This is a genomic window from Sphingomonas sp. FARSPH (assembly GCF_003355005.1).
Lineage (GTDB): Bacteria > Pseudomonadota > Alphaproteobacteria > Sphingomonadales > Sphingomonadaceae > Sphingomonas.
Window position 1 is genome coordinate 1,045,001 of sequence record NZ_CP029985.1, and the last position, 225,057, is coordinate 1,270,057.

A 225,057-nucleotide genomic window follows, 5' to 3' on the forward strand; every position below is an offset into this window, starting at 1 on the left:
ATCGCGATCGTACGCAAGCGGCCGCCCGCCGCCGCCACGGCCTGACACGCTATTGCTGGATATAGTCGCGCATCGCCGAAGCCTCCGCCTCGATCCGGTCGATGCGGTATTTGACGAGGTCGCCGATCGACACGAAGCCGATCATCCGCCCGTCCTCGACCACCGGCAGGTGACGAATACGCCGACGCGTCATCAGCGACAGCGCGTCGATCACGTCGTGGCCGGGCGCGACGCTCTGCACCGGGCTGGTCATCACCTCGCCGAGCGCGCGGTCGAGCACGGCGGTGCCGTCGCGCGCGACGCCGTGCACCAGGTCGCGCTCGGAAAAGATGCCGGCGACCGTCTCGCCGTCCATCACCGGAACCGCACCGATCCGCCGCTCGGCCAGCAACGCCACCGCATCGGCAACGCGCGCCGTCGTCGGCAGCGACGCGACCACATCGCTCTTGGTCCGCAGGATTGCCGCAATCGTCATCCTCGCCTCCTCATCTCCGGTCGCCGGTCCGCGCCGGCTGCTTTCCGGTGATTGAGGAAATCACGTTTTGCCGGCACATGCAAAGACATGGCGAATCCCGGCGACTATCCCGGTCTCGACGATCCGGCACAGGCGGCGCACGCGTGGGCACGGTTCCGCACGATCCTGGCGTGGATGACGCTGGCGGCGGCGACCGCGAGTGCGGCGACGATCGTCGCGCTGGCCTGGGTTGAGGGGCCGCTCCACCTCATCACGATGTTGGCGGTGCTGGGCGGCGTCGGCGGATCGGTGATGATGGCGGGCGCGCTGATGGGGCTGGTGTTCCTCAGCTCGGGCACCGGCCATGACGAGGCGGTCGAACGCTTCGATCGGGAGGATTAGGAGGCGTGGAGACTTACCGCAACTGATCCACGTCCGCTGAATCAGCCCCCCAAAACGGAAAAGGGCCGGCGCTCCCGCGGGGGGAGGCCGGCCCATATCGTCGCCGTATCGGGCGCCAGCGCTTATTCCGCCGCCGGCGCCTCGACCGTGCGTGTGGTGCGGCGACGGCGCGGCTTGGGCGCGTCCTCGTCGTTCGCGACCACATCGGTGTTCACCAGGGTCAGCGACGGGGTCAGCGCGGGCGGCAGGCGATCGGCGTCGACGCCATTGCCTGCGGGTTGCCCCTCCGCCGTCTCGACCTGCGCGTCGCGACGCGGGCGACCGCGGCGGCGCGGCGCGGCGGGGGCGTCCGCCTCGATCACCGCTTCGCTGCGCGCCTCGGTCGTCTCGCCCTGCGCGAAGGGATCGGAACGGTGCTGGCCCGCGACCTCGACGGGCGGCTGGTCCGCCGGCGTGTCGCTGCGGCGCGGGCGACGCTCTTCCCAGCTGCGCGCCTGCCGCGGTTCGCCCTCGTTGCCGCGCATCTCGGCGCGCTCGTTGCTGCGTTCGCGACGGCGCGGCTGGCGATTGTCGTCATAGCCGCGATCGCCCTGCGCCTGACGGACGTCGCCGCCGTCCTGCTCGTTGGCGCGGATCGGTTCGCCCTCGTCCCCGAAATCGTCGTCGCCGTCGAGGTCGAACGGCTGCTGGCGACGCGGCTGCTGATCCTCGAACCGGCCACGCTGGTCGGCGATCACCCGGAAATAATGATCGGCGAACTGCAGATAATATTCGGTGTTGATGCGGTCGCCCTGGCGCTGCGCGTCGGCTGCGAGGTTCTTGTACTTCTCGAGCAGCTGGTTGGCGTTGCCGCGCGCGCGGCTGTCGATGCGGTTGCCGTTGTCGGAACGCCCCTGACCGCCGCCACCCTGCCGCGGGCCGTTGTTGTTGTTGCCACCACCACCACGGCCGCGACGACGACCGTTCTGCCGATTGTTTATCAAGCTACTGTCCTATGATCCGAGTGTGTGGTCCGTGAAACCAAACTGGCCCAAGCTCCTGCCCACCAAGGGGCTTTCCCGACCCGATGGCGCAAACCTCCGGCACCGGCGTCCGGTTCACCGCGACGCGCGGGCCTTGCCAGGGCCACCGAAGCCGGCGGCTGCCATGACGAAGGATGCGGGCCATCGCCCTGCGATCATTCACGTAACGGTGATGATGCGTGCCCCGTCGCGTCAATAGCGGTCGTGCGGGCGGTCCTACAAGCGAAATATGCGCGCACTGGCCGTATTGTTCAAGGGGCAGGGTTCTGGGGGCGGAGTTCAAGCCGCCGGGCGCGGCGTCACCAACAAGCAGCGGTCGCGCCCACCCAGATCGCGGTGCACCGCGCTGTCCAGCCCATGCGCCGCGAACAGCGCCGCCACCGCCGCCGCCTGCATGTGGCCGATCTCCACCGCAGCGCACCCGCCCGGCGCGATCAGCCGCGGCAGCTGGCCCGCGAGGCTGCGATAATCGTCCAGTCCGTCCGTCCCCGCGAACAGCGCCGATTCCGGTTCGTGCGCGCGCACCTCGTTGGGCAAGGGCTCGTCGGTGCCGATATAGGGCGGGTTGGCGAGCACCAGGTCGAAGCGCGCCTCGATCGCCGCAGCCCAGTCGCCGCGCACGAAGGCGGCGCGATCCGCCATGCCCAGCGCCGTCGCATTGGCGCGCGCATAGCCGAGCGCCGCATCGGACCGGTCGATCCCCATCCCCCGCGCCGGCCATGCGTCGAGCGCGGCGAGCAGCAAGGTGCCCGGGCCCGTCCCGAGGTCGAGCACGCTCGCCGGTGCGCGCCGCGCGAAATGCATGCTTGCCGCGACCAGCAATGTCTCGCTGTCCGCGCGCGGCACCAATGTACCGGGGCCCACCATCAGATCGATCGTCCAGAACCCGCGCGTACCGGTGATATAGGCGATCGGTTCGTGCCGCTCGCGGCGTGCGACGAGATCCAAGAACGACGCCGGCACGTCGCGGTCCATGTCGAGCAGCAGGGCGTTGCGATCGATCCCGAGGGCATGGGCGAGCAGCAGCTCGGCGTCGAGCCGGGGGGTTTCGGAAAATGTGAACCGGGCTGCCGCATCGGCAAGCGCGGCGCGAAGGGCGGCGACGCTCACCCCGCTCCTCCTTCGTCATTCCCGCGAAGGCGGGAATCCAGACGCGCTTTCATCACAACTCTGTGGCGGGTGTCAGCGCTTCTGGGTCCCCGCCTCCGCGGGGATGACGAATAAGGGTGGGCGGATCGAGGCCCGTCCACAGCCTCACCCATCCAGCGCCGCCAGCCGCTCCGCCTCGTCCTCGGCGATCAGCGCGCCGATCAGCTCGTCCATCTCGCCTTCCAGGATTTCCGGCAGGCGATGCAGCGTCAGGTTGATGCGGTGATCGGTCACGCGCCCCTGCGGGAAATTGTACGTGCGGATACGTTCGGACCGGTCGCCCGATCCGACCATCGCCTTGCGCGTCCCCGATCGCTCCGCCGCCAGCCGCTCGCGCTCCGCCTCGTACAGGCGGGTGCGCAGCACCTTCAGCGCCTTGGCCTTGTTCTTGTGCTGCGATTTCTCGTCCTGCTGGATGACGACGAGGCCGGTGGGCAGATGGGTGATGCGCACCGCGCTGTCGGTGGTGTTGACCGACTGGCCACCGGGACCGGACGAGCGATAGACGTCGATGCGCAGGTCCTTCGCCTCGTCGATCTGGACGTCGACGTCCTCCGCCTCGGGCAGCACCGCGACCGTCGCGGCGGAGGTGTGGATGCGCCCGCCGTTTTCCGTCGCGGGTACGCGCTGGACGCGGTGGACACCGCTTTCGAACTTGAGCTTGGCGAACACGCCCTGCCCGGTGACGGAGGCGACCACTTCCTTGTATCCGCCCGCGTCCGAACTGCTCGCGGAGATCAGCTCGACGCGCCAGCCCTGCGCCTCCGCATAACGCTGGTACATGCGGAACAGGTCGCCCGCGAACAGCGCCGCCTCGTCGCCGCCGGTGCCTGCGCGAATTTCCAGCATCGCGGCGCGGCTGTCGGCGGCATCGCGCGGCAGCAGCGCGAGCGCGAGGCTGCGGTCCGCCGTCTCCAGCGCGCTCTTGTTGGCGTGCAGCTCCTCGGCCGCGAGCGCGCGCAGCTCCTCGTCGCCGTCCTCCGCCATGAAGGCGAGGCTGTTCGCCTCCTGCCGCAGCCGCCGGACCTCTGCCGCCGCACGCGCGACGGGTTCCAGCTCGGCATATTCCTTCGAAACCTGCACGAACCGGTCCGACGGCAGGTCGCCCGTCGCCATCAGCGCCTGCAACTCGTCCCGCCGCGCCTCGATCTGCGCGATCCGTTCGGGAGAAATGGTGGTCATTGAGGGGGAACCCCCTCCCCCTCGAATGACCCTAAAATCGGAAGCAGCTGCTCGCGGACATATTCGTCTCTATCAAACCGTTCGCTTAGCTGCTGCAAGTAAAAACGGCCCGCACCCGCCTTCACAAAGAGAACGCCGTCAAGGTTGCGCTTTCTAGCCGCCTCCACCTGCCTCTTAGCATTGCCTCTAAAGGATCGATCCGTAGTGATTCCGCCGTCACGAAGTAAGCGGGCGACACGGGTTGCCTCTCGCTCCAAATCAGGATTGTCAGCCACGACTGCGATGCTGATCGTCGGCTGCTCAACCGACTCCAACAGCATCGCCAGCCGCTCGACGCCCGCCGCCCAGCCGACGCCCGGCGTCGGCGGGCCGCCCAGGCTCTCGACCAGCCCGTCATAGCGCCCGCCGGCCAGCACCGTGCCCTGCGCGCCCAATCGATCCGTCACGAACTCGAACCCGGTGTGGCGGTAATAATCAAGGCCGCGCACCAGCCGCGGATTGCGCGTCCACGTGACCCCCGCCGCGTCCAGCCCTGCGGTCACCGCGTCGAAGAAGGCGCGCGCCTCGTCGGTCAGAAAGGCGTCGATGTCGGGCGCACTGTCGGCGACCGGCCGGTCGCGCGGGTCCTTCGAATCGAGGATGCGCATCGGGTTCTTTTCAAGCCGGATCAGGCTGTCTTCCGACAGCTGCCCACGATGCGCCTCGAAATGCGCGACCAGCGCCGCCCGCCAGGCGTCGCGCGTCTCGGCGTCGCCCAGCGTATTGAGCTGCAACGTCACGCCATCCGCGATCCCCAGCTCGCGCAGCAACTGGTCCGCCATCACCAGCAGCTCGACGTCCGCCGCGGGCTCCGCCGCGCCCAGGATCTCGGCGTCGATCTGATGGAACTGGCGATACCGCCCCTTCTGCGGCCGCTCGTAGCGGAACACCGCGCCGCTCGTCGCGAGCTTCAGCGGCGCGTATTGCTGCCACCCCTCGGTCAGGAACGCGCGCGCGATGCCGGCGGTGAATTCGGGCCGAAGCGTCAGCGAATCGCCGCCGCGGTCGGGGAAGGTGTACATCTCCTTCGACACGACGTCGGTCGTCTCGCCGATCGAGCGGGCGAAGACCGCCGTATCCTCGAACACCGGCACCTCGACGCGGCCGAAGCAATAGAGGCGCCGGACGCGGTCGAACGTGTCGAGCACGTGCCCGAACCGCCGCTGTTCGTCGCCGAAGATATCCTGGGTGCCGCGCACCCGGCGCGGAGTTTCGATACGGGCCATGATCGACGGGTATCTAGGCGAGGACGTCTGGAAGCGCTAGCGCTGCGGCATGACCGAAAAACAGCGCTGGTGGGGTATCGGGAACCGGCTGGCGCCGCCGCGCTTCGCTCTGTTCGCGCTGCTGTTCGTCGTCGGGATGGTGCCGCTGATCCACGTCCTCGGCAAGGCGCGCGGGATCATGGGTGCGTTCGACATCGCGAGCGCGGTGTTCCTCGTCTCGCTGATCCCGCTGTTCCGGCGCGGCAATGCGGATCACATGCGCCGCGCGGCGCGCGACAATGACGCGAACCGCGCCGTGCTGCTCGGCATCGTCGGCGCGACGATGCTCGTCATCCTCGTCGCGGTCGCCGACGAGCTCAAGGGCAAGAACGACAGCATCGCGGTGACGATCGTCATCGTCACGCTCGCGCTCGCCTGGCTCTTCTCCAACATGGTCTATGCGCTGCACTATGCGCACCTGTTCTACAGCGCGGGCGAGGACGGCAAGGATGCGGGCGGCGTCGACATCCCGCACTGCGACCAGCCCGATTACTGGGACTTCCTCTATTTCAGCTACACGCTGGGCATGACGTTCCAGACGTCGGACGTGCAGATCACCACGCGCCGGATGCGCCGTGTCGCGATCGGCCAGTGCCTCGCCGCCTTCGTGTTCAACCTCGGCGTCATCGCCTTCACGATCAACGTGCTCGGCGGCGGGGGTAACTGATCCGCCAATCCTCCCCTGCTTTTGCAGGGGAGGGGGACCGCGCCCGCCAGGGCGTGGTGGAGGGGCAGCCGCAGGCGGCATCGTGCAAGGCTGCCCCTCCACCACTCGCTGCGCGAGCGGTCCCCCTCCCCGCTTCGCGGGGAGGAATGGGAAGAAGGCCCAAGGGACTGGACGGCTGACGTTTCCCTTGCCTAACATCGCGGCCATCTTCTTCAGCCGCAAAGGCCTTTCATGCACGCCAAGCTCTTCGTCGCCACCCTGCTCGCGTCCGCCGTATCCCTGCCTGCGCTAGCGCAGGTTCCCGCCGGCAATTCCGCACCGCAGCCGGTGCCGTTCCTCGACACCGTCCCCGCCGCCGTCGACACGCCCTATCCGGGCACGATCAAGCTCGACGTCGATGCGACCGACACGGAACGCGGCATCTTCCGGGTCAAGGAGACGATCCCGGTCGCAAAGAGCGGGCCGATGGCGCTGCTCTATCCGAAATGGCTGCCCGGCAATCACGCGCCGCGCGGCGAGATCGAGAAGCTCGCCGGCCTCGTCATCCGCGCGAACGGCAAGCCGGTGCCGTGGACGCGCGATACCGTCGACGTCTACGCCTTCCACATCGACGTGCCCGCCGGCGCGAAGACGCTGGATGTCGAGTTCCAGTTCATCTCCGCGACGCAGGGCAACCAGGGCCGCATCGTCGCGACGCCCAGCCTCATCAGCCTCCAGCCCAATTCGGTCAGCCTCTATCCGGCCGGCTATTACACCCGCCAGATCCCGATCCAGATGACCGCGCGCTTCCCCGCCGGCTGGACCGCGGCGGGTGCGGTGCCGTCGAACGCCACCGGCTCGACCTACGCCTATCAGACGACGAATTACGAGGTCCTCGTCGATTCGCCCGTCCTCGCCGGCCGCTACGGCAAAACGTGGCCGCTGTCGGACCGGGTCAACCTCAACGTCTTCGCCGATTCACCCGACCTCCTCGCCGCCAAGCCCGAACAGATCGACGCGCACAAGCGCCTTGTCGACCAGGCGGTGAAGACCTTCGGCGCGCAGCATTACGACCATTACGAATTCCTGGTCTCGCTCAGCGACCAGCTCGGCGGCATCGGGCTGGAGCATCACCGCTCGTCGGAAGACGGCACGGCCAAGACCTATTTCACCGAATGGGATACGAACGTCGCCGCGCGCAACCTGTTGCCGCATGAATTCACGCACAGCTGGGACGGCAAGTTCCGCCGCGGCGCCGATCTGTGGACGCCCGACTATCGTACGCCGATGCGCAATTCGCTGCTGTGGGTGTACGAAGGGCAGACGCAATTCTGGGGCTATGTGCTCCAGGCGCGCTCGGGCCTCGTCAGCAAGCAGGACACGCTCGATGCCTATGCGTCGATCGCCGGCTCCTACGCGCTCGCGCCGGGTCGCCAGTGGCGCGACCTCGTCGACACGACCAACGATCCCGTCATCTCCGCGCGCCGGCCCAAGGGCTGGACCAGCTGGCAGCGCAGCGAGGATTATTACAACGAGGGCCTGATGGTGTGGATGGAGGTCGACGCGATGCTGCGGCAGAAGTCCGGCGGCACCAAGTCGATCGACGATTTCGCCAAGGCTTTCTTCGGCATCCGCGACGGCGACTGGGGCGAGGTGACGTACACGTTCGACGACGTTGCCAAGACGCTGAACGGCATCGTCCCTTACGACTGGGCGGGCTTCCTCAACCAGCGGCTGACCGAGACGGGCAAGCCCGCGCCGGTCGACGGCTTCGCGATGAACGGCTACAAGCTCGTCTACGGCGACACGCCGACGAAGTATTTCAGCAGCCTAGAAAAGACGCGCGGCACCGACGTCACCTATTCGATCGGCCTCAACGTCGGGCCGGACGGCGCGGTCAACGGCGTCATCTGGGATTCGCCCGCGTTCAAGGCGGGGCTGGACGTCGGCACGCAGATCCAGGCGGTGAACGGTGAGGCATATTCCGGCGACAAGCTGAAGGCCGCGATCCTCGCCGCCAAGACGTCGAAGGAGCCGATCCGCCTGCTCGTCAAGAACGGGCCGCGCTTCCGCGACGTCGCCATCGACTATCACGGCGGTCCTCGCTATCCGCGCCTCGAGAAGGTCGGGACCGGCGATGGCGGTCTCGATCGCCTTCTCGCCCCGCGGTGAGCGGCGGCTGGTCTTGATAAGGGAATAGCATGCGCATCGATCTGATTCCGGTCGGCAAGTCGCCGCCCGACGACCTCAACGTCATCATCGAGGTGCCGACCGGCGGCGAGCCCGTGAAATACGAGTTCGACAAGGCGAGCGGAGCGTTGTTCGTCGACCGAATCCTACACACGCCGATGCGCTATCCGGCGAACTACGGCTTCGTGCCGCACACGCTGTCGCCCGACGGCGATCCGCTCGACGCGCTCGTCATCGCGCGCTCGCCGTTCATCCCGGGCTGCGTCGTGCGTGCGCGTCCGATCGCGGTCCTCAACCTCGAGGACGAGGCCGGCGGCGACGAGAAGCTCGTCTGCGTCCCCGTCGACGGCGTCTTCCCTTATTATTCGAACGTCGGCGAGCGCGCCGACGTGCCGGAGATCGTCTTCGAGCAGATCGAACACTTCTTCACCCACTACAAGGATCTGGAAAAGAAGAAGTGGGTGCGCGTCGGCACCTGGGGCGACGCCGCCGAGGCGCGCCGCATCACGCTGGAGGCGATCGAACGCTACGATGCCGCCAAGGCCAAGGGCGAAGAACCGCACGACCACGACGTCCCCGGCCGCGAGGGCTGACCGTTCCATTCCTCCCCGCTTCGCGGGGAGGGGGACCGTTCGGCGCAGCCGAATGGTGGAGGGGCAGCCGCAGACGATGGCTCTGTTTGGCTGCCCCTCCACCACCGCCTTCGGCGGCGGTCCCCCTCCCCTGCAAAAGCAGGGGAGGACTTGAACTTACCCCAAAGCCCGGTCGAGCAGCTTGGCGAGCCGCAACCCGCCGCGCTCCACCTCCAGCCGTGCGACGGGCACGATCTTCGCGACCGTCGCATCGTCCAGCGTCACCTTCGCCGGCGTCGGCCCACACGGATCGCCCTTCAGCGCGCTGGCGTAGACGACGTCATGCGCGACCTGCCACGATTCCCGGCTCCAGTCGTCGACATCGCCCCGCGCGATCCGCGCCTTCTCGGCCGGGGAATAGCGGCGCACCAGGCTCGGCCCGCTGGTGATCGCGCGCTCGGCGAGCGTGCCGTCCCACACCGAATGCAGGTTGAACCGCTTCGGGCTGTAGACGCCATAGGCGGCGGCGACGTCGTTGCCGCCCTTGTCGCCCTTCTCGCCCGCATGCAGCGGCTGGTGCAGATCGCCGACGAAATGGATCAGGAAGACCAAAGCCTGCGCCTTGTCCTTGCCGCTCGCCTTGCGGTCGCGCAGCACCGCGACGTCGCGCTTGATCTGCGCCGACACGCAATTGCCGTCCTTGCATGCCTCCTCCAGGCTGAACGGCGCGCAGATGTTCACGTCCTGGAAGTGCCAGTTGTACGCATAACCGAAGCGCGACTTGCCGTCGGCATTCTTCAGGGGCTTGACGCAATCGGCCCAGGTGCTCGCCCCCTCGACCGTCGTCGCCGGGCAGGTCGGCGTATCGAGCTTGGGCGTATCGGCCAGGATGCGCCGGATCGCCGCGCGCGTCCGGGGCGTCACGTTGGCATAGGCGATGCGCGCGACCGTCTGGTGCCCATATTCCCAATAGGCATGGGCCGGCGCGCCGACGACGAGCGCGGGGATCACGGCGAGGCAAAGACGAAGTATCTTCATGGCCAAGCGCTGTAGCGGAGAGCCGCGCCGGACAGAAGCGTCAGCATCGCTGGACCGCTTCGATACGAAGATTATGCCTCGCCCCCGCCCTCTCCCTCGCCGTACAGCGCCACCTCGCGCAGGCCTGCCGACGTCGCCCGCGCACGATACATGCCCGGCGTGGTGAACCGCCACAGCGCCTCGCCCGCCGGTGTCACCACGATCACGCCGCCGGTACCGCCGAGCGCCCGCACCTCCGCCAGCGCAGCGTCGGCCGCGGTCGCGGCGTCCTCGCCCGCCAGGCGGATGCGCGCGGCGATCTCGTGTGCGACGCCGACGCGGATGAATTGCTCGCCCGACCCGGTGCACGACACCGCGCAGGCGCGATCGTCGGCGAAGGTGCCCGCCCCGATCAGCGGCGAATCGCCGATCCGGCCCCAGCGCTTGCCGGTGACGCCGCCGGTCGAGGTCGCGGCGGCGAGGTGCCCGTGGACGTCGCGCGCGACCGCGCCGACCGTGCCGTATTTCATGTCGACGTCGAACGCCCCGCCCCCGCGGGCAAGCAGTTCGTCGAGCTGCCGCCGCCGCTCGGGAATCGCGAACCACGCCGGGTCGACCGTCTCGGCACCCTGCGTCGCGGCGAAAGCCTCCGCCCCCGCGCCCGACAGCAGGACGTGCGGGCTGTCCGTCATCACCCGCCGCGCAAGCGTGACGGGATTACGGATGCGCGTCAGCCCCGCGACCGATCCGGCGGCGCGCGTCGCGCCGTCCATGATCGCCGCGTCGAGCTCGTTGGCGCCGTCGCGGGTGAAGGCCGCGCCGCGCCCGGCGTTGAAATGCGGATCGTTCTCCAGCACGCGCACCGCCGCCTCGACCGCGTCGAGCGCGTCGCCGCCGCCGGCGAGCACCGCCGCGCCGGCATCGCGCGCCCGCGCCAGCGCGGCCCGCGCGCCCGCTGCCGCCGCCTCTCCGATGCGCGCGGGCGTGATCGTGCCCGCGCCGCCGTGCAGGACGAGGCTCCAACTCTGGGTCATGATGCCGATACCTTATGCTGGGAAAGACGACGCAGCCCGATCAGCGGTCGCAGCGGTGCGATGCGGCGGCCCATCAGGTAGAAGGCGAGCGACCCCGCCACCGTCGCGGCGACGAGGATCGCGAACTCGGCCCCGCCGGGCAGGTCCGCCGGGATCAGCCAATAGGCGACGACGACGATGATCGTCTGGTGGACGAGATAGAAGGGGAAGACCGCCTCGGTCAGCAGCGGCCGCCAGCGATGGTCGCGGTTCCAGCGATGCTCGGCATGGCCGACCAGCGCAACGATCGCGCCCCATTGCTGCACCGCATGCACCGCGCCGTAGAGCGGGTAGAGCCAGCGCGGCGGGTCCGCTGCGATCGGCGCCAGCTCGATGACGAGGATGACGCCATAAGCGACTATTGCGGCGATCCCCGCGGGCCAGCGATAGCGGACGCAGGCGCGCAGCACCGCGGGCGCCTCCGCCAGCGCGAAACCGAACAGGAAGGCGGGCAGGTAGATGAGGTGCGCGAGCAGGTCGTGCGCGGGGTCGTGCGTTTCATACCCCATCGGGAACCACCAGGCATGGATGCACACCAGCCACGCGGTCGGCACGATCACCAGCATCGGCCCGGCAAAGACCCGCGCGAACGCCGCCTGCGCGCCGCGCCAGCGCACGACGGCGACCAGCAGCGCGAGCACCACGGTATAGAGCCACAGGTAGAGCACGAACCACAGATGGTTGAGCGCGGGCAGGCCGATGCCCGCCAGCCTGCCGAACCGAAAATAGTCGCGCAGCCAGAACGTGGCGAAGCTGCCGCGATAGCCATGCTGCGTCACCAGCTCGACCCAGGATTGCGGTGGCACGATGATCGCGACGCCGACCGCGAGGGGCACGAGCAACCGCACGCTGCGCTGGCGCAGGAAGCCGCCCGGCCCGGGCGCGCGGCTCATCAGCGCGCGGCTCGCATAGCCCGACACGACGAACAGCAGGGTCAACCGCCAGGCATTGACCGCGAGCATCGGCAGCACCGCCCAGTCGGCGCCGTTCGGGCTCTTGGCATGGAAGCCCCAGGGCACGAACACCATGCCGACATGATAGACGATCAGGATCGCGAAGGCGGCGACGCGCAGCCAGTCGAGGCCATAATGCCGCGGGATCGGCGATGTGGAGGAAACGCGCGCCATGGCAGGCGCCCTCCCCTACAGCAGCGTCTTTGAACCGCAACCCGCGCGCTGTATATGGGGCTCATGTCAGTACGTCCGTGGCGCGACATCGTCCGCCGTCCGAGCCGCCAGATCATGGTCGGCAATGTCCCCGTCGGCGGCGATGCGCCGGTCACCGTGCAGACGATGACCAACACGCCCACCCCCGACATCCGCGGCACGGTCGACCAGATCCGCCGGTGCGAAGAGGCCGGCGTCGACATCATCCGCGTCTCCTGCCCCGACGTCGAATCGACCGCGGCGCTGAAGCAGATCGTCCGCGCGAGCCACGTGCCGATCGTCGCGGACATCCATTTCCACTACAAGCGCGCGCTGGAGGCGGCGGACGCGGGCGCGGCGTGCCTGCGCATCAACCCCGGCAACATCGGCAGCAACGAACGCGTCGCGGAGGTCGTGCGCGCCGCCAAGGCGAACGGCTGCGCGATCCGCATCGGCGTCAATGCCGGCAGCTTGGAGAAGGATCTGCTCGAGAAATACGGCGAGCCCTGCCCCGACGCCCTCGTCGAAAGCGCGCTCGACCATATCAAGCTGCTCCAGGATCACGACTTCCACGAATACAAGGTCGCGGTGAAGGCGTCCGACGTGTTCCTCGCCGTCGCCGCCTACCAGGGGCTGGCGGAGGCGACCGACTGCCCGCTCCACCTCGGCATCACCGAGGCGGGCGGGCTGATCGGCGGCACGGTCAAATCGTCGATCGGCATCGGCAGCCTGCTCTGGTTCGGCATCGGCGACACGATCCGCGTCTCGCTGTCGGCGGAACCCGAGGAAGAAGTGCGCGTCGGCTTCGAGATCCTGAAGGCGCTCGGCATCCGCAACCGCGGCGTGCGCGTCGTCTCCTGCCCGTCATGCGCGCGCCAGGGCTTCGACGTGATCCGCACCGTGCAGGCGCTGGAGGAACGGCTGCAGCATATCCGCACGCCGATGAGCCTGTCGGTACTCGGCTGCGTCGTCAACGGGCCGGGCGAGGCGCGCGAAACCGACATCGGCATCACCGGCGGCGGCAACGGCAAGCACATGGTCTATCTGTCGGGCGTTACCGACCATCACGTGCAGGATGCCGACATGATCGACCATATCGTGAAACTGGTCGAGGCCAAGGCGGCGGAGATCGAGGCGGCTTCGGCGGAAGCGCAGCCGGTCGCGGCGGAATAACCCTGACGCGCCGCCAGTACCTGTGCTATGATATAGGTACTGGAGACGTTGACATGACCTACCACGCAAAGGTGATCGCGGGCGGCAAGGTGGTGATCCCCGCCGACATCCGCCGCGAGCTCGGGATCAAGGACGGCGATTCGCTGGTCGTGGATCGGACCGAGGATGGCGGCGTCCGCCTGATGACGTTCGCGCAATCGGTACAGAATGCGCAGGCGAAGGCACGGGCCATTTTCGGCGATGATTACACCGTCGACACCTTTCTCAAGGAACGGCGCGCGGATTGGGGTGAGGAATGACCGCCGTCGTCGATGCCTCCGCCGTCATGGCGCTGATGCTGGGCGAGACGGGGGCGGACACCGTCGCCGGGATCATCCGGGGCAGCCGCATGTCGGCGGTCAACGTTTCCGAATGCTGCGCGCGGGGCGTCGAACGGGGGGCCAGCGCAGACGCGGTGCTGGCGATCCTCGAAAGCTATGAGATCACGGTCGTACCGTTCGACCTTTCTTACGCGATCGAGGCCGCGCGGCTACGCGAGCCCACCCGCGGGCAGGGCGCCTCGCTCGGCGATCGCGCCTGCCTGGCGCTGGCGCGGGTCCAACGGCTGCCGATGTACACCAGCGACCGCCGGCTCGCGGATATCGACGCTGGCCTCGCCATCGACATCCGGCTGATCCGGTGAGCCGCCCGACATCCGCTCTCACCGCCTTCGGCGTCGCCGCCGCAGGCATCGCGGTCTATTGCGGCATGGACGCGATCATGAAGGGGCTGTCGATCGCGAGCGGCGCGTACAATGCGGTGATGTGGCGCTCGATCGCGGGCGTCGCGCTGATGCTGCCAGTATTCCTGCTGCGTCGCCAGCGCTGGCCGTCGCGCGCCGCGCTGCGCCTGCACGCCGCGCGGGGCACCGTCGCGGGCGCGTCCGTGCTGCTGTTCTTCTGGGGCCTCGTGCGCGTACCGATGGCGCAGGGGGTGGCGCTCACCTTCCTCGCGCCGCTGATCGCGCTGTTCCTCGCCGCGCTGACGCTGGGCGAGCGCATCCGCCGTGCGGCAATCGGCGGATCGCTCGTCGCCAGCCTCGGCGTGCTCGCCATCGCGATGGGGCAAGTGCAGGCGCGCGCGTCCGAACAGGCGGTGCTTGGCAGCATCGCGGTCGTCGCCGCGAGTATCCTCTACGCCGGCAGCCTGATCCTGCTGCGGCGGCAGGCACAGGTCGCCGACCCGCTCGAGGTCGCGCTGTTCACCAGCATCGTGCTCGGCCTGCTGCTGCTCGCCGGCGCGCCGTGGTTCGGCGGCATGCCTTCACCCCGGCAATTGCCGGAGATCGTCGTCGCTGCGCTGCTCGGCTCGGGTTCCGCCATCGCGCTCGCCTGGGCCTATGCGCGGGCGGAGGCGCAGGTGCTGGCACCGGTCGAATACACCGCCTTCGTCTGGTCCGCCCTGTTCGGCTGGCTGGTGTTCGCGGAGGTCGTCTCGCCGTGGACGCTTGGCGGCGCGCTGCTCATCATCGCCGGCTGCGTCGTCGCGGTGCGTCGGCCCATCCCCGCCCCGCAAACGGAAGCCTCCGCATGATCCGCTCCGCGCTGCCCGCCGACATCCCGACGATCCTGGGCTTCGTCCGCGAACTCGCTGCGTTCGAGCGCGAGCCCGACGCCGTCGTCGCGACCGAGACCGATTTGCGCGAGGCGCTGTTCGGCGACCCACCGGCTGCGGAGGCGGTGATCGCGGAGGCGGACGGCATGCCGCTCGGCTTCGCGCTGTTCTTCCACAATTTCTCGACCTGGACTGGGAAGCGCGGCCTGTATCTCGAGGATCTGTATGTCACGCCCGCCGCGCGCGGGCACGGGGTCGGCACCGCGCTGCTGCGGCATCTCGCGCAGATCGCGGTGGCGCGCGATTGCGGCCGGTTCGAATGGGCGGTGCTCGACTGGAATGCCGATGCCATCGCCTTCTATCGCGCGATGGGCGCGATCGGGTTGGACGAATGGACCGTTCAGCGGGTCAGCGGCGCGGCCCTGGCGCGGCTCGCCGCCGGGTGAGGCGGCGACCCGGCCCGCCACCGGGCCGGATCGTTGGACCTTACTGGACGACGACGGTCACCGCGCGCCGGTTCTGCGCCCAGGCGTCGGAATCCGAGCCAAGCGCGACCGGCCGTTCCTTGCCATAGCTGATCGTCGTCAGGCGCGACGGATCGATGCCGCGCGCGACGAGGTAGTTCTTCGCCGAATTGGCCCGCCGATCGCCCAGCGCGAGATTGTATTCGCGGGTGCCGCGCTCGTCGCAATGCCCCTCGATCGTCACGCGTACGGTCGGATGCGACGTCAGCCACTGCGCCTGGCTGTCGAGGATCGCGCGCGCCTCGGGATCGATGTCATAGACGTCGGTGCCGAAATGCACCGTGTTCGAGCTGACCGAGCGGCGGAAATCGGCATCGGACCCCGGGACGATCGCGTTGCCGATCTGGCCGGTGCCGTCCGACGGCGACGCGCCGCCGTTGCCGGTGTTCAGGCCCCCGGTGTTGTCGACCGGCGGCGGCGGCAGCTGCTTGGGCTTGTGCGCGCAGGCGGCGAGCGACAGCACAGCAGCCGCCGTCATCAGGGTGGTGGAAAGCTTCGCCATCGTCGTGTCTCCTCTTGGAATGTCTCGCCCCCGAAACGCCCCTGGAATTGTCGTCAGGGCCTGAGCGGGCCCCATGCCGGATCGGACCCGTCGAGCGGCGTCGGGATTTTGCGTTCGACCTGTCCGGTCAGATCGACCATCCACAGGTCCGCCTTGCCCGATCCGCCCTGTGTCGAGCGGAAAAAGGTGATCGCGCGGCCGTTCGGCGACCAGCTGGGGCCTTCGTCCTGCCACGCATTGGTCAGCAGTTTCTCGCCCGATCCGTCCGGCGCCATGATGCCGATGCGGAAATCGCCCGAAATCCGGGTGAAGGCGATCAGGTCGCCGCGCGGACTCCACACCGGCGTCGCATAGCGGCCGCCGCCGAAGCTGATGCGATGCTGGTTTGATCCGTCTGCGTTCATCACATAGAGTTGCTGGCCACCCGACCGATCGCTCTCGAACGCGATCTTCGACCCGTCGGGCGAATAGCTGCCGCCGGTGTCGATGCCCGGCGACGTCGTCAGCCGCTGCGGCGTGCCGCCGCTCGCCGCGACGCGGTAGATGTCGGTGTTGCCGCCCTGCGCCATCGAGAACAGGATCCAGCGGCCGTCCGGCGAGAAGCGCGGCGCGAAGGTCAGCGACACGTTCTGCACGATCCGGCGCGGACGCCCCGAGCCGAGGTCGTAGACGTAGATCGAGGGACGATTGTCCTCGAAGCTCATGTAGACGATCGACTGCTGGTTCGGCGCGAAACGCGGCGTCAGCACGATCGACTGGCCGTTGGTCAGGAAGCGGTGGTTGGCGCCGTCTTGGTCCATGATTGCCAGCCGCTTGATGCGCTTGCCCTTCGGCCCGGTTTCGGAAACGTAGACGATGCGGCTGTCGAAATACGGCCCCTCGCCGGTCAGCCGGGTATAGACCATGTCGGCGCATTTATGCCCCGCGCGGCGCCAGTCGGATGGCGGCACGACGAAGCCGGTGCGCTTCAGCTCGACCTTGGAAAAGACGTCGTACAGATAGCAGCCGACGGTCAGATTGCCGTCCGCGCCCGCGCGCACGAACCCCTGCACCAGCGCCTGCGCACCCGTGCCGCCCCAGTAATCGAATGCCGGGGTGTTCACCTCCTGGAACCCGACCGGGCGCAGCTGGCCGGGGGCGAGCGGCGTGAACAGGCCGGAATTCTTGAGGTCGGTGGCGACGATATCGGCAAGCTGGCGGCCGAGCGCATCGGTCGGCCCCGCCGGCGTATCGACCACCTCGGCGGTCGGCATCACGGGGATGGCGATCGGCATCGGCTGGTTGACGCCGCCGGTCACCGAGACTTCGAGCGGCGCGGCGCTCTGGTCCTGCGGTTGCCCGGCCGGTTGCTGCTGCGGCGCAGGCGCCGGCGCGTCCTGCGCCGTGGCGGGCGCGGTCAGCGCCGACAGGGCGACGGTCGCGGCCAGCGCCGCAAAGATTTTTCCGATCATGCGCATGTTCCTGTTGGCATCCGTGCCTGTATCACATCCAGCGGGGCCGGGCTGCTTCATTGCCCCCCACCCCGTTCGGTCTGCTTGTCGAAGCCCTGGACCGATCACTTCAGCTTCCACTGGAAATTGATGTTGTTCCAGCCGCCCGATGGCGTGTCGTAATATTCGGCAGGAAGCTTGAGCGGCGAACAGCCCTTGAACGCGGCGATGCCGATTTCGAACACGCGCTGCTTGTACCGCTCATTCTCATCCGTCACCCCCGTCTGGCGCACCAGCCTGGGCGCGCCGGCGAGCGTGCCGTCCTCGTTCAGCCGCAGGTTCAGCGTCGTCACGATCTCGTTGGCGCCGGGTCCCGGAGAGCCCTGCCGATCGGCGCACGGCTGAATCTGGCGCTGGATCGCCGCGACGATCCCCGCCATCGCGCGCGCATCGATCTTCGCGGCCTTGGGCGCGGTCGACGTGCTGGGCGAGGGATCGCTGCTCAGCCCTTTCAGGAAATCATTGCCCAGCCGTGATCCGCGCGGACGCGTCGCCTTGCTCGCCTCGTCGCTGCCGCGGCCGGCGGATGGCTTCGCCGCAGCCTGCGGCTTGGCGGCAGCCTTTGCGGGGGCGGGCCGCTCGGTGGGCTTCGCCTCGCTGTGCTTCGCCGCAGCCGGCTTTTCGGGCTTGTGCGTCGGCTTGGCGGGCGCGGCCTCTTCTACCTTGGGTTCGGGTCTCGGCTTCGGCTCGGGCTTGACCGGCGCCGGCTTGGGCTTGGGCTGCGGCTTCGCGGGGGCTGGTTTCGGCTCGGGCTTGGGTTCCGGCTTGGGCGCAGGCTTCGGCGGCGCCGGTTTCGGCTCGGGCGGCGCGGGTTCGGGCTCCGCGGCGAGCTCGGGCTCCGCCGCCGCCGGCGGCGCGGCATCCTCCGGATCGCCCGCGTCGGGCGCCTTCGACTGGGCGGGCGGCGTCACCGATTGCGGTGCGGTCGCCTCCAGCGCGACGTCCTTGACGAGGCTGATCTCGATCGGCGTGGCCTTCAGCTTTTCGGGATTGGGCGTCGACAGGAAACCGACCGACAGCAGGCCGAAGAGCACGACGTGCCCCGCGACCGCGACGGCCAGACCGATCTTCTCCGCCCGATCCATCAGTGCGCGCCGTTCCCGCTTGGTGCGGCGCCGTCGCCCTCCACGGTGACCAGCGAGACGCGGTTGAGGCCGGCGCGGTTGAGCTCGCCCATCACGCGCATCACGCGCCCATAGTCGAGCGCGCGGTCGGCGCGCAGGAACACCTGCGGCGGCTGGCCGGCCGCGTCCTTGCCGCCCGCGATTCGCGCCAACCGCTCGGGCAAGGCATCCTCGGCGACCTCGTCGTTATCGACGAACAGCCGGCCCTGCGCATCGAGCGACAGCTGCACCGGCTTCTGGTCCTGATCGAGGGCCTTGGCACGGCTGTCGGGCAGGTTGACCGGCACGCCCGCGGTCAGCAGCGGCGCGGTGACCATAAAGATGATGAGCAGCACCAGCATCACGTCGACCAGCGGCGTGACGTTGATATCGGCGACGGGCGCCCGCCGCCCGCGGCCCCGCTGCGAGGGGAGGTTCATCGCCATCTTACTCCCCTCCCGCTTGCGGGAGGGGCTGGGCGTGGACCCGAATCTCACAAAGGATAACGCCAGCGGACAGGCCCACCCCTGCCCCCTCCCGCAAGCGGGAGGGGGATTTGTCAGCCCCCGTCACCGCCCCGAATCCAGCTGGCGCGACAGCGTCGCGTGGAAGCCGTCGGCGAAGCGGTTCAGCGCCGCCTCGATCCGGTTCACGCCGTGGCTGAAGCGGTTGTAGGCGATCACCGCGGGGATCGCGGCGAACAGGCCGATCGCGGTCGCGAACAGCGCCTCGGCGATCCCCGGTGCGACCACCGCCAGCGACGAATTCTGCGCCTGCGCGATGCCGGTGAAGCTGCGCATGATCCCCCACACCGTCCCGAACAGACCGACGAACGGCGCGACCGAGCCGACCGTCGCGAGGATGTTGAGCTTGTCCGAAATGCGGTCGATCTCGCCCGCCGCCGCCGCGCCCATCGCCATCGCGAGCCGCTCGCGCGTGCCGCCCTTGTCGATGCCGCCGCCCGCGGTGGACCGGCGCCATTCCTTGACGCCCGCCGCGAACACCCGCGCTGACGGCAAATCCTGGTCGGCTTCCGCCTTGTAAAAGGCGTCGATATCCTCCGCCTTCCAGAAATCGCGCTCGAACCGCGCCATGCCCTTGCGGATGCGCCCCAGCCGCCGCCAGAAGGCGACGATCAGCGTCCACGTCCAGATGCTGGCGAGGAGTAGCCCCGCCATCACCACTTTCACGACGACATCCGCCTGCAGGAACAAGGCGACCGGCGACAGCGTCGCCGCATCCATGTTGAACACCGGATTCATTCGTTGGTCCCCTGCCACACCAGGCGTTGATAGATGTCCGTCCACGCGGCCGGCTGGCGACGGGGGCGGCCGTTCGCGGCGACCAGCGCCGCGGTCACCGCCGCCTCCGTCAGAACAAGCGGACCGCGCCTGACTGTCTGATGAATGACGACGCTGGCGGCGCGCACGGCGGTCACGCGGCTGACCACCAGCAGCGCGTCGTCAAGGCGTGCGGGCGCGCGATAGCGGATCGAGAGATCGGCGACGGCATAGGCGCCCTCGCCCGCGTCGAACACGCCGCGCTGGTCGATCCCCGCCAGCCGCAGCATCGCCGAGCGCGCGCGCTCCATGAAGCGCAGGTAATTGGCGTGATAGACGACGCCCGACAGGTCGGTGTCCTCGAAATAGACGCGCACCGGGAACAGGTGCTCGCGCCCCTCGAACCGTCCTGCCGTGGGCTGGTCGATGCCGTCATCCTGCATAGGCCAGCGGCGTTAACCCAACCATGCAGGCCGGGGAAGCCCGCACCGCGTCCTTCGCATGTAGGAAAAGGCTTGATTGATGTAACCTGTACGTTACATGTAACCTAGAGGTTACATTGAAGGAACGGACATGACGGTTCTGACGGAAAGCGCGATCGACCAGGCCGAACGCTACAGCCGGACGTGGGCGATCGGCTTCTATGTGCTCGGCGGGGTGCTACTGGTCGTGGAAATGGCGGGGATGACAGTACTGCGCCGCGATTTCGTCGACGGCTTCTGGCTGGGCGTTGCGTTGGTCTGCGCGCTGATGCTGCTGCCGTGGCGGCGCTGGCTCCGCCCGAACAGCCGGTTGAGTCAATTGCTCGACGACGAGGTCGTGCGCGAGCATCGCCGGATGAGCTGCACTGCAGGTTTCTGGGCCAGCCTGGTCGCGGCGTTGACGATCGCGCCCTTCGCGCACGATGCGATGCTCACCGCCTATGACGTCGCGCGCGTCGTCGCGACCGCCGCGCTCGTCGCCGCGATGGTCAGCTTCGCGACGCTGGAACTGCGCGCGGCGCGATGAGCGAGCTTGGCAATTGCTTGAAAGAGGAACGCGAGCGGCTGGGCCTGACCCAGGCGGCGCTCGCCGAACGGGTCGGCGTCAGCCGCAAGACGATCAACACCGTCGAGAACGGCGTCTTCGTGCCTTCGACGGTGCTCGCGCTACGGCTGGCGCGCGTGCTGGAACGGCCGGTCGAGGCCATCTTCCACCTCGCCGACGGTCACTGAGCGACGGCGGTGTCGATCAGCGCGCTGGTGTCGACCGCGAGGCGCGGGCGGGCGGCGGGGGCGGCGGCGGGCACCGCCTGCACCGCGACGACGTTCGCGGGCACGGGCATGCTCACCATCGCCAATTGGTCGAGCCGCGCACGATCGGCGCGCCACGCGTCATAGGCGGCGTAGAAATCGGTGAACGGCTGTTCCAGCACCGCAAGGCGTCCGCTCGCGAACGCGGGCAGATCGGCCGCGGTCACCGTCTGCGCGTCGGACAGTGTCGCCGCGGCGGCGCGGCAGAAGCCGTCGCGCGCGGGCGATTGCGAGAAGAAATTGTAAAGGCGCGTCATCGCGTCGTCGTAGCGTTTCTGCCAATCGCCCCCGCTCGCTTTCCATTCTGCGGCGTAGCGGCTCTGCGCGGCGGCGAGCGGCGCCTTCTGGCTGGTCAGCAGCGCGTTGTAGTCGTTGACGATCGTCGCGGCGTCACCGCCGCGGCAGGCGAGCGCGGCGACGTTGAGCGCGGCGCGCAAATGCCAGACGGTGGCGGCCGGCGTCAGGTCGCGGTTTGGCGTCGCATAGCGGCCGTCGGCAAGCCGCGCGGGCACGGGCATGCCCGGATACGCGCCCTTGGGCATCGCCACCGCGGGCGCGGGCGGCGGCGCTGGCAACGTCGCGACGACGGCGGGCGCCTGCACGGCGCGGCGCGTGGCACAGCCGGCGGTCAGCGCCAGCACGGTCATCGAAATGGCAATAGAGCGGCGCATGATTCCGGCGTCCTTCCAGCCCCCCGCTGTGGTGAAGCCGATAGTGACGCCGGAATGGTTAACGCGCGGTAAGCAGCGCGACGAAGCGCGGATCGGTCCGTCGCAGGACCGCCGCCTGCCGCCGGGTTATCGTGTCCGCGCCTCCAGCGCAGCTGCGGCCTCGGCCATCAGCGCGGCGATGATGTCGGCGATCGGCTCTTCTTTCGTCACCATGCCCACCGACTGGCCCGCCATGACGCTACCATGCTCGACGTCGCCCTCGATCACCGCGCGGCGCAGCGCGCCCGCCCAATAATGTTCGATCTGCAACTGCGCCTCGGCCATCGCGACGCTGCCCTCGTCCAGCGCCTGCGCGACCTCGCGCTGCTTGGCGGTGAACAGCTCGCCGCCCGCATTCTTCAGCGCGCGGACCGGGATGACGGGCAGGCGCGGGTCGATCTGCACGCTCGCCACCGCATCGCGGGCAGAGGCGCGGATGAACGCCTTCTTGAAATTGGGGTGCGCGATCGATTCGGTCGCGCAGACGAAGCGCGTGCCGAGCTGGACGCCCGCCGCGCCCATGTCGAGATATCCGGCGATCGCCTCGCCGCGGCCGATGCCGCCGGCGACGAACACGGGGACCGTGTCGGCGATCTCGGGCAGCATTTCCTGCGCCAGCACGCTGGTCGACACCGGGCCGATATGGCCGCCCGCCTCCATCCCCTCGATCACCAAGGCATCGACGCCCGACCGGATCAGCTTCTTCGCCAGCGCCAGCGTCGGCGCGAAGCAGATCACCTTCGCCCCCATCGCCTTGATCGCTTCCAGCGAACCCTTGGGCGGCAGACCGCCGGCGAGCACGACATGGCCGACCGCATGCTTCGCGCACACCGCGATCAGGTCGAACAGGGCGGGGTGCATGGTGATGAGGTTCACGCCGAACGGCTTGTCCGTCAGCGCCTTCGTCCCCGCGATTTCCGCATCGAGCAGCGCGGGCGTCATCGCGCCGCACGCGATCACGCCAAAGCCCCCGGCATTCGACATCGCGGCGACGAGATTGCGCTCGCTGACCCACGACATGGCGCCCGCCATGATCGCGACGTCGGAGCCGAGGAACGCAGCGCCCCGGGCCATGCGACGGGCGAGGCGCTGATGGCCGGTCGAGGAAGAGGGCGCAGCGGTGTCGGTAGCGAAAAGAGTCATGGTCGACGCCATGCCCTCCCCTAACCCCTCCCGCAAGCGGGAGGGGGATTTTTACGCCGCCTCGGCATCCAGCCCGTAGGCGGTGTGCAGCACGCGCACCGCCAGTTCGGTCTCGTCCTCGTGGATCAGCACGCTGACCTTGATCTCGCTGGTCGAGATCGCCTGGATGTTGATGCCGCGCTGGCCCAAGACGGTGAACATCGTGCTGGCGACGCCCGCATGGCTGCGCATGCCGACGCCGACGACGGAGACCTTCGCGACGCGCGTGTCGTGGACGAGTTCGCCGAAACCGATCGCCTCGCGCCCCTGGTTCAGCGTCTCGATCGAGCGTGCCAGGTCGGCGGACGGAACGGTGAAGGTGACGTCGGTCGACCCGTGGTTGTGCGCGATATTCTGGATGATCATGTCGACGTTGATGTTCGCGCTCGCGAGTGGTTCGAAGATGCTCGCCACCGCGCCGGGCTTATCGGGCACGCCGGTCAGCGTGATCTTCGCCTCGTTCTTGTCGTGCGCGATGCCGGTGATCAGCTGGCGTTCCACGTCTTCAATCTCCTCTTCCCCGACGATCATCGTGCCGGGCAATGTATCCGCCATCGGCGCGTCCTCGCCGGTGAAGGACGAGAGCACCTGGACGCGGACCTGTGCCTTCATCGCAAGGCCGACCGAGCGGGTCTGCAACACTTTCGCGCCGACGCTGGCAAGCTCCAGCATCTCCTCATACGTCACCTTGGCGAGCTTGCGCGCGCGCGGGACGATGCGCGGATCGGTGGTGTAGACGCCGTCGACGTCGGTATAGATGTCGCACCGGTCCGCCTTGATCGCGGCCGCCACCGCGACCGCCGAGGTATCCGACCCGCCACGGCCCAGCGTCGTGACGCGGTTGTCGTCGGACAGGCCCTGGAAGCCCGGGATCACCGCGACCTCGCCCGCCGCCATGCTGGCGAGCAACGCGTCGGTCTCGATTCCGCCGATCCGCGCCTTGGCATGCGCGTCGTCGGTGTGGATCGGCAGTTGCCAGCCGAGCCAGCTCCGCGCCTTCACCTCCGCCGCCTGCAGCGCGATCGCGAGCAGCCCGCTGGTAATCTGCTCACCCGCCGCCACGACGACGTCATATTCGCGTGGGTCGTAGAGCGACGACGCCTCGCGGCAGAAACCGACCAGCCGGTCCGTCTCGCCCGCCATGGCGGAGACGACGACGGCGACCTCGTTACCTGCCGCCACCTCGCGTTTGACGCGCGCGGCGACGCTCCGGATGCGCTCGATCCCGGCCATCGACGTGCCGCCGAACTTCATCACGATGCGTGCCATCTGGTCCCGCCAAACTCCTTGGGTGAAAGGGTGCGCCCTGATAGGTAGCGGCCATGGCAAGCGCAAGCAGCACGAACGAGCCCGGCGCCCCGGCCCCCGGCACCGTCACGATCGACCCGCAGGAAGCCGCGCATTTCGGCCGGATGGCCGCCGAATGGTGGGACCCCAGCGGATCGTCGGCGATGCTGCACAAGCTCAATCCCGTCCGGCTGCGCTACATTCGCGCTGCGATCGACCTGCACTGGGACGGCGACGACACCGGCTTCACCCCGCTCGCCGGCAAGACCGCCCTCGACGTCGGCTGCGGCGCCGGCCTGCTTGCCGAACCGCTCGCGCGGCTGGGCGCGCAGGTCACCGGGCTCGACGCGGCAGCCGAGAACGTCGCGGTCGCGCAGGCGCACGCCGCGCAGGGCGGCCTCGCCATCACCTATCGCGCGCACGGCATCGAGCAGGAAACGGGCCGCTACGACCTCGTCACCTGCCTCGAGGTGATCGAACATGTCCGCGACCCCGCCGGCTTCGTCCGCGGCCTCGCCAACGCGCTGGCGGACGGCGGCTTGCTCGTCCTGTCGACGCCCAACCGCACGCCGCTGTCGCGCCTCGCCCTGATCGGCCTTGCCGAGGGGACGGGCCGCATCCCGCGCGGCACGCACGACTGGAACAAGTTCCTGACCCCCGACGAACTCACCGCGCTGCTCGTCGATGCCGGGCTGGAGGTGACGGACGTCACCGGCCTCGCCTTTTCGCCCGCCAAGGGGTTCGACCTGTCGAGCTCGACCGCGCTCGACTATTTGGTCACCGCCAGACGCGCTCCTTCCTCCCCGGCACGGGGAGGTGGCACGCCGCAGGCGTGACGGAGGGGCAACCCAAGCAGAGTATCGCCCGCCGCTGCCCCTCCACCAGCTTCGCTGGTCCCCCTCCCCGTGCCGGGGAGGAACAGAGACACCAGACCCATGTCCATCCTATCCCAGCCCCGCCTGCGGCTCGCGATCCTGATCCTCGTCGCGATCGCCGCGCGCGCGCTGACCTTCGGCAACCCGGTCGTCCACGTCGACGAGGAATTCTACTATTTCACCGGCAGCGCGCTCTGGCACGGCCAGCTGCCGTTCGTCGACGTGTGGGACCGCAAACCCCTCGGCCTGTTCCTGCTCTACGCGCTGCCCGCGGGTTTCGGCTTTCCGCTCGGCATCTGGGCGTACCAGCTGCTCGCGCTCGCCGCGACGGTGTGGACGGCGATGCAGGTCGCGACGCTCGCCAGCCGCGCCGGCTTCGGCCGCGGCGCGACCGCGGGCGCGATCGCCTATATCCTGTGGCTCGACCTGCTCGGCGGCCAGGGCGGCCAGTCGCCGGTCTTCTACAATCCGCTCGCCATCGCCGCCGCGCTGCTCATCCTGCGCTCGGCATCCTCGCCGCACCGCCGCCTGCTCGGCGCGGCGGCGATGGCGCTGGTCGGCATCGCGCTGCAGATCAAATATTCGGTGCTGCTGGAGGGCGTGTTCTTCGGCCTGTGGCTGCTCGCCGACGAATGGCGGCGGGCGAAGCGGCCGGCAGCGCTGTTGGGCTATGGCGCCGCGCTCGTCGCGCTCGCCCTGCTGCCGACCGCGCTCGCCGCTGCGGCCTATGCCGCGATCGGCCAGTGGGACGCGTTCGTCTACGCCAATTTCCTGTCGATCTTCCATCGCAATCCCGATCCCCTCGGCGAACTGGCGGGCAATCTGGGGCAGATCGTCCTCCTCACCTCGCCGCTCGTCGCGCTTGCCATTCTCGCGCTCCGCCGCGCGCCGCGTGACGGCGACCGGACGCGCCTGTTCCTCAGCTGGTGGCTGGGCGTCGCCATTGCCAGCGTGCTCGCCTTCCGCCCGTGGTTCGACCATTACAGCCTGCCGATCCTGCTTCCTGCCTGCGCCGCCGCGGCGGGCATGCTGGGCAGCGCGGCGTGGCAGCGCTGGCGCGCCCCCGCGCTGCTCCTCACCGCGGCGCTCGCGGGGCAGATCGTGCTCGTCGCGTTGCGCGGCGAACGCGGCGACGCGCGCGAATTCGCCGCGCTGACGCAGGCGGTCGGTCGCGGTCCCGGCTGCCTGTACGTCTATTCGGGCAGCACGATGCTCTATGTCGCGACCGATCGGTGCACGCTGTCGCGCTACATCGTCCCTGCGCATCTCGGTCGTGCGCGCGAGGCGGGGGCGACCGGCGTCGACCAGCAGGCGGAGATCGCGCGCATCCTGGCGCAGCATCCCGCGGTCGTCGTGACGCGCCCGCCCTACAATGGCGAACGCCCCGCCGCGCATGCCTTCGTCACCGCCGCGATGGCGCGCGGCTATCGCCTCGCCGCCGCGCTGCCGATGGGCAACGAGACGATCCGCGTCTATAAGCTTGGCCGATGAAACGCCTGCTCGCCTCGATCCACGACGTCTCGCCCCGGTTCGAGGGCGAGGTCGACCGCCTGCTCGACCATCTCGCCCCGCACGTCGGGCGGCGCCTCGCGATGCTGGTCGTGCCCGATCACTGGGGCGGCGCACCGATCACGCCGGCTTATGCGCAGCGGCTGCGTGGCTGGGCCGACGAGGGCGTCGAGATGTTCGTCCACGGCTGGTTCCACCGCGACGACACGCCGCACCAGGGCAAGGTCGCCGCGCTCAAGGGCAAGCACATGACCGCGGGCGAGGGCGAGTTCCTGGGCCTCAGCCATGACGAGGCGCTGGACCGCATGCGCCGCGGCAAGGCTTTGGTCGAGGACATTATCGGCCGCCCGGCGGCGGGCTTCATCGCGCCCGCCTGGCTCTATTCGGACGGCGCGAAGGCGGCGCTGGCCGACGCGGGGTTCGCGCTGGCGGAGGATCATGCCCGCGTCTGGGTCCCCGCCGACGGGCGCAGGCTGGCGCGCGGCCCGGTCATCACCTGGGCCAGCCGCTCGCGCCCGCGCCAGCTGTCCTCGCTCGCCGCCGCGGCGGCCTTGCGCCCGCTGCTGCAGCCGCTGCCGACGGTGCGGATCGCGGTGCATCCCGGCGACGTGCGGGTACCGCAATTGCTCGACAGCATCACGCGGACCTTCGCCGCCTTCCGCCGGCATACGCCGTCGCGCTACGCGGACCTTCTAGCCGCCTGACGGCCGCCAAAGCATGACGCAAACTGCCGTTCGTGCTGAGCCTGTCGAAGCACGGACCCGATACGCAGCGCCTCTGACACGTCCTTCGACAAGCGCAGGACGAACGGGGGGCGGTTGATCGGGAAGACGGCTTACGCGCGCGCCGCGTGTGCCGCGTGCGGGAGGGATAGTCCCGACTTGGCGGCGATCACCGCCTCGTAATGCGCGATCAGTTCCGCGGCGTGCGTTTCATCGGTGCGCACTTTGCCGGATGCGACGGCGGCGGCGCGGCGGACGATCGCCGGATCGCGCGCGCACATGCGCAGGATCGCGTCGGCGCAGGACACCGCGTCGCGTTCCCTGAAGCTTTCGGTGTAGAGCGGGTTGGCCAGCTCCGCCGCACCGCCACTGTCGGGCAGGATCAGCGGCGCGCCACACGCCAGCGCTTCCGCCGGCACCAGCCCGAACGTCTCCGTGCCGCAGCCATGGACGTAGGCGTCGCAGCTCGCCATGATCTTCGCCAGCCGCGCGCGGTCATAGACCGGGTGGAACAGGCGGATGTGCGGGCTGCTGCCGATGTGGCGCTCCAGCGTCTTTGTATCCATGCCCTGGCCCAGGATGACGAGGCCGACCGGCACGCGCGCACCGGCGCGCTGCACTGCGTCGATCACCATCGGCCAGCGCTTCTCGGGATGGTGCCGCCCGACGCCGAGCAACAGATGCGCGTCCGGCGGCAAGTCGCATTGCGCGAGCAACGCGGCGCGCAGCTGTTCATCGCGAAGGCTCGGCGAAAACGGCGTCCGCTCGATGCCCAGCGGCACGGTCGTGTCGACGCGCACCCCGCGCGCGGTCAGCTGCCGCGTCAGCGCGGGGCCGTTGGTCACGACCGTATCGAACTCGCGCAGGAACCGCTGCAGATACCGGTCGTACCACGAAAAGGCGCGTTCGATCCGCTCTTCCGATGCCAGCCGGTTGAACCAGCGCTTGGCATAGGCCTCGAGATTGTCGTTGTGCATGAAGAACGATCGGATCGCCCTTCCCTGCCAGTTCAACACGATCCACGCCGATCGCCACGGCGAGCAGTTCTCGACGACGTCGGGGTCGAGTTCGTCGAGCCGCGCGTGGATCGGCGCCGGATCCCAGAACAGGCCGTAGTTCGAATCGAACGGCATGCCGCGCGACTTGATGTAATGGATCGCGCCGCCGCCGGGGCGATGCTCGATCCGGTCCTCTTTGCCCGGCGCGAGGACGATCAGCTCGTGCCCCATGCTCGCAAGCACGCTGATCTTGCGGTCGATATACGTCCGCACGCCGCCGCCGGTCGGCGAATAGATTTCGTTGACGTCGACGATCCGCATGTCAGTCGCCCTTGTTCGGCCCGAACCCGCCGAAGCCGCGCAGGTATTGCATGCGGATATTGGTGGTCGCAACGCCGTTGCCAACCTCGATCAGCGCCTGCGCCAGTTTGGGCCGCGACATGCCGAGCCGCGCGCCGCCCGGAAAACCGGCGCCGTCCTGGAAGAAGTTGAACTTGTTCTTGCCGTCGCGGTCGTGCGTCGCGAACAAGGCGTAACGGCCCGGATGCGGCACGCGGATACAGATGTCGACCGCGCCAGCCGGCGGGGTCTGCACCCAGACGCGGCGGAACGTCTTGCCCTGCGCGACGAGGTCGCGGTCGTCCTTCAGGAAATCGTCCTCGTTCGCCGGATACAGTTCCAGCTTCAGCCGGCCCTTGCGGTCCTTGAGACCGACGATATTGGCAAGGATCGCGGGGCCTTCGCGGTTCGTGCACGCCGCCGCATCCATGCCGATCACCTCTGCCCGCGCCGCCGCGGGGCCGGCGATCGTCGCCGCCAGCAGCGCGACCGGGGCCAACCATGCCGTCTTCATGCCCGCCGTGTCCTCATCACCAGAGATTCGATCCCGAAGCCGACGATCAGCACCACATGGACCAGCAGCACGGCCGCGGCGGTGAAGGCGATCAGCTCCGACAATTGCTGATCCTGCCCGATCATCAGGATCGCAAAATTGGCGAAAAGCAGGTCCTTGTTAGGCAAAAGCGGCAATCGCGAGAACAGCATCCGCCCCGCCGACAGGAAGATCCACGTGCCGACCGACACACTCGGCATCGCCAGCGCCCAGGCGACCGCCAAAAACAGCGCGCCGCCGATCAGCCGCCCGCAATGGACCGCGAACACGAACCACAGGTCGCGGCGCGACAGCGAAAAGACCCGCTTCGAAAAGATCAGGAAGGGCAGCGACGTGCCGAAGATGACGACCAGCGATCCGTAGACGTAGCGCATCATCTCCGGCGGGATCAGCGCGCGCCCGACGGGCAGCGCCAGCGCGATCATCGCCAGCGTCACCGCATTGCCCGCGATCGCCGACAGGATCGACACGTCCTTCACCGCGCCGAACGGCGCCGCGACCAGATGCGCCCGCGCGCGCGCCCAGGCGTAGAAATACGCCTCGCCCGAATAGCCCATGACGACGTCGTTCGCGATCCGCTTCTTGATCAGCGCGATCAGCCCGGCGAGCGGGATGCCCCACAACCGGCGGAAGATCAGGAAATCGGCGAGCGGCGGGATGAAATAGAGCACCGCGAAGGCGGCGTAGAACAACGGCTGGCGCGGCACCGACTGCTCGAGTCCCTTCAGCCCCGAACTCAGCAGCTCGTGCGCCAGCCCGCCGAGCATGGCGAGCGTCAGCAGGCCGCCGATGATCGTCGGCCAGCGGCTCTTGATCGTGGCGAGGGGTTCGAGACCGGGGATGGAATCGCCGGTGGCGGAATCGGCGTCGGGACGCTCGGCTGGCCGGTCTGTACGCTGGTCGATCTGCAACCCGTTGATCCGCTTTGAGTTGGGGCGCCTTAGCCTTACCGCATCGGGCGCGCACATGAAATCGCCGTAACTTTCGTATGTGGCCAAGCTGTGGCAGGAGGGCGACGCCGATGATCGCCCAGCACATTCTCACTTATGCCTGTGACCTGTCCGGCGGCGGCGTCGAGCGCGCGCAGCTGCGCCTCGCGCGCAGCTGGCTGGCGGAAGGGCGCCGCGTCACCTTCGTCGTCGGCGACGACACGGGACCGCTCGCCGCGGAAATGCCCGCAGGGCTCGACCTGATCCGGCTCGGCACGCCGGGATACATGGCCCAGTTCCGCCTGCCGGAAATCGTGCGCCGCGTCGCGCCCGACGTCATCTTCTGCGCCGGCAATTTCTACACCGCGATCGCCGCCTGGACGAAGCTGCGGCTGGGGCGCGACTGTCCGCCGATCGTCGGCAAGATGTCCAACGCCGCCGCGCGCGGCGACCACGGCCCCGTCCTCGACCTTGCGCACCGCGCCTGGCTGACGCAGCACGGCTGGTTCCTCGACCATCTCGTCGCGATGACGCCGGCGACCGCGCACGAAGCGGGACGGCTGACGCGGATGCGCGCGCGGACCAGCGTCATCCCCAATCCCCCCGCGCCGCCGGTCGCCGACGCGCCGATGCCCGCGCTACCGGCCGGGCGATTCGTGCTCGGCGTCGGGCGGCTCGTGCCGCAGAAGCGCTGGGACCGGGTGATCGCCGCCCTGCCCGCGCTGCCGCGCGACGTCGGCCTTGCGATCCTCGGCGAAGGCGAATTGCGCCCCGCGCTGGAACGGCAGGCGGCCGAACTGGGCCTGTCGGATCGCGTCCGCCTGCTCGGCCATACCGCCGACCCGCTGCCCGCGATGGCGCGCGCGTCGATGCTGGCGCTGGCGTCGGACTATGAAGGCGTGCCGGGCGTGCTGCGCGAGGCGCTGTCGGTCGGCACACCCGTCGTCACCACCGATTCGAGCCCCGCGGTGGCGGAGATCGTCGGCGACCGGCGGCTGGGCAGCATCGTCGCGCGCGACGATGCCGGCGCGCTCGCCGCCGCGCTGGCGCACTGGCTCGCCGCGCCGCGCCCCGAGCCCGTGCCGCAACCGGGCAGCGATTCGGCGGCGCGTTACCTCAGTCTGTTCGATTCGCTGCTTCGTCCGCCCGTTCGCCTTCGCGCTCGGCGCTACGCTCAAGCGCCGTCTTGATCATCGCGGTCATCGGGTCGGCGAGCGCGAGGCCCAGGATGCCGAACAGCGCGCTCGCCATGATCTGCGTGCCCAATGTCAGCGCCGGCGGCAGGTCGACGGTGCGCTTCGCCACCATCGGCACGACGACATAGCCGTCGATCGTCTGCACCACCAGATAGGTGACCAGCGCCCAGACGCCGGTGTGCGTCCCTGCGCTGAAGCCGACCGCGATCATCAGCACGCCGGTGATGATCGCGCCGATGTTGGGGATGAAGGCGAGCACGCCCGCAATGATGCCGAGCAGCATCGCCATCGGCACGCCACCCACCGCCAGCGCGAGGAAGATGAACGCCCCCTCGAACGCCATGCCGAGCAGGCGCCCGGCGAGCAGCTTGCGCAACGTCACGCCCATCCGGTTGAGCGTGCGCGCGAATTCGGGACGCGCGTCGGTGGGCACCAGCCATTGCAGCCCGCGTTCGTAGACGCGCGGCTCCATCGCCAGGAACAGGCCGAGGACGAGCATCATGAACAGGCTGGTGATCGCGCCGATCGCGGTGCCCACCCACGAGGTGACGCGCCCCACCGATCCCAATGCCTGTTTCGCGATGCCGTTGAGGTCCGACGCGCCGGGCATCAACCCCTGTCTGCTGAGAAAGCCGGTGAAGCGGTTCGCCTGCGTCTCCAGCGTCGAGCGCAGCTGCATCACCTGTTCGGTGACCTGCACGCCGGTGAGATAGGCGGTGCCGAACAGAAAGGCGACGACGAGCAGCACGACGATGAGCAGCCGCCAGCCGCGCCCGATCGGCAGCACCTTGCCCAGCAGCCGCACGCCGCCGTCGAGCAGCGCGGCAAAGACGATGCCGGCAAGGATGATGAGCAGCGGCTGGATCAGCAGCACGGTCAGCGCGATCGCCCCGATCATCCCCAGCCACACGCTCGCGCGCTTCATCTCCCGGCGGACGAACGGGTCGCGCAGTTCGTTCGGGCTCGGCTCTTGCACGATCTGCGCGTCGGTCATTATCGTCCCCCCTGCTCGACCTGCTGCGGATGCAGCGAAAGCCCGGCGCGATGCGGGCGCAGCGATCCCCACCAGGTCAGCGGGTTGAGCGTCGCGTCGCCATCGAGGCTGAAGGTGATGAACTCCGCACGGCCGCCAAGGTTCTCGTACGGCACGGGGCCGCCGAGGCCGAGCTGGCTGAGCGGGAAGCGGCTGTCAGCCGACCGGTCGCGATTGTCACCCATCAGGAAGACATGGTCGGCGGGAATCCGGATCGGCCCATAATTGTCGCCTGGGCTGTCGGGGTCGAGATCGACGGTGTCGTATCGGCGGCCGTTGGGCAGCGTTTCGGTGACGATCGGCAGATGGCAGACATAGCCCGTGCCGTCCGGCGCCGGCCGCTTCGCCCCGAAATAGTCGCTCTCGCTGCACGGGCTGTTGGTATCGACCGGAATGTCGACATAATGCAGCGGCCCGCGCTCGACCGGCTTGCCGTTCAGGATCACCGTGCCGCCGCGCACCGCCAGCGTGTCGCCCGGCAGGCCGATGACGCGCTTGATGTAATCGTTGTGCGTGCCCGGCGGCGTGACGATGACGACGTCGCCACGCGTCGGCAGCCGGCCGAGCAGGCGCCCGTGGATGAAGGGCAGGCCGACGCTCCAGCTGTCCTCGTGCTTGCGCAGCACCACCGCATTGAAGATCGCGACCGGGTCGGGGATCGTCGGCGACACGAACGACCAGCCATAGACGAATTTCGACACGACCAGCCGGTCGCCGATCCTGAGGCCCGGCAGCATCGATTCGGACGGGATGTAGAACGGCTTGGCGATGAAGCTGTGGAAGCCGAGCACGATCAGCACCAGCCAGAAGATGCCCTTGATCTCGCCCCACCAGTCGGTGCCCTTCTTCGCGGGCGGGCTGTCCGTCGCGGCTGCGGGCGCGGACGCCGGCGTGTGGGGCGTGGGGGTCTGGGGGTTACGCTCGGCCGTCTCGCTGGTGTCCAACACCGCTTCCTTCATGCCTTGGGGTCGGGGATCGCCTCGATCACCACGAAGGCCTGCGCCCAGGGGTGATCGTCGGTCAGGGTCAGGTGGATGCGTGCGACGTGGCCTTCGGGGACCATCGCGTCAAGGCGTTCCTTCGCCCCGCCGGTCAGCGCAAGCGTCGGCGCGCCCGAGGGGGCATTGACGACGCCGATGTCCCTCATGAACACGCCGCGCTTGAATCCGGTGCCGACCGCCTTGGAAAACGCCTCCTTCGCGGCGAACCGCTTGGCGAGCGTGCCGGCCTTGGTGAACGGCCGCCGCGCCGCGCGGTCGAGTTCGGCATCGGTGAACACGCGCTGCTCGAATCGCGCGCCGAACCGGTCGAGCGACGCCTGGATCCGCTCGATATTGCACAGGTCAGAACCCAGACCGATGATCACCACCCAAGTCCTCCCCGCTTCGCGGGGAGGGGGACCGCCCGGCGCAGCCGGGTGGTGGAGGGGCAGCCCAAGGCGACGACGCTGCTTGGTCGCCCCCCCACCACGCCCTGCGGGCGAGCAATGGACCGGATGGCCTCCGGCCATCCTCGAACGCGCGGAGCGCGTTCGACCCAATCGCTCCCCCTTCCCGCGGAGCGGGGAGGATTGGCGGTCCCGTTCACCGCGCCGCGTCCATCTCGGCGCGCATCCGGCGCACCGCCTCGTCCAGCCCGACGAACAATGCCTCGCCGACCAGGAAATGGCCGATGTTGAGCTCGCGCACCTGCGGGATCGCCGCGATCGGCCCGACATTGTCGAACGTCAGACCGTGCCCCGCATGCACCTCGATCCCGTTCTTCGCGGCCAGCGCCGCGGCGTCGGAAAGCCGGCGCAGCTCCGCGGTGCGGCCCTCGCCGTCCAGCTCGGCGTAGCGGCCGGTGTGCAGCTCGACCACCGGCGCGCCCAGCCGGATCGCGGCATCGATCTGGCTCGCATCGGGCTCGATGAACAACGACACGCGCACCCCTGCCGCGCGCAGGCTCGCGACCATCGGTGCGAGGTGATCGAACTGGCCCGCCGCATCCAGCCCCCCCTCGGTGGTACGCTCCTCGCGCTTTTCCGGCACGATGCACGCGGCATGCGGGCGATGGCGCAGCGCGATGCCCAGCATCTCGTCGGTCGCCGCCATTTCGAGGTTGAGCGGGATCGTCAGCTCGGCCGACAACCGCGCGATGTCCTGGTCGGTGATATGCCGGCGATCCTCGCGCAGGTGCGCGGTGATGCCGTCCGCGCCCGCCTCGGCGGCGAGCAAGGCGGCACGCACCGGATCGGGATAGCCGCTGCCGCGCGCGTTGCGCACGGTCGCGACATGGTCGATGTTGACGCCCAGGCGAAGATCGTCGTTCATTGCCTTCTTCCCGTACCTGCGAAATACGCCAGCGCCGCGGCCGACCCCAGACCGGCGACCGCCTGCATCGCGGGCCTGCCGGGCGACAGCAGCACCAGCGCGGCGCCATCGATCGCGGTCATCGTCGCGGCAAGCCCCAGATAGCGCGTGCCGCCGCCGGCCCACCACAGGCCGACGAAATGCAGCCCGACCAGCACGCCGACCACCGGCAACAGGTAGGCGCTCAGCCCGAACCGGGCGAGCATCGCCTGCGCCAGCGCGATCGCGGCGAATTCCGCGATCACCGCGATCCGATAGCGCGGCATGCGAAACAGCCCGGTGCGCGGCTCGTCCATCCGCCACGCGCGCCACAACAGCGCGCCGATCACGACGAACCCCAGCCCGCCGACGAGATAGCACCACGGCAGCGGCAGCGCCGTTGCGCCCAGGACGAGCCACAGGCCCGCGAATACCAGACCGATCGCCCGACCGGTGAAGGCGCTCACGAACAGGCCACCGCGGACAGCAGGTCGTAGGTGAAGCCCTTGCCCTCCCACACCTCGCCGAACTTGAAATCGTCGGACGAGCGGTTGGTGAAGACGATCACGACCAGATCGTCGTCGGGCAGGATGAAGTTGCGCGCTTGGATGCCATAGATTTCGCCGTCGCGCTGCACGATTCGCTTGGGCGCGGCGCAGCCCTTGAACCTGCCGGGGAACACCCATTGGCCCAGCGCCTGGTAGCTGCCGTTGCCTTCGGGCGTCCACAATGCCTTGAGGCCGGCGGGCGGCAGCAGCTTGCCCGTCATCAGCGCGCGATCGAACGCGAAGACCGCCGGCGCGGAACCGATCAGACCGCCCGCCGCGCCCCAGTTGGCCAGCGTCAGCGCGGGCTCCGCTTTGCCCGCGACGAAGCCGGGAACACCCACTTCGCCGGCACGCGCCATCGCCATGCCTCGCGGCCAGACGGTATCGGTGCGCACGTCGTCGATGACGATCGACGCCGCGACCAGATAGTCGCAATTGTTGTAATGGAACGCCGCCCCCGGCGTCGCGGGCCGCGACAGGCAATAGCCAAGGTCCGGCGCCGCGGCGCGGTAGAAGCCGGGCACGCCGGCGGCGTCGGCGGGGGTCGCGTCCGGGTCGGCCAGGCCGCTGTGATGCGTCAGCAACTGCCGGAGCGTCGTCGCGCCAAGTGCCGGCTGCTTTGCCGCGACGCCGAGCGGCGTATCGAGCTGATCGCCATCCGCCGCCACCGCCATGACGGCGAAGACCTGCTTGGTGATCGACGCGAGCCGCCAGCGCTCGCCGGCCTTGTGCGCCGCGCCGCCCGCCGGATCGATCGTGCCATAGCCGCGGTCGAGCAGGATGCGATCGCCCTTGGCGATCAGCACCTCGCCGGCCAGCTTGTATTGCGTAGCGGTCTCGTCCGCCCGCTCCTCCACCGTTCGTGCTGAGCTTGTCGAAGGGCGTGTCGCGGGCGGTGCGCTCTGCGGCCGTGTTTCGACAGGCTCGGCACGAACGGCGAAGAGGATCGCCAGCGCGGCGAGGAGCCCGATCACGCCGCCCGGCTCCCCGGCTTGATCGCGGGGATCGCCGCCAGGTCCGGCGGCAGCGCGTCCGCCGCGTAGGTCGGCACGTCCAGCCGGATCAGCGGGAAGAAGGGCACGCCGATATCGGCGCTGCCGTTCGACCGGTCGACCAGCGCCGCGCCCGCGATGACGCGCCCGCCCGCCGCCTCGATCGCCAGAATCGCCTCGCGCGAGCTCAGACCCGTTGTGACGACGTCCTCCATCATCAGCACCGCCTGCCCCTGCTCCAGCCGGAAACCGCGGCGCAGTTCGAACGTGCCGGTCGGCCGCTCGACGAACATCGCGGGCACGCCCAGCGCGCGCGCCATTTCGTGGCCTGCGATCACGCCGCCCATCGCGGGCGAGACGACAGCGCTGATCTGACCACGCAGTTCGGCGGGGATGCGCTGCGCCAATGCCTCGCTCAGCCGCGCGGCCCGGCGCGGGTCCATCAGCACGCGCGCGCATTGCAGGTAGCGCGACGAGCGCAGACCCGACGACAGGACGAAATGCCCTTCCAGCAGCGCGTCGGCGGCACGGAATTCGGCAAGGACGTCGTCGTCGGTCATCGGCTTTCCTCGGCTGCGGCCCTGAAGCTGCGGGCGGTGCGTCGGATCGCGTCCATAGGACCACGCCCGGCAGAGGCCAAGCACCCCCGCGCCGCCTTTTCGCAGCGTTACGCTTGAGACAGGGCTGGCCGCCGCGTATAGGTCGTGACAAAAGGGGCGCGACAGGCGTGCCGACAACGGCCACGCGCCGACCGGAACGACGGGCGATCCGGCCCGAAGGCCGCGACAGGACGAGGGCACTGAACGGGGTGACGACACAGATGCGCAACAGGATCAGGGGGATGGCGCTGGCCGCCGGGCTGGCGCTCGCGGGCCTTGGGGCGATCCCCGCCGGCGCGGCCGCGCCGCAGGCCGCCGCGGGCCCCGGCAACGTTTCGACCATCGCGCCGACGACGGCGAAGGCGGCCGCCCCCGCGGCGCCCGCCTCGCCGGTGCTGGCGATGGACGGCGCGCCGGCGATGACCGCGGCGGCCGACGTCGGCCACCCGATCGACGGCCGCATCGGCCTGCAGCCGCAGGTGACGACGAACGGCCAGTTCGCGCACTGGATGCACGACAGCATCCTGTTGCCGCTCATCTCGATCATCTCGATCTTCGTGCTGCTGCTGCTCGTCTGGGTGGTGATCCGCTATCGCCGCGCGGCCAACCCGATCCCGTCGAAGACCAGCCACAACACCTTCATCGAGGTTTTGTGGACGCTCGCCCCCGTCGTCATCCTGGTGCTGATCGCGATCCCGTCGATCGGCTTGCTCCAGGCGCAGTTCAAGCCGGCGCCCGCGGGCGCGGTGACGCTGAAGGCGATCGGCAACCAATGGTACTGGAGCTACCAATATCCGGACAACGGCGGGTTCGAAGTCACCGCCAACCTGCTGAAGGAAAAGGGCGATCCGACGCTCGCCCCCGGCGCGCGCTATCGCACCGACGCCGACGGCCCGCGCCTGCTCGCGGTCGACAACCGCATCGTGCTGCCCGTCGGCGTGCCGATCCGGCTGATCACCACGTCGCAGGACGTTATCCACAGCTGGGCGGTCCCCGCCTTCTGGATCAAGCTCGACGCGGTGCCCGGCCGCCTCAACGAGACGAGCTTCACGATCAAGCAGCCCGGCCTCTATTTCGGCCAGTGCTCCGAACTGTGCGGCGCGCGCCACGCCTTCATGCCGATCGCGGTCGAGGCGGTGCCTCCGGCCGAGTTCGCCGCCTGGGTGAAGGCGAAGGGCGGCACGATGCCGGGCGCGAAGGCGCCGTCCGACAAGGTGATCCCGCAGCCGGGCGCCGACGGCTCCGCCGCCAAGGCGGCGGAGGCGAAGGCCGCCGACGCCGCCACCGGCCCGGTCGACAATGCGACCGCCGCCGCTCCCACCAAATCGCCCACCACTTCGCAGGGTGCGACCGCCAACGGGGCGGTCGGCAACGCGGGACAGTAAGATGACCGATACCGCACTCCACGCCCCCCACGGCGCCGCGTTCGTCGCGCACGACGACCACGCGCATCACGATGCCGATCACAAGCCCGGCTTCTTCGCGCGCTGGTTCATGTCCACCAACCACAAGGACATCGGCACGCTCTACCTGATCTTCGCGATCGTCGCGGGGATCATCGGCGGCGCGATCTCCGGCCTGATGCGCGCCGAACTCGCCAAGCCCGGCATCCAGTATCTGGTCGGCTGGTCCAACTGGCTGCCCGGCGGCGACGGCGGGCTCGACCATGCGCTGCACCTGTGGAACGTGCTGATCACCGCGCACGGCCTCATCATGGTGTTCTTCATGGTGATGCCCGCGATGATCGGCGGCTTCGGCAACTGGTTCGTGCCGATCATGATCGGCGCGCCGGACATGGCGTTCCCGCGGATGAACAACGTCAGCTTCTGGCTGCTCATCCCGGCGTTCACCTTGCTGCTCGCCTCGCCCTTCTTCGGCGGCGCCGGCACCGGCTGGACGGTCTACGCCCCGCTGTCGACCTATGGCGAGCCCGGACCGTCGGTGGACATGGCGATCCTGTCGCTCCACCTCGCCGGCGCATCGTCGATCCTGGGTGCGATCAACTTCATCACCACCATCTTCAACATGCGCGCGCCGGGCATGACGCTGCACAAGATGCCGCTGTTCGTCTGGTCGGTGCTCGTCACCGCCTTCCTGCTGCTGCTCGCGCTGCCGGTGCTCGCCGCGGCGATCACGATGCTGCTGACCGACCGCAACTTCGGCACGACCTTCTTCGACCCCGCCGGCGGCGGCGACCCGATCCTGTACCAGCATCTGTTCTGGTTCTTCGGCCACCCCGAAGTGTACATCATGATCCTGCCGGGCTTCGGTATCGTCAGCCAGATCATCGCGACGTTCAGCCGCAAGCCCGTCTTCGGCTATCTCGGCATGGCCTATGCCATGGTCGCGATCGGCGTCGTCGGCTTCGTCGTGTGGGCGCACCACATGTTCGTCACCGGCCTCAGCGTGAACGTGAAGATGTACTTCACCGCCGCCACCATGGTGATCGCGGTGCCGACCGGCATCAAGATCTTCAGCTGGATCGCGACGATGTGGGGCGGGTCGCTGACCTTCAAGACCCCTATGGTCTGGGCGATCGGCTTCATCTTCATGTTCACCGTCGGCGGCGTCACCGGCGTCGTGCTCGCCAATGGCGGCATCGACGACTACATGCAGGACACGTACTATGTGGTGGCGCACTTCCACTACGTGCTGTCGCTGGGCGCGGTGTTCGGCCTGTTCGCCGGCTTCTATTATTGGTTCCCGAAGATGTTCGGGAAGATGTACAACGAGTTCCTCGGCCAGCTGCACTTCTGGGTGTTCTTCGTCGGCGTGAACGTGCTGTTCTTCCCGATGCACTTCCTGGGGCTCCAGGGGATGCCGCGCCGCTATCCGGACTATCCGGACGCCTATGCGACGTGGAACGCGCTGGCGACGCACGGCTATGAGATCATGGCCGCCGGCATGGCGATCTTCTTCGTCAACGTCATCTACTCGCTGATCGCCGGGCCGAAGGCGCCGGACAATCCGTGGGGCGAAGGCGCGACGACGCTGGAGTGGACTTTGTCCTCGCCGCCGCCGTACCACCAGTTCGAGACCCTGCCGAAGATCGATTGACGGCGAGGGCCAGCGTCGCAAGCAGGCTTGCGACGCGATGCGAGCGGCAAACCGCTCGCAGGCCCTCGGCCCGGCCGACGCGGCCCCGCCGCGATCGACGTCACGGGATTAACTCCCGTGACGGGCAAACTAAGCAAGACGAAGCCCCGGAGCGTCCCTCCGGGGCTTTGTTGTTAACCCGCCCCTCCAACGCCCCAGCCTCACACGCCGGAGGCGCTTTTCGTCCACCCTACGACCAGTCCGGTCCCTTTTGCGCCAGTCCGAGCGGCGTTCACTTTATTCGGTAACACTTTGAAGGATATGAACCAGCGTATCTTCGATGCGCCGGCGGGTGGGTGCTGGCGTGCGGGGCGGGGACTCGAACATCAATGTTGGACGCACAGGATGCGGGCACGGGCGTGCTCGTCGAAGATGCGAATGCAGCCGGCGTCGCGGGATCGGCCGCGCTATCGGCGAAGACCGCCGCGGCGACCAGCGCCGCTTTGCTCCTCGCCGCATGCGGCGGCGGCAGCGGCGGATCGAGCCCGACGCCTACCGCCTCCACCCCAGTCGTCGTCGCCCCCGCCGCGATCACCACCGCGCAGGCGAGCCGTTTCCTTGCGCAATCGACGATGGGCGCGACGCGCGCCATGATCGACACCGTCGTCAGTCGCCGGTTCGACGGCTGGATCGACGATCAGTTCGCGCTGCCGCGCGCGACGTCGCATTGGGACTGGCTGAACGCCAACGGCTATAACGTCGCCGCCAACATCAACAGCGAAACCGGCTTCGACGCGACGATGTGGCGCCAGCTGATCGCCGAGCCCGACCAGCTGCGCCAGCGCGTCGGCATGGCGCTGCTCGACATGCTCGTCGTCGGCATCGGCGGCGTGAACCTCAACTGGAAACAATTCGCCACCGCGGCCTATGTCGACGTGCTGCTCGACAATGCGTTCGGCAATTATCGCACGCTGATGGACGCGATCACCGCGAATGCGGCGATGGGATCGTTCCTCACCTTCCTCGGCAACCGCAAGGCGAATACGACGACGGGCGCGCAGCCCGACGAGAATTACGCGCGCGAGCTGATGCAATTGTTCACGCTCGGCCTCTACCAGCTCAACATGGACGGCAGCGTCAAGACGGGCGCATCGGGCGCGCCGCTCGAAACCTATACGCAGGCGGACGTCACCGGCCTCGCGCGCGTCTTCACCGGGCTCAGCCTGTCGAGCAGCGACAGCACGACGCCCAATCGCTATCGCGTGCCGCTGGTGATGAACGCCGCGATCAACGAGACGGGCACCGCCACCTTCCTCGGCACGACCACCAGCGGCGGCGGCATGGCCGCGATCAAGGTCGCGCTCGACACGATCTTCGCTCACCCCAACATGCCGCCGTTCGTGTCGAAGCAGCTGATCCAGCGCCTCGTCACCAGCAACCCCTCCCCCGCTTATGTCGGCCGCGTCGCCGCGACCTTCGCCGACAATGGATCGGGCGTGCGCGGCGACATGAAGGCGGTGTTGAAGGCGATCCTGCTCGACACCGAGGCGCGCAGCGACACCGCGCTGACCAGCACGACCGCGGGCAAGTTGCGCGAGCCGGTGATGCGCCTCACCGCCTGGGCACGCGCCTTCGGCGTCACCTCGCCATCGAACGCCTGGGCGATCGGCGACACGTCGAACATGTCGTCCAGATTGGCGCAATCGATGGGCCGCAGCCAGACGGTCTTCAATTTCTTCCGCCCCGGCTACGCCCCGCCCGCGACAGGCATCGCCAGCGCCGGTCTCGTCGCCCCCGAGTTCCAGATCACCAACGAACAGAGCGTCGTCGCCTACGTCAATTACATGCAGGGCTTGGTCCAGAACGGCACCGGCGACGTGAAGGCGGATTACACGGCGATCCTGACCAAAGCGTCGGACAGTGCCGCGCTGGTCGACGAGGTCAATCTGGTGCTCGCCGCCGGGCAACTGAGCGCGACCACCGTGACCGCGATCCGCGCGGCGGTCGACAGCGTCGCGACCACCGCCGCCAACGCCGCGCAGAACCGCGTCAACATCGCGATCCTGCTCACCCTCGCCTCCCCCGAATTCATCACGGTGCGCTGAGCCATGGACCACGACTGCCAAAGCCGCCGCGCCTTCCTGAAGCGCTCCGCCGCACTCGGCGTCGCCGGGGTCGCGACGCCCTTCGTCACCAGTCTCGCCGCGATCGGCGAGGCGGCGGCGGCGACCGCGACCGATTACAAGGCGATGGTCTGCGTCTTCCTGTACGGCGGCAATGATTACGCCAACACGCTGCCGCCCTATGACCAGGCGAGCTACAACCAGTATCTCGCCGCGCGTTCCAACATCGCACTGACCCGCGATTCGCTGGCGAACACGTTGCTGTCGCCCGCCGCGAGCCTGGCGGGCGGGCGCCAATATGCGCTGGCGCCGACGATGGGGTCGTTGATGCCGCTGTTCAACCAGGGCAAGCTCGCGGTCGTGCTCAACGTCGGCACACTCGTGCAGCCGACCACGAAGGCGCAATATCAGGCGAACAGCGTCAGGCTGCCGCCCAAATTGTTCAGCCACAACGACCAGCAAAGCTATTTCCAGGCGTCGAACCCCGAAGGCGCGACGTCGGGGTGGGGCGGCCGGATGGGCGACCTGTTCCAGAGCGGCAACGGCGCCGCGACGCTGACCTGCATTAACACCAGCGGCAATGCGGTCTATCTGACCGGCAAGTCGGCGGTGCAATATTCGGTCGGCACGGGCGGGCCGATCGCGCTCATCAACAACGCGACCAGCCTGTACGGCTCGACCACCGCCGCCGCGACGCTGCGCACGCTGATGACGGGCAGCAACGCCAATTTGTTCGCCAGCGAGCACGCCCGCGTCGCCAAGCGCGCGCTCGACACCTACACGCAGGTCGCCGGCGCGCTGGCGAACGCGCCGGCCAGCGGCTTCTCGTTGTTTCCGACGGGCAACAGCCTTGCCGACCAGCTCAAGATGGTGGCGCGGATGATCTCCGTCAGTTCCGAACTGGGCGCGAAGCGGCAGGTGTTCTTCGTATCGATCGGCGGCTTCGACCTGCACGACAATCTCGTCGCGCAACATCCCGGCCTGATCGGCAAGGTCGCCGACGCGATGCGCGCCTTCTACGACACCACCGTCGCGCTCGGCGTCGCGGACAAGGTGACGAGCTTCACCGCCTCCGACTTCGGCCGCACGCTCCAGTCCAACGACGACGGCTCCGACCACGGCTGGGGCAGCCACCATTTCGTCATGGGCGGCGCGGTGAAGGGCCAGCGTTTCTACGGCACGCCGCCCGCGATCGGCAACGGTACCGCCGACGACGTCGGCCAGGGGCGGCTGCTGCCGACGATCTCGGTCGACCAATATGCCGCGACGCTCGCCAGCTGGTTCGGCATCGCCAACGGCGACCTCACCACGGTGCTGCCCAACATGGGCAATTACAACCCGAGCAGCTGGAATCTGGGCTTCGTGTGACCTCCTCAGTCCTCCCCGCTTCGCGGGGAGGGGGACCGCCAGCCGAAGGCTGGTGGTGGAGGGGCAGTCCAGCAGCGCTATCCCGCGTGGCTGCCCCTCCACCACTCGCTGCGCGAGCGGTCCCGCTCCCCTGCAAGGCAGGGGAGGATTGGCAGTCTCACCCCATCAACACCGCGCGATACGCCGCGAAGCAGCGTTCGCCGCATTTCAGGCGGATCAGCGCGCCTTCCGCCATCGCGGTGGCGCGGCGCGGGTCTTGCGCGACGGCGGGGCGGATCGCCTCGCGGTTCCAGTCTTCGGAATGCTTGACGTCGAGCACCGCATGGAGGTCGAAATAACGGCGCTCCTTCGTCGTGAAGCCCAGCCGCTTGAGGCCCCGCGCCGTCGCCGCCGACCGATCGGGTGCGGTCAGTTCGATCACGCCGAGCGCGCCGACCGACTGCCACGCATAGCGCCGGCTCGTCGCCATCGCGGTCATCGCATTGGCGAGCGCCAGGCTCTGCCACAAGGTGTTCTCGATGACGGGGTCGACCTTCAACGTCTCGACCAGCGCATCGAGCATCGGCCCGTGCATGCCCGCCGCCTGTCCGCGCCCCATCTCGTCCCAGTAATTGCGCGCGAGTTCGAGCTTGGGCAATTTGGGCAGCTTCACCTGCGTCATCGCGACGAGATCGTCGAACCCGGCCTCGCCCGCCGCCTCCTGTTCGAAGAACCAGCGGATCTGGTCGAGCGTCGCCTGCTCTGCGAGCCACGGGAAGAGCGGATCGTGCTGCCCCGGCCCGCTCGCCTTCAGTTCCTCGAACCAGGCGACGAAGCCGTCGACGTCGGTCGGCGCCGCCGCCGCTTCGGGCGCCACCTCGTCGCGCAATTCCTCCAGGAATCCGCCCTCCAGCCGCTGCATACGCACGTCGCGGTCGAGCGTGCGTTGCCAATCCGCATGCGGAAAGCCCGGCTCCAGCCGTTCGCGGTTCCAGTGCGCCAGCCCGCGCTGGAAACTGTCGGTCAGAAACTGCGACGCGCGTTGCGGCGCGTCGGCGATACGTGTGGCCATTGGAAAAAACCTCTCCCGATCTGCCCGGCCAACCCATTGATTTCGGGAACGTTCCGCCGCGGTCAGGGCGCCTTGACCTCGATCAGTACGTTCGTCGCGAAGGCCGCGCTCCACCCTTCCCCCGCCCCGCGCGCACGCGTATAGCGCGGCGATGACGACGGCCGAGACGCCTCTCCTGATCCCCGCCGACTGGCGCGATTTCCTGGCGCTGACCAAGCCGCGCGTGATGACGCTCGTCGTCTTTACCGGCCTGTGCGGCATGCTCGCGGCGCCGGTGCCGATCCATCCGGTACTGGGCTTCACCGCGATCTTGTGCATCGCGCTCGGCGCGGGCGCGGCGGGCGCGCTCAACCAATGGTATGAGGCGGACCTCGACGCGATCATGCGCCGCACGCAGCAGCGGCCGCTGCCCGCGGGCCGCATGGATCGCCAGTCGGCGCTGCACTTCGGCGTCGGGCTCGCCGCCTTTTCGGTCATCCTGATGGGTTTTGCGGTCAACCTCGCCGCCGCCGCGATCCTGACCGTGTCGATCCTGTTCTACGTCCTCGTCTACACCGTCTGGCTGAAGCGGCGCACGCCGCAGAACATCGTCATCGGCGGCGCGGCGGGCGCCTTCCCACCGCTGATCGGCTGGGCCGCCGCGACCGGCGACGTCGCGCTGCTACCGGTGCTGCTGTTCGGCCTCGTCTTCCTGTGGACGCCGCCGCATTTCTGGGCGCTCGCGCTGTTCGTGAAGACCGATTACGAGCAGGCCGGCGTGCCGATGCTGCCCGTCGTCGCGGGCGAGCGCGTGACGCGGCACCAGATCGGGCTGTACACCATCCCGATGGCGCTCGCCGCCGTCGCGCCCTGGCCGCTCGGGCTGACCGGCCCGGTCTATGGCATCGTCGCCAGCGTCATGACCGCGGTCTTCGCGCTGCTGGCGCTGCGCGTCGCGACCCGGCATACCGGCGCGAACGACCCGATGAAGCCGGAGAAGCGCTTGTTCAGCTATTCGATCCTCTATTTGTTCGTGGTGTTCGGCGCGCTGGTCGTCGATCGCTGGGTGATGGCATGACCCCCGACGAACAGGACCTGATCCGCCACCGGCAGAAGTCGCGGGCGCGTGTGATGGCGCTGCTGCTCGGCGCGTTCGTCATCCTCGTCTTCGCGATCGCGCTGACCAAGATCCGCCAGGGCTTGGTATGAGCGGAACGGGTGCGTCCGGAGGGGCGGACCCGTCCCGCCGCCAGCTGCGCACCGCGCTGCTCGCGGTGCTCGGCATCTGCCTGATGACCGGGCTCGCCTGGGCCAGCGTGCCGCTCTACCGCCTCTTCTGCCAGGTCACCGGGCTGAACGGCACGACGCAGCGCGGCCTCGCAGCGCCCGGCGCGGTCGACCACAAGATCCGCATTGATTTCGACACCAACGTCGCCCCGCACATGCCGTGGCGCTTTCGCCCGGAGAACCCGTCCGACACCGTCGACGTCGGTGCGCGCGACATGGCGTTCTTCCTTGCGACGAACACCAGCGACCATCCGATCACCGGCACCGCGACGTTCAACGTCACGCCGGCGCAGGCGGGCAAATATTTCACGAAAATCCAATGCTTCTGCTTCACGCAGCAGACGCTGCAACCCGGCGAGACGGCGCGCATGCCCGTCATCTTCTTCGTCGATCCGAAAATCCTCAAGGACCCGGACGCCGCCGACGTCGAAACGATCACGCTCTCCTATACGTTTTACCCGGTAGATTCCGGCAAGACGCCAAGCTAGGGTCGCGCTCGAGAGGGTATAACAGGGACACGCAAGATGGCCGGCGCCAAGAATCACGATTATCACATCCTGCCGCCCAGCATCTGGCCGCTGTTCGGCTCGCTGTCCGCGCTCGTCATGGCGTCGGGCGCGATCATGTGGATGCACGGCGGCCATCTGGCGGCGGACAAGGCGAACGGCGGCGGCTGGATCTTCTTCGCCGGCCTCGCGGGCGTGCTGTTCACCATGTACAGCTGGTGGGCGGACGTGGTGCGCGAGGCGCATCACGGCGACCATACGCCCGTCGTCCAGCTGCATTTCCGTTACGGCATGATCCTGTTCATCGCGTCGGAAGTGATGTTCTTCGTCGGCTGGTTCTGGGCGTTCTTCGATTTTTCGCTGTTCCCGACCGCGATGAGCTTCGTCAACGGCCAGGTCGAGCGCGCGACCGAAGGTGCCGCGGCGATCGCGGCGCAATGGCCGCCCAAGGGGCTGGAGGTCATCAATGCCTTCGAATTCCCGCTGCTCAACACGCTGATCCTGCTGACCAGCGGCACCACCGTCACCTGGGCGCACCACGCGCTGATCCACAACCAGCGCGGCGGCGAGAAGACCGGCCTGTGGGGCATGCTCGGCGTCGGCAATCGCGACGGCGTCCTCAAGGGGCTGTGGCTGACGATCGTGCTCGGCCTGATCTTCAGCAGCATCCAGGCGTATGAGTACATCCACGCGCCCTTCCCCTTCAAGGGGCTGAACTATGGCGCGTCCTTCTTCATGGCGACGGGCTTCCACGGCTTTCACGTCATCATCGGCACGATCTTCCTGATCGTCTGCCTGATCCGCGCCTACAAGGGCGACTTCACGCCGCGCCAGCATTTCGGCTTCGAAGCCGCAGCCTGGTACTGGCATTTCGTCGACGTCGTCTGGCTGTTCCTGTTCGTCACCATCTACGTCTGGGGTGGCTGGGGCGCGCCGGTCCACGGCGGCTGATCCTGGCGGCGGGTGACGATCCGGTGGACGATCCGTCACCCCCGCCCACTACGGCGCCCGCTACGGCGCCGAGCGCGACGCGCGCCGTGCTGGAAGCTGGCGTCAAGGGGCTGTGCCCGCGCTGCGGCAAACCCGCGATCTTCGATGGCTGGATCCGTTTCGCGCCCGCCTGCCGCGCCTGCGGCCTCGACCTGACGCAGTTCAACGTCGGCGACGGCCCCGCCGCCTTCCTCACCCTCATCCTCGGCACGATCGTCGTCGCGATGGCGATCGTCGTCGAACTGAAGCTGCACCCGCCCCTGTGGCTGCACATGCTGATCTGGATTCCGGTGACGCTCGCCGGCGTGATCTGGAGCCTGCGCCTCGCCAAGGGCGCGCTGCTCGCCGCCGAATATCGCAACGCCGCGCGCGAGGGGCGGATCCACACCCAAACCCGGGAATGACCGCCGTGAAGCGCCTGCCCGTCCTCCCGACGATGCCCCTCATCCCGACGATGATCGTCGCGCTCGCCGTCGCGGCGATGATCGGCCTCGGCCTCTGGCAATTGCTCGACCGCTGGCCGAAGAAGGAGGCGTATCTGGCGCAGCTGGCGCAGAACCCCGCCAGGCCCCCCATCGCCTTCCCGCGCCTGCCCGACGACACGTTGCTGTTCCGCCGCACCAGCGCGATGTGCCTCCAGCCCGTCGGCGAGCGGCTCGTGGGCGCGGGGGCCGCCGGCTATCGCGTCATCGCATCGTGCCGCACCGGCGCGGAAGGGCCCGGCGTCCTCGTCCAGCTCGGTACCACGCGCGATCCGAAATTCCATAGCGACTGGCGCGGCGGCATGGTGAAGGGCTTCATCAGCCACGCCCCCGACCCGCGCCCGCTCCTCGCGACGCTGTTCGACCATCGGCCGCAGGACATGCTGCTCGTCGCCGACACGCCGCCGCCTGGCCTCGCCGCCAACGGCAAGCCGGACCTCGCGAGCGTCCCCAACAACCACCTGTCCTACGCGGTACAGTGGTTCTTCTTCGCCGCCATCGCCGCGGTGATCTACGCGCTGGCGCTCCGCCGACGGCGGTAGAAGGCGATCGATACCCGACCGTAATCGTCACACCGCCAGCCACCGCCGACACGATCCGCGCCTTCGAACGGGCGAGCCGGCGGCGTTGTCATCCCGCCGCCTGATCCCTCACGGCGGCAGGCATCAGGGAACACGCACGCGCGCGGCCCGCGCTGTCCTACATCCGCCCGCCATGCTATGGACACGCCATGCCCAGCTTCTGCCGCGCCGCTCCCGTGTCTTCGGGGATCGGGCCGGCGTGCGTTTTCGACAACGACGTACCGTCCACTTCGTCCACTTCCGCACCCCCGAATCGGCAGGTCGACGCCCGTCCGTCGCCACCGACCGGCGATGGCGCGGCCGCATTGCCGCCAAGAAATCCCGGCGTTGCCCCCCGGCGCCCGCGCCGCTACCCAGCCGCGATGCGCTATGTCAGCACCCGCGGGGCCGCGCCCGCGCTCGACTTTCGTGATGTCACGCTCGCCGGTCTCGCCAGCGACGGCGGCCTCTACGTGCCCGAAACCTGGCCGACGCTGAGCCGGGACGCGATCGCGGAGCTCGCCGGCCTGTCCTACGTCGATACCGCGGTCGCGGTGATGGCGCCGTTCGTCGCGGGCAGCCTGAGCGAGGACGAGCTGCGCGCGCTGTGCACCGCGGCCTACGGCCGGTTCGCGCACGCCGCGGTGACGCCGCTCGTCCAGCTCGACCACGACCAGTGGCTGCTCGAGCTGTTCCACGGCCCGACGCTGGCGTTCAAGGACGTGGCTTTGCAGCTGCTGGGCCAATTGTTCGAACGCTTCCTGACCGGCAGCGCGACACCGGTGACGATCGTCGGCGCGACCAGCGGCGACACCGGGTCGGCCGCGATCGATGCGGTCGCGGGGCGCGCGGGCATCGACATCTTCATGCTCCATCCATCGGGGCGCGTGTCGGACGTGCAGCGGCGCCAGATGACGACGGTGCTCGCGCCGAACGTCCACAATATCGCGATCGACGGCGACTTCGACACCGCGCAGGCGCTGGTCAAGGCGATGTTCAACGACGCGGGCTTCTCCGGCCGCTTCCGCCTGTCCGCGGTCAATTCGATCAACTGGGCGCGCCTGATGGCGCAGGTCGTCTATTATTTCTACGCCGCGGTGCGCCTCGGCGCGCCCGATCGGGCAGTCGCCTTTTCCGTCCCCACGGGCAATTTCGGCGACGTCTTCGCCGGCTATGTCGCGGCGCGCATGGGCCTGCCGGTGGCCAAGCTGATCGTCGCGACCAACGTCAACGACATCCTCTACCGCGCGCTGTCGGCGGCGGACTACAGCCGCGGCACCCCCGTGCCGACCGCGACACCGTCGATGGATATCCAGGTGTCGTCCAACTTCGAACGGCTGCTGTTCGACGCCAACGGCCGCGACGCGGGCGCGCTGGCGGCGCAGATGGCGGGCTTCGAGCGCGACGGCGCGATGCGGCTGACCAATGCGCAGGCGGATTTCGCCAAATCGCTGTTCGTGCCCGCGCGCGTCGATGCGGACGGCATGACGATGGCGATGCGCTGGGCGGCGGATCATGCCGGGCAGACGCTCGACCCGCACACGGCGATCGCGCTTGCCGCCGCGCGCGCCGCGACCGATCTCGACGTGCCCGTGGTGACGCTGGCGACCGCGCATCCCGCGAAATTCCCCGACGCGGTCGAGCGCGCGACCGGGCGCCGCCCCGGCCTGCCCGCGCGCCTCGGCGACCTGTTCGATCGTGAGGAACGCTTCGCCAGTCTGCCCGGCACGTTCGACGCCGTCACCGCCTATATCGCCGAACGCGCGAGCCCACGCGCATGAAGGTCGAAACGCTGATCGGCGAGCCGTGGTCGGACTACGGGCTGATCGATTCGGGTCACGGCCGAAAGCTCGAGCGGTACGGCCGCTTTCGCTTCATCCGCCCCGAACCGCAGGCGATGTGGGCGCCCGCGACCGACGACTGGCGCGCGCAGGGCGAATTCGTGCCGGGGTCGGACGAGGAAGGCGGCGGCCGCTGGGTCTTCGCCGATCCGGTGCCGCAGGGTGGCTGGCCGATGAAATGGGAAGAGGTACGCTTCACCGCGCAGACGACGCCGTTCCGCCACCTCGGCTTCTTTCCCGACATGGCGCCGGTGTGGCGCTGGATGCGCGACCGCGTCGACGGCATGGACGCGCCCGAATGCATGAACCTGTTCGGCTATACCGGCGTCGGCACGCTGGCGATGGCGAGCATCGGCGCGAAGATGGTGCACGTCGACGCCTCCAAGAAATCGGTCGAGGCGGCGCGCGGCAATGCGGCGCTGTCGGGCCTTGCCGACGCGCCCGTCCGCTGGATCATCGACGATGCGGCGAAATTCGTCGCGCGCGAGGTGCGCCGCGGTCGCCGCTATGACGGCATCCTGCTCGATCCGCCCAAATACGGCCGCGGGCCGGAGGGCGAGGTGTGGCGGCTCGAAGAGGACCTGCCGCGCCTGATCGCCGATTGCCGCCGGCTGCTCGACGCCGATTCGCGATTCCTGTTCCTCACCGTCTATGCGGTGCGGATGAGCGCGCTCGCGATCGGCGAGCTGCTCCGCCAGGTCTTCGCCGACCTGCCCGGCAGCGTCGAGGCGGGCGAACTGGGTGTGCGCGAGGAAGCGCGCGGCCTTGCCCTCCCCACCGCGATCTGGGCGCGATGGTCTCGCTAAATCATTGAAATTGTAGACTATTCCATCCCGGCACGCATCCCCGCGGCGGCGACGAACGGCGCGCCTGCGACGAGCAGCAGGCTGGTCGCACCGAGCAGCTTGAACGCCCCCTCGCCGTCCCCGACACCGAAGATCAAGAGCGGCACGGCGAGCGGCAGCATCACCAGCCCCGCCACCGCGCCGGCACCGCGCAGCCCCGCGACCAGCGCGCCCGTCGCGACGCCCAGCGCGGCAAGGCCCGGCGTGCCGAGCAGCAACCCGATCTCGACCCGCCACAGCGCCGCTGCGGACAGGTCCAGCAGTCCCGCCGCGACCACCGCGGCCAGCATCAACGCCGGCGCGAAGCCCAGCCAGTGCGCCACCAGCTTCGCCGCCGCGACCAGCGCCAGCGGCACGTCGCGCACCGCCAGCTGATCGATCACGCCGCTTTCCAGATCGGGCGCCACGAGCCGCTCGGCGGGGAGCAGCGCGGCGAGCAGCGCCGCCGCCCAGATCACGCCGCCGCCGATCCGCCCGAGCAGCGCCGCATCGGGACCGACCGCGAACGGGAACAGTGTCGCGACCAGCAGGAAAAACGCGATCGGCCACGACAGCCCCCCGCTCGCCCAGGCACGCCGCAGGTCGCGCAGGATCAGCCGGCCCGCGATCATCGCCCCAGCACCAGCGGCTGCGCGTCGGGCAGCGCGACGGCGACGTGGCTCGCGACGACGACGATGCCGCCCGCCGCGCGGTGATCCGCGATCAGCCGGTCGAGCCGCGCCGCGCCATCCCCGTCGAGGCCGTTGGCGGGTTCGTCGAGCAGCCAGATCGGCGCGCCGCTGCCGAGGATGCGGGCAAGGCCGGCGCGCCGCCGCTGCCCGGTCGACAGCATCCGCACCGGCACGTCCGCGACCTCCGCCAGCCCCAGCGCGTCGATCGCCGGCATCGGCGCGGCGATCCAGAACCGCAACGCGCGCACCAGCGGCAATTCCGGGTCGAGCGCATGCGCCTCGGTCAGCAAGGCCGCGGCCCCGTCACGCGTCACCCGTCCCGCGGAGGCGCGCAGCAGGCCCGCCATGATCCGCACCAGGCTCGACTTTCCCACGCCATTCGGCCCGGTCACCAGCGCGGCGCCGCCCGCCGTTAGCGCGACGTCGACGCCCTCGAACAGCACCCGTCCGCCGCGCGCGCCCGCCACCCCCGACAGCGTCAGCGCGGTCAATCCGCCAACGCGTCTTCGAGCGCGTGCATGTCGTCGTCGGACAGGCCGAAATGGTGGCCGATCTCGTGGATCGTCACATGCCGGACAAGGTCGTCGAGCCGCACATCCGTCTCCACCCATTCGTCGAGGATCGCGCGGCGGTAGAGGTGGATGCGATCGGGCAGCGCACCCGAATCGAGCGACGATTTCTCGCCGACCGGGCGGCCGTGGTACAGGCCGGTCAGGTCGAGCGGATGCTCGATGCCGAGCGCGGCGAGCGTCTCGTCGTCGGCGACCTCCTCGACGATCAGCACCACGTCACCCAGATGCGCGCGGAATTGCGCGGGCAGCCGCGCGATCGTGTCGCGCGCGATCCCCTCGATAGCCGCCGCATCGGGTGCGGTACCCAGACCCTCTTGCCCGTTCATCATCCGCGCCATACCCCGTGTCGCTCCACCGCAGCAAGGAAGAGACCGTGAGCGACGCCCCGATCGAAGCGCTGAGCGAAGCCGAACGTGCCGACGCGCTCGATGGCTTGCCCGAATGGGATTACGACGAGGCGCGCGACGCGATCACGCGCAGCCTGGTCTTCGCCGATTTCGTCGAGGCGTTCGGCTTCATGACGCAGGTCGCGCTCATGGCGGAAAAGGCGAACCACCATCCCGAATGGAGCAACGTCTACAACCGCGTCGAAATCCTGCTCACCACGCACGACGCAGGCGGCCTGTCGGGCCGGGACATCGAGATGGCCGAGGCGATCGACGCGATCGTCGACGAATGACGCATCCATCGCGGTCAGGAGCGGATCAGCGCAACGACTTGCGCATCCGCTTCCTGAGCTGCCCCGGCATCCAGCGCGCCGCGAAGCGCAGCCTCTCGGCGGTCTTGCCGACATAGGTGTGCACCGCATCGCCGTGTACCGCTGCCCAGGCGGCCTCCGCGACGCGGTCCACCGGGGTCAGTTCCAGGCCCGCCCCCGTCACGCTCTCGCGAATCGTGCGGTTGGTGCCCGCTGCGACCCCGTCGAGCAAAGGCGTCTCGATGAAGCTCGGCAACAGGTCGCGGACCTTGATGCCCTCGCGATGCCATTCGCCGTCCAGCGCCTCGGTCAGCCCGCGGACCGCGAACTTGGTCGCCGAATAGGTGGCGAGCCCCGACGAGCCGTAGATGCCCGACGCGGAGGACGTGTTGAGCAGCACCGACCCCGGCGTTTTCGCCAGATAGGCGTGGCCGATCCGCGCGCCGTTGAGCACGCCGGTGAAATTGATCGCGACGGTGCGGTCGATATCCTCGAAACTGGCGTCCGCCAGCGGTCCGCCGGTGCCGATCCCGGCGTTGTTGAACAACACGTCGAGCCGCCCGCCGCTCTTCTTGGTGAAATCGTCCAGGCTCGCGCGCCACGCGTCGCGGTCGCGGACGTCCATGACATAATGTTCGGTCAGACCGGCGGGCAGCTGCGCCGCGATTTCCGTCAGCAGGCCCGCATTGACGTCGGCGATGCCGACGCGCCAGCCGCGGCTGGCGAACAGCCGGGCGACCGCACGGCCGATGCCCGACGCGCCGCCGGTGATGAAGATCGCGCGCACCTCGCTCAACCGTCCTCTCCCATGATTTGCCTTTGGCCAAGGCATCCCGCATCCTTGGCTACGATGCCAGCAGAATCGCTTTGCTTCGATCACGTTTCCAAGCGGTTCGGCGATACGTCGGCGGTCGAGGACGTCTGCGTCGATATTCCCGCCGGCACCTTTGTGGCGCTCGTCGGCGCATCGGGATCGGGCAAGTCGACCCTGCTGCAGACGATCAACCGGCTGGTCGAACCCGATGCGGGGCGCGTGCTGATCGACGGTGTCGATGTCGCCAGCGGTTCCGCTCCCGCGCTGCGCCGCCGGATCGGCTACGTCTTTCAGGGGATCGGCCTGTTCCCGCACCTGAGCGTCGCGCAGAATATCGCGATCGGCCCGCGCATCGCCGGCCAGGCGGCGGCGGACGTCGGCGCGTTGCTGGATCTCGTCGCTTTGCCCCGCGCCGTCGCGACGCGGATGCCCCATGCGCTGTCGGGTGGCCAGCGCCAGCGCGTCGCGATCGCCCGCGCGCTCGCGCCCGGCGCGAAGCTGCTGCTGCTCGACGAGGCGTTCGGCGCGCTCGACCCCGTCACGCGCGATGCGCTGGGGCAGGAGATACGCGGGCTGCACGACCGGCTCGGCCTGACGACGATCCTCGTCACGCACGACATGGCGGAGGCTTTGTTGCTCGCGGATCGCGTGCTGGTGATGCACGCGGGGCGGATCGTCGCCGACGAGACGCCGGCCGCGCTGTTGCATGGCGCGGGCGGCGATGCGGCGCAGGCGCTGGTCGCGGTGCCGCGCGACCAGGCGAGTCGGCTGGCGGCGCTCGACGCATGAGCGGCCTCGCCGACGCGCTCGCCGGGGTCCCGCCGCTGCTCGCCAGCCACGTCCGCCTCGCGGGCGCGGCGCTTGCACTCGGCATCGCGATCAGCCTGCCGCTCGCCATCCTCGCCGCGCGGCGCCCTGCGATCGGCCGCTGGATCACCGGCTTTGCCAGCCTGGTCCAGACGATCCCCAGCCTCGCGCTGCTCGCGCTCTTCTACCCACTGCTGCTGTCCCTGTCCGCGCTCGTCGGCGGCGGCCTGCCCGCGCTCGGCTTTCTGCCTTCTCTGCTCGCGCTGACCCTCTATGCGTTGCTGCCGATAATCCGCAACGGCGTCGCCGGACTGACGGGCATCGATCGCGCGGTGCTCCAGGCGGCGGACGCGGTCGGCATGACGCGGACGCAGAAATTGCGGCTGGTCGAGGCGCCGCTGGCGCTCCCGATCGTCATCGCGGGCATCCGCACCGCCGCGGTGTGGACGATCGGCGCGGCGACGCTGTCGACGACGGTCGGCTGCCCCAGCCTGGGCGACATGATCTTCGCCGGGCTGCAGACACAAAACTGGGCGCTGGTGCTTGCGGGCTGCGTTGCGGCCGCCGTGCTCGCGCTCGCGGTCGATGCGCTGATCGGCCTCGTCGAGCGCGGGCTGGCGACGCGCCGGCCGATGCTATGGGCGGGGGCGCTCGCGCTGCTACTCGCGGGGCTGGGCGCGGCCACCGCGCCGCTACTTGTCCGCGGCACCGGCCGCCTCGTGACGATCGGCGCGAAGAACTTTTCGGAGCAATACATCCTGGCCCGCCTGATCGGTGACCGGCTGACCCGCGCGGGCTACACCGTGCGCTATCGCGACGGGCTCGGTTCCGCGGTCGTCTACCGCGCGCTCGCGGGCGGGGATGTCGACGTCTATGTCGATTACGCGGGCACGCTGTGGAACGGCGTCATGCAGCGCAGCGACGTACCGCCGCGGCCCGAGATGGTGCGCGCGATCGGCGAGTGGACGCGCCGGGTCGACGGCGTGACGATGATCGGCCCGCTCGGCTTCGAGAACGCTTATGCCTTTGCGATGCGCGGGCAGGACGCGCGCGCAAAGGGGATCGCCGACCTCGACGCGCTCGCGCGGGTGGCACCGACGCTCCGGCTCGGCAGCGACCTCGAATTCCTGTCGCGGCCCGAATGGGCGGCGGTGCGCCGCGCCTATGGTTTCCGCTTCGCTGCCGCGACGCCGTACAGCCCGACCTTCATGTATCGCGCGCTGGCGAGCGGCGAGGCGGACGTCATCTCCGCCTTTTCCTCCGACGGGCGGATCGCGGCGGACGGGCTGACCGTGCTCGCCGATCCGCGCCACGCCATCCCCAGCTACGACGCGCTGCTGCTCGCCGCGCCTGGGCGGGCGAAGGATACGCGCTTCCTCGCCGCGCTGCGCCCGCTGGTCGGGCGGATTCCCGTCGCCGCGATGCGCGAAGCGAACTATCGCGTCGACCGCGAGGCGGACAAGCAGAGCCCCGACGCCGCCGCCCGCTGGCTGGCGGCGCGGGTCGGGCTGTAGCCTAAGACGCCTGCGACGGCGGACGGAACTGCGGCGGCGGGCTGAACAGCTTGCGGATGCTCAGCCGGATCGTACGGCCGAGCGGGTTGAGATAATCCGGCTGGTAGCTGATCGGTGTGATGCCGTTGGCGTCGCGCACGCGCTGGCGGCTGTCGAGGATATTGTCGACGCCCAGCGTCAGCCGCAGCCCGCGCACCCAGGGATGCGCCTTCAGCAGTGGCAATTGCTGCTGAAGGTCGGCGAAGATGCGCAGGTTCGCGGTCGCGAGGCCGGAGAAGGTCAGCGACTGCGGCTGCGCGGCGGTGCCGCCGTTGACGCGCGTTCCCGTCTGGTAATCGCCCGACAGGCGCACGCCGATGCCGTTGTTCGAATAGCCGGTCTGCACCTCGAACTCGTGCCGCGGCTGGCCGCCGGTCTGGCCGATCGCATCGCCGTTGAGCAGGTCGAGCGCAGGGCCGCCCGGCGTCACGAGCACGCGATCGGTGAGGTGCCAGGTGTGGTAGAAAGCGAACTGGATGCGCCCGCCGCCCTGGCCACCGCCACGACCGCCGCCGCCGAAGCCGCCGCCATAGCCGCCGCGCCCGCCGCCGAAGCCACCGGGACCGCGACCGCCGCCTTCGCCGGGCGGCGGTGGCGCGTCGCCGGCAGGGGGTGGCGGTGGGGCGTCACCCGCGCTCGGCGGTGGCGGCGCGCCCGCATCGGCGCGTTCGCTCCCGCCCTCGCGCCGGCCACCGCCGCCACCCGGGAAGCCGGGGATGCGCAGGCCGGCGAACGGATTGGGTCCGGTGCCCGCGCGGAACGCCTCGATCTCCTTCTGGATGCGCGACTTGATCGGCTTCGAGAAGTTGATCCCCCAGCGCAGCGACGAATCCTCGGTCCGCGCATAATTGATCGGACGCGTATCGAGGCGCAGCAGATTGCCGTCCGCATCGCGCGTGAAGCGGACGGGATAGGCCGCCTCGATCGCGGCGGTCGGTGTGGGGAAGCTCGCGATCGGGTTGTTGACGCGCGTGTCGGTATAGCCCGCGATCAGCGTCAGGTCCTTGTCGTCCCACGGCTTGAGGTTGAGGCCGAAGCGCAGCACGCGGCGGTTGTCCTCGGTCAGCGCGGCGTTGCCGCCGCTGATCGTCGTCACCGTCGCGGTCGCGCCCTTGATGTAATCGAATACGCGCACGTTGGGGGTCACGATCTGCGGATTGCCGAGCTGCGCCGCGCTCGGCGCCTCGTCCTGCTGGCTCACCGACCCGATCACGCGCACGCCGTTCAACGGCGACCAGTTGAACCCGTAGCCATAGGTATAGAGCGTGCCGAAGTCCGACAGGTGATCGACCGCGGCATTGGCGTTGAGCGACAGGCTTCCGATCGCGCCCAGCACGTTCTTGACGCGGCTGGCGATCGGCACGTCGATGTTGACGCGGCCGTTGACGATGTCGCGCGACACCTGCCCCGCACTGGTGATGCCGACGCCGTTCTGGCCGATGCGGAACGCGCTGCTGTCGAGGCTGCTCGACTGCGCGCCGACGCGCAGCGAGGTGGAGATGGGGCCGGCGGGCAGGTCGACGATCGGGCCGTTGACCAGCGCCTGGATCTGCCCGCTGTTCGACAGCGACCGGCCGCGGTTGGCGATGCCCGCGGCGACGTCGGCGGGGGTTAGCCGCGCACTGGGATTGGCGGTTGGGTCGTTGGCGTTGATCCGCGCCTGATAGGCCGATGTGTCGACGCCCGTTTCGGTGAAGGTGTGCGTGTCTGCCCGGTCGTAGGTGCCCGTAACTGTCCACAGCCATTTCGAACTCAGCCGGCCGTTGAGCGAGGTGCCCAGATGCGCGGTGATGCCCTGGCTGCGCTGCGCCAGCGGCAGAAAGTCACCGCCCGACAGCACGTTGGTGACGGTGGTCGCGCCGTTGGGCGCGAACGGATTGCCCGCCGGCACCGCGAACGTCGCGGTCGGCAGGCCGTACTGGCCGATGCTGTCGCTGGTCGCGACCTCGCCGTTGATCGTCGCCGACACGCCGCCGATCGGCCGGGCGTAGACCGCGTTGGTCGACACGGTGCGCGTGAACGGCAGCAACGTGCGGTAGGGCCGCTGGTCGAACCCCGTCGTCGCGCCCTCGGTCGCCGCTGCGGCGATGTTGCGCTCCGATTCGGTCAGTGCGGAACTTTGCTGGTAATTGGTGTTGATGTTGAGCCGCCCGCCGTTGCGGATCGACAGGATGCCCAGCTGGACCTGCGGCGTGTTGTTGCCGCCTGCTGTCGCCGCCTTGTCCGACAGCTCGACGCTGGTCGCGCGGAAACGGCGGCGCAGCACGATGTTCACCACCTTCTGGTCGGCGGTGTAGCCGTATTTCAGCGCGACCTCTTCGGGCAGGATGTCGACGCGTGCGATCGCCTCGGTCGGGATGTCGCGGATTTCCTGGAAGCCCGCGATCCGCTTGCCGTCGAGCAGCACGACGGGTGGCCCGCCGACGCCGCTCGTCGTCTGCGGCGACAATTCGGTGAGCAGGTCGGAGACGGAGCTGACGCCATAAGCGCGGATGTCCGCCGGGTCCAACTGCTGTTCGGGCGGGATGTCGCCGATCACCGAACCGGGCAGATTGCGCGTGCCGCGCACGATGATGTCGGGCTCGTCGCTGTTCTCGTCCGCCTGCGCGGCCGGTGCCGCCGCCTTGGCGGGCGCCTTCTGGGCGGGCGCGCTGGTCTGCGCCTGCTGCGCCGCCGCCATCGCCGGCCAGCTCACCGCCGCCATCGTCATCGCCAGCCCCATGCGCATGCCGCCACTCCGTACCCGAACCGATCCGACCCAACGCCGGAAGAGCGCGCCTAGGGGGCAATTGTCGCACGATTGTGTCGGCTCAGGCGATTTTCTCCTGCTCCAGCGCAAACGCCTCGATCCGGTGGAGCATCGCACTGAACGCGGCGACCTCGGCGGGCGGGAAACGCGAGAATATCCGCGCCTCGAGGTCGAGCGCCTTGGGCGCGACCGCGGCATACAGGTCGCGTCCCGCACCGGTCAGGTCGAGCAGGTGGCTGCGCCGGTCTTCGGGATTGCCCTGTCGCGCCAGAAGGCCGCGCTCGACCAGCGCGATCGCGGCGCGGCTCACGGTCACCTTGTCCATCCGCGTCCGTGCGCCGATCGCCTGCTGCGTGATCGCGCCGCTTTCGGCGACGACGGTGATCAGCCGCCATTCGGGGATCGAAAGGCCGAACAGCGACTGATAGGCACGCGCGATCAGCCCGCTGACGAGGTTCGAGGTGACAGACAGTCGAAACGGCAGGAATTCGTCGAGAACGAGGCGCGGTTCAGCCATGCCCGCAACTGGTATCAGTTGACACCTTTTTGGCAATGGCGCAGGAAAGTGGTAACAAGCGATACCAGTTTGGACTCGCGACAGGAGTGGTTTCCATGGACCATATCGACGTCAATCCGATGGGCCTCGACGGGTTCGAATTCTGCGAATTCACCTCGCCCGACCCCGACACGCTGGCTGCGCAGTTCGAGGCGATGGGCTTCGTCGCGGCCTCGACGCATCCGACCCGCGCGATCACCCGCTACAAGCAGGGGCGGATCAACCTGCTGATCAACCGCGAGGAGAGCGGCCACGCCGCCGATTTCCGCGCGGCGCACGGCCCGTCGGCGAGTGCGATGGCGTTCCGCGTCCAGAATGCGCGCGAGGCCTATGACGCGGCGATCGCGCGCGGTGCGAAGCCCGCCCCCGCCGGCCAGGCGCTGGACGACATTCCCGCGCTGGAGGGGATCGGCGGCTCGCTCTTGTACCTCGTCGACCGTCATGGCGCGGCCGGCACGATCTACGATGCCTGGGACCAGGTGCCCGGCGCCGCCGAGGCGGAAGCGCAGAACAACGTCGGCCTCGACCTGCTCGACCACCTCACCCACAACGTACGCCGCGGTCAGATGCGCGTCTGGTCGCAATTCTACGGGCAGATCTTCGGCTTCGAAGAGCAGAAGTATTTCGACATCAAGGGCAAGGCAACCGGCCTGTTCAGCCAGGCGATGATCGCCCCCGACCGCGCGATCCGCATCCCGCTGAACGAAAGCCAGGACGATAAGAGCCAGATCGAGGAGTTCATCCGCGATTACAACGGCGAGGGCATCCAGCATCTCGCGCTGACCACCGACAATATCTACGACACGGTCGAGAAACTGCGCGCACGCGGCGTCAAGCTTCAGGACACGATCGAGACCTATTACGAGCTCGTCGACAAGCGCGTGCCTAACCATGGCGAGGACCTTGAACGGCTGCGCCGCAACCGCATCCTGATCGACGGCAACGTCGGCGAGGAGGGGCTGCTGCTCCAGATTTTCACCGAGACGATGGTCGGGCCGATCTTCTTCGAGATCATCCAGCGCAAGGGCAATGAGGGCTTCGGCAACGGCAATTTCCAGGCGTTGTATGAAAGCATCGAGCTGGATCAGATTCGTCGCGGCGTCATCACGGTCGACGCGTAAGCGTCGGCCGGATGCCGGCGCGTAGGCGCCGGGCCGCGACCGGCCGGCACGGCGAGCCGGGACATAGGGCCCGGCTTTGCCGGGTCCGACGTCACGGCGGGGTGAGAGCCACCGTAGGAACCGCCAGCGTTCCGCCCCCACCCTCACCCCGCGCCGCTGACGCGGCTTGCCCCTCTCCCAACGAGAGAGGGGATTAGGAGGACGAGCCCATGACCGACTATATCCCCGGCTTCGGCAACCACGTCGCGACGGAGGCCGTTCCCGGCGCGCTGCCGATCGGCCGCAATTCTCCACAGCGGCCCGCCTTCGGCCTCTATGCTGAGCAACTGTCCGGCACCGCCTTCACCGCACCGCGGCATGAGAACCGCCGGTCGTGGCTGTACCGGATGCGGCCGACCGCGGAACATCCGCCCTACCGGCGCTACACGGGCGCAAAGCTGTTCGCCCCCGGTACCGACGACGCCCCGCTCGCGCCCAACCGCCTGCGCTGGGACCCGGCGCCGCTGCCCGAGGCGCCGACCGATTTCGTCGATGGTCTCGTCACCATGATGGCGAACCGCGATCCGGTCGAGCTGGAGGGTGTCGCGCTCCACGTCTATGCCGCCAACCGCGACATGACCGACCGCGTCTTCATGGATGCCGACGGCGAATTGCTGTTCATCCCCGAACATGGCCGCATCACGCTCCACACCGAGCTCGGCCGGATCGACGTCGCGCCGAGCCAGATCGCGCTGGTGCCGCGCGGCGTGCGGTTTCGCGTCATGCTGCCCGACGGCGCGGCGCGCGGCTATCTGGCCGAAAACCACGGCGCGCTCTTCCGCCTGCCCGATCTCGGGCCGATCGGTGCGAACGGCCTGGCCAATCCGCGCGACTTCGAGACGCCCGTCGCCTGGTTCGAGGATCGCGACGAACCGACCGAGGTGATCCAGAAGTTCATGGGATCGCTGTGGACGACGACGCTCGACCACAGCCCGCTCGATGTCGTCGCGTGGCACGGCAACCTTGCGCCGTGGCGCTACGACCTGTCGAGGTTCAACACGATCAATACGGTCAGCTTCGACCATCCCGATCCGTCGATCTTCACCGTGCTGACCTCGCCATCCGACGTGCCGGGCCGCGCCAACGCCGATTTCGTCATCTTCCCGCCGCGCTGGATGGTCGCCGAGAATACGTTCCGCCCGCCCTGGTTCCACCGCAACGTGATGTCGGAGGCGATGGGCCTCATCACCGGCGCCTATGACGCCAAGGCCGAAGGCTTCCGGCCTGGCGGGATCAGCCTGCACAACATGATGGCCGGCCACGGGCCCGACCTCGCCAGCTGGCAGGGCGCGTCGACTGCCGACCTGAAACCGCACAAGATCGACGGGACGATGGCGTTCATGCTCGAAAGCTGCTGGCCCTACGCGCCGACGAGCCACGCGCTCGGCCATGCCCAGCTCGATTACGACGCCGTGTGGAAGGACTTTCCGAAGGCCAGGCTGCCATGATCCTGCACGGCTATTGGCGCTCCGGCGCCGCCTATCGCGTCCGCATCGCGCTCGCGCTGAAGGGCGTGGCATACGACCAAGTCAATTACGACCTGCGCACCGGCGCGCAAGGATCGGCGGACTATGCCGCGCTCAACCCGGCCAAGCTGGTGCCCGCGCTGGAGACCGATGGCCGCATCCTGACGCAGTCGAGCGCGATCATCGAATGGCTCGACGAAACCTGTCCCGACCCGCCCCTGCTCCCCGCCGACGCCTTCGGCAGGGCGCGCGTGCGGGCGCTGGTCGCGACGATCGCGGGCGATACGCATCCGCTCCACAATCTGCGCGTCCATAAGAGCTTGCGCGAGCAATTCGGCGCGGACGAGGCGGCGGTGACCGACTGGAACCGCCACTGGATCGCGACCGGCCTCGCCGCGGTCGAGGCGATGGTCGCGCAGGGTGGACGCGGCTTCGCTTATGGCGGCACACCGACGATCGCCGATTGCTACACCGTCCCCGCCCTCTATTCCGCGCATCGCTTCGGCGTCGACGTCGCCGGCTTCCCCGCGCTCGTCGCGGCAGGCGAGCGGGCGGCGGCCCTGCCCGCGGTACAGGCGGCGCACCCGTCCGTACAACCCGACGCCGATCCGGCGTGACCGCGACGCTGCGCCTGTCCGCGACGCCGGCCGGCGTGCGTCTCGCGCCGTTCGCCGACCTCGCGGATGGCACGGCGCGCAATTTCGTGCTGCAGATGAAGGCCGGGCGCTTTCACGGCTTCGTCGTACGACGCGGTGCGGAGGTGGTCGGCTATGTCGATCGCTGCCCCCACGCGGGCGTCCCGCTGGCGCAGACGCTCGACGATTATCTCAGCCCCTCGGGCGATCTCATCGCATGTAGCTGGCATGGCGCGCTGTTCCGCATCGGTGACGGCGCCTGCGTCGGCGGTCCGTGCGTGGGTCAGGCGCTGACGCCATGGCCCGTCACCGTGGTCGACGGCTTCGTCACCACCGCCTGAGCCGTCTCCCAGCACGGGCCGGCGACCGCTTTCGCAATTGCAGCATCGCGTATACACTGCGCATTCGACCGTTGCGGGAGCAAGCGATGCCAAGTGGTGACCGACTGAATCTGGGCGCGCTGTTCGGCGGGGTCGTCGCCGCATCGGGGTTCGGCCTTGCCGGCTATTCCGAATGGATCGCGCGCGAGGCGGAGCGGCTGGTGCCGCCTGACGGCGTGTTCCGCGAGGTCGAGGGTGCCCGGCTCCACTATGTCTCGCTGGGCACACCGGGAAAGCCGGCGATCGTCATGATCCACGGCCTTGGCGGCCAGCTGCGCAATTTCTCCTATGCCATGGCGCAGAAGCTCGCCGACGACTTCCGCGTCATCCTGGTCGACCGACCGGGGTCGGGCTATTCGGTCGCGCATGGCGCGATACAGCCCGATATCGCGGCCCAGGCGGCGATGATCGGCCAGCTGATCGCCTTTCTCGGGCTCGAACGCCCGCTCGTCGTCGGCCATTCTTTGGGCGGCGCGGTCGCGCTGGCGCTCGCGGTCGCGCAACCCGAACTGGTCGGCGGCCTCGCGCTGATCGCACCGCTGACCCAGCATCAGGAAGAGGTGCCCGCCGCCTTCCGCGCGCTCGCCGCCATGCCAGCGGGCCTTCGCCGGCTGATGGCACAGACGATCGGTACGCCGCTCAGCCGGATCGGCGCCGAACAGACGCTGGCGGAAGTCTTCTCGCCCGAACCTGCGCCGGACGATTTCGCGACCCGCGGTGGCGGCGCGCTGGCGCAGCGGCCGGGCAATATCGCCGCCGCGGCGGCCGATCTCGCCGCCGCGAGCACCGACATGCCCGCCTTCGTCGCGCGCTATCGTACGCTCGCGTTGCCCGTATCGATCCTGTTCGGCCGCGACGATGCGATCCTGTCGCCGGCGCTGCACGGCGAAACGACCGCCGCCGCCATCCCCGACGCTCGGCTGCAACTGGTCGCGGGTGGCCACATGCTGCCCGTGACGCAGCCCGACGCTACCGCCGCCTTCGTCCACGCCGCCGCAATGCGCATCCGGCGCTAGAGTCTGATCCGGCGAAACTGGACAGGGGCGGTACCTGCCCGCTTCCACGTCCGTGAACGCTAGGCGTCCCGGACCGCCAGCTCCGCAGCGTAACGCCGTGCATTCGCGACATAGGTCGCGGCAGAGAGGTGCAGGCCGGCGACCTCCGCGTCGGTGAGGGTACGGACCACGCGCGCCGGCGACCCGACGATCAACGAGCGTGGCGGAAATACCTTGCCCTCGGTGACCAGCGCGCCGGCGCCGACCAGGCTTTCAGCACCGATCTCCGCCCGGTTGAGCACGATCGCACCCATGCCGATCAGGCTGTGGTCGCCTATCGTCGCGCCATGCACGATCGCGCGGTGGCCGATCGTCACGCCGCGCCCGATCGTCGCCGGGACACCGGGATCGGCGTGGATGACCGCGGCGTCCTGCACGTTGCTCCGCGCGCCGATGACGATCGGATCGTTGTCGCCGCGCACGACCGCGTTGAACCAGATCGACGCCTCATCCCCCAGCGTCACGTTGCCGATCACCTGCGCCCCCGGAGCGACGAAGCCGCCCTGTCCCACCACGGGGGTGATACCGTTTAGCATCATGATGGTCATCGTCGCGTCTCCCGCCGGTGTCTATGCCCGCAACCATCGGGCTCGCCAACCGCGTACGAAATCGAACCATTATGGGCATGTTTAACGAGATATTCAGACTATTCGTCGAAATCGGACACGAGGTCGGCAATGCTGACGAGAGCCGAATTCTCGTCAGAAAACGCTGCCCCGACCCTATACGGAGTATCCGCCGCATGTTGTCCTGGTTCGAAAAACACGCGCCGATCCGGGTGAAGTTTCGTGCCCTGCTGGTCACACATACCGCGATCGCGCTGGGCGGCGCCGCGACGACCTATGCCGCGCTGTCGACTGCCCCCGGCAACGGGCTGACATTCGCCGCGATCCAGGCGCTGCTGATCGCGCTGACGATCGCGACCGTGCTCGTCAGCGGCCATTTGATCTGCGCGCCCTACGTCAACACGGTGGTTCGCATGGAAGGACTGGCGGCGGGCGATATCGAAACTGCGATCCGCTATTCGGATCATCGCGACTGTGTCGGACGGATGTCGCGCGCGATGGTGGTGTTTCGTGACAATGCCGAACGGGTTCGGGCGGGCAGCGTCGCGCAGCAGCAGGTCGTCCAGTCGCTGGGCGAAGGGCTCGACCGCCTCGCTGCACGGGACCTCACCTATCGGATCACGACGGCGCTGCCGGCCGAATACGAACAGCTGCGCGTCGATTTCAATCGCGCGATGGACGGCCTGTCGACCGCGATCCTCACCGTCGCGGCCGCCACGAACGGTATCAATCATGGCGCCAGCGACGTGCGCTCCGCCTCCGACGATCTGTCGCAGCGCACCGAGCAGCAGGCAGCGAGTCTGGAGGAAACCGCCGCCGCGATGGACGAGATCACGGCGACCGTGCGCCAGACCGCGGCAGGCGCCGTCAAGGCGAACACCGTCGTCGCCGAGGCGCGCGTCGATGCCGAGCATTCCGGCGACGTCGTAAGCCGCGCGGTCGACGCGATGGGCGGCATCCAGCGCGCATCGAACGAGATCGGCGAGATCATCTCCGTCATCGATGGCATCGCGTTTCAGACCAACCTGCTCGCGCTTAATGCGGGCGTCGAGGCGGCGCGCGCCGGGGACGCCGGCAAGGGCTTCGCGGTGGTCGCCAGCGAAGTCCGCGCCCTCGCGCAGCGTTCCGCCGATGCGGCCAAGGACGTGAAGACCAAGATCACCGCCTCCACCGAGCAGGTCGAGGCCGGCGTGCAACTGGTTAACGAAACCGGCGCGGCGCTGAACCGCATCATCGGCCGGATCGGCGAGATCAGCACGCTCGTCGCACACATCGCGACCAACGCCGAAAGCCAGGCGACCGGCCTCCAGCAGGTCAACACCGCGGTCAACGAGATGGACGGCGTGACGCAGCAGAATGCCGCGATGGTCGAGGAGGCGACCGCCGCCGCCCGCTCGCTGTCGGCCGAGGCGGACCAGCTCGCGCGCCAGGTCGCCCGCTTCAGGATCGAGGGCGATCACGCCGCTCCGGCTGCGACGAACCCGGTTCACGGCCTGCAACGCCAAGCGGCGGAGGCCGGCCGGCGGATCGCACGCACCGGCTCGCCGCGACATCAGGGTAACGCCGCCCTTGCCATTGCACAGGAGGATTGGTCCGAATTCTAGGCGGTGCGAAACGGGCAACGGCGTTTCCTCCGCCGCCCCGGACCGTCCGCACAAAACGGGTAAATCCCGCCACAACCAGAAATTAAGCAACATTCTGTAGCACTTCGCGCTGCACGGCCCCGCGACGATCTGTCGCGGGCCACAGCAAGAGGAGGCTGTGATGTTGCAATGGTTTGAAAAGCGGGCGCCGATCCGTCTCAAATTTCGCGTTCTGGCGAGCGCGCAGGGGGTCACGGGCCTTGCCGTCGTCGCGACCGTCGCCGGCGCGACGACGGGCTATTTTGCGTTATCGCCGATGATGACGACGTCGGTCGCCGCACTGCTCGTCGCCGCAATGGTCGCCACGACGATGCTCGCCAGCCGGCGCATCTGCACGCCCTATGTCGACACGGTCGTGCGCATGGAGGCGATGGCAGCCGGCGATCTCGATTCGCCGATCGCGCATAGCGACAATCGCGACTGCGTCGGCCGCATGACCCAGGCGATGGGCATATTTCGTCGCAACATGGAAGAGGCGAATACCGCGGAGGCGCAGCGGATCATGGCCGAAGCGCTCGCCAGCGGCCTGCGCGAACTGGCGCGGGGCAATCTGGCCTATCGGATCGATGCGCCGTTCCCGTCGACGTTCGAGACGCTGCGTACCGATTTCAACGCCGCGATGGCGGCAATCCACGACACCGTCTGCGCAGTGAGCGCTGCAGCGTCTAACATCCACGACGGTTCGGCGGACATCCGCCATGCGTCGGACGACCTGTCGCAGCGTACCGAGCAGCAGGCCGCGAGCCTGGAGGAGACGGCGGCCGCGATGGACGAGATCACCACGACGGTGCGCCAGACCGCCGCAGGGGCGGTCAAGGCGAACAGCGCCGTCGAGGACGCACGCGTCGAGGCGGAACAATCGGGCGGCATCGTCAGCCGCGCAGTCGACGCGATGGGCGGCATCGAACGCGCATCGAACGAGATTTCGGAGATAATCTCCGTCATCGACGGCATCGCGTTCCAGACCAACCTGCTCGCGCTCAACGCGGGCGTCGAGGCGGCGCGCGCAGGCGACGCGGGCAAGGGCTTTGCCGTCGTCGCGAGCGAAGTGCGCGCGCTCGCGCAGCGCTCCGCCGATGCGGCCAAGGACGTCAAGACCAAGATCACCGCGTCGACACAGCAGGTCGAGGTCGGCGTCCAGCTGGTCAGCGAGACGGGTGCGGCGCTCAACCGGATCATCGGCCGCATCGGCGAGATCAGCGCGCTGGTCGGCGAAATCGCCAGGGCCGCGGAAAGCCAGGCGACGGGTCTGCAACAGGTCAACACCGCGGTCAGCGAAATGGACGGCGTGACGCAGCAGAATGCCGCGATGGTCGAGGAGGCGACCGCCGCCGCGCGCTCGCTGTCGGCCGAGGCGGACGAGCTCGCCCGGCAGGTGACGCGCTTCAAGGTGTCGCACGAGCGGCCTGCTGCACTCACGCCGGCGAGCCCGGTCCACGACCTGCAGCAGCGCGCCGCGGAAGCCGGCCGCCGCATCGTCCGCGCGACGCCGACGCGCCGTCACGGCAACGCCGCCGTCGCCTTGGCACAGGACGACTGGTCGGAATTCTGACGCTTCCCCTCGTCCGTACGATGATCGGTCCCACCGCCGCCCCGGCAAGGACCGTCATCTGCGCGTCACGACGTGAAACGTGGGGACGCTGCATCGCTGCGCGGACGCACCACCCGCATCCGCCATAACGAGTTGACGGCGTAAGCAATATTAAATCCATAATCGATATATCGGCGCCACAGACGGTCGTCTTCACGACCGCGGATGGAGGATATGATGTTGCAGTGGTTCGCACGACAGGCGCCGATCCGCCTCAAATTTCGCGTGCTCGCCGGCGCGCAAGCGGTACTCGCCGCCGCCGCGCTGGCGATCGGTGCGGACCTGGTCCTGAACGTAGGCGTCACCGTATCGCCGCTGCTCATCGGGGCGGGCGCGCTGGCGGTCGTCGCCATCGTCGCGACGACCATCCTTGCCGGCCGACTGATCTGCACCCCTTATGTCGATACGGTCGTGCGGATGGAGGCGATGGCGGCGGGCGATCTCGACGCGCCGATCGCCTATACCGACAACGGCGACTGCGTCGGCCGCATGACCAAGGCGATGGCGGTGTTCCGCGACAATGCCGAGCGGGTCCGCGCCGCCAGTGCGGCCCAGGCGATCGTCGTCCGCTCGCTTGGCGAGGGGCTCGATCGCCTTGCCGCCAACGATCTTACCCATCGTATCACCGCGACCTATCCGGCCGATTACGAGCAGCTGCGCGTCGACTACAACCGTGCGATGGACGGCGTCGCGCAGGCGATGGCCGCGGTCGCCGCGGCGACCAGTGGCATCAACAGCGGCGCCAGCGACGTACGCGCCGCCTCCGACGATCTGTCGCAGCGCACCGAGCAGCAGGCCGCGAGCCTCGAGGAAACCGCCGCCGCGATGGACGAGATCACCACGACGGTACGCCAGACCGCCGCAGGCGCCGTCAAGGCGAACAGCGCCGTCGAGGACGCGCGTGTCGAGGCCGAGCATTCGGGCGACGTCGTGCGCCGCGCGGTCGAGGCGATGGGCGGTATCGAGCGCGCATCGAACGAGATCGGCGAAATCATCTCCGTCATCGACGGCATCGCGTTCCAGACCAACCTGCTCGCGCTCAACGCGGGCGTCGAAGCGGCGCGTGCCGGAGACGCGGGCAAGGGATTCGCGGTCGTCGCCAGCGAAGTCCGCGCGCTGGCGCAGCGTTCCGCCGATGCGGCGAAGGACGTCAAGACCAAGATCACCGCATCGACACAGCAGGTCGAAGCAGGGGTCCAGCTGGTCAGCGAGACGGGTGCGGCGCTCAACCGCATCATCGGCCGCATCGGCGAGATCAGCGCTCTGGTCGGCGAAATCGCCAAGGCCGCCGAGAATCAGGCCTCAGGCCTGCAACAGGTCAACACCGCAGTCAGCGAGATGGACGGCGTGACGCAGCAGAATGCCGCGATGGTCGAGGAGGCGACCGCCGCCGCGCGATCGCTCTCCGCCGAAGCCGACGAACTCGCGCGTCACGTCGCCTGCTTCAAGATCGGCAACGAACGTCCGGCCGCCATGTCGGCGAGCCCGGTTCACGACTTGCAGCAGCGCGCCGCGGAAGCCGGTCGCCGCATCGCCCGCGCGACGCCGACACGCCGTCACGGCAACGCCGCCGTCGCCTTGGCACAGGACGACTGGTCGGAATTCTGACCCGGCCGGCGCCGTTCGCATCAGTCGGCACCCTTAAGGCCGCTTTAACCACTGTAAGGTAAGCCGGTCCGATACAGACATACGATGTACGAGGGGGGCCTCAAATGAATGACGCATCGCAAAAGCTTCGAACGGCGCCGACGCGCCGCGATGTCAGGGCGAGCGATGACGGGACCCCTCGCGCCATCCGGCATGTATGGCGCCCCGCCGCAGCCGCCGGTCATGGCGCCGCCCGTCGCCCCGCGAAGGTCGCGGTGGCGAACGGCACCCGGCTGGCGGCCTGACCCTCAAGACCGAAGAGCGAATCCCCTCATGCCCGCGCATCCGCTTCCCGCCACGCTCGATACCTCCGCGGCCTCGCCGCTCCGCCACCAATTGATCGCCAGCCTCGACCGGGGCGAGGCGATCCGGCTCGACGGCAGCGACGTCACCCGCGTCGGCCAGGCCTGTCTCCAGGTGCTGGCCGCCGCGCGCGCGGCGGCGGTGGCGCGCGGCCTCGGCTTTGCCATCGATGACCCCAGCGACGCGCTCGCCCGGATGATCGCGCTCGCCCGGCTCGACGCCGCGCTTGCCCCCACCGCCTGCCCCTCCGCCTGAAGGATTCGAGGATCATGAACTTCGACGAGATCCAGCAGATCTTCTTCCAGGAGTGCGAGGAGGGCCTCGCGACGATGGAGAGCAATTTCGCCGCCGTGCGCCAGGGGGCTTACGACACCGAAACGATCAACACGATCTTCCGCTCGGTCCATTCGATCAAGGGCGGGGCGGGCGCGTTCGGCCATGAGCGGCTGCAGGCGTTCACGCACGAATATGAAACGTTGCTCGACCTGGTGCGCAACGGCACGTTGATCCTGACGCCAGCGCTGCTCGGCACGATCGTTTCCGCGTTCGACATGCTCGCCGACCACGTCGCCGCGGCACGCGAAGGCGGCACGCCGCCCGTCGATGCCGCGATGCTCGCCCGCCTGATCGAGGCGGCGCACGCGCCCGAACCCGCCCCCGAAACCGCCGCCGCATCGCCCGCGCCGGTCGAACCCGTTCCCGCAGCCCCGGCCGCCGATAGCGATTTCGACGATCTGTTCGAAATTTGCGCGTCGCCCACCGCGGACACGGGCGACGCGATCGTTGCCCACACCGGCACGGCGGTCGGCGACGGATTCGACGACCTGTTCGCGATGTGCACGACGCCCGCCGGCGATACCACGACGGAGGATGGCTGGCGCATCACGCTGGTGCCGGGCCCCAATGCGCTCGACCATGGCGGCGAGCCGCTGCTGCTGCTGCGCGAGGTCGCCGCGCTCGGTGCCGAGGTCGTCGTATGCGACCTCTCCGCACTGCCGCCGATCGCCGAGCTTCACCCCGAACGCGCCTATCTTGGCTGGACGCTGACGGCGCCTGCCAGCGTTGCGGAAGACGATATCCGCGCCGTGTTCGAGTTCATGGCCGACGTCACGCTGACCATCACCCCCGCCAGCGAGGCAGCGGCGGCAGAGGCGGCGCCCGTCGCAGCCACGCCCCCGCCCCCGACGACGCCGGCGCCTGCCCCCTCCGCATCGGCCGCGCCCAAGGTCCCGCTTGCCGCGGTGCCGGTCGCCGAGCCGGTTCAGGCCACAGTCCTGCCGGCGGAAGGCCCCGCTCCGCGCACCGCCGCCGCGGCGGTGCAGACGATCCGTGTCGACCTCGACAAGCTCGACCGTCTCGTCAACCTCGTCGGCGAACTGGTCATCACCCAGGCGATGCTGGCGCAGCGCCTGTCCGAGCATCAGCTCGGCGGTATCTCCGAACTCACCGATCTCGATCACCTGACGCGCGAGCTGCAGGAATCGACAATGGCGATCCGTGCGCAGCCGATGAAGACCGTGTTCAGCCGCGTGCCGCGCATCATCCGCGAGCTCGAGGTGGAAACCGGCAAGCGCGTCCGCCTGGATATCGAGGGCGAGATGACCGAGGTCGACAAGACCGTCGTCGAGCGGATCGGCGAGCCGCTGACCCACCTCATCCGCAACGCGGTCGACCACGGGCTCGAAACCCCGGCGGAACGGCTGGAAGCGGGCAAGCCCGAGGAGGGCGTCGTGACGCTGTCGGCCGCGCATCATTCGGGCCGCATCGTCATCACCGTCGCCGACGACGGCCGCGGCATCGACCGCAAGCGCGTCCGCGCCAAGGCGGTCGAGCGCGGCATCATCGCCGCCGACGCGATCCTGACCGAGGAAGAGATCGACAATCTGATCTTCGCGCCCGGCTTCTCGACCGCGGCGACCGTGTCCAACATTTCCGGCCGCGGCGTCGGCATGGATGTGGTGCGCAAGAACGTCCAGGCGCTGGGTGGCCGCATCGGCATCAGCTCGCAGCTCGGCTCGGGGTCCAGTTTCGCGCTGTCGCTGCCGCTGACGCTGGCGGTGCTTGACGGCATGATCGTGACAGTCGGCGAACAGACGTTCGTCATCCCGCTCGGCCATATCGTCGAGAGCCTGCGTCCCGACGACGAGGCGGTGAAGGTGCTCGGCCCGACCGCGTCGCTGCTCGACGTGCGCGGCGCCTACGTCCCCGTCCACCGCATCGCCGAACAGCTCGGCATCGGCGGCGCGATCAAGGACCCGACCGAGGCGGTGCTGATCGTGGTCGAATCCGACCATGGCCAGGCGGTGTTGATGGTCGATTCCATCCAGGATCAGCGTCAGGTCGTCGTGAAGAGCCTCGAGGCGAATTACGAGGCGATCCACGGCCTTGCCGGCGCGACCATCCTGGGCGACGGGCGCGTGGCGCTGATCCTGGACGTCGACGCGCTGATGTCGCGCTGGCGCCGCGACCCGCGCCACGGCGCGCACACGCTGGAACTCGCGGCATGAGCGGGGCCGCGCAGCGGCGCATCCTGCCGTCGGCCCCGGCGCCGTCGCGCCCGACCGAATTCGCCTTCGGCCCCGACGACCACCGCCATATCGCGGACTTCGTTTATGCCGAGGCGGGCATCCTGATGCCGCCGGGCAAGGCGCAGCTGGTTTACGGCCGCCTCGCCCCGCGCGTCAGGGCGTGCGGCCTCCAAACCTTCACCGACTATATCGCGCGGATCGAGGTCGATCCGGCGGAGCGGCAGCGCGCGATCGATGCGCTCACCACCAACCACACCAGCTTCTTTCGCGAGTCGCACCATTTCGATCATTTCCTCGAACACGCCTGGCCGACGCTCGAGACGCGGCTCGCCGACCGCGGTCGCGTACGCATCTGGTCGGCGGCCTGTTCGAGCGGCGAGGAACCCTATTCGCTGCTGATGGCGATCTGCGGTACCCAGCGCGGCGTCGCGCAGCGGCTGGCGCGGTCGGACCTGCGCATCCTCGCGACCGACCTTTCGACCGAGATTCTCGCGACCGCGGCGCGCGGACGCTATACGCAGGATACCGCCAAGGGCGTGCCTGCAGAGCTGCGTCGCCTGTGGATGACGCCGGTCGACCGCGAGGTGGAGGTCGATCCCCTGCTGCGCGAGCGCATCGCCTATCGCAAGCTCAACCTGCTCGAGGACTGGCCGATGCGCGGCACGTTCGACGCGATCTTCTGCCGCAACGTCATGATCTATTTCGACGAAGCGACCAAGGAACGGTTGCAGTCGCGCCTCGCCGACCGGCTCGCACCCGGCGGTTTCCTCTACATCGGCCATTCGGAACGCCTGAGCGCCAGCGTCGCGCCGCGCTTCGCCTGCGTCGGCCGCACCACGTTCCAGAAAGTCAGCGCATGAACCGTGCCCCGGTCCGTACCCTCATCGTCGATGATTCGCCGACGATGCGCGCGATGATCGCGCACAGCCTGTCGCAGGACGACGAGATCGAGGTGATCGGCACCGCCGACGGCCCGATGGCCGCGCGCGAGATGATCAAGCAGCTCAATCCCGACGTCATCACGCTCGACGTCGAGATGCCGGGGATGAACGGCCTCGATTTTCTCGACAAGATCATGCGCCTGCGCCCCATGCCGGTGGTGATGCTGTCGACGCTGACCGGCCAGGGGGCCGAGGCGTCGATCCGCGCGCTCGAGCTGGGCGCGTTCGATTGCTATCAGAAGCCGACCCGCGCCTTCGGCGGGGAACTGGGCGAAGGACTGAACGCGCTGGTCAAGGCCGCCGCGCGCAGCCGCCGCCGCGCCCGTATCGCCGAGCCGGCCAGGCCGAGCGCGCCGGCCGATTATAGCCCGCGCGCCGGCACGCTGATCGCGATCGGATCGTCGACGGGCGGCGTCGAGACGCTGATCGAGCTGCTCGGCGGCTTTCCGGCGAACTGCCCGCCGACCGTCATCGTCCAGCACATGCCCGAACTCTACGTGCCCACCTTCGCCGCGCGGCTCGACCGGCTGTCCGCGCCGACCGTCTCGGTCGCGCGCTCGGGCGCGCCGCTCGCGCCTGGCCACGTCTACATCGCGCCGGGCGGCGGCCAGCATATGGAGATCACCGGCGGATCGATGCCCCGCTGCCGGCTGGTCGACGGCGACAAGGTCAGCGGCCATCGCCCGTCGGTCGACCGCCTGTTCCATTCGATCGCGCGCACCGCCAACCGCGATGTCGTCGGCATCATCCTGACCGGCATGGGCTCCGACGGCGCGGAAGGGCTGAACGCGATGCGCGCCGCCGGCGCGCGTACCATCGGCCAGGACCAGGACAGCTGTGTCGTCTATGGCATGCCGCAGGTCGCGTGGCAGATCGGCGCGGTGGAGACGCAGCTGCCGCTGTCGCGCATCGCCGCGCGCGCGCTGACGGAATGCCGCGCATGAGCCCGCTGCCCCGCGCTGCCGACGGCCTCGTCCGGATCAACGTGCTCCAGGGCGAGACGCGCGTCTCGGACGATCCGCAGGCGGTGCTGACCACCGTTCTGGGCAGCTGCATCGCGGCCTGCCTCTACGATCCGGTCGTCAAGGTCGGGGGTATCAACCACTTCCTGCTCGCCGAACCGGGTAGCGGGGATACCGATCCGCAATCGATGCAGCGTTACGGCGTCTATGCGATGGAAGTGCTGATCAACGCGATGCTGGCGATGGGCGCGCTTCGGTCGAATCTCAAGGCGCGCCTGTACGGCGGCGCCAACCTGCGTGACGGCTTTCGCGACATCGGCGCCGCCAATGCGCTGTTCGCACGCCGCTTCCTGCGCGACGAACGTATCGCGCTGGTCGGCGAGGACGTCGGCGGGCACGGCGCGCGCCGCGTCGAATTCCGCCCGACGCTCGGCCTTGCCCGCTGCCGCATCGCCAGCGAGCGGCCGGTCGAACGCACGCCGATCGTCCTGCCCAAACCCGCAGCACCGCCGGCCTCCGTCGGCGACGTGGAATTCTTCTGATGACGACCCCCTTCCCCAGCAAAGGACCCGCTGTGACCAGCACCATCATGACCGTGGACGATTCGCCCAGCATGCGCATGCTGCTGCGCGCCGCGCTCACCGATCTTGGCTATCAGGTGCTGGAGGCCGAGGACGGCGTCCACGCGCTGGAGCGCCTCGATGGCGCGGCGCCCGACCTGCTCATCACCGACATCAACATGCCGCGCCTCGACGGGTTCGGCCTGATCGAAAAGGTGCGCGAGCAGGACCGGCATCGCAACCTGCCGATCCTCGTGCTCACCACGGAAAGCTCCGACGAGAAGAAGCAGCGTGCGCGCAGCGCGGGCGCGACCGGCTGGATCGTCAAGCCCTTCCACCCCGAAAAGCTCGCCGCGGCGATCCGCCGCGTCTTGCACTGATCTTCACCTCTTTCTTCCAAGGAGCCTCCCATGCCCCGTCAGCTCATCACCTTCCAGATCGGCGACCAGGTCCTCGGCGTCGACATCATGGCGATCCGCGAGATCCGCGCCTGGTCGCCGGCGACACCGCTGCCCAACGTGCCCCCGCACGTGCGCGGTGTCGTCAATCTGCGCGGTGTCGTGCTGCCCGTGCTCGACCTGTCGCACCGCCTGGGCTGGGGGATGACCGACCCGTCGGCGCGCCACGTCATCATCGTCGTGAGGATCGGCGAGCAGTTGCAGGGCCTGATCGTCGATGCGGTTAACGACATCGTCACGGTTCCCGACGACGGTATGCAGGCGTTGCCCGACATCGGCGACGCGCCCGCCGCCGGCTTCCTCGAAGGGCTGGCGACGATCGACCAGCGGTTGATCCTCATCCTCGCGCTCGAGCGCCTGGCAGAGGGCACCACCGGACTCGCCGAAGCCGCCTGACCACCCGTTCCGTTCCACCCGTTCTCGTAAGGAATCCAGTTCATGGCCGCCGCCACCAAGGTTCTCGTCGTCGATGATTCCCTGACGATGCGCGCCCTTCTTTCCGGCGCGCTGGAGCGTATCCCGAACGTCGTCGTCGTCGGCTCGGCGGACGGCGCGGACGAGGCGCGCGCGATGGTCGAGAGCCTTCGCCCCGACGTCATGACGCTCGACGTCGAGATGCCGGGGATGAGCGGGCTCGAATATCTGGCGGAGATCATGGAAAAGCGGCCGATGCCGGTCATCATGTTCTCCACCCGCACCGAGGCGGGGGCGGAAGCGTCGATCGAGGCGCTGCGCCTCGGCGCGATCGACTGCTTCCCCAAACCCAAGGTCGCGGTCGCCGCCGAGTTCGACAAGATCCTCGCCAAGCTGGGCAAGCGGATCAAGGCGGCGAAGGGGGCGATGGTCCGGTCCGGCGCGAAGGTAAAGGCGCCGGTGGCGCCGCCGCTCGACTGGAACGGGCGCCTGCTCGCGATCGGCGGCGAAGCCGCGAGCACCAACACGATGTTCGACCTGTTCGCGACCTTCCCCGCCAATTGTCCGCCGACGATCGTCGTCCAGCATCTGGGCGGCGGCCTCGCTGCGACGTTGATCGACAAGATGGCTGCCGAGATCGCGCCCCGGATCGTGCTCGCCGAGGATGGCATGCCGGTTGAACAGGGGACGATCTACCTCGCCGCGCCGGGTGACGCGCACGTCGTCGTCGATGCCTGGCCGAACGGCAGGCTGCGCATGCTGCCACGCGATCCGGTGGCGGGCGAGCGGCCGTCGATCTCGATCCTGTTCGCCTCGGTCGCGAAGGCGTGCGGGACGGAGGCGATCGGCCTGCTGCTCGGTGCCGATGGCGAGGATGGCGACGCCGGCGTGCGCGCGCTCCAGGCCGGCGGCAGCTACAGCATCGTGCCCGCGGAAAACCGCGCCGAGGGCTTCACGCTGCAACGCAAGCTCGCGACGCAGCCGGTTCCGCTGGACAAGCTGTCCGCCAATATCCTGAAACTATGCTCGCGGTGAGGACGCCCATGGCGCGTGGCGAAGAGACGAATCCCGTCCATAGCGGCGGCATCGAACCCGCGCTGGCCTTCGCGCTGGCGGACGGGATGGTCGAACTGACCCGTATGCTCTCCGATCTCGCCTTCGACCTCGCCTCGGATCCCGCTACGTTGCGCCGGCACATGCACGGCCTTCAGGCCGTCGACCGCATCACGCAGGCGCAGCTGGCAATGGCCGAGGTGCTGCGCTCCGCAGACAGCAGCGAGGCGCGACTCGCCGCGATCACGCTCGACGGACTGGCTCAGGATCTCGCGACCAAGCTTCACGGCTATCGCAACGTCCCCGTTTCGGATCAAAACTGACCCTTCTCCGCCTGCAAGTCCCCGAGGGCGCTTGATTTAACGGCCTCCATCCCTATTCACTCGCGGATATGGGAGGACTTCGATGGGCATGAGCGAGCACCGCTATCGCGCGGCGGGGGAACTGACGTCCGTGAATGACGGCGGCCCGACGGACGGGGCCGCGTCCATGGTCCTGGCGGATATGGCGGGCGCGGATGCAGCGCTCACCGATCTGGCGCGCAGCATCGTGATTTCGCGCCGCAAGCTGAGCGACCGGCTCGATCCCGCGCTGTTCGCCAATCCCGGCATGGACATCCTGCTCTTCCTGTTCGCCGAGGGCATAAACGGCGCAACCGTCACGACCAACGCCTGCTGCGCCGCCGCCGGGGTGCCGCGCACCACGGCCCTGCGCTGGATCAAGCTGTTGCAGGAACGCGGACTGGTGGAGGGCAGCGATGATGCCAGCGACCGGCGCGTCACGATGCTCGGCCTGACGCCGGCGGGCCGCAAGGCCTTGCGCGAATGGCTCGCCGATATCGTCGCGCTGCCGCTGGCAAAGCCCGAGGCGCTGGGCTGACCGGTTTCCGGTCCACCCTCCCCCGGACGATCCGTCAGTCGCGTATGACGGGATGGCGGGCGCGCAGCGCGTCCGCGACCCGTTCCACCTCGCCCGTCGCCGCCGACGATCCCGACGGTGTCACGCTCCAGTTGCAATGCGGATGCGTGTCGAGCGAGTAGATTTTCAGGTCTCCTACCACGAGTCGCCAGTGGCGGCGCGTGCCACCCGCCTCGCGCACCAGGGTGGACAGGAACAGGTCTTTAAGCTCGCCGCTGGTCATCGCTGCGCGACATAGGGCGTGATCGCACATTGTCACCCCGCCGCGCGTCACGATCGGCACCCGGAGCGGCTTGTGTCCGTCGCCGCGAGGCGCCATCGCCCCCGTCATGACCGAAACCACGGACCGATCGACCACCCGCGGCGGGCTGATGCTGGGCATCGGCGCCTATGCGGCCTGGGGGCTGTTGCCGATCTATTTCCACCTGCTGGACGGCGTGCCGCCGATCCAGATGCTGTCGCATCGCGTCGTCTGGTCGTTGATCCTGCTCGTCGGCATCGTCATGCTGCTCGGCCGGTCGCGGTCGATCCTGGCGGTCGCGCGCGGACGTACCTTGCTCGCGCTCGCGGCGAGCGCCACGCTGATCGCGGTCAACTGGTTCGTCTATATATGGGCGGTCGACAGCGCGCATCTGGTCGAGGCGAGCCTGGGGTATTTCATCAATCCGCTGGTCAACGTCGCGCTGGGCCTTGTCGTGCTGGGCGAGCGGCTGGGCCGGATGCAGGTCGCCGCGATCGTGCTCGCGGTCGTCGGGGTCGCGATCCTTGCGATCGCCGGCGGCGGCGCGATCTGGATCAGCCTGGTGCTCGCGCTCAGCTTCGGCCTGTACGGTCTGATCCGCAAGGTTGCGGCGATCGACGCGCTCGGCGGGCTGACCGTCGAAACCGCATTGCTCGCGCCGTTCGCGATCGGCGTGCTGGTGCATGCCGCGCACGGCGGCGCCGCCGCCTTCGGGCACGGGGGCACGACCGCCTCCGGCTATGGCGCGGCGACCGACTGGCTGCTGATCCTCGCCGGCCCGATCACCGCCGCGCCGCTGCTGATGTTCGCGGCCGGCGCGCGGCGGCTGCGCTACACGACGATGGGCCTGCTCCAGTATATCGCGCCGACGCTCCAGTTCCTCGAGGCCGTGCTGCTGTTCGGCGAGCCCGTCCGCCCGGTGCAGCTCGCATCCTTCGCGCTGATCTGGACCGCCTGCGCGCTTTATGCATGGAGCAGCATCGCCGCCACCCGGACGGATCGCTGACGCCGCAGCCGATCGACATCCGGCGGCCCGACTGTCTTACGGATGTCCCTGCTCACTCGGCGCGCAGGCGATAACCGACGCCCAGTTCGTTGGCGATGACGCTACCCACCGGCTGCGGCGCCTCCAGCTTCTGGCGCAGGTTGCGCACGACGATGCGGAGGTATTCGATACGCGGGTCCTCATCGCCGCTCCAGGCGGCGGCGATGATCCGGTCGTGCGTGACAACCCGGCCGATATGCTGCGCGAGCTGCGCTAGGACGTCATATTCCTTGCGCGTCAGGTGCACCTCCTCCTCTGCGCGCATCACCAGACGGCGGTCGAGGTCGATCGTCAACGTCGCCGTCCGCACCACCTGCGGCGCCCGCCCCGCCCCGCCGCGGTGGCGCAGCGCGACGCGCAGGCGGGCGAGCAGCTCGTCGGTGTCGAACGGCTTGGTGACGTAATCGTCCGCGCCGAGGTCGAGCGCGGCGACCTTTTCCTCGGTCGCATCGCGCGCGGACACGACGAGCAGCACGCGCCCCTCCTTGCCGCGCAGCAAGGGCACGAGGCCGAGCCCGTCGCGGTCGGGCAGACCGAGGTCGAGCAACACCGCGTCCGGATGCTCCGCCGCGGCGACCGCCAGTGCGTCTCGCCCGTCACGCGCCTCGACGACGCGATACCCCGCCTGAGCGAGCGTATTGTGGAGCAGGCGGCGGATCGCGACCTCATCGTCGACGACCAGGACGGTGGCGGGCATGTCAGATATCCTCGAGGGGCACGTCGCGCACGATCAGCGGATGGGGAAAGACGAGCGCGAACGCCGCCCCCGTACCGTCCGTGCGGTTGCCCGCCTCGACGCCCATCCCCATCGCTTCCGCAAACGCCTTGACGATGGCAAGGCCAAGGCCGGTGCCGCCGATTGCGCGGTCGGACCCTTCCAGCCGGCGGAACGTCTCGAACACCTCCGCCTCGTGCCCCGGCGGCAGGCCGGGCCCATGATCGAGCACCGCCAGGCGCAGCACCCCGTAGCTGTGGCGCCCCTCGACGACGATCTCCGTCCCCGGATCGGCATAGCGCCCGGCATTGTCGAGCAGGTTGAGCAGGCAATGGTGGAGCAATTGCGGATCGGCGCGGACGAGCGGCAGGTCGGGCGGCACGTCGAGGCGGACGTTATGCCCCTCCAGCGCGCGGCGGGCGTCATGCGCCGCGCCCGTCACCGCATCGCCCAGGTCGATCGGCTCGACGCGCAGCTTGAGCGCGCCCGCTTCCACCCGCGCCATGTCGAGCAGATTGGCGACGAAGCGGTTGAGCCGCGCTGCCTCTCCCTCGATCGTCGCGACCAAAGCCGGCGCCTCGTCGCGCGCGACGCCCTGGCGAAGCTGTGCCGCGGCCGCCATTACCGCGGTCAGCGGCGTGCGCAGGTCGTGGCTGACCGACGAGAGCAGCGCCGCGCGCAGCCGGTCGCGCGTGCGCACCGCATCGACGTCCCTGATCTCCGCCTCCAGCCGCAGCCGCTCCAGCACCAGCGCGGCCTGGTCGATCAGGCCGGTGAGCAGCGGCAGCCGGTCCGCGCGCACCGGCTCACCGCCGCTGTCGCTGGCGAGGCCGAGCACGGCGAGCGTCCGCTCGCCCGCCTTGAGCGGCTGGAACAGCCATTCCGACGCCGCGAGCGTCGCCGATCCCTTGCCCGCGGGGGTGCCGGTGTCGAACGCCCAGTTCGCCGCGGCCATATCCATCGTCTCGAGGCGGTAGTCGGCGCTGGTCGCCGCCGCGACCGCGAGGCCACCGCCCCCCGGCGCCGGGGTCAGCAGCACGACCTGCACGTCGAACAACCGACGTATGTCGTCGCAGATGACGCGCCCCGCCTCCGCCGGGTCGTTGATGCCGCCGAGGCGATGGAGGAAACCCGCCAGCGTCGCATTGGCGCGCGCGCTGGCGGCGGCGAGGTCCGCTTGCGCCCTGACGCGTGCGGTCAGCTGGCTGGTCGCGATGGCGACGCCGAGCAGCACGAAGATCGAGACGACGTTTTCGGGATTGCTGACGCTGAGCGTGCCGACCGGGGGCAGGAAGAAGAAGTTGTAGGCGAGGCTGGAGGCGAGGCCGGCGAACAGGCCGGTGCGCAGGCCATAGAGGCTTGCCGCCGCCATGACCGGCAGCAGATAGAGGAGCGCGACGTTGCCGAGGTTGAGGACATGGAACAGCGCGCTCGCCAGCATCGTCACCAGCGCGACGCCGGCCAGCGTCACCGCGTAACCCGTCGGCGAGCCCCAGCTGCCGCGCGGTCGCACCATCCGCTCACGACGCGACGCATCGCCGGTGGCGGAGCCCTCGACCGGCAGGACATGGACGGTGACGCCCGGTGTCTCGCGCACCAGTTGGTCGACCACCGAACCGTGGCGCAATTCGAACCAGCGCGAACGTTTCGACTTGCCGACCACGAGCTGGGTCGCACGCGCATCCGCCAGGAAATCGCGGATACCCTCGACCACGGTCGGCGCGGGCACGGTCGCGACCGCCGCCCCCAATTGCGTCGCCAGCGTCATCGTCGCCGCCAGCCGGCGGTGCTGCGCCTCGCCGAATTGCGCGGTGCGCGGCGTATCGATGAACAGGGCGGTCCACGGCGCATGCAGCGCGTCGGCGGCGCGCTTCGCCGCGCGGACCAGCTCGTCAGCCCCCGGAAATTCGCTGACCGCGACGACAAGACGCTCGCCGCCCGCCCAGGTGCCGCCAACGCCCAGCGAGCGGACATGGTCGAGCATCTGCGCATCGACCGCCTGCGCCGCGCGGCGCAGCGCCAGTTCGCGCAACGCCGACAGGTTGGATTTCGAGAAGAAGTGCGACAGCGCGCGCGTCGCCTCCTGCGGCAGATAGACCTTGCCCGCCTTCAGCCGCTCGATCAGCTCGTCGGGCGGGATGTCGACGACTTCGATTTCGGCCGCCTCCAGGATACGGTCGGGCACCGTCTCGCGCACGCGGACGCGGGTGAAGCTGGCGACGACGTCGTTCAGGCTCTCGACGTGCTGGATGTTGACTGTCGTATAGACGTCGATGCCCGCCGCGAGCAGCTCCTCGACGTCCTGGTAGCGCTTGGGGTGCCGGCTGCCTGGCGCGTTGGTGTGCGCGAGTTCGTCCACCAGCGCGAGCCGGGGGCTGCGCGCGAGCACCGCGTCGATGTCCATTTCGTGCAGCGTGCGCCCTTCGTAGGCGACGGCACGGCGCGGCACGATCTCCTGCCCGCGCACCAGGGCCTCGGTTTCGACGCGCCCGTGCGTCTCGACCACCGCGACGACGACGTCGACGCCGTCGCGCCGCCGCGCCGTGCCTTCCGACAGCATCTCGAACGTCTTGCCGACGCCGGGGGCCGCGCCGAGGAAGATCTTCAGACGGCCACGCCCCTCCTGCGCGGCGGCGCGCAACAGGGCGTCGGGATCGGGGCGCGGATCGTCCCCCGCCATCAGTTTGCCCGCCGGTCTTGCACGAGCGCGCTGATCGCCCGCCCGATCAAGCTCGCGCCTATCGGACCGCCCGCGCCGCCGTAAGAGAGACGCCCCTGTGTCCGGGGCAAGATCGTCTGGCCGATACCGGTGATGGTCATCGCGACAGGATAGACCAGCCCGCGCGGGATCGCGACTGGCATCGTCATCCTGGTCGCGGGACCGAAGACGAAACGCGGTTCTCGACCACGACTCTTCTCGTCTGCCGCCTGCGAGAGGGACCGCCCTGGGTTCTGCCGGCCCGGCGACAGGATCGGTGAAAGGAAGACAACGGTGAGGTCACACGCCCGCGTCGCGGATCGTTTCCATCGCGACGAAGGTCGACGTGTTCGCGACGTGCGGCAAGGCCGAGATGCGCTCGCCCAGCACCTCGCGGTACCGCCGAATGTCCGCGGTGCGCACCTTGAGCAGATAGTCGAAGCTGCTCGCGATCATGTGGCATTCCTCGACCTCGGGAATCCGCAACACCGCGCGGCGGAACTCGTCGAGCGCCGCCTCGCGCGTGTCGGACAGCTTCACCTCGGTAAAGGCGATATGGTCGAGCCCGAGCCGCGCCGGATCGACGATCGCGCGAAAGCCCAGAATATAGCCCTGGTCGATCAGGCGCCGCATCCGCACCTGGCACGGCGTCTTCGACAGTCCCACCCGCTTCGCCAGTTCGGTGACGGAGATGCGCCCCTCCGCGCGCAACACATCGATGATCTTGCGGTCGAACACGTCGATCGGCGCGACACCGGCGGGTTTGGCAGGCGATTGATCCGTCATGAACCCTCAAATCGATGCTTTCGGCGCGATACTGGTCGAAATCCGGTCGGATCGCCAGACCGGAAAGGCTTATGGGCGGATGACCCCAGAGGATCGATCCCACGCCATGACGACGCCGCCCTTCGCCGATTTCGCGCCCCCCATCCGCCCGGCCACGCCGCTGCGCGATGCGCTCACCGCCGCCTATCGCCGGCCCGAGCCCGAATGCCTCGCGCCGCTGCTTGACCAGGCGACATTGCCCGACGCGGTCCGCACCGCCGCGGCGCAGACCGCAACCGGCCTCGTCACCGCGCTGCGTGCCAAGCACAAGGGCACCGGCGTCGAAGGGCTCGTCCAGGAATATGCGCTGTCCAGCCAGGAAGGCGTCGCGCTGATGTGCCTCGCCGAGGCGTTGCTGCGCATCCCCGACACCGCGACGCGCGACGCGCTGATCCGCGACAAGATCGCCGGCGGCGACTGGCGTGCCCACGTCGGCGACGGCCGCTCGCTGTTCGTCAATGCCGCGACCTGGGGCCTCGTCGTCACCGGCAAGCTCGCCGGCAGCGTCAACGACAGCGGCCTCGGCGCCGCGCTCACCCGGCTGATCGCGCGCGCGGGCGAGCCCGTCATCCGCCGCGGTGTCGACATGGCGATGCGCATGATGGGCGAGCAGTTCGTCACCGGCGAGACGATCGCGGAGGCGCTGAAGCGCGCCCGCCCGCTCGAGGCGCGCGGCTTCCGCTACAGCTACGACATGCTCGGCGAGGCGGCGACCACCGCGGCGGATGCGGAGCGTTATTATCGCGATTACGAGAATGCCGTGCGCGCGATCGGCGAGGCGGCGGCGGGCCGCGGCGTCTATGCCGGCCCTGGCATTTCCATCAAGCTGTCCGCGCTCCACCCGCGCTACGTCCGCGCGCAGGCGGACCGCGTGATGGGCGAATTGCTGCCGCGCGTGAAGGCGCTGGCACTGCTCGCGCGCCAGTACGACATCGGTTTCAATATCGACGCGGAGGAAGCCGACCGTCTCGAACTGTCGCTCGACCTGCTCGAAAGCCTCGCGACCGATCCCGACCTTGCACATTGGGACGGCCTCGGCTTCGTCGTCCAGGCCTATGGCAAGCGTTGCCCGTTCGTCATCGACTGGATCGTCGACCTCGCCCGCCGTTCGCACCGGCGGATCATGGTCCGCCTCGTCAAGGGCGCCTATTGGGACGCGGAGATCAAGCGCGCGCAGGTCGACGGCCTCGCCGACTTCCCCGTCTATACGCGCAAGATCCACACCGACGTCGCCTACATCGCCTGCGCGCGCAAATTGCTTGGCGCAAAGGACGCGGTCTTTCCCCAGTTCGCGACGCACAATGCGCAGACTCTCGCCACCATCTACGAGCTGGCGGGCACGGATTTCGCGGTCGGCGACTATGAGTTCCAGTGCCTGCACGGCATGGGCGAGCCGCTGTACGACGAGGTCGTCGGCCCGGAAAAGCTGAACCGGCCGTGCCGCATCTACGCGCCGGTCGGCACGCACGAGACGTTGCTGGCGTACCTCGTCCGCCGCCTGCTCGAAAACGGCGCCAACTCGTCGTTCGTCAACCGTATCGCAGACCCCGAAGTGCCGATCACCGATCTCGTCGCCGATCCGGTCGACGCGGTCCGCGCGATGGCGTCATCGGCCGTCGGGCCCGGCCAGAAGAACCCGCATATCGCCTTGCCCCGCGACCTGTACGGCGCGCGCGCCAATTCGGCGGGCCTCGACCTCAGCGACGAGCATATGCTGGCGATGCTCGCGCAGGCGATGGCCGCCGCCGGACCGTGGGAGGCGGGCGTCGAAGGTGCGCCGCGCGACGTGCTCAACCCCGCCGACCATCGCGACCGCGTCGGCGTGGTGCGCGAACTGTCGGTCGATCAGGCGCGCGATGCCGCGCATGTCGCCGCCGCCGCCGCGCCCGGCTGGGCCGCGACCGCACCGACGGCGCGTGCCGCGATCCTCGATCGCGCGGCCGATGCGATGCAGGCGAAGATGCCCGAGCTGCTCGCGCTGATCGTGCGCGAGGCGGGCAAGTCGCTGCCCAATGCCATCGCCGAGGTGCGCGAGGCGATCGATTTCCTGCGCTATTACGCCGAACAGGCGCGCACGACGCTCGCCGCCGCGCCCGCGCCGCTCGGCGTCGTCACCTGCATCAGCCCGTGGAACTTCCCACTCGCGATCTTCATCGGCCAGGTCGCCGCCGCGCTCGTCGCGGGCAATGCCGTGCTTGCCAAGCCGGCGGAGGAGACGCCGCTGATCGCCGCGCAGGGCATCGACCTGCTGCACCAGGCGGGCGTGCCGATCGACGTGCTGCACTTCGTTCCGGGCGACGGCGCGATCGGCGCGGCGCTGGTCGCGGCGCCGGAAACCGCGGCGGTGATGTTCACCGGATCGACCGAGGTCGCACGCCTGATCCAGAAGGAACTGGCCAAGCGCCTGTCGCCCGCCGGCGCGCCGATCCCGCTGATCGCGGAGACGGGCGGGCAGAATGCGATGATCGTCGATTCGAGCGCGCTCGCCGAACAGGTGGTGGCCGACGTCATCGCCTCCGCCTTCGACAGCGCGGGCCAGCGCTGCTCGGCGCTGCGCGTGCTGTGCCTGCAGGAAGAGGTCGCCGATCGCACGCTGGCGATGATCAAGGGCGCGCTGCACGAGCTGTCGATCGGCCGCACCGATGCGCTGAAGGTCGACATCGGCCCGGTCATCACCGCAGAGGCGAAGGCGAATATCGAGGCGCACGTCGATAAGATGCGCAAGAGCGGCCATCGCGTCGAGCAGCTGACGCTTGCCGGCGACACCGCCAACGGTACCTTCGTCGCGCCGACGATCGTCGAGCTGACCGACATCGGCGAGCTGGAGCGCGAGGTGTTCGGCCCCGTCCTCCACGTCGTCCGCTTCCGCCGCGCCGAACTCGACCGGCTGATCGACCGGATCAACGGCACCGGTTACGGCCTCACCTTCGGCCTGCACACGCGCCTCGACGAGACGATCGCGCACGTCACCAGCCGGGTGAAGGCGGGCAACCTCTACATCAACCGCAACGTCATCGGCGCGGTCGTCGGCGTGCAGCCGTTCGGCGGTCGCGGCCTGTCGGGCACGGGCCCTAAGGCGGGCGGCCCGCTCTACCTCGGCCGGCTGGTCGCGGGCACGCCGGTGCCGCCGCCGATCGCGTCGGACCATGCCGACGCCGCCGCGCGCGATCTCGCGGTCTGGCTGGAGGATCAGGGCGATACCGCCGGCGCGAACCGGGTACGAACGGCGATCGCGACGTCTTTGCTCGGCGCGCAGACCGAGCTCGCGGGCCCGGTCGGCGAAACCAACGTCTACGCGCTTCATCCGCGCGGCCGTGTGCTGCTGATGCCGCGGACGCGCGACGGGCTGGTCGAACAGCTCGGCGCGGCGCTCGCGGGCGGCAACGATCCGGTGATCGCCGCCCCGGCAGGGCTCGCGGCCTCGCTCGCCGGCCTGCCCGAAGGCGTCGCGCACCGGCTGCACTGGGCGGCCGACTGGCGGCGTGAGGGGCCCTATGCCGGCGCTTTGATCGAGGGCGACGCGGCGACGGTGGCGGACGCGCTGGCCGCGCTCGCGGACCTGCCCGGCCCGATCGTGCTGCCGCAGGCGTCGGGCAGCGGCTATCGCCTCGACTGGCTGGTCGAGGAGGTGTCGACCTCGATCAACACCACCGCCGCGGGCGGCAACGCCAGCCTGATGGTGCTGCCGACCAGCTGAGGCGGGGGCCAAGACCGCCTCACCCTCACCCTTCCGCAGGCTTCGCCGCTCCCTCCCTCTCCCGATGGGAGAGGGAAGGGGCCCGCCCGGCGCAGCCGGGTGGGAAGGGTGAGGGTGACGCCGTCCAAGACCGTTGCGTCGAACGGATCACCCCGCCAGCGCCACTGCCGCTACCGAATCCTCGAAAGAGGCAAACCACCCCCGGCTCGCGCCATCTGCCGACGACGCGGTAAAGCCAGCGCCGTCCAGCCGCGTCTCGATCGCCTCCGCTGCGATCCGCGATGCGATGCCCAGGCATTTGGCATGCGCTTCCTTGGCCACCCAGCGGGCGAGCGCCTCGTCGTCGCGCATCACCGCACGCTCCGCGGTGGTAAAGGCATCGCGCGGCGGCGGAGCGGCACCCGCGGGTTCGATGTCCACGCCGATCGGCCCGCGCGCCACCCCGATCAGTGCGTGGGGCCAGCGCCCGGCGACGCTGACGCGCCAGCCCGCGGGCGCAATGACGACCGGCGCGCCCGCGCTGCTGCGACCGAACGACACGCGGTCGGGATGCACGCCCGACAGCTGCGCGAGCAACGCCCGTGCCAGCCGCCGCCGCATCCCCCGCATCGTCGCATCCGGCCGGGTCGCCAGATCGGCAAGGTCCTCCGCCGACAGGGTCGCGCGGCCGGCATCGACCATTGTCTGCGGGTCGTCGAGCCGCACCCGCCATACTAGCGCGCCGTCGCCGCGCGGCACGCCCGCGAGCGCGCCCGTCGCCCATACGGGCGGCATCATCCGGTGCGGACGAGGCGGGCGGGCGAACCCTCCCACGACGTGCCTGGCGGCAGCGTCTCGCCCTTCATCACCACCGACAGGTCGCCGAGCTGCGCATCCGCGCCGATCTCCGCATCGTAGAGCACGATCGCGTACGAGCCGATCGTCGCGCGATCGCGCACGCTGACCCCGCTGACCTTCATCACGCGATCCTCGAACAGATGCGTCTGCAGCCCGGCGAAGTCGTTGAGCGCGACGTCGTCGCCGATGTCGACCAGATCCTGTTCGGTGACGTCGGTCGTATCGATGTAACAGCGCTTGCCGATCCGGCAGCCGAGCAGGCGCAGATAGGCGGGCAGCCACGGCGTACCGCGCAGCGGCTCGAGCAGGTTGGGCACCGCCAGATTCTCGTAGGTCGCGGTGACCAGTTCGGTCCGCCACACGAACGTGCTCCACAACGGCGCGGTCGTCTGGCGGTAACGGCCAACGACCAGCCATTTGAGCAGCACCACCGACAGCCCGCACGCCAGCGCGAACCCGACGTACAGGAACGGGAAGGTCAGCGGCACCAGCCACGGGCCGTTGCTGAGATCGTCGATCGTCCCCACCGCGGACAGCAACAGGCTGAAGAAGGCGAGGAACAGCGTCAGCGACAAGGTGACGCGGACATATTCGATTCCCAGTCGCGTCGCGACCAACCGGCGCCCCGGGTTGAACCGCGCGCCCTCGTCGAACAACCCCACCGTCTGGCGTACGGGCAGCGAGATCGGCGGCGACCCGAACCACGTGCCGTCGGGTTTCTCCGCGCCGCCGTCCGCGGGCGGTTTCGACAGCACGCCGATCAGCACGCCGTCGCCGACGCTCGCGCCCGTCGGCAGCAGCGCCGAATTGCCGATGAAGCTGCGCCGCCCGATTCGCGTATGCGCAAGGCGGATCGCGCCGGGCTCGACCCGCGCCGATCCGAACAGCACCGCATCGGCGATGAAGCTCTCCGCGCCGATGTCGACCAGGTCGGGGACGATCGCCGCCGCGGTCGAAATCTCGGCGCGCTTGCCCACCTTCACGCCCAGTGCGCGATACCAGGGGACAACGTAGAGCGTCGCATAGATCGGGTGGAGCAGCCGCAGCGCGAGGTCGTTGACCTGCTGCACGAACCAGAAGCGGACGTAGAACCAGCTGTGGATCGCATAGCGCCCCGGCCGCACCCGGCCGAGGAACAGCCGCTTCGCTGCGACCGTCAGCACGCACATCAGGATGACGTAGGTGATCGCCAACGCGGGCGCGAGCAGCAGATAGGTGTAGCCTTCGCTCCGCCAGTCGAGCTCGATCAGCGCGACGAGGCCGGGCGCGATCGGCAGGATCGCGACGAGCGGCAGCAGCAGCGCGCCAAAGGCGAGCGCCAGCCCGACCGCGAGCCGCCGCGCACCGCCGGCGGGCGGTGAGACCCGCGCATCCGCCGGGCCGTGCGGCGTCGCGGGCGATCCGCTCCAGCATTCGCCCGCCGGGATGGTGGTGCCGACCGGCAGCGCGGACAGATCCTCCAGCTGTGCGCCCGCACCGATCGTGCAGTCGCGCCCCACCACCGCCATCGATCCGACGAAGGCATTGTCGCCGATGTGCGCGGTGCCGAGGCGCAGCAGCCCGCGCTCAACCGACGATGTCGCCAGCATCGCATAGTCGCTGACGATCGCGCCCGCACCGATCGTCACCAGATCGGCGGCATCGATATTGCCGCGCCCGATGAACGCGTCTTGGCCCACCTTCGCGCCGAGCAGCCGGTAATAGGTGCGGATCATCGGCGTACCGGCCAGATACGGCGTCGCGATCACCTCCGAAAAGCGGCGGACGAACCACCAGCGCAGATAGTAACCGCCCCACAATGGATAGTCGCCCGCGCGGAACCGCCCGATCACCAGCCATTTGATCAGGATCGACGCGCACATAGCCAGCGGCGGGATGAATACGAAACTGATGCCGCTGAGCAGCAGCGCGGGCACGCGATCCACCTGATCGGCGAGCCGGGTATAGGCGATATAGGGGAAGAACCATTGCAGCCCCGCGACCGCGTAGATGGGCAGCAGCAGCAATGTCTGCGCGGCATAGCAGAGCCAGCGCCGCACATCCGATATCCGGTGGAACGGCTCCTCGACCCCCGCCTGCGCCAGCCCCGCGCTTTCCAGCCGCGCGGCGAGGTCGCGGATGTTCGGCGCGGCGTACAGGTCCTGGATCGACACGCCGGCAAGCCCCGGCGCCTTGCGGATCGCCGAGACGAGCCGTGCGGCCTTCAGCGAATGGCCGCCGAGGTCCTCGAACAGGTCGTCGGTCACCCCGACCTTCTGCGGCGCGAACGCCTCCGCCCAGATCGCCTGCAACGTTTGCTCCAGCGCCGTCTCGGGCGCCGCAGTTTCACGGCTTTCGTCCGCGACGACCACAGGGCGGATCAAGGCCTTGCGATCGACCTTGCCCGACGCGGGCAGCGTCGGCAGCACGTCGAGCCGCTGATAGGCCGCAGGCCGCATATAGGCGGGCAACCGGTCGCGCACGCGCGCGCGCACCGCATCCATGTCGATCGAAGCCTCGCCGCGCGCGACGAGGAAGGCGGCAAGGAATTCGGCCCCATCCTCGTCCTTGAACAGGTGGACGACCGCCTGCGCGACCGCGGGATCGTCGGCGATCACCGCCTCGATCTCGCCCAGCTCGACGCGGAAGCCGCGGATCTTCACCTGCGTGTCGATGCGGCCGATGAAATCGATGTCGCCGACCGCATCCAGCCGCACGAGGTCGCCGGAGCGATAGACGAGCGCGGGCTTGCCGTCGGTGCCGAGGAACGGCGTCGTCACGAACTTGTCGGCGGTGAGATCGGGCCGGTTGACGTAGCCCGCGCCGACACCTGGTCCGCCGATCACCAGCTCGCCCTCCGCCCCCGCATCGACCGGCCACAGCCGCTCGTCGACGATCCACGCGGTATAGCCGGGCAGCGGCCGGCCGATCGTGACGCGGCGGCCCGGCTGCACCTCCGTCCAGGTCGCGGTCACCGTGGTCTCGGTCGGGCCATAGGTGTTGAGGATGCGCAGGCCCGGCCGCGCCCAGCGGTCGACGAGGTCGGGCGGGCACGCCTCACCACCCAGGTTGAGCAAGCGGAGCGCCGGCATCGGCGTTTCGACCAGGGTGAGCAGCGACGGCACGACGTGCCAGATCGTCACGCCCTCGCGCGCCAGCACGTCGGCCATGTCGGGGCCCGCCTTGGCCAGCGCCTCGTCCGCGACGAGCAGTTCGGCGCCGACGAAGAACGCGCTCCACATCGTCTCCACCGACATGTCGAACGCCAGGCTGAACCCGCCGAACACCTTGTCGCCCTCGTCCAGCGCCAGGATCGCGCTTTCGGAGCGGACGAGGTGGCAGGCGTTGGCATGGGTGATCATCACCCCCTTCGGCCGCCCCGTCGTGCCGGAGGTGTAGATGATATAGGCAAGGTCGCCCGGCACGCTGCCCGTGTCCGCACGCGTCAGCGGCGTCGCGTCGAGCGCGGCAAGGTCGCCCAGCGCGCGATCGACCACCAGCGTCCGGCCCGGCATCGCGCCCGCACGTTCGCTGTCGGTGACGATCAGCACCGCGCCGCTGTCCTCGGCGATGAAATCGATACGGTCCTGCGGATAGGTCCAGTCGACCGGCACGTAGCAGGCGCCCGCCCACAGGGTGCCGAGGATCGCCATATACTGGTCCAGCCCGCGCGGCAGGCACAGCACGACGCGGTCGCCGCGCGCCACGCCCATCGCGCGCAGGTGCCGCGCGAACCGCACGGCGCGGTCGCGCAATTCGGTGTAGCTCAGCGCGGTGCGGCGCTCGCTTTCCGGGTCGTCGACGAGCATCCGTGCCGCGCGGTTGCGGCCGAATCGCGCCGCCGCGGCCTCGAACATCTCGTGCAGCAGTTCATCACGCGCGTACGGCTCTTCCTCGCGCAGCGCCGGCGTCGGGACGATCGGGGCGAACACGGTGGGCTGCTGGTCGGGGGCGGGAACGGCAAGGGACGCATCGTCAACCAGATTATTCATCGACACGCCTCGTCCCTCGAACCGGCCGCTCCTATCGTGCGACCCTGCCACATCCCTACAGAAACTATCCGGGTGCGGATCAAGCTCCCATTTAACGTGCCCGTCGGAAAATCGTCTGATCGCGACGCGCGATGCGAAGCGGCCGCCGATCGATTACTCCATAATCACCCTAAATCGTCGAATGCGTCCAGACTAGCACCAAAGTGAAGACGATTGATCGTCACCCGCGACGAGATTTCGTTGACGCGCTTTTCGGATAGGCGCAGATCGTCCGCAGTTCGCGTTTAGACGTATCGAACCTTAGATTCGGATGAAAATTCAGTCACTCAACTGAAACAGAGATCGGACCGCGGCGTCGATAGATATCGATGATGGCGACGCGGGCCGTGAGCGTAATCGTATAGTTTTCATGACTCCTACGCGTGCCATCATCGGCGCGCGTACGAACCTGCGCGCCCATGCGCAAAGTCTAACAAGGAGGATCACGGCATGAACGGCAATCCCGCAGCAGCCTTTCTTGGCGGCGGCATGTTCCAGAACCAGGGTAGCGGCGGCCAGAGCGGCCCGTTCGGCCCGACGGCTTATCTCGGCTGCCAGCCGCAGCCCGGTCCGTTTGGCCCGACCGGCTATTTCGGTTGCCAGCCGCAGCATGGCGGCCCGATCGGTCCGACCGCGTACCTCGGTTGCCCGCCGCATCATGGTCCTTATGGCCCGACCGCCTATCTCGGCTGTCAGCCGCAGCATGGCGGCCCGATCGGCCCGACCGCGTATCTCGGCTGCCCGCCGCATCATGGCCCGTTCGGCCCGACCGCCTATTTCGGCTGTCCGCCGCACCACGGCGGCCCGATCGGCCCGACCGCCTATCTGGGCTGTCCCCCGCCGATCGGCCCGACCGCGTATCTCGGCTGTCCTCCCCACGGCGGGCCTGTCGGTCCCACGGGCTATCTCGGCTGCCAGCCCAACCTGCCGCAGACGCCGGGCATGCCGCAGCAGGCGATGGCGGATTGCAAGCACGTCATGTGGACGGCGGGCTGCACCTTCGCCGGCGCCCAGCCGCAGGCGGCTGCCGCGAATTGCGGCGAGGTGCTGAAGACCTTCGTCTGCACGATCGGTCAGCAGGTGCAGGGTCCGGCGGCGAACGACTGCAAGCACGTGATGTGGACCGCCGGCTGCACCTTCGCAGGGGCGCAGCCGCAGGCCGCCGCACGTGCGGACTGCGGCGAGGTGCTCACCACCCTCGCCTGCACCCTGGTCAAGCCCGCCGGCGCAGAGGCGGACAATACGATGTGCGCGACGCTGTTCACGCTGACGCCGACCTGGTGCTCGCCGACGACCGGCAACAGCGCGAACGACTGCAAGCATGTCATGTGGACCGCAGGCTGCACCTTTGCCGGAGCGCAGGGTGCGACGGCGAACCGCGCCGACTGCGGCGAGGTATTGACGACGCTCGCCTGCACGCTGACCGCAGAGGCGCAGAACGTCGCCGCCGCGGATTGCAAGCATGTGCTGTGGACCGCAGGCTGTACCTTCGCCGCCGCCGAGGCGGGCGAACGCTGCGGCGACGTGCTGACGACGCTCGCCTGTACGCTGGTCGCGATGCCGGAAGAGGGCGCACAGAATACCGGCGCCGAAGCGAACGACTGCAAGCATGTGCTGTGGACCGCGGGCTGCACCTTCGCAGCCCAGCCGCAGCCGAGCACGCGCGACGACGACTGCAAGCACGTCATGTGGACGGCGGGCTGCACCTTCGCGAGCTGATCGCGAAGCCACCGACCGGAACGGCCGTCGTCGCTCACCCAGCGACGGCGGCCCGACCGTTATCGATACGACGACGATCCGTAGGCTGGGGGGCCGACACGCACGTGGAGACGATCTACCGCAATCTCGCGCGGTTCCTGATGCAGCGCGGCCTGCTGAGCCGGGCCGATCTGGTCGACGGCGGCCTGACCATGGCGATGGGGCGCAGCCGCAATCGCCACATCCTCATAAAGCGGCGCCATGGCGGCGGCCTGTTCGTCAAGCAGGCGCTGGAGACGGAGGCGATGACCGCGCAGACCGTCGCGCGCGAGGCTGAGGTCTACCGCGGCGCGTTCGCCGATGACCGGCTCGCCGCGCTACGCGATCTGCTCCCCGTCTTTCATCTCCACGATCCCGCACAGGGCATGCTGGTCACCGACATGGTCGCCGATGCCGAGACGCTGGCCTCCTGTCACAAGACGATGGGCGCCTGCCCGCCCGATCTCGCGCGCCGGATCGGCGCCGCGCTCGCCGGCTATCACGCGATCCGCTTCGCCGAGGGACGGCCGCAGGCGGCGCTGTTTCCGCAGGACCCGCCCTGGATCCTCAAGCTGCATCGCGAGCCCGATCTGTCGACGCTGCGGCGCAGTGCCGCCGCTTCCGCGCTGATCGACCTGCTGCTCGCGACGCCCGACCTCGGCGATCGGCTCGGCCGGCTGCGCGATGACTGGCGGCGCGACACGCTGATCCACACCGACATGCGCTGGGAAAACGTGCTGCTCGCGCCGCGCCGCGCGCCGCTGCCGGATCGCCGGCTGTATGTCGTCGACTGGGAACTGGCGGATATCGGCGATGCCGCCTGGGACCTCGCCGGCATGCTGCAATCCTATCTCAATCACTGGCTCGCCTCGATCCCGGCGACCGCGGGCAGCGACCCGGCGGCGCAGATGGCGGCGGCGCGCCACCCGCTCGACACCGTCCAGCCCGCGATCGGCGCACTGTGGGAGGGCTATCTCGCGACGACCGTTCTCGATCGCGACACGCCGGCCGCGTTTCTCGCCCGCACCGTCGCGATGATGGGCGCGCGCATGCTGGTCACAGCGTTCGAGATGAGCGCCTGGCGGACCGCGCTCGACGCGCAGATCGGGCTGATGGTGCAGGTCGCGCTCAACGTGCTTGCCCGGCCCGAGGATGCCGCGCGCGATCTGCTCGGCATTCATATCGCACCCCCGCTGGTCGCAGCGGCATGAGCGTGCTCGATCCGCTGCAAGCGCTCGTCGCGGCGCTCCGTCTCGATGCCGCCGGGGCGATCACGATCGCGGGCCGCCCCGTGGCGCAAGCGCGCGGCAACGACGAGGCCGCGCTGGCGCAGGCGCTGACGATGGCGGTCTATACCCACGCCTATACGCGCCCCTATCCGCCCCCGCCCGCGGACGCCGCCGCCGATGCCACCGGGCCGGGCGACCTCACCCCTGCGCTCGTCGCCGCGAACACCACGCGCGCCTATGGTGAACTCGGCTGGACCGTCTTCGCGAGCGCGCCGGGCGGCAGCGTCGTCGCGACCCGCCACGGTCGCACGCGCCGTTTCGCGCCGGGCCAGTATGTCGCGCTCGACGGCGCCGCGCCACCGCCGCCCGGCACCGCGCTCGCCGTCCAGCATGCGGCGGGATCGAAGACGCTGCAGCCGGGCTTCTATTACGCCTTCTCGCACGGGTTTCGCGACGCGAACGACCTCAGCCCGATCGTCCGGCTCTACTGGAACGTGCACGCCGCCGGCGGCGCCGTGTTCGTGGGAATCGTGACCGCGGTGCTCAATCGCTACGCCATCCCCTTCGATCTCAAGATCACCACCGCGCGCGGCGATTTCGCGCGGCGCGACAATGCCGTCCTCTATCTGGCGCAGGATGCGCTTGCCGTCGCGTGGCTCGCGCTGTCGGCGGCGATGCCCGCGCTCCGCCCGACGCTGAATGCCGACGTTCCGCTATTCGCGCTAAAGGTCGCGCCCGGCGTCGGCTTTGCCGAGGATCCCGGCAACGGCGAGAGTTTCGGCAGCGCGCGCTGCGCCCTGGTCGCCGCCGCCTTGCTCGGCGCGCGGCGCGGCGATCGGTTTGATCCCGACACCTTCGCCACCCGCTTTGCCCAAATCGCCGCCACCGCGGGGCTCGATCTCGACGCGCTCTGGCGCAACCCCGGTTCCAAGGAGGATTACCCATTCACGCGCCCGCCCCTCGCCACGACCGCCGCGTGACCGTCGCGCCCGTCTCCGGCCTGCCTTTCACCGGCCTGTCCGCAACCGACCTGCCCGCCGCCTGCCTCGCCGCGGCCACCGACATCGGCTATCGCCTCGCCCGCGATGCGATGTGGGACGGCATCCGCTGCAACTGGTTCGGCCCGGCGTTCGACGATTTCGGCGCGGGCCAGCAGCTCGGCTTCGGCACGCTCGGCCCGACGCTGTACGATGGCACCGCGGGGATCGCGCTGTTCCTCGCCGCCCTGCAACGCGACAGCCGCGATCCCGTCGTCGCGGGAACCGCCGCGGGCGCGATCGAACATGCGCTGTCGCGGGTCGAGGACGTGCCCGACGGCTTGCAGATCGGTCTGTACACCGGCTGGCTCGGTATCGGCTATGCCGCGATCCTCGCCGGGCGCGACCTGTGCCGCGCCGATATCGTCGCGCGCGGCGAAGCGCTCGTCACGCGGGCGATCGAGGCGGTCGACATCGCCGCCGCGCCGCTCGACGTCATGTCGGGGCATGCCGGCGCGATTCCTGCGCTGCTGCAACTCGGCACGCCACAGGGACGCGCCACGGCGATCGCCTGCGGCGATGCGCTGCTCGCCCGTGCGCACGACAGCGCGCGCGGCCTGTCGTGGGACACGACCGGCGATATGCGCGCGCTGGCGGAGACTGCGGGGCTGACCGACGACGTCGCACGCTGGTTCGACGAGGAGCGCCCGCACCTGACCGGCCATTCGCACGGTGCGGCGGGCATCGGCCTTGCGCTGTTCGAGCTGGCGCACGCGACGGGCGAGCGGCGCTTCGCCGACGCCGCAGCGCGCGCCTTCGCCTATGAAGACAGCTGGTTCACGCCGCAGCGCGGCTGGCCCGACCTACGCCATACCGACCATAGCGGCTGCGCGCCGTCCGCCTGGTGCCATGGCGCCGCCGGCATCGGCTTGACGCGGCTGCGCGCGTGGCAGCTGACCGGTGCGCCCGCCTATCGCGCCGCGGCGGTGGAGGCGATGCGCCTCGCCGCGCAGGTGGTGCTGTCGGCGCTGGCCGGCGTGCACAATTATTCGCTGTGCCACGGCGTCGCGGGGGATGCGGAGCTGTTCCTGCTCGCCGCGTCGCTGCTCGGCGATGGCGAGGCGGCGCAGCTGGCGGCGACGGTCGCGCTGCATGGCCTTTCGACCTATGCGCAATCGGGGGCACGCTGGCCGTGCGGCGTCGCCGGTGCGGGCGAATCGCCCAGCCTGATGCTCGGCATCGCGGGCACGGGTTATTTCTTCCTGCGCATGGCCGCGCCGCAGCGGACGCGCTCGGTCCTGCTCATAACGCCCTGATCTTCCCTCGTTGACACCCCGCGGCGCGCTGCGGATACCCGGCGCAATACTAAGCGACCAGGGGTGCGTGGGGATGACGATCAGGCGATGGATCGCGGCATGGGCGCTGCTGCTGCTCGACACGCCGGCCTTGGCGCAGCAGGCGCCGGTGGTGCGTGTCGAGGGCGGCCGGTTGCAGGGCGCGCGCGACGCGGGACCCGCCGGGCAGGAAGCGATCGCGGTCTTCCGCGGCGTGCCCTTTGCCGCCGCCCCGGTCGGCGATCTGCGCTGGCGCGCGCCTCGGCCCGCGCCATCGTGGTCCGGGATCCGTACAGCGACGCAATTCGGCGCGCGCTGCATGCAGCAGCCGCTGTTTTCCGACATGATGTTCCGCTCGCCCGGAATCAGCGAGGATTGCCTCTACCTCAACGTCTGGACCCCCGCCGCGCTCGACCGGCGTCCGGCCGCGGCGCTGCCGGTGCTCGTCTACATCTATGGCGGCGGGTTCGTCGCGGGGGATTCGTCGGAGAAGCGCTACGATGGCGCGGCGCTGGCGCGACGCGGCATCGTCGTCGTCACGCTCAACTATCGGCTCGGGGTGTTCGGCTGGCTCGCGCATCCCGCGCTCACCGCCGCGTCGCCCCGCCACGCCTCGGGCAATTACGGCCTGCTCGACCAGGCCGCCGCGCTCGCCTGGGTCCGCCGCAATGTCGCCGCGTTCGGCGGCGATCCGCGGCGCATCACGATCGGCGGCGAATCGGCGGGATCGATGTCGGTCAGCGCGCTGATGACCTCGCCGCTGTCGCGCGGGTCGATCGCGGGCGCGATCGGCGAAAGCGGCGCGGTGATGCACAGCCTCGCCCCCGTCCCGCGCGCGCAGGCGGAGGCGACGGGCGCGTCGTTCGTCGCGGGGCTGGGCATCACCGGATCGGATGCCGCAGCCGCCGCTGCGATGCGCGCGCTACCCGCCGATCGCCTGCTCGCCGCGCAGGGCGGCGCGCGCGATCTGATGCTGCGCCCCATCGTAGACGGCGACGCGCTGACCGAAACGCCGGAGGCGAGCTTCGCTGCGGGCCGCGCCGCGCGCGTGCCGCTGCTCGTCGGCACCAACACGCAGGAGGCGCCCGCCGCGGCGCTGCTCGGCAATGCCGCGCCGACAATGGCGGCCTATCGCGCCGCGCTCGCCGCCCGCTACGGCGCGCGCGCCGATGCGGTCTTCGCGCTCTATCCGGCGGCGCGCGACGCGGATGTCGTCGCCGCCGCGACCGCGCTGGCGAGCGACGCCTTCCTCGCGATGCCGACCTGGATGTGGTTCGATCTCAGCCGCCGCGGCGGCGCGCCCACCTACCTTTACCAATATGCCCGCGTCCGGCCGCGCGCGCTCGCCGACACGTCGGGCGCGCCACCCGCCTGGGGCGCGGTGCACAGCGCGGAGATCGAATATGCGTTCGGCAATCTCGACGTGAACCCGCTCTATGCCTGGACCGACGAAGACCGGCGCGTGTCGGCGACGATGAGCGGCTATTTCGCCGATTTCATCAAGACCGGCGATCCGGGCGGCCCCGGCCTGCCGGCGTGGCCGCGCGCCGCCGTCGATCCGGGCGCCATCATGCGCCAGGTGATCGACGTCGACACGCGCACCGTCCCGTTCGTCGAGCAACCGCGCTACGTTGCGGCGAGCCCGCTGCTGCTCGGGCCGCGCTGGTGACGGATCAGCCCAGGCCGTAACGCTTCGCGCGCTCGGCAAGGCGCTTGTCGAGCGCGAGCGCGGCGGCCCGGTCGCGATCCGCCGCCGCGGTATCGCCCTGGCGCCGTTCGGCGAGCGATCGCACATACAGTGCCCAGCCGCGCTTCGGGTCAATCGCCAGCGCCGCGGTCAGGTCCGTGATCGCCGCGGCATCGTCGCCGCGCCGGAAATCGAGCAGCCCGCGCGTGTCGAGAAAGGCGGCATTGCCCTTCACCGCCCGCACCGCCGCGTCGCAATCGCCGCGCGCCTTGTCGAGGTCCTTGTTCGCGAGTGCACGCGCCCAGCATCGCCCGTTCTGCGCGATGCCTCGCTTGCTGTCGTCACGGTGCGTCGCCAGCCAGATATCGTACTGGCCGATCGCCGCGTCGAAGGCATCTGCCCCGGCATAAAGCTGCGCAAGGTGCAGCCGCTCCATATCCTCACGCGGCAACCGGTCGCCCAGCACATCGAGGTCGAGGATCGCACCCGCCGGATTGCCCGCGCGCAGCCGCACCTCGGCGCGCAGCATCCGCGCGCGCGTGTCGGCCGGATCGAGCGTCAGCACCGTGTCGAGGTCGTCCATCGCCAGCACCGGCCGCCGCTCGGCGAGATAGGCGAGCGCGCGCTGCAACGGATAGCGCGGGTCCTTCGGCGCCAGCGTCATCGCATGCGTGAATGCGTCGATCGCGCCCGGCAGGTCGCGCTGCGTCTGCATCATCGCGCCGCGCCGGCTGTAGCCGTCGGCATCGGTCGGCGTCGCCGCCTCCGCCGCGCCGCCCTGCGCGACGACGTTGGTGGTCGCATCGACATGCGCGCCCGTGCCGAACAACCGTCCGCCGGTGTAGGTGAAATACAACCGATGCTGCGCGTTCGACACGTACACGCGGTGCGACACGAAATAGTCGGCGCCGAGCAGCATGTCGGTGTCGAGCGGCCCCAGATCGGCGATGCGCAGCCGCACGTTGTGCAGTTCCTCGTCGCCGATCTTGAGCAGCGCGAACCGGCCGATCCACCCTTGCACGACATGGCTGCCCAGCCCGGTTTCCCACCCCGCCCGCTCGACACCCGGATCGCCGGGGTGCACGCCGGCGCGCGCCGCCGCACGCAGCGTCACGACGGTTTCGGCGGCACCGGTGTCGAACGTCGCGCGCAGCTTCGCGCCGTCCAGTTCGACCGTGCCGACCGTGTGGTTGTGCGCCGCCTCCTTCGTCTCGATCGGCAGCGTGAAGAACGGCTTGCCCGCCGTCCAATAGGCAAGCGCGGTCTTACTACAGCCCTTCGGCCGGAACAGTCGCACCATGCCGTCGGGCAGGTCGTATTCGACGTCCGCCAGCCCCAGCACGTTCTGACCAAGCAGGCCGGTCTGGCCGATGTCGCTGCCGCTCACGACGAATTCGACATTGGGTATGTCGACGCCCGCCAGGCCGAAATGGCGGACGGTGGCGACGTTCGCGTCGCTGCTGCCGCCGATGCCGTTGATGCGCAGGCCCGGATAGGGGCGCTGCGGCAGGTCCAGCGTCTTGGCGACAGGCGGCGAGATGTTGCTGAAAAAGGCGCCGCTATCGAGGATGAAGGGCGCGGGCCTGCCGTTGATCGTCGTCTGCACGACCGGGCGCAGCCCCTGCATCGTCACCGCCAACTCGGCGATCTTGCCGATCCCGCAGGTTTCCGCCGCGGCCGGGGCCGCCGCGATCATCACCGCCGCGCCTGCCAGCAAGATGCCCGTCCGCTTCATCGTCAGCCCCCGTCCCCGCGCCGATTGCCCCGCCGTCCGCGATGGGCCCGGCTGCGCGCTGCGGCAGCGTATCGCGCCAAGCTGACAGTCGCCTTACGCCGCGGGGAATTTTTCCGCCGCGCCCGCCGCCACCGCGGCTTCCGCCCGGCGCAGCGCGTCCGACACCCGCGCGCGCAGCGCCGCACGATCGGTCGCGGAAAGGTCGAAGCGCAGCTCGTGCATCTCCATCCCGGATCGATACCCCTCCGGCCACACCGCGGTCCGTTCGAACCCGCAGGCCAGGAAGAAGGGCGCGATCATCGGCGATGTGTCGACGGTGACGTAGCGCGTCGGCGGATCGCCATGCTCGGCGACGTGCAGCAACCGCGCGAACAGCAGGAGCCGGCCCAGCCCCGCGCCGTGATACCTACGGTCCGCCATGCCCCAATACAGCAAGGCCTTGTTGTAATGGTCCCATATTTCGTAGCCGCCGAACGCCGCGACGCGGCCGTCGACCGTCACGACGAACGCCGGCCCGTCCGGTTCATCCAGCGTCTCCGCAAGCCAGCCACGGTCGCCGGCGCCAAAAAAGGTATCGGCATTGCCGTCGAAAATCGCGAGCACCGCGTCGCGATCGCCTGGTTCATACGGCCTCAGATCGACCCGGCCCATCCCGCCTCCTGCCTAACCGCCGCATCCCGGCCATCGCTGCATAGGCGTGCGCGACGGATACGAAAACGGCCTGCGCGGCCACCCCATCGGGTGGACCGCACAGGCCGCCGTCCCGAAGGACGCGCCGCTTACTTGCCGCGCAGCGTGTTGATCAGCGCGATGCCGAGCACGCCGCCCAGCGCCGCCGCCGCGAACGGCCGCTCACGCGCGAACTGGCGGACGTAATCGATCGCGGGACGCACCGCGTCCTTCGCCTCGCCATAGGCCTTTTGCGCGGTGCCGCTCAGCTGGTCGGCCTTGCCCTCTGCCTTCAGCGAGTTGTCGCCCAGCGCGTCGCCCAGGCCATCCTTGATCTTGCCGCCGATGTTGGTGGCGGAACCGGTCAGCGTATCGGTGTTCATCGATCGTCTCCCTTGTTGAAGTCGGCGTTGACGGCGCTGCCGCCAGCCATCCGATCCATCGTGGCGCGCCGCATGCGCGCCCGGGGATCGGCAGTATGAACGTTCCACCTTGCGTCCTGCTCCCTCTACCGCGTCATTATTGTGCAACGCGGCGCGAGATGGGACGCATACCGGTTACGGCGCGGTGACGACGTCCGCGACCACGCCGCATCCGGCCGCCGCCTTGGCGACCTCGATCGGCACCTTCGGGTCCTTCACCTGCCCCGCCACGCGTACGAAGTCGCTCACGGTCAGGCGGCCCGGCGTCGTGTCGCCCTCGCGCGTCGCCCGTGCGGCGCGCCCCAGCTGCTGCAGCTGGCCGATCGACAGATTGGCCTCCAGCCGGTCGCCGACGCACTGCGACTGCGCGGGCGCGAAGCCATATCCCTCCAGCGCACCCGCGATACGCGCCGACGGGTTGACGCACCCGCCCACGCCCGCGAGCATCGCCGTTGCGGCCATCGCCGCGATCATCTTTCGCATCAACGCATCCTCTTCCACCCTGTTGTCAGCGGATAGGGAAACCCGTCACGCGGCGCGAATGTTCTGGTATTTATGCACCCCCGGCTACCATCGACCGCGGATCGGAACGCGCCCGACACGATTGTACGATCCGGTTGCGTCCGATCGGTCCGCCGGACGTTGTGCGCGATGCGCGGGCATGGGTCGTGCGGTACGCCGGGGGTGAGAGAGGGGGACCGATGCACGACGACCATCTCGCCCCACCGCGCGTTCGGCCGCGCATGCGTCATCGGCTTGGCATGCGCTTCCGGCCGCTGTTCGCGCTCGCTATACTGTCGGCGCTGTCGGGGTGCGCGGCGCTGGACCACGGCATCCTCAACGCACAAGGCCCGGTGGCCGCCGACGAACGGCATCTGCTACTGGTCGTGTCGGGCATCCTGCTGTTCGTCTGGGTGCCGGTCGTTCTCCTCGTCCCCGCCTTCGCCTGGCATTATCGCCGGTCAAACACCCGCGACGCCTACCGCCCCGACTGGGGCTTCTCGTGGGTGCTGGAAGGCTTCATCTGGATACCGCCGGTCGCGATCGTCGTGCTGCTGGCGTTCCTGGCATGGCCGGCGACGGTGCGCGACGATCCCTATGCGCGCCTGCCCGGACGCGGTCCACCCGTCCGCATCCAGGCGATCGCGCTCGATTGGAAATGGGTGTTCGTCTATCCCGACCAGGGGATCGCGACGGTCAACCAGCTGGCGGTGCCCGCGGGTCGTCCGGTCGCGGTCGAACTGACCAGCGGCACGGTGATGCAGTCGCTGCTGCTGCCGCAACTCGCCGGCCAGGTCTATGCAATGGGCGGCATGCGCACGCATCTGCACTTCGCGGCCGATCGGCCGGGGCGCTATCTGGGCGAGAATGTGCAATTCAATGGCGACCGGTTCGCGCAGCAACGGTTCGCGATACTGGCGCTGACCGCCGATGATTATGCCGCATGGCTTTCGCGCGCACGATCGCGCCGCCGGCCGCTCGACGCCGCCGCCTGGGCCGCGCTGTCGCGCCGCGGCACGAGCGACGTCGACGTGTTCTCGGCGGTTCCGCGCGGCTTCTTCGACCATATCGTCGCGACGACCGGCGGCGGCGCGCAGCCCCACCACGCCGCCCACCCCGCCCTCCGAAAGGCGTCCTGACCCCGTGCAGACCGCGCAATCCCCCTTCTGGTCCGATCCCGTCTGGCCCGACCTGCTCGGCCGCTTCGCCTGGTCCGACCTGCCGTTCGTCCGCGCGTGGCAGGACCCGACGCTCAGCGAGGTGATCGGCGCCGGCGCGGGCCTGCTCGTCATCGTCGGCGCCGTCGCCGTCGCCGCGCTGCTGACCCGCTACCGCTTGTGGGGACGTTTATGGTCGGAATGGCTGACCAGCCTCGACCACAAGAAGATCGGCATCATGTACATCGTCCTTGCGCTGGTGATGCTGGCGCGCGCGCTGACGGAGGCGGTGCTGATGCGGATGCAGCAGGCGTCCGCGATCGGCCATCCCGGCATCGTATCGTCCGATCATTTCGCGCAGCTGTTCTCGACGCACGGCTCGATCATGATCTTCTTCATGGCGATGCCGTTCATCACCGGCCTCATCAATTACGTCATGCCATTGCAGATCGGGGCGCGCGACATGGCATTTCCCTGGGCCAATTCGGTGGCGCTGTGGCTGACCGGCGGCGGCGCGATCCTGATGATGGCCAGCCTGGTGATCGGCCGCTTCTCGACCGGCGGCTGGAGCGGCTATCCGCCCTATACCGGCCTCGCCTTCAGTCCCGACGTCGGGCCGGATTACTGGATCTGGGCGGTGACCTTGGGGTCGATCGGGTCGACGCTGGCGGGGATCAACATCGCCTGCACCATCGTCATGCTGCGCGCGCCGGGCATGGCGTATATGCGGATGCCGCTGTTCTGCTGGACCAGCCTGTGCACCGCCATCCTGATGGTGTTCGCGATGCCGCCGCTCACCGTCGCGACCGCGCTGCTCGCGCTCGACCGCTATCTGGGGTTCCATTTCTTCACCAACGACCTCGGCGGCAACATGATGAACTATGCCAACCTGTTCTGGCTGTTCGGCCATCCAGAGGTGTACATCCTGATCCTGCCCGCTTTCGGCATCTATTCCGAAGTCGTCGCGACCTTCTCGTCGAAGGAATTATACGGCTATGCCTCGCTGGTGATGGCGACGATGGCGATCGCGGTGCTCAGCTTCACCGTCTGGGTGCATCACTTCTTCACCATGGGGCAATCGGCGGCGCTCAACGCCGTGTTCGGCATCGCGACGATGACGATCGGCGTGCCGACCGGGGTGAAGCTGTATGACTGGATCTGGACGATGTTCCGCGGCGAGGTCCGCTTCAGCGTGCCGATGCTCTATGCGCTGGCGTTCATGGTGACCTTCGTCATCGGTGGATTCACCGGCATCATCCTCGCGATCCCGCCGCTCGACTATGTCTTCCACAATACGCTCTTCCTCGTCGCGCATTTCCACAACATGCTGATCCCCGGCCTCCTTTATGCGTTGCTGGCCGGCTACACCTTCTGGTTTCCCAAGGCTTTCGGCTTCCGGCTCGACGAATTTTGGGGGCGGATTTCGTGCGGTTGCTGGATCGCCGGCTTCTATCTCGCCTTCATGCCGCTCTACGTGCTCGGCGCGAGCGGCATGGCGCGGCGCAGCGCGGAAATCCTGCAACCCGATTTCCGGCCCTGGCTCTACGTTGCCGGCGCGGGCGCGCTGGTGCTGTTCGCGGCGCTCGTCGCGCTCGTCGTGCAACTGGTCGTCAGCATCCGCGCGCGCGACGCCACCTGCGTCTTCGCGGGCGATCCCTGGGATGGCCGCGGCCTGGAATGGGCGACATCATCGCCGCCGCCGGACTATAATTTCGCGGTGATCCCGGAAGTCGACGCTCGTGACGCTTTCTACGCGGGCAAGCGCCATGGCGGCTGGTACGCCCACCGCACGCCTTACACGGCGATCGAGATGCCACGCGGCAGCATGACCGGCCCGCTGATCGGCCTCGCCGCGACCGCCACGTCGTTCGGGCTCATCTGGCATATGTGGTGGCTCGCCGCGCTGTCGCTGGAAACCCTGATCCTCGTCGTCGTCGTGCGCAGTTTCGTGCGCGGCACGCATCGCGTCGTGCCCGCGCGCGAGGTCGCCGCGATCGAGCATCGCTGGCACGCCGCGCGCGCCGCCGCGACGCCCACCCCGCGTGCGCTGGAACTGACCACCGCCAACAGCGGCCGGGCGGATATCCCGGCATGAGCGACCCGTCGCTACGCCACGCCGGCGTCGATCTGGGCGGCACGCCGCGCAACCGCAACGCGCAGGCGGAAAGCGGCCTGTTCGGTTTCTGGATGTTCCTGATGAGCGATGCGGTGATCTTCGCGTTGCTCTTCGCGGTCTACGGCACCGTCGTGGCCGCAACTGCGGGCGGGCCGACGCCGGCGCAGGAGTTCAAGCTCGGCGGCGCGCTCGTCGAGACGCTGCTGCTGCTCACCAGCAGTCTGACGGTCGGCCTGTCGGTGCTCGCGATGAAATATGACGCCGCGCGGCGGCCGGTCTTCGCCTGGCTGGGCGTCACCTTCGCGTTGGGCGTCGCCTTCTTGGTGCTAGAGGCGCGCGATTTCGCGACGATGCTCGCCGACGGCGCCTATCCGACGCGCAGTGCGTTTCTGTCCGCCTTCTTCGCGCTGGTGCCGCTGCACGGGCTGCACGTGCTGGCGGGCTGTTTCTGGATGCTCGTGATGGGCGGCCAGGCGCTCGCCTACGGCTTCGATGCGCGGGTCAGGCTCAACATCCTGCGCCTCGCGCTGTTCTGGCATTTCCTCGACGTGATCTGGATCGCGATCCTCACGATCGTCTATCTGCAGGGGCATGTGCGATGACCGAACGGGGACGCCTGACCGCCACGTACCTTGGCGGTTACGCCGCCGCGCTCGTGCTGACGCTGGCGGCGTTCGCCGCCGTCCGCTGGCCGATCGCGGGCGCGGGCACGACGCTGGCGATCATCATGGGCCTCGCGCTCGTCCAGCTCATCGTACAGCTGCGCTGCTTCCTCCACGTCAGCGTAACGCAGGGCTCGCGCATCACGCTGCTGCTCGTGCTCTTCTCCTCGCTCGTCATCGCGCTGATGGTCGCGGGCACGCTCGTCGTGATCTTCAACCTGCACGCGCGGATGATGTGAGGGGGAGGCGGCGCTGCCGGACCGGCGCACCGCCTCCTACAGGATCAGGGCATCATCACCGTATCGATGACGTGCACGACGCCGTTCGACTGCGCGACGTCGGCGATCGTCACGCGGCCGGTGTCACCCTTGCCGTCCATGATCGCCCAGCCGCTGCCCGCCTTGCGGAACATCAGCGGCTCGCCCTGCACCGTCGTGTAGGTCGCCGTGCCGCCATGCGCCTTGGCGTTAGCGGCGATATCCTTGGCCATGATCCGGCCAGGCACGACGTGATAGGTCAGCACAGACGTCAGCTGCGCCTTGTTCTCGGGCTTCAGCAGGGTATCGACCGTACCCGCCGGCAGCTTGGCGAAGGCGGCATTGGTGGGCGCGAAGACGGTGAACGGCCCGGGCCCGGACAGGGTATCGACCAGCCCCGCCGCCTTGACCGCCGCGACCAGCGTCGTGTGGTCCTTCGACTTGGACGCGTTTTCGACGATCGTCTTCGTCGGATACATCGCGGCACCGCCGACGACCGGATTGTTCTTCGCATAAGCGCCGCCCGCGCCGAGCAGCAGAACGGCAGCGAGCGCTGCGCCACTATATCGGATCATCGCATCTCTCCTCACGCCGGAAATGGCGTGCCCTAGCTACGGTGCGGATCAGGAATTGGACGCAATGCGCGCGGTCAGATGCGATCGAGCTGCCCCGTCGCGACGACCGGGCCGCTCGGCAACGGCCGCGGCGATCCGCCCAGCGGCTCGATCGATATGGCGAGCGTCGTGCCCGGCTCGATCGCCACGTCGTGCACGACGATCCGCGTCTTGCCGTCGCGCGTCAGCAGGCCCAGCGCGCGCGGCACGCCGTCGCGCCCGATCGCCCAGAGCTCGGCATCGCGGTTTGCCGGCAGCGCGACCCGGCCGAGCGTACGCACCTGCCCCGCGCCCTGGTCGTAGACCGCGGCGAAGGGCGCGCCGCCCTCGGGCGCCAGCGTCGCCACCATCGCGGCGGGCACGTGCGCCGGCGACGGAATGATGGCCGGGCTCTCGCCGGAGCGCACCAGGATCGCCATCAGCAGTGCCGCGGCGACAGCGCTCATCCCGCCACCGAACCAGCGCCAGCGCCGCAGCGCCGTCAGCGTTCCCGGATCGTGGCGCATGTCCAGCGCCGCCCTCACCCGCCCTTCCAGATGCGCGGGGGGCGCCACATCCGGCACCTCCGCGAACAGCGTCGCGAAATGCGCGCGCCACCGGGCGACGTCGCGTGCAAAGGCGGGATCGGCGATCAGCCGGCGGGTCGCCGCCGCGCGATCCTCGCCGTCCAATACACCCAGCGCCAGTTCGGCGGCGGTCATGTCGGGATCGTCAGTCACCGTCATCGAGACAGTCCCGAAGCCGCCCGAGGCCACGGCGGATCCAGCTCTTCACCGTGCCCAGCGGCACGTCGCGCTGCTGCGCCAGTTCTGCGTAGGTGAAACCGCCGAAAAAGGCGGCGCGGATGGTGTCGCGCTGCACATCCTGCAACCGGTCGAGGCACAGGTGCAGCCGTCGGTCCGTCTCGTCGAACAGCATCGCATCGTACGCGGACGGTGAAGGCGCGGGCAGGTCGGCGGCTTCCTCGACGCCCGCCGTCTCGCGCAGCGGATTGGCGCGCCGCCAGTCGATCGCGCGGTTGCGCGCAATCATCGCGAGCCAGGTGATCGGGCTTGCCCGACCGGGCTCGAAGCCACCGGCGCGCTTCCAAACCAAGGCGTATACGTCCTGCAAGACTTCCTCTGCTGCGTGTCTGTCCCCACAGATACGCAGGCATATGCCAAAAAGCTTCGCGGCCGTCATGCGATAGACGCGAACGAACGCGTCGCGGTCCTGATCCCCCGTCGCGACCAACGCCTCCACCAATGCGCGGCGCGCATCATCGGCGGAAGGAGGCGTGCCGAAACCCATGACCGATGGCTAGCTGCTGCCCGTTTCGTCGGCAAGCCACGGGGCGCAGAATGTTTTTTTCCGACAATGCGTCCGATGCGTCGCCTGCTTCGTACCTGCCATGCGCGGCGCCTTTTCGGCCGCCCGGCGGAACGTAGAAACGCTCCGCCGCCATAAAGGGAGATAGCGGGATGACCCAAAGCGAGCAGTTCATCGAGGCACTGGACGCGCGGGTTACCCGCCGCAACGACCGGCGCGAGTTGTTCCGCATGGTCCTGGGCGCGGCGGCCGTAGGCGGTGCCTTCGCCTATGCCGACAGTGCGGCGGCGCAGACCGCCCCCACCGACGCGGACGTGCTGAACTTCGCCCTCAACCTCGAATATCTCGAGGCGAACTTCTATTCCTACGCCGCCTTCGGCACTGCGATCAACGGCTCGCTGACCAGCGGCACCGGCACGGCAGGCGCCGCCACCGGCGGTCGCCAGGTCACCTTCTCCGACCCGCTCGTCGCGGCTTATGCGAAGGAGATCGCGCAGGACGAGATCGCGCACGTCGCCTTCCTGCGTAACGCGCTGGGATCGGCGGCAGTCGCGCAGCCGGCGATTGACGTCGGCACGTCGGCAAATGGCGCGTTCAGCTCCGCGGCGCGCGCCGCCGGCCTGATCGGCGCGGGCCAGTCGTTCGATCCTTATGCCAACGACAATAACTTCCTCCTCGCCTCCTACATTTTCGAGGATGTCGGCGTCACCGCCTACAAGGGCGCCTCGCCGCTGATCAGCAACAAGACCTTCCTCGAGGCCGCCGCCGGCATCCTGGCGGTAGAGGCGTATCACGCCGCGATCGTGCGCACGGTGCTCTACGCAAAGGGTGTTGCGACGCCGTCGCTGCGCACCGCCGCTGACGCCATTTCCGACGCCCGCGACAGTCTGGACGGCGCCAGCGATGACGATCAGGGCATTTCGCCGACCACGGTCAACGGCAATCTGGTGTCCAACATCGTGCCGCTCGATGCGAACGGCATCGCCTACAGCCGGTCGACCGGTGCGGTGCTCAACATCGTCTACCTGACCAAGGCCGCCGTCACGATGGGCGGCTTCTTCCCCGCAGGTGTCAACGGCACCATCCGCAGCAGCACGGCCCAGGCCTGAGCCGGCCGGCACCTCACAGGGAGACAGATGATGCACACCACACAGGTCCTGAGCGAAGTCCTCGCCGCGGCGGAGCGCCGCCGTCATGAACGCCGCGCCTTCCTGCGCACCGCCGGCGCCGCCGCCGCCACGGCCGGCGTCGCCGGCTTGCTGGCCGGCTGCAAGGACGACCATAACAACGACTATCCTGCCACGCCCTTCCCCACCCCCGCGCCGACGCCGTCGGATGCCGACGTGCTCAACTTCGCGCTCAACCTCGAATATCTCGAGGCGCAATTCTACGCCTATGCCGCAACGGGCGCGGGCTTGCCCTCGTCGCAGCTCGGCGGGACGGGCACGCAGGGCACGGTGACGGGTGGGCGCAGGGTCAACTTCTCTGATCCCGTCGTCGCGCAATATGCGCGCGAGATCGCCGCGGACGAGGCGGCGCACGTCGCCTTCCTGCGCACCGCGCTCGGATCGTCGGCGGTAGCGATGCCGTCGATCAACATCGACGGCGGCGCCAGCGGCGCCTTCACCGCCGCCGCGCGCGCAGCGGGTGTGGTCGGCGCGTCGGGCACGTTCGACCCTTATGCCTCTGACGAGAACTTCCTGCTCGGCGCGTTCATCTTCGAGGACGTCGGCGTCACCGCGTACAAGGGCGCATCGCCGCTGGTGACCAACAAGACCTACCTCGAGGCGGCCGCGGGGATTCTTGCCGCCGAAGCCTATCACGCGGGCCTCGTCCGCACCGTCCTCTATGCGAAGGGTCTTGCGACCCCCAGCCTGCGGACCATCGCGGGCCAGATTTCCGATGCGCGCGATAGCCTCGACGGGACGACCGATCTCGACCAGGGGATCGTCGGCAGCGACAGCACGGTGTCGAACATCGTGCCCGCCGATGCGAACGGCATCGCGTTCAGCCGCACGCCGGGCCAGGTGCTCAATATCGTTTATCTCAGCGCCTCGGCGACGACGAGCGGCGGGTTCTTCCCGTCGGGCGTCAATGGCACCGTGCGCACCAGCTCGGGCGTCTGACCCTCAACCAACGCCGCTGTCCACAGGGAGATACGACATGCGCCATATCCTTATCGGGCTCGCGCCCGCCTTCGTCCTCGCCACCCTCGCCGCTGCACCCGCAGCGGCGCAGGACATGGACGCCGATCCGCAGCCGTTCAGCGGCGTCTATATCGGCGGCGCCGGCGGCTATGATGTCCAGCCCAATCCGGTCGGCGCGCGCCTGCTGTTCGACCGCAACCTCGACGGGCGTTTCGGCGACACGGTCGTCACCGCCGGCAACACCAACGCTTTCTCGCCGGGCTTCTGCAACGGCGCCGCACGCGGCGCGACGCCGCAGGCGGGCGGTTGCCGCAACGACAAGGACGGCTGGGCCTATTACGGCCGGATCGGCGCGGACACGCAACGCGGCCACGTCGTCGTCGGCTTCGTCGGCGAATTCGGCAAGTCGGAGATCACCGACAGCACCAGCGGCTTTTCCACGACGCCCGCGAATTACGTTCTGACCCGCGACCTGGATTACGAGGCGTCGATCCGGGGCCGCGCCGGTCTCGCCTTCGGCACCACGCTTTTCTACGGCACGACCGGCGCGGGCTATGCGAAGATCAATCACAGCTTCACGACGACGAACACCGCCAATGCCTTTGCGCTGCGCGGCGACGATACGCGCTTCGGCTTCCTTGCCGGCGGCGGTATCGAACAGAAGATCGGCCGGCACTTCTCGATCGGCCTCGAATATATGTACCACCGCTACAACGACGACAAATTCCGCGTTCGCGTGACGCAGGGTAGCGCCGCGGCGACCAACCCGTTCGTGCTCACGCCCAACACCAGTGGTACTGACATCGCACGGTCGGACAATATCTTCCGCTGGCACAGCATGCGCGCCACCGCAGCGTTCCGGTTCTAAGCCCGACCGACCTTCGGCCCTCCACGCCGTCCCGTCACTCCGGTTGCTCCACCGGGGTGACGGGCAATACGATCTCTGATCACAAGACGCGACGTTCCGCTCGAGGAGGCTGAAGGCCGTCGCCGCTGGTCGCCCAACCCGCTTGACCATCCGCCCTACATCGCTGCGGCGGCAGTACAATCGCTCGTCCTGACGATGGATTTACCCCATTGGCGGTGTTAGTATCGGTCATGGGTCCGTGCTGCGTTTTCTGGCTCCCCGGCGCGCTGTCGCTCGGGCTCGCGCAGGTCCCGCAACACGCCCCGCCATCGCCGTCGTCCGTACGGATCACCCCGGGCGAAGCGCAGATCGACGATACGCTCGACGTCGCGGGCGACAGCATCGCTGCCGAGCAGATCGACACGCGTATGGCGATCGGCGTGACGGTCGATGGTCATGGCCCCTATCGCTTCGTGGTGGATAGCGGCGCGGACCGGTCGGTGATCGGCGCGCGCCTGGCGCGCGACCTCGCGCTCCCCGCGGGCGAACCGGTGATGCTGCACGGGATGGCGGGGTCCAGCCGTCGCGAAACCGCCAGGATCGCGCGGCTGGGGATCGGCGGCGGCGTGGTCGAGGACGTCGCCGCGCCGACGATTCCCGAAGCCGCCCTCGGCGCGCGCGGGCTCGTCGGGATCGACGCACTGCACGGACACCGGCTGATGCTCGATTTCGAAACCAACACCGTCACGGTGGAGGACGCGCGCCGCCCGATGCCGGCGCGGGCGGACGACATCGTCGTCACCGCGCGCCGCCGCGGCGGACAGCTGATCCTGACCCAAGCCCGCGCCGGAAGCCTCGGCATCCGCGCGGTCGTCGACACCGGTTCGCAGCTGACGATCGGCAATCTCGCTCTGCGCGATGCCTTGTTCCGCCGCGGTCGCCTGCCGCCGGAAACGACATCGACGACGCTCGTCAGCGTGACGGGGGAGACGCGGGTCGTACCGCTGGCGATCGTCCCCGAAATGCGCATCGGCACGATCATGATGTATAATGTCGTCGTCGGCTTTGCGGACCTGCCGCCCTTCGCGCTGTTCGGCCTCGCCGATACGCCGGCGATGATGCTGGGCACCGACCTGATGGGCAGCTTTCGCCGCATCTCGCTCGATTTCGGCGCTAAGAAGGTGCGTTTTCAGCTCCGTCGCTGCCCGCCCGCTCCCGCGCCTGGCGCCGGCTGCCCGCCCGCCCCCGCACCACGCTGAGACTACGGTCGCAGCCCCTCAGGCGGCAGGATCGTCTGGAACCGGCGAACGGAGCCGCGTTAGCTCCCCGGCCCGGCGCCATTGGCGCGTGGCCCCTCGCCACAGGGCACCCAAGCAGAAGCCTCGCCGAACGGCGCTTCCGCCTTCGCCGCTGCTTCCCCGTTCAATCTCTCGCGTCGCGCAGCGCTTCCAACTCGGCCAGTCTGACGGGATCGTCAGCGGCCAGTACCTCCTCAAGGTAGAAACCATGGGCGATATTGCGCACCACCTCCCGCGCCTCGCCACTATATTCCTCCGCTACAATCGGGAACGCATCCACCAGTTCGCGAAGAAACCCCTTGTCCAGTTCTTCGAGCTGACCGGCGAGAGCCTCCGACATCTTCACGGCGGTATCGGGGTCCAACTCATCCTCGTCGGTAAGCTCGAGGAACACGACATACTCCGCGATAATGCTCGCAACCTGCATAGCAATCATGGCTTGACTACCTTCACGTGGATGTTGGTGACTTTCATCTTCTTGAACAACTTCAGCGCTTTGGTCTTCTGAGCAGGAGTAGGAACCTCCCATAATTCTATATCAGGCGATGTTCTGCCAGCACCTGTGACTGACACAACAGCTGGGCTCGGGCGTGGGGAGCATCGATCACCTTCCATTTCCGGTCGATCACGTAATCGCCCTGAATGCCGTCGAACTTGACTGGCCGCTTCGAACCGTCCGCCATCGTTCGCATCAGCGTCGGCGCCCGACCGGGCTGCGCACCCGTGGCAGCGTCGTTGTAAGCCTTTCAGGGCTTTTGCGACTTGGTCGTCTCCTTCACCCAGCCGATCTGCGGGGGCGCGAAGGTCGTTCGCCGCCTCGCCACGCGAAGTCTGCGCAATGCGGCAGCCTTTGAGACTGCCGCCCCCGGCGCTGCCGCCAGCGCAACGTTCCCGGCAACCCTACCCGTTACACGACCGATGTCCCGTGCCGACGCATTGGCGACGGCGCTTGCCGCACGCGAAGCCTGGATCCGGGCGGGCGTATCCTCGGCAGCGATCGCAGCATCGATCATACCCGCGATACCGCGACCGGCGTTGCGAACGGTGGTCACCGGATTCGTCGTCAGCGCACCGCGGACTCCTGCCACCGTCCTTGTCCCAACGTCGTAAAGTCCTTCGCCGACTCCACCGGCAAATTCGGCGACAGGGTTCGGCCGGCTGCCGGGCCACGATCCCTCGACGTGCTTGGGTTGTACCTTGGGCGATGCACGCTTGACCGGCCTCTGGCTATCTCTCGCCGCCGTTTCAGCACGTGACGTTCCCCTCTTCGGCAACGTCAAAGGCCGCGACTTGCTACGCTCTCCCAAAGCAGGGACGCGATCGGAACCAGACGGAGCCCGACGTTTCTCGCTGCCAACCGCATCGGTCCCGCCCGCAGCATACCGGCGTCCCGCGCCGGCAAAGGTGAACCGGCCGTCCTCCGGATCGTGCCACGGATTGAATTTGATTTCGAGACCGTCAGGACTGAGCGCAGGTGGCAGCTTGCCGGTTCGCAGCCACCATAAAAAAGCGCTCGATTGCTTGCCGCCAGAGGACCCGATCATGCCGCCCCGCTTTCGTCATCGCGACGAGAACATATAGGGAACGATCTGCAAAAAATCAAGCCTGAAGCATGACAGCCCCGCGTGCTGGTGCCGGCCTGGTGGTCTATGAGGTGGGATGTCACAAGGATGGTGCCGCTTACAGGACTCGAACCTGTGACCCCCGCATTACGAATGCGATGCTCTACCAACTGAGCTAAAGCGGCACGGGCGGCGTAGATGGCCGCTCGGGTGAGGCGGGCGCTTAGCAGGGTCGTATCAGCGTGACAAGTCGCGGATTGCGCGATCGCGCCGCCGCCATCCCGCCGCGCCGAAATCGCGCGACGCCTTTACGCCCCGTTTACCACGCGCCGTGCACAAGCAGGCGTCACGAGGGGGGTTCCTTGTACCCCTGCGTCAAAAGGGTCTTGGAATGGATACGGGCGGCTTCGACCACGAACGAGACGACAGCGAGATCGAGCAGGCACGCTTTGCCGCCTCGCTGCCCGCAGCGCGCCACGATGCGCCGGGGATCGAAGACGCGCTGGACGATCCTGCGGCTGCGGTCGATGCGCCGGGCGTCGAGGCGGACATCGACGAGGGCGGCGTCGCCGACTCGGGGTTCGACGTGGGCGGCGACGAGCGGCGCATGCATGTGCGCGCCTACAACCACTGGGTTTCGCTGCTGAAGGGGCGTCCCTACCCCCCGATCGACGATCTCGACCCCGCCAACATCGTCGATTTCGGCCCGCACAGCGTGCTGCTCGATTTCACCGGCGGGCTGGAAGATCCGACGATCGCCTATCTGGGCCGGACGCTGCGCGAGGAATGCGGGCTGGAAACCAGCATCACGCGGATCGCCGACGTGCCTGGCCGCTCGCTGCTGTCGCGGCTGACCGACCACTATCTGCAGATCATCGCCAATCGCGCGCCGATCGGGTTCGAGGCGGAATTCGTCGGCACCCGCGGGCGCACCACCTTGTACCGCGGCATCCTGATGCCCTTCTCGTCCGATGGCGAGGCGATCGATTTCATCTATGGCGTGATCAACTGGAAGGAGATGGTCGACGAGGCGACGCAGGCGACGCTCGATGCCGAGCTGGGCGCCGCGATGCGTGCCGCGTCCCGCCCCGCTGCCGACGCCGCGATCTGGGCAGACGGGCCGAGCCACATCGCCGACGCGGCAGCCCCGGACGCCGCCGCCGCGATCGTCGAGCCGCCGCTCACCGGCACGCTCGGCGACCGGCTGATGATGGCGCGCGAAAGCGCGGCCGCCGTGCGCGCCGCCGATACGCGCGGCCGCGCCGCTCTCTACCGCGCCCTGGGCCGGGCGCACGACTTCGCGCTCGCCTGCGACGAGGATCCCGACGGCCTCGCCGACCTGATGCGGGGCGCCGCGCTGAAGGCGCAGCCGCGTGCGCCGATGACGCCGATCGTCAAGCTCGTCTTCGGCGCCGATTACGACAAGACGCGGCTGGCGGAATATGCCGCGGTGCTGGGCCATGCCCGTCGCCACGACGTGCCTGCCGGCGGCCTGCCGCGCATGCTCGAGGCGGCGGACGGCGGGATCAAGGCGATCGTGGCGGCGGAACGCGCCGCCCGCCGCCCGGTGCGCACGCCCGACGTATTCGAACGCGCCGCCGCGGAACTGCGCGCCCTGCCCGTGCTGGGCAAGCTCGCGATGGGCGCAGGATCGGACGAGTTCGTGCTGCTGCTCGCGCGCGCCGCAGGAGGCGACACGGTGGAGATCATCAAGCGGGTCGACAATCGGTCGCTGGTCGCCTCCGCGCTCAAGAAGGCCGCAGCGTGACAAACACAAGGGGGAAATAAAGCATCGGCGGCAAGTTAGTTCCTTTCCGCCACACGAAATTATTGCACCGCGGCAAGTCTTGAGGTTGGTCGCCGACGGGAGCATAGGCGCGCCCATGGCCGACCAAGACAAGAGCATGGCCGCGGCGCTCGCCGCTAGGCTGACCAAGGGTGCGTTGCCGGGAGAGTTGAAGGGTTTCGGGGACGCCGAGCGCGCCGCCGCGGCCGCCTTCGTCGCGCAAACCGCCGCCGCCCGCCCCGCCGGTACCGCCGGCATCGCGCTCGAACCGATCGCGTCCGACGACACGCGGCGGCGCATGCGACTCGCGATCGTCAACGACGACATGCCCTTCCTGGTCGATTCGATCGCCGCGGCGATCGGCGCGCAGGACATCGACATTGATCGCATCATCCACCCGGTGGTCCGCGTCGCGCGCGATGCGGACGGCAAGCTGACCGATATCGGCGGCGCCGGCACGCCCGAATCGATGATCTATCTCGAGATGGAGCGCGCCGACGCACGCGACCGCCGCGGCTTGATCGACGATCTTACCATGGTGCTCGCCGACGTACGTGCCGCGGTAGCCGACTGGCCCGCGCTGCAACGCGCGATGGCGCGCGACGAGGCCGCGCTGCCGCAGGGCGAGGGCGCGCAGCTGCTGCAATGGTTCCTCGACGGCCATTTCACCCTGCTCGGCCACCAGATCTGGCACCGCGACGGCAGCGCCGGCGAGGCGTTGGGCATCGCGCGCCACGCGCATGACGTCCCCGTGCTCGCCGAATCGAGCCGCGCGCTCGCGATCGACTGGTTCGAACAGGGCAATGACGCGCCGCTGCTGCTCAAATCCAGCCTGATCTCGACCGTGCACCGCGCGGTGCCGCTCGACCTCGTCGTCGTGCCGGTCACCGCCAATGGCGAGATCACCGGTCTGTCGATCCACGCCGGCCTGTGGACCAGCGCCGCGATGCAGGCGGCGCCGCGCGACGTCCCCGTGCTGCGCGCACGCCTGTCGGCGCTGAAGGCGAAGTTCGGCTTCGACCCCAAGGGCCATGCCGGCAAGGCGCTGACGCACGCGCTGACCGCGCTGCCGCACGACCTCGTCATCGCCTTCGACCCCGCCTCGCTCGAAGAGGTGGTGCTGACCGCGATGAGCCTCGCGGATCGCCCGCGCCCGGCGCTGGTGCTCGTCCGCTCCGCGCTCGGCCGCCACCTGTTCGCCTTCGCGTGGCTGCCGCGCGACGACCTCACCACCGCGCGCCGCGTCGCGATCGGGCAGATGCTGGCGGAGGCGGCGAACGGGTCGATCCTCAACTGGTCGATCAGCCTCGACGACGGTGTCGTCGCGCTGCTTCGCTACACGATCGACCTGCGCGGGCAGGGTCGGATGCCCGATGCCGCACCGCTCGCCGAGCGACTGGAGCGGATGGTACGCGGCTGGGTGCCCGCGGTCGAGGCGGCGCTGGTCGCCGATGTCGGGCCCGCGCGTGCCGCGCGCCTCGCGCTGCGCCACGCCAACGCCTTCCCGCAAGGCTATCGCAACAGCAATTCCGCCGAGGAAGCCGCCGCCGACATCGAACGGCTGGCGGGACTCGACGCGGCGGGCAGCCGTGCCGTCCGCCTCGCCAGGCGCGGCGACGCGACCCGGCTGAAAATCTATCGCCAGGGCGGTGCGCTCGCGCTGTCCGACGCGGTGCCGGTGCTGGAGAATTTCGGCTTCCGCGTGATCGAAGAGGTGCCGACCGCGCTCGGTGACGACGCACATTCGTCGATCCACGAATTCCTCGTCGAGGCGAGCGGCCCGCTGTCGTGCGACGCGACGATGCTGGAAGGCGCGATCGCCGCGGTGCTGGAGGGGCGCGCGGAAAACGACGCGTTCAACCGGCTGATCGTCGATGTGGGCCTCAGCCCGCAGGCGGTCGTGCTGCTGCGCGCCTGGTTCCGCTACCTGCGCCAGGCGGGCCTGACCTATGGCCTGACCACCGTCGTCGACGCGCTGCGCCGCGCGCCGAAGGTCGCCAACGCGCTGATCGCGCGCTTCGCCGCGGCGCACGACCCGGCCGGCGCGGGCGATCCGCACGCCGCCGATGAAGCGATCGAGCGCGGTCTCGACGCGGTGTCGGCGATCGACGACGATCGCATCCTGCGCGCGTATCGGCATCTGATCGCAGCGACGCTGCGCACCAATGCCTTCGCTCCCGCGGCGGACGAGGCGCTGGCATTCAAGCTCGACAGCCATCTGATCCCTGGCCTGCCGGCGCCGGTGCCGTGGCGCGAAATCTGGGTCTACAGCCCGCGCGTCGAGGGCATACACCTGCGTGCCGGACCCGTCGCGCGCGGCGGCCTGCGCTGGTCCGACCGGCGCGACGACTTCCGCACCGAAATCCTCGGCCTGATGAAGGCGCAGCGGGTCAAGAATGCGGTGATCGTGCCGACGGGCGCCAAGGGCGGCTTCTATCCGAAGCAACTGCCCAATCCCGCCGCCGATCGCGACGCGTGGCTGGCGGAGGGGACGGAAAGCTACCGCATCTTCATCCGCTCGCTCTTGTCGATCACCGACAATATCGTCGAGGGCAAGGTGGTTCATCCCGTCGCCGTTCGCGTGCTCGACGGCGAGGACCCCTATTTCGTCGTCGCCGCGGACAAGGGCACCGCGACGTTCAGCGACGTTGCCAACGCGCTCGCGCTGGAACGCGATTTCTGGCTGGGCGACGCCTTCGCCAGCGGCGGCAGCGTCGGCTACGACCACAAGGCGATGGGCATCACCGCCAAGGGCGCCTGGGTCTCCGTCCAGCGCCATTTCGCGGAACGCGGTGTCGACGTGCAGACCGACAGCATCCGCGTCGTCGGCTGCGGCGACATGTCGGGCGACGTCTTCGGTAACGGCATGCTGCTGTCGAAGACGATCAAGCTGGTGGCCGCTTTCGACCATCGCCACATCTTCATCGATCCCGATCCCGATCCCGCGACGAGCTGGGATGAGCGCGCGCGCATGTTCGCGCTGCCGCGCTCCAGCTGGGCGGATTACGACGCCGCGCTGATCAGCGAGGGTGGCGGCGTCTGGGCGCGCAGCGAGAAGAGCATCCGGCTGTCGGACGCGGCGCGCGACGCGCTGGGCCTGACGCAGAGCGAGATGGACCCCGCCAGCCTGATCTCCGCGATCCTTAAAAGCCCCGCGGACCTGCTCTGGTTCGGCGGCATCGGCACCTATGTGAAGGCGGCGGCGGAAAACAACGCCGCGGTCGGCGATCCCGCCAACGACCGCCTGCGCGTCAACGCCGAGGACCTGCGCGTCATCGCGGTCGGCGAAGGCGCGAACCTGGGTGTCACGCAGGCCGCGCGCATCGCCTTTGCCGCGCGGGGCGGGCGGATCAACACCGACTTCATCGACAATTCGGCTGGCGTCGATTGTTCGGACAACGAGGTCAACATCAAGATCGCGCTCAACCGCGAGATGATCGAGGGCCGCCTCGCGTTCGAGGATCGCAACGCGCTGCTCGCCAGCATGACCGACGACGTCGCGCACCTCGTGCTGGAGGACAATCGCCTGCAGACGCTGGCGCTGTCGATCGCCGAAGCAGACGGCGCGCCGGCGATCCCTAGCTATGTCCGCCTCATCGAAATCTTCGAAAGCGCCGGGCGGCTCGACCGCGCGGTCGAGGGGCTGGCGGGCAACGACGATTTGCTCCGCCGCGGGCAGGAGGGCCACGGCCTGACCCGGCCCGAGCTTGCCGTGCTGCTCGCCACCGCGAAGCTCGCGTTGCAGGACGGGATCGAGCGCGCGCCGCTGGCGGTCGCGCCGGAGCTCGCGCCCGACCTTCATGCCGCCTTCCCGCCCGCGATGCGCGCGAAGTTCGCGAAGGCGATCGACGAGCACCGCCTGCGCGCGGAAATCGTCGCGACGAAGCTCGCCAACCGCATCGTCAACCGGCTGGGCCTGCTCTATCCGTTCGAGCTGGCCGAGGAGGAAGGCGCAAGCGTCGCCGACATCGCGGGCATGTTCGTCGTCGCGGAGCGGCTGTTCGGCCTCGACGCGCTCTGGGCGGAGATCGAGCGGGCACCGATGGCCGAAGGCGCGCGGATCGCGCTGTTCAACGAGGTCGCGGTGGCGACGCGGTCGCACATCGCCGACCTGCTGCGCGCGGTCGCGCCGGGTACGCTGCCGCAGGCGGTGCTCGACCGGATCGGCAAGCGCGTCGACCAGCTGGGCGCGCAGACCGCCTCGCTGCTGCTCGACGAGGCCAGCGCGCAGAGCGCGCGGATCGCCGCGGAACTGGAGGCGGCGGGCGCGCCCGGCGATCTGGCGCGGCGCGTCGTGCGCCTGTTCGAGATGGACGGCGTCATCGGCCTCGCCGCGCTCGGTGAGCGGCAGGGGATCGACGAGGTCGCGCTGACCCGCGCCTTCACCCACCTCGGCCAGGCGCTCGGGCTCGACTGGGCGCAGGGCGTCGCTGCGCGCATCGTGTCGAGCGATCCGTGGGAACGCCTGCTGCTCGCCGGCCTCGCGCGCGATTTCCAGCAGCTGCGGCTGGAATTCCTCGCGCGCGGCGGCAAGGCGCCGCAGGATGCCGCGGACGAATGGCTCGCCGCCAATGCGCCGCGCGTCGGCCAGTTCAAGGCGGTGATCGACCGCGCCCGTCACGCCGCGCAGCCGAGCGCCGCGATGCTGGCGCAGATCGCGGGCCAGGCGCGCGTGCTGCTGGGGCGCTGACAGCCGAAGGAGAACGGCGCGTCGACACGCTCGGCACGAACGGGATGAGGGACACCGCCCCCTCCCCCGTTTGCCCTGAGCCTGTCGAAGCGCCGTACTTCTTCGGCCCGTAGGCCGGGACGCGTGAAGGATCAGCCCCGCGCCGCCCGCTTCGCGCGTTGCTTGGCCGCCAGCTCCGCCTTCCAGCCGCGCGCGCGCCACCACATGATGACGCCGGTCACCGCAAGCGCCGCGGGGAGCAGGCCGCCGAGGAAGATGATCGTCTGCCACACGCCGCCCATGCCGGTGCCGTCGTGGAGGCGGCGCATCAGCCGCGCGATCCCACCCGAGGCGCGCGCGGGCACGGCGACCGCGACGCCGCTGTCGTCGGCGACCTTGACGCTGGCGCCGCCCGCATAGCCGAGCGTCCAGTCCGCGGTCTTTTCCGTCGGCCAGGCGATCGAGACGAGGGCGCCGCGCAACGTGCCCGCCGCATCCGCCACCGCCGCCTCGGGCGTCAGCGCGGCGTGCGCCACCGGCGCCGCCCGCGCCGCGGCGCGCGGATCGGGCCCGCCGCTGCGCCGTGCCTCCCCACTCAACGCGCCGAAGAAGGCGGGGAAACTGATCCACGCGCCGGTCAGCGACAGCACGAACAGCGGCAGCGCCACCCAGAATCCGAACAGATAATGCAGGTTGGTGTCGGTGTTGCGATGCCGCCGCCAGCGCAGGCCGCGCACCCATTTGCCCACCGTCGGCCACCACAGCCACAGGCCGGTGAAGCTCGACACCATCATCGCGACGCCGATCCAGCCGACCACCTGCCGCCCGACGCCCGGCAGCTGCAGACTGCCGTGCAGCACGTGCAGGAAACGGACGAGCCCGGCGTTGCGCGGCGCGACCTCCAATACCTTTGCGGTCGGCGGGTCGAGATAGACCATCATCCGCGGCGGCGGCCCGCCGCGCGCGGCCCCCACCCCGGCGGGCGCCGCGGCGACGACGACCGGCCCCTGTCCATCGGGCAGGGTCAGCTGCGCGATCCGGTCGCCGGGCTTCAGCACGCGCGCCGCCGCGGCGACATAGGCGGACGGGGTCAGCAGCGTATCGCCCGTCACCGCATAGCGCGCCGGATTGGCGATCCGGTCGAGCGGCTCGTCCCACACCAGTGCCGCCCCCGACAGGCACAAAGGCACGATCAGGATCGCCAGGATCAGCCCGATCCATTTGTGCACCTGAAACCAGGTACGCCGCCATGCCAGGGTGTTCATCATCGTCTCCGCCCGAAGGTCGCGGGGGTCGCATGCCCCCCATACACGGTCAATCGCGTCAGCTGTCCGCCCAGCGGCGCAGCAGATTGTGGTAGACGCCGGTCAGCCGCAGCACTGCGGGCGCGTCCTGCCCCATCGCCGCCGCCGCCCCCTGCACCCCCTGGTCGAGGTCGAACAGCAGCCGCCGCGCGCCATCGTCGCGCACCATCGATTCGATCCAGAAGAAGCTCGCCGTGCGCGCGCCCCGCGTCACCGGCGTCACGCGGTGCAGGCTGGAGGCGGGGTAGAGCACCATGTGCCCCGCGGGCAGCTTGACGGTCTGCGGCCCGAACTGGTCCTCGATCACCAGTTCGCCGCCGTCGTAGGCGTCCGGGTCGTCGAGGAACAGCGTCGCCGACAAATCGGCGCGGATGCGGAAATCGGTGCCGCGCTTCATGCGGATCGCATTGTCGACGTGCAGCCCGAAATCCTGTCCGTCGGCGTAGCGGTTGAACAGCGGCGGGAACACCTTGCGCGGCAGCGCGGCGGCGACGAACAGCGGCGACCGGCCGAGCGCGTCGAGCACCAGCCCCCCCGCCTCGCGCGCGGCAGCGCCGTCCTCGGGCAGTTGGTCGTTGCGCTTGGCGAGCGCGGCCTGCGGCCCCGACGTCGCATTGCCGTCGATCCATTCCGCCGCATCGATGATGCCGCGCAGCCGCGCCACTGCATCGGGGCTCAATACGTCGGGGATCGCGATCAGCATAATATCCTGTTCTTTTCGTCTCTTGCCCGTGCGGGGATCGCCAGGGGTGCGGCCCGCACGGGCAAGAGCTCGCATGCTATCAGAAGCTGTAGAAGAGGCTGAGCACCGCCTGCCGCCGGTCGCCCGGCATCGCCCAGCCGCCCGTCACCACGCCGCTGGCGTTGATGTTGTTGCGCACGTTGGTGATGTACTTCTCGTCGGTCAGGTTCTGGATGTTGAGCTGCGCGGTCAGCCCGCCGCCGAACGTATAGGCCAGATAGGCGCGGTGAATCAGATAATCCGGCGCGCGCAGCAGGGTCGTATTGGCGAGCACCGGGGCATAAGTGGTGATCGCCCCCTGGTAGGTCAGGCCATAGCCGAGCTCCAGCCCGAACGGCAGCTTGTAGGTGGTGAACAGGCTGCCCGCATGGCGGGGCGTCTGGATCAGCGGCGACCCCGCCTGCGGATCGGGCAAGGCGACGCTGTTGCCGCACCCCGTCGTTCCCGGATTGGCGAGGCAGCGGGTCGACACCGATTGCAGCACCTTGCCGTCGAGATAGGTGTAATTGGCAAAGATCGTCCAGTTGCGCGTGATGTTGCCCGACACGCCCATCGCGATTCCGTCGACGCGGCTGCGCCCGTCGAGCACCTGCAGCGTCGGCAGCGCGGGGTCGTTCGACGGCACGCGATAATTGGTCCGCTCGTTGCGGAACAGCGCCGCGGTCAGTTCCAGCCGGCGGTGGAATAGCCCCGCCTTGACGCCGACCTCGTAATTGCGCGCCGTCTCCGGCGCGACGCCGCAGCTGTCGGTGACGACGGTGCCCGACACGCTGACGCAACCCAGCCGCACCGTCGCGGACGACGGCGTCTTGGCGATCCCGTATCCGGCGTACAGGCTGACGTCGCGGACCGGGTGGAACACCGCGCCCGCCCGCCACGAGAACAGGCGTTCGCGATTGACCTGCGGCGCCAGCTGCGCAGGGACCGGCTGCGTCACGCCCGGCGCGGCGTTGGGGATCGGCAGGCTGCGGAAATCGGCCTTCTGATACTCCCAGCGGACCCCGCCGTTCAGTTCGAAATACCGGCCCAGTTCGAGCGTGTCGAAGGCGTAGATGGCGATGTTCTGCGTCGTCGAGCGCGATTGCGCGGTGGTGACGTAATTGATCGCGCCGCGCCAGACGCTGTCGGGCGCAGCGATCGACAGCAAAGGCAGCGACGCAAGCGGGGATCCGTCGGCATTGCGCAGCAGCGAGCCCGTAGTGATCCGATAATCCTCGACCATCGCGATGGCGCCGATATCGGCGACGTTGCGCACGCCACCGCGCACGCCATGTTCCAGCCGGATGTCGACCTGGTCCGCGAGCAGCTGATTCTCCTGGTCGCGCACCAGCCCGCGCGGCCCCGACGGCAGCCACTGGCCCGCCGGAATGGTCAGCGGCCTTCCGGCGATGGTCGCGGTACAGGCAAGGCCGGTGGTGCTCGTCGCGCTCGTCGTCACCGGCTGCAACCCGGTGGCGGCGAGGCAGAAGGTGCCCTGCGGCGCACTGGTGATGCTGTATTGCCCCACCCGCTGCCACCGCGTCAGGTTGCGGACGGAGACGTGATCGTCGACCTGATGGCGCAGCGTCGCGGTGAAGCGATCGACGGTGATCCGCTGCGTGTCGAGGTTGCTGTAGCCATAATAGGCGCTGCGACGAGCGCCGGGCACGAAGCCGTCGACGATCGCATTGTGGAAATAGGGGACGCCGTACAGCGGCGTGTTGCGATCCTCCTGATGCACATAAGCGAGCGTCAGGCTGGTCGGCCCGCCGATGCCGATCGTCACCGCGGGCGCGACGCCCCAGCGTTCGTATTTCTCGACGTCGCGGCCCGGCACGTCATTGTGGTGGTAGACCGCATTCACCCGCGCCGCGACGCCATCGGCGACGCGCAGGTTCGAATCGACCGCGGCGCGATAGTAATTGTCGGTGCCGACCGCGCCTTGTGCGATCGTCAGATCCTCGGGCCGCGGCTCCTTGCTGACCAGGTTGATCGTGCCGCCGACGCTGCCCGATCCGTTGAACGCCGAATTGGCGCCGTTGTAGACCTCGATCTGCTGCAGGTTGAACGGATCGGTGCGGCTGTATTGCGCGCTGTCGCGGATACCGTCGACGGTGATGTCGGTGTTCGCGGAATAGCCGCGAAGGTTGATGCTGTCGCCATAACCGCCGCCGCCCTCGCCCGCGCCGAACGTGATGCCGGGGATCGTCTGGAGCGCATCGCGCAGCGTCTGCAGGTTCTGCTTGCGCAGCACCTGGTCGGACATGACGGTGATCGTCTGCGGCGTGTCGAGGATCGACGCGGTCGCCTTCGGGCTTTCCACCGCGGCCGGCGCCTTCTCGGCCTTGTCGGTGACGACGATGTCGTCGCGCTCGATCCGGCGCCGGCCGTCCTGGTCGCCGTCACGCGCGCCATGCGGCGTTTCGGCGAGCGCGGGCGCCGACGCGATGAAGCCGACGCAGGACAGCGCCAGGAAGGATGCGGTGGTACGCGACATGAAATCCCCCAATCACTCTGATCGGGAGTGCTGCTATTGCGACAAAATCGCAGAGTCAATGCTATTGCGATTAATTCTCACCATCGTCGCGATTTGTCTCCGCGAACAGCCAGCTGCGCAGCGCGCTGGCGAGGTTGGCGGGCGCGCGGTCGGCGATGCGCAGCACGTCGATCTCGGCGACCAGCGCGCTCAGTGGCAGCCGCCGTGCCGCCGCCGCCCGTTCCAACGCCTGCCAGAAGATCGGCTCCAGGCTGATCGACGTCTGATGTCCGGCGATGGTGATCGAGCGCTTGACCGGCCCATGAAAGCCGCCGGGGGGTGGTGACAAAGACATGACCGCACCAGTAGCGCCGATCGCGGGGGTCGCCCATGCCCTCGGTCCACCGCACTGCACCGGCTGCATCCGTCGCGTCACCGATCCGGCGGGACCGAAGACCGCCGACCCGCGTTACACCAACGCAACGAATCGGCGCGACCGACGCGCGAAAAGGGGACGACAGTTGACGATCGAACGCCGGCACGTCGAAAACGGCGGCCTCATCCTGTTTCTGGTGCTGATCTCCGCCGGCCTGATCCTGATCGTGTCGGGCTTCGCGGGTGCGCTGCTGTGGGCGTCGCTCGCCGCCCTGCTGTTCCAGCCGCTGTTCCGGCGCCTGCTGCGTCGCTGGCCGTTGCGGCGCAATCTCGCCGCGATGGTGACGTTGCTCATCATCACCGTCGCGGTCGTCATCCCGGCGCTGATCCTCGCCAGCCTCGTCGTCGATCAGGCGGCCGGCGTCTATGCCCAGATCCGCAGCGGCCAGATCAACTTCGCCGCCTATTTCCAGCAGGTCCTCGACGCCTTGCCCGTCCGGCTGCGCGACGCGCTCGACCATGCCGGCTACGGCAGTTTCGAGCGCGCGCAGGCGCGGATCAGCCAGGCGATCGGCAGCAGCGCCAGCCAGCTCACGCGGCGCGCCTTTTCGATCGGCGCAAACGCCGCCGCCTTCCTGCTCGCCTTCGGCGTCGGCCTGTACGTCACCTTCTTCCTGCTGCGCGACGGCGACCGGATCGGCCCCGCGATCGTCCGCGCGCTGCCGCTGGAACGCAGCGTCGGCCAGCGTCTCGCCGAAAAATTCGTCGCGGTGACGCGGGCGACGATCAAGGGATCGGGCGTCGTCGCGTTGGTGCAAGGTGCGCTGGGCGCGGTCACCTTCTGGATCGTCGGCCTGCCCGCCGCGCTTCTGTGGGGCGCGCTGATGGCGATCGCCGCGCTGCTTCCCGCGGTCGGCCCGGCGATCATCTGGACGCCCGTCGCGGTCTATCTGCTCGCCACCGGCGCGATCTGGCAGGCGGTCGTCGTCGTCCTCTCCGGGGTGCTCGTCATCGGGCTTGCCGACAATATCCTGCGCCCGATCCTCGTCGGCCGCGACACCGGCCTGCCCGACTGGCTCGTGCTGGTCACGACGCTGGGCGGCATCGACGCGCTCGGGCTCAGCGGCATCGTCGTCGGCCCGCTCGTCGGCGCGCTGTTCCTGACCGGCTGGGCGGTGCTCACCGAACAGCGGCTGGGCGAGCCTGTGGGAGCGGAGGAAGCACCATGACGATGCGACGGACGAAGACCTGGATAGGGCTCGCGGCGGCCGCCACGGTCGCGACGACGGCCACGCCCGCGCTGGCGCAGGACGATCCGCGCTTCTGCCCGACGCGGCCGAGCATCGGCGGATCGAGCTGCACCACCGAACCCGGCCGCGTCCATGTCGAACTCTCGAGCCTCGACTGGCAGCGCGACGACCAGCCCGACCAGCGCGAGGACAGGATCGTCACCGCCGACCTATTGACCCGCGTCGGCGTGGGCAAGGATACCGAAGTTCAGCTCGAATGGGTCGGCTACGGCCGCGACCGCACGCGCGACAAGGCCGGCGGCACGGTCGACACGGTGACCGGCACGGGCGACCTCACCTTCGCCGTCCGCCAGCATCTTGCGGGCGAGAAGGGCAAGCCGTTCTCCGCGGGCGTGCAGGTCTTCGCCACCGCGCCGACCGGCCGTTATCCGATCGGCGCGGGCACCTGGTCGACGGGGGTCATCATCCCCCTGCAATACGACCTGACCGAAAAGGTCGCGGTCGCCTCGACCACGGAGGCGGATGCCGCCGCCAACCAGTCGGGCAGCGGGCGCCATCTTGCGTACAGCGAGATCACCGGCCTGCGCTACAAGTTCACCGACAGCATCACCGCGACCGCCGAACTCGCGCTGCGCCGCGACGACGATCCCGACGGGCACGACACCATGGCCTCGGCGGCGCTGTCCGCCGCCTGGCGCCCGACCAAGGTCGTCCAGCTCGACATCCTCGCCGTCGCCGGCCTCAACCGCGCCGCCCCCGACCTGCGCCTCGTCACCGGCGGCGCGATCCTGTTCTGATCAATCCGTGTCGAACAGCGCCGCCAATTGCTCGATGATCGTGCCGCCCAGCTGCTCGGCATCCATGATCGTCACCGCACGCGCATAGTAACGCGTCACGTCGTGGCCGATGCCGATCGCGATCAGCTCGACCGGGCTCTTCGTCTCGATCCAGCCGATCACCTGGCGCAGGTGGCGCTCCAGATAGCTGCCGGAATTGACCGACAGCGTCGAATCGTCGACCGGCGCACCGTCGCTGATCACCATCAGGATACGCCGTTCCTCCGGCCGCGCGATCAGCCGGGCGTGCGCCCACAGCAAAGCCTCGCCGTCGATATTCTCCTTGAGCAGCCCTTCGCGCATCATCAGGCCAAGGTTCGCGCGCGCCCGCCGCCACGGCTCGTCCGCCTGCTTGTAGACGATGTGGCGCAGGTCGTTGAGCCGCCCCGGCTGCGGCGGGCGCCCGGCGGCGAGCCACGTCTCGCGCGCCTGCCCGCCCTTCCACGCGCGCGTCGTAAAGCCCAGGATCTCGGTCTTCACGCCGCACCGTTCGAGCGTGCGGGCGAGGATATCGGCGCTGATCGCCGCGATGCCGATCGGCCGCCCGCGCATCGACCCCGAATTGTCGATCAGCAACGTCACCACCGTGTCGCGGAAATCGGTGTCGCGCTCGATCTTGTAGGAAAGCGACTGCGTCGGATTGACGACGACGCGCGCCAGCCGCGCCGCATCGAGCAGCCCTTCCTCCTGATCGAAATCCCACGAGCGCGACTGCTTCGCCATCAGCCGCCGCTGCAGCCGGTTGGCGAGCTTCGACACCGCCGATTGCAGATGCGCGAGCTGCTGGTCGAGATAGCCGCGCAGCCGCGCCAGCTCCTCCGCGTCGCACAGGTCGCCCGCCGCGATCACCTCGTCGAACTGCGTCGTCCACGCCTTGTAGTCGAAGTGCGGCGCGAAATCGTTCGACGGGCGATTGGGTCGCGACGGCTGTGCACCGTCGTCGCCCTCGTCGCCGGGTTCGCCGTCGAGGTCGGCGGGGCTGTCCTCGCCGAATTCCTCGCCCTCGCCCTCGTCATTCCCCGCCTCGCGCTGCTCGCCCCGTGCCTCGACTTCGCCGTCGCCCTGGCCGGACTGTTCGTCCTCGCCCTCGTCGCCGGGCTCGTCCTGATCGTTCTCGGCGCCCTGGTCCTCGTCGCCGCCCTCGTCCGCCTCGTCGGGCGTCACCTCGCCCTCGACCAGCTCGAGGTCCTCGAGCATCTTCATCGCCAGGCTCTGGAACGCGCGCTGGTCGTCGAGCGCGAGCGCGAGGCTGGCGAGATCGGTCCGCTCCGCGATCCAGTCACGCACCAGGGCAAGGCCCGGTTCCGCCGCCTCCGGCGCGGGCCGCCCGGTCAGCGCCTCGCGCGCCAGCAGGCCGAGCGCGGTCGACAACGGCACCTCGTCGCGCGTCCGCGCGCGCGCGATCGGGTCGCTGCGCAACCGCACGTCGAGCGCATGGCCAAGGTTGTCCGCGATCCCCGCATAACCGACGCTGCCCAGCGCCTCGACCCGCGCGCTCTCGACCGCGTCGAACACCGACCGCGCCACCGCGTCGCTCGGCGCGCCGCGCTGGTGCAGCGCGAGGTCGTGATGCTTCAGGCGCAGCGCGAAGCCGTCGGCGAAGCCGCGCGCCTCCGCCACCTGTTCCGGCGGCAGCGCCCGCGCGGGCATCGGCACCTTGATATGCTTGCCCGACTGCGCCGGCGCGTCGGCCGTGAAGGCGAGATCCACCTCCGGCTCCTCCGCGATCGCGCGCGCCGTGCCGGTCAGGACCGCCTTGAACCGGTCGAGCGGGGTTTCGTTGGCCATTACCAAAGCACCTTGCAGCCGAAGTCGGCGATCTTCGCATCGCGCGTTATGACCGTCATGCCCTCAATCAGCGCTTGTGCCGCGATCAGGCGATCAAAAGGATCCCGATGCTCGCCCGGCAGCATGCCGGCGCGCAGCGTATGGGCCATCGTAACGTCCAGTGAATTGAAATCATGCATGACCATCAGTCGCGGCATGTCCGTCATCGGGTTCCCATGGAAAGCCAGCTTTCCGAGCCGAAATTTCGTGGCAATCTCCCAACCGGATGCCGCGCTGACGTAGATCGCATTGTCGGCGTGACTGATCGCCGCTTCAGCGGCCGGGCTCAGTTCGGCCGACTCCTGCCACCAGAACAAGGCGGCATGCGTATCCAGCAGGAATCGCGTCACAGACCGAATTTATCCAGCCGCTTACCTTCCCACAGGTCCAGTTCGTCTTCAGGAAGTGGATCGAACCACACGGAATCCGGAATCGGTCCCAAGTCCTTCCACCCGCCCGGCACACGCCTGCGCTTCGCCGGCGGTTCGATCGGCACCAATTTAGCATAAGGCACGCCCGCTTTCGCGACGATGATCTCCTCGCCCGCATGCGCGCGGTCGATCAGCTTGGAAAACTGCGTCTTCGCCTCGTGGACGTTGAACGTCTTCTGCGGATCGACCTCTGCCATCGCTCACCTCCGGTCGGGTGGACTAAATAGCTTAGTCCACCCCAGCCCTCAAGCCCGCCCCACCACGCTTTCCGGCAAATCCTTGCCGAACACGCGCTGGTAATATTCCGCGACCAGCGGCCGTTCGTTCTCGTCGCACTTGTTGAGGAACGACAGGCGGAAGGCGAAGCCGACGTCGCCGAAGATCAGTGTATTCTGCGCCCAGGTAATGACCGTGCGCGGGCTCATCACGGTCGAAATGTCGCCGTTGACGAACCCCTTGCGCGTCATATCGGCGACGCGGACCATGTTCTCGACCTGCTTCTTGCCATCGGGCTTGTCATATTCGCCCGACTTGGCGAGCACGATCTGCGCCTCGGTCGCGGCGGGCAGGTAGTTGAGCGTGACGACGATGTTCCACCGGTCCATCTGGCCCTGGTTGATCTGCTGCGTGCCGTGATACAGCCCGCTCGTGTCGCCGAGGCCCACGGTATTGGCGGTCGCGAACAGGCGGAACCATTTGTTCGGGCGGATCACGCGGTTCTGGTCGAGCAACGTCAGCTTGCCCTCCGTCTCCAGCACGCGCTGGATCACGAACATCACGTCGGGGCGGCCGGCATCATATTCGTCGAAGACAAGCGCCGTCGGCGTCTGCAGCGCCCAGGGGAGCAGGCCCTCGCGGAACTCGGTCACCTGCTGCCCGTCCTTCAGCACGATCGCATCGCGGCCGATCAGGTCGATGCGGCTGATATGCGCGTCCAGGTTGATGCGGATGCACGGCCAGTTGAGCCGTGCCGCGACCTGTTCGATGTGGCTCGATTTGCCGGTGCCGTGATAGCCCTGCACCATCACGCGACGATTGTGCGCAAAGCCCGCCAGCACCGCCAGCGTCGTGTCCGGATCGAAGACGTACGCCGGATCGAGATCGGGAACGCGCTCGTCCGCCTCGCTGAACGCCGGCACTTCCATGTCGCTGTCGATGCCGAACAGGTCGCGCACGCCGACCATCTTGTCGGGCGCGTCGAGGATCGTCGTCTCTCTGCTGTCGGGCTGGGTATTGGGAATGTCGGTCATGATCCTGGGCATACCGTCTCGGGCAAGGCCCTCCCCAACGCACGATGCGGGGGGAAAGGCGCACCGTCTTTCAGTGGAAAGCTATCGCCGTCGCGTCAACCCGGCGTCGCGTCGCGGCCGGCGTGCGGCTGTGCAACCTTGTCGGGCAGGACGAACAGGTCGGCGAACCGTTCGGCGCGTGCGCGGTCGCCGGTGACGCGCATCGTCCCTTCCGCCTCCGCCGCGGCGATCGGGCGCTTGACGTATATCCACACCGCCAGCGTCGTCGGGTCGGTTTCGACGAGCACGTCGACGCCGTCGGGCTCCGCGCGCACGATATCGAGCGCGCCATGGTCCAGCGTCGCGCGAAAGCGGTCGTCGCCCAGCCGGAAACCGATCGTCATGGCCAGCTCGCCCGCCCGCTCCCGGTCGATCATCGTGCGCAGCGACAGCATCGCGGACGCGGGCGAGAAGGGCAACGTCGGGTCATGATCGGGCGAGCGCGTCGCCCATCGGCCCATCGCCTGCATCACCGGCTCCACCTCCCGCCCCCATGTCGTCAGGTCGTACGCGTGCACCGACGCGGGCGGCGGCAGCTTGCGCCGGACGACCAGCCCCGCCGCCTCGAGACCGCCCAGCCTTTGCGTCAGCACGTTGGCGCTGATCCCCGTCAGGTGCGCGCGGATTTCGCCGAACCGCCGCGGGCCGAACATCAGCTCGCGCAGGATCAGCAACGACCAGCGCTCGCCCAGGAATTCCAGCGCCAGTGCCGTGCCGCACGCATCCTCGTACCAGCGCCTCTGACCCACATTAGTTATTTTTTCTGACTTCATAGTTGCTTTATATAACTATCGCGTCCATCCTTTGCCAGTGCCGAGTCGAACCAGGAGAATGTGCCATGGCCAAGATGATCTTCGTCAACCTGCCCGTCGCCGATGTCGCGCGCGCCACGGATTTCTACCACGCACTGGGCTTCGAGCAGAACGCGCAATTTTCCAACGAACAGGCCGCGGCGATGCAATGGTCGGACACGATCTGCGTCATGCTGCTCGCCAAGCCGTTCTTCGCCGGCTTCACGCAAAAGGCGATCGCCGATCCCTTCACGCAGACGACCGCGATCTTCGCGCTCGGCCTCGACGATCGCGCGGGCGTGGATGCGATCACCGAGGCCGCGGTGGCGGCGGGTGGTCGCGAACTGCACGAGCCGGAGGATCACGGCTTCATGTACAGCCGCGCGTTCGAGGACCTCGACGGTCACGGCTGGGGCCCCTTCACGATGGACGTCGCCGCGCATGCCGCCGCGATGGCAGCGGGCGGCGGACATGGGGGCGCGGCGGCGTGACCCGCAGCGACGCCTGAACAGCACGACACCCGAAGGGAGAGCAAGACATGGCACATAGCGACGGCACGCCGGTGTGGTTCGAACTGACCGCCCCGGATGCGCAGGGTGCGGCGGACTTCTATGCCGCGGTGGCGGGCTGGCATATCGCGCGGTCGCCGATGGCGGAACATGGCGGCTATCTGCTCGCCGGTCCCGACGCCGACACGGGCGTCGCCGGCATCATGGCGCCGCCGCCCGGCGCGCCCGCGACCGCCGGATGGACGCTGTATCTCGCCACGGCGGATGTCGATGCCGCCGCGGACCGGGTCGGCACGCTCGGCGGCCGCGTCCTGTTCGGGCCGATGGACATCCCGCACGTCGGCCGCTTCGCGCTGGTCGCCGATCCGCAGGGGGTGGCGTTCAGCCTGATGGCGGGGACCGGCGCGGATGGCTCGCGGGCCTTTTCGCAGGCGCGCGGCGACACGGTCGGGCGCGGCGTGTGGATCGAACTGGCGACGCCCGACCCCGACGGTGCCTTCGCCTTCTACGGCGCGCTGTTCGGCTGGGAGAAAGCGGGCGCGATGCCGATGGGGCCGATGGGCGACTATGCCTTCATCGGCGCCGGCGAAGATCGGCCCGGCGCGATCATGTCGAGTGCGACGACGGGCGCGCCAGCGCGGTGGAACTGGTACGTCCACGTCGCCGACATCGATGCAGCGATCGCCACCGCGACCGCGCGCGGCGGCACCTTGATCCAGGGTCCCGATCCGATCCCCGGCGGCGACTATTCGGCCAATGTCCGCGATCCCCACGGCAGCCAGATCGGCCTCGTCGGCCCGCGCGTCGCCGGGGACGCGGCATGACCCGCCCGATGATGCGCACCTGCCTGTGGTTCGATCATGGCGAGGCGCGCAAAGCCGCGGAATTCTACGCCAGCGTCTTTCCCGACACGGTCGTGGAGGAGGTGACCGGAACGCCGCTCGACCTGCCGGGCGCATCCGCCGGCGCCGAGCTGACCGTGACCTTCACCCTGCTCGGCCAGCCGTTCTTCGGCCTCAACGGCGGGCCGGACATCCGGCCCAGCCAGGCGGTCAGTTTCCAGGTCTACACCGACGATCAGGCGACCACCGACCGTTACTGGGATGCGATCGTCGGCAATGGCGGGGAAGAGAAAGCGTGCGGCTGGTGCACCGATCGGTGGGGCTATGCGTGGCAGATCACGCCGCGCGCGCTGATGCAGGCGCTGTCCGCCGGCGGCGACGCCGGCAAGCGCGCCTTTGCCGCGATGATGACGATGCGCCGGATCGACATCGCCCGAATCGAAGCGGCCATGCGAGGAGAAGCGGCATGAGCGAATCCCACGACTTGTCGATCACCCGGCTGATCGAAGCGCCGCCGGCTGCGGTCTGGCGCGCGTGGACGGAGGATACCGGTGCCTGGTTCTGCCCCGCGCCGTGGAAGGCGGAATTCCTGGCGCAGGAACTCGTCGCGGGCGGCCGCTCGACGATCGTCATGCGCGGCCCCAATGGCGAGGAGAACCGGCTGGAGGGCGTCTATCTGGAGGTCGTGCCGGAACGCCGCATCGTCTCGACCGATGCCTTCACCGCCGGCTGGGTGCCCGCCGGCCCGTTCATGGTGCGAATCGACGATTTCGCGCCGGAGGGCGACGGCACGCGCTACACCGCGACCGCGCGCCACTGGACGGCCGAAGCGCGCGACCGCCACGCCGCCATGGGCTTCGAGGCCGGCTGGAACGCCGCGACCGACCAGTTGGAGGCGATCGCGAGGGAAATGGCGGGACGCTGACGTCCGGCAGGTCGAGGAGGGGCGCGCGCAGGCCGCGATTCCCAGCCTGCGCCGCCTGCCGAACACCAGCGGAGCTACGCCGAAATTCCCGCTTTCCCGCCTCCGATCGACGGTGCGCAAAACACCAGGGGGAGCAGCACTACGCCTGTCATGACTTTGCCGGAAAAAGGAAGGGGCCGACCGGCGATGAAGGCAGATCGGGTCAATCGGACGAAGAGACGTCGGTCCGTTGATCCGGGTCATGCTGCGCCCTCAACCTGTGGCGACGGCCAGCGCAACCGCTGCCAGCAGCACCAAGCAGAGCAGGTAAGTGACAAGTTGCTGGGGCGCCAGACCAAGCGGATGCGGCGTCTCCGCAACGAATTCGGGATCGGTCCACGCCGTGCCCGGAAACAGGGTCGCAAGTGCCATCGCCACGAAATAACTGCCGCCCGCCACGGCTGCGATCAGGAATGTCGGCAACGTCAATGTCTGCGTCCCGAACAGGATCGTCAAGGACAGCCCCCCGCCGAAGAAGCCCATCAGCATGGTCTGCCCGTTGTGAAACTTGGCATGGGGCGGCCAGTGCGGGTTCCACAGGTGCTGCTTCGACGTCGCAGGGACCAGCGCGTCGGCAACGAAGCCGCCGAAGTTGAAGATCGCCACGATGGCGACGAGGAATTTTGCGATTTCCATAACACACACCTTTCCCTTTGTCGGAAAAGGACGTGCCGGGACCGCCGAACGAAAACCGGCGATGCGTACGAGCGTAAATGCCACCCGGACTACCGACCGGGCTGTGACTTTTACACGTCCGGTATCATGATCGCACAGCTGCTGTGAACGGTCAACTCCACCCCCGAAAACGATCCTGAACGGATAGCCCGTGCGATGGTGAAATGGGAACGCCCCGCGTCCGCCCTCAGGCGAACGCCGGCGCCTGGCGCAATTGCTGATACGCCGCGATCACCTGTTGCAGCATCGTCTCGTGGCTGCGGTCGCCGCCGTTGCGATCGGGGTGATAGCGGCGCACCAGCTCCGAATAGCGCTTGCGCAGCGCCATCCGGTCCGCGTCCGCCGCAAGGCCCAGCACCTTCAGGCTGGCGCGATCCTGCCCGCTCAGCGGCTTGCCGTCGCGGCGTTCGGGCGCCGCCTCCCGCCGGAAGCGCGCGGCGATCGCATCGAGCGGATCGCTGTAATCGGCCCAGCGTGGACCCTGGTCGCCCGATCCGGCGCGCGCGAAGGCGCGCGTCTCGCGCTCCCATCCCGCCATCGGCCGCTGCGCATGATGGATTTCCTCCGCGCTCATGCCGTTGAAATAATTGTAGCGGCTGTTGGCGGCGCGGACATGGTCTAGGCACATCCAGCGCGTCGGGCCGGGGCCGTCGCCGTCGCGCACGCCGTCGACCGGCGGCCCGCGAAATTCGCCCGGCTCTGCGCACCCCGGCTCCGCGCACACCCGGCCGTTCGCTTCCACCCGGCCGTGGAAACGCGTGCTCGGCCGGTCCTTCCTGTCCTTGAACTGCGCCACGAATACTCCCTTGGTCAGCGCAATCCGGCTATATAGGGGCGATGACCGACCTCGCCACCGCCCCCCTCGCCGACATCATCGCGGCCCGCCTGACGCACGCGCTCGCGCCGACCAGCCTCACCGTCACCAACGACAGCCACCACCATGCCGGCCACATGGGCGACGACGGCACGGGCGAGACGCATTTCACCGTCGTCGTGGAGAGCGCACGCTTCGTCGGCCTGAACCGCGTCCAGCAGCAGCGGCTGGTGAACCAGGCGCTCGCGGATCTGTTGGAGAGCCGCATCCATGCGCTCGCCATCCGGACGAGCGCGCCCGGGAACCCTTCCAACGCATGACCTATCACCTCTGGTATTGGCCCTCGATCCAGGGGCGCGGCGAGTTCGTCCGCCTCGCACTGGAAGCCGCCGGCCTCGACTATCGCGACTGCGCGCGCCTGCGCGGGGCGGAGGCTTTGCTCGACGACCTCGAGACGCGCGGCGAAAGCGGTCGCGGCCCGTTCGCGCCGCCCTATCTAGACACGCCCCACGGCACGATCGCGCAGGTCGCCAACATCCTCCTCTATCTCGGCGAGCGTCATGACCTCGCCCCCGCCGCCGACAGGCTGTGGCTGCACCAGCTGCAGCTGACGATCGCCGATTTCATCGCGGAGGTGCACGCCGTCCATCACCCGGTCGGCACCGGCGACTATTACGAGGACCAGAAGCCGGAGGCCGCACGCGCCGCGCGCGCCTTCCGCGACGAACGCCTGCCCAAGTTCCTCGACCATTTCGAGGACGCCGCATCCAGCGCGGGCGGGCCGTTCGTCACGGGTTCCGGCTGGACCTACGCGGACACCTCGCTGTTCCAGATCGTCGCGGGGCTACGCTATATGTTCCCGCGGCGGATGGCGTCGCTGGAGGGCGAATATCCCGGCCTTGTGCGCCTGCACGACGCGGTCGCCGAACTGCCGCGCATCGCTGCCTATCTCGCCAGCGACCGCCGCATCGCGTTCAACACCGACGGCATCTTCCGCCACTATCCCGAACTCGATGCGAATTGATCCCGCCCCGACCCGCGTGCCACGCCCGGCGGCGCGCATCCTGCTCGTCGACGCGCAGGGACGCGTGCTGCTGATGCGCTTCACCCCCGCCGACCGGCCGCCGCTCTGGTGCACGCCGGGCGGCGCGGTCGATCCGGGCGAAAGCTATGCCGCCGCCGCGCGCCGCGAATTGTGGGAAGAGGTGGGGCTGGACATCGACTGCGGGCCGGAGGTCGCGCGCCGCGTCGTCGATTTCGTGACATTCGAAGGCGTCGCGGTCAACGCCGACGAACGCTATTTCCGCGTCGACGTCGATGCGTGCGAGGTTCGGGCGGCGGCGCTCACCCCGCTCGAACGACGCGTGCTCGCCGGCTGGCGCTGGTTCGAGACCCATGAACTGGCCGACTGGCCCGAAACCATCTACCCACAGGATCTGGCCGATCTGCTCGACCGGACGAAAGGCACCTCATGCTCGATGATTTCGTCGAACGCACCCTGACCCCCGTCACGCACGACCTCGGCGGGTTCAAGGTCCACCGCACCCTGCCGGCGAAGGACCGCACGATGGTCGGCCCGTTCCTGTTCTTCGACCAGATGGGCCCGGCGCATCTGCCGACGGGCGGCGGCATCGACGTGCGCCCGCATCCGCACATCAACCTCGCCACCGTCACCTATCTGTTCGACGGCGCGATCGACCATCGCGATTCGCTGGGCACCTGCGCCCGGATCGAGCCCGGTGCGGTCAATCTGATGACCGCGGGCCGCGGCATCGTCCATTCGGAACGCTCGCCGGGCGACGAGCGCGCGCACGGCCCCGTCCTGTCCGGCATCCAGACCTGGCTCGCGCTGCCCGACGCGCAGGAAGAGATCGACCCCGCGTTCGAACATGTCGGCAAGGCCGAACTGCCGACGGTCGAGGCGCACGGCGCGCGCGCGCGGATCATCATGGGGGAACTCTGGGGGGCAAGCGCGCCGACCACCACCTATGCCGGCACGATCTACGCCGATATCGCGCTCGACGCGGGCGCCAGCGTCCCGATCGACGCCGCGGCGGAGGAACGCGCGCTCTATCTCGCATTCGGCGAAGCCAGCCTCGAGGGCGTGCCGCTCGAACCGATGCAGCTCTACATCCTCAAGCCCGGCGTGCCCGCGACGTTGCGCTCCGACACGGGCGGGCGCGCGATGCTGTGCGGCGGCGACGCCTTCGCGACGCCGCGCCACGTCTGGTGGAACTTCGTCTCCTCCCGCCGCGACCGCATCAACGAGGCGAAGCGCGCCTGGAAGGCGGGCGAATTCCCGACCGTGCCGGGCGACGACCAGGAATGGATTCCGATCCCCGAAGTGCCGAAGACGGTAAGCTATCCGTGAACACACACCCTCACCCTTCCCACCCGGCTTCGCCGGGCGGCCCCAGAGACGGGTCGGTTCTGCCCCCGGCAGAACCTCAACGGCGCGGGGCGCTGTTGACCCGTCACTCCTCTTCCGACGGGAGAGGGAGGGAGGCCCAAAGCGCGGAAAGGGTGAGGGCGGCCGACGAGACGAGAGGGACATCAGAATGACCAGCAACCTGCGACGCCTTACCCTCGCCACCGGCGTCGACCTCGACGTCCGGATCGCCGGCGACCCCGCGCATCCGCCGGTCATCCTGCTCCACGGCTTTCCCGAATCGCACCGTACCTGGCGCGGCATCGTCCCCGATCTCGCCCGCGACCATTACGTCGTCGCCCCCGACCAGCGCGGCTATGCGCGCTCGTCGAAGCCGGACGGCGTCGACGCCTACACGCCCGAAAAGATCGTCGCCGACCTGATCGCGCTCGCCGACACGCTGGGCATCGACCGCTTCACGCTCGTCGGCCACGACTGGGGCGGCGCGGTCGCGTGGATGGCGGCGCTGACCCGTCCCGATCGCGTCGCGCGGCTCGTCATCGTCAACGCGCCGCACCCCTATCTCTTCCAGCGCGCGCTGTTCGATTCGCCCGAGCAGCGCCGCGCCAGCCAGTATATCACCCGCTTTCGCGATACCGCGATCGACCAGGGGCTGGTCGGCGCGGGGCTCGAACGCTTCTTCGGTTCGACCTTCGCGCATCACGTGGCCACCGCGATCGCCGGCGCGGACAAGGCCGCCTATCTCGACGAATGGAGCCAGCCGGGCGCGATGACCGCGATGCTGAACTGGTATCGCGCCTCCACCGTCGTCGTGCCGGCACCGGGCGAGGATGCGCCCCGCCCCGCCTTCCTCGATCGTCCGTTCCCGCCGGTGACGCAGGATACGCTGGTGATCTGGGGCACGCGCGACACCGCGCTGCTGCCCGAACTGGTCGACGATCTTGCCCCCTACGTCCCCAAGCTGACCGTCGAAAAGATCGACGCGGGCCATTTCGTAACCTGGGAAAAGCCGGACGCCGTCGTCGCCGCGATGCGCCGCTGGGGGATCTGACGCGCGATCAGCCCGCCGGCGGCGGGGGCACGACGTCGTCCGGCGCAGGCACGACATCGGCCGCCGGGTTGATCCGCCACATCACGCCGGGCAGGTCGTACTGACCCTTCACCGGCCGGCCCTTGCGGTCGGTGGCGGGCGCGAACAGTCCATGGTGGTGCGCCAGTACGCAGGTCGCATTGTCGAGGTCGGGAAAGCCGCTGCTGCGCTGCACGACGCAGTCGGTCACCGATCCCTTGTTGTCGATCGACAGCCGCACGAACACGCGCCCCTGCTCGCCGGCACGCATCGCCGCAGGCGGGTAGTTGTCCGCGCCGAACCACTGCGCCGGACTGCCCAGCGGCTGGGGCGGCGCGCTGCGATCGCGCGCCATCGCGGGCGTGGCGAAGGTCAGCAACGTCGTCGTGGCGAGCGTCATGGCGCGGTTCATCGGAAAACGGGTCCCCCAAATGTCGCCCGATGCTAACGCATGCCGGCTTACGGCGTCCTTACAGCATCGACCCTGTGCGCCGGGTCGCTGCGTACCTATATCCTACCCGTGACCCGCACCGCCCTGCCCGTCCCGATCATCCGCATAACGATCGAACGACGACGCGACAGGAGATTGCGCGAGTTGGTGTCAACTTTGTCAAGACTCGCGGGCGCGCTGGCGTGTTGCCCCTCGTCCGCCGCCGCCGTAAAGCCCGCCGCGTGACCCAGCCGCTGATCATCGCCGTGCCCAAGGGGCGCATCCTTGCCGAAGCGGTGCCGCTACTCGCCGCTGCCGGCATCGTGCCCGAACCCGCCTTCTCCGACGAAGACAGCCGCGCGCTGCGCTTCGCCACCGACCGGCCCGGCATCGAGCTGATCCGCGTGCGCGCGTTCGACGTCGCGACCTTCGTCGCCCATGGCGCCGCGCAGCTCGGCATCGTCGGTTCCGACGTCATCGCCGAATTCGGCTATTCCGAACTCTACGCGCCCGTCGACCTCGGCATCGGCCATTGCCGCATCTCTGTCGCGGAGCCTGCCGCGATGGCCGCGGGCGACGACCCGCGCGGCTGGAGCCACGTGCGCGTCGCGACCAAATATCCGCACATCACCGCCGCGCATTTCGCGGCCCGCGGCGTCCAGGCGGAATGCGTCAAGCTCAACGGCGCGATGGAGCTTGCCCCGACGCTTGGCCTTGCGCCGCGGATCGTCGACCTCGTCAGCTCGGGCCGCACGCTCAAGGAGAACGGCCTCGTCGAGGTGGAGGTGATCGCCGAAGTCAGCAGCCGCCTCGTCGTCAACCGCGCCGCGATGAAGACGCGCGCCGAGGTCGTGCCGCTGGTCGAGGCGTTCCGGCGCGCGGTAAAGCCCCTCCCCTTCAGGGGAGGGGTTGGGGTGGGGAACGCCGCCAGCGATTTGATCAATAGGGCGTCCCCCACCCCTAACCCCTCCCCTGAAGGGGAGGGGCTTCGATGATCCGCCTCGACACCCGCGACGCCGGTTTCGCCGACGCCTTCGCCGCGCTCGTCGACGCGCGCCGCGAAACCGCGACCGATGTCGCGCGCGACGTCGCGACGATCCTGCGCGCCGTCCGCGACGAGGGCGAGGCTGCGGTCGCCGCCTTCACGCAGAAACTCGACCGCCACGACCTCGCCGAAACCGGCTGGCAGATCGAACCCGCCGCCTGTGCCGCGGCCTATGACGCGCTGGAGCCGGAATTGCGCGCCGCGCTCGACCTCGCCGCGCGGCGCATCCGCACCTATCACGAAAAACAGCGCCCCGCCGACAGCGACTGGCGGGATGCCGCCGGCGTGCGGCTCGGCGCGCGCTGGACGCCGGTCGATGCGGCGGGCCTCTACGTTCCCGGCGGTCGCGCGGCCTATCCCTCGTCGCTGCTGATGAACGCCATCCCCGCCAAGGTCGCGGGCGTCGAACGCTTGGTGATGGTTACTCCGACCCCGGATGGCCGGATCAACCATCTCGTCCTCGCCGCCGCGCATCTGGCGGGCGTCGACGAGGTATGGCGGATCGGCGGTGCGCAGGCGATCGGTGCGCTCGCCTATGGCGCGGGCCGCATCGCGCCCGTCGACGTCGTCACCGGCCCCGGCAACGCCTGGGTCGCGGAGGCGAAGCGCCAAGTCTATGGCGTCGTCGGCATCGACATGGTCGCCGGCCCCAGCGAGATCGTCGTCGTCGCCGACGGCCGCAACGATCCGCAGATCACCGCCGCCGACCTGCTCAGCCAGGCCGAGCACGACACGGTCACGCAATCGATCCTGTTCACCGACGACGCCGCCTTCGCCGATGCGGTCGCCGCGGCGGTGGAGACGGAACTGGGCGCACTCGCGACGCACGCGGTCGCTCGCGCCGCGTGGGACGCCAACGGCGCGATCGTCGTCGTCGATTCGCTGGCGGCGGCGTGCCCGCTCGTCGACCGGCTCGCGCCAGAGCATCTGCAGCTGTCGGTCGAGGATCCCGACGCACTGTTCGCGCGCATCCGCCATGCGGGCAGCGTGTTTCTCGGCCGCCACACGCCCGAGGCGATCGGTGATTATGTCGCCGGGCCGAACCACGTCCTGCCGACGGGCCGCCGGGCGCGATTCGCGTCGGGCCTGTCGGTGCTCGACTTCATGAAGCGGACGAGCTTCCTCGGCCTCGACGAGCGCGCGCTCGCCGAGCTCGGCCCGGCGACGGTCGCGCTGGCCGAGGCGGAAGGGCTGCCGGCGCACGCGCGGTCCGTCGCGCTGCGGCTGCGGTTCAACCGCTGAACGGGGCGGCCCGGGTTCGGGGGAGATTTCGGAAGACGCGGTAACCTGATCTTATCGATCTTTGTCGATTTTGGACATTAAGCTGACGGCACGTCGGCACAGGAGATCAAGATCACAAGGATCGCATTGCATGCCGCACGAGATGCCCCGGGAGAAACTTCGTCTGGCCCGCCTTCGCGCTCATCAGCGCTTTCCGACGCGGTTCGACGCGATGATCGAATATGATCGCGGATCGCTGACCATCAGGGTGGCCGACATATCCGCCCGCGGCGCGCGATTATGCTTCGTCGATCGCATACCCGGCCCGATCGTCGGCAAACGCATCAAGCTTCTGGCGATCAATCTTGCCGTCGAGGCGCGGGTCGTCTGGCAGTCGGCGCAGGAATGCGGCATCGTGCTCGATACCCCGATCGCACCGCTCACCGTGGTGCGCGGCAATTATCTGCCGCTGCAGCATCTGCGCAGCCAGTACGTGGCGGCATGCCCGTCGGCCGACGCCTGCCAGATTTGCGGCCTGCCGCCGCGTTCGCGCTGCGTCGTATGCCAAAGGGGTGACGTCGTCGTGTCGCACGACTACATGGCGCCGGATGTCTCGTAGTTCCGACCGTACCACCGCGCGCGCCGCCGCCCGTCTCGCCGCCGTCCAGGCCCTGTACCAGCACGAGATGGAGGGCACCGCCATCCCCGCGCTGCTCCACGAATTCCACCAGCACCGTATCGGTGCGACGATCGAGGACGTCGAATATGCCGACGCCGACGTCGATTTCTTCGATGACATCGTCACCGGCGCGCACGCCCGTGCCGGCGAGATCGACATGGCGATCGAGAAGAAGCTCGCCAGCGGCTGGACGCTCGCCCGGCTCGACAAGCCGATGAAGGCGCTGCTGCGCGCCGGCACCTACGAACTGATGGCGCGCAAGGACGTGCCCGTCGGTGCGACGATCAGCGAATATGTCGACGTCGCGCACGCCTTCTATGAACGGCGCGAGGCAGGCTTCGTCAACGGCCTGCTCGACGGCATCGCCAAGGATGTGCGCAGCTGAACGAGGCCGACTTCCTCGACGCGCTGCGCGCGCTGCCTATCCACGTCGCCGCGCGTGGGCTTCGCGACGACGTGGCGCGGCTGATCCACGCGCCGCTCGTCGTCACCACCGATACGCTGGTCGAGGGAGTGCATTTCCTGCCCGACGACCCGCCTGCCGATGTGGCGTGGAAGCTGGTCGCGACCAACCTGTCCGACATCGCGGGCAAGGGCGCGCGGCCGGAAGGGATCCTGCTCAACTATCCGCTGTCGGACGAGGACTGGGACCGCGCCTTCCTCGTCGGACTCGGCGCGGTGCTGACGGCGTGCGGCACCGGACTGCTCGGCGGCGACACCGTGACCCTGCCAAGGGGCGCGCCGCGCATCCTCACCGTCACCGCGTTCGGTGGCGACACCCCTGCTCCGCCCCGCGGCGGCGCGGGCGAAAACGACGCGCTCTGGGTGACCGGCACGATCGGCGACGCGGGCGCAGGCCTTGCCATCGCGCGCGGAAAACCGGGGCCGGCGGCGCTCGCCGACCGCTATCGCCGCCCGATGCCGCGGCTGGCCGAGGGGCGCGTGCTGTCGCGCGTCGCGCATGCGATGATGGACGTGTCCGACGGCCTGCTGATCGATGCGGCGCGCATGGGCGCGGCGAGCGGCCTCGCCGTCGAGATCGATCTGGCCGCCGTGCCGCTGTCCGTGGACTATCGCGCGCATCGCGGGGACGATCGCGGCGCGCGCCTCGCCGCCGCGACGGCGGGCGACGATTACGAATTGCTCTTCGCCATGCCCGCCAACACCGTTCCCGCGGTGCCCGCGACCCGGATCGGCCGTTTTCGTCGCGGCGCCGGCCTGTGGCTTCAGGATGATGGCGACGCCGTGCCGCTGCCGCCGTCGCTCGGCTTTCAGCACAGGTCCGCCTGACCGGCGCTTGCGCTCCGCCCCCGCGCGCCATAGCCTCTCCCCCTCGCGCAAGACCGGGGGCACATCGGCGACGCGCGTCCACAGGAGAAGGATCGCTGCGAATGACCACGGTCACTATCGCCATCCTCTGCGGCCTCGTCGCCGTGGTCTATGGCTTCGTCACCAGCCAACAGGTGCTGCGCGCCTCGCCGGGCGATGCCCGGATGCAGGATATCGCCGCCGCCATCCAGGAAGGCGCCAAGGCGTATCTCGGCCGCCAGTATACCACCATCGCGATCGTCGGCGTCGTCGTCGCCGTCATCCTGTTCGCGACATTGGGCCTGCTCTCGACGGTCGGCTTCGCGATCGGCGCGATCCTGTCGGGCGTCGCGGGCTTCGTCGGCATGACCATCTCGGTCCGCGCCAACGTGCGCACCGCGGAGGCCGCGCGCACCAGCCTGCAGGGCGGCCTGACGCTCGCCTTCCGCTCCGGCGCGGTGACGGGGATGCTTGTCGCGGGGCTCGGCCTGCTCGCGATCGCGGGCTTCTTCTGGTATCTCACCGGCCCCGGCGGCCATGCGCCGGGCGACCGCGTCATCGTCGAGGCACTGACCGCGCTCGCCTTCGGCGCCAGCCTCATCTCGATCTTCGCCCGCCTCGGCGGCGGCATCTTCACCAAGGCCGCCGACGTCGGCGCCGATCTCGTCGGCAAGGTCGAGGCGGGGATTCCGGAGGATGACCCCCGCAATCCCGCGGTCATCGCCGATAACGTCGGCGACAATGTCGGCGATTGCGCCGGCATGGCCGCCGACCTGTTCGAAACCTATGTCGTGACGCTGGGCGTGACGATGGTGTCGATCGCACTGCTCGTCAAAGCCGACAGCGCCGAACTGATGCGCCTCATGAGCCTGCCCTTGCTTGTCGGCGGCGTGTGCATCGTCACCTCGATCATCGGCACCTATATGGTGCGCCTCGGCCGCAGCGGCTCGATCATGGGCGCGCTGTACAAGGGGTTCTGGACCAGCGCGCTCCTGTCGATCCCGGCGATCTACCTCGCCTGCCGCTACGTGCTCGGCGATCTCAACCGCTCGCTCGGCGGCGCGGGCTTCCTCGACGCGGTCACCGACGATCTGACCAACGGCTATGACGCGCCCGCTGCGGCCGCCGCGGCGCAGGTGGGCGCGAGCTTCACGGGAATGGACCTGTTCTGGTGCATGGTGATCGGCCTCGCCGTCACCGGTCTCATCGTCTGGATCACCGAATATTACACCGGCACCGCCTATCGCCCGGTCCGCTCGATCGCGCGGGCGAGCGAGACGGGCCACGGCACCAACGTCATCCAGGGGCTGGCGATCAGCCTGGAGGCGACCGCGCTGCCGACGCTCGTCATCGTCGTCGCGGTCATCGCCACCTACCAGCTTGCCGGGATCATCGGCATCGCCTTCGCCGCGACCAGCATGCTCGCGCTCGCCGGCATGGTCGTCGCACTCGACGCCTATGGCCCGGTCACCGACAATGCCGGCGGCATCGCCGAGATGGCGGGTCTGCCCGACGACGTGCGCCACCGCACCGATGCGCTCGACGCGGTCGGCAACACGACCAAGGCGGTGACCAAGGGCTATGCGATCGGCTCTGCGGGGCTCGCCGCGCTGGTGCTGTTCGGCGCGTACACCACGGACCTCGGTACCTATTTCCCCGATATCACCGTCGATTTCAGCCTGTCCAACCCCTACGTCATCGTCGGGCTGCTGCTCGGCGCGCTGCTCCCCTATCTATTCGGCGCGTTCGGCATGACCGCGGTCGGCCGCGCGGCGGGCGCGGTGGTCGAGGAGGTGCGCGGCCAGTTCCGCGACAATCCGGGGATCATGGCGGGAACCAGCCGCCCCAATTATGGCCGCACCGTCGATCTCGTCACCCGCGCCGCGATCCGCGAGATGATCGTGCCCAGCCTGCTCCCCGTGCTGTCCCCGATCGCGGTCTATTTCATCGTCCGCGCGGTGGCGGGGCAGTCGAACGGCTTCGCGGCCCTGGGCGCGATGCTGCTCGGCGTCATCGTGTCGGGCCTGTTCGTTGCGCTGTCGATGACCAGCGGCGGCGGCGCGTGGGACAATGCCAAGAAATATATCGAGGACGGCAACCACGGCGGCAAGGGCTCGGAAGCGCACAAGGCCGCGGTCACCGGCGATACCGTCGGCGATCCGTACAAGGATACCGCAGGCCCCGCGGTCAACCCGATGATCAAGATCACCAATATCGTCGCGCTGCTGCTGCTCGCAGCCCTCGCGGGCGGCGGCTGATCTTGTCCCGGCGACGTCCCGCGCGCCGGACGTCGCCGGTCATCAGCCTGCAACAGTCGGCGCGCAGGCGGCGGGCATGACGCCCCGCTCGCCGCTCGCCCGCCTGACCCGTCGCAGTCTCATCGCCGGCACGCCGCTGCTGCTCGCAGCACCGGCGATCCTGCGCGCGCAACAATTGTTCGCCCAATACCCCTTCCGCCTCGGCGTCGCCGCGGGCGATCCCACGTCCGACGGCTTCGTCATCTGGACCCGCCTCGCGCCCGATCCGCTCGCCGATCACGCCGGGATGCCGATGCAGCCCGTCGCCGTCGACTGGCAGGTCGCGTCCGACGACCGCTTCGACCGGGTGGTCGCGCACGGCAGCGCGATCGCGCACCCCGACCTCGGCCATTCGGTGCATGTCGAGGTCGCCGGCCTCGCTTCCGATCGCCCCTATTGGTATCGCTTCACCGTCGGGCGCGAGCGGTCGATCGCCGGGCGGGCCCGCACGCTGCCGGCGGCGGGCAGTCGCCTCGACCGGCTGCGCTTCGCGGTCGCGGGCTGCCAGAATTACGAGGACGGCCTGTTCACCGCCTACCGCCATCTCGCGAACGACGATCCCGCCTTCGTCTTCCATTACGGCGACTATATCTACGAAGGCCGATCGTCGCCCGTCCCGGTCGGATATGACGGCAGGCCGCGCCGGTTCGTACGCGCGCATGTCGGCCAGCAATTGTACGATCTCGCCGATTATCGCCGCCGCTATGCGCAGTACAAGCTCGACCCCGACCTCCAGGCCGCGCATGCCGCCACCGCCTGGTTCGCGACGTTCGACGACCATGAGGTGGAAAACAACTGGGTCGGCTTGGTCGACCAGGAAAATGACCCGCCCGAACAGTTCGCGCTGCGCCGCGCCGCGGCGTTCCAGGCCTATTACGAGAATATGCCGATGCGCCGCGCGGCCATGCCGGTGGCGGGCAGCGTCCAGCTCTATCGCCGCGCGCTGGTCGGCGATCTCGTCGACCTCCACCTGCTCGACACGCGCCAGTTCCGCACCGACCAGCCTTGCGGCGACGGGTTCAAGCCCGCCTGCCCCGGCGTCGCCGATCGAAACGCGCAGGTGATGGGCGTAAAGCAGGAAGGCTGGCTCGCCGATGCGCTGCACCAGCGCGCCGCCCGCTGGCAGGCGCTGGCGCAGCAGGTGATGATGATGCCGCTCGACCGCCGCACCGGCGACGAACCTGCGCCGATTCGGAACATGGACAGCTGGGCGGGCTATGACGCTCCGCGCGAGCGGGTGCTCGCGATGCTCGACGGCGTCCCCGGCGCGGTCGTGCTGACCGGCGACGAGCACCAGAATTTCCTCGGCGAACTGCGCCGCGACGGTGGCCGCGGCAAGAGCGTCGCCACCGAATTCGTTAGCACCTCGATCAGTTCGGGCGGCGATGGCGCCGACGTGCGCAAGGGCGCCGACCGGATCGCGGCGGAAAACCCCTTCCTCGCCTGGACGAACGACCGGCGCGGCTATCTGCTCTGCGACGTCGACCGGCAAATGTGGCGCGGCGCGTTCCGCACCGTCGATGCGGTGTCCACCCCCGACGCGCCCGTGCGCACCGCCGGCACCGCGACGATCGCGTTCGGCGACCCGACCCCGCACATTGCCTGAGCCAAGCCAGTTCGGCGCGGCGCGGAACACGCCTTCAGACCGGAGCGTCGAGCCTGATCGCGTTCCCATCGTTGTTCGGGGCAGGCTTATACGGGCATAATGCGGGAACCCGATCCCACCCCGCAGCTTATGGCGGCATGGACACGGAACCTCTTTCACCCGCCGACTTCGCCAAGCCCGCGATCCTGCTTTCCGGCACGGTCGACCAAGCCATGTACGCACGGTTCCGCGAACAGCTCGATATTGCACCGACAGAGGGGCTGTGCGTGATCGGACTGTCGACGCTCGGTGGCGATCCGGAGGTCGCGCGGATGATGGGCGAGGACGTCCGTTTCCACAGCGACGTCGCACCCGGCCGGCGCATGGTGTTCCTTGGCAAGACCGCAGTCTATTCCGCCGGCGCGACCCTCATGAGCTTCTTCGCGCGATCCAATCGTTATCTGACCCGTGGGACGCGGTTGATGATCCACGAACGGCTGATGGGATCGACGTTGCAGATCAACGGACCGCTGACCCAATGCATCGCCACGGTCGAGGCCAAGCTCAACGAATTGCGGGCGTCGATCACGATCCAGAATGAAGGGTTCGAAAACCTCGTGCGCGGGTCGCATGTCACGCTCGACGAGGTGATCGGCCGCGCGCCGAGCAATTGGTACGTCGATGCGAACGAAGCCTGCGCGCTCGGCCTCGTCGAGGCGGTGCTCTGAACGTCAGTCGTCCGTCATGAAGGGCGGCGGCGGGATCGTGGCGCGCACGTCGTCGAGCAGCATCGACCAGCGCATCGACAGATCGTCGAAATAGGCGTCACGCTCCTCGATCCGGCGCGACACGATCGGCGCGGCGTGATCGGTGGGGATGACGATCAGGTCGATCGGGCGACCGACGGACAGGTTGGATCGCATCGTCGAGTCGAAGCTGATAAGCCCAAGCTTCACCGCTTCGCTGGCGGGCATATCGTATCGAAGCGAGCGATCGAGGATAGGCTTGCCGTACTTGATGTCGCCGACCTGCAGAAACGGCTTGTCGCGCTGGCATTCGATGAAATTGCCGGCCTCGTAAAACAGGTACAGTCGCAGCCGCTCGTAACCGATCCGTCCACCGAGCAGCAGCGAGACGCCGCTCGCGATCCCCTGCGCCGCCAGCCCGGTCGACACCTGATTGCGTGCGGTCAGCACCGCCTCGCCGACGAGCTGCGCGGCGCGGAACATGGTCGGCGCGTCGCTGAGCCGGCGCGGCACGCCGCCTTCCTCGATCGGCGGCAGCCCTTCTGCGAGCGTGGAGAGGATCAGCTGCGTCACCGACAGATTGCCCGCGGTCGCCGCCACGAGCAGGCGGTCGGGCCCGCTCGCGACCAAGTGAAGCTTGCGATAGGTCGAGATATCGTCGACGCCGGCATTGGTGCGCGTGTCCGCGATCATCACCAAAGCCTCCTCGACCAGCATGCCGAGACCGTAGGTCACCGCGCGAAACGCTCCATCAACTCTGTCGCTGCCCGCCTGCCTGCGTCACCGACACGGCGACGTCCAGACTTTCCTCGCCCATGCCGGTGCGCGCCCCCGCGATCGGCGCGGCCTCGCGATAGTCCAGCCCCACGGCGACCCGGACATAGGCGTCGTCGGGCGAAATGCCGTTGGCGCTGTCGAAGCCGACCCAGCCCAGATCCTCGATACATGCTTCTGCCCAGGCATGCGCCGCGGGCTGATCGTCCGCACCGTCGCGGCGAAAGAGGTGGCCGGACACGTATCGTGCGGGGATATCCATTTCGCGGGCGGCGGCGACGAAGACGTGCGTGAAATCCTGGCAAACACCATGGCCCATCGCGAGCGCATCGGCCGCGGTGCGGCGCACGTCCATGCCCGTCGCGTCGAAGCGCATCCGTTCCGCCATCAGGCGATTGAGCGCATGCAGCCGGCCCAGCGGATCGGCCGCGGCGGCGCCGGCCGTTTCCGCGAGAGCCCTGATCCCGGCGTCCGCGCTGGTCAGCGGCGAGGATCGCAGGAACACCGCCGCGGGCAGCGGCTCGTTGGTTCCGCGCACGATCCCCGCCCGATCCTCGGTCAGCACCTCTCCCGCCACCTCGATCGTCAGCGCGTCAATCGGCCCGTCGACGTAGACCATCGTCACGTCATTGCCATAGCCATCCCGCGTCGCGCGCAGGCGGGCGTCGCACTCCACGGCGATCTCCCAACCGATCACCGTCTGTCCCGCAAAGCTCGGCGGGGTCAGCCGGGCGAGCTGGACAAGCCGCACCTGCGGCGCCGCGAAGCGGTAGCTGGTGCGATGCCGGATGGACAGGCGCATCAGGTGAACCGGAACTGGTGCGAGATCGCGCGGTCGAGGTCCGCGATCTCGTCGAGGAAACGGCCGAGATATTCGTGCAGGCCGCCCTGGAACAGCGCATCGATGTTGGTCGCGCGCATCGCCTGGCGTTGGCGCCGGGCGAGCCGATCCGCCTCACCCTGCAGGCCCGTCCGCTGCCCGATCCGGTTGAGCAACGTCACGATCCGCTCCATCGACGCCATCAACGAACGCGGCAGCTCGTCCCGCAGGATCAGGAACTCGGCGACCAGCCAAGGTCGCAATCCCTGCCGGTAGAGCCAGCGGTAGGCGGTCACCGCCGACACGGTACGAAGGATGCCGGTCCATTGGTCGCGGTCCACGGCGCCGCCGACGGGCTCACCCTGCGGCAGGAGCAGATGGTATTTGACGTCGAGCAGGCGCGCGGTGCCATTCGCGCGTTCTACCGCCATGCCTAGCGCGATGAGCGCGCGCGCCTCGTTATGGAGCATCCGGTTGAGCGCGCCTTCGAACCCGCGCGCATCCGCCTTGACCTCTTCCGCCAGGTTCAGGATCATCTCCGTATCGCCGAGCTGCTGGCGCCCGCGCACGCTGATCCAGGCGCGGTTGATCGACATCCACGCTTCGCGCGACAGCGCGGTGCGCACGGCACGCGCATTGTGGCGCGCGGCGTCGATGCACGAGCGGATCGAACTGGGGTTGGCGGTAGAGAGCAGCAGGTAGCGCGCGACCTCCGCAGGGTTGAGCGGCGCGCCCGTCGCGGCGAAGCCGGGCGTCGCGGTGGCGACGGCAAGCGCGCTCGACCACGCCTCGCTGCCGGCAGGGCGCGCGGCGAGCTGATCCAGCCGCAACGTCGCTTCGACCAGTTGCGCGGTGAATTCCGCCCGCTCGACGTAGCGGCCAAGCCAGTAGAGCGCGGCGGCGGTGCGCGACAGCATCAGACGGCCCCTCCGGTCGGCGGATCGGTGAACAGGTCGGGCAGGATCTGGCTCTGGTGCATACCCTCCAGCGATTGCGACTGGGTCATGAACGGATCGCCCAGCACGAAACTGTCCTTGGTGCCGCCGCCCTGGCTGGAGTTGACGACCAGCGACCCTTCGCGCAGCGCGACGCGGGTGAGGCCGCCCGGCGTGATCGTGATGCCGTCCGCCTTGGTCAGCACGAAAGGCCGGAAATCGACGTGCCGGGGAGCGAGGCCTTCGTTGACCAGCGTCGGGCAGGTCGACAGCGCGAGCGTCGGCTGCGCGATGTAGCGATGCGGTTCGGCCTTGAGCGCGGCGCGGAACCGTTCGATCTCCGCCCGCGATGCGGTCGGTCCGACGAGCATGCCATAGCCGCCCGACCCGTCGACCAGCTTGACGACGAGTTCGTCGAGATGGTCGAGCGTGTAGGCAAGCGCCTCCGGCTCGCGGCAGCGGAACGTCTGGACGTTGGGCAGCAGCGCCTCGCCGCCCGAATAATAGCGGACGATTTCCGGCATGTAGCTGTAGATCGCCTTGTCGTCGGCGATACCCGTGCCGGGCGCATTGACCAGCGCGACATTGCCCGCGCGATAGGCCGCGATCAGGCCCGGGACGCCGAGCAGCGAATCGGGTCGGAATACGAGCGGGTCGAGGAAGTCGTCATCGATCCGGCGATAGATGACATCGACGCGCACGAGGCCGGAGATCGTGCGCATCCAGACGATATCGTCGCGCACCTCCAAATCCGCCGCCTCGACCAGTTCGATCCCCAGATTGTCGGCCAGGAAACTGTGCTCGTAAAAGGCGGAATTGAATGGACCCGGCGTCAGCAGGACGCAGACCGGCTCGTTCGCGGCGCGATCGGGCGCCACCGACCGCAAGGTCGACAGCAGCGCGTCGGGATAGCCGTCGACCGCCTGCACCGGGAACAGCGTGAACAATTCGGGGCACAGCCGCAGCATCGCCTCGCGGTTTTCGATCATGTACGAGACGCCCGACGGGGTGCGGGCATTGTCTTCCAGGACGTAGAAATCGGTCGGCCCGGTGCGGACCAGGTCGATCCCGCAGATGTGGGCGAAGATGTCGCGCGGCGGGCGTATGTCGGCGATCGGCGCGGCGAATTGCGGATTGCGCAGGATGAGGTCGGCAGGAATGATGCCGTCCTTGAGGATGCGGCGCTTGCCGTAGATGTCGACCAGGAAGGCGTTGATCGCGGCGACGCGCTGTTCCAGCCCGCGGGTCAGTGCGGACCATTCGCGGCTGCTGAACACGCGCGGCAGGATGTCGAAGGGGATGATCCGTTCCGCCGCTTCCTCTTCGCCATAGACGGCGAAGGTTATGCCGATCTGCCGGAAGGCCGCCTCTGCGGCATCGTGCCGCCGCTTCAGGTCGGCGATCGGCGTCCGCGCGATCCAGTCGGTCAGCGCGCGCAGTTCCGGACGCGGGCTGTCGCCGATCCCGTAGGTTTCATCGAATATGCGGCGATCGTGCATGGCGCCTCCCGAGGTAAAAGAAGCTGCCGCAGCTTTGTGCGCCGCACAAGAACTTTTGACGAAAGGCGGGCGAGGAGGCCGCCGAACGATCGGATGGGAGGGCAATCCGGCACCGACGGGCGGTGCGGCAAGACGGCATATCTTTCCGATGCGGGTTGGGTGTGGCACGGCGACCTACTCGCCAGGCCAGTGTAGCCTGTATGCCAGCCTATATACAATGCTTTGAAACATCAGGCCGCGACGCGCGCCGAAATTTGCCTGAGTCACTTTTCCGACCATGCTGTCATCGCAGTTCGATATTGAACCACGCGGGATTGATCCGATCGCGCCGCGATGGTCGACCGATCATCTGTTCCGCCGATTGCGATCGCCGCTTAACGTCGCTTCCACTTGGACCTGCAAGTAGACATTCGGCCCGGTTCACGCGGGTTGCGAGTTGCGAGTTGCGAGTTGCGAGTTGCTCTGGTGATTGCGAGACAGTTGTTTGGCCAATGGATCGTCGACATTCCTTGTTCCTGTTGGACGACGGCTTGGATCAGCCCCTACCCTCGGATCTGGCCGTCACCCGCGCAAATCCCGACGATCCATAAGCGATACTGTTTGTGATCCCGCGCGTTGCCTGTGCTCTCCAGCGGGCCGTAGCGCTTCTCAGCGGCGGGCGGCGGCGATCAGTGTCGGCGCATCAACAGTAAACTTGAAGCCGAAGACCAGCGCGTCGGGGATATTGGTCCGGCGGAAAGGCAGTCCGGACTGGTCGGGATGGAGGATATACTGGACGTTCGGCGAGATGCGGACGGCCGGGCCGATCTGCGCGCCATAGGCCAGCTCCATCATATACTGGTCGCGGCGGATATTCGCGTCGCCGCCGGCCGCCACCCGTGCCGCCCGCATCCGCGCCATCGCCAGATCGGAAAAGCTCTGCTGGTTGATGACGAAACCGATCGTGTCCTGGTCGCGGCCCGCGAAGGTGCCGGTCTGGAGCACGCCCAGCTCCAGGAAATGCCGCTCCTCGACCCGTCCCGACAGGTTGGTCATGGCGACGCCGAACACGCCGAGGCCACGATGCGAGTTCGTGTCCGGCCGGGTCAGCATCTGGTCGAACCGGGCATAGATGCCGCTGCGGCCCTTCAACGTCGCGGCTGGCCGGCCGCTCAGGATCGCGACGCCGCCCCGGTCGTCGCGCAGCGGGTCGGCATAGTCGCCCCGGTCGATCCAGCCACCCAGAATGTAATGACGCGGCAGGCGATCGGTATCGTAATCGGTGCCGTAGCCCAGCTCGTAGGGGACGATGAAGCCGGTGCCGCCCTTGAAACTGAAGCTGAAACCGTCGTCGTCCGCGCGTTTGCGGTTGGGATTGACCTCGTAAATGCCCGCATGGGCGAACCAGTGGTCGGCGACTGTCACCTTGGCCCTGGCCATCCAGCTCGATGCCGGGAAGTAAGTGAAGTTGCTGTTCTTGAAGACGAAGGTCGGGTTGCCGCAGGCCGAGTTGGTCTGGAAATGGCAATAATAGGGCGAGTTCAGGAAATGGATGTTCGCCTGGCTCTTGCCCGCCTCGATATCGAGCGCGCCGCCCAGCAGCTTCTGTTCCCAGGTCAGGATGGCGAGATGGGTGTTCTGGGTGCCCCAGACCTCCTGCACCGAGGTGTTGTTGCCGATCGCGATCTGCGACAGGCTCTGGCCGTGGCGGTTGGTGATCGCCAGATGCAGGCCGCCGCCCGAAATCCCGGCGATCTTCTCGAGGTCGAAGTCGGCGCCGACATAAATCTGCCCGGTATAGGCCGCTTTCCGTGCAAACCCGCCGGTCGCATTGGCGGCAGCCTCGCCGGTGTAATTCAGCGCGAGGGTGATGCCGTCATCGGCCAGCGGCTGATAGGTCTCGACGCCCTTCTTTTTCTGTCCCAGCACCGCCGGCACCGTTTTCGTCGCCTGTTGCGAAACCTCCGGCGCCGCCGGATCCGCCGCCGTCGGCACGTGCTGGGCCCGAGCCCCGGACGCGACCATGCCCATGCCCAACGCGGCGAGCGCCGCGAGGCTCTTCATTCCAGCCATGACATTTCCCTCTTCCGGAAAAGTGCCCCGCCCCGATGGCGGAGCGAGACGATCAGCCTTGCGCCATCGGGCGCTTCAGAATTCCGACGAGCACGGCGCTCACCACCACCCCCGCCACCAGCGCCCCGACATAGGCAGCCAGATGCGTGACCGCGCCGGGGATCGGCAGCACGAAGATGCCGCCATGCGGCACGCGCAGTTCGACGCCCGCGACCATCGAGATCGCGCCTGCGATCGCCGATCCCGCCATCAGCGACGGGATCACCCGGAACGGATCGCGCGCCGCGAACGGGATCGCGCCCTCGCTGATGAAGGCGAGGCCGAGGACCGCCGCCGCCGCGCCCGCCTCGCGCTCGTCGGCGGTGAAGCGGTTGGCGAACAGCCGCGTCGCCAGCGCGATGGCGAGCGGCGGGGTCATGCCCGCCGCCATGGTCGCCGCCATCGGCGTATAGACTTGGCTCGCGACCAGCCCGACCGAGAAGGCGTAGGCGGCCTTGTTGACCGGCCCGCCCATGTCGAACGCCATCATGCCGCCCAGGATCAGGCCGAGCAGCATCGCGTTCGATCCCTGCATCCCGCGCAGCCATTCGGTCAGGAACGACAGCACCGCCGCCACCGGCGTGCCGACCGCATAGATCATCAACAGCCCGGTCAGCAGCGTGCCGAGCAGCGGCAGGATCAGCACGGGCTTCAGGCCCTGGAGGTTCTTCGGAAGCCGGATGACGCGGTTGAGCGCATCGACGCCATAGCCCGCGATGAAGCCCGCGACGATGCCGCCCAGAAAGCCCGCGCCCAGACTGCTCGCGAGCATGCCCCCGATCATGCCGGGCGCGATGCCGGGCCGGTCGGCGACCGAATAGGCGATATACCCCGCCAGCGCGGGCACCATCAGCGCGAAGCCGGCCTTGGCGCCGATGGTGAACAGCGCATAGGCGAGCGTGCCCTTGGCCGCCTCGTCATTGGCGTGGATGCCGCCCAGCGCGAAGGCGAGCGCGATCAGCAACCCGCCCGCCACCACGAAGGGCAGCATGAACGACACCCCCGTCATCAGATGCTTGTACGGCCCGGCGCGCTCGGTCGCGGCACCGGCGGCCGGCGTCGCGCTCGCCTCTCCGCCCTGCACCTTGGCCTCGGCCAGCGCCTTTTCGATCAGCGCGGCCCCGCCGGTGATGGCGGGCTTGGTGTTGCTGGCCAGCACCCGCTTGCCCGCGAAGCGCGCGCGGTCGACCTCGCGGTCGGCGGCGATGATCACCACATCGGCCTCGGCGATCTGTTCGGGCGTCAGCGGATTGCCGGCGCCGACCGAGCCCTGCGTCTCGACATGGATGTCATAGCCGAGCTGCCGCGCGCCTTCCTGCAACCCCTCGGCCGCCATGAAGGTATGGGCGATGCCGGTGGGGCAGGAGGTGATCGCGACGATCTTCCTGGTCGCGGTCTTGTCGCCCACGTCCAGCGCGGCGGCCGGATCGGCGAGCACCGCCTCCAGCGTCAGCAGCCGGTCGGCGCGCGCGCGGGTCGCCGCATCGGCGCTGCCCTCGGCGCCGACGAAAAGCAGCCTGTCGCCCTCCCCGGCCGAAACCGGATTGACGATGCCCTGCGCGGTGCGCAGCTCGATCTCGATCGGCTGGCCTGTCTCGCGCGCCGCGCGGCGCAGCGCCTCGCCCGCCAGGACGCCGGTGACGCCCCCCGCCCCGGCATCGACGATCGCCAACAGCCTCTTCATGCGTCCTCTCCCACCATGGTCGGGCCGGTGATCCCGGCTCCACTGATCCTGACGTGCGCGGCCAGCGCGTCGATGGTCGGAAGGTCCGGCAGATGCGGACCCGGCCGCCCCAGCTTGGCGACGGCGAAGGCGGTGGACAGGCGCGCGATCCGCTCCAGCCCGGCGCCTTCGGCAATTGCGGCGGCCAGCCCCGCAACCATCGCGTCGCCCGCACCCACGGTGCTGGCGATCGGCCCGGCGGCCAGATGCGCGACCAGCGCGCCTTCCTCGGACACGAACAGTGCACCCTCCCCGCCCATCGACACGACCACCAGCGCCACGCCGCGCCGGTGCAGCGCGGTCGCGCAGGCGACGACATCCGCCATGGTATCCAGTGGCGTGTCGGCCCAGGCGGCCAGTTCGCGGCGATTGGGCTTGACGATTTGCGGCAGCACATCGGCGCGCAGCGCGTGAGTCAGCGGCGCGCCGCTGGTGTCGAGCAGCACGCGTGCCCCGCCCGCGGTCAGCGTCGCGGTCATTTCGGCATAAACGATCGGGTCGCATCCCGGCGGCAGGCTGCCCGACAGGACGATCAGCGCGTCGTCGCCCGCGAACTCCGCCACCGCCTGCGCGACCCGCGTAACATCGGCCTCGCCGACCACGGGGCCGCTCATGTTGATGTCGGTGGTGTCGACGTCGTCGACGATCTTCATGTTGACGCGCGTGTCGCCCGCGACGCGGACGAAGCGGTCGTCGATCGCCTTGGCCTCGAACAGCGCCTCGAATAGCGTCGCGTTGTCTTGGCCGAGCAGCCCGAACGCCGTGACGCGTGCGCCCCAATCGGCGAGGCAACTGGCAACGTTGACGCCCTTGCCGCCCGCATCCTGGCGGATCGCGCGGGCGCGGTGAACTTCGCCGGGGACCAGCCGGTCGAGCGTGATCGTCTGGTCGATCGCGGGGTTGAGGGTGACGGTGGCGATCCGCATCACGCGGCGCTCCGCTCGGGCATCGTGGCGACCGGCGCGACGTCGAGCGCACGCACCTCGGCCGCGCTCTCCACGGTCAGCGCGCGGGCGGCGAGCGCCCGGAGCGCGGGCAGGTCGCTGGCGCGCAGCCGCGCTTTGACCGCGGGCAGGTCGCGCGGGGTCATCGACAATTCGGTGACGCCCAGGCCGGTCAGCAGCGCCGCGCCGAACGGATCGCCCGCCAGCCCGCCGCACACCCCGACCCAGCGATCGTGCCGCCGCGCGCCCTCCACCGTCATCGCGATCAGCCGCAGCACGGCGGGGTGCATCGAGTCCGCCTCGCTCGCCAGTTCGGGATTCTGCCGGTCGATGGCCAGCGCATATTGGGTCAGGTCGTTGGTGCCGACCGAGAAGAAATCGGCATGCTTCGCCAGCGCATGCGCCTGCACGGCCGCGGCGGGCACCTCGATCATGATGCCGACCGGCACCACCGGTGCGTCGAGCGCCACGCGCACCGCCTCGCACCGTTCGCGCAAGGTCAGCAGTTCGGCGACCGAGGTGATCATCGGGAACATGATCGACAGGTCGCCCCCCTCCTTCGCCGCGCGATAGAGCGCGCGTAGCTGCGGCTCCAGCAGGTCGGGGCGGCGCAGCAACAGCCGTGCGCCGCGCACGCCGAGGAACGGGTTCTCCTCCTTGGGCAGATGCAGGTGCGGCACCTGCTTGTCGCCGCCGATATCGAGTGTGCGGACGATCAGCGGGCGGCCGTCCAGCGCGTCGATCATCGCGCGATAGACCGCGTATTGCTCGTCCTCGCCGGGGCTGTCGCCGCGTTCGAGGAACAGGAATTCGGTGCGCATCAGGCCGACGCCTTCGCCGCCCTGTGCCAGCGCCTCGGCGACCTGGTCGGGGCGGTTCACGTTGGCGGCGATCGCGATGCCATGGCCGTCGCGGGTGACGGCCGGGCGGCTGCGCTCGGCCTCTTCGGCGGCGCGGCGCGCGGCGATGGCGGCGATCCAGTCGCGCGCGGAGGCGAGGTCGGCCTCGGACGGATCGAGCCACACCCGGCCGGTATCGCCATCGACGATCGCGACCGTGCCCGCCGCCTGCGACAACAGCTCCGCGCCCGCCGCCACGACCGAGGGCAGGCCGAGCGTGCGCGCGAGGATGGCGCTGTGCGAGGTCGGGCCGCCCAGCGCGGTGGCGATCCCGGCGACGCGGTGCGTGTCTAGCGCGGCGGTATCCGACGGGGCGAGATCGCTCGCGACCAGGATGCACGGCGCATCGGGCAGGTCGTCGAGCGTTCCCAGCCCCAGGCCCGGGTCGATCTGCGCCAGCACACGCCGCCCGATATCGCGCAGATCGGCCGAGCGCGCGGCGAGCACCGGATTGCCCAGCGCCGAGAGCTGCCTCGCCATGCGTTCGATCGCCTGATGCCAGGCCCAGGCCACGCCATGCCCCTCGACCATCAACTGGCAGGTCAGGGTGATCAGGTCGGTATCGTCGAGCAGGCCCGCCTGCGCCTTGAAGATCGCGGCCTCGCCCGCACCCAGGCGGCGGGTGGTGTCGTCGATCAGGCCCTGCATCTGCGCCCGGGTGCGGACCAGCGCGCCCTCCAGCAGCGCGCCGCCGGTCGCCAGGTCGACCGGCTGGTCGACCACCTCCAGTTCGGCCGAGGCCAGGACATGGACCGTGCCGATCGCCAGCCCGGGGCTGGCGGCGACGCCCGCGATCATCGCGGGCGTGCCGACGGGCTTCCAGCCCTGGACGGGCACGGCGGCGGCGGCCTTTTGCGCGGCACGGGCGGCCTCGGCCTTTTCGCGGGGGGTCAGCCGCGTGATCGTGCCATGGAAACTGTCGAGCGCACCCCGCGCGCCGGGCCCCGAGGCGGAGATGGTGATGGCATCCCCGGCCTTCAGCCCGAGTTGCAGCAGCGCGACCAGGCTGCGTGGATCGGCAGTCTCCGCACCGTGCCGGACGCGCAGCGCGACGGGCAGCGCCTTGGCCGCTTCCGCCCAGGCAGCAGCGGGGCGCGCGTGCAGGCCGGTCGGGTAATCGACGGTCCACGTCACCCGCTCGGCCAGATCGTCGGCGGCCAGGCCGCTGCGGTCCTGCGCGGTCGCATCGTCCTGAAGCGCCGCGACGATCAGCGAGGGATCGTCGGTGGTGGCGAGCTGACGCAGCCGCGCCTCGTCCTGGATCAGGCGGGTCAGGCGGCGCAGGATGGCGATATGGCTGTCCGAACTGGCGGCGATACCGACGACCAGATGTGCGACCTGACCCGGATTCCACTCGATCCCGTCGACGAATTGCAGGACCGCGATGCCGTCGCGCCGGACCAGCCCCTTGTCCTCGCCCAGCCCATGCGGGATGGCCACGCCCGAGCCGAGGAAGGTGTTCGCCACGCCCTCGCGCGCGATCATGCTCTCCTCATAGCCCGGAGCGACGCAGCCCGCCGCGACAAGCAGCTCCCCCGCCTGGCGGATCGCATCCTTCTTGTCGGTCGCCGTGGCCGCGAGCCGGATCAGCTCCGGGCGGATGACAGAGGATGGGGCGTGGGTGGACATGTCTCTCGGGCCTCTCCGGCGCGACTCTGCTCGTCGCTTACGGCGCAAGAAAACGTTTTCTCTGATCGAAGTCAATAGCCCTTGCCAGAAATCGAGCAAACAGGCATTACCAGAGGAAAGGTGCCGCCAAATAGCGCCGGGGAGAGGAGAGAACGTTTTCCATGACGGTCGGTATCAAGGACGTGGCGCGCGTCGCCAATGTCTCCACCGCCACGGTATCGCGCGTGCTCGGCGGCCGCAATGTCGATGAGGCGATGCGCGACCGCGTTCTGGCAGCGGTGCGCTCGACCGGCTATCGCCCGAACCTCGCCGCCCGACGGCTGCGGTCGCGGCATACCAACACGATCGGGCTGATCGTCGCGGACATCCGCAACCCCTTCTTCACCGCCGTGTCCCGCACGATCGAGAACCTCGCTTATGCGCACGGCCTGCGGGTGATCCTGTGCAACACCGACGAGGATCCCGCGCGCGAGGCGATGTACCTGCAATTGATGCAGGAGGAACGCGTCACCGGCGTCATCCTGGCCCCCACGCGGCAAGGACTGGCGACGCTGGCCAAGACGAAACCCGATTATCCCATGATCCTGATCGACCGCGCCACGCCGGGTATCGCGCATGATTGCGTCGTGCTCGACAATGCGGCGATGGCGGCGACCCTGGTCGAGCATCTCCACGCGCGCGGCTTTCGCCGGATCGCGGGACTTTTCGGCGCCTCGAGCAGCACCGGCGAGGAACGGCGCGCAGGCTTCGAGGCGGCGGCGCAGCGTCTGGGCCTCGCGGCCGAGGCCATCGCCGTCCCGCATGGCGATGGCGAGGTCGCGCGGATCGTCACCGACCTGCTCGCCCGCCCCGATCGCCCCGAGGCGCTGGTCGCCAGCAACGGCCTGGCCCTGATGGCGATCCTGCGCACGCTGCACGGGCTCGGCCTGTCGGTGCCGGGCGACATGGCGCTGGCCGGGTTCGACAATGAGGGGTGGATGGACCTGGTCGGCGGCGGCCTGTCGGTGATCGAGCAGCCGGTCGAGGAGATCGGCCGCACCGCCATGGCGATGCTTATGGACCGGCTCGACCATGCCGATGCCGCGGTCCGCAAGGTGGTGCTCGCGGGGCGGCTGGTCGCCCGCGGCTCCAGCGAGCCCGGCACCCCCAAGCTTGCGCCCTCTTTCCTCTCTTCCGTGTCCGGAGCCTGACCATGATGCCACGAATGTCGCTCACGCGCTTCCTGATCGAACAGCAGCGGGGCCCCGCGAAGCTGCCCTCCGAACTGCGCCTGCTGATCGAGACGGTGGCGCGCGCCTGCAAGACGGTCGGCCATGCCGTGTCCAAGGGCGCGCTGGGCGAGGTGCTGGGCTCGCTCGGCAGCGAGAATGTGCAGGGCGAGGTCCAGAAGAAGCTGGACGTGATCGCCAACGACTTCCTGCTCGATGCCAACGAATGGGGCGGCCATCTGGCGGCGATGGCGTCGGAGGAGATGGAGACGATCCACCGCATCCCCAACCGCTATCCCAAGGGCGAATACCTCCTCCTGTTCGATCCGATCGACGGGTCGAGCAACATCGACGTCTGCCTGTCGGTCGGCACCATCTTCTCGGTGCTCAAGGCCCCGGCTGACGCGGCCGGTCGCGAGATCGGCGAGGCGGATTTCCTTCAGCCCGGTTCGGAACAGGTGGCGGCGGGATATGCCATCTATGGCCCGCAGACGCTGCTGATGCTCTCCGTCGGCACCGGCGTCTACGAGTTCACGCTCGACCGGGAGGTCGGGGCCTGGAACCTGACCGACGGCCCGATCCGGATGCCCGACGGCACGCCCGAATTCGCGATCAACGTGGCGCGGCGTCGGCAATGGTCGGACGTCGTCGCCCGTTTCGTCGACGACCGTGTCGCGGGCACCGAGGGACCGTGCGGGCGCGACTATACGATGCGCTGGACCGGTTCGATGGTGGCCGACGTCCACCGCATCCTGAAGCGCGGCGGCACCTTTCTCTATCCCCGCGACGAGCGCACGGGTCAGGGCAGGCTCCGCCTGATGTACGAGGCGAATCCGATGAGCTACCTGATCGAACAGGCGGGCGGCGCGGCGACCGATGGCGAGACGCGGATACGGGACATTTCCCCGACGGGACTGCACCAACGCGTTGGACTGATGCTCGGAGACGCCGGGGAGATCGCCACGCTGCTCGACATTTCGATGGTAGGCGCGAGCGTTCCGTCCGTCGCCGCGCGTTGAAGGTCCCACGTGCAGGTCTTGGCGGCTCGGGCAGTCCGATCGCCTAGGGGCCGCTCAATGATGATCGGAAAGACGGCAACCTGGGTGCTCCGTCCCGGTATCGGGTGGATCGGGTTGACGATGAAGCGTTAGAGATTGCGTTCGGCGGTCTGCACCTCGGCGGTATCGATGTGGAAGAAGCCGATCGGGTAGCGCTTGAAGCGCTGACGCTTTGGCCTGTCGCTCTCGATGTCCGGCAAGCGCGGGATACCATGCCGCTGCATGCACCGGTGCAGCGTCGCGAGCGAAGCTTGCGATCGCTTCGATCAGAAGCGCGACGCTTAGGCGCCTGAAGCAGGCTTTGTTCTGTAATCGTGTCGGGATCGTGTGCCGATCGTATTTTCGAAGCAACGCGTCGGTGTCTGCCTTAGCGTTGAGGACGCATTGCCGCGTGGAAGCGCAAGCTCTCTCGAAAAATGGTGCTGCCGGTGAGGATTGAACTCACGACCTCAGCCTTACCAAGGATGCGCTCTCGATTGCTCATGCTACGCCACGGGCGTATAAGCTATTGAGAATGCGGTCTTTAGATGACAAATACGCCGCGACTTGTAGTATGTGCTTGTCCATGGATTGCCCCGGCGTGCTTGCCCCGTTATTGACCGCTGCATGGCTACCGGACGAGTGACAAAGCGGTCGGTGGAGGCAATCGCCCTCCCGGCTAAGGGGAAGCGCAACCATCTCTGGGACGAAACGCTCAAAGGGTTCGGAGCGATGGTCACCCATACGGGTGTCCGCTCCTATCTTCTGCAATACCGAATGGGTGGGCGGGGACATCCTAGCCAGACTATCACGATTGGTCGTCATGGAAGCCCGTGGACAGCAGAAAAGGCGCGGGAGCAAGCTGCCGACCTTCTTGAGCTGGTTCGCAAGGGCGTTGATCCGAAGGCAAGCAAAGCGGAGAAGCGGCAGCAAGAAGAGGAAGCACGCCGAGATCAGAACGAGTTCGCATTTGCTACCTATGTTGATACGTTCATCCATCGCCATGCAGTCAAGAAGAAGCTGCGGAGCACCCCGGATATAGAAGCCGTGTTCCGTCGAGACCTCAAGCCTCGCTTTGGCGATCGATCGATTAAGGCGCTGTCGCGTTCCGACATCACCAAAGCGCTGGACGAGATCGGCGATCGCAGCGGATCGGCCGCAAACAAGGCGCACAAGTGGCTCAAGAAGATGTTCAACTTCGCTGTCGAGCGAGGCGACCTTCATGGATCACCGATGGACCGCATGCGACCGCCGCATGAAGAGCAGAGCAGAGAGCGCGCGCTGGACGACCGCGAGCTGCGTCCGGTGTGGCTTGCATGCGAGGCGATCGGGTATCCGTTTGGCCCGTTCACGCAACTGCTGCTGCTCACAGGCCAGCGCCTTCGCGAGGTTGCCGGTATGCGCTGGGAGGAGTTCAGCGAGGATGCGCGTGAATGGCTCATCCCCGGCGCACGAACTAAAAACAAGCAGCCTCATTTACTCCCCCTTTGCGAGCTTGCGCGATCCATCCTCCTCGACATCAAGGCACGGGGCATAGATAGCGAACTAGTTTTCACCACGAATGGTCGCACGCCGGTGAGCGGCTTCTCGAAGGCCAAGAAGCGTATCGACAATTACATTGCAGAGCGGCCTGAATCAGTCGGTGTCGTCGCGCCGTGGACATTCCACGATTTGCGGCGCACGACCGCGACCGGCTGTCAGCGCCTCGGCATTCCAATCGACCACACGGAAGCGTTAATCAACCATACCGGTCGGCGGCGGGGCATCGTCGCGGTATACCAGCTTTACGACTATCGCTTGGAGAAGGCGGTGGCCGGGCAGCGCTGGGCCGAGAAGGTTATATCGCTCGTTGGCTCGTAAGTGGTTTTCAGGGCATTTCCGCCAAGGTAACCGGCAGGAATGGCACACAAATCCCCCTCGAATACCACCTCTGGTTCTGCTAGTTGGCTCAAACTCGCCGACGTCCTGTCGCGCCTCGCCTCGCCGCCAGACGAGGTCCTCGCTTGGGAGCGGCTCCTACGCTTGCTGAAAACCGGAGCCATCCCTGCGCGAGCCGACATCCTTGAGGAAGTCATAGCGGATTACGATTCTGACATCACCTCTGGGGGCGAGGTGCCGGCGACCGTCTGGGCGCATATGACTCACGCTGAGGTGCTTGATGTGGGAGCAGGCACGGTGAAACTACGCGGCACTGTGCCGGACGACAATCGCCCATGGGAGATTATCATCCATGGCATGGCCATCAAGGGAGCGAATATCGACAATTTCCTGCTTCCCTCGTCGAGCCCTCCACCCCGAAGTCCCGGAAGGCCGCTAGGCTCCTTCTGGCCTGCGTTTGCGGAAGAACTGGCTGTCTTCGCTTATGAGGACAACATCCAAGATCCGACCGCTACGGTGTCGCTCGTGACGGAAAGGGTCCTCGATCGCATGGCTGAACGCGGCGAGGAAACGCCGCACCCCAACAGCGTTCGTGCCGTGATCGCGAAGGTGCTAGGCAGAGTGCGGACGTAGGATGAAACTGTAGAATATTGTAAACAGCGAGACGACGCGCCGCCGGCTTCGTCTCCATAGGGCCTGCGCTCACCACCGCCGGTGAGTGCAAACTATGGAGAAGAAGTGCTTATTGCCGCTAACGACGCCCCGTCGGCGACCGCCCGCCTCGGGAGTAATCAAAACGTCCTCAACACTGCTGAAACCGCGAAATACACTGGTCTATCCACGGCCACCCTGGAGAAGCTGCGATGCGCGGGTGGAGGACCTCGCTTCATCAGCTACTCGCGTCGGGCGGTTCGATACCGCGTGGCGGATCTTGATCAATGGATGGCTGCTCGCACGGTAGGTAGCACCTCGGAGCGGAGGGCGGCTTGAGTGCCGCTCCAGAAGGCAACATTCTCGCGGCACCAAGCGCTTTCGACCGACGTCGCGTCCGCGCAGACGTCGTCGCTTGGATTGGTCAGATGGGATGTTCCCATTCCGTGACCCTGAACGCCAATCGCGCGCTTACCAAGGACAAGGTGACCAAGATGTTTGGGTGCTTTTGCCTGGAGCTCGATCGGGCGTGTTACGGGCGCAAGAACGTGCATGCCATACCTGCCAGCGACCGCCTGCACGGCATTGCCTTCATCGAGCACCCCGAGACTAACATACACCTTCATGCGGCGCTGCGCCTGGCGGATTGGTGGCCAAAGAAGACGCCGATCTCGCTTCACGTCACGATTGATCGCATTTGGCGTCGTATCACCGCTGGCGCGGGATCAACGATGGTCAAAGAAGTATGCGACGCTGGCTGGGGCTACTACATAACCAAGGCCGCGGACCTTCGAGAGCAGCAGTTCTTGTTACCGTCGGACTACCATCCGCAGCCATGACATGCTATAATGCTGGTGTCGGCTACCGCAGTCAGCACCGCCCTCCGATCGAGCGATTGTCTTGCGCCGCTTCGACGATCGCCGGAGGGCAATCGGGATTTTTCCTGCTGCTCCATCCCGAGCGGCATTCTGGAAGAATGCTCGAGAAGCAAGCGGAGCGCAGCCTGGTGATCGGCGCGAAGCGACGGTCACCGACGCTCTTATTCGCCTCTCACTAGCCCATATCGAACCCACCCGCATCCCAATCGACGCGGTGAGATGGTGTTCTTGTCAACAACGAAGACGAGAACACCTATATGCATCTGTATCTGGTCACTCCCGCTGACGGTCCCGAGCTCTCGGTATTCGCCGAGTCCTTCAGTAAGGCTTCTGAGCTATACCTCGCATGGTGGTTGGCTCACCAAGACGAGCCGCTTCCCTCGTTTGAGGTCAAGCAGCGAAACGCGTCCTGGCCAGGGCTCGACACAAAGCTCCTCGATGAAGCGCTCTCCCTTGGTATCGCCGGGATCGGCCTGTTTGATCCCAACAAAGGCTGGACCATCGTCTCGCCGATCTACGGCGAGGAGGACGAGTGATGATCCTCGGCGTGTTCGACGTCCACGACCAGATCGCTTTCGCGGCCGTCGTGTTCGCCAGGAATCGGGACCATGCTATCGCACTCGCCAACGGGCATCTCTCATCGTTTCGAGGCTATACCTCCACCCAGATGACGATCTTGGAGCGTCTCCCTGCTCTCGGCGGTTCAGCGCGCAATCATCTGCGCGCGGCGATTGCAGCCGGTGTGCCCGGCATCGGCCATCAGCAGGAGGATGGAAGCTGGCTCGTCCTGCCTCCAGGCGATCGGTCCGGTCAGGGCGTAAGGCCTAGGCCAACCCAGCTCTTCTTCTACATCGACGATGACGACTACCAGGTCGTTCTGTTCGCGAGGGATCAGGAGCGAGCCGATGCGCTCTACGACGCCATTCAGGCCGACTACCGCGCGCTACCCTCGGAGTGGCTCGGTTCCGAGTGGGATGCCTGGTCCACCGTGGGGCTGGTCAGGCACAAACGACAAGCCGAGGAACGCGGTGTCGAGGGACTCGGGATCTACAACCCCGACGGCTGGCTGGTCTTGCCTCTCGACTACGAGGCGCTCGGGGTGACGCCGCCGGATTGACCATGATCTGACCTTCTCCGACTGGCTGCAAACGCCAAGCTGCTTTCAGTAGATCAATGTGCCGCATTTCTGGACTACACGGGGAAGCGACCAGATTGGCCGTTTCCCGCGTCTAGCGTGATCCAGCGCTTTCGGGGCAAGGTTGACGGTAATACGCCCTAAGTTGACGCGATTCCTGCGTTTTGCGTCAACCTTGCCCTTCATACGGTTGCCATAGTCGACGCGCTCGCCTCATAACTGGAGCCGATGAGCACTCCGGAGGCCAAAGCACGAGACCTGATTGACCAGCAGCTTACGGCTGCCGGCTGGGTAATCCAAGATCGCACGGAGATGGATCGCCGTGCATCGCTGGGCGTGGCGGTGCGAGAGTATCCGTTCGCGAGTGGCCCGGCTGATTACCTTCTGTTGGTCGATGGTAAGGCGTGCGGCATTGTTGAGGCGAAGAAGGAAGGCTTCACCCTGTCCGGCGTCGCCGATCAGGCAGTGGGTTATGGAGCAGGAGCCCCGCCAGCGCTTGCGACTTGGGGCGCGCCGCTACGCTTCGACTATGAGGCGAGCGGGTCAGAAATCCTGTTCTCCGACCGCGTAGATCCCGATCAGCGGTCGCGACCATTGTTCAGCTTCCACAGGCCGGACACGCTGCACGCTTGGCTAAAGGCCGGCTCCAGCATCCGCGCGCGCCTGTCCGAGCTGCCGCCCCTCGACCCCACCGGCTTGCGCGAATGCCAGGTCGAGGCGATCGAAGGTATCGAACACTCTCTCGGGTCGGGCCAGGCGCGCAGCCTCGTCCAGATGGCGACCGGCGCGGGCAAGACCTTTACCGCCGCAACCCTTTGCTACCGACTGCTCGCGCATGCCGGCGCGCACCGCATCCTGTTCCTGGTCGACCGCAACAACCTCGGCAAGCAGACGCTTAAGGAGTTCCAGACATACCGGCCGCCGGGCACGGGACGGCTGTTTACCGAATTGCACAACGTTCAGCGGTTGGGACCTACTGGATTGGACAAGGCCAACCAGGTCGTGATCTCCACCATCCAGCGTGTCTTCGCTCAGCTCACCGGCGCCGAGATCTCCGAGGAGGATGAGGAGCAGAGCGAGTTCGAGCACGCCCACGGCCCGACCCGGACCGTTGCCTACAGTCCGGCGCTGCCGCCCGAGACGTTCGATTTCATCATCGTCGATGAGTGCCATCGCTCGATCTACGGCAGCTGGCGGCAGGTGCTCGATTATTTCGATGCTCAGATCGTCGGGCTCACGGCCACGCCCTCGCCGGCGACACTGGGGTTTTTCAATCGAAACCTCGTTGCCGAATACCCTTACGAGCGGTCGGTCGCCGATGGGGTCAACGTGCCTTTCGAGATCTACCGCATACGCACCCAGATCGGCGAGCACGGGGGGCGTGTTCCCGCTGGCTACAGCGTGCCTCGGCGCGACAAACATACCCGGCGCCAGCGCTACGAGCAGCTCGACGACGATTTGGTCTATGCCGGCTCCGATCTCGACCGCTCGGTCGTCGTGCCTAATCAGATCCGCACGGTGCTGGAGGCCTATCGGAACACGCTGTCGACTGAGCTGTTCCCGGGCCGCACGGAAGTGCCCAAAACGCTAATTTTCGCGAAAGACGATCACCACGCTGAGGAGATCGTCGGGATCGCAAAGGAAGTGTTCGGCAAAGGCAACGACTTCGCCAAAAAGATCACCTACGCAGCGACTGAGCCTGAACGCATTCTCGGTCAGTTTCGCACCGAATATCTGCCGCGCATCGCTGTGACCGTCGACATGATCGCGACCGGCACCGACGTGAAGCCGATCGAGGTGCTCCTCTTCCTCCGCGATGTGCGCTCGGCGATCTATTTTGAGCAGATGCGTGGGCGCGGCGTGCGCTCGCTCAACCCGGTCGATCTCAAGCGCGTGACCCCAGACGCTGTCGCGAAGGACCGCTTCGTGCTGATTGACGCAGTAGGCGTGACTGAAAGCGACAAGACGATCACGCAGCCGCTGGAACGTAAGCGCACCGTGTCGTTCGAGAAACTGCTGGAACAAGTCGCCTCGGGTGCAAGCGACGAGGACACCGTCTCCAGTCTCGCACATCGTCTATCAGCGCTCGATCGCAAGCTCAGTCCCGAATGCCGCCAGAGGGTCGCTGATGCGTCACAGGGACGATCTCTGAGCGAATTAGCAGGGTCTCTGGTCGACGCTCTCGATCAGGATCGTATCGAGCGCGCAGAAGACCCCGCGCAGGAGGCGCAGCGTCTGCGCGAGACGGCGTTGATGCCCTTTGATAAACCAGTGTTGCGCAACCTGCTGGTCGAGCTCAAACGCGCAAGTGAGGTGATCATCGATAATCTGTCGAGCGACATCGTCATCTCCTCGGCGTTTGATCCGGCTGCGGCTGAGCGGCTCACGACCAGCTTCCGCACCTTCATTGACGAGCAAGGCGATGACATCACCGCGCTCCAGATCCTGCTCGGCCGGCCTGCGCATCAAGCGCGACTGACCTACCAAAGTCTAGAAGAGCTGCGCACGGCGATGATGCGACCGCCATGGCTTTTGCAGCCACTGGAGCTATGGAGCGCCTATCGCAGGCTTCAGGGGGATAGGGTGCGCGGCAATCCAGCCAAGGCGTTGACCGACATCGTCGCACTCGTGCGCTTCGCCATCGGCGGGGTGGAAACGCTCGCGCCCTTGTCGGCCAACATGGCGCGAGACTTCGAGCTGTGGCTCGGGCGCGAGAAGAAGGCTGGACGGGCATACAATCAAACGCAACTCGGTTGGTTGGAGGCGATCCGAGATCACCTTGCCGCAAATATTGAGCTGCCGTTGCGCGACTTGCAGGAGCTGCCCCAATTTGAGCGCCGGGGCGGCATCATTGCCGCGCGCGCGGCATTCCCAGGACGACTGGATTTGGTGATAGATGAACTGACGACGGCACTGGTGGCGTAAACCATGAGCTTCGTCGATGACCTTGCCGCCCTTGTGGCGGCGAGCACTAACCCGCTTGTTTATGGCCGACCCGATTGGCCGCGGCGCAAATTGGGTGAGGTCGCCCGCATCGTAAACGGCTATCCATTCCAATCTTCGGCCTTCAACAGTGAGCGTGGTCATCCGCTCGCCCGCATTCGGGACGTGCTTCGAGGATGGACCGAGACCTTTTTCGACGGGCCGCATCTCGCAGAAGCTTCAATTCACGATGGCGACCTGCTGATCGGGATGGATGGCGACTTCAATGTAGGGTGTTGGCATGGTGGGCCTGCCCTGCTCAATCAGCGAGTTTGCAAGGTAGTCGCAGATCCGGCGCTGCTGGATGCGCGCTTTCTGTTTTACGTGCTTCCAGCCTACTTGAAGCTCATCAATGACAACACGCCGTCCACGACGGTCAAACACTTGTCATCTCGAACACTCGCGAGTGTGCCGCTACCGTTACCGCCGCTCGACACCCAGCGTCGCATCGTCGCGCGGGTCGACGAGCTGTTCTCAGACTTGGACGACGGCGAAGAGGAACTGGCGCGGGCGCGCGCGGACCTCTCCACCTATCGCAAGTCCCTGCTCAAGGCCGCTGTCACCGGCGACTTTACCGCCGACTGGCGCGCGGCAAACCTGCCCGCCGAACACGGCACCGACCTGCTCACCCGCATACTCGCTGACCGCAAGGCGCGCTGGACCGCTGACCAGCGCAATACTGGTAGGCGGCACGCAGAGCCCGCTGCTCCAGATATGGACGCAAACGCCCATCTTCCGCATGGTTGGGCTTGGGCCGGTATAGAGCAACTCACCACCGGTGGCATCCGCAACGGCCTTTCGCTCAAGGAATCAAGCGAGCCTACCGAGGTCAAGGGTTTGCGACTCGACGCTCTCCAACCCAGAGGCGTCGATTGGGAGCGCACGCGATACCTGCCAATCTCCATCGCGCGAGCTGCTCCCTACCGCCTGCGGTCCGGCGACCTGCTGATTAGCCGTGCGAACGGGTCTCCCGATCTAGTGGGGCGGTGCTCGCTGGTGACGGACAGTCGTGACGACACGATCTTCCCCGATACAGCGATTCGGTATCCTCTCTGGGGAGAAGAGGTGATTCACCGATGGGTCAGTATGGCGTGGTCTGCACCGCAGACCCGCGCTCGCATGCTCGCGAGCGCGAAGACAACTGCTGGCATCCTCAAGATCTCTCAAGGAGACATCGCGACGGTTCCGCTACCCTTGCCACCGCTTGCCGAACTCCGAGAGATCGTGCGTCGATATGATGCAACGCTTGCGGAAACCGAGGCGGGCTGGCTGGAAATGCGGACCTTGGCGTCGGCTTCGGCTACTCTTCGCCAAACCATCCTTGCCGCTGCCTTCCGCGGAGACCTGATATGAACGATGTCGAGTTCGCAGCGATTGACGAACGTGACGCTCCAGCGGAAGCCTCCACGACATTCCAACGTCGTCGCAAGTGGCCCTGGATCGTCGGCTTTGCACTTCTCGTCATCAGCGCGCTCGTGGCTTGGAACGTCGTGCTCTACCGGCCCGTGGCGAACGCACTCGCGGGCGAGCAGGACGTCAGCATGGTCGCCTATCGTCGCTGGCTGGTTTCGCCTGGCACGCTCGTCATCGACGTGCGCGATGTGAAGGGGACTGCCAGCATGGCGGATATGGATCGCAATCTGTTCAAGGCAGCCGAAGCGCTCAAGGATCGCCGCTTCGATACGGTGGTGCTCGCCTACCACGGCACGCCTAAGTGGGTGATGGACGCAGATGCGTTTCAGACGATCGGCCGTGAGCGTGCCTTTCAGAACCCTGTCTATGTGATGAGAACGATGCAACAGGACGTGAAGAACCTAGACGGCACGTCGGCCTTCCCGGCGCTCTATGGCGGCTGGCTGGGCGTCCTTGGCGAGGAACTCGACCAGCATAAGCATTTTCATGAGGGCTGGTGGCTTACCCCTGCTCTCGGCGATGCGGGAGCGGGCCTGTGAACGAGCAGGCGCTCGTCGCAAAGGTCTGGAATTACGCCCATGTCCTTCGCGAAGAAGGCGTCTCCTATGGCGACTATCTCGGCCAAATTAGCTTCCTCCTGTTCCTCAAGATGGACGAGGAGCGCACCGCGGCGCTGAACGAGCCCTCGGCCATTCCCGCCGATTGCCGGTGGGAGACGCTGCGCGGGCTGTCCGGCGCCAAGTTGGAGACGCACTACAAGGAGGTGCTGGCGAAGCTCTCGAAGCGTGACGACATTGTCGGCACCCTCTTCCTCAAGGCCGAGAGCAAGATCGCCGATCCGGCGCGGCTCCAGCGACTCGTTGCCCTGATCGACGCCGAGACCTGGATGGGGCTCAACGTCGATGTGAAGGGCACGATCTATGAGGGGCTGCTAGAGCGCAACGCCGGCGAGGTGCGCTCGGGGGCGGGCCAATATTTCACGCCCAGACCGCTGATCGACGCGATCGTCGAAGTCATGGACCCGCAGCCTAGCGAGACAGTCCATGACCCCGCGGCAGGGACGGGCGGCTTCCTACTCTCGGCCTATGACCACATGCGCCAGCAGCCCGCCGCGACCGATCGTGCGGTCGCCCGGCGGCTGCGCGAGACCAAGCTGTCGGGCAACGACATTGTGCCCGAGGTGGTGCGGCTCTGTGCGATGAACCTTTACCTGCATGGCATTGGCGGCGATCAATCTCCCGTGCGCCATGCCGACGCGCTCACCGCCGATGACGGCGGCCGCTACGACGTGATCCTGTCCAACCCGCCGTTCGGCAAGCGTCAGTCATTCAAGTTCGTGAACGCAGAAGGGGCGATTGAAACCGAGCAGCAGACCTATGTCCGCGAGGACTTCACCGTCACTACGGGAAACAAGCAGCTCAACTTTCTCCAGCACATCATGACGATCACAAAGTCGGCCGCTGCCGTTGTGCTGCCCGATAACGTGCTATTCGAGGGCGGTGCGGGCGAGACGCTGCGCCGCAAGTTGCTACGCGACTTCAATTTCCACACCCTGCTGCGTTTGCCCACGGGTATCTTTTACAGCCAAGGCGTGAAGGCGAACGTGCTGTTCTTCGACGCCGCACCAGCGAGCGAGCGGGTCGAGACGGAAGCACTCTGGGTGTATGACCTGCGCACCAACAAGCGCTTCACCCTGCGCGAGCGCCCGTTGAAGCGCGCCGACCTAGATGACTTCGTCGCCTGCTACGGGCAGCAGCATCAACGTCATCGCCGCACGGAGAGCGAGCGCTTCCGTCGGTTCCCGTATGAGGAGCTGGCTAAGCGCGACAAGCTGAACCTCGACATTTTCTGGCTCAAGGATGCGAGCGCCACTGACCCCAACAGCCTGCCCCCACCGGATGAGGTCGCTGCGGAGATCGTTGCCAGCCTTGAGCTTGCCCTCGACAAGTTCCGCAGCGTTGCCGCGCGTTTGGTCCCTTCGCTCAGCGACCCTGCTACGCCGAAATGAGCGCGCCCGCGCCGCCGCGAGATACGGCTGCGCGGGCATACAGGAAGTCCGAAGTCCTAGGGCGTAGAGCATGCTCTCACCCCGATGCTGCCAAACAGGCGGGGTCTGTCAACGAAGAGCCATCCACCGCCGGCGCTTGCTCTCTGTCGCAGCGCAGTCGATTAAGGTTTGATCGAATTAGCTTGCATGGCTAAGCTGATCTCGGCGCTGCTGCTCTGCCTTTATGTCGGTTCGCGTTGCTTGCAGCCGCTCGCAAGCCTCCTTTTTAGCAGCGACATCGCGCTTCTCTTTCTCAGCTTCCTCCTCCTTTAGACGCGCCAGCGTGCGGCGTGCCTCAGCAGCACGTCGCTCATAGATGTCACGCCAGCCGTTCACCTCAGAAGGAGCAAGCCCCATCTCGCGTCCCAGTGCCTTTCGGATCTCCCATTCCTGATTAGGCGCAATGTCTGCGAGCGAGTCACCAGCGGCAGCATCCCACTGCGCGAGCGATCTTTCACGCACCTCGTCGGGAGAAGGTGTGGGTCCATACCTGCATGTGAGCTGCTGATCCTGTTCCGTTTGATGGAGCGCGGATAGCTTCTGATCCACCTCTGCAATTTGGGCGCTGATGGAAGGGCCACAGCCCGTCGAGGCGAGCACTGGAATAGCGTAAGCGTCCGGTGACGGCGTCACCTCAAACGGGCCGGTAGTTCCACGGCAGCAGTTCAGCGACCCGGCGGGCCGGATGGTCTGCGATGCGTCTGATGGTGTCGGCCAGCCAGGCCTCGGGGTCGACGCCGTTGAGCCTGGCGGTTTCCACCAGGCTGTAGATGCTGGCGGCGCGGTGCCCGCCCTGGTCGGAGCCCGCGAATAGCCAGTTTTTGCGCCCGACGGCGATACCGCGCAGCGAGCGCTCGGCGGCATTGTTGTCGATCTCCAGGCGACCATCGTCGGCATAGCGGGTCAGCGCCTGCCAGCGGGCGAGCGCATAGCGGATGGCGACCGCAAGGTCGGAGCGCCGGGACAGCTTCGGTCCGGTCGCGTCGAGCCACTGGCGGAAGGCATCGAGCAGCGGTCCGGCCCTGGCCTGGCGCGCGTGCCGTCGCTCGTCAGGGAGCCGGCCACGCACATCCCGTTCGACGGCATAGAGGCCGGCGATATGGTCCAGTGCCTCGCGGGCCGTGGGGGAGCCGGTTGCGGCATGGACGTCGAAGAACTTGCGCCTGACATGCGCCCAGCAGGCCACCTCTGCGATGCGGTCGCCATAGAGGCGGTCGAACCCGGCATAGCCATCGGCGTGCAGATCGCCCCGGAACCGGGCAAGATGTCCGGCGGGTCGTTCGCCCTTGCGGTCGGGCGCGTAGTGGAACAGCACGGCGGGCGGAGCCTCGCCGCCAGCCCCGCGCTCGTCGCGTACATAGGTCCACAGCCTGCCCGTCCTGGTGCGACCGGCACCAGGGGCCAGTACCGGCACCGGCGTGTCGTCGGCATGGAGGGTCGCGCCGCCCATGACGTGGCGCTCGAGCGCGTCGACCAAGGGGCCGAGGAGCGCGGCCGAGCGCCCGACCCAGTCGGCGAGCGTGGAGCGGGCAAGGTCGACGCCCTGGCGAGCATAGATGCCCGACTGGCGGTAGAGCGGCAGATGGTTGGCGTATTTGGACACCAGCACATGGGCGAGCAGCCCCGCACCGGGTCGACCGCGCTCGATGGGCATGGACGGCAACGGCGCCTGCACTATGCGCTCGCATGACCGGCAGCTGAGCCGCGGCCGGACGTGGCGCACGACCCGGAACGAGGCGGGCACATAGTCGAGCTGTTCCGTAACGTCCTCGCCCATGCGCCGCATGGCACCACCGCAGTCGGGGCAGACGCACGGTGCCTCATGCACGACCTCGGTGCGGGGCAGATGATCGGGCAGCGGCTGTCGATACGGCCTGGCGGTCTCCCGTGTCCGGGTGACCACCGGCATCGCCGCAGTGGCGGCTTCCGCCTCGCGCTCTTCCAGCCCGAGTTCCAGCTGGTCAGCCTGGTGCGTCAGCTTCTCCGACGAACGGCCGAAGGCCATGCGCCGCAGCCGCGCGACCTGCATCCGCAACTGCTCCAGCTCGGCGCCGGCAGCAATGAGCATGGCCTTCAGAAGGGCGATATCGTCGGGCAGCGAGGCGGCATCGGGCGACACGCCCGCTTATACCAGAACCCCCGTGCCGATACACGCGAAAGCCGCAGGAAACCGTACTTTTTACCAGGCCAAGGTCGGCTGCGAGGACCGGATCGGATGCCGCCAGTCCACCCCTTCGAGCAGCATCGACAGCTGCGCCGGGGTCAGCACCGCGACGCCGTCCGCGGTCGCCGGCCAGGTGAACCGGCCCCGCTCCAGACGCTTGGCATGGAGCACGAGACCCTGACCATCCCACCACAGCAGCTTGACCAGATCGCCACGCTTGCCCCGGAAGGCGTACACCGCACCGCCAAACGGATCCTGGCGCAGCCGCTGCTGTACCAGCGCGGCCAGCCCGTCGAAGCCCTTGCGCATGTCCGTGACCCCGGCCGCCAGATACACCCGGACACCGCCCGGCGGCCCGATCAAGCAAACCCCGCCAGCACGGTCTTGAGCACCCGCGCGTCGATGGGAGGTGCCAGGCGGATGCGTTGCCCGGCCGGGCCGACCACTTCCACCACACCCGGTCCGAGCGGCTCCGAATGCGGCACCATGGGCGCGCCCGCCACCTCGACCGGAATGAATGCCGGCCCCGGCAACGGCAATGCTTCGCTCGCCACCCCGTCGCGCAGCAGCGTGCGTCGCCAGCGATACACCAGCGACGTGCACACCCGGTGTCGCCGCGCCACCTCCAGCACGCTGGCACCCGGCATCATCGCCTCCGACACGATCCGCGCCTTGTCATCTTCGCTGAACCGCCGGCGCGGTTCAGGCCCAACCATCTCGATAATTCGCGTCGCCATGATGCCGCACCGGTGTCTGCCACAGTGCCGAACCTGTGGCTTGCGCATCACCTCGTCAGCAAGGTGGAGAAGACCGGACGCTTACGGAATAGCTACCAGGATAAGATGAGCGCCGGCTGCCGCCGCGCCCCGTGTGGTGAACATATATCGCATTCGCGGTCCCCGTCTCGGGGCCATCGAGAGTTGTTGTGCCCCATTCTACCCGAACCGAGGCACCCGAACCGGGAGCTGATAACCTGAGGAAACCCAACAGGCGCGGACGCCTTTGGACCCTGAGGCCTTGGACATGCGCGCCCGCCTCCCGGTCGAACAGGTTCGACCAGGCGGGTTTCCAGGCGAGGTTATCAGGCCTCGACCTGCGATTTTGCGCAGGCGGGTATGTTCATGACCGGTTGCGCACGATCTGACAATGTGGGTTTGTGTAATCAGTGACGCGGGTCAGCTGCTGCAAACGGCTTCGCCTGCTGCAATCCGTTCCCTGCGCGTAAGCAGTGCTTAGACGGCGACTGGCACAACCGGCTTCACCGCCACTCGGTTGAGCACCTCGTTGTAGACCGTCGTCTGACCTGCCATCTCAACCGTAACGACCAGCGCGAAATTGGCCGCTTGATCCACTCCATCGGCCTCCCGCTGAATGTCCAGATCGAAGAAGTCATTGGCTCCGATTGCTGCGGCCTTGTCGCCGTCCCAGTGTCGATGAACGACGGTGCCCTTATGAGCTTGTCTCGGATCTGGTTGTTTGCCTGTCGCTTTTACTCCCGCCTCTCCGAGCTGGCCTGGCTCAACGATTTTCATACGGATCGCACGATAGGCGACTGCCCCTGGGTGCGGCGGTGAGAACCAAGCCAGAGTTGCTCGCACGCTATGTGCGATAGCCTTACCTGTCATCACGGCGGGCCAAGGCACACGAAACCGGCGTCCCTGATCGCTCTGCAAGCTGCCTGTAGCCCATAGCGTTGCACGATCATCGGCGCAGTTCATAACAGCATGAGGATCGTATGCGCCGAACCCAAGGTAGCGCCGCACATTGTCCTTCTGTCGATAACTGTGACGCCCGCTCGGCGGACCCAGTATCTCGACAAGAAGATCGCGAGCTTCGGTCCAGCGAGCTCCATGGACCAGAAGTGCTTTCAGGAGAGCAGCACGCTGACCGCTCGGGATCTGCACGAAGTCGGGATATGCTGCCTCTAAAGCTTCATGAGCTCGCGCCGCGACGCCTGTAACCAGCGCCGCAGCAACGCTCGTTCCGACTGATCTGGCAGTTGCATTCAGGTCGAAGCTGCCGGGCACCGGTGGAGACGCGACAAGGACGCCACCGAATGCTGCGGCATTTGTGGTCAAAGGATGCAAGCGATGATGATCGCCGTCCGGTGCCAAGCGGACATGGTGCTTGCCGCCGGGCGCAAGGATCTCAGGTTTAGTCGCTCCGCCGTAACCGGGGCCGAGCGCGCTTGATACCGTTGAGAGCCCGGTGTTACTCCAGACGTCGAAGGTCGAGGCAGGAAGGTCATAGGGGTAGGTGAAGTGATCTGAGTGAAGAGCGCCAACAGTAATCGCGTTGATTGCTTCCGCAGGCGCCAACACGCGCCGGCTCGCGATCTGCGACGCGCTCGCGCGCAGTGCGACTTTCGCCTTGTCAGTGGCTGACAAAGCTTCAAATCCTCCTGCTGTCATATTGCTAGTGTCGAGTGAGGCATCGTGATTGCCGGCACTGATAACGAACAGCACGCCGTATTTGTGCGCGAGGTAGTCAACGACCCTCGCCCATCCTGACATTCGTCCGTAGAATGGTTTGTTGGCGTCCCCGAGCGATGCGCTGATGATGATGACATGCGGCGCGGTTGGGTTTGCACCCTCCCGCATACGGACCAGCGCTGTCTCGAACATATCGGCGGGAAGGAGATCAGGAAAGCGCTCTGGTTGCTGCGGGTCGGCCGTTGCGTAGAGCATGCTCACAAAATAGACGGGTCGCTCAAGCGATCGGGTCCATGGCTGGTTGGCGTCGCCATGAACAATCGCGGAAGCCATGGCCGTGCCATGCTTACGCGGCCCAACAGCGAGATCCTCCAAGTCAAAGGGGTCGTCCACGTCGAGCGTGCCCGTGAGCCTCGGATGCGCAGACAATGGCACCGCATCGAAAACTGCGGCGATCGAATCTCCTTGCGGCACTGGCACGGCCGCCGGCGGGTCACTTGCCGCCTCCTCCATCGCGATCATGCGCAGGATGCTCTGCGGCCGTATTTGCAAGATAGCCTCAGATCCCGCCAAACTCGCAGGTTCCCTAGCCAAAGCACTCTGCAAGGCGGCGACCGGAATGTCGACAAGCAGCGCGTGGTAGCCGGCGCCCTCAACCCGAGACCTGTTGATGACCCGGCCGCCATGAGCAATGACCTGAGCCCGTGCGTCTTGTTCGCTGCGGGCACCATCGCGGCGGAAGACCAGTTCGATCTCAATACGGATTGATCCAGCGCTCGCGGCTGCTTCGCCAGAGAGAATCTCAAAGTCGCCAGGAGCGATCCGATCCTGTGGACCCCAAGGACGAACGTCGCGCAGTTGGGTGAGCAAGGTCTTCCATGCGCTAAAGCCGGGAGGCACTGTCTGGCTCCCCCGCCACCCCGCCCAAAGCGTCACGATATTGCGGAGAGCGCCCTCCGAAGGCACCATTAGATAAATGACCGGGTCTTTATCAAGCTCGTCCTCCTCAAGATCCTCGGCACCCAAGAACTCAAGGCCTTGAACAAGTTGAACTGCCTTCTCAAACTGGAGCACGCTGCCAGTGAGCTCAAATACGAGAAGGCGCTCCGGCGCGAGGGCGGTAGGATCAGCCCGAAGCTGCAAAACTGGTGCATTTGCGGCCAACTGGTCGCGCAGATGTTGAAGCTTCTGCCCCGCCGGAGTTTCGGCCTGCTCAGCAGGAGTGAGCTTACGAGGAAGCCCGATCCTGCCCCCGGTGCGGCGAAGAACGTTTGTTGGCGCGCTTAGGCGCAGCAATGGGTGGCTTGGTGGGATCGCCATCGTTTTCGGGCCTGATCCTTGTCTTCCAGAGCCGGAGCTCCTGCGCGAGGACCGCCTTCAACGCCTCGCCCCCTTGTGAAAGTATATGCCGCCTACGAACGTTCTGGCAGAATTCAAAGGCCTCGGCGAAGCTAGTTGAGCCCATCTGAGTTGCAACGCTTTTTGCAGTCATGCCCGGATCTTCTGGCCAAGCAGCAAAGAACCGATCGATTAACACAGCTGTCGCTTCGATCGCGGGTGACGGCATATCGATACGTAGCTGAAAACGTCGCCAGACTGCGCGATCAAGTAGCTCCGCGTGATTGGTCGCGGCGACCACAACTACATAGCTTGGAAGCTGATCCAGCTGGGTGAGCAGGAAGGAGACAACTCGCTTGATCTCGCCTGTCTCATGAACGTCACCGCGCTCCTTGCCGACTGCATCGAACTCGTCGAAGAAGAGCACGCAAGGCGCAGTGCGTGCATACTCGAAGAGCCTAGATAGCCTCGCATTGGTCTCGCCTAAATAGGCTCCGACCAGGGCATCGTAGCGGACGGTTAGCAGAGGGACGGCGATCGCTTCCGCCAGCGCTTCTGCCAACGAGGTCTTCCCGTTACCAGGTGGTCCCGAGAGGAGCACTCGATGGCGGGGCTGCATACCCTGTGCCCGCAGAAGGCTTGCTCGACGTTGCTCCTCGATCAGTTGTCTAGACAGCTGCTCTGCCGGCAGAGTGAGAATCAGACTGTCGAGACACGCCTGCGGCTCGGTTTCGATGACAAAGTCACGTCCAGCGGCATTCGGTCGACGCAGTTCGCTGGATGCAGAAACAGGAACAGTTTGAAGAGCACGGTGAATCCGGTCAGCAAGCGTGTGGTGGCTTTTTGCTCGCTCCTCTGCTACGATCGCTTCAACGGTCGACGTCAGAGACGAGCGGTCACCTGAGGCGCCAGCCTTGACCAAAGATACAAGAAGGTCGCTCCTGGCCATCACCCACACATCGCATTTCGCCCCTCACTAGGACTCTATCATGGCTTGAAAGCCGATGGAATCCCTCGTCCAGCTCGCACGCGGCTGTCTCGACTCAGGGTGTCGCAGTATCAACCGCGACCATTTCTTCGCTCGCGCATAGGGCATACGCGGAGATCACGCATGGCTACTGTGTGCTTGCCCGGTGATTGCTCGCGATCTCAGCCCAAGCCCCGATCGGAGCTAAGTCATTGAAAAAATGGTGCTGCCGGTGAGGATTGAACTCACGACCTCAGCCTTACCAAGGATGCGCTCTACCACTGAGCTACGGCAGCACTCGTCCGTCGGACGGAAGCGCGCCTAGAGCGGAGGGCGGCGGCCTTGTCAAGCGATAGGTTGCTTAGCCACGCCGTTTTCGGGATAACGCGGCCGATGGACGAAGCCGACACCCGCGCCGCCCGGTTGGCCGCGAACCTGCGTGCCAACCTGCATCGGCGCAAGGCGCAGGCGCGCGACCTGCGCGGCGGCGCCGCGTCACCGGTGCGCGATGAGCGCCCCGACGGAGGCCAGGCCGCTGGCCGCGACATAGGCGACGCCCGACCCGGCGGTGAATAGGCCGAGCATCGCAGAGGCGACGATCAGGTGACGGTTGAGCATTTTGACTCGAGCCAAGCCCTGTCCTCTCCATCGAGCACCGGGCCGATCTTTGCGGCGACCTCGGCGTGATAGGCATTGAGCCACGAAAGCTCGCAAGCCGTCAAGAGCGCCGGGTCGATCAGCTCGCGCTCGATCGGCGCGAAGGTCAGCGTCTCGAACCCGAGCATGCGCCGGTCGGGATCGCCGCCCGCGATCGGCCGCTCGACGACGAGCAACAGGTTCTCGATCCGGATGCCGTATTCGCCCGCCTTGTAATAGCCCGGCTCGTTCGACAGCATCATGCCCGCGCGCAGCGGCTCCAGCGCGCCGCCGGTGGCATAGGTCGGCATCGCCAGCCGCTGCGGCCCTTCGTGCACGGCCAGATAGCTGCCGATGCCATGGCCGGTGCCGTGCGCGAAATCGAGCCCCGCCTCCCATAACGGCCGCCGCGCGAAGGCGTCGATCTGCGCGCCGCACGTGCCGTCTGGGAAGACCGCGGTGGCGACGGCGATATGTGCCTTCAGCACGCGGGTGAACCGGTCGCGCATCTCCGCGCTCGGCGTGCCGATCGGCATCACGCGCGTCACGTCGGTGGTGCCGTCGGCATATTGCCCGCCCGAATCGATCAGGAACAATTGTCCCGGTTCGATCGCCGCGTTCGACTCCGCGGTGACATGGTAATGCGGACTGGCGCCGTGCGCACCGGTCGCGGAGATGGTGGAAAAGCTGGTATCGAGCAGCAGGCCGCCCTCCTCGCGGAACGCGAGCAGGCGCGCGGCGGCGGAGAGTTCGGTCTCGCCCCCCTTCGGGCATTCCGTCTCCACCCAGCGCAGGAAACGCGTCAGCGCCGCGCCGTCGCGGATCGAGGCGGCGCGATGGCCCGCGATCTCTGCCGGGTTCTTCAGCGCCTTGGCGAGCACGACGGGGTCGCGCACCGCCAGCACGCTCGCCCCGCCCGCCTCGAGCGCGTCGAAGATCGCGGCGACCGCGCGTTCGGGATCGGCGGCGACGCGGCGCCCCGCATAGCGGCCGAGCGCGCCGGCGAAGGCGGCACGGTCGTGGATACGCACCGCATTGCCGAGGTGCTGGCGCACAGCGTCGTCGACCTTCTCCGGCGCGACGAACAGGTCGGTGGTGCCATCGGCATCGACGATCGCATAGGACAAGGCGACCGGCGTGTGCGCGACGTCGCCGCCACGCACGTTGAGCGCCCAGGCGATCGAATCGAGCGCGGTCAGCACCAGCGCGTCGGCGCGCTGTTCGCCCAGCCAGTCGGCGATGTCGGCGCGCTTGGTCGCGGACGATTTGCCCGCCAGCGTCTCGTCATATGCGACCATCCGGGCGGGCGACGGCGCCGGCCGGTCGTGCCAGATCGCGTCGACCGGATTGGCAGCGACCGCGACCAATGTCGCATCGCGATCCGCCAGCGCGGCGCGCATCGCCTCGACCTGCGCGCGCGTGTGCAGCCACGGGTCATAGCCGATACGCTGGCCCGCGGCGACATGCCGGCCCAGCCAGCCGGCGATGCTGTCCTGCGGCACGCCGACATACTCCCAGTCCGCCGCCGCGACCTGCTCGCGCACCTGCAGCGTGTAGCGGCCGTCGGTGAACACCGCCGCGCGATCGGGCAGCACCGCCGCGCTCCCCGCCGATCCCTCGAACCCCGTCAGCCAGGCGAGCCGCTGCGCATAGCCGCCGACATATTCGCTCATATGTTCGTCGGTCAGCGGCACGACGAACCCGTCGAGTCCCTGGTCGGTCAGTTGGCGGCGGAAGGCGACGAGGCGGGCGTGATGATCGGTCATGGCGCCTGTCTATCCCTGCCATCCGACACGCGCCACTGCCGCAATTGTCAGACGATTTTGACGGCCTATAGTCCGCTGCGGAAGAGGAGCGGCGACGATGCGCGAATACGACCGGCGGGCGATGATGGGCGCGATGGCGGCGGGGGGCGCTGCAGCCTTGCTGCCGCGCGGCGCGGCTGCGGCCGCGCCGGCGGACGCGTTCATGCCGGGGGCGCTCTGGCCCGACAACCATGGCGTTCACATCAACGCGCACGGCGGCGGGCTGCTGCGCGACGGCGACCGGTGGTGGTGGTTCGGCGAGCACAAGACCGCGGGCGAGGGCGGCAACGTCGCCAATGTCGGCGTCCACGCCTATAGTTCGGCAGACCTCGTCAACTGGCGCGACGAGGGCATCGCGCTCGCCGTGTCGGACGATCCGCAAAGCCCGATCGCGAAGGGCTGCATCCTCGAACGGCCCAAGGTCGTCCGCAACCCGCGCACCGACACCTACGTCATGTGGTTTCACCTGGAACTCAAGGGCCGCGGCTATGGCGCGGCGCAGGCGGGCGTCGCGGTCGCGGACCGGATCGGCGGCCCCTATCGCTTCCTGCGCGCCGGCCGCGTCAACCCCGGCGTCTGGCCCGCCAATGCGACCGCGGCGGACAAGACGCCCGGCACGACGCTCGCCCGCGATGTCGCCGGCGGCCAGATGGCGCGCGACATGACCATCTTCGTCGACGGCACCACCGCGTGGCACGTCTACGCCTCCGAGGAGAATGCGACGCTGCAGATCGCGCGGCTGTCGCCCGACTGGCAAAGCCACGACGGCTATTACGTCCGCGCGCTGCCCGACGGCGGCAACGAGGCGCCCGCGCTCTTCAAGGCGAAGGGGCGCTATTACATGTTCGCCTCCGGCCTCACCGGCTGGCGGCCCAATCCGGGGCGCGTCTACGTCGCCGATCGCGCGACGGGGCCGTGGCGCTCGCTCGGCAATCCGGTACGCGGCACGCCGGAACAGGCGGCGACGACGTTCGGCGGGCAGAGCACCTTCGTCCTGCCGCTGCCGCCGGCCTACCCCGGCGGCGATCCGCGCTTCGTGTTCATGGCCGATATCTGGCGTCCGAAGAACGCGATCGACGGCCGCTACGTCTGGCTGCCCGTCGACTGGGAGGGCGATACGCCGGTGCTGCACTGGCGCGACCGCTGGACGCTGGCGGACGGGTGGCGCTGAGCCACCGCTGGACACCCTACTGGACAGGGCACGCGCGCCTGTGCTCCCATGGTCCGACCATATGGGGGAAGCGATGCGGGCGATACGGACGATGGCGGCGGCTGGACTGCTGCTTGCAGGCACGCCTGCCGCGGCGCAGGTCGCCGACCCGCTCGAACAGACGACCGATCCCGCCGACCGCGCGGTGATGGCGGAGGCCGCCGACGCGGTGTCGAGCCGCAAGCCCGATCTCGCGCGGCTCGACGCGGTGCTCGCCAAGCTGCCCCGGCCGACGCCGCTGCGCGGGATGGTGCAGACGGTGCGCGCCGGCGCGCTGGCAATGGCGCGCGATCCGGGACCGGCGGTCGCCGCGATCGAGGATGCGTTGCGCCTGCTGCCCGACGATCCCCGGCCAAAGCTGGTCGCGGTGCACATCTTCACCTTTTCCGGATCGCCGCAACGCGCCGCCGACCTGTGGCTCGCCGCCAGCCGCGAGGCCCCCGACTTCGCGCGGATGACCGACCGCTACGTGCTCGACGCGCTGACCGGCCGTCTCGCCGAGATCGGCGACCGCGCCCGCGCCGACCGCATCCTCGCGCGCGAGGGCGAGATCGGCTACAGCGCCGCGCTCGCCCCCGAACGCTCGGGTACCGCGCTCGCCGCGACGCTGGAGGCGATGCGCGCGGGCAAGGTCGACGAGGCGGCGACGCACATTAATGCGATCGCCGATCCCGACGACCTGATGACGCTGTATATCGACCGCCGCTATGCCGCGCTCTGGCCGCGCATTGCCGAATGGGCGGGCGACGACCTGTCGGGGCAATCGCTGCGCTACACGCAGGAATTGCGCCGCGACTGGGTCGCCTCCGACACGTTCGACACCGCGACCCCCTATGCCCGCCGACTCGCGTCGCTGCGCGCCTACGACGTCGTCATCAAACTGTTCCTGCCGATGTTCGATCGCGTCCAGCCTGGCGGCGATGTCGCCGGCGCCGAATTCCTCGCGCCCGTCGTCGCGCGCGCGCTCGCATCGACGGGGCGCGGGGCGGAGGCGCGCGCGTTGCTCGCGAAGACCGCCGCCGCGCTGCCCGATGCCGCGCGGGAGGGGGGCAATGCGCTCAACATCGACGCCGCCTATCTGACGCTCGCCTGGCTGGATGCCGACTGGCCGGATGTGATCGCGCGCTCGGACGCGTTCCTGAAACAGGCAAAGGCGCTGGGCACGAACGTCAATCGCAATGCCAACCTGGCGGTGCAGGCGCGCCGCGCCTGCGCGCTGTTCCGCGCCGGGCGCGAGGCGGAGGCGCAGCCCGCGATGGCGGAGGTATTGCTCGCGCAGGCGGTGCTGCCCGATCCCGCACTCGACGTGCTGATGTGCCGCGGCGACACCGCCGGGGCGCGCGCTTTGGTGATCCGGCGGTTGGCGGACGAGAATATGCGTGGCTGGGCGCTGCGCTTCGTCCAGCCCGCGTCGCCCGGGGACGCGACGCCGATCGCGCGGCTGATGCGCCCGATCGCGCAGGCAGTCCGCACCGCGCCGGACGTGGTCAAGGCGGCGAACGCCGTCGGCCGCATCCTGCCGCAACCGGTCGATGCGACCTTGCCCAAGGGCTTCGACCCCTATCGTGCGCAGCCCACCGCGGCGCCGCTCGGCACCGGCGCGACCTGACGGTCGGACGCTTTCCTACAAGCCCCCCGTCATGGTAGAAGGCATGGCCCGTTACGGCCGGTCTTTCTCATCGTCCGCCGCACATATCCTCGCGCAAGAAGATTGCGCGTTCAGGTGTCAATTTTGTCAAGACTCGCGCGGCGACGCGGCAACAGATGCAGCGCGCCGACGATCGCGCCGCCGATGACGATGCCGATCAGTGCCGATCCGATCGCGCTCACCAGCCAGGTTATCGCACTTTCCAGCGCGCCGACCGCCTGCCCCGCACGCTCCGCGACATGATGGATCGCATGCGGAATGCCGGCGAGCCCGAAGCTTTCCAGCCCGTGGACGATGATGCCGCCACCCACCCACAGCATCGCCGCGGTGCCGATGATCGACAGTGCCGACAGCACGCGCGGCATCGCGGCGACCAGCGCGCGGCCGATGGAGCGCGTCGCGGGCTTTTGCGCCAGATGTAGGCCGATGTCGTCCATCTTCACGATCAGCGCGACGAGGCCGTAGACGCCTGCGGTGATCGCCACCGCCACCAACGCGAGCGCTATCGCCTGGTTGAGCAACGTCTGGTCGGTCAGCTCGGCGAGCGCGATCGCCATGATCTCGCCCGACAGGATCAGGTCGGTACGGATGGCGCCCGCGACCTGGCGGTCCTCCAGCGTCCTGGGGTCGGTCGCCGCCGCGGCGTCGTCGGCGTGGTGCCCGCCGGTCAGCGCCGCGAGGATCTTTTCCGCGCCCTCGAAGCACAGGAACGCGCCGCCGCACATCAGGATCGGCGTGATCGCCCACGGCGCCAGCGCGCTCAGCACCAGCGCCGCGGGCAGCAGGAACAGCAATTTGTTGCGCAGGGATCCCTTGGCGATCTTCCAGATGATCGGCAGCTCGCGCGCGGGCGACAGGCCGGTGACGTAGGTCGGCGTCACCGCGGTGTCGTCGATCACCACGCCCGCCGCCTTCGCGCCCGCCCGTCCCGCCGCGCCCGCGACATCGTCCAGGCTCGCCGCCGACAGCTTCGCCATCGCCGCGATATCATCGAGCAGCGCCACCAGTCCGCCGGGCATATCCTGTGTTCCCCTTGTCGTTGGCGCCCGTGCTTGCCAAGGCGGATGCGGGTACGCAACCGAACCCGTGTTGCCGCACTGTTTCCCGCGCGGAACTATCCGGTCGCTTGGAGCATGACGCCCTTCCCCCATCCCGCTAGAGACTTGTGGATGACCGACACGCCCCAGCCCCCCGTCGCCGACCGGCGCCCGCACAGCTTCACCGCGCATGGCGTGACGATCGAAGACCCGTACGCCTGGTTGAAGGACCCGAACTACCCCGAAGTCACCGACCCGGACGTGCTCGCCTATCTCGAGGCGGAGAACGCCTATTTCGAGGCGGTCATGGCGGCGCACCAGCCGCTGGTCGACACGCTGTATGAAGAGATGAAGGCGCGGATCAAGGAGGACGAATCCTCGGTGCCGCAGAAGGATGGCGACTGGCTATACTGGACCGCGTACGAAACCGGCGGTCAGTATCGCAAATGGTGGCGCCGGCCGGTCGCGGGCGGCGATGACGAACTGCTGCTCGACGAGCCGGCGCTGGCCGAGGGGAAGGCGTATTTCCGCCTCGGCGCCTTCGCGGTCAGCAACAGCGGGCGGCTGCTCGCCTATGCGATCGACGACAGCGGCGCCGAGCGGTTCGAGGTGCGGGTCAAGGACCTGACCACCGGCGAGCATCTGCCCGAGGTGATCCCGGGCATGCTGTCCGAGATCGTCTGGACCGCCGACGACAGCGGCTTCCTGTACGGCGTCGCCAACGACCAGTGGCGCACCGACAATGCGCGCTTCCATCGGCTCGGCACGCCGGTGGCCGACGATGTCGAGCTGTTCCATGAGGACGACGAGGGATACCGCGTCGCGGTCGCCGAAACGAGCGACCGGCAGTGGATCGTCATCGGCACCGGCGACCATGTGACGAGCGAGGTGCGGCTGCTGCCCGCGAACGATCCCTTCGCGACGCCGATCCTGGTCGCCGAGCGCAAGGCGGGGCGTGAGTATGACGTCGACGCGCATGACGGCACGCTGTTCATCCACACCAACGACACCGATCCGATGTGGCGGCTGTGCACCGCGAGCCTCGACGCGCCCGGCGACTGGCACGAGTTGATCCCCGCGGACCCGCATTTCTACATGACGGGTGTCGAATGTTACGCCGACTTCTTCGTGGTCGAGGGGCGGCGCGAAGGCCTCGATCAGATCGCGATCCACCGCTACGACACGCCGACGGTGGCGCAGGCGATCACCTTTCCCGAGGCGAGCTATGCCGCGGGGCTGGGCGACAATCCCGAATATGACGTGGCGACGCTGCGGCTGGGATACGAGTCGATGGTGACGCCGGGGACGGTCTACGATTACGATGTCGCGACCGGCGCGCTGACGGTGCTGAAGGTGCAGGAGATCCCGGCGGGCTATGATGCGGGGCTCTATCGCACCGAGCGGCTGAAGATCACCGTCCGCGACGGGACGGAGGTGCCGGTGTCGATCGTCTATCCGGCGGGCTTCCGGCGCGACGGGTCGCAGCCGTTGTTCCTCTACGCGTACGGCGCCTACGGCTATGCGATCCCGCCGGGTTTCTCGACGGGGCGATTGAGCCTTCTCGACCGCGGCTTCGCTTATGCGATCGCGCATATCCGCGGCGGCGACGATCTTGGCCAGCAATGGTATCACGACGGCAAGCTCGCCAAGCGCACCAACACGTTCAACGATTTCGTCGACGTGGCGAAGGGGCTGATCGCGGGCGGCTGGACCAGCGCGGGCCGCATCGCCACCGCAGGCCGCTCCGCGGGCGGCGAGCTGATGGGCGCGATCGTCAATTCGGACCCTGACCTGTGGGGCGCGGTGATCGCCGACGTGCCGTTCGTCGACGTGCTCAACACGATGCTGGACGTGGACCTGCCGCTGACGCCGGGGGAATGGCCCGAATGGGGCAACCCGATCGAGGACAAGGCGGCGTTCGACCTGATCCGCAGCTATAGCCCGTACGACAATGTCGTCGCGCAGGATTATCCGCCGCTGTTCATCTCCGGCGGGCTCAACGACCCGCGCGTCACCTATTGGGAGCCGGCGAAGTGGGCGGCAAAGCTGCGCGCCACCAAGACCGACGACAACATCCTGCTGCTCAAGACCAACATGGGCGCGGGTCACGGCGGCAAGTCGGGCCGGTTCGAATCGCTGCGCGAGGCGGCGGAGGAACATGCCTTCGTGCTGTGGCAATTGGGCGTAGACGGATGATCGCCGCATGACGCTGGCGCAGCTGATCGCGCATTACGGCCTGCCAGCGCTGTTCGTCGGCGCGGCGGTGGAGGGCGAGACGGTCGTCGTCGCCGGCGGCATTGCCGCGCATCAGGGGCTGTTGCCGCTGGTCGGCGCGATGATCGCCACCGCCACCGGTTCGTTCGCGGCGGATCAGGCGTGGTTCGCGCTCGGCCGCCGTTTCCGCAACCATCGCCTCGTCCGGCGCGCGCGTGAAAAGCCCGCCTTCGCCAAGGCGACCGACTGGCTGGAACGCTGGCCGATCGGCTTCATCTTCGCCTTCCGCTTCATCTATGGCTTCCGTACGATCAGCCCGATAGCGATCGGCACGACGAAAGTGCCGGCGAAGACATTCGTGCTCGTCAACGCGGCGTCGGCGATCGTCTGGGGCATCACCTTCACCACGATCGGCTATCTGTTCGGCAAGGCGTTCGAGCGATTGATCGGCAAGGTGACGGGCCACCTGCCATGGCTGCTCGGCGGGCTGGCGCTGATCGCCATCGCGGTGGCGGCGGTCCATTGGTGGCGCAGCCGGGAACAGGCCGCATGAGCCGTTTCACGCTGCCGATCACCGCGCAGGACGCGGACATCGACGAGCTGGGCCACGTCAACAATGCGGTGTGGGTCCGCTGGATCCAGGAGATCGCGGTCGCGCACTGGGCCGCGGTCGCGCCGCCGGAGCAGCAGGACGCGGTGGTCTGGGTCGTGACGCGGCACGAGATCGACTATCGTGGCAACGTCGCGGCCGGCGAGACGGTGACCGGCGAAACCTGGGTCCCCGAACCGCCCAAGGGCGCGCGTTTCGACCGCCATGTCCGCTTCGTGGGCGCCGACGGCCGGGTAAAGGTGGAGGCTGTGACGACCTGGGCGCTGATCGACCGCGCCAGCGGCAAGCTGCTGCGCGTGCGGCCGGAGATGGCGGCGCCTTTCCTGGACCGGCCAACGCATCTCCGGTGACCTTTGCCATCGCACGCACGCTGCGTTAGCCTCGCCCCGGGACAAAGAGGGGGGCACGATGATCCGGCATGTCGCGGTGATAGTCGGCGGTATCGCCTCCCTCGGCACAACGCCGCCGCCGGGGCAGGACCGCGGGCCGATCATCGACATGCATCTGCATGCCTATCCCGCCGACGCGCAGGGACCGCCGCCGACCGTCGTCTGCGCGCCCTATGATACCATGCCGAGCCGCGATCCGCGTCGCAGCAACGACGATTATGCCGTCGAGACGTTCAAGGTGGCGCATTGCCGCCACCCGATCTGGTCCGCGCGCAGCGACGACGCTCTGCAAGACTCGTCGCTCGCGATGCTACGCCGATACGATATCACCGCGGTGACGAGCGGTCCGTTGCTCCCGAAATGGAAAAAGGCGGGCGGGGCGCGCATCATTCCGTCGCTGGAATTCGGCCTTTCCGATGCGCCGCCGCTCACCACGATCCGCGCGATGGTGCAAAAGGGCGAAATCCGCATGCTGGGGGAGATCACGGCGCAATATGAGGGCGTCGCACCCGACGATCCGCGCCTCGATCCTTATTGGGCGCTGGCCGAGGAACTCGATCTGCCGGTTGCGATCCACATGGGGCCCGGGCCGCCCGGCGCGGCCTATCTCGGCGCGCCCGGATACCGGATGGCCTTGTCCGATCCGCTTCTGCTCGAACCCGTGCTCGCCCGGCATCCGCGGCTTCGGATCAGCGTGATGCATGCCGGCTGGCCGCTTGCCGACCGGATGATCGGCCTGATGTATGCATACCCGCAGGTCTACGTGGACACCGCGGTCATCGACTTCACGCAGCCGCGGGCCGAATTCTGGTCCTATCTCAAGCGGCTGGTCGATGCGGGCTATGGCCGGCGGATCATGTTCGGCTCCGACCAGATGGTGTGGCCGGACACCATCCCCGTCGCGATCGCGGCGATCCGCAACGCGCCTTTCCTCAGCCCCGCGCAAAAGCGCGACATCCTGCATGACAATGCCGCCCGCTTCCTGCGGCTGGAGGGCGCGCGGCCGTAAACCGCGCCTGCCGCCCTCACCCGCTGTTGCGCAGCGCGGTCGCAATCGCGTTGATCGACAGCAGGATGCCCTCGCCGATGCGCGGATCGTCCTCGCCGGCGCGATGGCGCTTCATCAGCTCGATCTGCAGCAGGTTGAGCGGTTCGATGTAAGGCAGGCGGAGGCGGATCGATGCGTCGAGCGCGGGATGCTTTTCGAGCAGCCGCGTCTGGCCGGTCGCATCGAGCAGGCCGTCGACGGTGCGGTGCCAGCCGTCGCGGATGCGGCCGAAGACGTGACCACGCAGCTCCGCATCCGTGACGAGGTCGGCATAATGCGCGGCGATGTCGATGTCCGATTTCGCCAGCACCATCTCCATATTGGCGAGGCTGGACGCGAACAGGGGCCACCCCTGCGCCATCGCGCGCAGCAGCCCCTTGTCCGCGAACGCGTCGAGCGCCTGCCCGACGCCGTACCAGCCCGGCAGCATGACCCGCGCCTGCGCCCAGCTGAATACCCAGGGTATGGCGCGCAGGTCCTCGATCGCGTCGGATTTCTTGCGGCTCGCCGGGCGGCTGCCGATCTTGAGGCCCGCGATCTCGCCGATCGGCGTCATCTGGCGGAAGAAGGTGCGGAAACCGCCAGCCTCCGCATAGGAATTGCCGTAGACGAGGTCGCGATAGGCGTGGAAGGCGGTGTCGGACAACGCGTCCATCGCCGCGCCGAATTCGGCGTCTTCCGCGTTCGACAGGCGCGCGGGCTCCAGGCTGGCGAGCAGCGTAGCGGACGCCATCGCCTCGAGGTTGGTCATCGCACTGTCGCGGGTGCCGTATTTCGCGGCGATCACCTCGCCCTGTTCGGTGATGCGGATGCGCCCCTGCACCGTGCCGGGCGGCTGCGCGCGGATCGCCGCGAAGGACGAGCCGCCACCGCGTCCGACCGCGCCGCCGCGGCCGTGGAACAATTGCATGCCGACGCCCGCCGCCTCGAACACGGGTTTGAGCGCGGTCGACGCCTTCGACAATTGCCATGTCGAGGTGAGGTAGCCGCCGTCCTTGTTCGAATCGGAATAGCCGATCATGACTTCCTGATGGCCGCGCGTCGCGGCAATGGCAGCAACCTCCGGCAGCGCGAACCAGTCGGTCATGATGCCCGGCGCGGCCTCCAGATCGCCGACCGTCTCGAACAGCGGCACCGCCATGATCGCGGCCGAGGGCGTATCGCCCGGCCGGTAGAGCCCGACCTCCTTAAGCAGCAGATTGATCTCGAGCAGGTCGGACACCGATTGCGCCATCGACACGATATAGTTGGCGATGCACGCCGGGCCGTAACGGCCATGTGCCTCGGCAGCGGCGGCGACGATCGCGAGTTCGGACGCGGTTTCTTCCGAATAATCGGCGTAGCGGCTGGAGAGCGGGCGCGCATTGGCGAGTTCACGACGCAGCAAGGCGACGCGCGCCGCCTCGTCGAGCGCGGCGTAGTCCGCCTCCACGCCGGCGACCTTCAGCAATTCGGCGACGACGCGTTCGTGCACCGCCGAATTCTGGCGCAGGTCGAGCGTCGCCAGGTGGAAGCCGAACGTCTCCACCGCCCGGATCAGCCGGCCGAGCGCCCCGCTCGACTTGAGCGTACTGCCCTGCGACAGGCCGTGCGCGAGCGCGACGAGATCCGCGCGGAAGCTCTGCGGATCGCGATAGGCTTCGCCCGCCAAGCGTCCGGGCCGCGGCGCGGGCTTGCCGGCCAGCGCCAGATGCGTCGCGGCGAGACGCGCGTAAACCCCGGACAAGGCGCGACGATAGGGCTCGTCGCTGCGGCTGGCCGCATCATCGCCGCTCGCATCCGCCAGCGCGCCGACGCCGGGATCGATGGCGGCATGTTCGGTCGAGATCGACAGTTCGGCGCCCAGCGCGTGCACGGCGTCCATGTAGAAGACGAGCACCGTTTCGCAGGCCCGCCCCAAAGCGGTGCGCAGGCTGTCCGCGGTGACGAAGGGATTGCCGTCGCGATCGCCGCCGATCCAGCTGCCGGGCCGCAGGAAGCTCGGCACGCGTTCTCCGAAGGCGCGGTCCCAGCGCTGGTAGAGCGCCGGGATGGCGGGCAGGAAGACGTCGCGCAGGTAGCTGAGCGCGGTTTCCACCTCGTCGGTGACGTACAGGCGCTCGCGGCGCAGCACGCGGGTCTGCCACAACAGCGCGATCTGCCGCGCGATCGCGTCGTCGATCCGGTCGCCGTCGGGCGTCTCGTCCGCACCGGCATCCTTCAACCGCATCAGGTCCGCGATACGGTTGCGATGATCGATCATGCTCTTGCGGCGCACCTCGGTCGGGTGCGCGGTGAGCACGGGCGCGACGAGCGCATGGCCGAGCAATTGCAGCACCACGTCGCGGCCGATCCCCTCTCCCTCCAGCCGAGCCAGCGCGGCCGCCACGTCCGCGCCCTTTTCGGCGGCGATCCCCTGGCGATCCTCGGCCAAATTGGCGAGCATCGAAAAGAGCATGAAGCCGCGCACGAAATCGAGCGTCTCGTCGAGCGACAGGCCGGTGAGCAGCACCTGGATCGCATCGCCGTCGCCGCCGTCGCGATGCCGTTCCACCGAGGCCCGGCGGATCGCCTCCGTCGACTCGAACAACGCCTCGCCGCCGTATCCGCGGATCACCTCGCCCAGCTTTGCGCCGAGGAAGCGGACGTCGGGGTTGTTGGCGATGGGCGGCAGGGGGGAGGAGGAGCTGGCCATAAGCGTGATGCTGCGCTGCGGCGGAAGCGAGGTCAACCGTCGCAGCGCATGCGGGGCGCCCCTTCAAACGTTCCGACCGGTGCGCGTCGTGCGGAACGGTGCGCGTCGTCACCGTCCCGGCGCGGCAGCATTCCCCGATATGTTCGCCACCGTATCGCCGATCACCGAGTCGGCGGGCGTGGTCGTCGCGCCGCGCTGCCGGTCGCGCGCCGCGCGCCATTCCGCTTCCTCTTCCGACGTGACGGTGCCGTCGTGGTTGAGGTCCATCTGGTCGAAGCGCTTGACCGCGCCTTCGCTCCATTCGATCTGGCTGACCGCGCCGTCGTGATTGCGGTCGAGCTCCATGATCCGGCTGCCCTTGCGCGGCAGTTCGTCGGGGGTCAGCCGGTCGTCGGCATTGCGATCGAGCGCACGGAAGCGTCGCTCCATCGCACTCGCGAAATCGACCCGGCTGGTGACCGCGGGCGGCACGAACCCCGCCGCGCTGGCATTGGCGTCCGCCTCCGCGATCTGCTCCTTGCGATTGCCGCACCCGGCCAGCAGCGCGGCCACCGCCGCCGTCATCACTATCGCCGCGCGCATCGTACCTCCCGTCAGGCTTCCAGCTCAACGTCCCAATAGAGCCAGTCGTGCCATGTGTCGTGGAGATAGTTGGGCGGAAAGGCGCGGCCGTGTTCCTGCAACTGCCAGTTTGTCGGGCGGATCGGCTCGACGTAGATCGGCATCGATGCCTGTTTCGGCGTGCGGCCACCCTTCTTGAGGTTGCATGGCGCGCAGGCGGTGACGACATTCTCCCATGTCGTCCGCCCGCCCTGCGCGCGCGGCACGACATGGTCGAACGTCAGGTCGCGTCCGACGCCGCAATATTGACAGGCGAAGCGGTCGCGCAGGAACAGGTTGAACCGGGTGAAGGCGGGAAATTGCGACGGCCGGACATATTGCTTGAGCGCGATCACCGACGGCAGCTTGATCGCCGACGTCGGGCTGCGCACCTCGCGCTCGTAATGCGCGACGATGTCGACGCGGTCGAGGAACACCGCCTTGATCGCCGTCTGCCACGGCCAGACGCTCAAGGGGTAATAGGACAGCGGCGTATAGTCGGCATTGAGCACCAGCGCCGGGCAACTGTCCGGGTGGCGGATGAGATCGGGATGAAACACGGCTCCTCCCTCGGGGTCTTGCCCGCGGACCGTGTCGTCCACGAGGATGACGCACGTATGACAGCACGAGCAGCGATTCGCGGTCAAGCGTTTCGCGTTAACCTTTGCGCGCGATGGCGATGACGCTCGTCACCCGTTTCGCACCGTCGCCGACCGGGCCGCTGCATCTCGGCCATGCCTGGTCCGCGATCCAGGCGCACGATCGCGCGCGCAACGCGGGCGGACGGTTCCTGCTGCGGATCGAGGATATCGACGGTACGCGCAGTCGCGAGGCGCACGTCGCGGGGATCGTCGAGGATCTCGCCTGGCTGGGCCTGAGCTGGGACGGGCCGGTGGTGCGCCAGTCGCAGCGGCTGGCGCTATACGAGGCGGCGCTCGCCCGGCTGCGCGCGGCGGGGTTGCTCTATCCGTGCTTCTGCACCCGCGCCGACATCGCGCGCGAGATCGCGGAGAGCGCCGGCGCGCCGCACCACGGGCCGGATGGGCCACATTATCCCGGCACCTGCCGCACACTGTCGCAGCCGGATGCCGACGCGCGGATCGCCGCGGGCGCGCCCCACGCATGGCGGCTGGCGATGGATGCCGCGGTCGCGCGCGCCGGGCCGCTCGCCTGGGTGGACCGCGAGCGTGGCGTGCAGCATGCCGACCCGGCGGCGTTCGGCGACGTCGTGCTCGCACGCAAGGACGCGCCCGCCAGCTACCACCTGGCGGTGACGGTCGACGACGCGGCGCAGGGTGTGGACGAGGTGGTGCGCGGCGTCGACCTGCTGCGCGCGACCGACATCCACCGCCTGCTGCAGGCGTTGCTCGAGCTGCCGACCCCGGCGTATCGGCATCATGCGCTGCTGACCGGTCCCGACGGCGAACGGCTCGCCAAGCGCAACGGCGCGCCTGCGCTCGCCAATCTGCGCGCCGCCGGCGAGGACGGGCGCGCACTCGCCGACCTGCTGCGCCAAGGACGTCTTCCCTCTGGATTTGCCGCGCCGAACGCCTAAGTTGGCGCGCATGAACACCTTTCTCGCCATCCTGCTGGTTGCGGCGATGATCGCCACCGTCGTCGCCCTGGTGCGAGGAATCATCGCTTTCCTGCAGGAATCGACCGAGCAGGTGAAGAACGGCGAAGGGCCGAGCGCTGCGTCGCTGAAATCGAACAAGATGATGCAGATGCGCGTCTTCTTCCAGGCGTTGGCGGTGACGATCGTCGTGCTGATCCTGTTCCTTGCCGGCCGCACCTGATCGTCGCAGCGCCGGTGGTTCGTCTCAATCGCATCTACACGCGCACCGGTGACACCGGCACGACCGGGCTTGTCGACGGATCGCGCGTGTCGAAGGCGGATCCGCTGATGAGCGCGATCGGCGACGTCGACGAGGCGAACAGCGCGATCGGCGTCGCGATCGCGACGCTGGCAGGAGCGGAACCCAGCGACGCGCTGCTGACGATCCAGAACGATCTGTTTGACTTGGGCGCCGACCTCGCAACGCCGCCCGGCATCGACGGCGCGTTGCGTGTCCTGCCCGTGCAGGTCGAGCGGCTGGAAGCGGCGATCGATGCGCTCAACGTAGACCTGTCACCGCTGACCAGCTTCGTGCTGCCGGGCGGCCAGCCGGCCGCCGCGGCGCTGCATCTGGCGCGCGCGATCACACGCCGTGCGGAACGTCATGCCGTCGCGGCGGGCGCGGGCGGGGCGGTGCTCGCCTATCTCAATCGCCTGTCCGATTATCTGTTCGTCGCCGCGCGCTGGGTAAACGCCCGCGGCGCCGACGACGTGCTATGGCGACCCGGCGCGGGACGCTGACGCCCGCCCGCTCGGTACGGTTGCGTTCCCGTGACATGCGTCGTGCAACTATCTGAGGCGTCGCGCGATTCCGCTTTTGGCAGAGGTCTGCCGGCGAAAGAGGGGTGTCGCCATGCTGAACGTCGCGACACATGTCGAACCGCTCGCCGATCGCTATGCCGCAGTCCGCGCGCTGAGCCTCGCGCTGGCCGCGCCGCTGTCGGATGCCGACGCGACGGTGCAGTCGATGCCCGATGCTTCGCCGACCAAATGGCATCTTGCGCACACCACCTGGTTTTTCGAGACGTTCGTACTGCGCGACCATGTCCGCGACTATCGCCTGCACGATGCGCGCTGGCCGTTCCTGTTCAACAGCTATTACGAGGCCGAAGGACGTCGGCACGCGCGCGACCGGCGCGGGATGGTGACGCGTCCGACGCTCGACGAGGTGCGGGCCTATCGCGCGCATGTCGATGCCGCGCTGCTCGCCGCGCTGCCCACGCTGTCCCACGCCGCGCAGGAACTGGTTGCGCTCGGTTGCCATCACGAGGAGCAGCATCAGGAACTGCTCGTCACCGACATCCTGCACCTGTTCGGTGAAAATCCGCTGGAGCCCGCGATCTGGCCCGCCGCGCCGAAAGTACCCGTCGCGGTGCCGGAACCGACCGGCTGGATCACGCAAGAGGGCGGCATCGTCGGGATCGGTCACGACGGCGCGGGCTTCGCGTTCGATTGCGAAGGGCCGCGCCACGACGCGCTGCTGCAGCCGCACGCCATCGCCGACCGCACCGTCACTAACGGCGAATGGGCGGCGTTCATCGCCGATGGCGGCTACCGCGATCCGCGTTACTGGCTGGCGGACGGCTGGGCCTGGGTGAAGGCGGAAGGGATCGTCGCGCCGCTTTATTGGGAAGCGCGCGACACCGGCTGGACGCGATTCGGCCTCGACGGACGCCGGCCGATCGATCCCGCCGCGCCCGTCACGCACGTCAGCTTCTACGAGGCGGACGCCTATGCCAGCTGGGCGGGCGCGCGCCTGCCCACCGAATTCGAATGGGAAGCGGCGGCGGCGGCGTACGATCCCGCCGGCGGCAACCACATGGACGACGCCGGCGCGGTCGAACCCCGCCCTGCCCCGCGCGCGCCCGCCTTCTTCGGCGACGTGTGGGAATGGACCGGCAGCGCCTACCGCCCCTACCCCGGCTTCGCGCCCTGCGACGGCGCGGTCGGCGAGTATAACGGCAAGTTCATGAGCGGCCAGTTCGTGCTGCGCGGCGGCAGCTGCGCCACCCCGCGCGGCCATGTGCGCGCCAGCTATCGCAATTTCTTCTATCCCCACCAGCGCTGGCAATTCACCGGCGTGCGGCTCGCCAAGGACATCTGATGCTGAAGCCCGAAATCGAAGACGGTCAGGCCAGTCTCGCCGATCCGCAGTTCCGCGCCGACGTGCTGGCCGGGCTGGAGCGTCGGCCGCGCGCGATCCCCGCGCGCTGGTTCTACGACAGGCGGGGATCGGAATTGTTCGAGGCGATCACCGACCTGCCCGAATATTATCCGACCCGCACCGAGACCGCGATCCTGAAGAGCGCCTGCCCCGACGTCGCGAAGATCGTCGGCGCGGGCCGTGCGGTCGTCGAATTCGGGTCGGGATCGTCGACCAAGACGCCGGTGCTGCTGCAATGCGTCGCGCCCGCCGCCTATGTGCCGATCGACATCTCCGGCGACTTCCTGCGCGATTCGGCACGCGGGCTGTCGCAGGGGTTTCCCGACCTCGCCGTCCTGCCGTTCGAGGCGGACTTCATGCGGCCGCTGACGTTGCCCGCCGCGGTGGCGGGCATGCCCAAGCTCGGCTTCTTTCCGGGGTCGACGATCGGCAACATGATCCCGCTGATGGCGGTCGACCTGCTGCGCGCGATGCGGATGTCGCTGGGGCTTGGCGCGATGCTGTTGATCGGGATGGACCGGATCAAGGACGCGGGCACGCTGGTCCGCGCCTATGACGATGCCGCGGGGGTGACCGCGGCGTTCAACCTCAACCTGCTCGAGCGTATCAATCGGGAGCTCGACGGCACCGTTCCTGTCGACGCCTTTCGCCACGTCGCGCGCTGGAACGACGACCGCGCGCGGATCGAGATGCATCTGGAGGCGGTGCGCGACACGGCGTTTACCGTGGACGGCCGCGCCTTCGCGATGCAGGCGGGCGAGACGATCCACACCGAAAACAGCCACAAATACGGCCCCCGCGACGCGCGCATCCTGCTGCGCAGCGGCGGCTGGACGCCGATCGGCGAATGGACCGACCCGGAGGGCAAGTTCGGCCTGTACCTGGCGGAGGCGCAGGCGGAACGGCCCGCGCCCTGACCCAGACAGTCACGGGCGCATCATCGCCCGCCACGTCGTGATGAAATCGGGATTGCCGCGGCATTCGCCCATGTCGGCCTGCTCGACCAGGCGATAGCGGCGGCCGTCCCAGGCGAAGCGTTGCGACGAGCCGCAATCGCCGAGGCCGCGCCCTTTGGCGTAGCTGGTCAGCACGTTGCCGTCGAAATCGCCGTTGACGACGCTGTGTACCGGCGTCTGCGAATCGGCGCCGGTCTCCTCGAACCCCGACGGCGCGTCGATCGGCGCGGGCCTCACCGTGTCGCCGTCGATCACGAACAGCGCGCCGATGACGTTATACGCGCCCGCCGAGCAGGGCAGCACCGCCAGCAGCTTGCCGTCCGGCGTCGCGGCGACGCTGGGGGCGGCGTCCATGCCCTCCGTCAGCTGGCACTGGCCGATGCGGTTCATCGTCGCGATCACGCCGGCGGGCAGCTTTGCGGTATGCGGGGTCAGGCGCTGCGCCGCGACGACGGGCAACGCGGGCGCCAGTGGTACGCTGGCACCGCCGGCCGCTCCTTTCGCGACCGTCGCGGTCACCGTGCCGGCGCGCTTCTGCATCGCATCGATGTATCGCAACGCCGCCGACGCACCCTTCAGTGAGATCGTCCCGCCGGGCACCGTAAGCAAATGTCCGTTCGCCATCGCCGCGGCGAGCGCATCGGCATTCCCGCCAAGGTCGCGGCCGTCGATCGCGAAACGCATCGCCGCCGTCTTACCCCGGGCGTCGGTCACGCCTTCGCCCACGTCCGCGGCGTAGCGGCCCGTCGACCCGGCCGCGCGCGTGAGGTTGAGCGTCGCCCCCTCGCCGACACCGCCGTCGGGAAGCAGCGAGGCCATCGTACACGACAGGCCGTTGTCGCAGCCGACCGTCCAGTCGCCGAACGTCTTGAGCGCACCGGGGCTGGGGATGACGTTGCCGTCCGCCGCGACCGCCGCGGGGGCTGGCGCCGTCGCGCTCGATGTAGCGATTGGCCGGGGTGTCGGCGCGGCGGCGGCGGTGTTTCCCGCCTGCGGCTGGCCGGAGCAGGCGGCCAGCATCAGCGCGGGGACTGCCAGCAAGGCGGCACGGGTCATGATCGGCGACGTCCTTTCATACACGAACCTGCGCTGCCGAACGCAGCAACGCCGCCCGCAGCACCAGCACGAAGATACAAAATCCTACGACCATCGCGGGCACCGACGCCTCCGGCCCGAATGCCCCGCCGCTCAGCCAGTCGGCGCTGCCCGCGACGGGCGCGCTGACGAACAGGCTGCCGCTGTCCGCCATGCCGGAGACGCGCGCGCCGAAGATCGACCCCTGCGCGATATTCCATGCGGCGTGGACGCCGACCGCCATCCAGATGCGCCCCGTCAGCAGGTAGAAGGCGGCGAGCATCAGCCCCGCCTCCACGGCGATCGCCACCGCGGCAACCGGGCTGGCGTTGGGGTTGCCGAGGTGCATCAGCCCGAACAGGGCGGCCGACAGGCCGAGCGCCGCCCACAGCCCGCTGGCGCGCATCAGCAGCCGGAAGACGACGAGGCGCAGCAGCAGTTCCTCGGCGAAGCCGACGCGCATCATCCCGGCGATGTCGCTCGCCCAATCATACCAGCGACCCGGCGCGAGCGTATAGACGCCCGCGAGGCGCAGGATCGTGAAGACGAGCGCGAACATGCCGGTGCCGACGGCAAGCCCGATCGCCAGCTCGGCAAGCGCAGGGCGGGGCGCGAGTTCGTCCGGGTAACGCCGCTCGCCCCAGCGCACCGCGACGGCATAAGCGAGATAGGCGACGAACGTCATCACCGGACGGATCGCATCGCGGCCGATGCCGGGCAGCCGCAGCCAGCCAGGATAGAGGAGGACGCTCGAGACGGCGAACAGCAGCACCATCCAGCCGAGCGTGCGCAGCCAGCGCCATTTGCCCGGCGACAGCACCCCGGCCTCCCCCAAGGTGATCATCGATCCCTGCATCAAGCTTCCCCTCGCGTGCGACCCTAACCGGCTGGCGGCGCGCGCGAAAGGCGCTAGAGGAACGGCAAAAGGAGAGCATCATGCAGGCAGTGGGTGTGATCGGTGCGGGCCAGATGGGCGCCGGCATCGCGCAAGTGAGCGCGGCGGCGGGCTATGACGTACTGCTGACCGACGTTTCGAAGGACCGCGCCGAGGCGGGCAAGGCGGGGATCGCCAGGCAGCTCCAGCGCCAGGTCGACAAGGAAAAGATCGATGCCGCGACGCGCGACGCGATCCTCGGCCGGATCGACGCGGTCGAGGGGACGGGCGGCATGGGCGCGTGCGACCTGATCGTCGAGGCGGCGACGGAGCGCGAGGAAATCAAGCGCGCGATCTTCGCCGACGTGGGCAAGGTGTTGAAGGGCGATGCGATCCTTGCGTCCAACACCTCGTCGATCCCGATCACGCGGCTGGCGCAGGCGACGCCCGATCCGGCGCGCTTCATCGGCGTGCATTTCTTCAACCCGGTCCCCGTCATGGGGCTGATCGAGATCATTCGCGGCCTCGCGACGTCCGACGCGACCGTCGCGGCGATCGAAGGCTATGCGACGAAGCTCGGCAAGCAGGTGGTGCGCGCCAACGACGCGCCGGGCTTCATCGTCAACCGCGTGCTGATGCCCTTCATCAACGAGGCGGTGTTCGCGCTGGGCGAAGGCGTCGCGAGCATCCGCGACATCGATCTCGGGTGCCAGCTGGGGCTCAACCACCCGATGGGGCCGCTGACGCTCGCCGACTTCATCGGCCTCGACACCTGCCTCGAGATCACGCGCGTGTTGTTCGAAGGCACCGGCGACCCCAAGTTCCGCCCGGCGCCGCTGCTGGTCAAATACGTCGAGGCGGGCTGGTACGGCCGCAAGACGGGCCGCGGCTTTTACGATTACAGCGGGGCGGAGCCGGTCCCGACGCGGTAAGGAGATGCGGGCATGAGCCTGGACGATACGATCGTCGACACGCCGGAAGGGCCGATGACCTTTCGCGAATGGAAGAAGAAGAACCCGGTCCAGCTGCCCTCGCGCCGGACCAAGGGCAAGGACCTGCCCAACAAGGTGAAGACGCGCACCGGCGAGTGAGTGCCAGCCCAACCCCTCCCCTTCAGGGGAGGGGTTGGGCTGGGGAAGTCCCGCGGAAAGACGGATGGAGGCTCAGCGAGTCCGCCGGAGCCAAACGCCGTACACCGCCGACAGCAATGCAACGAACGGCACGCCGTAAAGCAATGTCGCGCCGAACGCGGCGGTGAAGGGGGTCATCGCCAGCACCAGGACGATTCCGGCCAGCCCCGCAAGGCTGGTCCACGGATAGCCCCACATCCGAAACGCGGGCCGCGCACCCGCGTTCGCCCGGAACGCAAGGTGCGTCGCGAAGATCATGCCCCAGGTGAACAGCGCGCCGAACACCGACACCGCGATCATCACGCCGAGCGCCGCGTCGGGAATGGCGGCATAGACGCCCGCCGCGACCGCGATGCCGCTGCCCGACACCAGCAACGCGCGCGCGGGCACGCCGCGCGCATCCACCCGCGCGAAGCCGCGCGGCGCAAGGCCGCTTTGGGCGAGGCTGAACACCATCCGGCTCGCGGTGTAGATCTGGCTGTTCATCGCCGATAGCGCGGCGATCAGCACCACCGCGTTGATCGCGCCCGCGGCATAGGGAATGCCCGTCGCCGCCATCACGGTGACGAACGGGCTGGTCGCGGTGCCCGCCTGCGTCCACGGTACGATGGCCAGCATCACCGCGAGGCTGCCGAGGTAGAACAGCGCGAGGCGGAGCATCGTCGCGCGAAAGGCCCGCACGATCGCGCGTTCGGGGTCCGCCGCCTCGCCAGCCGCGACCGCGATCATCTCGATACTGATGTAACTGAACAGCGCGACGATCACCGCCTGCGCCATCCCCCACCAGCCATTAGGGAGCAGCCCGCCGTGCGCGACATAGTTGGCGCGCGCCACCGCGCCGCCGGCGCGCGCGATGACCCATACGCCACCCGCGACGAAGGCGAGGATCGCGGCGACCTTGATCGCGGAGAAGACGTATTCGACCGCGCCGAACGCACGGACGCTGGCGAGATTGACGACGAGCAGCGCCGAGGAAAAGCCGAGGATCCAGACGAGCCCCGGCACGCCGGGCGCCCAGTAACGCATGTAGATGGCGACCGCGGTCACCTCCGTCCCCACCGCCAGCACGTTCGCGGCGAGATAGGCGTAGCGGACGAGGAAGCCGGCGTAAGAGCCAAGGTAGCGTTCGGCGAAGAGGCCGAAGGCGCCCGTCGCCGGGTCCGCCACCGTCATCTCGGCAAGGCAGCCCATCAGCGCGAGCGTGATCGCGCCGCCGATCGCATAGCTCAGCAGCACCGCCGGCCCCGCAAGCTGGATCGCGAAGCCGCTGCCCAGGAACAGCCCGGTACCGACCGCGCCGCCGATCGCGATCATCGCGAGCTGACCCGCGCCGAGTGCGCGGCGCAGCCCGGCGGGAGCGTGCCCGATCAGCGGATCAGCCGATCAGCAGGCCGGCGAGCGCCGCCGACATCAGGTTGGCGAGGCTGCCCGCCGCCAGCGCGCGCAGCCCGAGCCGCGCGATCGTCGGCCGCTGGTTGGGCGCGAGGCTGCCCGTCACCGCCATCTGGATCGCGATCGACGAGAAATTGGCGAAGCCGCAAAGCGCGAACGTCACCACCGCGATCGTGTGCGGGCTGAGCTGCGCGGTCTGCTTGCCGAGGTCGATATAGGCGACGAATTCGTTGAGCACGATCTTCTCGCCGAACAGGCCGCCGGCGATCCCCGCCTCGTTCCAGGGCACGTTGAGCAGGAACATCACCGGCTGGAAGAGATAACCCAGCAGGCCCTGGAAGCTCAGTTCGGGATGGCCGAACAGGCCGCCGATCCCGCCGAGCAGGCCGTTGGCGAGCGCGACGAGCGCGACGAAGGCCAGCACCATCGCGCCGACCGCGACGGCGAGGCGCACGCCGGTCTGCGCGCCCTGCGCGGCGGCCATGATGAGGTTGGCGGGCTTTTCCTCGTCGTGCGTCGCCTCGGGCAAGGGCTCGCCCGGCGTCCCCTCGGGCAGCAAGGCGGCGGGTCCGCGGCCGCTGACCCGTGCCTCAGCTAGGGCGATGACGCGATCCTCGTCGGGCACGTCGCCGAGCGGCAGCTCGCCCTCCGGCGGCACGCTGCGGTCGGGCATGATGATCTTTGCCATCAGGATGCCGCCCGGCGCCGCCATGAAGCTCGCGGCGAGCAGGTAATCGATGCTGATCCCCATCGACGCATAGGCCGCCAGGATAGTGCCGGCGACGCCCGCCATGCCGCTGGTCATCACGGTGAACACCTGCGGCGGGGTCAAGCCGGCGAGATATGGGCGGATGACGAGCGGGCTCTCGCTCTGGCCGACGAAGATATTGGCGGCGGCGCACAGGCTTTCGACCTTGCTGGTGCCGACGACCTTCTCGATCGCGCCGCCGATCCAGCGCACGATCAGCTGCATGATGCCGAGATAATAGAGGATCGACACCAGGCTGGCGAAGAAGATGATGACGGGCAGCGCCGCGATGGCGAACGAATGGCCGCCGACGGTCGGGCTGGCGAGGTTGCCGAACAGAAACTCCGTGCCCTTCTGCGAATAGCCGAGCAGCGCGGCGACACCCGCCGATGCGCCCGCCAGCGCGGCGCGCCCGGGCGTCCAGTATAGCACCATCACTGCGATCAGCGCCTGCAGCGCGAAGGCGGCCCCCACGACGCGCGGCCGGATCGCACGGCGATCGGTCGACAGCGCGAAGGCGATGCCGAGGATGACGAGGATGCCGGCAACGCCGATCAGGATACGATTCATGGATGCGTCCGCAGGTGGGAAAGGGGGACGCGGCCCCCCGGCAGCGTCGATCCACCATACACGCGCTTTCTCCGGGAGCTAGGGGTGAAGTGAGGTGGTCGGCGTGGCGGGAAGGCTGACGGCTGCCCCCTCTCTTCGTCACCCCGGGGTGACGCCGATGGCCGATGCCTTCACACAGGGGAGACCTTGCCCCTCCCGCGAAACCCGCTAGCGTCGCCGTGATGGAAACCCCGACGCGCGGCATCGCGCCTTCGCTCTTCGCGCTCTCGATCTTCTACGGCGGCATGGTCTGCATCGCGGGCGTGCTCGGCAACAAGCAGGTGGCGTTGGGCCCGCTCGCCGTCGAAGCCGGCATCTTCGCTTTCCTGTTGCTCGTCGTCACGTCGAGCGCGGTCGCGGAACTGCACGGCAGCGGCGTCGCCAACAAGCTGGTGCGCGTCGGCTTCGTGCCGCTGCTCGTCTCCCTGTTGCTGTCGTGGGTGGTGTGGATGCTGCCCCCCTCGCCCGCGATGCTGCCGGCGAACCGCGACGCGATTCAGCTGATCCTGGGAGCGACGTGGCGCATCTGGCTGGGCGGGATCGTCGCCTACGGCGTGTCGCAGACGCTCAACGTCACGATCTTCGCCGCGTTGAAGGGCAAGGAAGGCAGCCGCCTGCTCTGGCTGCGCGCGGCGATCGCCAGCATGCTCAGCCAGGTGGTCGATACGTTGCTGTTCGTGACGATCGCCTTTTACGGCGAATTCCCGATCGGGCCGCTGATCGTCGGCCAGATGATCGCCAAGGTGACGCTGTCGGCGATCCTGGTGCCGCCGCTGATCTATCTGTTCGTCGGGCTGGGCAAGCGGCTCGACGCGCGGGGGTAAGGCCTCTTCTCCACTCTGTGTCATCCTCGCGCAGGCGGGGGATTCAGACGCGCAGGTGCCGCTGAGACCCGACAGGGCAGCGTCTGCTGGATTCCCGCCTTCGCGGGAATGACGGGGTGGCTCCTCTCGTACGGGAACGCTAAAGCGCCGCGGATGACCGACTCCCCCTCCCGCGCGGCGCTGCTCGCCAAGGCCGAGACGCTGACCGAGGCGTTGCCCTATCTCCAGCGCTATGCCGGCAAGACGTTCGTCGTGAAATACGGCGGCCATGCGATGGGCGACCCCGAACTGGCGCGCGATTTCGCCGAGGACGTCGTGCTGCTGAAGGCGGTGGGCATCAACCCCGTTGTCGTCCACGGCGGCGGCCCGCAGATCGGCGCGATGCTGAAGCGGCTGGGCGTCGAATCACGCTTCGTCGACGGCTTGCGCGTCACCGATCGCGAGACCGCGGACATCGCCGAAATGGTGCTGGCCGGATCGATCAACAAGGAAATCGTCGCCTGGATCGGCAAGGCGGGCGGCCGCGCGGTCGGCATTTCGGGCAAGGACGCCGGCTTCGTCACCGCCGCCAAGGTCGGCCGCGACGCGCCCGATCGCCTGCAGGGGATCGAACGGCACGTCGACCTGGGCTTCGTCGGCGAGCCGGTCGCGGTCGACCGCACGATCATCGACCAACTGTCGGCGAGCGGCATCATCCCCGTCGTTGCGCCGATCGCGATGGGCGCCGATGGTGAGACGTACAACATCAATGCCGACACGATGGCCGGCGCGATCGCGGGCGCGCTGGGTGCGGCGCGATTCTTCCTGCTCACCGACGTCGCGGGCGTCATGGACCAGAACAAGACGCTGCTGACCGACCTCGACGCGACGCGCATCGCCGGACTGAAGGCGGACGGCACGATTTCGGGCGGCATGATCCCCAAGGTCGATACCTGCGTCGCCGCGGTCGAGGCCGGCGTCGATGCCGCCGTCATCCTCGACGGGCGGGTGCCGCATGCGATGCTGCTCGAAATCTTCACCAGCGCCGGTGCGGGCACGCTGGTCCACGCCTAACCGCACCGGGCTCCTTCGACCCCGCCGCGGGCTCTGCCGGTCGTAACGGGGTCGACTTGATTCCGTTCTGGCCGCATCTCATGTTGCGGTGCAGCAACAACGGTGGAGCGTGATGCCCTTTCTCGCCAGTCCCGGCCGTTTCCTGTGGCATTATGTCGCGGCGCGGCCGTGGATGTTCCTCGCGCTCGCGATCCTCGTCGCGGCGGCGTCGATCGGCTCGGTCGGCGTCCAATATGCCATGAAGCTGCTGGTCGATGCGATGACGACCGGCGGCGAGGGGCGCACGCACGTCTATCAGGCGCTCGGTGCCTTCGTCGGGCTCGTCGTGCTCGAAAGCGCGCTGCAACGCGCCGCCGCGCTGACGCTGGGTCATGCGACGGTCGAGTCCGGCGTCGGCATCCGGCTCGACATGGTCGACTATCTCACCGGCCATCAGCTGCATTTCTTCCAGAGCCAGCGCGCCGGATCGCTGGGCCATCGCATATCCGGCCTCGCCGGTATCTTCGGCGCGCTGATCCACCGCCTGCTGCAGGAGGTGACGCCGCCGCTGATCGCGTTCGGCGGCGCTATCCTGATCTTCGTGTCGATCGACCCGCGCATGGCGATGGTCCTCGCCGCCATCTTCGTCGCCGTCACCATCAGCCTCGTCCTGCTCGGCCTCAAGGGACACATCCACCACCGCGAGTTCGCAGAACGCGCGGGCGTCGTCGGCGGCGAACTCGTCGATCTGATCGGCAACATCTGGGTCGTGAAGGCCTTTGCGGCGCGCGATCGCGAGCTCGACCGGCTGCGCGATTTCCTGCACGAGGAAGCGGCGGCGCAGCGGCGGGGCTGGTTCTTCGTCGAACAGATGCGCGGCCTTCACGATGCCGCGCTCGCGATCCTCGTCGGTGGCACGTTGATCTGGGCGATCAGCCGCTGGTCTGCGGGGGCGATCTCGACCGGCGACGTCGTCGTGATCAGCACGATGACATTCCGCATTCTTCACGGGTCGCGCGACCTTGCCATGGCGCTTATCGATACCAGCCAGCAGTTCAGCTACTTGCGCGAGACGCTCGACATCATCGGTGTGCCGCAGACGCTGAGCGATGCACCCGACGCGGTACGGTTGCGCGCCGGCGAGGGACAGGTGACGCTCGATCACGTCACGTTCGGCTACGATCCGCGCCGGCCCGTCGTCCACGATCTGTCGCTCGACGTCCCCGCGGGGCAGAAGGTCGGCATCGTCGGCGCGTCGGGCGCGGGCAAATCGTCGATCCTCCAACTCGTCCAGCGCTTCTACGATCCGCAGGCGGGCGCGGTGCTCGTCGATGGCCAGCGCATCGACCGCGTCACGCTAGACAGTCTCAGCGATGCGATGGCGGTGGTGCCGCAGGAGGTGTTGCTGTTCCACCGCACGGTGATGGAGAATATCCGTTTCGCCCGGCCCGAGGCGAGCGACGAGGAGGTGTATCGCGCCGCCGAGGCGGCCGGCTGCGACAATTTCATCCGCCATCTGCCGCACGGGTATGACAGCATCGTCGGCGAACGGGGCACCAGCCTGTCGGGTGGCCAGCGCCAGCGGATCGGCATCGCCCGCGCCTTCCTGAAGGATGCGCGCATCGTGTTGCTCGACGAGGCGACGAGTGCGCTCGATACCGAATCCGAACTGGAAGTGCAGCGCGGGCTCGACGCGCTGATGAAGGGACGCACGGTGCTGGCGGTCGCGCATCGGCTGTCGACGATCGCCGGCTTCGACCGCGTGCTCGTCATCGACGCCGGCCGCATCGTCGAGGATGGGCCGCCGCAGGATCTGCTCGCCAATCCCGATGGCGCGTTCCGCGCGCTGTGGGCGCGCCAGGCGGAGGGGCTGGAGCAATCGATGCGCCGCGGCGGTGCGCTGCGGCTGGTGTCCGATACCGGTGCGCGCCTGATCGGCGATCGCGTCCAGGCGGCGTGGCGCCGGGCCCGCGCCCGGTAACGGAGAACGTGCGGAACCGGCCCTGTTCCCCGTGCGTCCGGCACGCTACATCGTAACGCAACCGTTTCCCTCGAAAGGCCCCGCGTGATCGCGCTGACCCTCATCCAGATTCTTCAGGTGCTACTCGACGTCATCTGGTGGATCATCTTCGTGCAGTTCATCCTGTCGCTGCTGATCGCGTTCAACGTCATCAACACGTCGAACAACTTCATCCGCTCGCTGCACTATGGCCTCGATCGCCTGACCGAGCCGATGTACCGGCCGATCCGCCGCGTGCTGCCCAATATGGGCGGGCTGGACCTGTCGCCGATGGTCGTGCTGGTGCTGATCGCGATCGGCGACATCATCCTGCGCAATCTCGCGATCGGCATCGTGAGTTCGGCGACCGTCTGACGCCGATGCCGGCGTGGCGCGTGATCGCGGACGGTCTGGAGATCGCCGTCCGCGTCACGCCGCGCGGCGGGCGCGATGTGCTGGCGGCCGGCACGTCCGACCATTTCGCCGCCCGCCTCGCCGCGGCGCCGGTCGACGGCAAGGCGAATGCCGCGCTGCTTGCGCTGGTCGCAGCGACGTTCGAGGTCCCGCGCCGCGCCGTCTCGCTGATCGCCGGCGATACCGCTAGGCTGAAACGGCTGCGCATCGTCGGCGATGCCGCAGCGCTGGCGAAAATCGCGGCCCGCCTTTATGAGGCCGGGGCATGACCGCGACCACTTCTTCCGCCGCTACAGCCACCGTGATCGACGGCAAGGCGCGTGCCGCCGCGCTGCGTGCCGACATCGCCGCGCGCGTCGCCCCGTTCCGCGCCGCGACAGGGCGCGCGCCGGGTCTGGCGGTGGTGCTGGTCGGCGAGGACCCGGCGAGCGCGGTCTACGTGCGTTCGAAGGGCAAGGCGACGCGCGAGGCGGGGATGGAAAGCTTCGAGCATCGCCTGCCTGCCGACACCGACTCGAAAACGCTGCTCGCGCTCGTCCAGACGCTCAACGCCGATCCGGCGGTCGACGGCATCCTCGTCCAGCTGCCGCTGCCCGCGCATATCGACACGCAGGCCGTGCTGCTCGCGATCGATCCCGACAAGGACGTCGACGGTTTCCACCCGGTCAACGCCGGCCGGCTGGCGATCGGCGCGGACGGGTTCGTGCCGTGCACGCCGCTCGGGTGCCTGCTGCTGCTGCGTGACATCCATTCCAGCCTGTCGGGGATGGATGCGGTGGTGATCGGCCGATCGAACATCGTCGGCAAGCCGATGGCGCAGTTGCTGCTGCAGCAAAGCTGCACCGTCACCGTCACCCACAGTCGGACGCGGGATATCGCGGCGCACGTCCGGCGCGCCGACATCGTCGTCGCCGCGGTCGGCATCCCGGTCTTCGTCAAGGGTGACTGGATCAAGCCGGGCGCGAGCGTGATCGACGTCGGCATCAACCGCACCGACACCGGCCTCGTCGGCGACGTCGACTTCGCCGCCGCCAGCCGGGTTGCCGGGGCGATAACCCCGGTACCGGGCGGCGTCGGGCCGATGACGATCGCCTGCCTGATCCGCAACACCTACGTGTCCGCATGCCGCCGCGAGGGGATCGAGGCGGGCGGGGACATGGCGCTGTGATCGAGCTCTTCGTCTCGTCGCTCATCACCTTCTTCGTGGTGATCGACCCGCCGGGCTGCGCGCCGATCTATGCGGGGCTGTCGGCGGGCGCGTCGCCCGTCCATCGCCGCGCGATGGCGATCCGCGCGGTCACCGTCGCCGCGATCATCCTGTTCGTCTTCGCGCTGTTCGGCGAGCAATTGCTCCACGGCCTCGGCATCAGCCTCGCGAGCTTTCGCATCGCGGGCGGCATCATGCTGTTCCTGATCGCGCTCGAGATGGTGTTCGAAAAGCGCACGCAGCGCCGCGAGGATCGCGCCGCAGAGGTCGCCGCCGACCCGCATGTCGAGGATGTGTCGATCTTCCCGATGGCAATGCCGATGATCGCGGGCCCGGGATCGATCGCGACCGTGATGCTGCTGATGGCGCGCACCAATGGTGTGGAGGCCACGCTTGTCGTGCTCGCCGCGATGGTGACCATCCTGCTGCTGACGCTCCTCGCGCTGATCGCGGCGGGCCCGCTGATGCGGCTGCTCGGCACGCGGATCGAGGCGGTAATCACCCGCCTGCTCGGCGTGCTGCTCGCGGCGCTGGCGGTGCAATTCGTGATGGACGGGTTGCAGGTGAGCCTGCGCTAAGCGTCCCCCCGGCCATGCGCCGGGGGTGACGTACGGGCCGATTACGCTTCCGCCATCTCGGCGCGGGCGTTGATCTTGGCGGTCGCCAGCTCGGTCAGCTTGGTATCGGTCGCCTTTTCCTCCTCCAGCGTCTCGCGCAGGATCGCGGCGCATTCGCTGCGCCCGAGCTGTTCGGCCCAGGTGACGAGCGTGCCGTAGCGGCTGATCTCGTAATGCTCGACCGCCTGCGCCGCCGCGGTCAGCGCCGCGTCGAGCACCGCTTTGTCCGCCACTTCGCCCGCGACCTCGTTCGCTTCCTTGATGATCCCGTCGATCGCGGGGCAGGTCACGCCCTTGGGCTGCATGCCTTCGAGTTCGAAGACGCGGCGCAGCCGTTCGATCTGCCCTTCCGTCTCGCGCAAATGCTGCTCGAATCCCTGGCGCAGCTGCGCGTCGGTCGCCTTGTCGATCATCTTGGGCAGCGCCTTCGTGATCTGCTGCTCGGCGTAATAGATATCCTCCAGCTGGTGGATATACAGATCGTTCATCGTCGCGATGTCTTTGCTGAACAAGCCCATGACACACTCTCCCGGACGGCGGGATCATAACGATATTGTAACATTCTCGCCGTCTACTCCATAGTCAACGAAGTTTTACGCTTGGCGGTTGCCGGAAAATCTGCCTAACCTCGATCATGTCCGCTGCGGGCAGATATCGGAGGGGGTTTCGATGGTAAGGCGTTGGGTGAACTCGGTCGCGCTGCTGGCGCTGTTGTCGGGCTGCGGCGGTGGGGGCGGTGGCAGCACGCAGATCGCCGGTACGCCGACATCCTCGCCCACCCCCGGGCCGAGCGGATCGGGCTGTACGCTGCGCGAGCGGCAGGACTGGGTCGCGGCGCAGATCCGCGAATGGTATCTGTTCCCGGACACGCTGCCCGCCAGCCTCGATCCGACGCCGTACAGCACGGTCGATGCCTATATCGACGCGCTGACCGCGACCGCGCGTGCGCAGGGTAAGGACCGGTACTTCACCTACCTGACGTCGATCGCGCAGGAGAATGCGTATAACGCGTCGGGCGCCACCGCCGGTTTCGGCCTGCGCTTTGCGCTCGACACCAGTCAGGGCGCGCGATTGTTCGTGACCGAGGCGTTCGAGGGCGGGCCGGCCCTTGCGGCAGGGATCGACCGCGGCGCCGAAATCCTGGCGATCGGAGTGTCGAGCGGCAACCTGACCACGGTCACGACTCTCTACGGCCAGGGGGGCACCGCGCTCAACGACGCGCTCGGGCCGTCGACGGCGGGCACGACGCGCTACCTGCAGGTCCGCGACGCGGGCGGCACGCGCGTCGTCGCGGTCGCCAAGGCCGATTTCAACCTGCCCGCGGTATCGCCGCGCTACGGCGCGCAGATCATCACCGATGCGGGCCGGCAATATGGCTATCTCAATCTGCGCACCTTCATCCCCGCGGCGGACCAGTCGCTGCGCGATGCCTTCGCCAGCTTCCGCGCGGCGGGGATCACCAACGTCGTCATCGACTTCCGCTACAACGGCGGCGGCGCGCTTTCGACCGCGGAGCTGATCGGCGACCTGCTCGGCGCCAATCGCCAGACGTCGGAGGTGTTCGACTATGTCAGCTTCCGCCCCGAGAAGGCGAGCAACAACACCACGCGCTTCTTCAGTCCCCAGCCGCAGTCGATCGCGCCGACCCGCCTCGCCTTCATCGGGACGAGCGGCACCGCGTCGGCGAGCGAGCTCGTCATCAACGCGATGATCCCCTATCTCGGCGCGAACGTCGGGCTGATCGGCGGCAACACCTATGGCAAGCCGGTCGGCCAGATCGGGCTCGATCGTTCGCAATGCGACGACCGGCTGCGCGTCATCGCGCTCGCCATCCAGAACGCCAATCGTCAGGGCGGCTATTACAACGGCCTGGTCGGCACGGTGCAGGCGAGCTGCAAGGCCGGCGACGACATACGCTACCCGATGGGCGATCCACGCGAAGCCTCGACCCGCGCCGCGCTCGACTTCCTGCAGGGCAAGAGCTGCACGCCGATCACCGCCGGCGCCGACACCGGCGTGACCGCGCAGGCGGCGGGCGGGCGGGCGTTGCTGACGCCGGGCGGGCCGGCGGTCTCGCCCGCGCAGCGCGACGTGCCGGGCCTGTACTGACCCGGCACGGCGGTGGCGCGATCAGCGCGCCACCGCCTCCAGCCCGGCGATGTCCCACCGCGTCATCGTCAGCCCGGCGCAGGCATAGGTCGCGCGGTTGCGCAGCCGCGCCGGCTGCATCGCGGCGGCAAGCTGCGGCTGGCGCGTCGCCAGCGCCGCGCGCGCATCCTCGATATGCCGGCTGAACAGCAACGCCGACCGTTTGTCGCCGTCGCTGGTCGGCGCGTTCATGTACGGCGCGAAATCACCGAGATAGGCGACCTCGCCCGCCTTCACGTCGAGCACCGGCGCGCCGAAGCAGTTGGTGCTGACCGGAACCGCCGCACCGACGCTGGTACCGTCGAGCACATAGGCGCCCGGCGTCACGCGGATCAGCTGCACCTCATACGCCTGTTTCTTGTCCGCGCTCTGCGCGAGCACCGCATAGACCGTCTTGTCCCCGGTCTTCTTCCAGTCGCGCGGACGATAGACGACGTCGCCGTGCTCCGCATCGTAGCGCAGCAGTTGCACCGCGCCCGAGCGCCCCTCAGCCGGCGCCTCCGCCCGGCGGAAAGCGAGGACGAGCAACGCCTCGTCGGGGCCGAGCACGAACGGCTGCGCGGCATCGACCTTCTTGCCGGCGAAGACCGTGCCGGTCCGGCCGACGGGCGCGTCGAGGTTGATGCGCGCGTCTGGCGCGTCGTCGAAGCGCGTGCGTGCGGTGATCGTGCCCTTCACGTCGTTCGCGCCGACCAGCGCGTCGATATAGGCGGCCCGCTGCGCCTCCCCCATCGCGGCGACGCGCGCCGCCTCTGCCGGGGGCACCTCGACCTGGCGCCAGCCGCGGATCAGCAGGCAGGCGCGGCGATTGTCGCGGCGTTGCTGCCCCTGCGCGATCGCCGCGCCCAGCATGCCACCCAGGCCGCCCGCGATCCCCGCCGCGACGGGCGACACCAGCGCGGGATTGTACGAATAGGGGACCATGCCCGACGGCGTGCGCGAGCCGCGCGCGATCAGCCGGCATTGCTGCCAGTCCGCGTCATATTGCGCGCGCGTTGCGCCGGGCTTGTTGTAGAAGCGCGTGTCCTTGAGGTCGCGCGCCGCATCCTTCGCGATCTCCTCGGCCGAATCGCCGGGATCGACCGCGGTCTGGCCCACCGGCGCGGGCTTGTCGCCGCCGTACGGGACCATCGTCGTCTGCTGCTGCGCCATGGCCGCCACCGGCATCGCGAGCGACGCGGCCATCGCCGCGAGCGCACCCAAACGGGCGTTCCTCATCCTCATCCCCCTGTCGTTGCCGCGCCGCCCCCGGCGCGGGTCGTGCGATGCTAGGCCGCGCCTTCGCGCCGCGCCAGCCCCCGCTGCCGCCGCCGCCGTGAAGGCCGGTTGTGCCGCAGCATCGCGTCGCGATAGAGGGCGGGCATGACCGACCCGCGTATGGACGCCAGCTGGCTCGCCCCGCTGCGCGCCGAATTCGACAGCCCGTATATGGCGGCGCTGCGCCAGTTCCTGAAAGCCGAAAAAGCGGCGGGCAAACGCATCTTCCCGCATTCCGACGATTGGTTCCGCGCGCTGGAGCTGACCCCGCTCGATGCGGTGCGCGTCGTCATCCTGGGGCAGGACCCGTATCACGGCGCGGGCCAGGCGCATGGCCTGTGCTTCTCCGTCCGCCCCGGCGTGAAGCCGCCGCCCAGCCTCGTTAACATCTACAAGGAAATGCACGACGACCTGGGCATCGCGCCGGTGCGCCACGGCTTCCTCGAGCCCTGGGCGCGGCAGGGCGTGCTGCTGCTCAACAGCGTACTGACCGTCGAGGAGGCGCGCGCCGCCGCGCACCGCGAGCGCGGATGGGAAAAGTTCACCGACGCGATCGTCCGCCTCGTCGCGGCGAAGGACGATCCCGTCGTCTTCATGCTGTGGGGCAGCTATGCGCAGAAGAAGGCGGCGTTCGTCGCCGACGTCGCGCGCGGCGGCCGGCATCTGGTGCTGAAGGCGCCGCACCCCTCGCCGTTGTCCGCACATACCGGCTGGTTCGGCAGCGGCCATTTCAGCAAGGCGAACGCGTTTCTGGCGGCGCACGGCCGCGGGCGGATCGACTGGGCGCTGCCGGCGGAGGTGTGATCCGCGGCGCGGCGAGCGCGGAAGTGGACGAAGTGGACGGCACGTCCTTGCCCCGGTCATGCGGTGCCGGCGTCCCCCAGGGCCGCGAGGTCGCGCCGCCACGCCGCCTCGCGCGCCGCGACGTCGGCGCGGTCGGCCGCCGCGGCGCGGGCGTCGGCGGCGCGCGCCTCCTGCTCATCCCCTTCCGCGTCGGAGACGAAGCGCGGCGCGGCGTAGCGGTGGAGGGGCGCGGGCAGCGGATCGCCGGCGTCGCGCGCATAGGCGTCCGCCGCCACCTGATCGATCATCCGGCCGAGCGCGATCGCCTCCGCATCGGGGGTGCGCTCGGCGCGGACGGTGTCCATCCAGGCGCCGTAGCGGACGGGATCGCGATAGCGCAGCAGGAACATCGTCAGCCGCTCGTCATAGCGGCGGCGCTCGCCGATCTGTTCGCCCTTGTAGAAGATCGGCGTGGCGACGCCGTGGATCGCGCGCGAGAAAGCGGCGTCGGACAGCCGCCGGATCGCCTGGTCGAGCGCGGCGTCCCACGCGCAGCGAAAGCTTTGCGCCTCGGCGCGGGCGCGCAGCGCATAAGCCGCGCTGGTGCTGATCCCGACCCGGCGGTACGCCGCATCGACGCAGCCGCATTCCGCGAGCGCGCGGATGAAGTCCACCTGCCGCTCCGGCGTCCAGCCATCGTGGCGATGGCGGAGTTCGACGGTGTCGAAGGCGAGCGGATTGCGGGGCGCGGCCTTGCGGCGGCGGTGCGGACGCTGGGGTGCATGAGCCATGCCGGCCTATTAAGGACGACATTTCCAACATTGCGAGGGGTGGCGGGCGGTGGGTGCCGATTTCGCCGCGGGTGTGGCGCGGGGGCATCCATCAGCGTGACGCTGTTCGTCCGGTGCGGATCGCATTATGGTTGAGCAATGAGCCGGAGTCGCCGCCATTCACCGTTCATCGGCCACACGACGGCGGGAACGGACAAGCCGTGGAAGCAGCAGTCCGCGCGCCAGATGCGGCGGATCGTGCATCAACGTCTAGACCAGACGCAGGACGGGGATGCTCTGCCATCGCGCCGACAGGTGACGGATGCATGGGGGATGAAGGACGGCAAGCAGCGGCTGACGGCACCTTCTGCGGAAGTCTTGCGCAAGTAGGCGTGATGGCCCGCCGGTCGACATCCGCCACGACGCGGAGTATTTCGGTGGAATGACTCGACTTCAGCTTTCCGTACCCGACGACCTTGGCGCGTGGGCCGAGGCGCGGGCTATCGAAGCACAGCTTGGGGGCGCGGGCGAGTATCTCGCCACCCTACTTGCGCGCGAACGCGCGGACGCAGACGCGCTTGCCCGGTTGCAGGCGGCAATCGACGAAGGGCGCGCATCGGGGATCAGCGAGCGCGATGCCTTCGAACATCTGGACGACCTGCGCGCCGCATTACGCCGGGATGCCGGTGCGACTTGAGCTAAGCCGCAAGGCTCAGGCCGATCTCGACGACATTCGCGATTATAGTGTCGGGCAGTTCGGGCCGTTGCGGACGATCGAGTATCTCGACGCGATCGAGCGGACGTTCCGACGCATCCTCGCCTATCCGGATATCGGGGCGGCGCATGCGGGGCTGAGTGGCGTGCGCAGTCTGCCGAGCGGCGAGCATCGGCCGATGTACTGTTTGACTGGCAGTGGTGGCGAGCAGGTGCCGCAGGTGGCGCAGTGCCGATATCATTATTGATCTTCGCGAACTTGACCGACTTTTCGCTCATGTCACTATGTGATGATGACGCCACGCTTACCAACTATCAGATCATCTCTTCTGCGGCTTCATCGAGCAATCCTGGCGATTGATGAGGAACGATATGCCGTTTCTTCTCTGGCGCGGCTATCGACCTTAGAGAAGATGGTCACCCTTCTCGAAGACCGACGCTTTTTAGATCACCATGGCGTGGATTGGCGATCCAACGTGCGAGAGGTTGCCAAAGCGGTCCGCAGAGAGCGCCATGGCGGCGCGAGTACTATAGACATGCAACTTTTTCGAACAGCCTCCGATCGATACGAGCGGACGCTGCGTAGAAAGATTCGCGAGTTCGTCGGAGTATACGTACTTCAGCGAAAATTCACGAAGCTGGAGATACTACGCATCTATCTGAACATTGCGTATTTTGGAACAGAGTTGGTCGGTGCACTGGCAGCCGCAAAGGCGCTATTCCCGGACGCCGTCGACGACTACGCATGGAATATAGACGATGTCGAGCTCACTCCTGACCAAGCGGCTCAGGTGGCGGCGCTACTCGTATATCCCAAACCGCGCGTCACTAACGCTAACTGGCAGACCAAAGTCAGACGGCGAGCGAACTATGGCTTGGCCCTCTACGCGGGACGTGATCAGCGCCTCGACCAAATTCTGCGTTGACATGTTTTCGATTTCTGACTTGCTATATTACACAACAACACCAAAGTGCATCTGACGGTGAAGGAGTCTTGCCTCTCTCACCATATTTTGGGTGAAATTAAAAAACTCAGCCCGAACTTCTCGTAACTCGCGGAGTATAGCTGCCTGACCGGTTCGACTATCGGATGCTATAAATGCATTGAGCTTTCGCGTGGCTTCCGCAAGCCTGGCCTGGAGCCATTCAAACTGGCTGAGACTAGCATCCCTGAATCTGGTTCGGACAGACAAATCCAACGATAGAAGCCTCTCATTCCATTCTATGACGCTAGCCTTGAACGCGGATCGAGCCTGCTCAAATTCAGCGTCGCCGGGCGAAAGCAGGCACACCCTCTGGCTCGCGTAAATACGTTTGCCAATCAGGCGCGATATCTCTTCCGTGGCGCTCATCATTTGCGCGTACATGTCTTTCGACGCTTCGAAGAAGCGCGCTTCTTTGGCAGCACGGGTCTGCCATGCATTCGCAAGACGATTCCCGAGCACGCTCGTCAGAATGAAGGCAACGATGGCTTGTGTAAGCGTAGCAATCATCGCTGCCTCCCTCGCCGCACTCCGCTAGTGTGTCACTCTGCCGCCGGCAGGTAAACCTCTCCGCCCTTCTCGCGGAACTTCTCGCTCATCTCCGCCATGCCGGCTTCGGCGTCCGTCTCGCTAGGGACTGCCCCTCCACCATGCTGCGCATGGTTCCCCTCCCCGCGGAGCGGGGAGGAATTGAGGAAGGTGTCGATGCCGGCGTTCTGCTTCGCCGCGAAATCCCGCACTTCCTGCGTGATCTTCATGCTGCAGAACTTCGGGCCGCACATCGAGCAGAAGTGGGCGGTCTTGGCGCCTTCCGCGGGGAGCGTCTGGTCGTGGTATTGTTCGGCCGTCTCGGGGTCCAACGACAGGTTGAACTGGTCGCGCCAGCGGAATTCGAAGCGGGCGCGGCTCAGCGCGTCGTCGCGCATCTTGGCGGCGGGGTGGCCCTTGGCGAGGTCGGCGGCGTGGGCGGCGAGCTTGTAGGTCACCACGCCGACCTTCACGTCGTCGCGGTCGGGCAGGCCGAGGTGCTCCTTGGGCGTGACGTAGCAGAGCATCGCGGTGCCGTACCAGCCGATCATCGCGGCACCGATGCCGCTGGTGATGTGGTCGTAGCCGGGGGCGATGTCGGTGGTGAGCGGCCCGAGCGTGTAGAACGGCGCCTCTCCACACACCTCGAGCTGTTTGTCCATGTTCTGCTTGATCTTGTGCATCGGCACGTGGCCGGGGCCTTCGATCATGACCTGGACGTCCTGCGCCCAGGCGCGGTGGGTGAGCTCGCCCAAGGTGTAGAGCTCGCTGAACTGCGCTTCGTCGTTGGCGTCGGCGATCGAGCCGGGGCGCAGGCCGTCGCCGAGGCTGTAGGCGATGTCATACGCCTTCATGATCTCGGTGATCTCATCAAAGCGTTCGTAGAGGAAGCTTTCCTTGTGATGCGCGAGGCACCATTTCGCCATGATGCTGCCGCCGCGCGACACGATGCCGGTGACGCGCTTCGCCGTCATCGGGATGTAGGGCAGCCGGACGCCGGCGTGGATGGTGAAATAGTCGACGCCCTGTTCGGCCTGTTCGATCAGCGTGTCGCGGAAGATCTCCCACGTCAGGTCCTCGGCGATGCCGCCGACCTTTTCGAGCGCCTGGTAGATCGGCACGGTGCCGATCGGCACCGGGCTGTTGCGGATGATCCATTCGCGGGTGTCGTGGATGTTGCGCCCCGTCGACAGGTCCATGACCGTGTCCGCACCCCAGCGGATCGACCAGACGAGCTTGTCGACTTCGGAGGCGACGTTGCTGGCGACCGCGCTGTTGCCGATGTTGGCGTTGATCTTCACGAGGAAGTTGCGGCCGATCGCCATCGGTTCGGATTCGGGATGGTTGACGTTGTTGGGGATGATCGCGCGGCCGCGGGCGACCTCGTCGCGGACGAATTCGGGCGTCACATAGTCGGGGATGGCGGCGCCGAAGCTCTCGCCGTCGCGCTGGTATTCGCGCAGCATCTCGCGGCCGAGATTCTCGCGGGTCGCGACATATTCCATCTCGGGCGTGATGATGCCGCGGCGGGCATAGTGCATCTGGCTGACGTTCTGGCCGGCACGCGCGCGCAAGGGACGGCGGACGGTGTTGGGGAATTGCGGGACGCCGCCCGAGCGGTCGGGGCCGAGCTGGCCGTTGTCTTCGGGGCGGACCTCGCGCGCGTCGTAGCTCTCGACGTCGCCGCGTGCCTCGATCCACTGGCGGCGCAGCTGCGGCAGGCCGGCCATGATGTCGATGCGCGCCTGCGGATCGCTGTACGGCCCCGACGTGTCGTAGACGTTGAGCGGCGGTTCGCCCGACGAGGGATCGAGATCGATCGCGCGCATCGCCACACCCAAGGGGCCGACGTGGATTTTCCGGGAACCGCGGATCGGGCCGGTGGTGACCTTGAGCTCGGTGCGGGCGGGGATGTCGGCCATGGTGGGAAACTCCTTGCTATCGCAAGGAGCGGCTTCGATGCACGCCGGTCGCCCGGACCGGCTGTCTGGCATCTGCGCCCTCCCTACGCCGGTGTCAGCCGGATCAGGTTCGGCGGGTCGGAGGCTCCTGCCTCCCTCTCAAGCGCGGCACGGCGCTCCCCCGGGGATGCCCCCTGTGTACGCGCCATTGGTCGCGCCGCCAAATGAAAAGGGCCGCCCCCGCAAGGGGAACGGCCCGTTTCGTCGGCGGTGGCGGCCGGCTCAGCCGCTGGCGGCGGACGAGAAGATCGCGCCATTCACGCCGCTGGGGAAGAAGCCGCCCGACTTCACCTGCGCCTTGTTCAGATAGGCGATGTTGAGCACCTGGCCGGTCGAGCGGCTGAAGGTGACGCCGTCCGTATCGGTGGGGACGATGTTCGCGGTCGTCGCGTTGCCGATGCCCTGGTCGAGGTCGGTCGTGCCGTCCAGGCTGTCGCGCGCGTCGCTGATCTGCTGAACCTGGCCGAAGATCGCGTTGGTCGACACGCCCTGGCGGTAGAGCAACGTGCGCACGAGGCCCGCGTGATACGCCTCGGTCGCAAGGATGCCGGCCGCCGCCTCGATATAGACCTTGGTCTGGAGGAGGGGCGCCGCGCCCTTGTACGCGGTGACGCCGACGTCCTCGAGCAGGAAGGCGGCGAGCAGGAAATTCACATCGCTGGCATAGGGGTTGAACGTCTGCCCCTGCGCGATCAGCCCCGCGGCGACCGCCGCCGCGGTGAACGCGCCCGTCGCATCGCCGCCGATGTTGATCGCGGGCATCGCCACCGCGGACGCGCCGATCGTCGCGCGCAGGAAGCCGACGTGCGCCGCCTCGTCCGCCGCGATCTCGCGCGCATATTTGGCGACCGTGTCGCTCAGCGTCGCCTTCGCGCCGCCGGTCACCGCGCCCGGCGTGCCGATGCCGCCGGTCAGGCCCGCCGACAGGCCGGTGCCATAAGCGGCATAGCTGTAGAATTGCGCCTCGAGATATTCGAGGTTGAGCGCGAAGTTGAGGACGGTGAAATCGCCGGTCAGGTCGGTCGCCGATGCGCTGGGCGTCGGCGTCGGCGTGTTGCCCGTGTTGCTGCCTCCGCACGCGGAGAGCAGCGCAAGGCCGCCGCTCGCCGCGGCGGCACCGCCGGCATAGCGCAGGAAGGCCCGGCGTTCGGCGCGGCGCGCAGCGATCGCATCGACGACCTGATGGCTCGAAAAGTCGGTCATGAACGATACTCCGCTTGGATCAGGCCGAAGCCGCGCTTTGCTTGACGTTGCCGTTGACGCCGTTCGGGAAGAACCCGCCGGACGTCGCCTGCGCGCTGGTCAGATAGGCGATGTTGAGCACCTGGCCGGGGGTACGCGAGTAGGCGATGGCGTTGGCGTCGGCGGGCACGATGTGCGCGACCTGCAGCGTCGTCGTCGTATTGTCGGCGTTGGTGATCGTCGTCGTGGTTTCGGCGATCCCCTGGTCGATATCGGTCTGGCCGTCGAGCGCGTCGCGCGCGTCGCTGATCTGGCCGATCTGGGTGATGATCGCCGCATTGCTGAGGCCGAGGCGATACAGTTCCTCGCGCACGATCGCGGCGTGATACGCCTCCGCCGCGAGGATGCCCGCCGCCGCTTCGAGATAGACCTTGCTGGTGAGCAAGGTCGACGCACCCTTGTAGGCGGTGACGCCGACGTCCTCGAACAGGAAGGCCGCGTAGAGGAAGTTCTGGACGCTGGCATACGGGTCGAAGGTACCGCCCGCCGCGATCAGACCGGCCGCCGCCGCCGCCTTCGAAAAGGCGCTGTTGGGGCCGACCGACAAGTCGATCGTCGGCTGCGCGATCGCCGAGGTGCCGAGCGCGGAACGCAGAAAGGCGACGTGCGCCGCCTCGTCCGCCGCGATCTCGCGCGCGAAATTGCCGATGATCGCCGCATCGCTCGCGCTGACGGTCGCGTCGCCGCCGAAATTGACCGCGCGCGCGCCGGTCGCCGCGCCCTGCGTGCCCGTACCGGTCAACAGGCTGTTCGACAGGCCGACGCCGTTCACCGCGTAGCTGTAAAATTGCGCCTCGAGATATTCGAGGTTGAGCGCGAAGTTGAGCACGTCCGCGTCGGTCACCGTCGCGCTCTGCGCCGCCGCCTCGCCGGACAGGCCGAGCGTCGCCGCGCCGGCCACGCCGACCGCAGCCGCGCCCAGCGCGGTCTTGAAGAAGCCGCGGCGATCGTCGCGCCGCCGGGCGCGCGCCTCGAGGGCCGCGGTCATATCCAGGCTGTCGGTCATTACTCGGGATCTCCCCTTCACGCGCGAGGCCCGGCCCCGCATGGGCCGCCAGCCGTTCCGCATCGGGGGCCGCGCGTCAAGCCCGTGTGCGTTTCACCCGTGTTGCCACCGGCCCGAACCGCCGTCCCGGGGGCCCATGCTGCCTGTCAGAAGGTATAGGCGACGCCAAGCGCACCGAGCCATTGCGTCCGCGAGCCGGCGACACTGACCACGGGGCTGTCGCCGAAATCATTGAGCAGCCGGCCATAGGTGACGCCGCCGACCAGCTTGAAGCCGTGCAACAGATTGCCGGTCAGCGCATAGGTGCCGAGCGCGCCGACGTTCCAGTCCTTCCACCCGCCGCGCGGATTGTAGGCGGCAAGTCCGCTCGCGACGCTCTGTGCCGGGGTGATGCCGAAATAGCTGCGCGCATAGTTGCCGTCGGCATGTTCGGCGGTCGCGAACAGGCCCACCGCCGCCTTCAGGCTGAGCGGGGTGAAATAGTTGATCGACGGCTGCCAGATGCCGCCGTCGGACGCGCCGGCGACGTCGTGGCGATAGCTGAGCGACACCGACAACCGGTCATAGGGGCTGGTGACGATGCCGGTCTTGCCGACGCCGACATAGCCGCCCAGCTCGACCGCGGTGCCGACCTTGCCCAGCGCGCGGATGCGCGGATCGTCGATGCCCTTGGTCGTCGCGCGATTGAGGTTGAGCACCGCGATCGGCCCCGCCTGCAACTCGATGCCGTTGTCGGTGCGGTTGGGGATCAGATCGAAGCTGACGCGATTGCCCGCCAGCACGAAGTCGTGGCCCTTCACCGTGCCGATCGCACCGGGCGCAGGCGAGAAGCTGTAGTCGTTCGACCCTTCGTAATCGGGCAGATAGGCCGCGCCCAGGCCGATCGTGATGCTGTCGCGGTTGACGTCCAGATCGGCGGCCGGCTTCTGCGTCCCGCCGGCATCGGGTGTGGCGACCTGCGCCGCCGCGGGGGTGGCGATCAGGGCGAGGGAAACCGCCAGCGGCGCAAGAAACGTACGGCACACGGGATAAAGCTCCAACCTGTTACGGTCCCGCAACGCCCCGTTCACGCTAACGATCCGGCGAGGAAGGTCAGAGGATGTACCGCATCCGAATCTGTTGCCGATCTGCATCACCCGCGATCGTGAAGCGGGCGGCGGCGAAGTGCGGCGGACCGAAGCGGATCGGCGGATTGCGCGAAAATCCAAAGCCTTCGCGCGGGATGCCGGCAAAGGTGTCGAGCTTCGCATTGCCGTTTTCGTCGTGGATCACCGCGATCGCATAGCTGCCGCGCGGCAGGCCCGCGAACGACAGGCCGTGCGTGCCTGCGGGGATCGACCGCGTCACCGCATCGGCATCGTCGATGCAGGCCGGAAAATTGTCCGGATCCGCGGTCAGGCAGACGCGCAGCATGCCCTTGGCGGAGCGGACCTGCTCGACGCCGACGTCAAGCCGCGCGACCGGCGCCGCGCCGAGCAGCATCACCACCCCCGTCGCGAGGCCCAGCGTCGCCGCGACGCGCCGCTTTGGCATGCGCCCGCGCGAAATCGCCGAGACCGCGGTCGGTGCCGCACAGGCGATCCCAGAAGCGGAAGTAGAGACCATAATTGCACCCATATTGCTCATGGTGGCGCTGGTGGTGACTTGCGGTGATGAGCCAGCCCCCCAGCCGCCCATACCACAGGAATCGGGGGAAGATTTCCCAACCCATGTGATTGGTTACCCCCATAACCGTCATGACGGTAAGGACGAACCCCAAAGCGGCGACATGGATCGGAATTGCGAGGACCAGTAGCGGAATGGCCACAGCGCCGGTCACCGCCTCGATCGGATGGAAGGCCATCGCCGCCCAGGCGGTCGGCGGGCGGCTGTCGTGATGCACCGCATGCGCGATACGAAAGATGTCCGGTCGGTGCATCCAGCGATGCGTCCAATAGAACCACGTGTCGTGGAGGACGAGGTAGAGCAGCACCGAGACGGGCAGATACCAGAGCGGCCAGGCGTGGACGTCGGCATAGACGCGCGTCCAGCCGTGATGCTGCCACCCCCAGGCGAGGATGCCGGCGGGAATGCCGTAGATCGCGGCGGACGCGAGGCTCCAGCCCACCTCGCGCCGCATCTGCGCATCGAGCCCGCGGTAAAGGCCGGGATGACGCAGGCGCGTCGCGGCGGCGAATGCGCCGGAGACGAGCAGATACCGGACGCCGACGATCGCGGTCATCGCCAGGGCGGAGAGAAGCAGCACGATCATGGCGGGACGGCATGTAGCGGATTCGGGCGGCGAAGTCGCGCCCTGGGTGCGGGGTGGACCCGTGCGGGCTATGGGTGAAGACGATCGCGCTACGGCGTCATATCCGCGCCGCCTCCGTCACCGTTCCAGCACGACCACCGTCTTGCCGTGATACGGCGCCTCGCGCACCGGCGCATAGCCCAGCCGCTTTGCGAGGCGCAGCGAGGGGGCGTTGTCGGTGCCGATGATGCAGGTGGTGCGCGCGATGCCGTGCGCCGCGCTCCACGCGAGCGCCGCGGTCATCGCCTCGTGCGCCAGCCCGCGACCGTGTGCGGCGGGGCCGAGCATCCAGCCCATTTCCGGCAGCGTCAGCGGCGGGTCGAGCGCGCGGCGCGCCTCGATCAGGCCGATCTCGCCGATCGCGGGCCCGCCGGCCGCCTCGCGCACCACCCATGATCCGTAGCCAAAGGTCGCCCAAGTGCCGACGTGGCGCAACAGGCGTATCCACACCTCCTCGCGCGATCGCGCCGCGACGCCGATCGGGCCGTAGACCGCCGGGTTCGCCCACAGGACGGCGAGCGCGTCGAGATCGTCCGGCCGGTGCGCGTCGAGGACGAGGCGGTCGGTCGACAAGGTCGGCGCATGGGTAAAGGCGGGGGGCATGCCGCGGACGATGCGCCGGCAGCCTGCGTGTGTCGAGCGTCTTGGGGGACGCCGCGAGGGCGGGGATGGGGAAGCGGCGGCCTGCGGTGGCTCGAACGTTTCCGGATGGCCCGCCATGTTCGTCATGCCGGAACGAGCCCGGCATGATGGGGAATGTGCGGGAACCCGCCACGTCCCCCCGTGCAACGCCCCCTTTTGCAACGCCTGTGTTCGCCGCACCGCTATCGTTCGTGCCGTGGATGACGACGGCGGTGGCGACACTGCACGATAAGGCGGTTCTCGCCCCGCCATTCTTGGGCTAGGCGCGGCATCGATGGGTAGGACGATCCCTTGCGACGTGGCGATCGTCGGCGGCGGACTGGCGGGGTCGCTGACCGCGATGGCGCTGGCGGCGAAGCATCCCGGCATCGACGTGCGGCTGGTCGAGGGCGCGGCGAGCCTGGGCGGCAATCACGTCTGGTCGTT

220 protein-coding genes, 2 tRNA genes and 1 pseudogene (2 of these 223 only partly in view) are annotated in these 225,057 nt (G+C 68.3%); 124 read left to right on the forward strand and 99 right to left on the reverse strand.

Going from position 1 to position 225,057, the window contains the following annotated elements:
- Window positions 1-45 carry the final stretch of a lipopolysaccharide biosynthesis protein gene (locus DM480_RS05040; RefSeq protein WP_115377859.1) on the forward strand. 1,446 nt of this gene lie to the left of the window's left edge, so only the last 45 of its 1,491 coding nucleotides appear in the window; its start codon lies beyond the left edge, outside the window; the stop codon is at window positions 43-45.
- Between the two features lie 4 nt (window positions 46-49).
- On the opposite strand, the gene DM480_RS05045 is transcribed toward DM480_RS05040, so the two are convergent.
- Window positions 50-475 (reverse strand): CBS domain-containing protein, encoded by a 426-nt coding sequence (locus DM480_RS05045; RefSeq protein WP_115377860.1) that lies wholly within the window; start codon window positions 473-475, stop codon window positions 50-52.
- Between the two features lie 87 nt (window positions 476-562).
- Here DM480_RS05045 and DM480_RS05050 point away from each other — a divergent pair, with 87 nt between their 5' ends.
- Window positions 563-856: a hypothetical protein gene (locus tag DM480_RS05050; protein WP_115377861.1), complete on the forward strand. Its 294-nt coding sequence runs from the start codon at window positions 563-565 to the stop codon at window positions 854-856.
- A gap of 122 nt (window positions 857-978) precedes the next feature.
- On the opposite strand, the gene DM480_RS05055 is transcribed toward DM480_RS05050, so the two are convergent.
- The 4 genes from DM480_RS05055 to hisS form a co-directional block, all read right to left on the reverse strand.
- Window positions 979-1,839 carry a DUF4167 domain-containing protein gene (locus tag DM480_RS05055; protein WP_115377862.1) on the reverse strand — a complete coding sequence of 287 codons (861 nt, stop codon included), beginning with the start codon at window positions 1,837-1,839 and terminating at the stop codon, window positions 979-981.
- 318 nt (window positions 1,840-2,157) lie between these two features.
- A complete protein-coding gene (prmC, locus tag DM480_RS05060; RefSeq protein ID WP_115377863.1) occupies window positions 2,158-2,988 on the reverse strand; it encodes a peptide chain release factor N(5)-glutamine methyltransferase in 831 nt (276 codons plus the stop codon).
- 144 nt (window positions 2,989-3,132) lie between these two features.
- Complete coding sequence (prfA, locus tag DM480_RS05065; protein WP_115377864.1) at window positions 3,133-4,209, reverse strand: peptide chain release factor 1; 1,077 nt, start codon at window positions 4,207-4,209, stop codon at window positions 3,133-3,135.
- Window positions 4,206-5,474 carry a histidine--tRNA ligase gene (gene hisS / locus DM480_RS05070; RefSeq protein WP_115377865.1) on the reverse strand — a complete coding sequence of 423 codons (1,269 nt, stop codon included), beginning with the start codon at window positions 5,472-5,474 and terminating at the stop codon, window positions 4,206-4,208. The genes prfA and hisS overlap by 4 nt, the downstream gene beginning before the upstream one ends.
- A gap of 49 nt (window positions 5,475-5,523) precedes the next feature.
- Between hisS and DM480_RS05075 the strand changes: the two genes are divergently transcribed.
- The 3 genes from DM480_RS05075 to ppa all read left to right on the forward strand — a co-directional run bounded on the left by DM480_RS05075 (window position 5,524) and on the right by ppa (window position 8,942).
- Window positions 5,524-6,180, forward strand: a complete 657-nt coding sequence (locus DM480_RS05075) for a DUF1345 domain-containing protein (RefSeq protein WP_115377866.1) — start codon at window positions 5,524-5,526, stop codon at window positions 6,178-6,180.
- Window positions 6,181-6,411: 231 nt separating this feature from the next.
- On the forward strand, window positions 6,412-8,331 hold the full coding sequence (locus DM480_RS05080) for a M61 family metallopeptidase (RefSeq protein ID WP_115377867.1): 1,920 nt from the start codon (window positions 6,412-6,414) through the stop codon (window positions 8,329-8,331).
- 29 nt (window positions 8,332-8,360) lie between these two features.
- Window positions 8,361-8,942, forward strand: coding sequence for an inorganic diphosphatase (gene ppa, locus DM480_RS05085; RefSeq protein ID WP_115377868.1), 582 nt, complete (start codon window positions 8,361-8,363; stop codon window positions 8,940-8,942).
- A gap of 156 nt (window positions 8,943-9,098) precedes the next feature.
- Here the strand turns inward: ppa and DM480_RS05090 are convergent, their stop codons facing one another.
- From DM480_RS05090 to DM480_RS05100, 3 genes are all read right to left on the reverse strand, one after another.
- The gene (locus tag DM480_RS05090) at window positions 9,099-9,959 is read right to left on the reverse strand and encodes a S1/P1 nuclease (RefSeq protein ID WP_115377869.1); all 861 of its coding nucleotides are present in this window, start codon (window positions 9,957-9,959) and stop codon (window positions 9,099-9,101) included.
- A gap of 71 nt (window positions 9,960-10,030) precedes the next feature.
- Window positions 10,031-10,972, reverse strand: coding sequence for an isoaspartyl peptidase/L-asparaginase family protein (locus DM480_RS05095; RefSeq protein ID WP_115377870.1), 942 nt, complete (start codon window positions 10,970-10,972; stop codon window positions 10,031-10,033).
- A complete protein-coding gene (locus DM480_RS05100) occupies window positions 10,969-12,138 on the reverse strand; it encodes an acyltransferase family protein (protein ID WP_115377871.1) in 1,170 nt (389 codons plus the stop codon). The genes DM480_RS05095 and DM480_RS05100 overlap by 4 nt, the downstream gene beginning before the upstream one ends.
- Window positions 12,139-12,201: 63 nt before the next feature.
- On the opposite strand from DM480_RS05100, the gene ispG reads away from it, so the two are divergent.
- From ispG to DM480_RS05125, 5 genes are read left to right on the forward strand one after another with little or no spacing between them, the layout of a single operon-like run.
- Window positions 12,202-13,329: a flavodoxin-dependent (E)-4-hydroxy-3-methylbut-2-enyl-diphosphate synthase gene (gene ispG / locus DM480_RS05105; RefSeq protein WP_115377872.1), complete on the forward strand. Its 1,128-nt coding sequence runs from the start codon at window positions 12,202-12,204 to the stop codon at window positions 13,327-13,329.
- A gap of 53 nt (window positions 13,330-13,382) precedes the next feature.
- A complete protein-coding gene (locus DM480_RS05110; protein ID WP_115377873.1) occupies window positions 13,383-13,628 on the forward strand; it encodes an AbrB/MazE/SpoVT family DNA-binding domain-containing protein in 246 nt (81 codons plus the stop codon).
- Window positions 13,625-14,011 (forward strand): type II toxin-antitoxin system VapC family toxin, encoded by a 387-nt coding sequence (locus tag DM480_RS05115; RefSeq protein WP_115377874.1) that lies wholly within the window; start codon window positions 13,625-13,627, stop codon window positions 14,009-14,011. Before DM480_RS05110 ends, DM480_RS05115 begins: the two co-directional genes overlap by 4 nt.
- Window positions 14,008-14,901 (forward strand): DMT family transporter, encoded by an 894-nt coding sequence (locus DM480_RS05120; RefSeq protein ID WP_115377875.1) that lies wholly within the window; start codon window positions 14,008-14,010, stop codon window positions 14,899-14,901. Before DM480_RS05115 ends, DM480_RS05120 begins: the two co-directional genes overlap by 4 nt.
- Window positions 14,898-15,368: a GNAT family N-acetyltransferase gene (locus tag DM480_RS05125; RefSeq protein WP_115377876.1), complete on the forward strand. Its 471-nt coding sequence runs from the start codon at window positions 14,898-14,900 to the stop codon at window positions 15,366-15,368. The genes DM480_RS05120 and DM480_RS05125 overlap by 4 nt, the downstream gene beginning before the upstream one ends.
- A 40-nt stretch (window positions 15,369-15,408) precedes the next feature.
- On the opposite strand, the gene pal is transcribed toward DM480_RS05125, so the two are convergent.
- The 6 genes from pal to DM480_RS05155 all read right to left on the reverse strand — a co-directional run bounded on the left by pal (window position 15,409) and on the right by DM480_RS05155 (window position 20,264).
- The gene (pal, locus tag DM480_RS05130) at window positions 15,409-15,948 is read right to left on the reverse strand and encodes a peptidoglycan-associated lipoprotein Pal (protein WP_115377877.1); all 540 of its coding nucleotides are present in this window, start codon (window positions 15,946-15,948) and stop codon (window positions 15,409-15,411) included.
- A 53-nt stretch (window positions 15,949-16,001) separates the two neighbouring features.
- Window positions 16,002-17,405 carry a Tol-Pal system beta propeller repeat protein TolB gene (gene tolB, locus DM480_RS05135; protein ID WP_115377878.1) on the reverse strand — a complete coding sequence of 468 codons (1,404 nt, stop codon included), beginning with the start codon at window positions 17,403-17,405 and terminating at the stop codon, window positions 16,002-16,004.
- A gap of 98 nt (window positions 17,406-17,503) precedes the next feature.
- Window positions 17,504-18,523: a cell envelope biogenesis protein TolA gene (locus DM480_RS05140; protein WP_115377879.1), complete on the reverse strand. Its 1,020-nt coding sequence runs from the start codon at window positions 18,521-18,523 to the stop codon at window positions 17,504-17,506.
- Window positions 18,523-18,987: a protein TolR gene (tolR, locus tag DM480_RS05145; protein WP_115377880.1), complete on the reverse strand. Its 465-nt coding sequence runs from the start codon at window positions 18,985-18,987 to the stop codon at window positions 18,523-18,525. Before tolR ends, DM480_RS05140 begins: the two co-directional genes overlap by 1 nt.
- Window positions 18,988-19,110: 123 nt before the next feature.
- Entirely contained in the window at window positions 19,111-19,803 is a 693-nt protein-coding gene (tolQ, locus tag DM480_RS05150; RefSeq protein ID WP_115377881.1) for a protein TolQ, read from the reverse strand.
- Window positions 19,800-20,264: a YbgC/FadM family acyl-CoA thioesterase gene (locus tag DM480_RS05155; RefSeq protein WP_115377882.1), complete on the reverse strand. Its 465-nt coding sequence runs from the start codon at window positions 20,262-20,264 to the stop codon at window positions 19,800-19,802. The genes tolQ and DM480_RS05155 overlap by 4 nt, the downstream gene beginning before the upstream one ends.
- Window positions 20,265-20,394: 130 nt before the next feature.
- Between DM480_RS05155 and DM480_RS05160 the strand changes: the two genes are divergently transcribed.
- Both DM480_RS05160 and DM480_RS05165 read left to right on the forward strand, forming a co-directional pair.
- Complete coding sequence (locus tag DM480_RS05160) at window positions 20,395-20,829, forward strand: hypothetical protein (RefSeq protein WP_115377883.1); 435 nt, start codon at window positions 20,395-20,397, stop codon at window positions 20,827-20,829.
- On the forward strand, window positions 20,826-21,035 hold the full coding sequence (locus DM480_RS05165; RefSeq protein ID WP_115377884.1) for a helix-turn-helix transcriptional regulator: 210 nt from the start codon (window positions 20,826-20,828) through the stop codon (window positions 21,033-21,035). Before DM480_RS05160 ends, DM480_RS05165 begins: the two co-directional genes overlap by 4 nt.
- Here DM480_RS05165 and DM480_RS05170 read toward each other — a convergent pair.
- From DM480_RS05170 to DM480_RS05180, 3 genes are all read right to left on the reverse strand, one after another.
- Complete coding sequence (locus DM480_RS05170) at window positions 21,029-21,784, reverse strand: hypothetical protein (RefSeq protein WP_115377885.1); 756 nt, start codon at window positions 21,782-21,784, stop codon at window positions 21,029-21,031. The two genes, DM480_RS05165 and DM480_RS05170, sit on opposite strands and share 7 nt — an antisense overlap.
- Window positions 21,785-21,910: 126 nt before the next feature.
- Complete coding sequence (locus tag DM480_RS05175; protein ID WP_115377886.1) at window positions 21,911-22,897, reverse strand: NAD(P)H-dependent flavin oxidoreductase; 987 nt, start codon at window positions 22,895-22,897, stop codon at window positions 21,911-21,913.
- Window positions 22,898-23,017: 120 nt separating this feature from the next.
- On the reverse strand, window positions 23,018-24,274 hold the full coding sequence (locus tag DM480_RS05180; protein WP_115377887.1) for an aspartate kinase: 1,257 nt from the start codon (window positions 24,272-24,274) through the stop codon (window positions 23,018-23,020).
- A 53-nt stretch (window positions 24,275-24,327) separates the two neighbouring features.
- Between DM480_RS05180 and ubiG the strand changes: the two genes are divergently transcribed.
- From ubiG to DM480_RS05195, 3 genes are all read left to right on the forward strand, one after another.
- Entirely contained in the window at window positions 24,328-25,128 is an 801-nt protein-coding gene (gene ubiG, locus DM480_RS05185) for a bifunctional 2-polyprenyl-6-hydroxyphenol methylase/3-demethylubiquinol 3-O-methyltransferase UbiG (RefSeq protein WP_115377888.1), read from the forward strand.
- Between the two features lie 99 nt (window positions 25,129-25,227).
- A complete protein-coding gene (locus DM480_RS05190) occupies window positions 25,228-26,658 on the forward strand; it encodes a hypothetical protein (RefSeq protein ID WP_115377889.1) in 1,431 nt (476 codons plus the stop codon).
- Window positions 26,655-27,380, forward strand: a complete 726-nt coding sequence (locus DM480_RS05195; protein WP_115377890.1) for a DUF2334 domain-containing protein — start codon at window positions 26,655-26,657, stop codon at window positions 27,378-27,380. Before DM480_RS05190 ends, DM480_RS05195 begins: the two co-directional genes overlap by 4 nt.
- 131 nt (window positions 27,381-27,511) lie before the next feature.
- Here DM480_RS05195 and DM480_RS05200 read toward each other — a convergent pair whose 3' ends face one another.
- The 3 genes from DM480_RS05200 to DM480_RS05210 are packed head-to-tail and all read right to left on the reverse strand — an operon-like array spanning window position 27,512 to window position 30,199.
- Window positions 27,512-28,717, reverse strand: coding sequence for a glycosyltransferase (locus tag DM480_RS05200; RefSeq protein WP_115377891.1), 1,206 nt, complete (start codon window positions 28,715-28,717; stop codon window positions 27,512-27,514).
- A 1-nt stretch (window position 28,718) separates the two neighbouring features.
- The gene (locus DM480_RS05205) at window positions 28,719-29,249 is read right to left on the reverse strand and encodes a DUF2141 domain-containing protein (protein ID WP_115377892.1); all 531 of its coding nucleotides are present in this window, start codon (window positions 29,247-29,249) and stop codon (window positions 28,719-28,721) included.
- On the reverse strand, window positions 29,246-30,199 hold the full coding sequence (locus DM480_RS05210; RefSeq protein ID WP_115377893.1) for a hypothetical protein: 954 nt from the start codon (window positions 30,197-30,199) through the stop codon (window positions 29,246-29,248). Before DM480_RS05210 ends, DM480_RS05205 begins: the two co-directional genes overlap by 4 nt.
- A gap of 110 nt (window positions 30,200-30,309) precedes the next feature.
- On the opposite strand from DM480_RS05210, the gene DM480_RS05215 reads away from it, so the two are divergent.
- A complete protein-coding gene (locus tag DM480_RS05215) occupies window positions 30,310-31,407 on the forward strand; it encodes a glycosyltransferase (RefSeq protein WP_115377894.1) in 1,098 nt (365 codons plus the stop codon).
- Here the strand turns inward: DM480_RS05215 and DM480_RS05220 are convergent.
- The 7 genes from DM480_RS05220 to pyrE form a co-directional block, all read right to left on the reverse strand.
- A complete protein-coding gene (locus DM480_RS05220) occupies window positions 31,334-32,407 on the reverse strand; it encodes an AI-2E family transporter (RefSeq protein WP_115377895.1) in 1,074 nt (357 codons plus the stop codon). The two genes, DM480_RS05215 and DM480_RS05220, sit on opposite strands and share 74 nt — an antisense overlap.
- On the reverse strand, window positions 32,407-33,405 hold the full coding sequence (lepB, locus tag DM480_RS05225) for a signal peptidase I (RefSeq protein WP_115377896.1): 999 nt from the start codon (window positions 33,403-33,405) through the stop codon (window positions 32,407-32,409). The genes DM480_RS05220 and lepB overlap by 1 nt, the downstream gene beginning before the upstream one ends.
- Window positions 33,402-33,812 (reverse strand): holo-ACP synthase, encoded by a 411-nt coding sequence (acpS, locus tag DM480_RS05230; protein WP_115377897.1) that lies wholly within the window; start codon window positions 33,810-33,812, stop codon window positions 33,402-33,404. Before acpS ends, lepB begins: the two co-directional genes overlap by 4 nt.
- Window positions 33,813-34,029: 217 nt before the next feature.
- A complete protein-coding gene (locus DM480_RS05235) occupies window positions 34,030-34,758 on the reverse strand; it encodes a pyridoxine 5'-phosphate synthase (RefSeq protein WP_115377898.1) in 729 nt (242 codons plus the stop codon).
- Entirely contained in the window at window positions 34,755-35,243 is a 489-nt protein-coding gene (locus DM480_RS05240) for a hypothetical protein (protein WP_115377899.1), read from the reverse strand. Before DM480_RS05240 ends, DM480_RS05235 begins: the two co-directional genes overlap by 4 nt.
- Window positions 35,240-36,298, reverse strand: a complete 1,059-nt coding sequence (locus DM480_RS05245) for a serine hydrolase domain-containing protein (RefSeq protein WP_115377900.1) — start codon at window positions 36,296-36,298, stop codon at window positions 35,240-35,242. The genes DM480_RS05240 and DM480_RS05245 overlap by 4 nt, the downstream gene beginning before the upstream one ends.
- Window positions 36,295-36,876, reverse strand: a complete 582-nt coding sequence (gene pyrE, locus DM480_RS05250; protein ID WP_115377901.1) for an orotate phosphoribosyltransferase — start codon at window positions 36,874-36,876, stop codon at window positions 36,295-36,297. Before pyrE ends, DM480_RS05245 begins: the two co-directional genes overlap by 4 nt.
- Window positions 36,877-37,157: 281 nt before the next feature.
- Between pyrE and coxB the strand changes: the two genes are divergently transcribed.
- The 4 genes from coxB to DM480_RS05270 all read left to right on the forward strand — a co-directional run bounded on the left by coxB (window position 37,158) and on the right by DM480_RS05270 (window position 43,442).
- On the forward strand, window positions 37,158-38,300 hold the full coding sequence (gene coxB, locus DM480_RS05255) for a cytochrome c oxidase subunit II (RefSeq protein WP_405053299.1): 1,143 nt from the start codon (window positions 37,158-37,160) through the stop codon (window positions 38,298-38,300).
- Window position 38,301: 1 nt separating this feature from the next.
- Entirely contained in the window at window positions 38,302-39,972 is a 1,671-nt protein-coding gene (gene ctaD / locus DM480_RS05260) for a cytochrome c oxidase subunit I (RefSeq protein ID WP_115377903.1), read from the forward strand.
- Between the two features lie 368 nt (window positions 39,973-40,340).
- Window positions 40,341-42,056: a DUF1800 domain-containing protein gene (locus DM480_RS05265; RefSeq protein ID WP_115377904.1), complete on the forward strand. Its 1,716-nt coding sequence runs from the start codon at window positions 40,341-40,343 to the stop codon at window positions 42,054-42,056.
- A gap of 3 nt (window positions 42,057-42,059) precedes the next feature.
- Window positions 42,060-43,442, forward strand: coding sequence for a DUF1501 domain-containing protein (locus tag DM480_RS05270; RefSeq protein ID WP_115377905.1), 1,383 nt, complete (start codon window positions 42,060-42,062; stop codon window positions 43,440-43,442).
- A 157-nt stretch (window positions 43,443-43,599) separates the two neighbouring features.
- On the opposite strand, the gene DM480_RS05275 is transcribed toward DM480_RS05270, so the two are convergent.
- Window positions 43,600-44,493, reverse strand: coding sequence for an iron-containing redox enzyme family protein (locus DM480_RS05275; protein WP_115377906.1), 894 nt, complete (start codon window positions 44,491-44,493; stop codon window positions 43,600-43,602).
- Between the two features lie 151 nt (window positions 44,494-44,644).
- Between DM480_RS05275 and DM480_RS05280 the strand changes: the two genes are divergently transcribed.
- The 8 genes from DM480_RS05280 (at window position 44,645) to DM480_RS05310 (ending at window position 50,944) form a co-directional block, all read left to right on the forward strand.
- Window positions 44,645-45,550, forward strand: coding sequence for a heme o synthase (locus DM480_RS05280; RefSeq protein ID WP_115377907.1), 906 nt, complete (start codon window positions 44,645-44,647; stop codon window positions 45,548-45,550).
- Window positions 45,547-45,681, forward strand: coding sequence for a hypothetical protein (locus DM480_RS18705; RefSeq protein WP_269801934.1), 135 nt, complete (start codon window positions 45,547-45,549; stop codon window positions 45,679-45,681). The genes DM480_RS05280 and DM480_RS18705 overlap by 4 nt, the downstream gene beginning before the upstream one ends.
- Window positions 45,678-46,247 (forward strand): cytochrome c oxidase assembly protein, encoded by a 570-nt coding sequence (locus tag DM480_RS05285; protein ID WP_115377908.1) that lies wholly within the window; start codon window positions 45,678-45,680, stop codon window positions 46,245-46,247. Before DM480_RS18705 ends, DM480_RS05285 begins: the two co-directional genes overlap by 4 nt.
- Window positions 46,248-46,283: 36 nt before the next feature.
- Window positions 46,284-47,216 carry a cytochrome c oxidase subunit 3 gene (locus tag DM480_RS05290; RefSeq protein ID WP_115377909.1) on the forward strand — a complete coding sequence of 311 codons (933 nt, stop codon included), beginning with the start codon at window positions 46,284-46,286 and terminating at the stop codon, window positions 47,214-47,216.
- 86 nt (window positions 47,217-47,302) lie between these two features.
- Complete coding sequence (locus DM480_RS05295; protein WP_232834130.1) at window positions 47,303-47,659, forward strand: DUF983 domain-containing protein; 357 nt, start codon at window positions 47,303-47,305, stop codon at window positions 47,657-47,659.
- Window positions 47,660-47,691: 32 nt separating this feature from the next.
- Complete coding sequence (locus DM480_RS05300) at window positions 47,692-48,279, forward strand: SURF1 family protein (protein ID WP_232834182.1); 588 nt, start codon at window positions 47,692-47,694, stop codon at window positions 48,277-48,279.
- A 401-nt stretch (window positions 48,280-48,680) separates the two neighbouring features.
- Window positions 48,681-50,078, forward strand: a complete 1,398-nt coding sequence (gene thrC / locus DM480_RS05305) for a threonine synthase (RefSeq protein WP_115377912.1) — start codon at window positions 48,681-48,683, stop codon at window positions 50,076-50,078.
- A complete protein-coding gene (locus DM480_RS05310; protein WP_115377913.1) occupies window positions 50,075-50,944 on the forward strand; it encodes a class I SAM-dependent methyltransferase in 870 nt (289 codons plus the stop codon). Before thrC ends, DM480_RS05310 begins: the two co-directional genes overlap by 4 nt.
- Before the next feature lie 17 nt (window positions 50,945-50,961).
- Here the strand turns inward: DM480_RS05310 and DM480_RS05315 are convergent, their stop codons facing one another.
- The 3 genes from DM480_RS05315 to DM480_RS05325 are packed head-to-tail and all read right to left on the reverse strand — an operon-like array spanning window position 50,962 to window position 52,564.
- Window positions 50,962-51,594 (reverse strand): heme exporter protein CcmB, encoded by a 633-nt coding sequence (locus DM480_RS05315; RefSeq protein WP_115377914.1) that lies wholly within the window; start codon window positions 51,592-51,594, stop codon window positions 50,962-50,964.
- Window positions 51,591-52,145, reverse strand: a complete 555-nt coding sequence (gene ccmA, locus DM480_RS05320) for a heme ABC exporter ATP-binding protein CcmA (RefSeq protein ID WP_115377915.1) — start codon at window positions 52,143-52,145, stop codon at window positions 51,591-51,593. The genes DM480_RS05315 and ccmA overlap by 4 nt, the downstream gene beginning before the upstream one ends.
- A complete protein-coding gene (locus tag DM480_RS05325; RefSeq protein WP_198665902.1) occupies window positions 52,142-52,564 on the reverse strand; it encodes a metallopeptidase family protein in 423 nt (140 codons plus the stop codon). Before DM480_RS05325 ends, ccmA begins: the two co-directional genes overlap by 4 nt.
- 35 nt (window positions 52,565-52,599) lie before the next feature.
- On the opposite strand from DM480_RS05325, the gene DM480_RS05330 reads away from it, so the two are divergent.
- Window positions 52,600-52,905, forward strand: a complete 306-nt coding sequence (locus DM480_RS05330; RefSeq protein WP_232834131.1) for a 4a-hydroxytetrahydrobiopterin dehydratase — start codon at window positions 52,600-52,602, stop codon at window positions 52,903-52,905.
- 25 nt (window positions 52,906-52,930) lie between these two features.
- On the opposite strand, the gene DM480_RS05335 is transcribed toward DM480_RS05330, so the two are convergent.
- Window positions 52,931-53,719 (reverse strand): SDR family oxidoreductase, encoded by a 789-nt coding sequence (locus tag DM480_RS05335; RefSeq protein ID WP_115377916.1) that lies wholly within the window; start codon window positions 53,717-53,719, stop codon window positions 52,931-52,933.
- Between the two features lie 54 nt (window positions 53,720-53,773).
- Between DM480_RS05335 and DM480_RS05340 the strand changes: the two genes are divergently transcribed.
- A complete protein-coding gene (locus DM480_RS05340) occupies window positions 53,774-54,526 on the forward strand; it encodes an ATP-binding cassette domain-containing protein (protein ID WP_115377917.1) in 753 nt (250 codons plus the stop codon).
- Window positions 54,523-56,058, forward strand: a complete 1,536-nt coding sequence (locus DM480_RS05345) for an ABC transporter permease/substrate-binding protein (protein WP_115377918.1) — start codon at window positions 54,523-54,525, stop codon at window positions 56,056-56,058. The genes DM480_RS05340 and DM480_RS05345 overlap by 4 nt, the downstream gene beginning before the upstream one ends.
- 1 nt (window position 56,059) lies before the next feature.
- Here DM480_RS05345 and DM480_RS05350 read toward each other — a convergent pair whose 3' ends face one another.
- Both DM480_RS05350 and DM480_RS05355 read right to left on the reverse strand, forming a co-directional pair.
- Window positions 56,060-58,825, reverse strand: a complete 2,766-nt coding sequence (locus tag DM480_RS05350) for a TonB-dependent receptor (protein WP_115377919.1) — start codon at window positions 58,823-58,825, stop codon at window positions 56,060-56,062.
- 82 nt (window positions 58,826-58,907) lie between these two features.
- Window positions 58,908-59,363 carry a MarR family winged helix-turn-helix transcriptional regulator gene (locus DM480_RS05355; RefSeq protein ID WP_115377920.1) on the reverse strand — a complete coding sequence of 152 codons (456 nt, stop codon included), beginning with the start codon at window positions 59,361-59,363 and terminating at the stop codon, window positions 58,908-58,910.
- A gap of 95 nt (window positions 59,364-59,458) precedes the next feature.
- Here DM480_RS05355 and hppD point away from each other — a divergent pair, with 95 nt between their 5' ends.
- From hppD to DM480_RS05380, 5 genes are all read left to right on the forward strand, one after another.
- Entirely contained in the window at window positions 59,459-60,523 is a 1,065-nt protein-coding gene (gene hppD / locus DM480_RS05360; RefSeq protein WP_115377921.1) for a 4-hydroxyphenylpyruvate dioxygenase, read from the forward strand.
- Window positions 60,524-60,732: 209 nt separating this feature from the next.
- Complete coding sequence (gene hmgA / locus DM480_RS05365; protein ID WP_115377922.1) at window positions 60,733-62,010, forward strand: homogentisate 1,2-dioxygenase; 1,278 nt, start codon at window positions 60,733-60,735, stop codon at window positions 62,008-62,010.
- The gene (gene maiA, locus DM480_RS05370; protein WP_115377923.1) at window positions 62,007-62,645 is read left to right on the forward strand and encodes a maleylacetoacetate isomerase; all 639 of its coding nucleotides are present in this window, start codon (window positions 62,007-62,009) and stop codon (window positions 62,643-62,645) included. Before hmgA ends, maiA begins: the two co-directional genes overlap by 4 nt.
- Window positions 62,642-63,004, forward strand: a complete 363-nt coding sequence (locus DM480_RS05375) for a Rieske (2Fe-2S) protein (RefSeq protein WP_115377924.1) — start codon at window positions 62,642-62,644, stop codon at window positions 63,002-63,004. Before maiA ends, DM480_RS05375 begins: the two co-directional genes overlap by 4 nt.
- Before the next feature lie 86 nt (window positions 63,005-63,090).
- On the forward strand, window positions 63,091-64,059 hold the full coding sequence (locus DM480_RS05380; RefSeq protein ID WP_115377925.1) for an alpha/beta fold hydrolase: 969 nt from the start codon (window positions 63,091-63,093) through the stop codon (window positions 64,057-64,059).
- 59 nt (window positions 64,060-64,118) lie between these two features.
- Here the strand turns inward: DM480_RS05380 and DM480_RS05385 are convergent, their stop codons facing one another.
- Window positions 64,119-64,646: a gamma carbonic anhydrase family protein gene (locus DM480_RS05385; protein WP_115377926.1), complete on the reverse strand. Its 528-nt coding sequence runs from the start codon at window positions 64,644-64,646 to the stop codon at window positions 64,119-64,121.
- Between the two features lie 194 nt (window positions 64,647-64,840).
- Between DM480_RS05385 and DM480_RS05390 the strand changes: the two genes are divergently transcribed.
- The 13 genes from DM480_RS05390 to DM480_RS05450 all read left to right on the forward strand — a co-directional run bounded on the left by DM480_RS05390 (window position 64,841) and on the right by DM480_RS05450 (window position 77,643).
- Window positions 64,841-66,268 carry a methyl-accepting chemotaxis protein gene (locus DM480_RS05390; protein WP_115377927.1) on the forward strand — a complete coding sequence of 476 codons (1,428 nt, stop codon included), beginning with the start codon at window positions 64,841-64,843 and terminating at the stop codon, window positions 66,266-66,268.
- 160 nt (window positions 66,269-66,428) lie between these two features.
- Window positions 66,429-67,859 carry a methyl-accepting chemotaxis protein gene (locus tag DM480_RS05395; RefSeq protein WP_115377928.1) on the forward strand — a complete coding sequence of 477 codons (1,431 nt, stop codon included), beginning with the start codon at window positions 66,429-66,431 and terminating at the stop codon, window positions 67,857-67,859.
- 213 nt (window positions 67,860-68,072) lie between these two features.
- A complete protein-coding gene (locus tag DM480_RS05400) occupies window positions 68,073-69,506 on the forward strand; it encodes a methyl-accepting chemotaxis protein (protein WP_115380868.1) in 1,434 nt (477 codons plus the stop codon).
- Window positions 69,507-69,818: 312 nt separating this feature from the next.
- Window positions 69,819-70,103, forward strand: coding sequence for an STAS domain-containing protein (locus tag DM480_RS05405; RefSeq protein ID WP_115377929.1), 285 nt, complete (start codon window positions 69,819-69,821; stop codon window positions 70,101-70,103).
- 14 nt (window positions 70,104-70,117) lie between these two features.
- Window positions 70,118-72,355 (forward strand): chemotaxis protein CheA, encoded by a 2,238-nt coding sequence (locus DM480_RS05410; RefSeq protein ID WP_115377930.1) that lies wholly within the window; start codon window positions 70,118-70,120, stop codon window positions 72,353-72,355.
- On the forward strand, window positions 72,352-73,236 hold the full coding sequence (locus DM480_RS05415; RefSeq protein ID WP_115377931.1) for a CheR family methyltransferase: 885 nt from the start codon (window positions 72,352-72,354) through the stop codon (window positions 73,234-73,236). The genes DM480_RS05410 and DM480_RS05415 overlap by 4 nt, the downstream gene beginning before the upstream one ends.
- On the forward strand, window positions 73,233-74,261 hold the full coding sequence (locus DM480_RS05420; RefSeq protein ID WP_198665903.1) for a protein-glutamate methylesterase/protein-glutamine glutaminase: 1,029 nt from the start codon (window positions 73,233-73,235) through the stop codon (window positions 74,259-74,261). Before DM480_RS05415 ends, DM480_RS05420 begins: the two co-directional genes overlap by 4 nt.
- Window positions 74,258-74,821, forward strand: a complete 564-nt coding sequence (locus DM480_RS05425; protein ID WP_115380872.1) for a chemotaxis protein CheD — start codon at window positions 74,258-74,260, stop codon at window positions 74,819-74,821. Before DM480_RS05420 ends, DM480_RS05425 begins: the two co-directional genes overlap by 4 nt.
- A 32-nt stretch (window positions 74,822-74,853) precedes the next feature.
- Window positions 74,854-75,219, forward strand: a complete 366-nt coding sequence (locus tag DM480_RS05430; protein WP_115377932.1) for a response regulator — start codon at window positions 74,854-74,856, stop codon at window positions 75,217-75,219.
- Between the two features lie 30 nt (window positions 75,220-75,249).
- Window positions 75,250-75,693: a chemotaxis protein CheW gene (locus DM480_RS05435; protein WP_115377933.1), complete on the forward strand. Its 444-nt coding sequence runs from the start codon at window positions 75,250-75,252 to the stop codon at window positions 75,691-75,693.
- Window positions 75,694-75,735: 42 nt separating this feature from the next.
- The gene (locus DM480_RS05440) at window positions 75,736-76,746 is read left to right on the forward strand and encodes a chemotaxis protein CheB (protein WP_115377934.1); all 1,011 of its coding nucleotides are present in this window, start codon (window positions 75,736-75,738) and stop codon (window positions 76,744-76,746) included.
- A gap of 8 nt (window positions 76,747-76,754) precedes the next feature.
- On the forward strand, window positions 76,755-77,087 hold the full coding sequence (locus DM480_RS05445) for a hypothetical protein (RefSeq protein WP_115377935.1): 333 nt from the start codon (window positions 76,755-76,757) through the stop codon (window positions 77,085-77,087).
- An 88-nt stretch (window positions 77,088-77,175) separates the two neighbouring features.
- Window positions 77,176-77,643, forward strand: coding sequence for a MarR family winged helix-turn-helix transcriptional regulator (locus DM480_RS05450; RefSeq protein ID WP_232834132.1), 468 nt, complete (start codon window positions 77,176-77,178; stop codon window positions 77,641-77,643).
- Window positions 77,644-77,677: 34 nt separating this feature from the next.
- Here the strand turns inward: DM480_RS05450 and DM480_RS05455 are convergent, their stop codons facing one another.
- Window positions 77,678-77,905 (reverse strand): hypothetical protein, encoded by a 228-nt coding sequence (locus DM480_RS05455; RefSeq protein ID WP_115380876.1) that lies wholly within the window; start codon window positions 77,903-77,905, stop codon window positions 77,678-77,680.
- 106 nt (window positions 77,906-78,011) lie between these two features.
- Between DM480_RS05455 and rarD the strand changes: the two genes are divergently transcribed.
- The gene (rarD, locus tag DM480_RS05460; protein ID WP_115377936.1) at window positions 78,012-78,929 is read left to right on the forward strand and encodes an EamA family transporter RarD; all 918 of its coding nucleotides are present in this window, start codon (window positions 78,012-78,014) and stop codon (window positions 78,927-78,929) included.
- A gap of 52 nt (window positions 78,930-78,981) precedes the next feature.
- Here the strand turns inward: rarD and DM480_RS05465 are convergent, their stop codons facing one another.
- The 3 genes from DM480_RS05465 to DM480_RS05480 form a co-directional block, all read right to left on the reverse strand.
- Window positions 78,982-79,665, reverse strand: coding sequence for a response regulator transcription factor (locus DM480_RS05465; protein ID WP_115377937.1), 684 nt, complete (start codon window positions 79,663-79,665; stop codon window positions 78,982-78,984).
- A gap of 1 nt (window position 79,666) precedes the next feature.
- Entirely contained in the window at window positions 79,667-82,363 is a 2,697-nt protein-coding gene (locus tag DM480_RS05470) for a sensor histidine kinase (RefSeq protein ID WP_115377938.1), read from the reverse strand.
- Between the two features lie 318 nt (window positions 82,364-82,681).
- Window positions 82,682-83,167: an Lrp/AsnC family transcriptional regulator gene (locus DM480_RS05480; protein ID WP_115377940.1), complete on the reverse strand. Its 486-nt coding sequence runs from the start codon at window positions 83,165-83,167 to the stop codon at window positions 82,682-82,684.
- A gap of 106 nt (window positions 83,168-83,273) precedes the next feature.
- Between DM480_RS05480 and putA the strand changes: the two genes are divergently transcribed.
- The gene (gene putA / locus DM480_RS05485) at window positions 83,274-86,903 is read left to right on the forward strand and encodes a trifunctional transcriptional regulator/proline dehydrogenase/L-glutamate gamma-semialdehyde dehydrogenase (RefSeq protein WP_115380878.1); all 3,630 of its coding nucleotides are present in this window, start codon (window positions 83,274-83,276) and stop codon (window positions 86,901-86,903) included.
- Window positions 86,904-87,050: 147 nt separating this feature from the next.
- Here the strand turns inward: putA and DM480_RS05490 are convergent, their stop codons facing one another.
- Window positions 87,051-87,680 carry a 4'-phosphopantetheinyl transferase superfamily protein gene (locus DM480_RS05490; RefSeq protein ID WP_115377941.1) on the reverse strand — a complete coding sequence of 210 codons (630 nt, stop codon included), beginning with the start codon at window positions 87,678-87,680 and terminating at the stop codon, window positions 87,051-87,053.
- Window positions 87,677-91,711, reverse strand: coding sequence for a Pls/PosA family non-ribosomal peptide synthetase (locus DM480_RS05495; protein ID WP_115377942.1), 4,035 nt, complete (start codon window positions 91,709-91,711; stop codon window positions 87,677-87,679). The genes DM480_RS05490 and DM480_RS05495 overlap by 4 nt, the downstream gene beginning before the upstream one ends.
- Before the next feature lie 489 nt (window positions 91,712-92,200).
- Between DM480_RS05495 and DM480_RS05500 the strand changes: the two genes are divergently transcribed.
- The 5 genes from DM480_RS05500 (at window position 92,201) to DM480_RS05520 (ending at window position 98,696) form a co-directional block, all read left to right on the forward strand.
- Entirely contained in the window at window positions 92,201-93,469 is a 1,269-nt protein-coding gene (locus DM480_RS05500) for a proline-rich domain-containing protein (RefSeq protein WP_115377943.1), read from the forward strand.
- A 104-nt stretch (window positions 93,470-93,573) separates the two neighbouring features.
- A complete protein-coding gene (locus tag DM480_RS05505) occupies window positions 93,574-94,698 on the forward strand; it encodes a phosphotransferase family protein (RefSeq protein ID WP_115377944.1) in 1,125 nt (374 codons plus the stop codon).
- Window positions 94,695-95,696: a T3SS effector HopA1 family protein gene (locus tag DM480_RS05510; protein ID WP_115377945.1), complete on the forward strand. Its 1,002-nt coding sequence runs from the start codon at window positions 94,695-94,697 to the stop codon at window positions 95,694-95,696. The genes DM480_RS05505 and DM480_RS05510 overlap by 4 nt, the downstream gene beginning before the upstream one ends.
- Window positions 95,693-97,009: a lanthionine synthetase LanC family protein gene (locus tag DM480_RS05515; RefSeq protein WP_115377946.1), complete on the forward strand. Its 1,317-nt coding sequence runs from the start codon at window positions 95,693-95,695 to the stop codon at window positions 97,007-97,009. Before DM480_RS05510 ends, DM480_RS05515 begins: the two co-directional genes overlap by 4 nt.
- 73 nt (window positions 97,010-97,082) lie before the next feature.
- Complete coding sequence (locus DM480_RS05520; RefSeq protein ID WP_115377947.1) at window positions 97,083-98,696, forward strand: carboxylesterase/lipase family protein; 1,614 nt, start codon at window positions 97,083-97,085, stop codon at window positions 98,694-98,696.
- 4 nt (window positions 98,697-98,700) lie between these two features.
- Here DM480_RS05520 and DM480_RS05525 read toward each other — a convergent pair whose 3' ends face one another.
- From DM480_RS05525 to DM480_RS05540, 4 genes are all read right to left on the reverse strand, one after another.
- Window positions 98,701-100,449, reverse strand: coding sequence for a retroviral-like aspartic protease family protein (locus tag DM480_RS05525; RefSeq protein ID WP_115377948.1), 1,749 nt, complete (start codon window positions 100,447-100,449; stop codon window positions 98,701-98,703).
- 93 nt (window positions 100,450-100,542) lie between these two features.
- The gene (locus tag DM480_RS05530; protein ID WP_115377949.1) at window positions 100,543-101,100 is read right to left on the reverse strand and encodes a GNAT family N-acetyltransferase; all 558 of its coding nucleotides are present in this window, start codon (window positions 101,098-101,100) and stop codon (window positions 100,543-100,545) included.
- Between the two features lie 128 nt (window positions 101,101-101,228).
- Window positions 101,229-101,501: a CsbD family protein gene (locus DM480_RS05535; RefSeq protein ID WP_115377950.1), complete on the reverse strand. Its 273-nt coding sequence runs from the start codon at window positions 101,499-101,501 to the stop codon at window positions 101,229-101,231.
- Between the two features lie 174 nt (window positions 101,502-101,675).
- Window positions 101,676-102,023 (reverse strand): hypothetical protein, encoded by a 348-nt coding sequence (locus tag DM480_RS05540; RefSeq protein WP_125471474.1) that lies wholly within the window; start codon window positions 102,021-102,023, stop codon window positions 101,676-101,678.
- 218 nt (window positions 102,024-102,241) lie between these two features.
- Here DM480_RS05540 and DM480_RS18450 point away from each other — a divergent pair, with 218 nt between their 5' ends.
- Genes DM480_RS18450 through DM480_RS05555 form a run of 4 tightly spaced genes read left to right on the forward strand, consistent with a single transcriptional unit; the run spans window position 102,242 to window position 106,215 of the window.
- Window positions 102,242-103,180, forward strand: coding sequence for a cytochrome ubiquinol oxidase subunit II (locus DM480_RS18450; protein ID WP_232834133.1), 939 nt, complete (start codon window positions 102,242-102,244; stop codon window positions 103,178-103,180).
- Window positions 103,181-103,184: 4 nt separating this feature from the next.
- Entirely contained in the window at window positions 103,185-105,293 is a 2,109-nt protein-coding gene (locus DM480_RS05545; RefSeq protein ID WP_232834134.1) for a cbb3-type cytochrome c oxidase subunit I, read from the forward strand.
- Window positions 105,290-105,916: a cytochrome c oxidase subunit 3 gene (locus tag DM480_RS05550; RefSeq protein ID WP_115377953.1), complete on the forward strand. Its 627-nt coding sequence runs from the start codon at window positions 105,290-105,292 to the stop codon at window positions 105,914-105,916. The genes DM480_RS05545 and DM480_RS05550 overlap by 4 nt, the downstream gene beginning before the upstream one ends.
- Complete coding sequence (locus DM480_RS05555) at window positions 105,913-106,215, forward strand: cytochrome C oxidase subunit IV family protein (RefSeq protein WP_115377954.1); 303 nt, start codon at window positions 105,913-105,915, stop codon at window positions 106,213-106,215. The genes DM480_RS05550 and DM480_RS05555 overlap by 4 nt, the downstream gene beginning before the upstream one ends.
- 44 nt (window positions 106,216-106,259) lie before the next feature.
- Here the strand turns inward: DM480_RS05555 and DM480_RS05560 are convergent, their stop codons facing one another.
- From DM480_RS05560 to DM480_RS05570, 3 genes are all read right to left on the reverse strand, one after another.
- Window positions 106,260-106,808: a fasciclin domain-containing protein gene (locus DM480_RS05560; RefSeq protein ID WP_115377955.1), complete on the reverse strand. Its 549-nt coding sequence runs from the start codon at window positions 106,806-106,808 to the stop codon at window positions 106,260-106,262.
- Window positions 106,809-106,882: 74 nt separating this feature from the next.
- Window positions 106,883-107,572 carry an anti-sigma factor gene (locus tag DM480_RS05565; protein WP_115377956.1) on the reverse strand — a complete coding sequence of 230 codons (690 nt, stop codon included), beginning with the start codon at window positions 107,570-107,572 and terminating at the stop codon, window positions 106,883-106,885.
- Window positions 107,559-108,137 carry a sigma-70 family RNA polymerase sigma factor gene (locus tag DM480_RS05570; RefSeq protein WP_115377957.1) on the reverse strand — a complete coding sequence of 193 codons (579 nt, stop codon included), beginning with the start codon at window positions 108,135-108,137 and terminating at the stop codon, window positions 107,559-107,561. Before DM480_RS05570 ends, DM480_RS05565 begins: the two co-directional genes overlap by 14 nt.
- Before the next feature lie 170 nt (window positions 108,138-108,307).
- Between DM480_RS05570 and DM480_RS05575 the strand changes: the two genes are divergently transcribed.
- The 4 genes from DM480_RS05575 to DM480_RS05590 all read left to right on the forward strand — a co-directional run bounded on the left by DM480_RS05575 (window position 108,308) and on the right by DM480_RS05590 (window position 112,408).
- Window positions 108,308-109,264, forward strand: coding sequence for a ferritin-like domain-containing protein (locus DM480_RS05575; protein ID WP_115377958.1), 957 nt, complete (start codon window positions 108,308-108,310; stop codon window positions 109,262-109,264).
- Window positions 109,265-109,294: 30 nt separating this feature from the next.
- Window positions 109,295-110,281 (forward strand): ferritin-like domain-containing protein, encoded by a 987-nt coding sequence (locus DM480_RS05580; protein ID WP_115380879.1) that lies wholly within the window; start codon window positions 109,295-109,297, stop codon window positions 110,279-110,281.
- Between the two features lie 37 nt (window positions 110,282-110,318).
- Complete coding sequence (locus tag DM480_RS05585) at window positions 110,319-111,170, forward strand: outer membrane protein (RefSeq protein WP_115377959.1); 852 nt, start codon at window positions 110,319-110,321, stop codon at window positions 111,168-111,170.
- 230 nt (window positions 111,171-111,400) lie between these two features.
- Entirely contained in the window at window positions 111,401-112,408 is a 1,008-nt protein-coding gene (locus DM480_RS05590) for an aspartyl protease family protein (protein WP_115377960.1), read from the forward strand.
- 163 nt (window positions 112,409-112,571) lie between these two features.
- Here the strand turns inward: DM480_RS05590 and DM480_RS05595 are convergent, their stop codons facing one another.
- The 3 genes from DM480_RS05595 to DM480_RS05600 all read right to left on the reverse strand — a co-directional run bounded on the left by DM480_RS05595 (window position 112,572) and on the right by DM480_RS05600 (window position 114,194).
- Window positions 112,572-112,883 carry a hypothetical protein gene (locus tag DM480_RS05595; RefSeq protein ID WP_115377961.1) on the reverse strand — a complete coding sequence of 104 codons (312 nt, stop codon included), beginning with the start codon at window positions 112,881-112,883 and terminating at the stop codon, window positions 112,572-112,574.
- A gap of 310 nt (window positions 112,884-113,193) precedes the next feature.
- Complete coding sequence (locus DM480_RS17915) at window positions 113,194-113,991, reverse strand: hypothetical protein (RefSeq protein ID WP_125471476.1); 798 nt, start codon at window positions 113,989-113,991, stop codon at window positions 113,194-113,196.
- Between the two features lie 127 nt (window positions 113,992-114,118).
- Window positions 114,119-114,194: transfer RNA gene (locus DM480_RS05600), tRNA-Thr, on the reverse strand.
- Between the two features lie 206 nt (window positions 114,195-114,400).
- On the opposite strand from DM480_RS05600, the gene DM480_RS05605 reads away from it, so the two are divergent.
- Both DM480_RS05605 and DM480_RS05610 read left to right on the forward strand, forming a co-directional pair.
- On the forward strand, window positions 114,401-115,777 hold the full coding sequence (locus DM480_RS05605; protein WP_405053293.1) for a PAS domain-containing protein: 1,377 nt from the start codon (window positions 114,401-114,403) through the stop codon (window positions 115,775-115,777).
- A gap of 115 nt (window positions 115,778-115,892) precedes the next feature.
- Window positions 115,893-120,485, forward strand: coding sequence for an NAD-glutamate dehydrogenase (locus DM480_RS05610; RefSeq protein WP_115377962.1), 4,593 nt, complete (start codon window positions 115,893-115,895; stop codon window positions 120,483-120,485).
- 131 nt (window positions 120,486-120,616) lie between these two features.
- Here DM480_RS05610 and DM480_RS05615 read toward each other — a convergent pair whose 3' ends face one another.
- The 4 genes from DM480_RS05615 to DM480_RS05630 all read right to left on the reverse strand — a co-directional run bounded on the left by DM480_RS05615 (window position 120,617) and on the right by DM480_RS05630 (window position 125,320).
- Window positions 120,617-121,732 carry a PepSY-associated TM helix domain-containing protein gene (locus DM480_RS05615; RefSeq protein ID WP_232834135.1) on the reverse strand — a complete coding sequence of 372 codons (1,116 nt, stop codon included), beginning with the start codon at window positions 121,730-121,732 and terminating at the stop codon, window positions 120,617-120,619.
- A 55-nt stretch (window positions 121,733-121,787) separates the two neighbouring features.
- Window positions 121,788-122,471, reverse strand: a complete 684-nt coding sequence (locus DM480_RS05620) for a Fe2+-dependent dioxygenase (RefSeq protein WP_115377963.1) — start codon at window positions 122,469-122,471, stop codon at window positions 121,788-121,790.
- A 79-nt stretch (window positions 122,472-122,550) separates the two neighbouring features.
- On the reverse strand, window positions 122,551-124,986 hold the full coding sequence (locus DM480_RS05625) for a TonB-dependent receptor (RefSeq protein WP_115377964.1): 2,436 nt from the start codon (window positions 124,984-124,986) through the stop codon (window positions 122,551-122,553).
- A 70-nt stretch (window positions 124,987-125,056) separates the two neighbouring features.
- The gene (locus DM480_RS05630) at window positions 125,057-125,320 is read right to left on the reverse strand and encodes a ribbon-helix-helix domain-containing protein (protein ID WP_115377965.1); all 264 of its coding nucleotides are present in this window, start codon (window positions 125,318-125,320) and stop codon (window positions 125,057-125,059) included.
- A gap of 166 nt (window positions 125,321-125,486) precedes the next feature.
- On the opposite strand from DM480_RS05630, the gene DM480_RS05635 reads away from it, so the two are divergent.
- Together DM480_RS05635 and DM480_RS05640 are read left to right on the forward strand one after the other, a co-directional pair.
- A complete protein-coding gene (locus DM480_RS05635; protein WP_232834136.1) occupies window positions 125,487-126,569 on the forward strand; it encodes an AI-2E family transporter in 1,083 nt (360 codons plus the stop codon).
- Window positions 126,566-127,387 (forward strand): transporter, encoded by an 822-nt coding sequence (locus tag DM480_RS05640; RefSeq protein WP_115377967.1) that lies wholly within the window; start codon window positions 126,566-126,568, stop codon window positions 127,385-127,387. The genes DM480_RS05635 and DM480_RS05640 overlap by 4 nt, the downstream gene beginning before the upstream one ends.
- Here the strand turns inward: DM480_RS05640 and cobT are convergent, their stop codons facing one another.
- The 5 genes from cobT to DM480_RS05665 form a co-directional block, all read right to left on the reverse strand.
- A complete protein-coding gene (gene cobT, locus DM480_RS05645) occupies window positions 127,388-129,214 on the reverse strand; it encodes a cobaltochelatase subunit CobT (RefSeq protein WP_115377968.1) in 1,827 nt (608 codons plus the stop codon).
- Window positions 129,214-129,603 carry a type II toxin-antitoxin system VapC family toxin gene (locus DM480_RS05650; protein ID WP_115377969.1) on the reverse strand — a complete coding sequence of 130 codons (390 nt, stop codon included), beginning with the start codon at window positions 129,601-129,603 and terminating at the stop codon, window positions 129,214-129,216. Before DM480_RS05650 ends, cobT begins: the two co-directional genes overlap by 1 nt.
- Window positions 129,600-129,881 (reverse strand): type II toxin-antitoxin system Phd/YefM family antitoxin, encoded by a 282-nt coding sequence (locus DM480_RS05655; RefSeq protein ID WP_115377970.1) that lies wholly within the window; start codon window positions 129,879-129,881, stop codon window positions 129,600-129,602. The genes DM480_RS05650 and DM480_RS05655 overlap by 4 nt, the downstream gene beginning before the upstream one ends.
- A 48-nt stretch (window positions 129,882-129,929) precedes the next feature.
- The gene (cobS, locus tag DM480_RS05660) at window positions 129,930-130,934 is read right to left on the reverse strand and encodes a cobaltochelatase subunit CobS (protein ID WP_115380885.1); all 1,005 of its coding nucleotides are present in this window, start codon (window positions 130,932-130,934) and stop codon (window positions 129,930-129,932) included.
- Window positions 130,935-131,029: 95 nt separating this feature from the next.
- Window positions 131,030-131,722, reverse strand: coding sequence for a winged helix-turn-helix transcriptional regulator (locus tag DM480_RS05665; protein ID WP_310596257.1), 693 nt, complete (start codon window positions 131,720-131,722; stop codon window positions 131,030-131,032).
- A gap of 89 nt (window positions 131,723-131,811) precedes the next feature.
- On the opposite strand from DM480_RS05665, the gene DM480_RS05670 reads away from it, so the two are divergent.
- The 4 genes from DM480_RS05670 to DM480_RS05685 are packed head-to-tail and all read left to right on the forward strand — an operon-like array spanning window position 131,812 to window position 134,040.
- The gene (locus tag DM480_RS05670) at window positions 131,812-132,255 is read left to right on the forward strand and encodes a VOC family protein (RefSeq protein WP_115377972.1); all 444 of its coding nucleotides are present in this window, start codon (window positions 131,812-131,814) and stop codon (window positions 132,253-132,255) included.
- A 47-nt stretch (window positions 132,256-132,302) separates the two neighbouring features.
- Complete coding sequence (locus DM480_RS05675; protein ID WP_115377973.1) at window positions 132,303-133,097, forward strand: VOC family protein; 795 nt, start codon at window positions 132,303-132,305, stop codon at window positions 133,095-133,097.
- A complete protein-coding gene (locus DM480_RS05680; RefSeq protein ID WP_115377974.1) occupies window positions 133,094-133,585 on the forward strand; it encodes a VOC family protein in 492 nt (163 codons plus the stop codon). Before DM480_RS05675 ends, DM480_RS05680 begins: the two co-directional genes overlap by 4 nt.
- A complete protein-coding gene (locus DM480_RS05685) occupies window positions 133,582-134,040 on the forward strand; it encodes an SRPBCC family protein (RefSeq protein WP_115377975.1) in 459 nt (152 codons plus the stop codon). Before DM480_RS05680 ends, DM480_RS05685 begins: the two co-directional genes overlap by 4 nt.
- A 252-nt stretch (window positions 134,041-134,292) precedes the next feature.
- Here DM480_RS05685 and DM480_RS05690 read toward each other — a convergent pair whose 3' ends face one another.
- Together DM480_RS05690 and DM480_RS05695 are read right to left on the reverse strand one after the other, a co-directional pair.
- Window positions 134,293-134,715, reverse strand: coding sequence for a DUF6640 family protein (locus tag DM480_RS05690; RefSeq protein ID WP_115377976.1), 423 nt, complete (start codon window positions 134,713-134,715; stop codon window positions 134,293-134,295).
- A gap of 226 nt (window positions 134,716-134,941) precedes the next feature.
- Window positions 134,942-135,478, reverse strand: a complete 537-nt coding sequence (locus tag DM480_RS05695; protein WP_405053294.1) for a J domain-containing protein — start codon at window positions 135,476-135,478, stop codon at window positions 134,942-134,944.
- A 113-nt stretch (window positions 135,479-135,591) separates the two neighbouring features.
- On the opposite strand from DM480_RS05695, the gene DM480_RS05700 reads away from it, so the two are divergent.
- The 5 genes from DM480_RS05700 (at window position 135,592) to DM480_RS05720 (ending at window position 139,008) form a co-directional block, all read left to right on the forward strand.
- Window positions 135,592-135,888: a BolA family protein gene (locus tag DM480_RS05700; protein ID WP_115377978.1), complete on the forward strand. Its 297-nt coding sequence runs from the start codon at window positions 135,592-135,594 to the stop codon at window positions 135,886-135,888.
- Window positions 135,885-136,592 carry a glutathione S-transferase gene (locus DM480_RS05705; RefSeq protein WP_115377979.1) on the forward strand — a complete coding sequence of 236 codons (708 nt, stop codon included), beginning with the start codon at window positions 135,885-135,887 and terminating at the stop codon, window positions 136,590-136,592. Before DM480_RS05700 ends, DM480_RS05705 begins: the two co-directional genes overlap by 4 nt.
- Entirely contained in the window at window positions 136,582-137,070 is a 489-nt protein-coding gene (locus DM480_RS05710) for an NUDIX hydrolase (protein ID WP_115380888.1), read from the forward strand. Before DM480_RS05705 ends, DM480_RS05710 begins: the two co-directional genes overlap by 11 nt.
- Window positions 137,040-137,939, forward strand: coding sequence for a pirin family protein (locus DM480_RS05715; RefSeq protein ID WP_115377980.1), 900 nt, complete (start codon window positions 137,040-137,042; stop codon window positions 137,937-137,939). Before DM480_RS05710 ends, DM480_RS05715 begins: the two co-directional genes overlap by 31 nt.
- A 187-nt stretch (window positions 137,940-138,126) precedes the next feature.
- Entirely contained in the window at window positions 138,127-139,008 is an 882-nt protein-coding gene (locus DM480_RS05720) for an alpha/beta fold hydrolase (protein WP_115377981.1), read from the forward strand.
- 7 nt (window positions 139,009-139,015) lie between these two features.
- On the opposite strand, the gene DM480_RS05725 is transcribed toward DM480_RS05720, so the two are convergent.
- Window positions 139,016-139,438, reverse strand: a complete 423-nt coding sequence (locus DM480_RS05725; protein ID WP_115377982.1) for an energy transducer TonB — start codon at window positions 139,436-139,438, stop codon at window positions 139,016-139,018.
- A gap of 260 nt (window positions 139,439-139,698) precedes the next feature.
- On the opposite strand from DM480_RS05725, the gene hisG reads away from it, so the two are divergent.
- The 8 genes from hisG (at window position 139,699) to DM480_RS05765 (ending at window position 148,319) form a co-directional block, all read left to right on the forward strand.
- A complete protein-coding gene (gene hisG / locus DM480_RS05730; RefSeq protein WP_232834137.1) occupies window positions 139,699-140,451 on the forward strand; it encodes an ATP phosphoribosyltransferase in 753 nt (250 codons plus the stop codon).
- Complete coding sequence (hisD, locus tag DM480_RS05735) at window positions 140,448-141,743, forward strand: histidinol dehydrogenase (protein ID WP_115377983.1); 1,296 nt, start codon at window positions 140,448-140,450, stop codon at window positions 141,741-141,743. Before hisG ends, hisD begins: the two co-directional genes overlap by 4 nt.
- A gap of 130 nt (window positions 141,744-141,873) precedes the next feature.
- Window positions 141,874-142,341: a PilZ domain-containing protein gene (locus DM480_RS05740; RefSeq protein ID WP_115377984.1), complete on the forward strand. Its 468-nt coding sequence runs from the start codon at window positions 141,874-141,876 to the stop codon at window positions 142,339-142,341.
- Window positions 142,331-142,786, forward strand: a complete 456-nt coding sequence (gene nusB, locus DM480_RS05745) for a transcription antitermination factor NusB (RefSeq protein ID WP_115377985.1) — start codon at window positions 142,331-142,333, stop codon at window positions 142,784-142,786. Before DM480_RS05740 ends, nusB begins: the two co-directional genes overlap by 11 nt.
- Window positions 142,783-143,691: a thiamine-phosphate kinase gene (gene thiL, locus DM480_RS05750; RefSeq protein ID WP_115377986.1), complete on the forward strand. Its 909-nt coding sequence runs from the start codon at window positions 142,783-142,785 to the stop codon at window positions 143,689-143,691. The genes nusB and thiL overlap by 4 nt, the downstream gene beginning before the upstream one ends.
- Window positions 143,692-143,792: 101 nt before the next feature.
- A complete protein-coding gene (locus DM480_RS05755) occupies window positions 143,793-145,967 on the forward strand; it encodes a sodium-translocating pyrophosphatase (RefSeq protein WP_115377987.1) in 2,175 nt (724 codons plus the stop codon).
- 76 nt (window positions 145,968-146,043) lie between these two features.
- Window positions 146,044-147,612 carry an alkaline phosphatase D family protein gene (locus tag DM480_RS05760; protein WP_115377988.1) on the forward strand — a complete coding sequence of 523 codons (1,569 nt, stop codon included), beginning with the start codon at window positions 146,044-146,046 and terminating at the stop codon, window positions 147,610-147,612.
- A 137-nt stretch (window positions 147,613-147,749) separates the two neighbouring features.
- Window positions 147,750-148,319 carry an ATP-dependent Clp protease proteolytic subunit gene (locus DM480_RS05765; RefSeq protein WP_115377989.1) on the forward strand — a complete coding sequence of 190 codons (570 nt, stop codon included), beginning with the start codon at window positions 147,750-147,752 and terminating at the stop codon, window positions 148,317-148,319.
- Between the two features lie 3 nt (window positions 148,320-148,322).
- Here the strand turns inward: DM480_RS05765 and DM480_RS05770 are convergent, their stop codons facing one another.
- The 8 genes from DM480_RS05770 to ptsP all read right to left on the reverse strand — a co-directional run bounded on the left by DM480_RS05770 (window position 148,323) and on the right by ptsP (window position 159,651).
- Complete coding sequence (locus DM480_RS05770; RefSeq protein WP_115377990.1) at window positions 148,323-149,072, reverse strand: peptidase; 750 nt, start codon at window positions 149,070-149,072, stop codon at window positions 148,323-148,325.
- A 16-nt stretch (window positions 149,073-149,088) separates the two neighbouring features.
- Window positions 149,089-149,913, reverse strand: a complete 825-nt coding sequence (locus tag DM480_RS05775; protein WP_115377991.1) for a transglutaminase family protein — start codon at window positions 149,911-149,913, stop codon at window positions 149,089-149,091.
- Window positions 149,913-150,848 carry an alpha-E domain-containing protein gene (locus DM480_RS05780; RefSeq protein WP_115377992.1) on the reverse strand — a complete coding sequence of 312 codons (936 nt, stop codon included), beginning with the start codon at window positions 150,846-150,848 and terminating at the stop codon, window positions 149,913-149,915. Before DM480_RS05780 ends, DM480_RS05775 begins: the two co-directional genes overlap by 1 nt.
- Entirely contained in the window at window positions 150,848-152,365 is a 1,518-nt protein-coding gene (locus DM480_RS05785) for a circularly permuted type 2 ATP-grasp protein (protein WP_115377993.1), read from the reverse strand. Before DM480_RS05785 ends, DM480_RS05780 begins: the two co-directional genes overlap by 1 nt.
- A 648-nt stretch (window positions 152,366-153,013) precedes the next feature.
- Window positions 153,014-154,408, reverse strand: coding sequence for a carbohydrate porin (locus DM480_RS05790; protein ID WP_115377994.1), 1,395 nt, complete (start codon window positions 154,406-154,408; stop codon window positions 153,014-153,016).
- A gap of 61 nt (window positions 154,409-154,469) precedes the next feature.
- Window positions 154,470-156,140, reverse strand: a complete 1,671-nt coding sequence (locus DM480_RS05795; protein WP_115377995.1) for a fructose-specific PTS transporter subunit EIIC — start codon at window positions 156,138-156,140, stop codon at window positions 154,470-154,472.
- On the reverse strand, window positions 156,137-157,105 hold the full coding sequence (gene pfkB / locus DM480_RS05800) for a 1-phosphofructokinase (protein ID WP_115377996.1): 969 nt from the start codon (window positions 157,103-157,105) through the stop codon (window positions 156,137-156,139). The genes DM480_RS05795 and pfkB overlap by 4 nt, the downstream gene beginning before the upstream one ends.
- Window positions 157,105-159,651 carry a phosphoenolpyruvate--protein phosphotransferase gene (gene ptsP, locus DM480_RS05805; RefSeq protein WP_115377997.1) on the reverse strand — a complete coding sequence of 849 codons (2,547 nt, stop codon included), beginning with the start codon at window positions 159,649-159,651 and terminating at the stop codon, window positions 157,105-157,107. Before ptsP ends, pfkB begins: the two co-directional genes overlap by 1 nt.
- Before the next feature lie 161 nt (window positions 159,652-159,812).
- On the opposite strand from ptsP, the gene DM480_RS05810 reads away from it, so the two are divergent.
- The gene (locus DM480_RS05810) at window positions 159,813-160,841 is read left to right on the forward strand and encodes a LacI family DNA-binding transcriptional regulator (RefSeq protein ID WP_115377998.1); all 1,029 of its coding nucleotides are present in this window, start codon (window positions 159,813-159,815) and stop codon (window positions 160,839-160,841) included.
- Window positions 160,842-160,846: 5 nt separating this feature from the next.
- A complete protein-coding gene (locus DM480_RS05815) occupies window positions 160,847-161,878 on the forward strand; it encodes a class 1 fructose-bisphosphatase (RefSeq protein ID WP_115380890.1) in 1,032 nt (343 codons plus the stop codon).
- Between the two features lie 146 nt (window positions 161,879-162,024).
- Here DM480_RS05815 and DM480_RS05820 read toward each other — a convergent pair.
- Window positions 162,025-162,159, reverse strand: a pseudogene (locus DM480_RS05820) (IS481 family transposase); the annotation flags it as partial.
- 394 nt (window positions 162,160-162,553) lie between these two features.
- Between DM480_RS05820 and DM480_RS05830 the strand changes: the two are divergent.
- The 10 genes from DM480_RS05830 (at window position 162,554) to DM480_RS05875 (ending at window position 172,841) form a co-directional block, all read left to right on the forward strand.
- On the forward strand, window positions 162,554-163,756 hold the full coding sequence (locus DM480_RS05830; protein ID WP_198665904.1) for a tyrosine-type recombinase/integrase: 1,203 nt from the start codon (window positions 162,554-162,556) through the stop codon (window positions 163,754-163,756).
- Between the two features lie 39 nt (window positions 163,757-163,795).
- Window positions 163,796-164,407 carry a hypothetical protein gene (locus DM480_RS05835; RefSeq protein WP_115378000.1) on the forward strand — a complete coding sequence of 204 codons (612 nt, stop codon included), beginning with the start codon at window positions 163,796-163,798 and terminating at the stop codon, window positions 164,405-164,407.
- Between the two features lie 105 nt (window positions 164,408-164,512).
- Window positions 164,513-164,764, forward strand: a complete 252-nt coding sequence (locus tag DM480_RS05840) for a helix-turn-helix transcriptional regulator (protein WP_232834184.1) — start codon at window positions 164,513-164,515, stop codon at window positions 164,762-164,764.
- Between the two features lie 107 nt (window positions 164,765-164,871).
- The gene (locus tag DM480_RS05845) at window positions 164,872-165,264 is read left to right on the forward strand and encodes a hypothetical protein (protein ID WP_115378001.1); all 393 of its coding nucleotides are present in this window, start codon (window positions 164,872-164,874) and stop codon (window positions 165,262-165,264) included.
- 296 nt (window positions 165,265-165,560) lie between these two features.
- A complete protein-coding gene (locus DM480_RS05850) occupies window positions 165,561-165,839 on the forward strand; it encodes a hypothetical protein (RefSeq protein ID WP_115378002.1) in 279 nt (92 codons plus the stop codon).
- Window positions 165,839-166,420 (forward strand): hypothetical protein, encoded by a 582-nt coding sequence (locus tag DM480_RS05855; protein ID WP_115378003.1) that lies wholly within the window; start codon window positions 165,839-165,841, stop codon window positions 166,418-166,420. The genes DM480_RS05850 and DM480_RS05855 overlap by 1 nt, the downstream gene beginning before the upstream one ends.
- 246 nt (window positions 166,421-166,666) lie before the next feature.
- Window positions 166,667-169,363, forward strand: a complete 2,697-nt coding sequence (locus tag DM480_RS05860) for a type I restriction endonuclease subunit R (protein WP_115378004.1) — start codon at window positions 166,667-166,669, stop codon at window positions 169,361-169,363.
- 3 nt (window positions 169,364-169,366) lie between these two features.
- Window positions 169,367-170,773 (forward strand): restriction endonuclease subunit S, encoded by a 1,407-nt coding sequence (locus DM480_RS05865; protein ID WP_115378005.1) that lies wholly within the window; start codon window positions 169,367-169,369, stop codon window positions 170,771-170,773.
- Window positions 170,770-171,372: a hypothetical protein gene (locus DM480_RS05870; protein WP_115378006.1), complete on the forward strand. Its 603-nt coding sequence runs from the start codon at window positions 170,770-170,772 to the stop codon at window positions 171,370-171,372. The genes DM480_RS05865 and DM480_RS05870 overlap by 4 nt, the downstream gene beginning before the upstream one ends.
- Window positions 171,369-172,841 (forward strand): class I SAM-dependent DNA methyltransferase, encoded by a 1,473-nt coding sequence (locus DM480_RS05875; RefSeq protein WP_115378007.1) that lies wholly within the window; start codon window positions 171,369-171,371, stop codon window positions 172,839-172,841. Before DM480_RS05870 ends, DM480_RS05875 begins: the two co-directional genes overlap by 4 nt.
- A gap of 177 nt (window positions 172,842-173,018) precedes the next feature.
- On the opposite strand, the gene DM480_RS17920 is transcribed toward DM480_RS05875, so the two are convergent.
- The 7 genes from DM480_RS17920 to DM480_RS05905 all read right to left on the reverse strand — a co-directional run bounded on the left by DM480_RS17920 (window position 173,019) and on the right by DM480_RS05905 (window position 180,077).
- The gene (locus DM480_RS17920) at window positions 173,019-173,480 is read right to left on the reverse strand and encodes a hypothetical protein (protein WP_125471478.1); all 462 of its coding nucleotides are present in this window, start codon (window positions 173,478-173,480) and stop codon (window positions 173,019-173,021) included.
- A 34-nt stretch (window positions 173,481-173,514) separates the two neighbouring features.
- Window positions 173,515-174,948, reverse strand: coding sequence for an IS66 family transposase (gene tnpC, locus DM480_RS05880; RefSeq protein ID WP_115380751.1), 1,434 nt, complete (start codon window positions 174,946-174,948; stop codon window positions 173,515-173,517).
- A 111-nt stretch (window positions 174,949-175,059) separates the two neighbouring features.
- Window positions 175,060-175,407, reverse strand: a complete 348-nt coding sequence (gene tnpB, locus DM480_RS05885; RefSeq protein WP_076711207.1) for an IS66 family insertion sequence element accessory protein TnpB — start codon at window positions 175,405-175,407, stop codon at window positions 175,060-175,062.
- Window positions 175,404-175,781 carry an IS66-like element accessory protein TnpA gene (gene tnpA, locus DM480_RS05890; protein WP_056439051.1) on the reverse strand — a complete coding sequence of 126 codons (378 nt, stop codon included), beginning with the start codon at window positions 175,779-175,781 and terminating at the stop codon, window positions 175,404-175,406. Before tnpA ends, tnpB begins: the two co-directional genes overlap by 4 nt.
- A gap of 495 nt (window positions 175,782-176,276) precedes the next feature.
- A complete protein-coding gene (locus DM480_RS05895; protein ID WP_115378008.1) occupies window positions 176,277-178,796 on the reverse strand; it encodes a S8 family peptidase in 2,520 nt (839 codons plus the stop codon).
- Window positions 178,705-179,763 carry an AAA family ATPase gene (locus DM480_RS05900; RefSeq protein WP_115380894.1) on the reverse strand — a complete coding sequence of 353 codons (1,059 nt, stop codon included), beginning with the start codon at window positions 179,761-179,763 and terminating at the stop codon, window positions 178,705-178,707. Before DM480_RS05900 ends, DM480_RS05895 begins: the two co-directional genes overlap by 92 nt.
- 239 nt (window positions 179,764-180,002) lie before the next feature.
- A tRNA-Thr gene (locus tag DM480_RS05905) sits at window positions 180,003-180,077 on the reverse strand.
- A gap of 97 nt (window positions 180,078-180,174) precedes the next feature.
- Here DM480_RS05905 and DM480_RS18235 point away from each other — a divergent pair.
- The gene (locus DM480_RS18235) at window positions 180,175-180,357 is read left to right on the forward strand and encodes a hypothetical protein (RefSeq protein WP_115378009.1); all 183 of its coding nucleotides are present in this window, start codon (window positions 180,175-180,177) and stop codon (window positions 180,355-180,357) included.
- A gap of 23 nt (window positions 180,358-180,380) precedes the next feature.
- Here the strand turns inward: DM480_RS18235 and DM480_RS05915 are convergent, their stop codons facing one another.
- Complete coding sequence (locus DM480_RS05915) at window positions 180,381-182,183, reverse strand: aminopeptidase P family protein (protein WP_115378010.1); 1,803 nt, start codon at window positions 182,181-182,183, stop codon at window positions 180,381-180,383.
- Window positions 182,184-182,280: 97 nt separating this feature from the next.
- On the opposite strand from DM480_RS05915, the gene DM480_RS05920 reads away from it, so the two are divergent.
- A complete protein-coding gene (locus DM480_RS05920; RefSeq protein WP_198665905.1) occupies window positions 182,281-183,393 on the forward strand; it encodes a glycoside hydrolase family 43 protein in 1,113 nt (370 codons plus the stop codon).
- Window positions 183,394-183,484: 91 nt separating this feature from the next.
- Window positions 183,485-185,041: a hypothetical protein gene (locus DM480_RS05925; RefSeq protein ID WP_157968774.1), complete on the forward strand. Its 1,557-nt coding sequence runs from the start codon at window positions 183,485-183,487 to the stop codon at window positions 185,039-185,041.
- Between the two features lie 110 nt (window positions 185,042-185,151).
- Here DM480_RS05925 and DM480_RS05930 read toward each other — a convergent pair whose 3' ends face one another.
- A complete protein-coding gene (locus DM480_RS05930; RefSeq protein WP_115378012.1) occupies window positions 185,152-186,099 on the reverse strand; it encodes a DUF808 domain-containing protein in 948 nt (315 codons plus the stop codon).
- 150 nt (window positions 186,100-186,249) lie between these two features.
- Here DM480_RS05930 and DM480_RS05935 point away from each other — a divergent pair, with 150 nt between their 5' ends.
- From DM480_RS05935 to DM480_RS05950, 4 genes are read left to right on the forward strand one after another with little or no spacing between them, the layout of a single operon-like run.
- Complete coding sequence (locus DM480_RS05935; protein WP_115378013.1) at window positions 186,250-188,313, forward strand: S9 family peptidase; 2,064 nt, start codon at window positions 186,250-186,252, stop codon at window positions 188,311-188,313.
- A 7-nt stretch (window positions 188,314-188,320) separates the two neighbouring features.
- Entirely contained in the window at window positions 188,321-188,884 is a 564-nt protein-coding gene (locus tag DM480_RS05940) for a DedA family protein (RefSeq protein ID WP_115378014.1), read from the forward strand.
- Complete coding sequence (locus tag DM480_RS05945; protein WP_198665906.1) at window positions 188,881-189,291, forward strand: acyl-CoA thioesterase; 411 nt, start codon at window positions 188,881-188,883, stop codon at window positions 189,289-189,291. The genes DM480_RS05940 and DM480_RS05945 overlap by 4 nt, the downstream gene beginning before the upstream one ends.
- Before the next feature lie 58 nt (window positions 189,292-189,349).
- A complete protein-coding gene (locus tag DM480_RS05950) occupies window positions 189,350-190,339 on the forward strand; it encodes an amidohydrolase family protein (RefSeq protein ID WP_115378016.1) in 990 nt (329 codons plus the stop codon).
- Window positions 190,340-190,355: 16 nt separating this feature from the next.
- Here DM480_RS05950 and ppc read toward each other — a convergent pair whose 3' ends face one another.
- The 3 genes from ppc to DM480_RS05965 all read right to left on the reverse strand — a co-directional run bounded on the left by ppc (window position 190,356) and on the right by DM480_RS05965 (window position 194,212).
- On the reverse strand, window positions 190,356-193,052 hold the full coding sequence (gene ppc / locus DM480_RS05955; RefSeq protein ID WP_115378017.1) for a phosphoenolpyruvate carboxylase: 2,697 nt from the start codon (window positions 193,050-193,052) through the stop codon (window positions 190,356-190,358).
- Between the two features lie 108 nt (window positions 193,053-193,160).
- The gene (locus DM480_RS05960) at window positions 193,161-193,634 is read right to left on the reverse strand and encodes a hypothetical protein (RefSeq protein ID WP_115378018.1); all 474 of its coding nucleotides are present in this window, start codon (window positions 193,632-193,634) and stop codon (window positions 193,161-193,163) included.
- Between the two features lie 11 nt (window positions 193,635-193,645).
- Complete coding sequence (locus DM480_RS05965) at window positions 193,646-194,212, reverse strand: HNH endonuclease (protein WP_115380898.1); 567 nt, start codon at window positions 194,210-194,212, stop codon at window positions 193,646-193,648.
- A gap of 113 nt (window positions 194,213-194,325) precedes the next feature.
- On the opposite strand from DM480_RS05965, the gene gluQRS reads away from it, so the two are divergent.
- From gluQRS to egtD, 5 genes are all read left to right on the forward strand, one after another.
- A complete protein-coding gene (gene gluQRS, locus DM480_RS05970) occupies window positions 194,326-195,207 on the forward strand; it encodes a tRNA glutamyl-Q(34) synthetase GluQRS (RefSeq protein ID WP_405053300.1) in 882 nt (293 codons plus the stop codon).
- Window positions 195,208-195,217: 10 nt separating this feature from the next.
- Window positions 195,218-195,448, forward strand: coding sequence for a twin transmembrane helix small protein (locus DM480_RS05975; protein WP_115380902.1), 231 nt, complete (start codon window positions 195,218-195,220; stop codon window positions 195,446-195,448).
- 14 nt (window positions 195,449-195,462) lie between these two features.
- Entirely contained in the window at window positions 195,463-196,008 is a 546-nt protein-coding gene (locus DM480_RS05980) for a cob(I)yrinic acid a,c-diamide adenosyltransferase (protein WP_115378019.1), read from the forward strand.
- 112 nt (window positions 196,009-196,120) lie between these two features.
- The gene (egtB, locus tag DM480_RS05985; RefSeq protein ID WP_115378020.1) at window positions 196,121-197,371 is read left to right on the forward strand and encodes an ergothioneine biosynthesis protein EgtB; all 1,251 of its coding nucleotides are present in this window, start codon (window positions 196,121-196,123) and stop codon (window positions 197,369-197,371) included.
- The gene (egtD, locus tag DM480_RS05990; RefSeq protein ID WP_115378021.1) at window positions 197,371-198,348 is read left to right on the forward strand and encodes an L-histidine N(alpha)-methyltransferase; all 978 of its coding nucleotides are present in this window, start codon (window positions 197,371-197,373) and stop codon (window positions 198,346-198,348) included. The genes egtB and egtD overlap by 1 nt, the downstream gene beginning before the upstream one ends.
- A 9-nt stretch (window positions 198,349-198,357) precedes the next feature.
- Here egtD and DM480_RS05995 read toward each other — a convergent pair whose 3' ends face one another.
- The gene (locus DM480_RS05995) at window positions 198,358-199,443 is read right to left on the reverse strand and encodes a DUF1176 domain-containing protein (protein WP_115378022.1); all 1,086 of its coding nucleotides are present in this window, start codon (window positions 199,441-199,443) and stop codon (window positions 198,358-198,360) included.
- 16 nt (window positions 199,444-199,459) lie between these two features.
- On the reverse strand, window positions 199,460-200,317 hold the full coding sequence (locus tag DM480_RS06000) for a CPBP family intramembrane glutamic endopeptidase (protein ID WP_232834138.1): 858 nt from the start codon (window positions 200,315-200,317) through the stop codon (window positions 199,460-199,462).
- An 80-nt stretch (window positions 200,318-200,397) separates the two neighbouring features.
- Between DM480_RS06000 and DM480_RS06005 the strand changes: the two genes are divergently transcribed.
- Complete coding sequence (locus DM480_RS06005) at window positions 200,398-201,267, forward strand: 3-hydroxybutyryl-CoA dehydrogenase (RefSeq protein ID WP_115378023.1); 870 nt, start codon at window positions 200,398-200,400, stop codon at window positions 201,265-201,267.
- Window positions 201,268-201,279: 12 nt separating this feature from the next.
- Window positions 201,280-201,426 carry a hypothetical protein gene (locus tag DM480_RS18240; protein WP_198665907.1) on the forward strand — a complete coding sequence of 49 codons (147 nt, stop codon included), beginning with the start codon at window positions 201,280-201,282 and terminating at the stop codon, window positions 201,424-201,426.
- Between the two features lie 72 nt (window positions 201,427-201,498).
- On the opposite strand, the gene DM480_RS06010 is transcribed toward DM480_RS18240, so the two are convergent.
- Window positions 201,499-202,779, reverse strand: coding sequence for an amino acid permease (locus DM480_RS06010; protein WP_115378024.1), 1,281 nt, complete (start codon window positions 202,777-202,779; stop codon window positions 201,499-201,501).
- A gap of 61 nt (window positions 202,780-202,840) precedes the next feature.
- On the reverse strand, window positions 202,841-204,175 hold the full coding sequence (locus DM480_RS06015; protein WP_115378025.1) for a NupC/NupG family nucleoside CNT transporter: 1,335 nt from the start codon (window positions 204,173-204,175) through the stop codon (window positions 202,841-202,843).
- Window positions 204,176-204,396: 221 nt separating this feature from the next.
- Here DM480_RS06015 and DM480_RS06020 point away from each other — a divergent pair, with 221 nt between their 5' ends.
- From DM480_RS06020 to DM480_RS06050, 7 genes are all read left to right on the forward strand, one after another.
- A complete protein-coding gene (locus DM480_RS06020) occupies window positions 204,397-205,038 on the forward strand; it encodes a queuosine precursor transporter (RefSeq protein ID WP_115378026.1) in 642 nt (213 codons plus the stop codon).
- Between the two features lie 153 nt (window positions 205,039-205,191).
- Complete coding sequence (argB, locus tag DM480_RS06025) at window positions 205,192-206,091, forward strand: acetylglutamate kinase (protein ID WP_115378027.1); 900 nt, start codon at window positions 205,192-205,194, stop codon at window positions 206,089-206,091.
- A 112-nt stretch (window positions 206,092-206,203) separates the two neighbouring features.
- Window positions 206,204-208,051 (forward strand): ABC transporter ATP-binding protein, encoded by a 1,848-nt coding sequence (locus tag DM480_RS06030; protein ID WP_115378028.1) that lies wholly within the window; start codon window positions 206,204-206,206, stop codon window positions 208,049-208,051.
- Between the two features lie 87 nt (window positions 208,052-208,138).
- Window positions 208,139-208,444, forward strand: a complete 306-nt coding sequence (locus DM480_RS06035) for a YggT family protein (protein WP_443026401.1) — start codon at window positions 208,139-208,141, stop codon at window positions 208,442-208,444.
- A 5-nt stretch (window positions 208,445-208,449) separates the two neighbouring features.
- Window positions 208,450-208,752, forward strand: a complete 303-nt coding sequence (locus DM480_RS06040; protein WP_115378030.1) for a DUF167 family protein — start codon at window positions 208,450-208,452, stop codon at window positions 208,750-208,752.
- Window positions 208,749-209,651 carry a bifunctional methylenetetrahydrofolate dehydrogenase/methenyltetrahydrofolate cyclohydrolase FolD gene (folD, locus tag DM480_RS06045; protein WP_115378031.1) on the forward strand — a complete coding sequence of 301 codons (903 nt, stop codon included), beginning with the start codon at window positions 208,749-208,751 and terminating at the stop codon, window positions 209,649-209,651. The genes DM480_RS06040 and folD overlap by 4 nt, the downstream gene beginning before the upstream one ends.
- Complete coding sequence (locus DM480_RS06050) at window positions 209,648-210,268, forward strand: MarC family protein (protein ID WP_115378032.1); 621 nt, start codon at window positions 209,648-209,650, stop codon at window positions 210,266-210,268. Before folD ends, DM480_RS06050 begins: the two co-directional genes overlap by 4 nt.
- A 41-nt stretch (window positions 210,269-210,309) precedes the next feature.
- Here the strand turns inward: DM480_RS06050 and DM480_RS06055 are convergent, their stop codons facing one another.
- Window positions 210,310-210,795 (reverse strand): YciE/YciF ferroxidase family protein, encoded by a 486-nt coding sequence (locus DM480_RS06055; RefSeq protein WP_310596283.1) that lies wholly within the window; start codon window positions 210,793-210,795, stop codon window positions 210,310-210,312.
- 181 nt (window positions 210,796-210,976) lie between these two features.
- On the opposite strand from DM480_RS06055, the gene DM480_RS06060 reads away from it, so the two are divergent.
- Window positions 210,977-212,416 carry a S41 family peptidase gene (locus DM480_RS06060; RefSeq protein WP_115378034.1) on the forward strand — a complete coding sequence of 480 codons (1,440 nt, stop codon included), beginning with the start codon at window positions 210,977-210,979 and terminating at the stop codon, window positions 212,414-212,416.
- A gap of 21 nt (window positions 212,417-212,437) precedes the next feature.
- On the opposite strand, the gene DM480_RS06065 is transcribed toward DM480_RS06060, so the two are convergent.
- Window positions 212,438-213,673 carry a hypothetical protein gene (locus DM480_RS06065; protein ID WP_232834139.1) on the reverse strand — a complete coding sequence of 412 codons (1,236 nt, stop codon included), beginning with the start codon at window positions 213,671-213,673 and terminating at the stop codon, window positions 212,438-212,440.
- A gap of 144 nt (window positions 213,674-213,817) precedes the next feature.
- Between DM480_RS06065 and ung the strand changes: the two genes are divergently transcribed.
- Window positions 213,818-214,516 carry a uracil-DNA glycosylase gene (gene ung / locus DM480_RS06070; RefSeq protein ID WP_115378035.1) on the forward strand — a complete coding sequence of 233 codons (699 nt, stop codon included), beginning with the start codon at window positions 213,818-213,820 and terminating at the stop codon, window positions 214,514-214,516.
- Between the two features lie 56 nt (window positions 214,517-214,572).
- Here the strand turns inward: ung and DM480_RS06075 are convergent, their stop codons facing one another.
- A complete protein-coding gene (locus tag DM480_RS06075; RefSeq protein ID WP_115378036.1) occupies window positions 214,573-215,286 on the reverse strand; it encodes a hypothetical protein in 714 nt (237 codons plus the stop codon).
- 138 nt (window positions 215,287-215,424) lie between these two features.
- Between DM480_RS06075 and DM480_RS06080 the strand changes: the two genes are divergently transcribed.
- The 3 genes from DM480_RS06080 (at window position 215,425) to DM480_RS06090 (ending at window position 216,905) form a co-directional block, all read left to right on the forward strand.
- Window positions 215,425-215,655, forward strand: coding sequence for a hypothetical protein (locus DM480_RS06080; RefSeq protein ID WP_115378037.1), 231 nt, complete (start codon window positions 215,425-215,427; stop codon window positions 215,653-215,655).
- A gap of 245 nt (window positions 215,656-215,900) precedes the next feature.
- On the forward strand, window positions 215,901-216,227 hold the full coding sequence (locus tag DM480_RS06085; protein ID WP_115378038.1) for a type II toxin-antitoxin system RelE/ParE family toxin: 327 nt from the start codon (window positions 215,901-215,903) through the stop codon (window positions 216,225-216,227).
- A gap of 42 nt (window positions 216,228-216,269) precedes the next feature.
- The gene (locus DM480_RS06090; protein WP_115378039.1) at window positions 216,270-216,905 is read left to right on the forward strand and encodes a biosynthetic peptidoglycan transglycosylase; all 636 of its coding nucleotides are present in this window, start codon (window positions 216,270-216,272) and stop codon (window positions 216,903-216,905) included.
- Window positions 216,906-216,932: 27 nt separating this feature from the next.
- Here DM480_RS06090 and DM480_RS17925 read toward each other — a convergent pair whose 3' ends face one another.
- The 8 genes from DM480_RS17925 to DM480_RS06125 all read right to left on the reverse strand — a co-directional run bounded on the left by DM480_RS17925 (window position 216,933) and on the right by DM480_RS06125 (window position 224,592).
- Window positions 216,933-217,472, reverse strand: coding sequence for a hypothetical protein (locus DM480_RS17925; RefSeq protein WP_125471481.1), 540 nt, complete (start codon window positions 217,470-217,472; stop codon window positions 216,933-216,935).
- A gap of 32 nt (window positions 217,473-217,504) precedes the next feature.
- Window positions 217,505-219,412: a phosphomethylpyrimidine synthase ThiC gene (gene thiC, locus DM480_RS06095; protein ID WP_115378040.1), complete on the reverse strand. Its 1,908-nt coding sequence runs from the start codon at window positions 219,410-219,412 to the stop codon at window positions 217,505-217,507.
- Window positions 219,413-219,673: 261 nt separating this feature from the next.
- Window positions 219,674-220,654, reverse strand: a complete 981-nt coding sequence (locus tag DM480_RS06100; RefSeq protein ID WP_115378041.1) for a ferritin-like domain-containing protein — start codon at window positions 220,652-220,654, stop codon at window positions 219,674-219,676.
- Between the two features lie 19 nt (window positions 220,655-220,673).
- The gene (locus tag DM480_RS06105) at window positions 220,674-221,699 is read right to left on the reverse strand and encodes a ferritin-like domain-containing protein (RefSeq protein ID WP_115378042.1); all 1,026 of its coding nucleotides are present in this window, start codon (window positions 221,697-221,699) and stop codon (window positions 220,674-220,676) included.
- A gap of 146 nt (window positions 221,700-221,845) precedes the next feature.
- Window positions 221,846-222,724, reverse strand: a complete 879-nt coding sequence (locus tag DM480_RS06110) for a MipA/OmpV family protein (protein ID WP_115380908.1) — start codon at window positions 222,722-222,724, stop codon at window positions 221,846-221,848.
- A gap of 67 nt (window positions 222,725-222,791) precedes the next feature.
- Window positions 222,792-223,232 carry a DUF2141 domain-containing protein gene (locus DM480_RS06115; RefSeq protein ID WP_232834140.1) on the reverse strand — a complete coding sequence of 147 codons (441 nt, stop codon included), beginning with the start codon at window positions 223,230-223,232 and terminating at the stop codon, window positions 222,792-222,794.
- A complete protein-coding gene (locus tag DM480_RS06120; RefSeq protein ID WP_115378043.1) occupies window positions 223,147-223,950 on the reverse strand; it encodes a sterol desaturase family protein in 804 nt (267 codons plus the stop codon). Before DM480_RS06120 ends, DM480_RS06115 begins: the two co-directional genes overlap by 86 nt.
- A 117-nt stretch (window positions 223,951-224,067) precedes the next feature.
- Window positions 224,068-224,592 carry a GNAT family N-acetyltransferase gene (locus DM480_RS06125; RefSeq protein WP_115378044.1) on the reverse strand — a complete coding sequence of 175 codons (525 nt, stop codon included), beginning with the start codon at window positions 224,590-224,592 and terminating at the stop codon, window positions 224,068-224,070.
- Between the two features lie 313 nt (window positions 224,593-224,905).
- Here DM480_RS06125 and crtY point away from each other — a divergent pair, with 313 nt between their 5' ends.
- On the forward strand, window positions 224,906-225,057 hold the beginning of the coding sequence (crtY, locus tag DM480_RS06130) for a lycopene beta-cyclase CrtY (protein WP_115378045.1). Its footprint extends 1,015 nt past the window's final position; 152 of the gene's 1,167 nt are visible here — the first part of the coding sequence; it begins with the start codon at window positions 224,906-224,908; its stop codon lies off the right edge, out of view.

Bases quoted from the DNA above. Each gene is read 5' to 3' on its own strand.
- DM480_RS05625 (WP_115377964.1), bottom strand. From the start codon at position 124,986: ATGTCGCGTACCACCGCATCCTTCCTGGCGCTGTCCTGCGTCGGCTTC.
- pyrE (WP_115377901.1), bottom strand. From the start codon at position 36,876: ATGACCGACGACGACGTCCTTGCCGAATTCCGTGCCGCCGACGCGCTG.
- argB (WP_115378027.1), top strand. From the start codon at position 205,192: ATGACCGACTCCCCCTCCCGCGCGGCGCTGCTCGCCAAGGCCGAGACG.
- DM480_RS05915 (WP_115378010.1), bottom strand. From the start codon at position 182,183: ATGACCGATCATCACGCCCGCCTCGTCGCCTTCCGCCGCCAACTGACC.
- pal (WP_115377877.1), bottom strand. From the start codon at position 15,948: ATGGCGAAGCTTTCCACCACCCTGATGACGGCGGCTGCTGTGCTGTCG.
- DM480_RS05415 (WP_115377931.1), top strand. From the start codon at position 72,352: ATGAGCGGGGCCGCGCAGCGGCGCATCCTGCCGTCGGCCCCGGCGCCG.
- DM480_RS05465 (WP_115377937.1), bottom strand. From the start codon at position 79,665: ATGCCCGCCACCGTCCTGGTCGTCGACGATGAGGTCGCGATCCGCCGC.
- DM480_RS05705 (WP_115377979.1), top strand. From the start codon at position 135,885: ATGACCTATCACCTCTGGTATTGGCCCTCGATCCAGGGGCGCGGCGAG.
- DM480_RS05355 (WP_115377920.1), bottom strand. From the start codon at position 59,363: ATGGCTGAACCGCGCCTCGTTCTCGACGAATTCCTGCCGTTTCGACTG.
- DM480_RS05190 (WP_115377889.1), top strand. From the start codon at position 25,228: ATGTCCATCCTATCCCAGCCCCGCCTGCGGCTCGCGATCCTGATCCTC.
- DM480_RS05100 (WP_115377871.1), bottom strand. From the start codon at position 12,138: ATGGCGCGCGTTTCCTCCACATCGCCGATCCCGCGGCATTATGGCCTC.
- DM480_RS05715 (WP_115377980.1), top strand. From the start codon at position 137,040: ATGCTCGATGATTTCGTCGAACGCACCCTGACCCCCGTCACGCACGAC.
- DM480_RS05395 (WP_115377928.1), top strand. From the start codon at position 66,429: ATGTTGCAATGGTTTGAAAAGCGGGCGCCGATCCGTCTCAAATTTCGC.
- DM480_RS05095 (WP_115377870.1), bottom strand. From the start codon at position 10,972: ATGACCCAGAGTTGGAGCCTCGTCCTGCACGGCGGCGCGGGCACGATC.
- DM480_RS05900 (WP_115380894.1), bottom strand. From the start codon at position 179,763: ATGGCCAGGAGCGACCTTCTTGTATCTTTGGTCAAGGCTGGCGCCTCA.
- DM480_RS05720 (WP_115377981.1), top strand. From the start codon at position 138,127: ATGACCAGCAACCTGCGACGCCTTACCCTCGCCACCGGCGTCGACCTC.
- DM480_RS05440 (WP_115377934.1), top strand. From the start codon at position 75,736: ATGGCCGCCGCCACCAAGGTTCTCGTCGTCGATGATTCCCTGACGATG.
- DM480_RS06060 (WP_115378034.1), top strand. From the start codon at position 210,977: ATGGTAAGGCGTTGGGTGAACTCGGTCGCGCTGCTGGCGCTGTTGTCG.
- DM480_RS05870 (WP_115378006.1), top strand. From the start codon at position 170,770: ATGAACGATGTCGAGTTCGCAGCGATTGACGAACGTGACGCTCCAGCG.
- DM480_RS05165 (WP_115377884.1), top strand. From the start codon at position 20,826: ATGAGCGAGCTTGGCAATTGCTTGAAAGAGGAACGCGAGCGGCTGGGC.
- DM480_RS05405 (WP_115377929.1), top strand. From the start codon at position 69,819: ATGCCCGCGCATCCGCTTCCCGCCACGCTCGATACCTCCGCGGCCTCG.
- hisD (WP_115377983.1), top strand. From the start codon at position 140,448: ATGATCCGCCTCGACACCCGCGACGCCGGTTTCGCCGACGCCTTCGCC.
- DM480_RS05480 (WP_115377940.1), bottom strand. From the start codon at position 83,167: ATGACGGATCAATCGCCTGCCAAACCCGCCGGTGTCGCGCCGATCGAC.
- DM480_RS05925 (WP_157968774.1), top strand. From the start codon at position 183,485: ATGGCGGCGGCTGGACTGCTGCTTGCAGGCACGCCTGCCGCGGCGCAG.
- DM480_RS06005 (WP_115378023.1), top strand. From the start codon at position 200,398: ATGCAGGCAGTGGGTGTGATCGGTGCGGGCCAGATGGGCGCCGGCATC.
- hisS (WP_115377865.1), bottom strand. From the start codon at position 5,474: ATGGCCCGTATCGAAACTCCGCGCCGGGTGCGCGGCACCCAGGATATC.
- DM480_RS05700 (WP_115377978.1), top strand. From the start codon at position 135,592: ATGACCGACCTCGCCACCGCCCCCCTCGCCGACATCATCGCGGCCCGC.
- DM480_RS06125 (WP_115378044.1), bottom strand. From the start codon at position 224,592: ATGCCCCCCGCCTTTACCCATGCGCCGACCTTGTCGACCGACCGCCTC.
- DM480_RS05740 (WP_115377984.1), top strand. From the start codon at position 141,874: ATGCCGCACGAGATGCCCCGGGAGAAACTTCGTCTGGCCCGCCTTCGC.
- DM480_RS05110 (WP_115377873.1), top strand. From the start codon at position 13,383: ATGACCTACCACGCAAAGGTGATCGCGGGCGGCAAGGTGGTGATCCCC.
- DM480_RS05315 (WP_115377914.1), bottom strand. From the start codon at position 51,594: ATGATCGCGGGCCGGCTGATCCTGCGCGACCTGCGGCGTGCCTGGGCG.
- DM480_RS05125 (WP_115377876.1), top strand. From the start codon at position 14,898: ATGATCCGCTCCGCGCTGCCCGCCGACATCCCGACGATCCTGGGCTTC.
- tolB (WP_115377878.1), bottom strand. From the start codon at position 17,405: ATGCGCATGATCGGAAAAATCTTTGCGGCGCTGGCCGCGACCGTCGCC.
- DM480_RS05655 (WP_115377970.1), bottom strand. From the start codon at position 129,881: ATGGCAGAGGTCGATCCGCAGAAGACGTTCAACGTCCACGAGGCGAAG.
- ung (WP_115378035.1), top strand. From the start codon at position 213,818: ATGACCGACCCGCGTATGGACGCCAGCTGGCTCGCCCCGCTGCGCGCC.
- DM480_RS05525 (WP_115377948.1), bottom strand. From the start codon at position 100,449: ATGAAGCGGACGGGCATCTTGCTGGCAGGCGCGGCGGTGATGATCGCG.
- DM480_RS05605 (WP_405053293.1), top strand. From the start codon at position 114,401: ATGGATACGGGCGGCTTCGACCACGAACGAGACGACAGCGAGATCGAG.
- DM480_RS05685 (WP_115377975.1), top strand. From the start codon at position 133,582: ATGAGCGAATCCCACGACTTGTCGATCACCCGGCTGATCGAAGCGCCG.
- DM480_RS05140 (WP_115377879.1), bottom strand. From the start codon at position 18,523: ATGGATCGGGCGGAGAAGATCGGTCTGGCCGTCGCGGTCGCGGGGCAC.
- thiC (WP_115378040.1), bottom strand. From the start codon at position 219,412: ATGGCCGACATCCCCGCCCGCACCGAGCTCAAGGTCACCACCGGCCCG.
- DM480_RS05835 (WP_115378000.1), top strand. From the start codon at position 163,796: ATGGCACACAAATCCCCCTCGAATACCACCTCTGGTTCTGCTAGTTGG.
- DM480_RS17915 (WP_125471476.1), bottom strand. From the start codon at position 113,991: ATGATCGGGTCCTCTGGCGGCAAGCAATCGAGCGCTTTTTTATGGTGG.
- DM480_RS05975 (WP_115380902.1), top strand. From the start codon at position 195,218: ATGAACACCTTTCTCGCCATCCTGCTGGTTGCGGCGATGATCGCCACC.
- DM480_RS06040 (WP_115378030.1), top strand. From the start codon at position 208,450: ATGCCGGCGTGGCGCGTGATCGCGGACGGTCTGGAGATCGCCGTCCGC.
- putA (WP_115380878.1), top strand. From the start codon at position 83,274: ATGACGACGCCGCCCTTCGCCGATTTCGCGCCCCCCATCCGCCCGGCC.
- DM480_RS05790 (WP_115377994.1), bottom strand. From the start codon at position 154,408: ATGAAGAGCCTCGCGGCGCTCGCCGCGTTGGGCATGGGCATGGTCGCG.
- DM480_RS05490 (WP_115377941.1), bottom strand. From the start codon at position 87,680: ATGATGCCGCCCGTATGGGCGACGGGCGCGCTCGCGGGCGTGCCGCGC.
- DM480_RS05410 (WP_115377930.1), top strand. From the start codon at position 70,118: ATGAACTTCGACGAGATCCAGCAGATCTTCTTCCAGGAGTGCGAGGAG.
- ppa (WP_115377868.1), top strand. From the start codon at position 8,361: ATGCGCATCGATCTGATTCCGGTCGGCAAGTCGCCGCCCGACGACCTC.
- DM480_RS05385 (WP_115377926.1), bottom strand. From the start codon at position 64,646: ATGACCATCATGATGCTAAACGGTATCACCCCCGTGGTGGGACAGGGC.
- DM480_RS05390 (WP_115377927.1), top strand. From the start codon at position 64,841: ATGTTGTCCTGGTTCGAAAAACACGCGCCGATCCGGGTGAAGTTTCGT.
- DM480_RS05510 (WP_115377945.1), top strand. From the start codon at position 94,695: ATGAGCGTGCTCGATCCGCTGCAAGCGCTCGTCGCGGCGCTCCGTCTC.
- DM480_RS06015 (WP_115378025.1), bottom strand. From the start codon at position 204,175: ATGAATCGTATCCTGATCGGCGTTGCCGGCATCCTCGTCATCCTCGGC.
- DM480_RS18705 (WP_269801934.1), top strand. From the start codon at position 45,547: ATGACCCCCGACGAACAGGACCTGATCCGCCACCGGCAGAAGTCGCGG.
- DM480_RS05775 (WP_115377991.1), bottom strand. From the start codon at position 149,913: ATGCGCCTGTCCATCCGGCATCGCACCAGCTACCGCTTCGCGGCGCCG.
- DM480_RS05640 (WP_115377967.1), top strand. From the start codon at position 126,566: ATGACGATGCGACGGACGAAGACCTGGATAGGGCTCGCGGCGGCCGCC.
- DM480_RS05205 (WP_115377892.1), bottom strand. From the start codon at position 29,249: ATGAAGACGGCATGGTTGGCCCCGGTCGCGCTGCTGGCGGCGACGATC.
- DM480_RS05300 (WP_232834182.1), top strand. From the start codon at position 47,692: ATGCCCCTCATCCCGACGATGATCGTCGCGCTCGCCGTCGCGGCGATG.
- hmgA (WP_115377922.1), top strand. From the start codon at position 60,733: ATGACCGACTATATCCCCGGCTTCGGCAACCACGTCGCGACGGAGGCC.
- DM480_RS05620 (WP_115377963.1), bottom strand. From the start codon at position 122,471: ATGCTGATCGCGATCCCCGACGTATTGAGCCCCGATGCAGTGGCGCGG.
- DM480_RS06010 (WP_115378024.1), bottom strand. From the start codon at position 202,779: ATGATCGCGATCGGCGGCGCGGTCGGTACCGGGCTGTTCCTGGGCAGC.
- egtB (WP_115378020.1), top strand. From the start codon at position 196,121: ATGCTGAACGTCGCGACACATGTCGAACCGCTCGCCGATCGCTATGCC.
- DM480_RS05535 (WP_115377950.1), bottom strand. From the start codon at position 101,501: ATGAACACCGATACGCTGACCGGTTCCGCCACCAACATCGGCGGCAAG.
- DM480_RS05435 (WP_115377933.1), top strand. From the start codon at position 75,250: ATGCCCCGTCAGCTCATCACCTTCCAGATCGGCGACCAGGTCCTCGGC.
- DM480_RS05690 (WP_115377976.1), bottom strand. From the start codon at position 134,715: ATGGAAATCGCAAAATTCCTCGTCGCCATCGTGGCGATCTTCAACTTC.
- DM480_RS05755 (WP_115377987.1), top strand. From the start codon at position 143,793: ATGACCACGGTCACTATCGCCATCCTCTGCGGCCTCGTCGCCGTGGTC.
- ispG (WP_115377872.1), top strand. From the start codon at position 12,202: ATGTCAGTACGTCCGTGGCGCGACATCGTCCGCCGTCCGAGCCGCCAG.
- DM480_RS05815 (WP_115380890.1), top strand. From the start codon at position 160,847: ATGCCACGAATGTCGCTCACGCGCTTCCTGATCGAACAGCAGCGGGGC.
- DM480_RS06075 (WP_115378036.1), bottom strand. From the start codon at position 215,286: ATGGCTCATGCACCCCAGCGTCCGCACCGCCGCCGCAAGGCCGCGCCC.
- DM480_RS05455 (WP_115380876.1), bottom strand. From the start codon at position 77,905: ATGACCAGCGGCGAGCTTAAAGACCTGTTCCTGTCCACCCTGGTGCGC.
- DM480_RS06080 (WP_115378037.1), top strand. From the start codon at position 215,425: ATGAGCCGGAGTCGCCGCCATTCACCGTTCATCGGCCACACGACGGCG.
- pfkB (WP_115377996.1), bottom strand. From the start codon at position 157,105: ATGCGGATCGCCACCGTCACCCTCAACCCCGCGATCGACCAGACGATC.
- DM480_RS06085 (WP_115378038.1), top strand. From the start codon at position 215,901: ATGCCTTCGAACATCTGGACGACCTGCGCGCCGCATTACGCCGGGATG.
- DM480_RS05115 (WP_115377874.1), top strand. From the start codon at position 13,625: ATGACCGCCGTCGTCGATGCCTCCGCCGTCATGGCGCTGATGCTGGGC.
- DM480_RS05325 (WP_198665902.1), bottom strand. From the start codon at position 52,564: ATGGCGCGGATGATGAACGGGCAAGAGGGTCTGGGTACCGCACCCGAT.
- DM480_RS05075 (WP_115377866.1), top strand. From the start codon at position 5,524: ATGACCGAAAAACAGCGCTGGTGGGGTATCGGGAACCGGCTGGCGCCG.
- DM480_RS05935 (WP_115378013.1), top strand. From the start codon at position 186,250: ATGACCGACACGCCCCAGCCCCCCGTCGCCGACCGGCGCCCGCACAGC.
- DM480_RS05950 (WP_115378016.1), top strand. From the start codon at position 189,350: ATGATCCGGCATGTCGCGGTGATAGTCGGCGGTATCGCCTCCCTCGGC.
- DM480_RS05050 (WP_115377861.1), top strand. From the start codon at position 563: ATGGCGAATCCCGGCGACTATCCCGGTCTCGACGATCCGGCACAGGCG.
- gluQRS (WP_405053300.1), top strand. From the start codon at position 194,326: ATGGCGATGACGCTCGTCACCCGTTTCGCACCGTCGCCGACCGGGCCG.
- DM480_RS05340 (WP_115377917.1), top strand. From the start codon at position 53,774: ATGCCAGCAGAATCGCTTTGCTTCGATCACGTTTCCAAGCGGTTCGGC.
- DM480_RS05345 (WP_115377918.1), top strand. From the start codon at position 54,523: ATGAGCGGCCTCGCCGACGCGCTCGCCGGGGTCCCGCCGCTGCTCGCC.
- DM480_RS05200 (WP_115377891.1), bottom strand. From the start codon at position 28,717: ATGCGGATCGTCGACGTCAACGAAATCTATTCGCCGACCGGCGGCGGC.
- DM480_RS05570 (WP_115377957.1), bottom strand. From the start codon at position 108,137: ATGGGTTTCGGCACGCCTCCTTCCGCCGATGATGCGCGCCGCGCATTG.
- DM480_RS05855 (WP_115378003.1), top strand. From the start codon at position 165,839: ATGATCCTCGGCGTGTTCGACGTCCACGACCAGATCGCTTTCGCGGCC.
- DM480_RS05995 (WP_115378022.1), bottom strand. From the start codon at position 199,443: ATGACCCGTGCCGCCTTGCTGGCAGTCCCCGCGCTGATGCTGGCCGCC.
- DM480_RS05420 (WP_198665903.1), top strand. From the start codon at position 73,233: ATGAACCGTGCCCCGGTCCGTACCCTCATCGTCGATGATTCGCCGACG.
- DM480_RS05960 (WP_115378018.1), bottom strand. From the start codon at position 193,634: ATGCGCGCGGCGATAGTGATGACGGCGGCGGTGGCCGCGCTGCTGGCC.
- DM480_RS05290 (WP_115377909.1), top strand. From the start codon at position 46,284: ATGGCCGGCGCCAAGAATCACGATTATCACATCCTGCCGCCCAGCATC.
- lepB (WP_115377896.1), bottom strand. From the start codon at position 33,405: ATGAAGGAAGCGGTGTTGGACACCAGCGAGACGGCCGAGCGTAACCCC.
- DM480_RS05590 (WP_115377960.1), top strand. From the start codon at position 111,401: ATGGGTCCGTGCTGCGTTTTCTGGCTCCCCGGCGCGCTGTCGCTCGGG.
- ctaD (WP_115377903.1), top strand. From the start codon at position 38,302: ATGACCGATACCGCACTCCACGCCCCCCACGGCGCCGCGTTCGTCGCG.
- DM480_RS05670 (WP_115377972.1), top strand. From the start codon at position 131,812: ATGGCCAAGATGATCTTCGTCAACCTGCCCGTCGCCGATGTCGCGCGC.
- DM480_RS05280 (WP_115377907.1), top strand. From the start codon at position 44,645: ATGACGACGGCCGAGACGCCTCTCCTGATCCCCGCCGACTGGCGCGAT.
- DM480_RS05080 (WP_115377867.1), top strand. From the start codon at position 6,412: ATGCACGCCAAGCTCTTCGTCGCCACCCTGCTCGCGTCCGCCGTATCC.
- DM480_RS05265 (WP_115377904.1), top strand. From the start codon at position 40,341: ATGTTGGACGCACAGGATGCGGGCACGGGCGTGCTCGTCGAAGATGCG.
- cobS (WP_115380885.1), bottom strand. From the start codon at position 130,934: ATGACCGACATTCCCAATACCCAGCCCGACAGCAGAGAGACGACGATC.
- ubiG (WP_115377888.1), top strand. From the start codon at position 24,328: ATGGCAAGCGCAAGCAGCACGAACGAGCCCGGCGCCCCGGCCCCCGGC.
- DM480_RS05215 (WP_115377894.1), top strand. From the start codon at position 30,310: ATGATCGCCCAGCACATTCTCACTTATGCCTGTGACCTGTCCGGCGGC.
- egtD (WP_115378021.1), top strand. From the start codon at position 197,371: ATGCTGAAGCCCGAAATCGAAGACGGTCAGGCCAGTCTCGCCGATCCG.
- tolQ (WP_115377881.1), bottom strand. From the start codon at position 19,803: ATGAATCCGGTGTTCAACATGGATGCGGCGACGCTGTCGCCGGTCGCC.
- DM480_RS05710 (WP_115380888.1), top strand. From the start codon at position 136,582: ATGCGAATTGATCCCGCCCCGACCCGCGTGCCACGCCCGGCGGCGCGC.
- DM480_RS05550 (WP_115377953.1), top strand. From the start codon at position 105,290: ATGAGCGACCCGTCGCTACGCCACGCCGGCGTCGATCTGGGCGGCACG.
- DM480_RS05090 (WP_115377869.1), bottom strand. From the start codon at position 9,959: ATGAAGATACTTCGTCTTTGCCTCGCCGTGATCCCCGCGCTCGTCGTC.
- DM480_RS05155 (WP_115377882.1), bottom strand. From the start codon at position 20,264: ATGCAGGATGACGGCATCGACCAGCCCACGGCAGGACGGTTCGAGGGG.
- hppD (WP_115377921.1), top strand. From the start codon at position 59,459: ATGGACCATATCGACGTCAATCCGATGGGCCTCGACGGGTTCGAATTC.
- DM480_RS05470 (WP_115377938.1), bottom strand. From the start codon at position 82,363: ATGGCGGGGGACGATCCGCGCCCCGATCCCGACGCCCTGTTGCGCGCC.
- DM480_RS05275 (WP_115377906.1), bottom strand. From the start codon at position 44,493: ATGGCCACACGTATCGCCGACGCGCCGCAACGCGCGTCGCAGTTTCTG.
- DM480_RS05285 (WP_115377908.1), top strand. From the start codon at position 45,678: ATGAGCGGAACGGGTGCGTCCGGAGGGGCGGACCCGTCCCGCCGCCAG.
- maiA (WP_115377923.1), top strand. From the start codon at position 62,007: ATGATCCTGCACGGCTATTGGCGCTCCGGCGCCGCCTATCGCGTCCGC.
- DM480_RS05930 (WP_115378012.1), bottom strand. From the start codon at position 186,099: ATGCCCGGCGGACTGGTGGCGCTGCTCGATGATATCGCGGCGATGGCG.
- DM480_RS05680 (WP_115377974.1), top strand. From the start codon at position 133,094: ATGACCCGCCCGATGATGCGCACCTGCCTGTGGTTCGATCATGGCGAG.
- DM480_RS05865 (WP_115378005.1), top strand. From the start codon at position 169,367: ATGAGCTTCGTCGATGACCTTGCCGCCCTTGTGGCGGCGAGCACTAAC.
- nusB (WP_115377985.1), top strand. From the start codon at position 142,331: ATGTCTCGTAGTTCCGACCGTACCACCGCGCGCGCCGCCGCCCGTCTC.
- tnpA (WP_056439051.1), bottom strand. From the start codon at position 175,781: ATGGCGACGCGAATTATCGAGATGGTTGGGCCTGAACCGCGCCGGCGG.
- folD (WP_115378031.1), top strand. From the start codon at position 208,749: ATGACCGCGACCACTTCTTCCGCCGCTACAGCCACCGTGATCGACGGC.
- DM480_RS05555 (WP_115377954.1), top strand. From the start codon at position 105,913: ATGACCGAACGGGGACGCCTGACCGCCACGTACCTTGGCGGTTACGCC.
- DM480_RS05630 (WP_115377965.1), bottom strand. From the start codon at position 125,320: ATGTCTTTGTCACCACCCCCCGGCGGCTTTCATGGGCCGGTCAAGCGC.
- DM480_RS06120 (WP_115378043.1), bottom strand. From the start codon at position 223,950: ATGATCGTGCTGCTTCTCTCCGCCCTGGCGATGACCGCGATCGTCGGC.
- DM480_RS06115 (WP_232834140.1), bottom strand. From the start codon at position 223,232: ATGCCAAAGCGGCGCGTCGCGGCGACGCTGGGCCTCGCGACGGGGGTG.
- DM480_RS05195 (WP_115377890.1), top strand. From the start codon at position 26,655: ATGAAACGCCTGCTCGCCTCGATCCACGACGTCTCGCCCCGGTTCGAG.
- DM480_RS05725 (WP_115377982.1), bottom strand. From the start codon at position 139,438: ATGAACCGCGCCATGACGCTCGCCACGACGACGTTGCTGACCTTCGCC.
- DM480_RS06030 (WP_115378028.1), top strand. From the start codon at position 206,204: ATGCCCTTTCTCGCCAGTCCCGGCCGTTTCCTGTGGCATTATGTCGCG.
- rarD (WP_115377936.1), top strand. From the start codon at position 78,012: ATGACCGAAACCACGGACCGATCGACCACCCGCGGCGGGCTGATGCTG.
- DM480_RS05765 (WP_115377989.1), top strand. From the start codon at position 147,750: ATGGACACGGAACCTCTTTCACCCGCCGACTTCGCCAAGCCCGCGATC.
- DM480_RS06055 (WP_310596283.1), bottom strand. From the start codon at position 210,795: ATGAACGATCTGTATATCCACCAGCTGGAGGATATCTATTACGCCGAG.
- DM480_RS05540 (WP_125471474.1), bottom strand. From the start codon at position 102,023: ATGCGAAAGATGATCGCGGCGATGGCCGCAACGGCGATGCTCGCGGGC.
- DM480_RS05895 (WP_115378008.1), bottom strand. From the start codon at position 178,796: ATGGCGATCCCACCAAGCCACCCATTGCTGCGCCTAAGCGCGCCAACA.
- DM480_RS05785 (WP_115377993.1), bottom strand. From the start codon at position 152,365: ATGCACGATCGCCGCATATTCGATGAAACCTACGGGATCGGCGACAGC.
- DM480_RS05580 (WP_115380879.1), top strand. From the start codon at position 109,295: ATGCACACCACACAGGTCCTGAGCGAAGTCCTCGCCGCGGCGGAGCGC.
- DM480_RS05860 (WP_115378004.1), top strand. From the start codon at position 166,667: ATGAGCACTCCGGAGGCCAAAGCACGAGACCTGATTGACCAGCAGCTT.
- DM480_RS05235 (WP_115377898.1), bottom strand. From the start codon at position 34,758: ATGAACGACGATCTTCGCCTGGGCGTCAACATCGACCATGTCGCGACC.
- DM480_RS05180 (WP_115377887.1), bottom strand. From the start codon at position 24,274: ATGGCACGCATCGTGATGAAGTTCGGCGGCACGTCGATGGCCGGGATC.
- DM480_RS05585 (WP_115377959.1), top strand. From the start codon at position 110,319: ATGCGCCATATCCTTATCGGGCTCGCGCCCGCCTTCGTCCTCGCCACC.
- DM480_RS05795 (WP_115377995.1), bottom strand. From the start codon at position 156,140: ATGAAGAGGCTGTTGGCGATCGTCGATGCCGGGGCGGGGGGCGTCACC.
- ptsP (WP_115377997.1), bottom strand. From the start codon at position 159,651: ATGTCCACCCACGCCCCATCCTCTGTCATCCGCCCGGAGCTGATCCGG.
- DM480_RS05450 (WP_232834132.1), top strand. From the start codon at position 77,176: ATGAGCGAGCACCGCTATCGCGCGGCGGGGGAACTGACGTCCGTGAAT.
- DM480_RS05380 (WP_115377925.1), top strand. From the start codon at position 63,091: ATGCCAAGTGGTGACCGACTGAATCTGGGCGCGCTGTTCGGCGGGGTC.
- DM480_RS05780 (WP_115377992.1), bottom strand. From the start codon at position 150,848: ATGCTGTCGCGCACCGCCGCCGCGCTCTACTGGCTTGGCCGCTACGTC.
- DM480_RS05045 (WP_115377860.1), bottom strand. From the start codon at position 475: ATGACGATTGCGGCAATCCTGCGGACCAAGAGCGATGTGGTCGCGTCG.
- DM480_RS05810 (WP_115377998.1), top strand. From the start codon at position 159,813: ATGACGGTCGGTATCAAGGACGTGGCGCGCGTCGCCAATGTCTCCACC.
- DM480_RS05220 (WP_115377895.1), bottom strand. From the start codon at position 32,407: ATGACCGACGCGCAGATCGTGCAAGAGCCGAGCCCGAACGAACTGCGC.
- coxB (WP_405053299.1), top strand. From the start codon at position 37,158: ATGGCGCTGGCCGCCGGGCTGGCGCTCGCGGGCCTTGGGGCGATCCCC.
- DM480_RS06100 (WP_115378041.1), bottom strand. From the start codon at position 220,654: ATGACCGACTTTTCGAGCCATCAGGTCGTCGATGCGATCGCTGCGCGC.
- DM480_RS05310 (WP_115377913.1), top strand. From the start codon at position 50,075: ATGAAGGTCGAAACGCTGATCGGCGAGCCGTGGTCGGACTACGGGCTG.
- DM480_RS05610 (WP_115377962.1), top strand. From the start codon at position 115,893: ATGGCCGACCAAGACAAGAGCATGGCCGCGGCGCTCGCCGCTAGGCTG.
- DM480_RS18240 (WP_198665907.1), top strand. From the start codon at position 201,280: ATGAGCCTGGACGATACGATCGTCGACACGCCGGAAGGGCCGATGACC.
- DM480_RS05575 (WP_115377958.1), top strand. From the start codon at position 108,308: ATGACCCAAAGCGAGCAGTTCATCGAGGCACTGGACGCGCGGGTTACC.
- cobT (WP_115377968.1), bottom strand. From the start codon at position 129,214: ATGGCCAACGAAACCCCGCTCGACCGGTTCAAGGCGGTCCTGACCGGC.
- DM480_RS18235 (WP_115378009.1), top strand. From the start codon at position 180,175: ATGGACGAAGCCGACACCCGCGCCGCCCGGTTGGCCGCGAACCTGCGT.
- prfA (WP_115377864.1), bottom strand. From the start codon at position 4,209: ATGACCACCATTTCTCCCGAACGGATCGCGCAGATCGAGGCGCGGCGG.
- ppc (WP_115378017.1), bottom strand. From the start codon at position 193,052: ATGGCCAGCTCCTCCTCCCCCCTGCCGCCCATCGCCAACAACCCCGAC.
- DM480_RS05495 (WP_115377942.1), bottom strand. From the start codon at position 91,711: ATGAATAATCTGGTTGACGATGCGTCCCTTGCCGTTCCCGCCCCCGAC.
- DM480_RS18450 (WP_232834133.1), top strand. From the start codon at position 102,242: ATGCACGACGACCATCTCGCCCCACCGCGCGTTCGGCCGCGCATGCGT.
- DM480_RS05445 (WP_115377935.1), top strand. From the start codon at position 76,755: ATGGCGCGTGGCGAAGAGACGAATCCCGTCCATAGCGGCGGCATCGAA.
- DM480_RS05270 (WP_115377905.1), top strand. From the start codon at position 42,060: ATGGACCACGACTGCCAAAGCCGCCGCGCCTTCCTGAAGCGCTCCGCC.
- DM480_RS17925 (WP_125471481.1), bottom strand. From the start codon at position 217,472: ATGATTGCTACGCTTACACAAGCCATCGTTGCCTTCATTCTGACGAGC.
- DM480_RS05425 (WP_115380872.1), top strand. From the start codon at position 74,258: ATGAGCCCGCTGCCCCGCGCTGCCGACGGCCTCGTCCGGATCAACGTG.
- thrC (WP_115377912.1), top strand. From the start codon at position 48,681: ATGCGCTATGTCAGCACCCGCGGGGCCGCGCCCGCGCTCGACTTTCGT.
- DM480_RS05920 (WP_198665905.1), top strand. From the start codon at position 182,281: ATGCGCGAATACGACCGGCGGGCGATGATGGGCGCGATGGCGGCGGGG.
- DM480_RS05530 (WP_115377949.1), bottom strand. From the start codon at position 101,100: ATGGGCCGGGTCGATCTGAGGCCGTATGAACCAGGCGATCGCGACGCG.
- DM480_RS06065 (WP_232834139.1), bottom strand. From the start codon at position 213,673: ATGAGGAACGCCCGTTTGGGTGCGCTCGCGGCGATGGCCGCGTCGCTC.
- DM480_RS05760 (WP_115377988.1), top strand. From the start codon at position 146,044: ATGACGCCCCGCTCGCCGCTCGCCCGCCTGACCCGTCGCAGTCTCATC.
- DM480_RS05170 (WP_115377885.1), bottom strand. From the start codon at position 21,784: ATGCGCCGCTCTATTGCCATTTCGATGACCGTGCTGGCGCTGACCGCC.
- DM480_RS05945 (WP_198665906.1), top strand. From the start codon at position 188,881: ATGAGCCGTTTCACGCTGCCGATCACCGCGCAGGACGCGGACATCGAC.
- DM480_RS05500 (WP_115377943.1), top strand. From the start codon at position 92,201: ATGAACGGCAATCCCGCAGCAGCCTTTCTTGGCGGCGGCATGTTCCAG.
- DM480_RS05175 (WP_115377886.1), bottom strand. From the start codon at position 22,897: ATGGCCCGGGGCGCTGCGTTCCTCGGCTCCGACGTCGCGATCATGGCG.
- DM480_RS06000 (WP_232834138.1), bottom strand. From the start codon at position 200,317: ATGCAGGGATCGATGATCACCTTGGGGGAGGCCGGGGTGCTGTCGCCG.
- DM480_RS05520 (WP_115377947.1), top strand. From the start codon at position 97,083: ATGACGATCAGGCGATGGATCGCGGCATGGGCGCTGCTGCTGCTCGAC.
- DM480_RS05940 (WP_115378014.1), top strand. From the start codon at position 188,321: ATGACGCTGGCGCAGCTGATCGCGCATTACGGCCTGCCAGCGCTGTTC.
- DM480_RS05595 (WP_115377961.1), bottom strand. From the start codon at position 112,883: ATGATTGCTATGCAGGTTGCGAGCATTATCGCGGAGTATGTCGTGTTC.
- tolR (WP_115377880.1), bottom strand. From the start codon at position 18,987: ATGGCGATGAACCTCCCCTCGCAGCGGGGCCGCGGGCGGCGGGCGCCC.
- DM480_RS05160 (WP_115377883.1), top strand. From the start codon at position 20,395: ATGACGGTTCTGACGGAAAGCGCGATCGACCAGGCCGAACGCTACAGC.
- DM480_RS05560 (WP_115377955.1), bottom strand. From the start codon at position 106,808: ATGATCCGATATAGTGGCGCAGCGCTCGCTGCCGTTCTGCTGCTCGGC.
- tnpC (WP_115380751.1), bottom strand. From the start codon at position 174,948: ATGCTCATTGCTGCCGGCGCCGAGCTGGAGCAGTTGCGGATGCAGGTC.
- DM480_RS05400 (WP_115380868.1), top strand. From the start codon at position 68,073: ATGATGTTGCAGTGGTTCGCACGACAGGCGCCGATCCGCCTCAAATTT.
- DM480_RS05850 (WP_115378002.1), top strand. From the start codon at position 165,561: ATGCATCTGTATCTGGTCACTCCCGCTGACGGTCCCGAGCTCTCGGTA.
- DM480_RS05615 (WP_232834135.1), bottom strand. From the start codon at position 121,732: ATGATGAACACCCTGGCATGGCGGCGTACCTGGTTTCAGGTGCACAAA.
- DM480_RS05675 (WP_115377973.1), top strand. From the start codon at position 132,303: ATGGCACATAGCGACGGCACGCCGGTGTGGTTCGAACTGACCGCCCCG.
- DM480_RS06020 (WP_115378026.1), top strand. From the start codon at position 204,397: ATGGAAACCCCGACGCGCGGCATCGCGCCTTCGCTCTTCGCGCTCTCG.
- DM480_RS06090 (WP_115378039.1), top strand. From the start codon at position 216,270: ATGATGACGCCACGCTTACCAACTATCAGATCATCTCTTCTGCGGCTT.
- DM480_RS06105 (WP_115378042.1), bottom strand. From the start codon at position 221,699: ATGACCGACAGCCTGGATATGACCGCGGCCCTCGAGGCGCGCGCCCGG.
- DM480_RS05565 (WP_115377956.1), bottom strand. From the start codon at position 107,572: ATGACGGTGACTGACGATCCCGACATGACCGCCGCCGAACTGGCGCTG.
- DM480_RS05350 (WP_115377919.1), bottom strand. From the start codon at position 58,825: ATGCGCATGGGGCTGGCGATGACGATGGCGGCGGTGAGCTGGCCGGCG.